Raw genomic sequence first — 228,587 nt, 5'->3', positions numbered from 1 at the left:
AGCACGTAGATCGCCACCCCGACCAGCAGCGGCCTGCGGCGCCCGAGGGCGTCCGACAGCGGCCCCATCACCAGCTGCCCGAGCGCGAGGCCCATGGTGCAGGCCATCAGGGACAGCTGGACCTCCGCGGCGCTGGCCCGCAGGTCCTCGGCGATGGCCGGGAAGGCCGGCAGGTACATGTCCATGCACAGCGGACCGAACGCCGTCATCCCGCCCAGAATCAACGCGTACTTGGCCCGGCTTGGCGGAGCCTGAGTCATCCCATCCTCGTTCGTTCGCAAAAGAAAAATTTCCCCGCAAAACCGTAACCGGCTTCGGCGCGCCGCGCGATGAGTTGTTCGTCGCACGCGAGTCCAAACCCGTGAGACCAGCACGAGACGGGGAGGGCCGAATGCCCGGAACGCACGACCTCGGACCCGCCGCGCACCACCTCGCCGGCCTGCTGCCGGGCATCGGCGAGGACGACCTGCGCTCGCCCACGCCCTGCCGCGACTACTCGGTGGCCACCCTGCTCGACCACGTGCACGGGCTGGCCGCCGCCTTCGCCGCCGCCGCGGTCAAGGACCTGGAGACCACCGCGCAGCCGCCGGACCCGCGCGCGGAGAACCTGCCCTGGGATTGGCGCAGCAGCATCCCGCACCGGCTGACCGAGCTCGCCGAGGCCTGGCGGGACGACGAGCCCTGGACCGGCGTGACCCAGGCCGGCGGGGTGCCGCTGCCCGGCGAGCTGGCCGGGCTCGTGGCGCTCAACGAGATCACGGTGCACGGCTGGGACCTGGCCGCGGCCACCGGGCAGCGCTTCGACCCGGATGCGGCGTCGGTGGCCGCCTGCCTGGAGTTCGCCAGCAGCTTCGCCAGCGAAGAACCCGATCCCGACAGCCCGTTCGGCGCGGCGGTGCCGGTACCGCCCACCGCACCGCCGCTGGATCGCCTCCTCGGGCTCACCGGCCGCGATCCCGCGTGGAAACCCGACGTGGTCTGAGCTGAGCCTCAACCCACCCGGAAGCCGTAGGGCAGCTCCAGGCGGTGGGCCGCGAGGAACTCCTCGTCGGCCAGCAGATCTGCGGTCGGCGCGTCGGCCACGACGCGACCGTCGTCGATCACCACGCTGCGCGGGCACAGCTGCAGCGCGTACGGCAGGTCGTGGGTGACCATCAGCATCGTGCTGTCCAGCGACAGCAGGACCTCGGCGAGCTCGCGGCGGGCCACCGGCTCCAGGTTCGCCGAGGGCTCGTCGAGAACCAGCAGCTCCGGCCGGCAGGCCAGCACCGCGGCCAGGGCGACCCGCTTGCGCTGGCCGCCGGAGAGGTGCATCGGCGAGCGGTGCGCCTGCTCGGCCATGCCCACCGCGTCCAGCGCCCCGTGCACGCGCTGCTCCAGCTCGGCGCCGCGCGCGCCGAAGTTGGCCGGGCCGAAGGCGACGTCCTCCCGCACGGTGGGCATGAACAGCTGGTCGTCGGGGTCCTGGAAGACCAGGCCGACGCGTCGGCGGATCTCCTTGAGGTTGCGCTCGGCCACCTCCAGCCCGGCCACCGAGATCCGGCCGGTGCTTCCCCGCAGCACGCCGTTGAGGTGCAGCGTCATGGTGGTCTTGCCCGCGCCGTTGGGGCCGAGCACCGCGACCCGCTCCCCCGGCGCGACCCGCAGGTCCACCCCGCGCAGCGCGGCGTGCCCGTCCGGGTAGGCGTAGGTCAGCCCGGAGACCTCCAGCGCCGGCGCCACCTCGGGTGTGGTGGCCGATCCTGCTTGCTGCTCGCTCACGCCGTCCACAGCGAAACTCCCAACACGACGGCGGCCAGTGCGGGCACCGCCAGGCCCGCGCTCCAGGTCCGCACCGGGGTCCGCCGAACCGGCTCCAGGTCGGGCATCTCCCCCGCCCAGCCGCGCGAGACCATCGCCAGGTGCACGCGCTCGCCGCGCTCGTAGGACCGGATGAACAGGCTACCGATGCCGCGCGCGGTGGCGCCCAGCTGCCAGACGAACCGCGGGTCGTGACCGCGCGAGATCCGCGCCAGCCGCATCCGCGCGGCCTCGGCCGCGATGACCTCGGCGTAGCGCAGCATCAGCGTGATGATGGTGATCAGCAGCTTCGGCGTGCGCAGCCGCTGCAACCCGAGCACCAGCTCGCGCGGCGCGGTGGTGGCCGCCAGCACCAGCGAGGTGCCCAGGCCGAGCGTGCCCTTGGCCAGGATGTTGAAGCCCGCCAGCAGGCCCTCGGTCGACAGCTCCAGGCCCACCACAGCCGTGGTGGGGCCACCGGCGGTGAACGGCAGCAGGAAGGCCAGCACCACGAACGGGACCTCGATGAGCAGCCGGCCGGCCAGCCAGCGCACCGGGATCCCGGCCAGCCGCGAGGCGGCGAAGACCATCAGCGCGTAGCAGGCGAAGGCCCAGAACAGCTCGCGGGGCGTGGCCACCACGCAGAGCACGAACAGGAAGGCCGCGACGATCTTGACCTGCGGCACCGCCCGGTGCAGCGCCGAGGAGCCCGGCAGGTGCAGCGCGTCGGCGTGCCCGGCGGCCATCGCTAGCGCTCCCCACCCCTGCGGCGCAGGCCCCAGAACAGCCCGCCCGCGGCCGCGAGCGTGACGATCGCGCCGATCACCCCGGCCACACCGGTGAACCGGTCGTCACCACCGAGCGCGTAGTCGGCCAGCGGACTGTCGGAGAAGGCGTGGTCGCTGGCGTGCTGGGCGATGCAGTGGCCGCGCAGCTGCTCGCCCTGCTCGGTCTGCACCGCGGTGCAGCCCCGCTGGGTGACCGCGTCCAGGCCGTCCGGGTCGGAGTCGGCGAAGTAGGCCACTCCCCCGGCGACCACCAGCACGACCAGCGCGAAGATCAGCAGGAAACGTCCTCGCCGGGCGTTCATCGGACGGCCTCCCCACGGCTCGTGCGCAACAGGTGGACCAGATCGGGCCGGGCGGCGGCCACCGCGCCGACGGTGGCCGCGGTGATCAGCCCCTCGCCGAGTCCGATGAGGGCGTGCACGCCGATCATCGCCACCGAGACCGTGCCCAGGCCGACCCCGGCCGCGCCGCCGATGGCGTACTCCAGGATGAAGCCGCAGGAGGCCACCACGGTGTTCACCCACGCCGCGACGAACGCGGTGGTCAGCAACCCCGCACGGCTGCGCTTGGCGAACCGGCGCAGCGCGAGCGCGACCAGGTAGCCCGCGGCGGTTCCGATCAGCGCCATGTTGGTGATGTTCGCGCCGAGCATGGTCAGCCCGCCGTCGGCGAACAGCAGCGCCTGCACCACCAGCACGATCGACACGCACAGCGCTCCGACCCACGGTCCGGCCAGCAGCGCGGCCAGCGCGCCGCCCAGCAGGTGCCCGCTGACGCCGGGCAGCACCGGGAAGTTGATCATTTGCGCGGCGAAGACGAACGCGGCGACCAGCCCGGCCATCGGCGCGGTGCGGTCGTCGAGGTCCGTGCGCGCCTTCAGCAGCGCAACGGAGAGCCCCGCGATCGCCACCGCGGCGAACAGCACCGCCGTCGGCGCGTTGAGCAGCCCGTCGCTCATGTGCATGGCGAGCGTGGTGGTCTGCACGGCCCGTCCCCTCTGGTTCTCGACAACAGCGGACCAAGGGTAGTTGCCGATGACCTGCTATCACCAGTACCTGGCAAGAGGGGAAGATCGCAGCCGGGCCGTGAAAAAAGCCGTCGGCCCGGGTCGCAGCACCCGGGCCGACGGCTCGAAGCCTGTTGCGAGGTCAGTCGCGCACGGCCAGCGCCAGCTCGCCGTTGGAGTCCCGCTCGGCGTCGAGGGTCTTGTCGCCCAGCAGCTGAGCGACCTCCTGCTCCAGGAAGACCCGGACGCCGGATTCCTCGATGACCTCGTCGCCCTCCTCGGGAGATTCGGCGACCGAGGCCTGCAGTCCCTGCTCGGCCGACGCGATGCGCAGACCGGAGCTCTCCGAGGATTCTCCGCCGATGAGGACGAGCTTGATGACCTCTACGGCGTTCTCACTGATGGTCAGCATGCGTAGCTCAACTGCTTCCTGCGCGTTGTTCCGTCGGTTGAAGGGGCCACCGTGTCAAAGCCGCGAGCCCCGACGCAAACCGGTCCCCACCTGGCGTGTCGGGCACGCCAGGTGGGGACCGCAGCGCGATCCGAGGTGCGGCCGAGGCACGAGCCGACCCGAGCTCAACGCGCGAACCGGCGAGCAGCACGAGCCCGGAGCAGCTGCTCAGCCCTGGTAGGCGTCCAGCGGCGGGCAGGAGCAGACCAGGTTGCGGTCCCCCCGCGCGCCGTCGATGCGCCGCACCGGCGGGAACACCTTCGCCGAGTCGTAGCCCATCGGGTAGGCGGCCTCCTCGCGGGAGTAGGCGTGGTTCCACTCCTGGGCCAGGCAGGCGGCGTTGTGCGGAGCGCCCACCAGCGGGTTGTCCTCGGCGGGCCACTGCCCGGCCACGACCTTGTCCACCTCCGCGCGGATGGCGATCATCGCCTCGCAGAAGCGGTCCAGCTCGGCCAGGTTCTCGCTCTCGGTGGGCTCGACCATCAGCGTGCCCGCGACCGGGAAGGACATCGTCGGCGCGTGGATGCCGTAGTCCGACAGCCGCTTGGCGATGTCGTCGACGCTGATGCCGCTCTCCTTGCTCACCTGCCGCAGGTCGAGGATGCACTCGTGGGCCACGAAGCCGCCCTCGCCGGTGTAGAGCACCGGGAAGTAGGCGCCCAGCCGCTTGGCCACGTAGTTGGCGGCGGCCACCGCGGTCAGCGTCGCGCGGCGCAGCCCGTCGGCCCCCATCATCCGCACGTAGGACCAGGAGATCGGCAGGATCGAGGCGCTGCCCCACGGGGCCGCGCTGATCGGGCCGACGCCGGTGTCCGGACCGGCCGCGGGCTGCAGCGGGTGGTTGGGCAGGAACGGCGCCAGGTGGCCGCGCACGCCGATCGGGCCGACCCCGGGCCCACCGCCGCCGTGCGGGATGCAGAAGGTCTTGTGCAGGTTCAGGTGCGAGACGTCGGACCCGAACTTGCCCATCCGAGCCAGCCCGATCAGCGCGTTGAGGTTCGCGCCGTCGACGTAGACCTGCCCGCCCGCGTCGTGCACCAGGCCGCAGACCTCGCGCACGGTGTCCTCGTAGACGCCGTGCGTCGACGGGTAGGTGATCATGATCGCCGCGAGGTCCTCGGCGTGCTTGTCGGTGAGCTCGCGCAGGTGCTCCATCTCGATGTTGCCCTGCTCGTCGCAGCGCACCACGACCACCCGCATGCCGGCCATCACGGCGCTGGCGGCGTTGGTGCCGTGCGCCGAGGCCGGGATCAGGCACACGTCGCGACCGGAGTCGCCACGGCTGCGGTGGTAGGCGCGGATCGCCAGCAGACCGGCGAACTCGCCCTGGCTGCCCGCGTTGGGCTGCAGGCTCACCGCGTCGTAGCCGGTCACCTCGGCCAGCCACTGCTCCAGGTCCGAGACCACCTGCAGCAGGCCCTCGGCGTCCTGGGCGGGCGCGAACGGGTGCAGCGAGGAGAACTCCGGCCAGGTGATCGGCTCCATCTCCGCGGTCGCGTTGAGCTTCATGGTGCACGAGCCCAGCGGGATCATGCTGCGGTCCAGCGCGATGTCCTTGTCCGACAGCGCGCGCAGGTAGCGCAGCAGCGAGGTCTCCGAGCGGTGGGTGTGGAACACCGGGTGGGTCATGTACTCGGAGGTGCGCGTCAGCGCGGCGGGCAGCGCGTCCGGGGTCTCGGCGTCCACCGAGTCGGCGTCGCCGTCCTGGATGCCGAAGGCCCGCCACACCCCGGCCAGGTGCGCGCGGGTGGTGGTCTCGTCGCAGCTGATCCCGACGTGGTCGGCGTCGACGCGGCGCAGGTTGATGCCCTCGCGCCGGGCCGCGGCCAGCACCGCGTCGGCCTTGCCGGGGACCTTGGCCTGGACCGTGTCGAAGAACTCGTCGTTGACGACCTCGACCCCGCCGCGGCGCAGCTGCCCGGCCAGCACCGCGGCCATCCGGTGCGCGCGGGTCGCGATCGCGCGCAAGCCCTCGGGACCGTGGTAGACGGCGTACATCGAGGCGACCACGGCCAGCAGCACCTGCGCGGTGCAGATGTTGCTGGTGGCCTTCTCGCGGCGGATGTGCTGCTCGCGGGTCTGCAGCGCCAGGCGGTAGGCCTGGTTGCCGTCGGCGTCCACGCTCACCCCGACCAGCCGACCGGGCAGCTGCCGCTCCATGCCCTTGGCCACGGCCATGAACCCGGCGTGCGGACCGCCGAAGCCCATCGGCACGCCGAAGCGCTGCGTGGAGCCCACCACGACGTCCGCGCCGATCTCGCCCGGCGAGCGCAGCAGCGTCAGGGCCAGCAGGTCGGCGGCCACGACGGCCTTGGCCCCGCGCTCGTGGATATGCGCGATCAGCTCGGCCTGGTCGCGCACCGCGCCCGAAGCGCCGGGGTAGGACAGCAGCGCGCCGAAGAACTCGCCCTCCGGCAGCTCACCGCCCGAGAGGTCGGCCACGACCACCTCGATGCCCAGCGGCTCGGCGCGGGTCTCGATGACCGCGATGGTCTGCGGCAGGGTGTCGGCGTCGACCAGGAAGCGCGGAGACTTGTTCTTGCCCGCGCGGCGCACGAGGGTCATGCCCTCGGCCGCGGCGGTGGCCTCGTCCAGCATCGAGGCGTTGGCCACCGGCACGCCCGCCAGGTCGGCGACCATGGTCTGGAAGTTCAGCAGGGCCTCCAAGCGGCCCTGCGAGATCTCCGGCTGGTACGGGGTGTAGGCGGTGTACCAGGCCGGGTTCTCCAGCACGTTGCGCAGGATCACCGGCGGGGTGGTGGTGCCGTAGTAGCCCAGCCCGATCATCTCGGTGTGCGGGTCGCAGCGACCGGCCAGCTCGCGCAGCTCGGCCAGCGACTCGGTCTCGGTGGCCGGATCCGGCAGCGCCAGCCGCAGGTCGCCCTCGCGGATGGACTCCGGGACGGCCTTCTGGCCCAACTCCTCCAGCGAGCCGACGCCGATGACGTCGAGCATGCGGGCGAGCTCGGCGGGCATCGGCCCGACGTGGCGGTCGGCGAACGGCCGTCCGTGCTCCAGCGCGGCCAGTGGGATGCGATCGTGCTTACCGTCGGTCATCGCCAAAACCTCAATCATCACGGCGAACAAAGGGCGGCAGCCGGGGCTGCTCTCCCCCTCTGTCACTGTCCGCGAAGCGAACGCCTGAGAGCTTCACCCGCTCGCAGCGGGCTTGCACCGTCGGCGGAGCGCACCATCGGTCCGGCGCACCCTCTTTCCAGAGGTATCTCGCCCGCGCGGTCCAGGTGGCCTGAGAGGTTGTCGGGGAGTTTTGCTCCTTCGGCGCCTGCTCCGGCGAAGCCGGTCCAGGACTCTCCCGCACGGGGTCGGCGATAGCGGTCAGGCTACCCGATCAACAGCGCCTTGCGGACCCGCGATGTCGCCTGTCGCACAAACAGACGACCGGCTCGGAGCCGTTGAGCTCCGCTGATGCGGTGAACCCGCGGCGACGAGGTTCGGCCGCGACGGGAGCCGTCAGCCCACCTCGGCCCCGGTTCCCGCCACCGCGGCAGCACCTCGAGGCGCCGCCGAGCGGTGCCAGTGCTCCCCGGCGAGGATCAACCGGTCTCGGCCTGGCGCTCGCGGCGGCGTCGTGCGAGCTCGTCGGTGAGCTGGGCTTCGATGTTCTCGCCACCGTCGGCCCGCTCGGCCGGGAACTCGTGGATCGTCCCGCTGATCTCGCGCATCGCGCCGCTGACGGCGATGCCGAACACGCCCTGGCCGCCTTGCAGCAGGTCGACCACCTCCTCCGCGGAGGTGCACTCGTAGACCGTGGTGCCGTCGCTGAACAGCGTCAGCTTCGCCAGGTCCTGAACGCCGCGCTTGCGCAGGTGCTCCACCGCGACTCGGATGTTGTGCAGGGAGACCCCGGTGTCGAGCAGGCGCTTGACCACCTTGAGGACGAGGATGTCCTTGAACGAGTACAACCGCTGCGAACCCGAGCCCGCGGCGCCTCGGATCGACGGGCCGACCAGCTTGGTCCGCGCCCAGTAGTCGAGTTGCCGGTAAGTGATGCCCGCGATCTGGCAGGCCGCCGTGCCGCGGTAGCCCACCAGCTCGTCCGGCAGCGAGGCGTCGGCGAACAGTTCACCCTGCTCCGCAGCACTCGATTCGGCTGCTTCCTCGACCACGCCTGCCTCCCCTCGTCCGGCCTCGCGGCCGACGACGATCACCAGCGCTAGGACCCGTGGAGATCCAGCGCCGCGAACACTGTGCCGATGCCGCCCGAGGCGGCCCACCGGCTGAATCACACCGGGGCGATTCGCGCACTTCGAAGGTAGGCCCGCCCGGCGACCGGGTCAACGCGACGCGCGGGCGCTGCGGGCAACACTTCGACGGGCGAACGAAGACCCCTGGGGCGAGCGCCCCAGGGGTCGAGGTCTGCTTCTCACGTGTCGGCGCCGCGGAAGTCCTCCGGGGAGACAGAGTCGAGGAACTCGCGGAACTTCTCGACCTCGTCCTCCTGCTCGTCCGGAATGATCAGCCCCGCCTCGTCCAGCACCGACTCGTCGGCGTGGATGGGCACACCGATGCGCAGCGCCAACGCCACCGAGTCGCTCGGCCGCGCGGACACCCGCACATCCCCGTCGAACACCAGCTCGGCGAAGAAGGTGCCTTCCTGCAGGTCGGTGATCCGGACCTGCTCCAGGTCCCTGCCCAGCGCACCGATGACGTCCTTGAGCAGGTCGTGGGTCAGCGGTCGCTGGGGCCGCACGCCCTGCTGCTCGAGGGCGATCGCGGTGGCCTCCACCGACCCGATCCAGATCGGCAGGTAGCGCTCGCCCTGCGCCTCGCGCAACAGCAGGATCGGCTGGTTGGCTGGTAGTTCCACTCGCACGCCGACGACGCGCATCTCGCTGCTCATCGTCACATCGCCTCCTCCAGCGCGCCGAAGCGTGACTTCCCCGTCGAGGATCGCGCACCGACGCCTCCGACGCTACCCGCGATACGGCGGACGCGCCCATCCCCGGCGAGCGGTGCGGCCGTCCTCCGCTCAACGCGATCGTTGTTGTCCGGGCTCGCGGCCCGGACCGCCGGCTCAGCTCCTCGTTGAGCGTCACCCGGCACGATACACCGCACGAACTCCCGGTTCGCCCAGTGGAAACCGCTTGTGCCGCCGGAAAATTCCCGGCATTCGGGGCGCGGTCGCGCGCGGGCGCGCAGCTGCTTCACGCGTCAGCGGGGCGACGCCCTGCGGCGCCGCCCCGCTGACGGTAGTCGATTACCCCCTGAGGTCGACCTCAGCGGCCGCCCTGGCCCCCGTCGATCGGCCCGGTCAGGAACACCAGCCGGAACTTGCCGATCTGCACCTCGTCGCCGTTGGCGAGCACCGAGGTGTCCACCGGTTCCCGGTTCACGTAGGTGCCGTTGAGGCTGCCCACGTCGACCACCACGAAGTCGTTGCCCTCCCGGCGGAACTCCGCGTGACGGCGGGACACCGTGACGTCGTCGAGGAAGATGTCGCTGTCCGGGTGCCGTCCGGCGTTGGTGGTCTCCCGGTCCAGGAGGAACCGCGAGCCGGCGTTCGGGCCGCGCTTGACCACCAGCAGGGCCGACCCCGCGGGCAGCGCGTCGACCCCGGATGCGGCGGCGGGCTCCGGCGCCCCGCTCTCGGTGCTCTCCTGCTCCGAGAAGGGCCTGAAGACCGAGGTGGTCTCCGGTGACTGCTCCGGCGGAACGTCGCCGAAGCCGCTGTTTTGGCTCACCTGAGCTCTCCTCTACGCGGATAGATCGTGCCAAGTATGTACCCAACGTACCGTGCCTGGACAGGGCTGGGACGCGCGACTCCCGACATGGTCCCGCGCCAGGCGGCCGCGGGAACGATCATGCCTGGTCGATGACCTTCTGGTACGCCTCGGCGTCGAGCAGACCGGCCCACTGCTCCGGATCGGCCAGCCGGATCTCCACCATCCAGCCGTCTCCCAGCGGGGCCGAGTTGACCAGCTCGGGCTGGTCCTCGAGCGCGTCGTTGCGCGCGGTCACCTCGCCGCCGACCGGGGCGTAGATGTCGGAGACGCTCTTGGTCGACTCCACCTCGCCGAGCGAGTCCCCGGAGGCGACCTGCTGCCCCACGTCCGGGAGCTGCACGAACACCACGTCGCCGAGCTGCTGCTGGGCGTAGTCGGTGATCCCGATGCGCACCACGTCCTCGGCCGTGCGCTGCACCCACTCGTGCTCTTCGGTGTACTTGATCTCCGGGGCCGCCACGAGGTCCCGCCTTCCTGCCGCTGTTGCAACGCGCCGTTGATCGGCTTCGGCGAAAGGTACTGGCCGCGCGCGAGAGCCCGCAAGGCGACGCGCAGGCCGCTGAGACGCCCCTCAGCCACCCGGCAGGCGCGCCCGCGCCCCGAGGACCGGGCGCTCAGCCCGGGGTCGAGGTGCGGGCCTGGCGGACCGCCGCGATGACCTGGCCGAGGTAGAGGACGCCCGCCCACACGTAGAGGGCGCCGCCCCAGCAGGTGAAGGCGTAGGCGATCGGGCGGACCACGTCGGCGCCGGTGAAGTCCTCCTGCACCAGCAGCAACAGCGGGAACGCGTACATCAGGCAGAACGTGGCGGCCTTGCCCAGGTAGTGCACGTCCGGCGGCTCGTAGCCGTGCCAGCGCAGCACCGGCAGGCACAGCGTGAGCACCACGTCCCGGCCGACCAGGGCGGCGGCCGCCCACCACGGGATGACGTCGCGGAGCACGAAGGCCACCAGGGTGGCCACGATGTAGAGCCGGTCGGCTGCGGGATCGAGGAGCTCGCCGATGCGGCTATACTGGTTGAGCCAGCGGGCGAGCTTGCCGTCCAGCCAGTCGGTGGCCCCGGAGACCACCAGCACCAGCAGGGCGAGCAGGTCGGACTGCGGACCGAGCAGCAGCCACAGGAACAGCGGCACGCCGGCCAGCCGGACCACGCTGAGCAGGTTCGGCAGCGTCCACAGCGGATCGGCCCAGACCCCGCGGGCGACCTCGCGGATCCGGTCCATACCGGGGTCCGGGTGGCCCTCGCTCACGCCGCCCGTCCCGCTCGTGGCGTCATCCGTGGTGCGCTCGGCATCCTGCACCACGAGCCTCCCCTGAATGGTCGTCCCCACTACCCGCGCCGGGTGCGCACCCGTGCATGCTTACCCGATCAGGGTCTCATATGGGCAGCACAACCCACTTGGCGGCCGGGCAGCGGAGGCGAGATCGACGCGACCTGGCCCCGCGAGACCGACCGCCGGGCGAGGAGGTCAGCGGCGGCGGTGGCTCCACCCCCGCCGGTGGAGCTCGGCGTCGGTGAGGAACCGCGCTCTGCCGCGGTCGTCCACGCCCGCCCAGCGGGCTCCGGAGGCGCCTTCGCGGACGTAGCAGTGGCCGCCGCTCCACACCACGCTGCACGGCGCGGTGGGCAGTTCGGCCCCGGTCTGGTCCTCAGCTCCGGCGGTTTCATCGGACGGTGACTTCCCTGCGGACAGGGCGGGTTTCGTGCTCATCGTTCGTAGCACCTCCGATTCGTTTGTCGGCACCGATCACCTCAGCGTTAGCCGCAAATCGCCTCTGCGCAGATTGTGTGCCCCGTGCACCCGGCCTGTCGCGGTGGAAGCGCCGCCGAGCGCCCAGCGGGTCATCCGCGTCGCCGAAGCGCGAACCGCCGGCAGCGCGCCGTTCAGCTCGGCGGATGAGCGCGACGTCCACTCACCCGCTCGGCGCGCACCCGCGGTGCGCTCCGATGACCACCTCCTCCCGGTGCGGAACCTGGCGCAGCCCGCGCATGTGCGGTACTACCGGGGCAACATCACCACCGCCGACACTGGAGTCTGTCAATGGGTGCCTACAGCGAGGCCTATCAGCGGAGCCTCACCGACCGCGAGGGCTTCTGGCTCGACGCGGCGGACGCGATCGACTGGGACCGGAAACCGACCCGAGCGCTGGACGAGTCCGCGGCACCGATCTACCGCTGGTTCCCGGACGGCGAGCTCAACACCTGCTTCAACGCCCTGGACCGGCACGTCCGCGACGGGCGCGGCGAGCAGCCGGCGCTGATCTGGGACTCGGCGATGACCGGCGCGGTGCGGAGCTTCACCTACGCCGAGCTGCTGGAGAAGGTGGCCCACTTCGCCGGGGCGCTGCGCGCCCAGGGCGTGTCCCGGGGCGACCGGGTGGTGCTCTACCTGCCGATGATCCCCGAGGCCGCGGTGGCGATGCTCGCCTGCGCGCGCATCGGAGCGGTGCACTCGGTGGTCTTCGGCGGCTTCGCGCCCAAGGAGCTCGCCGCCCGCATCGACGACGCGCGGCCGACCGCGATCGTGGCGGCCTCCTGCGGGCTCGAACCGGGCCGGGTGGTGGAGTACAAGCCGATCGTCGACGAGGCGCTGCGCCAGGCCCAGCACCAGCCGGACCGGGTGATCGTGCTCCAGCGCCCGCAGGCCGAGGCAGAGCTCGGCGCCCGCGACGTCGACTGGCACGACGCGCTGGCGCAGGCGGAGCCGGCCGGGTGCGTGCCGGTGGCGGCCACCGATCCGCTCTACGTGCTCTACACCTCGGGCACGACCGGCCGCCCCAAGGGCGTGGTGCGGGACAACGGGGGGCACGCGGTCGCGCTGCGCTGGTCGATGGCCAACATCTACGACATCTCCCCCGGCGACGTCTTCTGGACGGCGTCCGACGTCGGCTGGGTGGTCGGGCACTCCTACATCGTCTACGCGCCGCTGCTGACCGGGGCGACCACGGTGCTCTACGAGGGCAAGCCGGTGGGCACGCCGGACGCGGGCGCGTTCTGGCGGGTCATCGCACAGCACCGGGTCAAGGCGCTGTTCACCGCGCCGACCGCGCTGCGCGCGATCAAGCGGGTCGACCCGGACGGCGAGCTGCTGGCCGAGCACGACATCTCGTGGCTGCGCACGCTGTTCCTGGCCGGCGAGCGGCTGGACCCGGAGACCTACCACTGGGCTGCCGAGAAGCTGGACGTGCCGGTGATCGACCACTGGTGGCAGACCGAGACCGGCTGGCCGATCTGCGCCAACCTGCGCGGGCTGGAGCCGATGCCGGTCAAGGCGGGCTCGCCGACGGTTCCCGTGCCGGGCTTCGAGATCGAGGTCCTCGACCAGGTGGGCAACCCGGTACCGCCCGGGACCGACGGGGCGATCTGCCTGAAGCTTCCGCTGCCGCCTGGCACGCTTCCCACGCTGTGGGGCGACGACCAGCGGTTCCACGAGTCCTACCTGTCGCGCTACCCCGGCTACTACCTCACCGGCGACAACGGCTACGTCGACGCCGACGGCTACGTGTTCGTCATGGGGCGCACCGACGACGTGATCAACGTCGCCGGGCACCGGTTGTCCACCGGTTCGATCGAGGCGGTGCTGGCCGCGCATCCCGCGGTGGCCGAGTGCGCCGTGATCGGCGTGCACGACCAGCTCAAGGGCCAGGTGCCGCGCGGGTTCGTGGTGCTCAAGTCGGGCGTGGAGATCACCGAGGAGCGGCTGCGCGAGGAGCTGGTGGCCGCGGTGCGCGAGCAGATCGGGCCGGTCGCGGCGTTCCGGGACGTCGCCGTGGTCGACGGGCTGCCCAAGACCCGCTCGGGCAAGATCCTGCGCAAGTCGATGCGCGAGATCGCCGACCGCGGGGACACCGCCGTTCCCTCCACCATCGAGGACCCGGGCGTGCTCGACGGGCTGCGACCGGCGCTGCGGGGCGAGTAACCGGATCCGATACGTCCGTTCGGAGGCTTTCCGGGGCGGGCGTGGTCTATACCTTTGGGTGGTCACCTCCGAGAGGAGCCCACCCATGAGAGCTGGACCCCGTTCGACGGCGCGCCGAGGCGCGCTGCTCGTGGCCGCCGGGGCGCTGCTGGCCGCCGGAACCGCCGTTCCCGCCAGCAGCGCCTCGCAACCGGCCTCCCGGCTGACCGACGTGATCCCCGCGCCGCGCTCGGTGACCGCCGATCCGGGCACGACCTTCGAGCTGTCCGAGCGGACCGCGATCCGCGCCTCCGGTGCCGCAGCCCCCGTCGGCGACTACCTCGCCGGCGTGCTCCGCCCCTCGACCGGCCTGCCGCTGCCGGTCGCCCCCGGGCGCGGCACCGGCGACATCGCGCTGCACCTCGACGGAGATCCGGCGCTGGGCCCGGAGGGCTACCGGCTGCGGGTCGCCGAGGACTCGGTGCAGCTGCGCGCCACCAGCACGGACGGGCTGTTCAACGGCGTGCAGACGCTGCGCCAGCTGCTGCCCGCCAGGGTCGAGAGCGGCGCGCCGCAACCGGGTCCGTGGACGATGCCAGGCGGCGAGATCGCCGACGCGCCGCGCTTCGGCCACCGCGCGGCGATGCTGGACGTGGCGCGGCACTTCTTCGGCGTCGAGGAGATCAAGCGCTACATCGACCAGCTGGCCCGGTACAAGATCAACAAGCTGCACCTGCACCTCTCCGACGACCAGGGCTGGCGGATCCAGATCAACAGCTGGCCGCGGCTGACCGAGCACGGCGGCAGCACCGAGGTCGGCGGCGGCCCGGGCGGGTACTACACCCAGCAGGACTACGCCGAGATCGTCGAGCACGCCGCCTCGCGGCACATGACGGTGATCCCCGAGATCGACATGCCGGGGCACACCAACGCCGCGCTGTCGTCCTACGCCGAGCTCAACTGCGACGGCCAGGCCCCACCGCTGTACACCGGGATCGAGGTCGGGTTCAGCTCGCTGTGCGCGGGCTCCGAGATCACCTACCGGTTCGTCGAGGACGTCGTCCGCGAGGTCGCCGCGCTCACGCCCGGGAAGTACCTGCACATCGGCGGCGACGAGGCGCACTCGACCACCGACGAGGACTACCTGGCGTTCATGTCGGAGGTCCTGCCGCTGGTGGAGAAGTACGGCAAGACGCCGATCGGCTGGCACGAGTACGGCAAGGCCGAGCCGCGGGGCGATTCGGTGCTGCAGTACTGGGGCACCACCAACAGCGATCCCTCGCTGGGCGCCGCGGTCGCCAGGGGCAACGGGATACTGGTCTCGCCGGCCGACAAGTCCTACTTGGACCAGAAGTACGACGAGAGCACCGAGCTCGGCCTGAACTGGGCCGGACCGACCTCGGTGTCGGAGGCCTACGGCTGGGACCCGGGCAGCTACTTGCAGGGCGTGCCGGAGGAAGCCGTGCTCGGCGTGGAGGCCCCGCTGTGGACCGAGACGCTGGAGACCTCGGAGCACCTGGAGTTCATGTCCTTCCCCAGGCTGCCCGCGATCGCCGAACTCGGCTGGTCGCCCCCGCAGGAGCTGAACTGGGAGTCGTTCCGCCAGCGGCTGGCCACCCACGGCCCCCGGCTGGAGGCGGCCGGGATCGACCACTACCGCTCCCCGCAGATCCCCTGGCCGAACTAGCACCCGAACCTCTCGAGCGCGGCGTCGTCCCTTTTTCATCAAGAGTCCCCGGGGCGCCTGGGGACTCTTGATGAAGAAAGGGACGACGGCGGCCCGCGGTGCGGTCACCGGGGTCAGAGCTTGGGTTCGAGGACCTGCCACCAGTCGGCGAGGGTGGGGCGCTCGGCCAGGTCGGCGAAGGTGATCTCGATGCCGAGCTTGCGCCACCGCTCGACCAGGGTCATCACGCGCACCGAGTCCAAGCCCCAGTCGACGAGCTCCTCGTCGTCGGCCAGTTCGGCGGGGTCCTCGTAGAGCATCTCGGCGACCTGGGAACGCACGTCCTCCGGGGTCAGCTTCGCGGTCATCGGGTCGTTCTCCTCGCAGCTCAAACGGTTTCGGTCGCGCGGGCCAGGTCGTCGGCCAGGTTGGCGGCGGTGTCGACCACGCCGCAGTTGCGCGCCGCGTACTCCAGCGCCATCCGGTGGTTGTCCGGGGAGAAGTCGGCGACCCCGTCGGCGACCAGGAACGCCTGGACCTCCTGCTGGAAGGCTTCGGCCGCGGTCATCATGCAGCCGATGTGCGCGTAGATGCCGGTGATCACCAGCTGGTCGCGCCCCCACTCGCGCAGCAGCTCGCGCAGCTCGGTGCGCTGGAAGGCGCTGTAGCGCCACTTGGTCAGCCGCACGTCGCCGGGCCGGGGGGCCAGCTCGTCGATGATCTCCTCCATCGCCGGGTCGGCCACTCCGGGCCCCCACCACTCCAGCTGCAGGCCGCGCTGCTCCGGGGTCTGCCCACCGGGCTGGGCGCAGTAGACCACCGGAACGCGCGCCGCGCGGGCGCTCTCGGCCAGCCGCGAGATGTTGGGAACGACCTCGGCGAGCGGGTCGGCGTCCGGGGTGAAGGCGTTGACGAAGTGCCGCTCCATGTCGTGGATCAGCAGCACGGCGCGGGAGCTGTCCGGGCGCCAGTCCACCTTGTTGCTCGGCAGCTCGTCCGGCTGCGGGACGCGGTAGGGGGCGATCCTGGGAAGCGCCACGGTGGGTCCTCTCTGCTCTGGGGCGGGTCGGTTTCAGCCGCGCAGCTGCGGGACCAGCTCGCGGCTGATCGCCTCGCGGAGGTCGCGCTTGCTGGTCTTGCCGACGCCGGTCTGCGGGAACTGCTCGACGAACACCACCCGGTCTGGCAGCTTGTACCCGGCGAGCCCGCGCTGCCGCAGGAACTTGACGAGTTCCCGGGACTTCGGCGCGGCACCCCTGGCGATCACGAACGCGCAGCTGCGCTCGCCGAGGTAGTCGTCCGGCATGGAGACCACCGCGGCGTCGTGCACCGACTCGTGGGCCAGCAGGTGGTTCTCCACCTCCTCGGCGGCGATCTTCTCGCCGCCCCGGTTGATCTGGTCCTTGGCGCGCCCTTCGACGACGATGTTGCCCTCGGCGGTCAGCCGAACCAGGTCACCGGTGCGGTAGAAGCCCTCGGGGGTGAACGCGCGGGCGTTGTGCTCGTCCGCCGCGTAGTACCCGCGGATGGTGTAGGGCCCGCGGGTGAGCAGGTGCCCGGTCTCCCCCGGCCGGACGGGGTCGTCCTCGTCGTCGAGCACCAGCACCTCGTCGTCCGGTGAGATCGGGCGCCCCTGGGTGCTGACGATGACCTCCTCGGGGTCGTCCAGCCGGGTGTAGTTGACCAGTCCTTCGGCCATCCCGAACACCTGCTGCAGCGTGGCGCCGAGCACCGGGCGGACCCGGCGGGCCACCTCCTCGCCGAACTTCGCCCCGCCGACCTGCAGCACCTGCAGGCTGGAGAGGTCGTGCGAGCTCTCCGGCGCGGCGTCGAGCCACAGCAGCGCCAGCGGCGGCACCGCGGGCGCCTGGGTGACCCGTTCCCGCTCGATCAGCGGGAAGACCTCGTCCGGGCTGGGCCTGCGCGCGAGAACCACGCGGCCACCGGCGTGGAAGACCCCGAGCGCGCCGGGCGAGCTCATCGGGAAGTTGTGCGCGGCGGGCAACGCCACCAGGTAGACGGTGTCCTCGGTGATCCCGCAGATCTCGTTGCTGGCGCGGAAGGAGTAGATGTAGTCGTCGTGCGTGCGCGGGATGAGCTTCGGCACGCCCGTGCTCCCGCCGGACAGCTGCAGGAAGGCCACGTCGCTCGCGGCGGGCTCGTCCAGGCCCACCGGATCGGCGTCCACATCGGACAGCGCGGTGAACTGGCCGGGGTCGCCGGCGATGAGAACGGTGAGCTCGGGCAGCTCCTCGCGCACCTCGGCGGCGAGATCGCGGTGGTCGAACCCTGCCTCGACGTCCGCGGTGATGTAGGCGGCGGCCTCGCTGAACTCGCAGAAGAAGGAGATCTCGGTCAGCCGGTGCGACGGCAGCGCGAACACCGGCAGGGCCCCCAGCCGGAACAGCGCGAAGCAGACCTCGTAGTGCTCGGCGGTGTTGGGCAGCTGGACCACCACCCGGTCGCCCTTGCCGATGCCGCGCTCGCGCAGGCCCGCGGCCAACCGGTCGGCCCGGTCGTCGAGCTCGCGGTAGGTCACCCGGCGCTGGGCGTCGACGACCGCGACGCGGTCGGGGTGCTTGGTGGCGCGCACCCGCAGCATCTGGCCGTGGGTGTAGCCCTGCCAGTACCCCGCGGCGCGGTAGCGCTCGGCGAACTCGTCCGGCCACAGCGTGACCCCGGGCAGTGAAGCGATCATGTCTTCCCCTCAGTTGGCCTGGTCCAGGCCCATCGCGGACAGCGCGGTGCGGAACTTCGCGGTGGTCTCGGCCAGCTCGTCGGCGGGATCGGAGCCGGCCACGATCCCCGCGCCGGCGAACAGGCGCAGCGCGTCCCGCTCGACGTCGGCGCACCGGATGGCCACCACCCACTCGCCGTCTCCGCCGGCGTCGCACCAGCCGACCATGCCCGCGTAGTAGCCGCGGTCGAACGGCTCGGTCTCGGCGATCGCCGCGCGCGCCCGATCCAGCGGGGTGCCGCACACCGCCGGGGTCGGGTGCAGCGCGTCGGCCAGCTCCAGCGAGGTGGTGGCCGGATCGCGCAGCTCGCCGGTGACCTCGGTGGCCAAGTGCCACATGGCGTTGGTGGAGACCACCGCGGGCGCCTGCGGGACGTGCAGCTCGGCGCAGAACGGGCGCAGCGCCTCTGCGACGGCCTCCACCACCGCGGCGTGCTCCCGGTGGTCCTTCTCCGAAGCGGCCAGCTCGTCGGCGCGCCGCCGGTCCTCGACCGGGTCCGCGCTGCGCGGCCGGGACCCGGCCATCGGGTTCGAGCGCACGGCGGTGCCCTGCCGGGAGACCAGCAGTTCCGGGCTCGCGCCGAGGAAGGTGCGGGCCAGCTCGGGCTGCGCGCCGAAGTTGTCGCGGGTGCCGTCCTCGCCGCGGCGCGGGAGGTCGACGGCGAAGGTGTAGCTGGCCGGGTCCGCCAGCGCGAGGTTGCGCAGCATCTCCCGGACGTCGACCGGCCCGCTCGGGGTGAGCTCCAGCGAGCGGGCCAGCACGGCCTTGCTCAGCTCGCCCCGCTCCATCCGGCGCAGCAACCGCTGGACGCCCAGCGCGTACTCCTCCGGCTCGGGCACCGGGCGGACGTCGAAGTCCGGGCCGGTCGCCCGGCTGGCCTGCGGCACCAGCACGTTCAGCGGCTCGGCCCGCACCACCTCCTCGGGCAGCACCAGGTGCGCCGGGAGGTCGTCGTCGAAGGGCACCGCGCCGACCACCATCGGATTGCGGCGGCCGAATTCCACCGCGCCGTCCAAGAATTCGCGCATCCGCTGGGGAAGCCGCTCCCGCGCGCACTGGGTCTTGGGCACGGTGGCGGCGACGCCGCGGGTGAGCAGCACGCCGCGCGGCCCGGAGAACAAGAACGACGATCCGGCTTCGTACGCCGCGAGCAACCGGGCCGAGCCGGCGACGAGGGTGTCGTCGTCCAGCACCCCGGGTTCGGTGTCGATCGTGGTCATGGCAACCTCTCGCGATTCGCGGCGGGTTCAGGCGCGCAGCGCGGCGCCACCGTCGACGTACAGGTCGTGCATCGTGATGTGCCCGGCCTCTTCGGAGGCCAGGAAGACCACCGCGTTGGCGATGTCGGCCGGGGTCGCGATCTTGCGCAGCGGGATGCCCGCCTTGTAGGTCTCCGGCGAGCCCGCGATCACCCGCGCGGCGCCGTCGTCGTCGGCCCACATGCCGCGCTGCATCTCGGTGTCGGTGGATCCGGGCGCGACGATGTTGCAGCGGATGCCGTGCTCGGCCAGCTCCAGGCCGAGGGACTTGGTGAACATGGTGGCCGCGGCCTTCGAGGCGGCGTAGGCCGACATCGAGTGCCGCGGCACGCCGGCCGCGTTGGACCCCACGGTGACGATGGCGCCGCGCCGCCGGGAGACCATGCGCCTGCTCACCTCGCGGCAGAAGTTGAACACGCCGGTGGTGTTGACCGCGAAGGTGCGCTGCCACTCGGCGTCGGTCATCTCCTGCACGGTGCCGTGCTGCAGCACGCCCGCGACGTTGGCGAGGATGTCGACCGGCCCCTGCTCGGCCTCCACCAGGGCCACCACGTCGGCAACGGCCGCCGGGTCGGCGACGTCGGCGCGGTGGGCCCGGACCCGGTGGCCCTGCTCGGTCAGCCGCGCCGCGACCGTCTCGACCTGCTCGCCGTTGCGGTCCACCGCCGCCACCTCGGCACCGAGCTCGGCCAGAGCGGCGGCCACCTCGGCCCCGATCCCCTGCCCGGCGCCGGTCACGATGGCGACCTTGCCGCTGATCCCCGTCCGGTTCATCGCGCCCTTCTACATACTCAGGCAAGCCTAACCTTTGTCAGGCAAGCCTGAGTTTAGAACACGAACCGTCCGCTTTCGCCCCGCCGGAGGGGTGGCTTTGATCACCGATCTGCGCGAGCCGGATCGCGCTCCCCCGACCGGCCCCGAGCGGCGCCTAGCGCGCGATGCCTCGCGCGAAGCCGAGCTCCACGAGGTCTTCCGGGCGGATGCGCAGGAGCCCGGCGAGCTCGGGAACCTCGGCCTCCTCGCGCTTGAGGATGGCCGCCGCCGACTCCGGCGCGATGACGGCGAAGTAGGCGTCCGAGGTGATCCAGGTGCGCTCGGGGGCGGCCAGCGCCAGCGCACCGCCCGAACCGCCCTCCCCGATGACCAGCGTCGTCACCGGAACGCGCGCCTCGGCCACCGCGGTGAACACCTCGGCGATGGCCGGCCCGACACCGCCGCGCTCGGCGGCCGCGTCGTTGGCCGCGCCGGGGGTGTCGACCAGGGTGAGCACCGGCGCGCCGAGCTGGTCGGCGAGCCGGATCAGCCGCGCCGCGGTGCGGAACCCGGCGGGGGCGTTCGCGGTGCCGCACTGGGCGGCGAAGGCGATCGTGCGGCCGTCGCGGTCGCCGAAACCGCAGATCATGCCCTCGTCCCGGCCACCGGCGCGGTCGCCGCTGATCTCGAAGCACCGCTCGAAGTAAGCCTCCAGGTACTCGCGAGCGCGCGGCCGCCCCTCCGCGCGGGCGCGCCGCAGGGACTCCAGCCCGCTGCGCGCGGGCGTGCCCGCGGTCAGCGCTGCCGGCACCGGCGCCGGTTCCGGCGGGCGCGGCAGCCGCGCCGGGTGCAGCAGCTCGACCAGCTCGGTCAGCTGCTCGGGGAGCTCGTCCTCGGGCACGATCCGGTCGAGCTGGCCGTCCTCGAACTTGCCCTCGGCGCGGAACTCCTCGCCGTCGGTTCCCCCGCGCACCCGGGCACCGCCGAAGGCCACCGCAGCCCCGGGCAGCCCGAGCACCACGTCGGCCGCGGCGGCCAGGGCCGCCCACATGCCACCGGTGGTCGGGTCGCGCAGCACGGTGATGTGCGGGATGCGCTCGCGCCTGGTCAGCAGGCAGGCGTGCGCGATGACCTGCAGCTGGCGCAGCGCGCGGATGCCCTCCTGCATCCGGCTGCCGCCGGAGGCCACCAGCGAGACCACCGGCAACCGCAGCTCGCGCGCCCGCTCGAACGCCGCGGCGATGCGCGCCCCGGCTTCCTGGCCGACCGAACCGCCCAGGAAGCCGAAGTCGAAGGCGATCAGCACCGCTTCCCGCGCGCCCAGCCACGCGCGCCCGCACACCACCGACTCGTCGCTGCCGCAGCGGTCGGCGGCGCGGGCGCGCTGCTCGGCGTAACCGGGCCAGTCCAGCGGTCCGTCCCCGGTGGTGGCCGCGGCCGGGGGTTCGAACTCGGCGAACTCCCGGCCGATCGCCTCCACCAGGGCGCGGCCACCCCCGTGCTCAGCCACGGCCGCCTTGCCCGATGAGGGCCTTCTTCTGCACCTTGCCCATCTCGTTGCGCGGCAGCGACTCGCGCAGCCGCACCTCGCGGGGGCGCTTGTGCGGGGTAAGCAACCGGGCCACGTGGTCGACGAGCTCCTGCTCGTCGACCTCACCGGCGGGCACGACCCAGGCGATGATCCGCTCGCCCAGATCCGGGTCGGCTTCACCGGTGACCGCGACCTCGGCGACCGCGGGGTGCTCCAGCAGGCAGTTCTCGATCTCGCCCGCGCCGATCTTGTAGCCGCCGCTCTTGATGATGTCGGTGGCCTTGCGGCCCACGATGCGGATGTAGCCGTCGGGCGCGCGCACCGCCATGTCACCGGTGCGGAACCAACCGTCGGCGAAGGCCGCCTCGGTGGCGTCCGGCCGGTTGAGGTACCCGCTGAACAGGTTCGAACCGCGCACCAGGATCTCGCCGACCGCCTCGTCGTCGCTGGCGGTGAGCTCGGCGCCCTGCTCGTCGACCAGCTTGAGCTCGACCCCGGCGAAGGGCTTGCCGACGTAACCGGGCCGCCGGTCGCCGTCGGCGCGCACCCCGCAGTTCATGATCGTCTCGCTCATCCCGTAGCGCTCGACCACCCGCTGACCGGTGAGCCGCTCGATGCGCTCGTGCTCCACCGCGGGCAGCGCGGCCGAGCCGGAGACCAGCAGCCGGGCCTTGCCGATGGCCCGGCCCAGCTGCGGGTCGTTCTCGGCGTCGGCGGCCAGCCGGTGGTACATCGTCGGGACGCCGAACATCATCGTCGCCGTTCCGGACAGCTCCCCCGCCACCACCGCGGTGTCGAACTTGCCGAGGTGGCGCACCGCCCCGCCCAACCGGACCGGGCCGAGCGTGCCCAGGATCAGCCCGTGCACGTGGAACAGCGGCAGCGCGTGCACCAGCACGTCCGAGGAGGTCCACTGCCAGGCCTCGGAGAGCGCGTCGAGGTTGGCCGCGATCGCGCGGCGCGGCAGCACCACGCCCTTGGGCGGCCCGGTGGTGCCCGAGGTGTAGACGATCAGCGCGGGCTCGTCCCGACCGGCGTCGTCGGGCAGCTCCCCGCCGCGCGCCTCGACGTCGACCTCGGCGATCGGGACGTCGCCTAGCCCCTCGGGCGGCTGGAAACCGGGTTCGGCGAAGATCAGCTCGGGTTCGCTGTCGCCGAGGATGTGCGCGAGCTCGCGCTCGCCCACCTTCGGGTTGATCGGCACCACGGCCGCTCCCGCGCCGAGCCCGCCGATCACCGCCACGGCGGTCTCCAGCGCGTTGGTCGCCCACACCGCCACGCGCCGCTTGCCCGCGGCCCGCGCTGCGACGGCTCCGGCCGCACCGGCCAGCTCCCGGTAGTTCAGAGCCCGATCGCCGAACCGCAGCGCCTCGGTCTCGTCGGGTTCGCGCAACTTCGGGAACAGCACCTGGTCGGCCATGACCACCTCCGCGCTCGCACTCTGGGTGATTCCACCTTTGTCACCGCGGTCGAACCCAGTCAAGGCGGCGATCACCACGTCCGCCGCCCCTCCGCGGTCACGCCGGGTGACCGGCCGCTAGGGTTCTGGGGGTTTGTCGCCGGGGTTCGGAGAATCGGTTGATCGGGTGGTTGCTGGCCACTGCGGGCACTGCCGCGCTGGGCGCGCTGTTCCCGCTGGTCAACATCGAACTCTACCTGCTCGGCGTGGTCTCCACCGTCGACGGCGTCAGCTGGTGGGGTCTGGCGCTGGCCGCGGCGATCGGCCAGGTCGCGGGCAAGACGCTGTTCTACTTCGCCGGCCGGGGCGGCTTCGCGCTCGGCGAGCGCCTGACCCGGCGGGTGCAGCGCGAGCGCAACGGCCGCTGGGCGGCGTGGCTGGACGGGTTCCACCGCCGCACCCAGGAACACCCCTGGTGGGGCATGGGCGTGCTGGCCGCGAGCGCGGTGCCCGGGCTCCCGCCCTACAGCCTGATGTGCCTGCTCTCCGGCGCGGCGGGTCTGCCGCTGCTGGGCTTCCTCGCCGCCAGCCTGCTGGGCCGCGTCGGCCACTTCCTCATCGTCGCCGGGGCTCCCGGCGTGCTGAGCTGGTTGAACCCGGCGCTGGCGGCGTGAGCGCGCCGTCCGGACGATCATCTTCTACCGTTCGGTCCCGTGAGCCTACTGCGAACGCTGCCCGTCGAGGACATCCTCGCGCGCGGTGAGCACAGCGATCTCAAGCGGCGGCTGACCGGCAAGGACCTCGTCGGCTTCGGCATCGGCGTGATCATCGGCACCGGGGTGTTCACCCTCGCCGGGGTCGAGGCCAAGCAGCACGCCGGTCCGGCGGTGGTGCTGTCGTTCCTCATCGGCGGGATCGTCGCGGCGCTGGCCGCGCTGTGCTACGCCGAGCTGGCCGCCTCGGTGCCGACCGCGGGCAGCGCCTACACCTACGCCTACGCCACCCTCGGGGAGCTGTTCGCCTGGATCATCGGATGGGACCTGGTCCTGGAGTTCTCGCTGGGCGTGGCGGTGGTGGCGCGCAGCTGGTCGGGCTACGTCGCCAACCTGCTGGGGCTGCCCGGCGAGTTCTTCGGCGAGGACGCCCCGGTCAACCTCGGCGCTGTGCTGATCATCGCGGTGCTCGCGGCGGTGGCGGTCGCCGGCATCCGCGAGTCGTCCTGGCTGACCAACGGCCTGGTGGTGATCAAGGTCTCGGTGTGCGCGCTGGTGGTCGTGGCCGGCCTGTTCTTCTTCAACGGCGCCAACCTGGACCCGTTCGTCCCGCCCGCCCAGCCGCCCGAGGCCAGCGCCAGCGCGCTGGAGCAGCCGCTGCTGCAGGCGCTGGCCGGCGTCGAGCAGTCCGTCTACGGCTTCGGCGGGGTGCTCACCGCGGCGGCGGTGGTGTTCTTCGCCTACACCGGGTTCGAGGCGCTGGCCAACCTCGGCGAGGAGACCCGCCGTCCGCAGCGCGACCTGCCGGTGGGCCTGCTGGGCAGCCTGATCTCCTGCACGCTGATCTACGTGCTGGTCGCGATCGTGCTCGCCGCGATGATCGACTACCGGCAGCTGGACGAGGGCGCTCCGCTGGCCGCGGCCTTCCAGACCGTCGGGCAGCCGTGGGTGGCCGCGCTGATCTCGCTTGGCGCCGTGACCGGGCTGACCTCGGTGATGCTGGTGAACCTGGTGACCATCGGCCGGATCGGCTTCGCGATGGGCCGCGACGGGCTGCTGCCGCAGCGCATCTCGCGGGTCCACCGCAGGTGGGGCACCCCGCACCGGGTGACCATCGGCGCCGCGGTGCTGGTGATGCTGCTGGCGGCGTTCGTGCCGATCTCGGAGCTCTCCGACATGGTCAGCATCGGCGCGCTCTCCGGCTTCCTGATCGTGTGCGTCGCGGTGCCGGTGCTCCGACGCACCCGGCCGGAGCTCGCGCGCCCGTTCCGCGTCCCCCTCTCCCCCGCGCTGCCGGTCGTCGCCGCGCTGGCCTGCCTGTACCTGATGGCCAACCTGGACATCATCACCTGGCTGCGGTTCGCCGCGTGGTTGGTGCTGGGGCTGGCGATCTACTTCCTCTACGGTCGGCGGCACGCGCGGCTGGCCACCGCGCAGGTCGATCGTTGACCGCCGGGCCGCGCACAATGTGGTGTCGCGGGCCGGGCAGCCCGCTCGTAACGTCGAGTGCGCCGCCGGAGCACCCAGGAGGTTCGATGAATCCCGAAACGCCCGATGCCGACGCCGCCGAGCAGGCGCGCCAGGCCGACGAGCTGGTCGAGGAGAACGAGACCCTCCCGCCGGACCGACCGCTGGACGCCGACCCGGCCGACCTGGTCGACCAGCACCGCGAGGTGCCGGTCGACGACGCCTACGAGCACGACTGATTGCCGGGCAGGACCGCTCCCTAACCGCCGGGCAGGACCCGGGTCGGGTTGAGGATGTCGTTCGGGTCGAGCGCCCGCTTGATGGCGTGCGAGGTCCGCAGCCCCGCCTGGTCGAGCTCGCGGCCGAGCCACTCGCGCTTGAGCTGACCGACGCCGTGCTCACCGGTGATCGTGCCGCCCAGGCTCAGGCCCAGCGCCATGATCGCGTCGAAGGCCTGGCGGGCGCGCGCGGTCTCGTCCGGATCGGACTCGTCGAAGGCCACCACCGGGTGCATGTTGCCGTCACCGGCGTGACCGGCGCACAGCACCTGCACCCGGTGCTCGGCCTCGATGCGGTTGAGCCCGGTGACCATCTCCTCCAGGTTCCTGCGCGGCACGCACACGTCGTCGATCAGCAGCGCCTTGCCGAGCTTCTCGTGCGCGTCGCCGACCAGGCGGCGGGCCTGCATCAGCAGCTCGCCCTCGGCGGCGCTGTCCGAGACCACCACCTCCGCGGCCCCGGTCGCGGAGGCGACCTCCTCGAAGGCGGCGAGCTGGGCGGGTGCTGCCTCGCCGATGTCGGACTGCACCAGCAGCATCCCGGCCATCCCCTCGGGAAAGCCCAGGTCGGCGATCTGCTGGACCGCCGCGACCGAGGAGGCGTCCATGAATTCGAGCACCGAGGGCCGGTGCCCGGCGGCGAGGAAACCGGTCACGGTGCGCGCCGCCTGGGCGACTTCGGGGAAGAAGGCCACGGCGGTCAGCGGCTGCGCGCTGGCCGGGCGCAGCGCCACGGTGACCTCGGTGACCACGCCGAGCGTGCCCTCGGCGCCGACCACCAGCCGGGTCAGGTCGTAGCCCGCGACGCCCTTGGCGGTGCGGCGGCCGGTGCGCATCACGCTGCCGTCGGCCAGCACGACCTCGAGGCCGCGGACGAAATCACCGGTCACGCCGTACTTCACGCAGCACATCCCGCCGGCGTTGGTCGAGACGTTGCCGCCGATGGTGGAGATGCCGCGCGAGCCCGGGTCCGGCGGGTAGAACAGCCCCTTCTCCGCCACCGCCGCCGCGAGGTCGCCGTTGATCACGCCGGGCTGCACCACCGCGACCTGCTCGTCGGGGTCGATCTCGACGATCGCGTCCATCTTCTCCAGCGACAGCAGCACGCTGCCGTCGAGCGCGTTGGCCGCACCGGACAGCCCGGACCGCGCGCCCTGCGGCACGACCGGAACCCGGTTGTCGTTGGCCCAGCGCAGCACGGCGGACACGTCCTCGGTGCTGCGGGCGCGCACCAGCGCCGCCGGGGTGCCCGAGGGGCAGAAGGTCGCCCGGTCCCTGCTGTGCGCCGCCAGCACGTCCGGGTCGTCGAAGACCCGGCCCTCCGGCAGCAGTTCCCGCAGCGCCGCGACATCGGTGGTGGTCATGCTTCTCCCGCCAATTGGTCCTACCACCGGAGAACCTAGACCGCCGAACGATCGCGCGACAGCCCCGCGCTCAGAAGCCGGGCGCGATCATGGTCACCCACACGATCACGGGTGCGCTGACCACCATCGACCCGCCGTAGAGGGCCAGGCGCTTGAAGACCACGTCCCGGTCCTGCTCGCGGGAGTTGGCCAGGCAGATCGCCCCGCTGGTGGAGAACGGGCTGATGTCCACCACGGTGGAGGCCACGCCCAGCCCGGCGACCATGCCGGCCACGCCGACGTGCCCGGAGGCCATCAGCGGAACCGCCAGCGGGATCAGCGCACCGAGCAGCCCGGTCGAGGAGGCGAACGCCGAGACCACGGCACCGATGACGCACAGCAGGAAGGCCGACAGCAGCGGCACGCCGATGCCGTTGACCGCGTTGCTGACGTAGTCGATCGTGCCCATCTCCTGGAGCACGCCGACGTAGGTGAGCACACCGCAGATCAGCAGCACGGTCGGCCAGGTGACGTTCTTGACCGCGTCCTGGTGCGCCGCGGGCATGACCAGACCCAGCACCACGGAGATCGTGATGGCCACCAGCCCGATGTCGAGCTGCAGGAACAGCGTCAGCACGACCATGGTCAGGATGCCCAGCAGGGTCAGCGCCTTGTCCCGGCTCATCTCGACCCGCTGGAGGGCCGAGACGTCGCGCGCCGCACCGGGTCCCTCGGCGGGCGCCGGCCGGGCACCGCGTCGGCCGAACAGCAGGAACGCCACCGAGGCGAGCACCAGGTTGACCGCGGCGCTGGCGAGGAACAGGAACAGCGGGCTGCCGTCGAGCCCGCTGCGATCCACCACGCCGTTGACGATCACGCCGAACACCGAGATCGGCGAGTAGCCGCCGACCATCGTGCCGTGCACCACCATCACCGCCATCAGCAGCGGGTTGATGCCGTGCTTGGCGGCCAGGCCCATCGCGATCGGGGCGATGATGGCCACCGCGGCGGGCGGCACCGCACCGATGGCGGTCAGCAGCGCCGAGACCGCGAGCATCACCCACGGCACCAGCGCGATGCGCCCGCCGACGAGCTGAACGGCCTGGTAGACCAGCCAGTCGATCGTGCCGTTGGCGCGCGCGATGGCGAACAGGTAGGTCACGCCGACCAGCACCATGAAGATGTCACCGGGGAATCCGGCGAGCACGTCGTCCGAGCTCATCCCGGCGGCCAGGGTGCCGACCAGGAACGCCGCGGCGAACGAGAGCGCGCCCATGTTCACCGAGAACGCGCTGGCGATCACGAACACCGCCACCAGCGCGAGGATCGAGATCAGCTCAGGGGACATCGGCGCCTCCGGTCAGCTCGGCGATCGCGGCGGTGACCCCGCCGGGCCGGTGCGGCACCCCGGCCAGCCCCAGCCCGGCCTCGATCGCGCCCAGCGCGCCGAGCAGGCTCGCGTCGTTGAACGCGCCCAGGTGACCGATGCGGAAGACCTTCTTGGCCACTTTGGACAGACCCGCCCCCAGCGAGGTGTCGAAGCGCTCGAGGATCACCTCGCGCAGCCGGTCGGCGTCGTGCCCCGGCGGCAGCAGCACCGCGGTGAGCGCCCCGCTGTGTTCGGTCCCCGGCGCGGTCGCCGGGTCGGCGCACAGCACTTCCAGCCCCCAGGCCCGCACCGCCGCGCGGGTGGCCGCGCCGTGCCTGCGGTGCCGGGCGAAGACCTCGTCGAGCCCCTCCTCCAGCATGATCGCCAGCGATTCGCGGAGCCCGAAGAGCAGGTTGGTCGGCGGGGTGTAGCGGAAGTAGCCCTTCCGGCCCGCCTCCAGCAGCGGTCGCCAGTCCCAGTAGGACCTGCGCGATCCCGCGGACTCGGCGGCCCGCAGCGCCCTGGTGCCGATCACGTTCAGCCCGATGCCGGGCGGCAGCATCAGGCCCTTCTGCGAGCAGCTGATGGTGACGTCGATGCCCCACTCGTCGTGCCGCAGGTCGATCGAGCCCAGCGAGGAGATCGCGTCCACCATGAGCAGCGCCGGGTGGTCGACCTCGTCGATCGCGGCGCGGACGGCGGGGATGTCGCTGACCACGCCGGTGGAGGTCTCGTTGTGCACGACGGCGACGGCCTTGATCCGGTGCTCGGCGTCGGCGCGCAGCCGCCGGGCGATCGCGGCCGGATCGGCGCCGGTGCGCCAGTCACCCGGCAGGATCTCGGGGCGCAGGCCGAGCTCGACGGCCAGGTCGAACCACAGCTGTGCGAAGTGCCCCGTTTCGTACATCAGCACGCCGTCGCCCGGCGAGAGCGTGTTGACCAGCGCGGCTTCCCACGCGCCGGTGCCCGAGGAGGGGTAGAGCACCACTTCGCCGGAAGTGCGGGTCACCGCGCGGAGCCCGTCGAAGATCTCCAGGGCCAGCTCTGCGAAGTCCGGGCCGCGGTGGTCGATGGTCTGGTTGGCGATCGCGTGCAGCACCCGGTCGGGAACGTTGGTGGGGCCGGGGATCTGCAGGAAATGTCGACTGCTGGCAACGGACATCGGGCCCTCCACGGTGAGGACGATCTTCCGGCAAGCGAAACTCGATTCTCGGCAGCTTGAATTCTGTAGACAAACTGCGGATCATGTCAAGCGGCCCACCGCTCGCTCGACAGCACATCCTCCCCGCAATTCGTCCCTGCCCGGCAACGGTTTTCGCCGAGCAGAACACCGGAAGGATCCGCACGTGCGCCAGGTCGACACGGCCCTCGCCGAGGAACTCCGCCGCCATCTGGACGGGAACGTCCGGTTCGACGACTACACCCGCCACCTCTACGCGACCGACGCGAGCATGTACCAGGTCCGCCCGGTGGGCGTGGTCTTCCCGCGGCACGCCGGCGACGTCGAGACCACCGCTCGCCTGTGCCGGGAAGCCGGAGCCGCGTTGCTGCCGCGCGGTGCCGGGACCAGCCACTGCGGGCAGGCGGTCGGCGAAGCCGTCGTGCTGGACTTCTCGAAGCACATGAACCGCCTGCTGGAGCTCGATCCGGACCGGATGCTCGCGCGGGTGCAGCCCGGGCTGGTCCAGGACGAGCTCAACCTCGCCGCGGGAGAGCACGGGTTGTTCTTCGCCCCCGACACCTCCACCAGCAACCGGGCCACGCTCGGCGGGATGATCGGCAACAACTCCTGCGGGTCCCGCTCGGCGCGCTACGGCATGACCATCGACCACGTCGAGGAGCTGGAGGTCGTGCTCTCCGACGGCTCTCGGGCGCGCCTGCGCGAGCTCTCCCCCGCCGAGCTCGCCGAGAAGGCCGCCGGCAGCGGCCTCGAAGGCGAGATCTGCCGCGAGCTGCCGAGAATCGTCGACTCGGCGCGGCCCGGTCTGGCGCAGCAGTCCCAGCAGTTCTGGCGCCGGGCCGGCGGCTACCGCCTCGACCGGCTCGCCGAGGGACCGTTCGACCTGGCGAAGTTCCTGGTCGGCTCCGAGGGGACGCTGGCCACCGTCACCGAAGCGCTGGTCCGGCTCACCCCCAGGCCGAAGGCCACCGCGATGGTCGTCGGCCACTTCGACTCCACCGCGGCCTGCATCGCCGCCACCGACACCGCGATGCGCACCGGCGCGGCAGGCATCGAGATGGTCGACGACTTCATCCTCGGCCTGGCCCGCAGCTCACCGCAGCACGGCCACCTCTTCGGCGCGCTGCACGGCGACCCGAAGGCCCTGATGTTCGCCGAGTTCTACGGCGAGACCGCCGAGGAGGCCCGCGCGGGCGCGCAGGCCCTGGCCGCCGCCTGGCGCGCCGAGGGCCACGGCTACGCCAGCGCGCTCGCCGCCACCGAGGCCGAGCTCGCCCCGCTGCGCGCGCTGCGCAAGTCCGGCCTGGGACTGCTGATGGCCGCCGGCCGACCCGCCGAGCGCTCCATCGCCTTCGTCGAGGACACCGCGGTGCCCCCGGAGCACCTGGCCGAGTACACCGCCCGGTTCGCCGAGATCCTCGACTCGCACGGCCTGCGCGCCGGTTTCTACGGGCACGCCTCGGCCGGCTGCCTGCACGTCCGGCCGTTCCTCGACCTCACCCGGCCGGATCAGGTGAGCACCATGCGCCGGGTCGCCGAGGAGGTCTGCGAGCTCGCGCTGTCCTACGGCGGGGTGAACTCCAGCGAGCACGGCGACGGCTACGCGCGCAGCGAGTTCAACCGGCGGATCTTCGGCGACACCGTCTACGAAGCGATGCGCGAGGTCAAGGCGCTGTTCGACCCGGAGCGCCGGATGAACCCCGGCAAGGTCGTCGACGCGCCGCCGATGACCGACAACCTCCGCGAGCCCACCCTGCCGGTGCCGACGCCGATCGACACCCACTTCGACTTCGGCCGCCACGGCGGGATGCGCGGCGAGGCCGAGCGCTGCCAGCGCATCGGCGCCTGCCGCAAGCCGCCGACCTCGGGCGCCGCGATGTGCCCGTCGTTCATGGCCACCCGCGACGAGGAGCACTCCACGCGCGGCCGGGCGAACGCGCTCGTGCTGGCGCTCTCCCAGCCCGACCCGGCCGCCGCGCTCGGGGGCGACCGGCTCAACGAGGTGCTGGACCTGTGCCTGGAGTGCAAGGCGTGCGCGCACGAGTGCCCGATGTCGGTGGACATGGCCACGCTCAAGAGCGAGGCCCTCGCCCACCACCACGAGCGGCACGGGGTCGACCTGCGCTCCCGGCTCTTCGGCGCCACCCGGCGGCTCTACCGGCTCGGCGCGCTGGCCGCCCCGCTGACCAACCGGCTGGCCGCCCCGCGCCCGCTGCGCGCGCTGCTGCAGCGGATCACCGGCATCGACCGCCGCCGACCGCTGCCGACCTTCCGCCGCGACCACCTCCTGCGCTGGAACAGCACCAGGCCGGCCACCCCGGTGGCCCCGGGCGTGGAACCGGGCGAGCGCGGCGAGGTGGTGTTCCTGGCCGACTCGTTCACCAGCCACACCGAACCCGAGATCGGCAGGGCGGCGATCCGCCTGCTCGAACACGCCGGCTGGAGGGTGCGCGTGGAATCGGAGGTGTGCTGCGCGCGCCCGCAGATCTCCAAGGGCCTGCTGCCCGAGGCCGAGCGCACCGCGAGCGCCCTGGTCCGGCGGCTCGCCCCGGAGGCCGAGCGCGGCGCGCGCATCGCCGGGTGCGAACCGTCCTGCGTGTCCGCGCTGCGCGACGAGCACCCCCGGCTGCTGGGCGACGGGCGCACCGAGGCGATCGCCGACCGCGCGGCGCTGGTCGACGAGCTGCTGCTGGAAGCGCTGGAGGACGGGACGCTGACCCCGGCCAGCGGACCCGCGCGGATCGCCTTCCACGGGCACTGCCACCAGAAGGCCGTCCTGGGCACCGGCTCCTCGGCCGGATTGCTGCGCCACCTCGCCGAGGTCGACGAGCTCGACGCCGGGTGCTGCGGCATGGCCGGATCGTTCGGGTTCGAAGCCGAGCACTACGAGCTGTCCATGCGCATCGGTGCGCAGCGGCTGTTCCCGGCGATCGAGTCCGCTCCGGACTCGACCGTCGCCGCCACCGGCGTGTCCTGCAGGCAGCAGGTCGCCCACGGCACCGGTCGTCGAGCCCACCACCCCGTCGAGCTCCTCCACGACGCGGTGTTCGGCGCTCGATCCGATCCGACCCTGCGGCGCGGCGCCTTCCGGTGAGGGAGGCGCCGGCGATCACCCCGGCCAGAGGCCGAACAGGCTGGCGAAGCCCTCCCGCCAGCTCGGCCAGGTGGGCCGCCAGCCCAACGTCTCCCGGATGCGGAAGTTCGTCGCTCCCCGCTGCTCGGTGAGCTGGTGCACGGTCAACCAGTCCAGCTGCGCCTTCGCCTGGTCCAGCGTGAGCGACACCGGCGCGGGGCCACCGGCCATCCGGGCGTAGGCGGGGAGCCACTCCGAGCACTCGGCGGGCTCGTTGTCCACCACGTTGTACGCCCCGGGGTCGCCGCCCTCGAGGAATTCCAGGATCACCCCGGCGGCGTCGTCGACGTGGGTGAACGAGGTCAGCCCCATGCCCTCCTCGACCAGCGGGAGCTCGCTGCCGCACACCCGCGCGTGCAGCTCGCCGCCGGGGGCGTAGGCGGTGTCCGGCCCGTACAACGAGCCGTAGCGCAGCACGAACCCCTCGATGCCCGCGCGGGTGAGCAGCTCCTCCTCCATCGAGGCGATCGAGCGCACCACCTCGCCCCAGCCGTCCGGGGCCTCGGTCCACAGTGGGGAGTCCTCGTCCAGCACGTCGTGACCGTGCGGTTGGTAGGCGGCGGTCATGCTCTGCGCGATGAACCTGCGCGCACCCGCCTGCGCCGCCGCGTCCAGCAGGTTCTTCGATCCCCGCGCGCGCAGCTCGGCGGTGCGCCGGAGGCCCTCGTCGCGGTCGGCCGCGCTGAAGCCCGACGTCAGGTCGACGACCACGTCCGGCTCGGCCGCGCGCACGCGCTCGGCGAGCCCGTCGGGGTCCAGCACGTCGGCGACGGCGACCTCATCGGCGGGCACGCCTTCCAGCCTCTCCGGCTTGCGGACCAGGGCGGTGACGTGGTGCTCGCGCTCGCCGAGCCGCGGGAGCAACGTACGACCCACAACGCCGGTGGCCCCGGCAACAACCACACGCAGCGGCACTAGCGACCCCTCGTACCTGCATCAACTACACCTCGCAGGCCGAGGCTACATTCCGCGCGGACCCCGTATCGGGTGAAAAATGCTCGTGTTCCTCGGGAACCTCCGGGGCGGCAGGCCGGGCCGCGGGCGGCCGGGACCTGCCGCCGCCGGAAGATCCGGTCTCGTCAGATGGTGCGGATACCCGCAGCCTGCGGGCCCTTCGGCCCCTGGGCGATGTCGAACTCCACGCGCTGGTTCTCCTCCAGCGTGCGGAAACCGGTGGCGTCGATGGCGGAGTAGTGGGCGAAGACGTCAGAGCCGCCGCCGTCCGGGGTGATGAACCCGTAGCCCTTCTCCGCGTTGAACCACTTGACCGTACCGGTAGCCATTCCTTGTTTCTCCTGTTTCTACTGGCCAGGGTCAACACTGCGCAGACCCCCGGTCGCCGAGCTGATCACCGCTCGCGGGCACGAGCATCACGGCACAAAAAAAGCGCCTGCGTTCTGGCAGGCACTTCGCAGTAACGCTGGGACCAAAACCGCAACCACCGGCAACGCTAGCACTCCGGTAGCAGGTTGTCACACGTCGAACGCACGCTGTCAGGGGACCCGCGAACGGCGGACCCCGACCGGTCCGGTCCGGTCCGATACCCGCTGGCATCACCCGGGTTTCGCGCGCCGCGCGCTTCGGGTCCGCGCCGCGCGGCGCGGACCCGAAGCGGACGATCAGGGGATGCTCAGCAGCGCCCTGCCCTGCTCCTCGGCGGCCCGGTTCTCCTCGGTGCGCTGCTCGGCCATCATCAGCGCGGCCTCCCGAGGCGTGCAGCCCTCGGCGTCCCAGGAGGCCAGCAGCGGTGGGATCTTGGCCAGCATCTCCTCCCGCAGCACCTGGAACGACAGCACCGGATCGGCGTCGACCCGGCCCATCAGCAGCCACCACGCCCAGGCCGCGGCGCCCGCGTTGGCCACGAAGTCCGGGATCACCGGGACCCCGCGGGTGGCGAGCAGCTCCTCCGCCTCCGGGGTGACCGGGTTGTTGGCCGCCTCGACGACGACCCGCGCGGCCACCGCGGGCACCTGCGGGACGTCGATCGCGAACGAGACCGCGGCCGGGATGAGCACGTCGACCTCGATCGACAGCACCGCCTCGCGGGGAAGCCGGGCGACGTCCTCGGGGACCTGCTGGCGGTCGATCTCGCCGTAGCGGTCCCTGGCCTCCAGCAGGGCGGGCACGTCCAGGCCGTCCGGGTGGTAGAGCGTGCCCGAGGCATCGGCCATGGCCACCACCTTGAGCCCCGCCTCGTGCAGGTAGTAGGCCGCGCCCCCGCCCATGGTGCCCACGCCCTGCACGGCCACGGTGGTCTCCGGGGCCGTCCAGTCGCGGGCGTGCAGCACGCCCAGGCAGCACTGCGCCACGCCGTAACCGCCGACGACGTCGCCGAGCAGCAGACCGCCCGGAACCGGGGCGTTGAGCCCGGCGCGCACCCGGCGCAGGGTCCGCTCGGCGTCCGGGGCGCGGGTGATCGCCGCGTGGTAGCTCTGGTGCATGCCCAGCTCGGCGAAGACCTCGTCGATCAGGTGCTGCGGCACGCCCAGGTCCTCCGCGGTCACCCAGTGCGCGTCCAACCAGGGGCGCATCGCCTGCAGGAAGCGGCGCAGCACTCCCTTGGCCTCGGGATCCTTCGGGTCGCAGTCGATCCCGCCCTTGGCGCCGCCCACCGGCAGGTCGAACACCGCGGTCTTGCGGGCCATGCCGCGCGCCAGGTGCTCGACCTCCTCCATCGTGCAGCCGGCCCGCATCCGGGTCCCACCGGTGGCGAGACCGGAGACGAGGCTGTGCACGACGAGGTAGCCGTTGCGGCCTGTCACCGAATCCGTCCAGGTCACCTTCATGAGCGGTTCGCCGCCGACGAGTCCCATGGGCCGAACCTCCTTTCAGAGCGCATAACGAGTGCGGGCGCAGTTCGCGCCCGATGTGACCGGATCCCGATCAGGAGTGCGTTAAGGCGAGACGCCGAAAGCCGAGAAGGGGGAGAGCAGAACGGGCAGGACGCGGAAGAAGGTTCAAGTCGGTTCGCACGAAGCCCACCTCCCACGTCAACCCCGGATATGGCTCGAAGTTAAGGTCCCGCGAGCCGGATTGTCAACAATCATCATCCCGGACAACGGCCGCGTGCCCGGTACGGGTCCTCGCACCCCTGTTCATCGCCGAAACGGCCTGCTGCGTAACGAGATCAACTCGACCGGCCCACCAGCGCGAGCCGTGGCCCTAAGCTGCCGTTCGCAACCTGTTCGATAGCGCTCTCCCGGCCGCGTCGGAACTCGGGGGATCCGGACGCGGGCGCGTTGCCCTTTTGGAAGGATGAGCAGCATGAGTCAACCGGGACCAGGTGTCCAGCCGGGAGCGCTGGACGAAGCCGCGCAGCAGCAGTTGATCCAGGAGATCGGCCGGGTCATCGTGCGCGCGTTGCCGCCTGGCTGGCACGAGGCCACCGTCGAGTACCGGGCGGTGGGCGCGCACCGGGAAACCGTCGGCCAGCTGATCGCCCCCAACGGCACGGCCATCCCGCTGGCACCGCCGGCCGAGACCGATCAGCTCTTCGCCCGCCTGCGCGAGGGCATGCACAAGCCCGACCGGGGCACCTGGGTCAGCGCGCTCTACCGGCTGCAGCGGCCCGGCAGCTACACCGTGGACTTCAACGGCGACTACCGGCCGAACTGGCGCACCCCTCCCCCACCGGAGGCCTGCGCGGAGGAGCTGCGCCGCTTCCCGCGCCCGGACTCGCTGGTCCCCGACTGGTTCCGCGCCTCGCCGGCGCCCGCGGCCAACGGCGGCCTGCGCACCGCGGAGGTCTTCGACGACGACGGGCGGCCGATCACCGAGCGCCCGGAGCTCGCCGCCGACGAGCGCGACCGGGTGATCGACTACCTGGAGCGGGCGCCGATCGTGCTCGCCGCGCGCAGCTACGACACCGACCGGCTGGACCCCCGCGGTGCCTCCTCGGTGCCGATGACCTTCCACACCGACGGCACCTGGGTGTGGCCCGGGGCGGTCGGCTACTACCTGCGCGCGCACGGGGTGGCGCCGGAGACCGAGCTGGTCGAGCACATCCGCGGCCTGGGCTTCCAGCTGCCGGAGGTCGGCGAGCCGCAGAAGGAGCTGGCCGTGTCGCTGATCACCGGCGAGCAGCGGAACTAGGTCCGCCATGACCGAGGTGGCCTTCGTCGACGGCCCGGTGGCCACCATGGACGCCGCCCGCTCGGTCACCGACGCGGTGCTGGTGCGCGACGGGCGGATCGCCGCGCTCGGCGAGCAGGCGGTGCGGGACGCCCGCGGTCCGCGCACCGAGGTCATCTCCCTGCGCGGCGGGCTGCTGCTGCCCGGCTTCCACGACGCGCACGCGCACCCGGTCTTCGGCGGGCTGCAGCTGCTGCGGTGCGACCTCTCCGAGGCCGCCGACGCGACCGACTGCCTTCGCCGGATCGCCGAGCACCTGCGCGCGCGCCCCGAGCAGGACTGGCTGCTGGGCAGCGGCTGGGACGCGGGCCACTTCGCGGAGGGCTGGCCGACCCGCCGGGCCCTGGACTCGGTCACCGGGGACCGCCCGGCCTTCCTGGTCAACCGCGACCAGCACGGGGCGTGGGTCAACTCCGCCGCGCTGCGCCTGGCCGGCGTCGACCGGCGCACCCCGGACCCGCCCGACGGCCGCATCGAGCGCGACCCGGCGGGACGGCCCGACGGCACCCTGCACGAGGGCGCCGTCCGGCTGGTCGCGAGCGCGCTGCCCGCAGCGGATCCCGCGGAGTACCTGGACGGGCTGCTGGCCGGCCAGCGGCACCTGCACGAGCGGGGCGTGACCTCCTGGCACGACGCGATCATCGGGCCCTACCTGGGCTACGCCGACCTGCTCGAGACCTATCTGACCGCCGACCGGCGCGGTCTGCTCACCGGCAAGGCGCGCGGGTCGCTGTGGTGGGACCGCGAGCGCGGGCTCGCGCAGCTGCCCGAGCTCACCGAGCGGCGCGACCGAGCGCGCGGTGCGCGGTTCCGGGCCGAGTCGGTCAAGATCATGCTCGACGGGGTGTGCGAGAACGCCACCGCCGCGATGCGGCTGCCCTACGTCGGCCAGCGCGGCAGCGGGATGTCCTTCGTCCCGCCCGAGCAGCTGGCCGAGGCGGTGCCCGCGCTGACCGAGCGCGGGTTCGGCCTGCACTTCCACGCCGTCGGCGATCGCGCGGTGCGCGACGCGCTGGACGCGCTGGCATCGGCGCACCCGGCGGGCGGGCGCCACCAGATCGCGCACGCGCAGGTGGTGCACCCGAGCGACCTCGGCCGGCTCCGGGAGCTCGGGGTGGCCGCCACCGTGCAGCTGCGCTGGGCGGTCAACGACCCGGCGATGACCGAGCTGACCGTGCCCAAGCTCGGGCACACCCGGGCGGGCTGGCAGTACCCGTTCCGCTCGCTGCGCGCCTCGGGCGCGGTGCTCGCCGCCGGCAGCGACTGGCCGGTGTCGGAGGCCGACCCGCTGCTCGGGGTGCACGTGGCGGTCAACCGGGCCGACCCCGGCGACGCCGACCCGTTCGCGCCCGCCGAGGCGCTGGAGCTCGTCGACGCGCTGGCGGCCTGCACCGCCGGCAGCGCGTGGGTGAACCACGCCGAGCGCGAGACCGGCAGCATCGAGCTCGGCAAGGCCGCCGACCTGGTGCTGCTCGACGCCGACCCGTTCGGCTTGCCGCCGGACGAAATCGGGCGTTGCGGGGTGGTTCTGACCATGGTCGACGGGGAGTTCGTGCACCGGCGGTGATCACCGCGACGGGCCTCGCTGGGCTGAGCGGGGGACCCATTTTCCCGATCGTGTGCAACGACGGGCGCGGCATCGACCGCGGCTGGCGGGGGCTGGTTTGGTCGCTCTCGCGACGGGACACCACGCGAGGAGGCCACGCCGACATGCCGTCCTTTCGACTTCCGGACTTCTACCTCTCCTACCCCGCCCGGTTGAACCCGAACCTGCAGCGCGCCCGCGAGCACACCAAGCGGTGGGCGCGCCGGATGGAGATGATCGACGTCCCGCAGCGGGGCAAGGAGATCTGGACCGAGGGAGATCTGGACAAGCACGACTACGCGCTGCTGTGCGCCTACACGCATCCGGACTGCGACGGCGACGAGCTCGACCTGATCACCGACTGGTACGTGTGGGTGTTCTACTTCGACGACCACTTCGTCGAGCTGTACAAGCGCTCCCCCGACCTGGTCTCGGCGCGCGAGCACCTGGACCGGCTGCGCGCGTTCATGCCGGTCGAGGGGCCGATCACCGAGGAGCCGACGAACCCGGTGGAGGCGGGGCTGGCGGACCTGTGGCAGCGCACGGTCCCGGCGATGAGCGTCGACTGGCGGCGGCGTTTCGCCGACAACACCAAGCACCTGCTCGACGAATCGCTGTGGGAGCTGGCCAACATCACCGAGAACCGGCTGTCCAACCCGATCGAGTACATCGAGATGCGCCGCAAGGTCGGGGGCGCGCCGTGGTCGGCGAACCTGGTCGAGCACGCCGCGGGCGCCGAGGTGCCCGCCGAGATCGCCGAGACCCGCCCGCTGCAGGTGCTCCGGGACACCTTCTCCGACGCGGTGCACCTGCGCAACGACCTGTTCTCCTACGACCGCGAGGTGCTCGACGAGGGCGAGCTGAGCAACGGCGTGCTGGTGTTCGAGGAGTTCCTCGAGTGCAGCACCCAGGAGGCCGCCGACGCGGTCAACGACCTGCTCACCTCGCGGCTGCACCAGTTCGAGCACACCGCGGTCACCGAGGTGCCGCGCCTGCTCGACGAGCACGGCATCGACCCGGCGGGGCGGATGGCGGTGCTCGGCTACGCCAAGGGGCTGCAGGACTGGCAGTCCGGCGGCCACGAGTGGCACATGCAGTCCGGCCGCTACCCAGACGGCGGCGGCTCCACCGCGCTGCTGGGCGGCCCGACCGGGCTGGGCACCGCCGGGGCCTACATCGGCAAGTCGCTGCTGACCACCGCGCCGCAGCGCGCGCGGTCCTTCGGCCACGTGCCGTTCCAGCGGGTCGGTCCGGTGCGGCTGCGCGAGATCGAGCTGCCCTACCAGCTGCAGCTCAGCTCCCACCTGGACGCGGTGCGCGAGGACGTCGTGCACTGGTCGCGGCGGATGGGCATGTTCGACGACGTGCCGCAGATCTGGGACGAGGACGCGCTGCGGATGAACGACCTCCCGCTGTGCGCCGCGGGCCTGGACCCGGACGCGACCCGCGAGGAGCTGGAGCTGGCCTCCGAGTGGCTGGTGTGGGGCACCTACGGCGACGACCTCTACCCGCAGCTCTACGGGCACACCCGCGACCTGCCGGGGGCCAAGGCGCAGAACGCGCGGCTCGAGGAGCTGATGCCGCTGCGGGACGAGACCCCCTCGGTGCTGCCGGTGAACATGCTGGAGCGCTCGCTGCTGGACCTGTGGCGGCGCACCAGCGCCCCGATGACCGACGCGCAGCGGGGGTCCTTCCGCGACGCGATCTGCACCATGATCGACAGCTGGACCTGGGAGCTGGACAACCAGCACCAGAACCGGGTGCCCGACCCGGTGGACTACTTCAACATGCGGCCGCGCACGTTCGGTTCGGACCTCACCATGAGCCTGTCCCGCTTCTCGCACGGCAACGCTGTTCCCGCGGAGGTCTACGGCAACCGCACGATCCGCAACATGGAGAGCTCGGCCAGCGACGTGGCCACGATGATCAACGACCTGTTCTCCTTCCGCAAGGAGATCGAGTTCGAGGGCGAGGTGCACAACGCGGTCCTGGTGGTGCAGAACTTCCTCGACTGCGACCTGGAGCGGGCCTTCGACATCAGCTACCGGCTGCTCGACGCCCGGCTGGAGCAGTTCCAGCACACCGTGGAGGTGGGCCTGCCCAACCTCTTCGAGGAGTTCGACCTGGACTCCGAGGCGCGCCGGGTGCTGCAGCAGTACGCCGCGGAGCTGCAGGACTGGCTGGCCGGGATCCTCAACTGGCACCAGCAGTGCCGCCGCTACTTCGACGAGGCGCTGCGGTACAACACCCCGCTGAGCCCCGGCACCCCCGGCCTGCCGGGGCCGCCCACGGTGGAGTCGTTCTACCGCTCGTCGCTGCCGTGGAACCCGGTCGTGGGCTGACTCAGCCGGTCAGCGCCCGCCAGGCGGCGAGCCCGATCGCCGAGCTCGCCGCCGCGCCGGGCCCGCCCCGGTAGCCCTTGGTCGAGATCGGGTCGGTGAGCTGGTCGACGAGCACGGCCAGCACGACCTCGGGGCGCGCGCGGCCGATAAGCGCCACGTCGTGCCGCAGCCCCTTGATCTCACCGGTCTTGTTCCAGAACCGGGCCTCCTCGGGCAGCAGGGCCGGCAGCCGGTCGATCACCTGCTGCCGGGCGAGCACGTCGAGCGCGTGCGCGGTGAGCTCGGCGGGCAGCGCCGCGCCGTCGGCCAGCGCGGCCATCACCCGCGCCTGGTCGAGCGCGGTGGTCCGCAGCGCGCCGGGCGCGTCGACGTCGGCGATGTGCCGCTCGATCCGGGTGGCCGCGCAGCCCAGGTCGGTCGCGCAGCCGGCGATGGCGTCGAAGCCGACCTGGTCGATCACGGCGTTGGTGGCCGCGTTGTCGCTGACCACGATCATCAGGTTCACCAGGTCCCGCAGCGACATCCGCGAAACGCTGGGCATCTCCACCAGCACCCCGGTCCCGGGGGCCCGCCGCAGCGGGAGGTCCACCATCCCGTCCAGGTCGAGCCGCCCGTCGCGCACCGCGCGCAGCGCCGCGATCATCACGATCACCTTGATCGTGCTGGCCGAGTGCACCTGCTGCTCTGCCCCGCGCAGCACCGGTTCCCGCTCGCCGAGGTGCCAGGTCGCGATGCCCACCCGGCCCGGCAACGGGATGCCGTCCAGCTCCTGCTCGAAGCGTGCTGCGTAACCCACTGAGTCAGTCCCCTTCCACCGCGGCGCGCACGAACCGTAGCCCGGACTCGCCGATCATCGTTCGCAAGACTCCTGCACCTCACCGCGCCGCCCGACGGATCGCTCGAACTGCGCTCGCCCGCAGGCGATTTCGGCGAGAACTTCGGGCGGACCTCGCCACCCGCGGCACGCTGCGCACCGACCACGTCCTCCGCCTGCGATCGGCTCCGGTGGTGCGACTGCACCGCGAGCTCTTCGAGACCCGCGAGCCCTCAGAGCCTGCCGAGCACGGCGAGGGCCGCGGCGGCGTCCTGGACGCCGATGCCGACGGAGTTGTAGAAGACCAGGTCACCGCTCCCCCGCCGGCCCTCGGATTCGCCCACCAGCACCGAGCCGAGGTCGGCCAGGTCGGCTCGCCGCACCGAACCCTCCGCGAGGGCCGTCATGATCGGTCCGGCGTGCTCGGCGGCCGTGCCGACGTCGTCGACGACGACGGAGTCCGCGCGCCGCAGCAGCTCGGCGTCCACCTCGCACCGTTGCGGTTCGAAGCTGCCGACGCTGAGCACGGTCGCGCCTGCGGCGAGGTCCGCGGTGGGCACCACCGGGGACTCGCTGAGCGTGCAGGCCGCGACGAGCGGGACGTCCCGCACCGCCTCCCGCGCGCTCGCCGCGGGCCGCACGTCCAGCCCGAGCTCCTCGGCCAGCTCCGCGGCCGCGCGCTCGCGCCTGCCCGCGTCGCGGCTGTGCAGGCGCACCGAGCGCAACCCGCGCACCCGGGCGATCGCCCGCACGTGCGCCCGCGCCTGCACTCCCGAGCCCAGCACCGCCAGCGCGTCGACCGAGGTCGGCGCCAGCGCGTCGACGGCCACCGCGCTGGCCGCGGCGGTGCGCAGCTCGGTCAGCGCCGTGGCCGCCATCGTGGCCACCGGGAGCCCGGTTCCGGCATCCAGCGCGAGCACCGTCGCGGAGATCGCGGGGAGTCCGCGACCGGTGTTGCCGGGGTGCACCGACACCAGCTTGCTCACCGCGCCGTGCCGCGGCGACAAGCGCGAGAGGTAGGAGAGCACCGTGTTGTCCCCGGTCCGGACGGCGGTCTTGGCCGCCTGCTGCGCCTCGCCACGCCCCAGCGATTCGAAGGCCAGGCGCTGCGAGGCGATGGCCGCGTCGAGGTCCAGCGCCGAGCGCACGTCGGCGTCGCTGTAGGAGTCCATGCGCCCGCAGCCTACGCCGCGAGATCAACCGCTAGGAGAAGCGAAGCTGGTGCTCAGCACGACGAGAAATCACTCTTCTGATCCTCGGCGTGGCGCACGTCTCCGTTCTACGGTGATTCCCAGCGTGGTCCTTCGAGCAGGAAGAGGTGCATGTCGGTGCAGTTGAGCTCCGTGATCGGACCGGACTCCCCGCCGCTGACCGGCGGAGGGGGCGAGTACCTCTCGAAGAACCCGGCGAACCTCGACGACGTGGTCGCCGAGGTCTCGCTGGGCACTCCCGGAACGCTGACCGCCGCGGCCGAGCAGGCGCGACGCGCGCAGCGCGAGTGGGCCCAGATCCCCGCTCCGGTGCGCGGGCGGGTGATCACCGGGTTCGGCAGGTTGGTGGAGGCCAACAAGGAGTCCCTGGCCCGGCTGGTCACCCGCGAGATCGGCAAGCCCTACACCGAGGCCCTCGGCGAGGTCCAGGAGATCGTCGACACCTGCGACTTCTTCCTCGGCGAGGGCCGCAGGCTCTACGGGCAGACGGTGCCCTCGGAGATGCCGGACAAGCAGCTGTTCACCTTCCGGGTGCCGGTGGGCGTGGCCGCGATCATCACCGCGGGCAACTTCCCGGTCGCCGTGCCCTCCTGGTACCTCGTCCCCGCGCTGCTGTGCGGCAACGCGGTGGTGTGGAAGCCGGCCGAGTACGCCGCCGGCGCGGCCTACGCCGTCGCGGAGATGGCCTGGCGGGCAGGCGTGCCCAAGGGCGTGCTCAACCTCGTCTACGCCGACGGCGAGTCGACCTTCGAGGGGCTGGAGCAGGCCCTCGAAGCGGGCACGATCGACAAGGTCGGGTTCACCGGCTCCAGCGCGGTGGGCCGCCGCGTCGGCGAGCTCTGCGGGCGCCACCTGCAGAACCCGTGCCTGGAGCTCGGCGGGAAGAACCCGATGGTCGTGGCGCCCGACGCCGATCTGGACCTGGCCGTGGAGGGCGCGCTGTTCTCCGGCTGGGGCACCGCCGGGCAGCGGTGCACCTCGCTGGGCAACCTGATCGTGCACCGCGACGTCCACCGGGAGTTCGTGCGCAGGCTCGACGAGGCGCTGCGCGCGGCGACCGTCGGCGATCCCGGCGGGGACGTGCTCTACGGCCCGATGCTCTCGGAGAAGTTCGCGGAGAACTTCGAGTCCGTCCTGGACACCCTGCAGCCGCACCACACCGCGCTGGGCTCCGACGCGGTCGGCCGGATCACCGAATCCGCGCCGCGCAAGGGGTTCCAGGGCGACGCGGCCGCCGGGCTGTACTACCACCCGGTGCTGGTCGACGGGATGCGCACCGACGATCACATCTTCGGCAACGAGACCTTCGGCCCGATCGTCGGCCTGACCACCTACGGCGACCTCGACGAGGCGATCGAGCTGGGCAACGCACCCGGCTACGGGCTGTCCGCGGCCGTCTACACCACCGACCCCGCCACGGCGTTCCGGTTCCGGCAGGGCATCGGCGCGGGCATGGTCAGCGTGAACAACTCGACCTCGGGCGCGGAGGCGCACCTCCCGTTCGGCGGCAACGGCAAGTCCGGCAACGGCGGCAGGCTCTCCGGCATGTGGGTGCTCGACCAGTTCACCCGCTGGCAGTCGTTGAACTGGGACTTCTCCGGCAAGCTGCAGAAGGCCCAGATGGACGTCGACACCGTCGAGCCCGAGCTCGACTACCGGCTGCCCCCGGAACTCGGCGGGCGCTGATGCTGCCGCCCGCTGCCGACGTGGTGATCATCGGAGGTGGGGCGGTGGGCACCAGCTGCGCCTTCCACCTCGCCGAGGCCGACGTGCGGGTGCTGCTGCTGGAGCGCGACGAACTCGGCTCCGGCAGCAGCAGCAAGGCCGCCGGCGGGGTCCGGGCGACGTTCTCGGACCCGGTCAACATCGAGCTCGGGCGTCGCGGTCTGACCGCCTTCGAGCGGTTCGCCGACCGCCCGGGCGGCGAGATCGACCTCAAGCAGCACGGCTACCTGTACCTGCTCTCCGACGAGGCCGACGTCGCGGCGTTCGAGTCCGGCGTGGCGCTGCAGAACTCGATGGGCGTGCCCAGCAGGATGCTCACCCCGGCCGAGGCCTGCGAGCTGTCCCCGCTGGCGGTGCCGGACGGGCTGCTGGCCGCCGCCTACTCCCCCACCGACGGTCACTGCACCCCGGAAGCCGTGGTGCAGGGCTACGCCCGCGCCGCCCGCGAGCGCGGGGCGGTGCTGCGCCGCGGCTGCCCGGTCACCGGCATCGAGCGCAGCGGGCGGCAGATCACCGCGGTGCGGACCGCGGAAGGCGCGGTGCGGACCGGCGCGGTGATCTGCGCGGCGGGTGCCTGGTCGGCCGCCGTCGGCGAGCTCGTCGGGGTGGAGCTCCCGGTGCGCCCGCTGCGCAGGCAGATCCTGGTCTCCGAGCCGTTCCCGGACCGGCCGCCGCGGTTGCCGTTCACCATCGACTTCGCCACCAGCTTCTACTTCCACGAGGAAGGACCGGGCCTGCTGATCGGCATGTCCGACCCCGACGAGGAGTTCGGGTTCAACCTCGGCACCGACGACCGCTGGCTGGAGCGGCTCGCCGCGGCCGTGGAGCGGCGCGCACCGCGGATCTCCGAGGTGGGCATCGCGCACGGCTGGGCCGGGCTCTACGAGATCACCCCGGACCACAACGCGCTGGTCGGCGAGTCCGAGGAGGTGAGCCGGTTCCTCTACGCCACCGGGTTCTCCGGGCACGGGTTCCTGCAGAGCCCGGCCGTCGGCGAGGTGATGCGCGACCTGGTGCTGGAGCGCGAGCCGGTCGTGGACGTCTCCGGCCTGCGCGCGGACCGCTTCGCCGGTGCCGAGATCCGCCCCGAGCACAACTGCGTTTGAAGGGAACATCCGTGGATCCGTTGCAGGGCATGGACGAGTGGGGACCGGAGAAGGTCGTGTGCGTCTCCGACGCGCGCACCGGGATGCGGGGCGCGCTGGTCATCGACAACACCGCGCGGGGCACCGCGAAGGGCGGCACCCGGATGGCCCCGGGCGTGACCGTCGGCGAGATCGCGCGGCTGGCGCGGGTGATGACCTGGAAGTGGGCGGCGGTGGACCTGTTCCACGGCGGCGCCAAGGCGGGCATCGCGGCGGATCCCGGCTCGCCGGACAAGGAGTCCGTGGTGCGGTCCTTCGCGCGCAGGCTCGCCGACCAGATCCCGGCCAGCTACGTCGCGGGGCTCGACATGGGCATGACCGAGCACGACGCGGCGATCATCCAGGACGAGCTCGCCGACCGCGGTGCGGCGGTCGGCGTTCCCGAAGCCCTCGGCGGGGTGCCCTACGACCAGCTGGGCGTGACCGGCCACGGCGTGGCCGAGGCGGCGCTGGCGGCCCTGGAGCGCAGCGGGCGTCCGGTGGCCGGGGCGCGGATCGCGGTGCAGGGCTTCGGCGCGGTGGGCGCCGCTGCGGCCGCGCGGCTGCACGAGCTGGGCGCGCAGCTGGTCGCGCTGTCGACGGCCGAGGGCGCGGTGCACGACCCCGGCGGCCTGGACGTGCCCGCGTGGCTGGCGGCGCGCGCCGAGTCCGGGGACGCCTGCGTGGCAGCGGCCGCTCCGGCGCAGCGGCTGGCACCGGGCGAGGAGCTGGAGGTCGATTGCGACGTGCTGATCCCCGCGGCCCGGCAGGACGTGATCGACGACGAGGTGGCCGCGCGGGTCAAGGCCGATCTGGTCGTCGAGGGCGCGAACCTGCCCACCACCCCGAGCGCGCGGGCGCTGCTCGACGAGCGGGGCGTGGGCCTGGTGCCCGACTTCATCGCCAACGCCGGCGGCGCGATCGCGGCCGGCTTCGCGATGGACGCGCGGTACTCGGCCTTCCGCCCGGAGCCCGCCCGCATCCTGGAGGAGGTCGCTGCGCGGACCCGCCGCAACACGCTGCTGGTGCTCGACGGCGCCGCCTCGACCGGTGTGCTGCCGCACGCAGCGGCGCTGGCGATGGCCAAGGACCGGGTGCGCACCGCGATGCGGATGCGCGGTCGGCTGCCCGCCACCGCGTGAGGGGAGCCGCGTGCTCAACCCGATCCACCTGAGAACGCTGCAGGAGTGCGTGCGGACCGGCTCGTTCGCCGAAGCGGGCCGGGTTCTCGGCTACACCGCCTCGGCGGTCTCGCAGCAGATGGTGCTGCTGGAGCGGGCGATCGGCGCGCCGCTGTTCGAGCGCTCCGCGCGCAGCGCCCGCAGCACCGCGCTGGCGGTGCGGCTGGCCGAGCGCAGCCGCGACGCGCTGGGCGCGCTGGACTCGCTGGAGCGCGAGGTGCGGGCCATGGTGGCCGGCGAGGAGGGCAGCCTGCGGCTGGCCTCCTTCGCCACCGCCAACTCGCGGGTGCTGCCGGGGGTGCTGGCCGCGGTGATCTCCCAGCGCCCGAACGCCGAGGTGCAGCTCGACGAGGGCGAACCGGACGAGGTCATCGACGGCGTGCTCGACGGGGTGCTGGACGCCGCGGTGGTCTTCGAGTACGACCTGGATCCCAGGCAGTGGCCGGTCGAGCTGTGCGTCGAGGAGCTGCTGGCCGAACCGCTGCGCCTGATGCTGCCCGGCGAGCACCCGCTGGCCCGCTTCTCCGAGGTGGAGCTGCGCGAGCTGGCCCGGGACAACTGGATCTGCACCCGGGAGGACACCGCGGGCTCGCGCACCCTGGTGCGGCTGGCCGCCGCGGCCGGGTTCGTCCCGCAGATCACCTTCCGCAGCAACGACTACTCGGTGATCCGCGACCTGGTGGGTCGCGATCTCGGGGTGGCGCTGCTGCCGGGGCTGGCGATCCCGGACGACCGGGTGCGGGTGACCCGCATCGCGGGCTGGCAGCCGTACCGCCGGGTGAAGGTCCTGTACCGCAAGCAGAACACCAATCCGCTGCTGCCGATCGCGCTGGAGCACCTGGCGAAGTCCTGCGCGACGGTGGCCGACGACTGGGAGGGCTGAGTGGGCGAGCCGGTCGACGACCACTTCCGCGAGACGCTGGCCGGGTGGTCGGCGGGGCCGCCGGGCGACGTCCCGGCCGAGGAGCTGCTGGCCCTGTTCGACTCCCAGGCCGGCAGCAGGCACCTGGACTTCCAGGCCCGCGAGCTGGGCAAGCGCGGCCTGGGCTTCTACAGCATCGGATCCAGCGGGCACGAGTCCAACGCCGCGGTGGCCGCCGCGCTGCGCCCGAGCGACCCGGCGCTGCTGCACTACCGCTCCGGCGGGTTCTACGTGCGCCGGGCGCGGCAGGTGCCCGGGGTCGATCCGCTGCGCGACGTGCTGCTGGGGGTGGTGGCCTCGGCCGACGAGCCGATCTCCGCGGGTCGGCACAAGGTGTTCGGCAACGCCGAGCTCTCGGTGATCCCGCAGACCTCCACGATCGCCTCGCACCTGCCGCGGGCGGTCGGGCTGGCCTTCTCGCTCGGCCGCGCGGCCAAGCTCGGCATCACCGCGGAGTGGCCCGCCGACTCGGTCGTGGTGTGCAGCTTCGGCGACGCCTCGGCCAACCACTCCACCGCCGCGGGGGCGATCAACTCGGCGCTGCACTGCGCCTACCAGGGCCTTCCGATGCCGCTGCTGCTGGTGTGCGAGGACAACGGGATCGGCATCAGCGTGCGCACCCCCGGCGGCTGGATCGAGACCTCCCTCGGCGACCGGCCGGGGCTGGAGCGCTTCGCCGCCGACGGCTCCGACCCGGTGCGCTGCCTGCAGGTCGCGCGGCGGGCGGCCGAGCACGTGCGCGAGCACCGCTCCCCCGCGCTGCTGCACCTGCGCACCGTGCGGCTGATGGGGCACGCCGGATCGGACGTGGAATCGGCCTACCGCTCGCGCACCGAGATCACCGGCGACCACGCCCGCGATCCGCTGCTGGCGACCGCGAAGGCGTTGGTGGACAACGGCATCCGCACCCCGCAGCAGGTGCTGGAGCACTACGAGGCCAAGCGCGCCGAGGTCGCCGAGCGGGCCGAGGACGCGCTGGGGCGGCGCAAGCTGACCAGCGCGGCCGAGGTGATGTCGGCGATCCACCGCCACTCGCCCGTGGCGATCGCCGCGCGCGCCACCGCGGTTCCGCCCGGCCGGGACGAGACCTTCGACGTGGCCCCGGAAACCGAGGGGCCGCTGACGTTGGCGCAGTCGCTCAACCGGTCGTTGGCCGAGGAGCTGGGGCGGGATCCGGGCGTGCTTGTCTTCGGCGAGGACGTGGCGCGCAAGGGCGGCGTGTACGGCGTGACCCGCGGCCTGCGCAAGCGGTTCGGCGGGACCCGGGTGTTCGACACGCTGCTGGACGAGCAGAGCATCCTGGGCACCGCGCTGGGCGCGGGGATCTCCGGCATGCTGCCGATCCCGGAGATCCAGTACTTGGCCTACCTGCACAACGCCGCCGACCAGCTGCGCGGCGAGGGCAGCACGCTGAGCTTCTTCTCCGACGGCCGCTACCGCAATCCGATGGTGGTGCGCATCGCCGGGTACGGCTACCAGAAGGGCTTCGGCGGGCACTTCCACAACGACGACAGCGTCACCGCGCTGCGCGACCTGCCCGGCGTGGTGCTGGCCTCGCCGTCGCGGCCGGACGACGCGGCGGCGATGCTGCGGACCTGCGTCGCCGCGGCCCGCGAGGACGGGAGGGTGTGCGCGTTCCTCGAACCCATCGCGCTGTACCACACCCGCGACCTGCACGAATCCGGCGACGACGGCTGGCTGGCGCGCTACCCGGCGCCCGGCGAGCACCACGTGCCGATCGGTCGCGCCCGGCTGCACGGAACCGGCCGCGATCTGACCGTGGTCACCTTCGGCAACGGGCTGCCGATGAGCCTGCGGGTCGCCGAGCGGCTGCGCCGCAGCGGCATCGAGGCGCGCGTGCTCGATCTGCGGTGGCTGGCTCCGCTGCCGGTCGACGACGTGCTGGAGGCGGCCGCGGCGACCGGCAAGGTGCTGGTGGTGGACGAGACGCGGCGCAGCGGCGGGGTTTCCGAGGGGGTGGTGACCGCGCTGGTCGACGGCGGGTTCCGAGGTGCGATCGCGCGGGTGACCAGCGAGGACAGCTTCATCCCGCTGGGCGCCGCGGCCTACCGCGTGCTGCTCGACGAGGACACCATCGAGACCGCGGCCCGGAAGTTGGTGGGATGACGCGGTCCGACCCGCAGCCGCGCCCCGGAGCAGCTGCGGCTGCGGGCCGAACCGCTAGGGAGTGCCGAAGACCTTGCCGGGGTTGAAGATCCCGGCCGGGTCCAGCGCTTCCTTGAGGGCGTGGTGCATGCCCACGACGGTCGGGCTCAGCTCGGCGTGCAGGCCCTTGCGCTTGAGCAGGCCGACGCCGTGCTCACCGGTGACCGTGCCGCCGAGCGCGATCGCGTCGGCCACGATGTCGTCGAAGGCCGCCTGCGCGCGCTCCCGCGCGGCATCGTCCCCGGGCGGGGTGATGATCAGCGGGTGCAGGTTGCCGTCCCCGGCGTGCGCGATGTTGGCGATCTGGGTGTCGTGGCGCTGGGCGGCGGCTTCGATCCGGCCGAGCATCTCGGGCACCTCGGCGCGCGGCACGCACACGTCCTCGGTGAGCACCGGGCCGAGCCGCTCCAGGGCCGGGTAGGCCAACCTGCGCGCGGCGAACAGCGCGTCGGCCTCCTGCTCGTCGGTCGAGCGCGCGCTCCAGGTCGCCCCCGCCCGCTCGAAGCACTCCAGAAGGGCGTCGACCTCCTGCTCACCGGCCTGGCCCGGGCTGTCCGAGCGCCCCAGCAGCAGCACGTCGGCCTCGGCGGACAGGCCCATGTTCTTCCAGTCGTCCACCGCGCGCAGGCAGTGCTGGTCGAGCAGCTCCAGCGCCGAGGGCACCACCCCGGCGGCGGCCACGTTGGCCACCGCCGCACCGGCGTCGGTCAGCGAGTCGAAGTAGCCGACCACGGTGCGCTCCGGGGCGCGCAGACCGGGCAGGAGCTTGACCGTCACCTCGGTGACCACTCCCAGGGTTCCCTCGGAACCGACGAACAGGCCGCACAGGTCGTACCCGGCGACGCCCTTGGCGGTCCGCCGCCCGAGCCGGACCACCTCCCCGGAGCCGACCACGGCCTCGACGCCCAGCACGTAGTCGCGGGTCACGCCGTACTTCACGCAGCACACACCACCGGCGTTGGTGGCGACGTTGCCGCCGATGGTCGACCACGGCGAGCTCGCCGGATCCGGCGGGTACCAGGCGCCGCGCTCGCGGCAGGCGGCGCGCAGGTGGTCGTTGACCACCCCGGGCTGCACCACGGCCAGCTGCTCGCGCGGGTTGATCTCCAGGATCTCGTCCATGCCCTCCAACGAGATCACCACGCAGCCGTCCACCGCGTTGGCGCCGCCGGACAACCCGGTGCCGGCACCGCGGGGGACCACCGGCACGCCGTGCTCGGCGCAGATCCGCACCGCAGCGGCCACGTCCGCGGTGCTGCGAGCCCGCACCACCGCGAGCGGCTTGCCGCAGGGCGCCCACTCCGCGTCGTCGTGGGCGAACCTGGCGGTCGAGTCCGGATCGGTCAGCAGCACCGGTTCGCCGAGCTCGGCGCGCAGCGCGGCCAGCGCCTCGCTTCCCACCATCTGAAACCTCCATCCCGCGAGAGCCACCCACACGCTAACCGCCCGGGCGCACCGCGGGACCGGGTACCGCTGGTTCGCCCGGAATCGCCCGTCGGGCCGGCCTCCGGGCGAACCAGGTCAGTCCCTCGGGAAGTGACGGCTCCAGATCTCGCGCGAAGCGGCGATCGGGTCGGACGCCACCGAGATCGGCACGTCGAAGATCCGAGCCATCCGGTCGGCGGGCTCGTGCGCCGGCCATCCCGGGTCGCCGGTCGTCGCGAACGACACCCACGCCTCCCGCAGCGCCCCGGAGAGCTCCTCGAAGTCCGCCGAGTCCTCCCCCAGCAGCTGCCTGGCCAGCGGGTCGTCGGCCACGCCGAAGGTGAACGGGACGTCCAGCCCGTGGCACGCGCCCAGCGCCCCGCCGCGCTGCGGGCTCTCCCAGGAGAACTGGTACAGGTAGCTGCGCGCGCCCGCCGCAGCGTGCGCCTCGGCGGTCCACACCGCGGGGATCCGGAACAGCTGGTCGCCGAGCAGCAAGGTGTGCAGCTCGCGATCGCCGATGCCGGGGTGGGCCGCGCGGTACTCCGCCACCATCTCCGGCGGGATCCGCAGCCCGGCGGCCAGCTGGTCGGGATCGCGCGCGTCGTCGGGCAGGTCGGCGGTGAACAGGCTGCCCTCGTCCCGGTTGTACCCGGTGATCAGGTCGACCGCGGGGGCCGCGCCGTTGCGCAGCGCCACCCACGGCAGCTCGGAGAGCACTTCGCCGTCGAAGACCACGCCGTAGGGCACCCCGTTTGTCCAGGAGGCCCGGTCCCGGTTCATCTCGTCCTGCGCGCGCTGCTGGGCGGCGTGCAGGTCCTCGGCCTTGGTGTCGACCAGGCCCGCGGTGGTGGCGGGAACGCCGAGCGAACCGGTGACCAGCTCGCCGACCTTGCGGGCCTCGTCCTCGTCGAGGTACATCGCGGCGGGGCTCTGCGCGATCGCGCGGCGGAACAACCCCCTCCTGCCGGAACCGGCGACGAGCGCGGCGACCGAGACCGCACCGGCCGACTCGCCGAAGATCGTGACGCTGTCCGGGTTGCCGCCGAAGGAGATGATGTTGTCGCGCACCCAGCGCAGCGCGGCCAGCTGGTCCAGGATGCCGCGGTTGTTCGGCGCGTCCTCGACCCAGCCGAAGCCCTCGTAGCCGACGCGGTAGTTCACCGTCACGACCACCACGCCCGCGCGGGCCAGCTTCGTGCCGTCGAAACCGCTGGCCGCGGCCGTGCCGCCGAGGTAGGCGCCGCCGTGGAACCACACCATGACCGGCAGGTGCCCGCCCCGGTCCGGGGTCCACACGTTGACCGTCAGGCAGTCCGGGTCGTCGCCCGGGCGCCAGACCGGTGGCGCCCCTGGCAGCATCGCCGGTTGGGGAACCGAGGAACCGAATCTGGTGGCATCGCGGAGACCGTCCCAGCGGACCGGGGTCGCCGGCGCCTGGAACCGGCGCGGGCCCTCCAGCGGAGCCGCGTACGGGACGCCCTTGAACGACAGGACTTCCCCGTCGGAGTCGCCCTGAACCGCACCGTGCTCGGTGCGCACCACTCGGTCCATGCCTCCATATAACCACCGGAATCCGGGCTGTGCCGGGCCTTCGATGGGAACCATGCGCTCACGCCCCGTCATCGAGTTCGGCGACCGCTTGTGGCAGCGCCTCGCTGAGCTTCTCCAGATCGGGCAACGCGGCCCGATTCGCCTGAACCCCGATGTGCACTGCGTCGCGGTACTGCGACACCGCGATGGCCAGCGCGTGCCCGGCGGCCAGCGGTGCGACCGGGTACAGCTCGGCGAGATCCGCGCCGTCGATCGCCGCGGGCAGGTTCGGCAGCGGGACGTTGGTGACCATGGTGTCGAACAGCAGCGGCGCGCCCTGGCCGGCCACGGGTGTCGCGAACTGGTGCACCAGTTGCGGGAGCCTCCCGGCCAGCACCGGGAACGCTCCCGGACCGCGCAGCGGGCCGTTGCCCTTGTGCCGGCTCATCTCCTCGCGGATCAGGCGCAGCCGCGTCGCGGGATCGGGTTCGGCCACGGGCAGCTCGCACAGGTAGCCGGAGAGCTGGTTGCCCCCGTCGGTCTGCTTGCGCGCGCGTCGGCACACCGGGATGAGCGCCCGCGCCGGGACGTCCTCGACGCGCTGCCCGCGGGCGTCGAGCCAGCGGCGGAGCGCTCCGGTGATCACCGCGAGCACCGCGTCGTTGGTGGTGCCGCCGTGCCGAGCTCGGATGCGGCGGATGTCGGCGAGGTCGACCGGCACCAGCGCCAGCCGGCGCGCCGCCGAGGTCGGGGCGTGCAGCGGCGAGTGCTGCACCGGCCTGCGCACGTTGCGCACCACCGAGGCGGCGATGCCGAGGGCTTCGGACGAGCTGGACAACGTCTCGCGGAGGGTGCCGAGCAACCGCGCCGGGTTGCGGACCAGCTCGAACGCCTCGTCCAGCGGATTGCGCAGCGGGACGTCGTCGTCATCGGAGAGATCGGTGTAGCCGTCGAGCAACCGCAGGCCGACCTGCACCGCCTCGCGCCCGTCGACCAGGGCGTGGTGGAACTTCACCAGCACCGCGAACCGGTCCTCGGCCAGCCCGGTGATGACGTGCAGCTCCCACAGCGGGCGGTCTCGTTCGAGCGGCTCGGCGACCAGCTCGGAGACCAGGGCCGCCAGCTCCTCGCGGCCGCCCGGCGCCGGGACGTGGTGGTCCTGCACGTGTTCGGTCGCGTCGAACCGGGCCGACTCCCGCCAGTGCGGCTGCACCCAGGAGTTCTCCAGCCGCATCCGCAGCCGTCCGATGCGCGCGGCCCGCGCGGCCAGCAGTTCGCGCAACCGGTCGCGGTCGATCGGACCGTCCGGCCGGAAAACCGCGACCGCTCCGACGTGCATGGGAGCGGTGTCGCTCTCCATGCACAGGAACGCCCGGTCGAGGGCGGTGAGTTCACTTGTTCGCGGCGCGCTCGCGGTCATCGCGTTCCCCAGTGACGATGAATTGGTCCGTTGTGTTGCGAACGGGTTTCCGAATCGGTTTCGCCACCCGACCGGAAGAACCCCTTTTCGTTTCGCGGCCGAACCGGGAAGCTGCCGCGCGCCGGACGTTCGCCGCTGGTAACAGGGTCATCGGCGCATTTCCCTTCCGGCGCGCGGGCGGGTGACGATCGGATGCGATATTCGCCGCGGTGGCGCGGTCGCGGTTTTCGGCGCACGGCGCCGATTCGCTCCCCGCGCACCGTTGCGCAATTCGTCAGCTTACCGGTTCGGCAGCTCGTCGACCGTAGCGAAAAGCCGATCACATGGAAACGACCGACAACGCGCGAGCCGCTACACATTCGGGTGTCAATCGCTGCGTTCCGTGCCAAATTGGCCGAGGTTGATCACCCGAAAGAATGCATGAGAGTCCGAGATGCCCGGCTCGGCCGAGCCGCCCGATGACGCCCCGCGCAGCAGAACCGCACCCACCCGCGGCGAATTCTCACCCGAACGCTAGACGGCCGGCGAACGCACCTCGCCCCGCCACCGCGTTCGCGGCGACGGGGCGAGGTGTTCCCAGCCAGGGAGGGTTCGGTTCGCTCGTCAGCGGTGCGACCGGCGCACCAGGTCCGGTCACCGGCACCACCGCCGAGGCGGGACGGAGGTCGTCAACCGACCGGCGACCAGTAGTCGAGCATGGCGGCGAAGGTCTCGAAGGCCGGCTTGTTGTAGCCGTAGGGGGCCTCGAGGTGGATGCTGATCGGGAAGTCCAGGTCGGCGACCCCGTCGACCACGCGCTTGTAGAGGTCCACGACGGCCTTCTTGCGGCCCTCGAAGTCCAGCTCGGCGGTCTTGGCCACGAACTCCTGCTCGGCGGCGACGGCCTCGTTGCCCGGGTCCTGGATGAGCCACTGGATGAGCTTCTTGCTCTTCTCCACGCCCGGGATGAAGCCGAAGGACAGCAGGATCTCCGGCCGGTGCGGCGTGGTGCGCGCGAACTCCTCGAGGAAGTCCACGATCGCGGTGGAGTGCAGCAGCTGGGTCATGCCGTAGGTGGCGCCGCGCTCGCACTTGAAGCCGAAGCGCCCCTGCTCGCCCTCGCGGGTGGGGATCAGGATCGAGCCGCGGTGCGGCACGATGTCCTGGAACTTGGTCAGGGCGTCCACGGGCGGCACACCGGGACCCTCCCCGTCGGCCATGGTGCGCGGGACGCCGACGAACGCGATGCCGTCCATGTCGGCGGCGCGCAGCGACTGCAGCCGCTCGGCCAGCGCCCGCTCGTCGTGGAAGGCGGTCACCTGGGTGCACAGCCCGCGCATGTCGCCGAGCTCGGTGCGGATGGCCTGCCAGTAGTCGATGGTGTCCAGCTTGGGCCGGTAGTCGACGGGACGGTCGGCGTCCTCCTGGATGATCCCGGGGATCATCGCGTGCCGGATGCGGCCGGTCAGCCCGAACTCCCGGCTGAGCTCGGCGATCTCACGCCCTTCTTCAACGGCCCTCTGCACACCGCCGTCGAGGTCGGGCGGAACCAGTTCGAGTGCGATGGTGGTCATGTCGGCCTCAGGTTTTCCTTCTGTCGACTTCGGTCACCGCAGCGCCTCTGCTTGGATACGCCTGCGAACCTGCACTTTTCGGCAGGGACCGGATTTCTTCAGTGGAGAAAGGACTTCTCGGCGAGAAAAGGTGAGCTCTCGTCGTCCACGCGGCCCGCGGGAAAGGAGCCGAATTCCGTTGTGGACGATCGCGGCGGTCCGTTGTTCCCCGGTGGACCGCTCCCCGCAGCGCTCGCCGCGGGCCCGGGGCGGGTGGCCGCCGCTCGAAGGCGGCGGCCACCCCGGAGGTTTCCGCTGTCGACGGATCAGTAGCGGTAGTGCTCGGGCTTGTACGGCCCGTCCACGTCCACGCCGATGTAGGCGGCCTGCTCCTTGGTGAGCTTGGTCAGCTTCACGCCCAGGGCGTCGAGGTGCAGACGCGCGACCTTCTCGTCGAGGTGCTTGGGCAGCACGTAGACGTCCGTCTTGTACTCACCGGGCCTGGTGAACAGCTCGATCTGCGCGATCGTCTGGTTGGTGAAGGAGTTGGACATCACGAAGCTCGGGTGACCGGTCGCATTGCCCAGGTTCAACAAGCGCCCCTCGGAGAGCACGATGATCGAGTGCCCGTCCGAGAAGGTGTACTCGTGAACCTGCGGCTTGATCTCCTGCTTCTTGACACCCGGGGTCTTCTCCAGACCGGCCATGTCGATCTCGTTGTCGAAGTGGCCGATGTTGCCCACGATCGCCTGGTGCTTCATCTTGGCCATGTGCTCGGCCTTGATGATGTCGTAGTTACCCGTCGTGGTGATGAAGATGTCGGCGTACTCGACGACCTCTTCCAAGGTCTTGACCTCGTAGCCCTCCATGGCCGCCTGCAGAGCGCAGATCGGGTCGATCTCGGTGACGATCACCCGAGCGCCCTGACCCCGCAGCGACTCGGCCGAACCCTTGCCCACATCACCGAAACCGGCCACCACGGCCACCTTGCCGCCGATGAGCACATCGGTCGCGCGGTTGATGCCGTCGACCAGCGAGTGCCGGCAGCCGTACTTGTTGTCGAACTTCGACTTCGTCACCGAGTCGTTGACGTTGATCGCCGGGAACAGCAGGTCCCCCGACTTCACCAGCTCGACGAGCTTGTGCACACCGGTCGTGGTCTCCTCGGTGACGCCCTTGATCTCCTTGGACAACCTGGTGAACCGCTGCTTGTCGTTGGCCAGCGACGTGCGCAGGGTCTCCAGGACGACCTTGAACTCCTCCGGGTCGTCATCAGTCGGCTGCGGCACCGCACCCGCGGCCTCGAACTCGACACCCTTGTGCACCAGCAGCGTCGCATCCCCACCGTCGTCGAGGATCATGTTGGCGACCTTGCCGTCACCGAACTCCCACAGCTGATTGGTGCACCACCAGTACTCCTCCAGCGTCTCGCCCTTCCAAGCGAACACCGGAACACCGGCCGGCTTGTCCGGGGTGCCGTTGGGACCCACGACCACGGCCGCAGCCGCCTCGTCCTGGGTGGAGAAGATGTTGCAGGAAACCCAACGCACCTCAGCACCGAGCTCGACCAACGTCTCGATCAGCACAGCGGTCTGCACGGTCATGTGCAGCGAACCCGCGATCCGCGCACCCTTGAGCGGCTTCGAAGCCGAGTACTCCTCACGCGTGGCCATCAGACCCGGCATCTCGTGCTCGGCCAACCGAATCTGATGCCGACCGGACTCCGCCAGCGCAAGGTCCCTCACGGCGAACTCGATACCGTTGACCTTCTGCAGCTCTACGCTCATGACTTCCTCTCTCGTTTGACCAAATTGCAGCTGTTGGACCAGCGGAATCAGGTGTTGAAGTACTTCGCCTCGGGGTGGTGGGCGATGATCGCGTCGGTGGACTGCTCCGGGTGGAGCTGGAACTCCTCGGAGAGCACGACACCGATGCGCTCGGCTTCCAGCAGGTCGACCAGCTTGGCCCGGTCCTCGATCTCCGGGCAGGCGCCGTACCCGAAGGAGTAGCGCGCGCCCCGGTAACCGAGCTTGAAGAACTCCCGGACGTCCTCGGGGTCCTCCTGGGCCACGTTGCCGCCGCTGGACCACAGCAGCTCGCGCCGGACCCGGCGGTGCCAGTACTCGGCCAGCGCCTCGGTGAGCTGCACGCCCATGCCGTGCACCTCCAGGTAGTCCCGGTAGGCGTTCTTGGCGAACAGCTCGTTGGCGTAGTCGGCGATCGGCTGACCCATGGTCACCAGCTGGATCGGCAGCACGTCGACCTGACCGGTCTTCTCGGCCTGCTCCCGGGTGCGGAAGAAGTCCGCCAGGCACAGCCGGCGGTCCCGCTTCTGCCTCGGGAAGAAGAACCGGTGCCGCTCCTGGGCGTCGGGCTCCTCCTTGTCGAGCACCACGAGGTCGTTGCCCTCGGTGACGCACGGGAAGTAGCCGTAGACGACCGCCGCGTGCTGCAGGATGCCCTGCGTGGACAGCTCGTCGACCCAGTGGCGCAGCCGCGGCCGGCCCTCGGACTCGACCAGCTCCTCGTAGGACGGTCCCTCGCCCTTCTTGGAGCCGCGCAGGCCCCACTGCCCGAAGAACGTCGCGCGCTCGTCGAGCAGCTGCAGGTAGTCGGCGACCGCGACGCCCTTGACCACCTTCGAACCCCAGAACGGCGGGGTCGGGACCTCGACGTCGGCGGCCACGTCGGACCGCGTGGTGTCGTCGTAGCCCGGTTCCTCGCCTGCCTCGGCCTTGCGCTTCTCGGCGATGCGCTGCGAGCGGGCGCGCCGCTCCTTGCGCTCGGCCTTCTTGGCCTCCTCGGCGGCGTCCTCCTCCGGGGAGTCCCCGCGCTTGATGGCCATCAGGCGGTCCATCAGGTTGAGGCCCTCGAAGGCGTCCTTGGCGTAGCGGACGTCGCCCTCGTAGACCTCGTCGAGGTCCTGCTCCACGAAGGAGCGGGTCAGCGCCGCGCCGCCCAGCATCACCGGGTACTTCTCGGAGAGGCCCCGGGAGTTCATCTCCTCGAGGTTCTCCTTCATGATCACGGTCGACTTCACCAGCAGGCCGGACATGCCGATGGCGTCGACCTTGTGCTCCTCGGCGGCCTCGATGATGGCGTTGATCGGCTGCTTGATGCCGATGTTGACCACGTCGTAGCCGTTGTTGGACACGATGATGTCGACCAGGTTCTTGCCGATGTCGTGGACATCGCCCTTGACCGTGGCCAGCAGCAGCTTGCCCTTGCCGCCGGAGTCGTCCTTCTCCATGTGCGGTTCGAGGTGGGCCACGGCGGCCTTCATCACCTCGGCCGACTGCAGCACGAACGGCAGCTGCATCTGACCCGAGCCGAACAGGTCGCCGACGACCTTCATGCCGCCGAGCAGGTCCTCGTTGATGATCGCCAGCGGCGCCTTCTCCTGCATGCCGGCTTCGAGGTCGTCCTCGAGGCCGTTGCGCTCACCGTCGATGATGCGCTTCTGCAGGCGCTCGAACAGCGGCAGCTTGGCCAGCTCCTCGGCGCGCGAGGCACTGCTGGACTTGGCGGTCTGACCCTCGAAGAGCTGCATGAGCTTCTGCAGCGGGTCGTACTCGCCGTCGCGGCGGTCGTAGACCAGGTCCAGCGCGACCTGGCGGTGCTCCTCCTCGATCTTGTTCATCGGCAGGATCTTGGAGGAGTTCACGATCGCCGAGTCCAGCCCGGCTTCCCGGCACTCGTTGAGGAACACCGAGTTGAGCACCTGGCGCGCGGCCGGGTTCAGGCCGAACGACACGTTGGACAGGCCCAGCGTGGTCTGCACCTCGGGGTGCTTGCGCTTGAGCTCCTTGATGGCCTCGATCGTCTCGATGCCGTCCCTGCGGACCTCTTCCTGACCGGTCGTGATCGGGAAGACCAGGCAGTCGATGATGATCGCGGACTCCTCGAGACCCCAATTGGTCGTGAGGTCCTCGATCGCCCGCTCGGCGACCCGCAGCTTCCAGTCCTTGGTCCGGGCCTGGCCCTCCTCGTCGATGCAGGTCACGACGACGGTGGCACCGTGCTCGCGGATCATGGACATGACCCGGTCGTAACGCCCGCCGGGCTCGACGCCGTCCTCGTAGTTCACCGAGTTGACCGCGCACCGGCCGCCGAGGTGCTCCAGGCCGGCCTCGATGACGTCCGGCTCGGTGGAGTCCACCATGATCGGCAACGTGGAGGCGGTGGCCAGCCGGGAGGCCAGCTCCCGCATGTCCTTGGTGCCGTCCCGGCCCACGTAGTCCACGCACAGGTCGAGCATGTGCGCGCCCTCGCGGGTCTGGGCCTTGGCGATCTCGACGCAGTCCTCGTAGCGCTCCTCGAGCATCGCCTCGCGGAACGCCTTCGAGCCGTTGGCGTTGGTCCGCTCGCCGACGTTGAGGATCGAGGCGTCCTGCTCGAACGGGACCGCCTGGTAGACCGACGAGATCGACGGGATGACCTCGGGCGTGCGCGGGGTCGGCGGGGTGCCGCCGACCGCCTCGGCCACGGCGCGGACGTGCTCGGTGGTGGTGCCGCAGCAGCCACCGACCACCCGCGCGCCGAACTCGCGGACGAAGCCGGTGAGGGCCTCGGCCAGCTCGTCGGGCTGCAGCGGGTACACCGCGCCGTTGGGGCCCAGCTCCGGAAGACCGGCGTTGGGCATCACCGAGATCGGCACCCGGGAGTTCTCCGCCAGCACCCGCAGGTGCTCGCTCATCTCCGCGGGACCGGTCGCGCAGTTCATCCCGATCAGGTCGATGCCCAGGGGCTCCAGCGCGGTCAGCGCCGCGCCGATCTCCGAGCCGACCAGCATGGTGCCGGTGGTCTCCACCGTCACCTGCGCGATGATCGGAAGCCTCAAACCGCGCTCTTCCATCGCGCGCTTGGCCGCGACGATGGAGGCCTTGGTCTGCAGCAGGTCCTGGGAGGTCTCCACCAGGAACACGTCGATGCCGCCGTCGAGCATGCCCTTGGCCTGCTCGTAGTAGGCGTCGCGCAGCTGCGTGTACGGCGCGTGGCCCAGGGTGGGCAGCTTGGTGCCCGGCCCCATCGAGCCCAGCACGAACCGCTTGCGGTCCGGGGTGGAGAACTCGTCGGCCGCTTCGCGCGCCAGTCGGGAACCCACCTCGGCGAGTTCCTGGATGCGCTCCGGGATGTCGTACTCGGCCAGGTTGGCCCAGTTCGCCCCGAAGGTGTTGGTCTCGATCGCGTCCGAGCCCGCCTCGAGGTAGCCCCGGTAGATCGAGGAAACCACGTCGGGCCGGGTCACGTTGAGGATCTCGTTGCAGCCCTCGAGGTTGGAGAAGTCGTCCAGGCTGAGGTCGTAGGCCTGCAACGCCGTCCCCATACCACCATCGGCGACGATGACCCGCTCGTCGATGGCCTTGAGAAAGCCGCTGGGATCGTTGTGCCCGTCTGACATGCCGCTACTCCCCGTTCGTCAGCGCAGAACCGGCTTGACCTCGGCGACCGCTTCTTCGCCGTAGGCCTCTGCGATGCGAGCCAGGAAGGACTCCTTGTCGAAGTCGTACTCCTGGGGGCCGTCGGTCTCCAGCGACACGGTGGCCAGCGTGCAGCCCAGCTGCAGCGATCGCTCGAGGCTGAGGCCGTGGGACTGGCCGGCCAGGAAGCCCGCGCGCAACGCGTCGCCGACACCGGTCGGGTCGCCCTTCTGCTTTTCCTTAGGCGGCTCGATCACCAGGGTCTGCGCACCCTTGGCTTCAACCTGCACGCCCTTCGGGCCGAGGGAGGTCACCCACTTGCCCACGCGGTCGAGGACCTCGTCCTTGGTCCAGCCGGTGGACTGCAGCAGCAGACCGCTCTCGTACTCGTTGGTGAACAGGTACTCGGCACCTTCCACCAGCTTACGGATGTCCTCGCCCTCCATCCGAGCCAGCTGCTGACCGGGGTCGGCGAGGAACTTGTAGCCGCGGTCCCGGCACTCCTGGGTGTGCCGGATCATGCCCTCGGGATCGTTGGCCGAGATGACCACGATGTCGAGCCCGCCGAGCTTGTCGGCGATCGGCTTGAGCTCGATCTCGCGGGCCTCGGACATGGCGCCCGGGTAGAACGAGGCGATCTGGTTGTGGTCGGTGTCGGTGGTGCACAGGAACCGAGCGGTGTGCTTGGTCTCGGACACGTGAACCGACTTGGTGTCCACGCCGTGGCGGGAGAGCCACGCGGCGTACTCGTCGAAGTCCTTGCCGACGGCGCCGACCAGCGTCGAGGTCACCCCGAGCTTGCCCAGCCCGAAGGTGATGTTGGCGGCGATGCCGCCGCGACGCACGTCCAGCTCGTCGACCAGGAACGACAGGGACACCTGGTCGAGCCGGTCGGCGACGAGCTGGTCGCTGATCCTACCGGGGTAGGACATCAGATGGTCGGTGGCGATCGAACCGGTCACCGCAATCCGCACTGAATTTACTCCTTCGCCAGGGCAGGCTGCGGGGCACGAGCGCATCGCGCCCCGCAGCCTGCGACAGCTTCGTGTCGGTTGTGCTTACAGCCCGGCCGCGGCCTTGAGGGCCTCGGCGCGGTCGGTGCGCTCCCACGGCAGGTCGACGTCGCTGCGCCCGAAGTGACCGTAAGCAGCGGTCGGGGCGTACAGCGGCCGAAGGAGGTCCAGGTCACGCACGAGCGCGCCCGGGCGGAGGTCGAAGACCTCGTTGATCGCGGCCTGGATCTTGACCGGGTCGACGTTCTCGGTGCCGAAGGTCTCCACGAACAGGCCGACCGGGGCGGCCTTGCCGATCGCGTAGGCGACCTGGACCTCGATGCGGTCGGCAAGGCCGGCGGCGACGGCGTTCTTGGCGACCCAGCGCGTGGCGTAGGCGGCCGAGCGGTCCACCTTCGACGGGTCCTTGCCCGAGAAGGCGCCACCGCCGTGGCGGGCCATGCCGCCGTAGGTGTCGACGATGATCTTGCGGCCGGTCAGACCGGCGTCGCCCATGGGACCACCCACGACGAAGCGGCCGGTCGGGTTGATCAGCACCCGGGCGTCGTCCGCGTCGATGCCGGCGCGCTCGATCTCCGGGGTGATCACGTGCTTCTGGATGTCGCCCATCAGCTGGCCCTCGAGGTCGATGTCCTCGGCGTGCTGGGTGGACAGGACGACGGTGTCCAGGCGGACGGCCTTGTCACCGGCGTACTCGGCGGTGACCTGGGTCTTGCCGTCGGCGCGCAGGTACGGCAGCGTGCCGTCCTTGCGCACGTTGGTCAGCCGGCGGGACATCCGGTGCGCCAGGGTGATCGGCAGCGGCGCCAGCTCGTCGGTGTCGTTGCAGGCGTAGCCGAACATGAGGCCCTGGTCGCCGGCGCCCTGCTTGGCGATCTCGTCCTCGCTGCCCTCGACGCGCTTCTCGTGCGCCTCGTCGACGCCCTGGGCGATGTCCGGCGACTGCTTGCCGATGGACACGCTGATGCCGCAGGACGCGCCGTCGAAGCCCTTCTCCGAGGAGTCGTAACCGATCTCCAGGATCTTCTCCCGGACCAGGCTCGGCACGTCGACGTTGGCCTTCGTGGTGACCTCACCGGCGACGTGAACCTGGCCGGTGGTCACCATGGTCTCCACCGCCACGCGGGACTTCGGGTCCTGGGCGAGCATGGCGTCCAGGATCGAGTCGCTGATCGCGTCGCAAATCTTGTCCGGGTGGCCCTCGGTCACCGACTCACTGGTGAACAACCGGCGGTTGATCTCACTCACGACTGCTCCTCACCTCACTGCTTATGCGGTGTTGATCCTTGCGTATTCGGTAATGGCGGGTGATATCCGGGTTCGTCAGGACCGGGCGTGGATGATGCCCCAGGCGAGGTTGCCCGCCTTACCGCCGTTGACCCAGTTGCGGAGACCGGTCTTCATCTTGTTCCGGTACTCGTCGCTGATCTTGTCCGCCAGTTCGCCCTCGTGGGCTTCCAGCTCCTGCAGCACCCGGCCGTAGTGCATGGCCAGGTACTCGGTCAGGTCGTCGAACTCGAAGTTCTGCAGGCCCAGGCGGGCCAGCTCGCGGCGGTAGAAGCCCGGCGAGCCCATGCTGTCCAGGTTCAGCCGGTCCAGGATCGGGCCGAGGTCGTCCTTCTTGGCGGAGTCCGCGGCCATCGGGTCGGTGAACAGGAACGAGCCGCCGGCGCTGAGCACCCGGGCGACCTCCTCGAGGACCCGCGGTCGGTCGCCGGAGTGCAGGATCGCGTCCTGGGACCACACGACGTCGAAGGCGTTGTCCTGGAACGGGATGTCCTCGAAGGAACCGTCCTTGACCTCGATGAGGTCGTCCAGGCCCTCGGCCCGGTTGAACTCGACGTTGCGCCGGTTCTCCACCTCGGAGAGGTTCAGGCAGGCGACCTTGCAGCCGTAGGTCTTGGCCAGGTAGCGCGCCGCACCGCCGTAACCGGCACCGATGTCGAGGATCCGGGTCTCCGGGGTGATCTCCAGCTTGGAGGCCATCCGCTCGACGGTCCGCCGCGAGGCGGTGTCGATGTCCTGCTCCGGGGTCTCGTAGAGGCCGACGTGGATGTCGTTGCCGCCCCAGACGTGGTAGTAGAAGTTGTCCGCGTCCTCGGAGTTGTAGTAGTCCCGAGCGGTGTGGACGGCCGAGGAGTAGGTGTCCGACAGGTCGTCGTCCTCGATGTACTTCTTCTCCGCCACGTGGATGTAGAAGTCCGGCTCACCGTCCTTGAAGGTGGCCTGGAAGTCCCCGTAGGTGTCGATCCGCTGGAAGCCCACCTCGCGCAGCAGCCGGCGGGTGTAGTTCTTCCGCAGCGGGTACATGTTCAGGAAGAATTCGGACTTGTCCGGGAACGTGTACTTGAATCGGGCCAGGCCCTCGTCCACGTAATCCGGCTCCGCCGAAACGTCCTCACCAGCGTAGTAATAGGTGTGCTTCGAGGAGAAGCCCTCGTCCAGAATGGAATCGTAATTCCGCTGGTCGATGATCAGAACACCGTCGTGCTTGAGCATCGCGTAGAACTCGGCCAGCGTTTTCCGGCGGTCCCGCTCGGAGAACAGGTGGGTAAACGAGTTACCCAGGCAGATGATCGCGTCGTACTCGCCGTGCACGTCACGATTCAGCCAGCGCCAGTCGGCGTGGACGACGCGCAGGATGTGCCCGCCGTACTCCAGGCCGTTCTCGAAGGCCTTGGCCAGCATCTGGGGGCTGCCGTCGGCCGACACCGTCTCGAAGCCCTCCTCGAGCAGCCGCACCGAGTGGAACCCGGTGCCGGTGGCCACGTCCAGGACGGACTTGACTCCACGAGCCTTGAGCTGGTCGACGAAGAACGAGCCCTCGGACTCGTAGCGCTTCTTCCAGTCGATCAGATCGTCCCACTTCTCCACGAATCCACCGACGTACTCGTGGGTGTAGTGGTCGGACTCGCGGACCTCCAACGGATTTTCGCCGAAGACCTGCTCTTCCCGAGCCACGAGATCAGCGGTATCCGCCGACCCAGAGCTCCCACCAGAAGCCAGGTCGTCCACGCTCTTGGCCATTTTCACTCCCACCACTCACGTTGGTCATGCGCCACCCACAAACTCCAGGCATGCGCAAATCCGTGCCCCGAGCATGTGACTCGCGGCCGTGCGGGTCGCCACTGCGAAAAAAGGCAACACCTCAGACCGGCGCGGGCAGCCGAGAAACGCTCAAGGCCGCGGCACCACGCCGATCACACTCAGCTGGCCTCCTTGCCAACCGGCGCGACGCATTTCCGTGCGTCGCTTAACCAACCTAGGCGAAAGAGATCGCGAATCAAGCGTACAAACGTGTGACACTAATCACCGCAATGCGATGATTGCGTGATTCGCATTGTCACCCTGGGTGAAAAAATGCGCCGCTACCTGGGATTATTCGACTATTTTCAGCGGAAGGTAACGATCGCGCAGATGCATTATGTCACCGGCGAGGGTACGCTCGCGCGCGCTTATATCATATGAGATGCGAATTGCACAACCGTCGGAATCGACGAAAATCCCTTGGATTGCCGGGTGCGGCGGTTGACTTTTCCGCCCTCCCAACCGTTGCATCGAAGAGCGGAAGTCGGATGTTACGGTCTCCGCCCCCGCGACGCCATACCCATTTCCAAGAAATCAGTCAATCAGCGGTGCCACTGGCTCGAAGCCGAACCGATCCAGCCGCACCGATTCAGGCACTGACCGGCGGAAATGGATCTCGGCGCCACCCCGTCGGCCGCTCCCGGAGCCTCCGGATCGGGCCAACCGCGGGTCCGGATCGCGGGACACCACCGCGCCGCGGGCGCCACCGCGAGCGCTCCCCGAGCCGAACGGCGCGGGGATCTGGATCACCCCGCCGCCCCGGCCGTCGTGCATTTCCGAAGATCGGCGAGCGAATTCTTCGCACGGGGGCGAGGCTCACATCTGCCTTGACTCCCGCGCGGGGCTCCGGCCCCCGGCGTCCGCGCGGGCGCCGGGCCACCGCCGCACCGGCCCCCGAGAGCTCCGAGCGTTGCTCCGTTCCACCGACCCTGCCGCCGCCGTGTTGACCTTCCGTGCGGTCTTGGTCACTGTTGTTGATTACTGGTGATTTTCTCTCGGATTCACCGGCGTGCAGGAGGACAAGATGAACTTGCCCGCAACACTGGCCACCGTCGTGCTCGTCACCGCCTCCGGGATGCCCACCTCCTCGGCGGCGCCCGCCGAGGACTGGCGAGCCGAGCAGCCACCGCTGACCACGCCCTGGACCGACGAGGTCGGTCCGGACAACGCGCTCCCCGAGTACCCCCGACCGCAGCTCACCCGCGACCGCTGGCTCAACCTCAACGGGCTGTGGGACTACGCGGGTGGCGCCGAGCCACCCGGTTCGACCTCCGAGCGGATCCTGGTGCCCTACCCACCGGAGAGCGGGCTGTCCGGGATCCAGCGCCACGACGACCACATGCTCTACGAGCGCACCTTCACCGTGCCGCCGGACTGGGACGGCCAGCGGCTGCTGCTGCACTTCGGCGCCGTCGACCAGCGCGCCGAGGTGTCGGTCAACGGTGAGCGGGTGGCCGTGCACGAGGGCGGCTACACCTCGTTCTCCGCCGACATCACCGACGCCCTGGTGCCCGGCGCGCGGCAGCACGTCTCGGTGGCCGTGCACGACGCCAACGAGAACGCCCCGCACCCGGTGGGAAAGCAGCGCAACGACCCCGGCGGGATCCTCTACACCGGCGCGTCCGGCATCTGGCAGACCGCGTGGATCGAGCCGGTCCCCGAGGCGCACGTCGAGGACCTGCGGATCACCCCGGACCTCACCGGCTTCGACTTCTCGGCGGAGACCACCGGCGGCAGCGCCGTGCAGGTCAGCGTCCGCGACGGGCGGGGCACCGAGGTCGCACGCGCAACCGGCGCGCCGGGCGCGCCGCTCCGGGTGGAGGTGCCGAACCCGCACCTGTGGACCCCGGACGATCCGCACCTCTACGACCTGCGGGTCCGGCTGCTAGGCCCGGACGGCTCGGTGATCGACGAGGTCGGCAGCTACACCGGGTTGCGCACCGTGCAGAAGGTCGCCGACGAGCAGGGCAGGCCGCGGCTGGCCCTCAACGGCGAGATCCTCTTCCAGCACGGACCGCTGGACCAGGGCTACTGGCCGGACGGCATCTACACCGCTCCCACCGACGCCGCGCTGCGCTACGACCTCGAAGCGACCAAGGATCTCGGCTTCAACATGGTCCGCAAGCACGTCAAGGTCGAGCCGCAGCGCTGGTACTACCACGCCGACAAGCTCGGTCTGCTGGTCTGGCAGGACATGCCCTCGCTGCCGATCGACCTGGACGTCCCGCCGGGGGAGAACCCGCCGCCCGCCGCCGAGGCGCGGGAGAACTTCCGCGCCGAGCTGGTCGACATGATCGAGCAGCACCGCAACTCGCCATCGGTGGTCGCCTGGGTGCCGTTCAACGAGGGCTGGGGCGAGTTCGACACCGCCGCGGTCGCCGACCTGGTGCGGCGCACCGACCCCACCAGGCTGATCGACGTCTCCAGCGGCGTGAACTGCTGCTACTCGCTGCCCGACAGCGGCGCCGGCGACATCTACGACGATCACACCTACGTCGGCCCCGGTGCGCCGGAGATCACCGACGAACGGGCGACCGCGGACGGCGAGTACGGCGGCCTCGGGCTGGTCGAGGAGGGCCACGTCTGGCCGGGCGAGCCCAGCGCCTACGAGATGACCGACAGCCGCGAGCAGCTCACCCGGCGCTACGGCGAGGTCAGCGCCGAGCTGTCCCGCATCATCCGGGAGCGGGGGCTCTCGGCGGCGATCTACACCCAGACCACCGACGTGGAGAACGAGGTCAACGGCCTGCTGACCTACGACCGGCGGATCGTCAAACCCGACGCGGCCCAGGTCCGGGCCGACAACCTCGCCGCGATCGAGGCGGGAACCCCAGGAGGAGATCGATGAACCGGAAGTTGAGCAGACGAACCGCGCTGCTGTCGGCCGCGGGCGCCACCGCCGCGACCGCGGCCACCGCCAGGACGGCGACCGCTCGACCCGCACCGCCGCTGGGGCCGCCGACGGCCCACGGCCGGCTCTACGAGATCGGCGTCGGCCGGAACAGGGCGGTGATCGCCGGGGTCGCGGCGACGCTGCTGTCCTGGACGGTCGACGGCGAGGAGATGCTGCTGACCCACTCCCCCGACGAGGTGGGCGAGGGCTACCGGGGCAAGACGATCCTGCCGTGGCCGAACCGGATCGGCCAGGGCGCCTACGACTTCGAGGGCCAGGAGCTGCAGGTCCCGATCAACGAACCGGACCGGGAGGCCGCGCTGCACGGGCTGATGAGCTTCGTGGAGTGGCAGCCGGTCCGCCGCACCCCCGGTTCGGTGGTGCTGTCGTACGTGCTGCCACCGACCTACGGCTACCCGTTCCACCTGTCGTTCGAGATCGAGTTCGCGGTGGACGACCGCGGCGTTCGCAGCACGCTGACCGCGACCAACATCGGTCCGACCGCCGCGCCGTTCGGCACCGCCAACCACGCCTACCTGGCAGCCGGGCCCACCGGGAAGATCGACGACATCGTCCTGACCATCCCGGCCGACACCTACTACGTGGTCGACGACCGCCTCATCCCGACCGGCACCGCGCCGGTGGCGGGCACCGAGTACGACTTCCGCACCGCGCGGCGCCTCGGCACCACCCGGATGGACACCGCGTTCACCGGGCTGGCGCACTCCGGTGGTGAGGCGGTGGTGCGGTTCGAGCGCCCGGACGTCGCCGTCGAGCTGTGGGTGGACGAGACGCACGCGTACCTGCAGTGCTACACCGACGACTCGCCCGAGGCCGACCGACCCGGCCGCCAGGGCATCACGGTGGAGCCGATGACCTGCGCGCCGAACGCGTTCGTCACCGGTGACGGCACGATCGTCCTGTCCCCCGGCCAGAGCCGCACCGGTTCCTACGGCTGGCGCATCGCCGAGTAGCACCGCGGCGGGGCGGCGGGACACCACCGTCCCGCCGTTTCCTCCGGCGGGTGGAGTCGCCGAGCGATCGGCGGCACTAAGGTTGGGCTCGTGGCCGAGTACATCCAGATCCCGACCCCCGCCGGGAACTTCGACGCGCTGACCTCCGGTCCCGAAGACGGACGCCCGGTGCTGCTGCTGCACGGCTTCCCCGAGGCGGCCGTGGAGTGGAGCGAGCAGCTGGCGGTGCTCGGGGGCGCCGAGTGCTTCGCGGTCGCGCCCGACCAGCGCGGCTACTCCCCCGGCGTGCGCCCGCAGAACGTCGCCGACTACAAGATGGACGAGCTGGTCGGCGACGTGCTGGCCATCGCCGAGCACTTCGGCTGGCAGCGCTTCGACCTGGTCGGCCACGACTGGGGCGCCGCGGTGGCCTGGGCGGTCGCGGCCGCGCACCCCGACCGCGTGCGCACCCTCACGGCGGTGTCGATCCCGCACGTGGACGCCTTCACGAAGGTCATCCGCGAGGACGAGGACCAGCAGCAGCGCTCGGCCTACATGCAGGCCCTGCGCGCCTCGACGGCGGAGAAGACGCTGCTGGCCGACGACGCGCGCAAGCTGCGCGCGATCTACCGGCCCGGCGGGGTCCCGGACCACCACCTCGACGACTACGTGCGGCGGCTCACCGAGCCGGGCGCGCTCACCGCGGCGCTGAACTGGTACCGCGCGATGAAGCACAACCCGGAGATCGGGCCGGTGAAGGTGCCGACCCTGTACGTGTGGAGCACCGAGGACGTGGCGGTCGGTTCGGCCGCGGCGATGGCCACCGAGCAGCACGTCACCGGTCCCTACACCTTCGAGATGCTGCAGGACGTCACGCACTGGATCCCGGAGGAGGCTCCGGATTCGCTCAACCGGCTGCTGCTCCGCCACCTGGTGGCGCACCAGGAGTGATCGTCTTCGGGGCCGCGACCCGTCCCGCGCTTGCCCCGGCGCGTGCGGGCAGTGAGCATGAGGCTTGATCCGCTCGGAGGGAGCTTTGCGGTGAAGGGTTCCGAAAGCCTGCTGGAAACCGCGGTGACGGCCGGGATCGAGGTGTGCTTCGCCAATCCCGGCACCACCGAGATCGACCTCGTGGAGGCGTTCGACCAGGTGCGAGCACCGCGCTCGGTGCTGGCGCTGTCCGAGGGCGTGGTGACGGGTGCCGCCGACGGCTACGGCCGGATGAGCGGTGCGCCCGCGATGACGCTGATGCACCTGGGGCCCGGTCTGGCCAACGGGATCGCCAACCTGCACAACGCGCGTCGCGCGCGCACCCCGGTGATCAACGTCATCGGCGACCACGCCTCCTGGCACCAGCCCGCCGACGCCCCGCTGGCCAGCGACATCGAATCGCTGGCCCGGCCGGTCTCGGGACGGGTGGTGCGGACCACCTCGGCGCAGGCGGCTTCGGGCGAGTTCGCGACGGCCTGGGCGGCCGCGCTGCAGCAGCGACTGCCCTCGACGCTGATCACCGCCGCCGACCACATGTGGAGCCAGGGCGGCGAGCCGACGCAGCTGCCGGCGATCGAGCCGCGACCCGCGGTCGACGAGCAGCGGGTGGCCGAGGTGGCCAAGGTCGTCGCGGCCGGGCGCCGACCGGCGTTCCTGCTCGGCGACGACGCGCTCGACCCCGAGGGCGTGCGCGTGGCGGCGCGGATCGCGGCCAACGCCGGCGGCGTGCTGCTGTGCGAGCGGGGCGCCGCGCGGATCGAGCGCGGCCCCGGCGTCCCGGTGGTCGACACGCTGCCCTACTTCCCCGAGGACGTCTTCGCCGTCCTGGAGGACTTCTCCGACCTCGTCCTGATCGGGGCGCGCAAACCGGTGGCCTTCTTCGGCTACAAGGGCATGCCCAGCCATCCGCTGCCGGAGGTCCTGCGGGTGCGCGAGCTGGCCGGTCCGGACGACGACGTGCTGGGAGCGCTGCGGGCGCTGGCGGCGGCCACCGACAGCGCGGCCACCGAACCGCTGGCGAGCGATCGCCCGGAAGTCCCCGAGCCCACCGGGCGGCTGAACGCCGAGGCGCTCGCCGCCGCGATCGTGCGCACCCAACCCGAGAACTCGATCCTGGTCAACGAGGGGGTCTCCTCCGCCGCGGCCTACCCGGCCGTCGCCGCCTCGGCCCCGGTGCACACCGAGCTCTCCCAGACCGGCGGAGCGATCGGCATGGGCATGCCGGTGGCCACCGGCGCGGCGATCGCCTGCCCGGACCGGTCGGTGATCAACCTGCAGGCCGACGGGAGCGCGGCCTACACCGTGCAGGCGTTGTGGACCCAGGCCCGCGAAGGCCTCGACGTCACCACGGTCATCTGCGCCAACTCGCGCTACCGGATCCTGGAGGGCGAGCTGCAGCGCGCCGGGGTCGACGCGCCCGGCCTGGCGGCCAGCGGGATGACCAGCCTCGGCAACCCGATCGTGGACTGGGTGGCCGTCTCGCAGGGCTTCGGCGTCCCGGCCCACCGCGCCACCACCGCCGAGGAGCTCGTCGAGGCGCTGCGCCGCGCCCACGCCGAGCCCGGCCCGACGCTCGTCGAAGCGGTGCTCTAGCGACCTCGGCGAACGAGGGGTCCCCCGCGAGCCGAGCTCGCGGGGGACCCCTCGTCGCGAACGCGACGGTCGGTGCGACCGCCCTCAGATGGTCCAGGTGTCGTTGCCGGTGAGCAGCTTCTGCAGGTCCGCGGGCTTGGCCTCGGCCGCTTCGGCGACCTGGGCGCGCGCCTGGTCGTCGTAGGTCGGCCGGGCCGTGCTGCGGAAGATCCCGGTCACCGCCGGGTTGAGCTCCTGCCCGCCCAGCCGGGACAGCGCGAACGCGTAGGACGGGTCCTCCCGAGTGGCGTCGTGCACCACCACGTCGGACTCGTCGACCTCGGAGAGCTTGGCCACCCGCATGCCGTCCGGGCCCTGCACCACGCCGTAGCGCTCGTCCTCCGGGCCGAAGGTGATCGGCTCGCCCTGCCGGAGGTCGACGATCCGGCGCTCCTTCTCCTCGGCGTCCTTGAGCACGTCGAAGGCGCCGTCGTTGAAGATCGGGCAGTTCTGGTAGATCTCCACCAGCGCGCTGCCCCGGTGCTCGGCGGCCGCGCGCAGCGTCTCGGTGACCCCCGCGCGGTCGGAATCGATGACCCGCGCGACGAAGGAGGCCTCCGCGCCCAGCGCCAGCGACACCGGGTTGAACGGGTGGTCCAGGGACCCCACCGGGGTGGACTTGGTGACCTTGCCCAGCTCGCTGGTCGGCGAGTACTGCCCCTTGGTCAGCCCGTAGATCCGGTTGTTGAACAGCAGGATCTTCAGGTTCACGTTGCGCCGCAGCGCGTGGATGAGGTGGTTGCCGCCGATGGACAGCGCGTCGCCGTCACCGGTGACCACCCACACCGACAGGTCCGGGCGCGAGGTGGCCAGGCCGGTGGCGATGGCCGGGGCGCGGCCGTGGATGGAGTGCATCCCGTAGGTGTTCATGTAGTACGGGAACCGCGACGAGCAGCCGATGCCCGAGACGAACACCATGTTCTCGCGCTTGAGGCCCAGCGACGGCAGGAAGCTCTGCACGGCGTTGAGCACGACGTAGTCGCCGCAGCCCGGGCACCAGCGGACCTCCTGGTCGGACTTGAAGTCCTTGGCCTTCTGCGGCTCTTCGGCTGCCGGCACCCCGGCGAGCCCGCCGAGGCCCGGCATTCCCAGCTCGGTGGCGGTCACGCGGACACCCCCTGCATGAGGTCGATCAGCACGTTCTGGAGTTCTTCGGCCTGGAAGGGCAGCCCGGCGACCTTGGTGTAGGACCGCACGTCGACCAGGTAGCGGGCGCGCAGCAGCGTGGCCAGCTGCCCCATGTTCATCTCGGGCACGATGACCTGGTCGTACCGGCGCAGGACCTCGCCGAGGTTGCCGGGCATCGGGTTGAGGTGGCGCAGGTGGGCCTGGGCGATCCGCTTGCCCTGCGCGCGCACCCGGCGGCAGGCCGCGCCGATCGGCCCGAACGACGAGCCCCAGCCCAGCACCAGCACCTTCGCCTCGCCGGAGGGGTCGTCCACGGTGATGTCCGGGACGTCGACGCCGTCGATCTTGCGCTGCCGCAGCCGGACCATGTGGTCGTGGTTGTCCGGGTCGTAGGAGATGTTGCCCTTGCCGTCGGCCTTCTCCAGACCGCCCACCCGGTGCTCCAGGCCGGGGGTTCCGGGGATGGCCCACTCGCGGGCCAGCGTCTCGGGATCGCGCACGTAGGGCCAGAACTCGCCGGAGCCGTCCGGGGCGTTGGGCTCGGTGGCGAACTCGACGGTCAGGTCCGGCAGCGTCTCGACGTCCGGGATCAACCAGGGCTCGGAGCCGTTCGCCACCGCGCCGTCCGAGAGCAGCAGCACCGGCGTGCGGTAGGTCAGCGAGATGCGCGCGGCGTCCAGCGCGGTCTCGAAGCAGTCCGCGGGCGAGCGGGGCGCGAGCACCGGTACCGGGGACTCGCCGTTGCGCCCGTGCAGCGCCTGCAGCAGGTCGGCTTGCTCGGTCTTGGTCGGCAGGCCGGTCGACGGCCCGCCGCGCTGGATGTCGCAGACCAGCAGCGGCAGCTCCAGCGCCACCGCCAGGCCGATGGTCTCGGACTTCAGCGCCAGCCCGGGGCCGGAGGTGGTGGTCACGCCGAGCGCCCCGCCGAAGGAGGCGCCCAGCGCTGCGCCGACGCCGGCGATCTCATCCTCGGCCTGGAAGGTGGTGACCCCGAAGTTCTTGTGCTTGGCCAGCTCGTGCAGCACGTCCGAGGCCGGGGTGATCGGGTAGGTGCCCAGGAAGACCGGCAGGCCGCTGCGCTGCCCGGCCGCCACGATGCCGTAGGCCAGGGCGGTGTTGCCGGTGATCTGCCGGTAGGTGCCCTCGGGCAGCTTGGCGGGCGCGACCTCGTAGGTCACCGCGAAGGACTCGGTGGTCTCGCCGTAGTTCCAGCCCGCGCGGAAGGCCAGGATGTTGGCCTGGGCGATGTCGGGCTTGCCCGCGAACTTCTCGCGCAGGAACTGCTCGGTGCCCTCGGTCGGCCGGTGGTACATCCAGGACAGCAGGCCGAGCGCGAACATGTTCTTGCAGCGCGCGGCGTCCTTCTTGCCCAGGCCGGTCTCCTCCAGCGCACCCTGGGTCAGGGTGCCCATGGCGACCTCGTGCACCGCGTAGCGCTCGGCGAGCTCCGGGTCCTCCAGCGGGTTGGACTCGTAGCCGACCTTGGAGAGGTTGCGCTTGGAGAACTCGTCGGTGTTGACGATCAAGGTCCCACCGTGCGGGAGATCGCCGAGGTTGGCCTTCATCGCCGCCGGGTTCATCGCGACCAGCACGTCCGGGCGGTCGCCCGGGGTGAGGATGTCGTAGTCGGCGAAGTGCAGCTGGAAGCTGGAGACGCCGGGCAACGTGCCCGCGGGAGCGCGGATCTCGGCGGGGAAGTTCGGCAGCGTCGCCAGATCGTTGCCGAAAGCGGCCGCCTCCGACGTGAACCGATCACCGGTCAGCTGCATACCGTCACCGGAGTCGCCGGCGAAGCGAATCACGACCCGGTTGAGCTTGCGGGTCCCGTTCGCCCGGTGGCCGTTCGTGGTGCCCAATTTGGTCCGTTCCCCTTCACGCGCAGGCAACGTTTGGTCCTGTGGCGCACGATACAGGGCTGCCCTGCGCATCGATCACGAGCACGGACCGGATGATCACCGTGCGAGATCCCGCGCGGCATCCGGTCCTGGGCCGGACATCACCTGCGCACGGCGCTGCCGCCACCGATGGTCCTCCTCGCGGCGGGGCGGGCGCCATGACCGCGGAATCGAGACACCTGTGATCTGCCACACGGTCCTCGCTTCTCACGATGTGGGCGCAGCTTCGCTGAACTGGCCGATATCCACCGGGTGGTCCGGTCGGATTACATCTGTGGCGAGCCGTTGACCGCAGGAGGACCACGCCATGCCGTTGCATCCGGATGCCGAACCGTTCGTCGCGCAGATCCGGGAGTTCTTCCCGGACGTGGGCGGTCGGGTCACCGATGCCGCCACCGCGCGCCGGATCCAGGCCCAAGGAGCGGTCGAGCGCCCCCGGCAGGAGGTCGCCGCGGTCGAGGACCACGAGATCCCCGGGTCGGCGGGCGTGCGGGTGCCGATCCGGGTCTACCGGCCCGCCGGGCGCACCGCGGCGTCGCTGCCGGTGGTCGTCTACTTCCACGGCGGCGGCTGGGTGCTGGGCGACCTGGACACCCACGACGGCGTCGCCCGCGCGATGGCCAACGGCGTCGGCGCGATCGTGGTGTCGGTGGGCTACCGGCTCGCACCCGAGCACCGCTACCCGGCGGCCGTCGAGGACGCCTACTCCGCCACGGTCTGGGCCGCCGAGCACGCCGCCTCGCTGGGCGGCGACCCGGCGAGGCTGGCTGTCGCCGGGGACAGCGCCGGCGGCAACCTGGCAGCGGTCACCGCGCTGCTCTGCGTCGAGCGGGGCACCCCGCAGCTGAGGTTCCAGCTGCTGGTCTACCCGGTCACCGATCACGACTTCGACACCCGCTCGTACCTGGAGAGCACCGAGGAGTGCCTGCTCACCCGGCAGCACATGATGTGGTTCTGGGACCAGTACGCGCCCGACCGCGAGCTGCGCGACCACCCGCACGCCTCGCCGCTGCGCGCCGACGACCTCACCGGGCTGCCGCCCGCGCACGTCCTCACCGTCGGCATGGACCCGCTGCTCGACGAGGGCCGGAAGTACGCCGAGCGGCTGCGCGAGGCCGGCGTGCCCACCTCCACCCAGCACTGCGAGGGCCTGTTCCACGGCTTCGTGGGCGGCGCCGAGCTGCTGCCGGTCGCCGGGGAGGCGATGAGCGAGGCGCACGCGGTGCTGCGCGCCGCGCTCGAGTGACGCTCCCGAGGTGCGCACCCGCGTGACCGGTGGTGCGCTGGGGCCGCGATATCCGTTCGGTGGATGGAGTGGTCCGAGTGCCTGACGAGGTCGACGTGGTGGTCATCGGGTTGGGGCCGGGTGGTGAGGACCTGGGCGCTCGACTGGCGACGGCCGGGCTGTCCGTGGTCGGCATCGAGTCCCGGCTGGTCGGCGGGGAGTGCCCGTACTTCGCCTGCATTCCGACCAAGATGATGGTGCGGGCCGCCGACGCGCTCGGCGAAGCGCGCCGGGTCCCTCGGCTGGCCGGGTCGGCGACCGTCGAGCCGGACTGGGCCCCGGTGGCCGCGCGCATCCGGGACGAGGCCACCACCGGGTGGGACGACACCATCGCCGCGGAGCGCTTCGAGCGCACCGGCGGCAGGCTCGTGCGCGGCACCGGCCGGATCACCGCCCCCGGTGAGGTCTCGGTCAACGGACGCACCGTGCGCGCCGCCCGCGCGATCGTGCTCAACCCCGGCACCGAGCCCGACGTGCCGCCGATCGAGGGCCTGGCGGGAACGCCGTTCTGGACCAACCGCGACGCGGTGAGCGCGCAGCGCGCCCCGCGTTCGCTGATCGTGCTCGGCGGTGGCCCCGTCGGCTTGGAGTTCGCGCAGGTCTTCGCCCGCTTCGGCACCCGGGTGACGGTGCTGGAGGCCCAGCCGCACCTGCTGCCCGCCGCCGAGCCCGAGGCCGCCGAGGTCATCGCCGAGCGGCTCGCGGCCGAGGGCGCGTCGGTGCTGACCGGCACGCCCGCAGAGCGCGTCGACCACGACGGGGTGTTCCGGGTGACCGCCGGCGGCGAGGAGATCGAGGCGGAACGGCTCCTGGTGGCCACCGGACGGCGCACCGACCTGGCTGCGCTGGGAGTGGGCGCGGTGGGGCTCGACGAGCGGGCGCGCACCATCGAGGTGGACGAGCGGATGCGAGCGGCGCGCGGCGTGTGGGCCATCGGCGATGTCACCGGCACGGGCGCGTTCACCCACACGTCGGTCTACCAGTCGCGCGTGGCCGCCGCCGACATCCTCGGCGAACCCGGCCCGACGGCCGACTACCGCGCGATGCCGTCGGTGACCTTCACCGACCCGGAGGTCGCCGCGGTGGGCCGCACCGCCGCGCAGGCCGCGGACGCCGGGCTGCGCGTGCGCACCGCGTCGACGCGGATCGCGGACTCCGCGCGGGGCTTCATCCACAAGGTCGGCAACGAGGGCCTGATCAAGGTGGTCGCCGACGCCGATCACGACGTCCTGGTGGGGGCCACGGTGGTGGGCCCCGGCGCGGGCGAGATCCTCGGAGCGCTGGCGGTGGCGGTGCACGCCGAGGTGCCGGTCGACCTGCTGCGCCAGCAGATCTACGCCTACCCCACCTTCCACCGGGCCGTCGAGAGCGCCCTGGCGGATCTGTGAGGCGACTTGGGCCCGCTCAGCGCCGCGACCGGCGCCGGTGCCACTTGTTCTCGTACATGTTCTGGTCCGCTTGGTGCAGCAGCGATTCCTGGGTCTCCCCCGGGTCGCCGCTGACCGCGTACCCCACGCTGGCCCGCAGCGGAACGGTCAGGTCGTCGAGCACGACCTCGGTGTTGAGGTGGCTCTCCACCCGCTCGCGCAGCGCCTGCGCGGCCTCCGCGTCGGCCACCACGCTGACCACCACGAACTCGTCGCCGCCCAGGCGCGCGACGGTGTCGCCGGCGCGCACGGCCTTCTTCAGCTCGCCCGCCGCGGCGATGAGCAGGCGGTCGCCGATGGCGTGGCCGTAGCGGTCGTTGGCGGGTTTGAGCTGGTCCAGGTCGGCGAGGACCACGGCGAGCACGCCGTCACCGCGGGCGATCTGGAACAGCCCCTGTTCGAGCCGGTCGGACAGCAGCGCCCGGTTGGCCAGCCCGGTGAGCGGGTCGTGCAGCGCCAGGTGGGCCAGGTGGGCGTCGACCAGCCGCCGCTCGCCGATGTCCTCGTACTGGCTGACCACGAACGCCGGGGTGCCGTCGGCCCCGGGCACCGCGGTGGCGCGGATGAGCACCCAGATCGGGTGGCCCTTCTTGTGCCGGTAGCGCTTCTCGATGTTGAGGCTGTCCACGAGCCCGGAAGCCAGGTCGTCCAGCGCGTTGGAGCCCTGCGCCTCGTCGTCCTCGTAGGTGACGTCGGCGAAGGACATCGCCAGCATCTCCGCGCGGGAGTAGCCGAGCATCTCGCAGAGCGTGTCGTTGACCTCGGTCCAACCGCCCTTGAGGTCCAGCAGCGCCATGCCGATCGGGGCGTTGGCGAAGCTGCGCCGCCACAGCAGTTCGGCTTCCCGCCGCTGGGTGATGTCCTGGATCTGGGAGAGGTAGAACATCGGTTCGCCGTGGCTGTCCCGGATCGCCGAGACCGCGACCAGCGCCCAGATCACGCTGCCGTCGGAGCGAACGTAGCGCTTCTCCCTGGCCACGGCCGTAGCGCTCGGCCCGTCGTCGTCCACATCGTCCGGGTGGGTGAAGTCGCGGTAGTCCTCGCCCTTCAGATCCTCCACGCGGTAGCCGAGCATGCGGCACAGCGCCTCGTTGACGTACAGGTAGCGGCCCTGCAAGTCGACGATCGCCATGGCCGCGGTCGCCTGGTCGAAGATCCGCTCCCAGGGGACGTCGGCCGCGCTGTTCGGCTCGGAGGTGGACATGAGAACCGAACCATAACGGGATCCCGCCTCCTCCGCACCGACCTGGTGCCCGTTACCCCCGGCGCTCGCGGTGATCTGCGCCCCGTCGTACCGAAAGTCCTGGTTTCCCCCGAGGGCTGGCGCGCAGGCGCCTCAGCGCGCGTCGACGCGCGCGGCGACCCCGTCGAGGATCCGCCGAAGCCCGTACTCGAACGGGCTGTCCGATTTGCGCGGTTTCCGCTCGGCCAGCTCGCCCATCACCTCGGTGACGTTCGGATAGGCCTCCCCGCGACCGAGTTCGGCGATCAGCTCGGTGTCGATCATGGTGTGCTCGGTGGCCCGCGCCGTGGCCACGAACGGCGCGATGCCGCGCACGAACCCGTTGACCAGCACCACGGTGTTGAGCTTCTCCGCGGGGCTGAGCCCGGTCCCGGAAAGCGCGGCGAGCGCCACCTCGACGTAGGCGACCTCGTTGGGCCCCATCGTGCGCGGCCGGGCCACCAGCGACAGCACCCACGGATGGCGCCCGAACACCTCGGCGCAGCTCCGCGCCCAGGTCTCCATCGCGCTGCGCCAGCCCGCCCGAGCGCTGATCCGCGGCGGGGCACCGACGGCCGCGTCGAGCATCAGCGCGATCAGATCGTCCTTGCTCGGCACGTAGCGGTACAGCGACATGGTGCCGACGCCGAGCTCGGTGGCCAGCCGCTGCATGGACAGCGCCGGGAGCCCTTCCCCGTCGGCCAGAGCGATCCCCTCCGCCACGATGCGGTCGACGCTCAGGCTCGGCTTCGGTCCGCGAGCCGGGCGCTCCCTGCCGCCCCAGAGCAGTTGCGCGGACCGGTTTTCCCGATCGGTCATCGCGATCCATCCTCGCGCTCTGCGTCGTCGTCGCGCCCGGGGAGGATTTCGGGACGAGGCGCTCCGCGGCGCGCCGGAGCACCCGGGCCAGATGCGGCGGCATCACCCCCAGCCGACGCCGCCGCACCACCCCGACCCGATCGCACCCAGCCCCCACTGCGTGCGCCGTACGCGCATTAGCGTACGCCTCGCTCACCACCCGCCCCGAACCGCACCCCCGGACCGTCCCGCCCCGCTTTCCCCGCGATGCCGCGGAGTTCGGCGACGCCGGCTCGCCGTGATGCTGCGCACGACGCGTCGCGGATCGCCGGCCCGCGTCGTTGACCTCCCGGGGGCGCCCGCCTAACGTGCGCCGAACCCGCCGTGCGCGCGAGCGCCCACCGCAGCGGTGCCCGCGCTCGCCCGAAAGACCTTGGAGGACAACTCGTGTCGGAACCCGACCGGATCAGCTGCACCGTGACCGACGGGGTGGCCGACGTGCGGTTGAACCGCCCGGACAAGCTCAACGCGCTGGACCCGGAGATGTTCCGGGCGCTGGTGGACACCGGGCTGCGCCTGTCCGAGGACTCGCGCGTGCGCGCCGTGGTGCTCTCCGGCGAGGGCCGCGCGTTCTGCGCGGGACTGGACTTCGAAGCGCTGGCGAGGTTCTCGGAGGGCTCCAACACCGAGGACCTGGTCGCCGAGCGGGCGATCGGCCCGGCCAAGGCGCGCGGCCAGCAGGCCGCGTGGGTGTGGGCGCAGCTGCCCGTCCCGGTGATCGCCGCGCTGCACGGCGTGTCCTACGGCGGCGGGCTGCAGATCGCGCTCGGCGCGGACATCCGGCTGATCGCCCCCGACGCGCGGATGTCGGTGATGGAGATCAAGTGGGGCATCGTCCCGGACATGACCGGCACCCAGCTGCTGCCCGAGCTCGTCGGCCGCGACCTCGCCAAGGAGCTCACCTTCACCGGCCGGGTGGTCGAGGGCGAGGAGGCCGCGAAGACGGGCCTGGCGACCCGGGTCGAGCAGAACCCGCGCGCGGCCGCGATGGCGCTGGCCGAGGAGATCGCGGGCAAGAACCCCGAAGCGGTGCGCGAGGCCAAGCGGCTGCTCGACCTCGCGGGCCGCGTCGACCTGGACGCCGGTTTCGCCGCCGAGCAGGACTCGATCCGCGCCCTCTTCGGCACCCCGAACCAGGTCGAAGCGGTCACCGCCAACCTGGAGAAGCGCGACCCGGAGTTCACCGACCCGGCCTAGGAAGCGCTCGAACGAGGCGGCGGCCGAGTTCCGCTCAGCCGTCGAGACCGTCCGCGGCGGCTGCGAGCACGGCGTCGGCCGCCGCGGCGAGCACGGGCGAGTCGAGCTTCCACTGCTGCCAGTGCAGCGGCACGTCCACCGAGCACCCCGGCCGCACCTCGACCAGCGAACCGTCGGCCAGCAGCGGCTCGGCCTGCACGCGCGGCACCAGACCCCAGCCGAGACCACCCACCACCGCGGCGACGAAGCCCTCCGAGGAGGGAATCCGGTGCCGCATCGCCGCCGCTCCCCTCCCCCGGGTCACGCGGCGCGCGAAGGCGTCCTGCAGCCGGTCCTCGTCGTCGTAGTAGAGCACCGGGCCCTCGGCGATCAACCGCTGGACGTCCGGGAACCGCTCGACCAGCGACGGCGCGGCGCAGGCCAGGTAGCGCATGCTGCCCAGGCGGCGGACGGCGCAACCCTGCACCGGCTCGGCCGTGGAGGTCACCGCGGCCATCACCCGCCCCTCGCGCAGCAGCGCGGTGGTGGCGCTCTCGTCGGCGCGGTGCAGCTCGAAGCAGATCTCCCGGGGCGCGCGGCTGAGCGCGGGCACGAACCAGGTGGACAGCGAGTCGGCGTTGACCGCGATGGGCACGCGGTGCGCCTCGCCGGCACCGGACATGCCCAGCTCGGCGCGCACGTCGCCTTCCATCCGGGTGAGCTGGCGCCCGAAGCGCACCACGACCTGCCCGGACTCGGTCAGCCGCACCGGCTTGGTGCGGATCAGCAGCACGCGACCGGTGCGCTGCTCCAGGGCCTTGACCCGCTGGCTGACCGCCGAGGGCGTCACGTGCAGCGCTTCCGCGGCCGCGTCGAAGGTGCCCGCCTCGGCCACCGCGAGCAACGTCCGCACCTGGTCCAGCGGCAGATCGGGATTCACACCGGCTAATGTTACCTAAGAATCTTTAGCTGTACTGCTGCTCGCGGGCTGCCTAGGTTGGACGGCATGGGAAGCGCTTTGCCCGCCGCTGCCGCGGGGTTCGGAACCTGCCTGTCGCTGATCGTGTCCATCGGCGCGCAGAACGCCTTCGTGCTCCGCCAGGGCCTGCGACGGCACGCCGTTCCGCTGGTGGTGGCGATCTGCATCGCCTCGGACGTGGCGCTGATCGCGATCGGCGTCGGCGGGTTCGCCGGCATCGTCAGCACCCGGCCGTGGCTGATGACCGCGGCCGCGATCTGCGGCGGGCTGTTCGTCATCGGCTACGGGCTGCTGGCCGCCCGCCGCGCGTTCCGCCCCGGGGCTCTCGAGGTCGGCGCGCAAGCCACCGGGTCCCGCCGCAGAGCGGCGCTGACCTGCCTGGGCGTCACCTGGCTCAACCCGCAGGCCCACCTGGAAGCGGTGTTCATCATCGGCTCGGTCGCCGCCGGCTACGGCGCCCTGCGCTGGGAGTTCGGCGCGGGAGCCCTGGCCGCCAGCTGCGTGTGGTTCATCTCGCTGGGCTTCGGCGCCCGGCTCCTGGCGGGTCTGTTCACCCGCCCGGCGGCCTGGCGGGTCCTCGACGGCGCCATCGCCACCATCATGGTCACCTTGGGCACCTCCCTGCTGCTCACCGCCTGACGACGGCGAATTGCCGGGAGTTCGCCCGGTCGAAAACCCTCGAGTTCGCCGGGTCGAATTCGAGGGTTTTCGACCTCGGGGTGGTTCGCGGTCCGGCGTGGTAGGTGTTGGGGCATGGTGAGGGTGGAGTATCGGCAGTCCGGGTTCCGCGTCCCCGCGGGGGCGACCGACGTGGTGCTGGTCCGGCACGGGGAGTCCGCGCCGGCCATCCCCGGCGAGCCGTTCGAGCTGGTCGGCGGGCAGGGCGATCCGGACCTGGCCCCGCCCGGGCGGGAGCAGGCCGATCTCGTGGGCGAGCGGCTGGCCGAGGAGGCCTTCGCCGCGCTCTACGTGACCAACCTGCGGCGCACCGCGCAGACCGCCGCACCGCTGGCGACCAAGCTCGACATGACGCCGCGGGTGGCCGCGGACCTGCGCGAGGTCCACCTCGGCGAGTTCGAGGGCGGCCTGTTCCGGGTCAAGGCCGCCGAGAACGACCTGGTCATCCAGCGGATGCACGCCGAGGGCCGCTGGGACGTCATCCCCGGCGCGGAACCGACCGACGCCTTCCGAGACCGGATTCGCGCGGCGCTGGCCCGGCTGGCCGCCGCGCACCCGGACGAGCGGATCGCGGTGTTCACCCACGGCGGCGTGATCGGCCAGATCATCGAGCTCGCCTCGGGTGCCCGGCCGATGAGCTTCCTCGGCGCGGCCAACGGCTCGATCTCGCAGATCGTGATCACCGGTGAGCGCTGGATCGTCCGCCGCTTCAACGACACCGCGCACCTGGGCGACGGGCAGCAGCCCGCCGCCCTCGGCTGACCTACTTCGGTCCCAGCGCGCGCACGGCCTCGGTGGGGTCGCCCTGGTTGAGCAGGGCGATCACCGGGGTCGTGACCCCGTTCTCGACGTACTGCTGGACGCGCTCGCGGCAGCGCTCGGCCGGACCGTGCACCACCAGGTCGTCGACCACGGAGTCCGGGATCGCCTCCAGCGCGGCCTTGCGGTCGCCCGCGTCCCAGGCCTCCCACATCCCGGCGAGCTCGGAGCGGCCCAACCACTCGTGGAAGGCCCGGTAGACCGGCACGTTCATGTAGGCGGCGATGTGCCTGCGCGCGATCGCCCGGGAGGTCTCCGGATCCTGGTCGGGCAGCACGAAGATCCGCGCCACCACCTCCTTGTCCGGTCCGCCCTGGTGCACGTGGGGCACGACGGTGCGCACGTCGTCCGGGGACAACCAGTTGATAATCGCGCCGTCGGCCTCCCGGCCCGCCAGCTTGAGCATGCCCGGGCGCAGCGCGGCCACCAGCACCGGCGGCACCGGGTCGGCCACCACCCCGGCGGTGAACCCCCTGACCTGGAAGGTGTCGTAGGACTCGGTGACCTTCTCCCCGGTCAGCGCCTTGCGCAGGAACCGCACCGTGTCGCGGACCTTCTTGAAGGGCTCGTCGAAGGGGATGTCGTTCCAGCGCTCCACGATCACGTTCGACGACGTGCCCACGCCGAGCGCGAACCGCCCCGGCGCGGCCGCGCCCATGCTGGCCGCGCTCATCGCCAGCGTCGCCGGGCCGCGGGTGTAGACCGGCACGATCGCGGTGCCCAGGCGCAGCTGCGGCGCCCAGGTGCTGGCCAGGGCCAGCGGGGTGAACGCATCGGTGCCGTTGGCCTCGGCCGACCACACGTCGGTGTAGCCCAGATCCGGCAGCTCGGCGATGAGCTCGCGCTGCTCGGCCAGACCCAGGCCGGGCAGCGAGACGGTGATGCCCCAACGTCGATCCACGAAAATTCCCTTCTCGGTGCGAACAGCGGTCATCGCGACCGCGAGTACCGCGCTTTCAACTCGCCCTTGACCAGCTTGCCGGTGGGCGTGCGCGGGAGCTCGTCGAGGAAGTCCACGCTGCTCGGCGCCTTGTAGTGGGCCAATCGCGCGCGCACGTGCTCGATGATCTCCCGTTCCAGCTCGGGCCCCGGCCGCGAACCGGGAGCGGGCTGGACGACGGCCTTGACCGCCTCGCCCATCTCGGCGTCCGGCACGCCGAAGACCGCCACGTCGGTGATCGCCGGGTGCAGGGCGAGCTCGTTCTCGACCTCCTGCGGGTAGATGTTCACCCCGCCGGAGATGATCATGAAGGCCTTGCGGTCGGTGAGGAACAGGAAGCCGTCCTCGTCGAGGTAGCCCAGATCTCCGGTGGTGGCCCAGTGCTCGTGCTCCGGATGCCGCGAGCGCCGGGTCTTCTCCTCGTCGCCGAGGTAGCGGAAGGTGATCTCCTCCTGCTCGAAGTAGATCGCGCCCACCTCCCCGGCGGGCAGCTCGGCGCCCTCGTCGTCGCAGACGTGCACCACCCCGGAGACCGACCTGCCCACCGAGCCGGGCTTGTCCAGCCAGGCCGACGAGTCGATGAGCGTCATGCCGATGCCCTCGGTGGAGGCGTAGTACTCCAGCAGGATCGGGCCCCACCAGTCGATCATCGCGCGCTTGACCTCGATCGGGCAGGGCGCGGCCGCGTGCACCGCCAACCGGTGGCTGGACAGGTCGTAGCCGGCGCGCACCGACTCGTCGAGCTTGAGCATCCGCACGAACATCGTCGGGACCCACTGGCTGTGCGTGACGCGGTACCGCTCGACGGCCCGCAGCGCCGCCTCCGGCTCGAAGTGCTCCATCATCACCACGGTGCCGCCGAGCGCGTGCGTTCCGGCGCAGTAGCGCAGCGGTGCGGCGTGGTAGACCGGCGCGGGCGAGAGGTAGACGGTGCCGTCGTCGAAGCCGAAGAAGCCGCGCAGCAGCTCGACCAGGATGTTGCCGGGCTCGTGCACCTGGCGGTCGGGCAGCTCCGGCTTGATCCCCTTGGGTCTGCCCGTGGTTCCCGAGGAGTAGAGCAGGTCCAGACCGCAGGGCTGCACCGCGGGAACCTCGGCGGAGGCCGTGCGCAGGACATCCGCGCAGTCGTCGAAACCGCGCACCGCGCCGCCGAAGGCCAGCATCACCGGTGGCCGGTCGATCCGCTCGGCCACCTGCTCGGCGAGCTCGCCGAGCGCGGCCGAGACCACCAGCGCGCCCGCGCCGGAATCGCCGACGACGTAGGCGATCTCGTCGGGCTGCAGGTGGCTGTTGACCGCCGTGATGTACATGCCGGAGCGAACCGCGGCCCAGTACACCTCGAAGGCGCGGGGATCGTTGTCCGAGAGCAGTGCGACCACGTCGCCCTCGCCCAGTCCGGCGGCGCGCAGCGCGTTGGCCAGCCGCAGCGAGCGGTCGTCGAGTTCCCGGTAGGTCGTCACCGCGCCGGAGCCGGCCATGATCACGGCGGGCTTGTCCGGGGTGTTGGCCGCGTGCACGCCTGGATACATCGGTTCCTCCTCGAACCAAGCTCACCGGCGGATCAGCTTGCCAGGCCTTCGACCTTCCCGAAAAGGCGTTCGGCCTGCTCGGCGCTGGGCACCACGAAGGCGCCCTCGGCCTCGACCAGCACGTGGTCGGGTTCCTCGGCGGTGGCCACGGTGGCCCGCGACCTCGTCCAGCGGCCGTCGTGCTCGTCGATCTCGCCGACGATGCGCAGCGGGGTGCTCAACGGCACCGGGCGCCGGTAGCGCAGCGAGAGCCGGACCGTCATCCCGGCGGGCGCACCCGCGGCGGCGTGCGCGTGCCCGAGGATCTGGTCGAGCAGCATCGCGCTCACCCCGCCGTGCACGTAGCTGGGCGGGCCCTCGTAGGCCAGGCCCAGCGTGCAGGTGCCCACGGCCTTGCCCTCGCCGTGCTCGACCTGCATCGGCGGGGCGACCGGGTTGCCGGGGCCGATCGCGGGGTTGTAGATCCGCAGCCGCCGCGCGCCCTCGTCGACGGTCGCCATCTGCCCGCGCACGCGGCTGGCCGCGCTCAGCGGCGGCAACAGCCCGCGCACCTGCTCGGCGACCTCCCGCAGGGTTTCCGCATCGACCTCGGTGGACACCGCGGCGTCGGTGAGCTCGCGCAGCGCCTCGCCGAGCTCGTGCACCGCCTTCCGCCGCTCCCGCGCTCCCGACTCGGCGGACGAAGCACCTTCAGCCACGCTGTTCTCCTCCACATCCGCGTACCCGCCCCAGTCTCGCCCGCAGATCGCCCGCAGTCCAGACCGACCGGCCGGTTTGTCACCCCGAGGCGCGTCCCTTCTCCATCGAAAGCCCTGGGGAGCTCCCCGGGACCTTCGATGAAAGAAGGGGCCGAGCGCGCGAGGGCGCCGCCGACCGGGTGGTCGGCGGCGCCCTCGGCTCGATCTCCCGATCAGGTCATCGGGCGGTCGGTCGGCTCGATCGGGGCCGGGAGGACGTCCCGGCCGTTCATCAGGTAGCGGTCCACCCCGGCGGCCGCGGCGCGGCCCTCCGAGATCGCCCAGACGATCAGCGACTGGCCGCGACCCATGTCCCCGGCGGCGAACACGCCGCCCACGCTGGACATGAAGTTCTCGTCGCGGGCCACGTTGCCCCGCGGGTCGTAGTCGATGCCGAGGTCGTCGAGCAGGCCCTCCTGCTGCGGTCCGACGAAGCCCATCGCCAGCAGGACCAGCTGGGCCGGGATCTCCCGCTCGGTGCCCTCGACCGGCTCGAACCCGGAGTCGGTGCGCCGCACCTCCACCAGTCGCAGGGCGCGCACGCGACCCCGCTCGTCGCCCAGGAACTCCTGGGTGTTCACCGAGTACAGCCGCTCACCGCCCTCCTCGTGCGCCGAGGACACCCGGTAGATCATCGGGTAGGTCGGCCAGGGGTGCGCGTCCGAGCGCTCCTCGGGCGGCTGCGGCATGATCTCCAGCTGCGTGACCGAAGCCGCGCCCTGGCGGTGCGCGGTGCCCACGCAGTCGGCACCGGTGTCCCCGCCGCCGATGACCACGACGTGCTTGCCCTCGGCGTGGATCGGAGCGCGCGCGAAGTCGCCCTCCTGCACCTTGTTCGCCAGCGGCAGGTACTCCATGGCCTGGTGGATGCCGTCGAGCTCGCGGCCGGTCGCGGGCAGATCGCGGGCCTTGGTGGCCCCGCCGGCCAGCACGACCGCGTCGTAGTCGGCGCGCAGCTGCTCGACGGTGACGTCCACGCCGACGTTGACCCCGGGCCGGAACTCGGTGCCCTCGGCGCGCATCTGCCCGAGACGCCGGTCCAGCCGGCTCTTCTCCATCTTGAACTCGGGGATGCCGTAGCGCAGCAGCCCGCCGATGCGGTCGGCCCGCTCGTAGACCACCACGCTGTGCCCCACCCGGGTCAGCTGCTGCGCGGCGGCCAGGCCGGCCGGCCCGGAACCGATGACCGCGACCTTCTTGCCGGTCTGCTTGGCAGCCAGCTGCGGCTTGACGAAGCCCTTCTCCCAGGCCTTGTCGATGATGGAGATCTCGACCTGCTTGATGGACACCGGGTCGTCGTTGATGCCGACCACGCACGCCGCCTCGCACGGGGCGGGGCACAACGTCCCGGTGAACTCCGGGAAGTTGTTGGTGGCGTGCAGCCGCTCGATCGCGGCCTCCCAGTCGTCCCGCCACACCAGGTCGTTCCACTCGGGGATCAGGTTCCCGAGCGGACAACCCTGGTGGCAGAACGGAATCCCGCAGTCCATGCACCGGCCGGCCTGCTTGGTCAGCCGCGGCTGCTCGAACTCCAGGTAGACCTCGCGCCAGTCCTTGATGCGCACGTCCACCGGACGACGCTGCGGGTTCTCCCGCGGCGTCGTCATGAATCCCTTGGGGTCAGCCATGAGCCGCCTCCATGATCGCCTCGTTGACGTCGCGACCCTCGCGTTCGGCGGCGCTCTGGGCCTGCAGCACCCGCTTGAAGTCCTTCGGCATGACCTTGCCGAAGCGCTCCACCGCGGTGTCCCAGTCGGCCAGCAGCTCGTGCGCCACCGCCGACTCGGTCTGCTCGTAGTGCCTGCGCACCCGGTCGTGCAGGAACTCGCGGTCCGCGTCGTCGAGCGGGTCCAGATCCACCATCTCCGGGTTGATCCGGTTCTCGTCGATGTCGAGCAGGTAGGCGATGCCGCCGGACATGCCCGCCGCGAAGTTGCGGCCGGTCTTGCCGAGGATCACCGCGCGACCGCCGGTCATGTACTCGCAACCGTGGTCGCCGACGCCCTCGACCACCGCGATCGCGCCGGAGTTGCGCACGCAGAAGCGCTCCCCGACCACACCGCGCAGGAACAGCTCGCCGCCGGTGGCGCCGTAGGCGATCACGTTGCCCGCGATGATGTTCTGCTCGGCGGGGAAGGTCGCCTTGTGGTCCGGGCGCACGACGACGCGCCCGCCGGAGAGGCCCTTGCCGACGTAGTCGTTGCCGTCGCCCAGCAGCCGCAGGGTGATCCCGCGCGGCACGAACGCACCGAAGGACTGCCCGGCCGAACCGGTGAAGGTCACGTCGATGGTGTCGTCCGGCAGGCCCTCGCCGCCCCAGCGCCGGGTCAGCTCGGAGCCGAGCATGGTGCCCACGGTCCGGTTGACGTTGCGCACCGGCAGGTCCAGCCGCACCGGGGTGCCCTCCTTGAGCGCGCCCTCGGCGAGCTGGATGAGCGTGTTGTCCAGCGCCTTCTCCAGACCGTGGTCCTGCTCGGTGGTCTGGTGCCGGGAGGCCTCCTTGGGCAGCTCGGGCACGTGGGTCAGCGGAGCCAGGTCCAGGCCCTGGGTCTTCCAGTGCCGCACCGCCTCCGAGGTGTCCAGCAGGTCGGCGTGCCCGATGGCCTCGTCGAGCGAGCGGAAGCCGAGCTCGGCCAGGTACTCCCGGACCTCCTGGGCGATGAACTCGAAGAAGTTCACCACGTACTCGGCCTTGCCGGAGAACTTCTCGCGCAGCTTCGGGTTCTGCGTGGCCACGCCCACCGGGCAGGTGTCGAGGTGGCAGACCCGCATCATGATGCAACCCGAGACCACCAGCGGCGCGGTGGCGAAGCCGAACTCCTCGGCGCCCAGCAGCGCGGCGATGACCACGTCGCGGCCGGTCTTGAGCTGGCCGTCGGTCTGCACCACGATCCGGTCGCGCAGGTCGTTGGCCAGCAGCGTCTGCTGCGTCTCGGCCAGACCGAGCTCCCAGGGGCCGCCGGCGTGCTTGATCGACGACAGCGGCGAGGCACCGGTGCCGCCGTCGTGCCCGGAGATGAGCACCACGTCGGCGTGCGCCTTGGACACGCCCGCCGCGACCGTGCCGACACCGACCTCGGAGACCAGCTTGACGTGAATGCGCGCCTTGGGGTTGGCGTTCTTCAGGTCGTGGATGAGCTGGGCCAGGTCCTCGATCGAGTAGATGTCGTGGTGCGGCGGCGGCGAGATCAGGCCCACGCCCGGCGTGGAGTGCCGGGTCTTGGCCACCCACGGGTAGACCTTGCCGCCGGGCAGCTGACCGCCCTCGCCGGGCTTGGCGCCCTGGGCCATCTTGATCTGGATGTCGTCGGAGTTGACCAGGTACTCGCTGGTCACGCCGAAGCGCCCGGAGGCGACCTGCTTGATCGCCGAGCGGCGCGAGTCGCCGTTGGCGTCCGGGGTGAACCGGTCGGCGTCCTCACCGCCCTCACCGGTGTTGGACTTGCCGCCCAGCCGGTTCATCGCGATCGCCAGCGTCTCGTGCATCTCCTGGGAGATCGACCCGTACGAGATGGCACCGGTGGCGAAGCGCTTGACGATCGACGAGACCGGCTCGACCTCCTCGACCGGCACCGGCTTGCGCACGCCTTCGCGGAACTTGAACAGCCCGCGCAGCGTCATCAGGTCGCGCGACTGGTCGTCGACGGCCTGGGTGTACTCCTTGAACACCTCGTAGCGCCCGGCGCGCGTGGAGTGCTGGAGCTTGAAGACCGTCTTCGGGTTGAACAGGTGCGGCTCGCCCTCGCGCCGCCACTGGTACTCGCCGCCGACCGCCAGCGTGCGGTGCGGGGCCTGCACGTCGTCGGACGGGTAGGCGCGGCGGTGCCGCTCGGCGACCTCCTGGGCCAGCACGTCGAAGCCGACGCCGCCCAGGCGCGAGGTGGTGCCCGCGAAGCATCGCTCGACGACCTCCTCGCCGAGGCCGATCGCCTCGAAGATCTGCGCACCGGTGTAGGAGGCCACAGTGGACACGCCCATCTTGGACATGGTCTTGCGGACGCCCTTGCCCAGCGCCTTGATCAGGTTCGCGGTGGCCTGCTCGGCGGTGACGTCGGCGAGCACCCCGGTGCGCACCAGGTCCTCGACGGTGGCCATCGCGACGTAGGGGTTGACCGCGGCGGCGCCGTAGCCGATCAGCAGCGCGACGTGGTGCACCTCGCGCACGTCACCGGCCTCGACGATCAGGCCGACCTTGGTGCGCTGCTTCTCGCGCACCAGGTGGTGGTGCACCGCTCCGGTGACCAGGAGCGACGGGATCGGCGCCTTCTGCTCGTCGGCGTTGCGGTCGGAGAGCACCAGGATGTGCGCCCCGTCCGCGACGGCGGCCGAGACCTCTTCGCAGATGCGGTCCAGCCGCGCGCGCAGCGCCTCTCCCCCGCCCGCGACGCGGTAGGTCGCGTCGATGACCGCGGGCTTGAGGTCCGGTCGGTCGCCGTCGTCGTTGATGTGCACGATCTTGGCGAGCTGGTCGTTGTCGAGCACCGGGAACGGCAGCACCAGCTGGTGGCACGCCTCGGGGGCGTGGCCCAGCAGGTTGTGCTCCGGTCCGACGTGGGTGCTCAGCGAGGTGACCAGCTCCTCGCGGATCGCGTCCAGCGGCGGGTTGGTGACCTGGGCGAACAGCTGGGTGAAGTAGTCGAACAGCTGCCGCGGCCGGTCCGAGAACGCCGCGAAGGGCACGTCGTTGCCCATCGAGCCGATCGGCTCGGCGCCCGCCCGCGCCATCGGCTTGAGCAGCACGCCCAGCTCTTCCTGGGTGTAGCCGAACACCTGCTGGCGGTGCACCAGCGAGTCGTGCGAGGGCAGCTCGCGCTCGCGCTCGGGCAGGCTCTCCAGCTGCACCAGGCCCTCGTCGAGCCACTCCTGGTAGGGGTACTCGGCGGCGAGCTGGCCCTTGACCTCCTCGTCGTCGACGATGCGGCCGGCCTCGGTGTCGACCAGGAACATGCGGCCCGGCTGCAACCGGCCCTTGCGCACGACCCGCTCCGGCTCGATGTCGAGCACGCCGACCTCGCTGGCCACCACGACCAGGCCGTCCTCGGTCACCCAGTAGCGACCGGGGCGCAGGCCGTTGCGGTCGAGCACCGCGCCGATCTGCGTGCCGTCGGTGAAGGCCACCTGCGCCGGACCGTCCCAGGGCTCCATCAGGTAGTTGTGGAACTCGTAGAACGCGCGCCGCGCGGGATCCATCTCGGCGTGGTTCTCCCACGCCTCCGGGATCATCATCAGCACCGCGTGCGGCAGGCTGCGCCCGCCGAGGTGCAGCAGTTCGAGCACCTCGTCGAAGGTCGCCGAGTCGCTGCCGTCGGGCGTGGCGATCGGGTACAGCCGCTGCAGGTCGCCCGGGATGAGATCGGTCTCGAGCATGCTCTCGCGGGTCCGCATCCAGTTGCGGTTCCCCTTGAGCGTGTTGATCTCGCCGTTGTGCGCGATGAACCGGTACGGGTGCGCCAGCGGCCACGACGGGAAGGTGTTCGTGGAGAACCGGGAGTGCACCAGGCCGATGGCGCTGGCGAACCGCTCGTCGCCCAGGTCCGGGTAGAACGCCGGCAGCTGGGCTTCGGTCAGCATGCCCTTGTAGACGATGGTGCGCGCCGAGAGGCTCGGGAAGTACACGTCGGCCTCGTGCTCGGCGCGCTTGCGCACGCAGAACGCCCGGCGCTCGAAGGCCAGCGCCGACTCCGCCTGGTTCTCGTCGGCCGCGCCGATGAACAGCTGGCGGAAGCTCGGCATGACCTCGCGCGCGGACGTGCCCGCGCAGTCGTCGGCCACCGGGACCTCGCGCCAGCCCAGCAGCCGCAGGCCCTCCTCGGCCACGATCCGCTCGATGCGGGCGACCGCCTGCTCGGCGGCCTCGGCCTCGGCGGGCAGGAAGGCCGTGCCGGCGGCGTAAGCGCCCTTCTCGGGCAGCTCGAAGGGCACCACGGCGCGGAAGAACGCGTCCGGGATCTGGGTGAGCAGCCCGACGCCGTCACCGGTGTCCGGGTCGGCGCCCTTGGCGCCGCGGTGTTCCAGGTTGCGCAGCGCGGTCAGTGCTTTCTCAACCAGGTCATGGCTTTGCCGACCGCGGAGGTCGGCCACGAACGCGACACCGCAGGCGTCGTGCTCGGCTGCCGGGTCGTAGAGACCGTCGGCTTCGGCGCTACGCTGCGCCACGCTTCTCACATGGTGGGAAAGAGTCATCGGACCTCCCGTCGACAGGCCACACCCGCAGCAGGGCAGGAGTCACCCACTGCGGAACATTGGGACCTTTGGGGGCACTGACAAAAGGATGCGCCGTTGCACTCTTGGTCAGTTTGAGGCACTCTACAGATCGCTCAGCTGGAAAGCTACCGGCAGGTAACACGAAGTTAAGCGAACGTGACCACTCTCAGCCAGTGAGACGCCGTTGTCACGAACGGCTGCGAGTTCGTGGGATTGTGCACCACTGATCCGGCCGCGCGCGACTGTTCGTCCCGAGCAGTGGTGTTGTTCACGATCTTCTTGCGCGGCCCGGAATCCCGAAGCACCACCACTCGGAATCGGTTCATCGCCAACGAATTCCGCAATTGTTTGGTACACCGTCGACGAGTCGACGGCAATCACCCGGACGCGAGCCCGGTTCGCGAGAGGATTTTCTCCAGCGGAAGCTCAGCGCGCCGCGACCGCGGTTTCGCGCACCGGCTCCGGAACCGGCTCAGCAGCGGGTTTGCGCAGGCAGTGGCGCGCGAGCAGGCCGATCAGGACCAGCCCCCACACCAGGTAGGGATTGCCCAGCAAGTGCTCCAGCGGCGTCCACGGCGGACCGTTGGGAACCCACCCGAATGAGGCCACCACGACGGTCAGCAGCGTCCACCCCGCGGTCAGCAGCCATCCGACGCTGAGCCTCCGCACCGCGTGGCCCAGCAGCACCACCAGCCCGGGCACGCACCACACCCAGTGGTCCGACCAGGAGGTGGGCGAGATCAGCAGCGACAGCAGACCGGTGGCCATCACGCCCAGCGCGGGTTCCACCCGGCGAACGGCCAGCGCGACCACCGCGGTCAGCGCCCCGGCCAGCGCGAACCAGACCGCGTACTTGGCCGCGGACGGCAGGCCCAGCCGGGTCAGCTCGCCCAGGACCGCCTGGTTGGTGTGGAACGCCGAGCCGGAGACGCCCTGCGCCGGCCCCTGGTTGAACCAGTAGTCCATCGAGGCCTGGAGGTTCAGCGCGAAGCCCGCCAGGGTGCCCAGCACCGCCGTTGCCACGGCCACGGCGCTCGCGCGGAAGTCCTTGCGGACCAGGAAGAACAGCAGGAACGCCGCCGGGGTGAGCTTGATGGCCGCCGCGATGCCGATGAGCGCGCCGCGCGGCCAGCGCGGCGCGCGGGCCAGGCAGTCGACGATGACCAGCCCCATCAGCGCGATGTTGACCTGACCGAGCCCGAAGGAGGAGTACACCGGCTCCAGGAACAGGGTGAACGGCAGCAGCGCCATGGCGACCGCCACCGCGCCGCGCCTGCCCGCGGCGGGCCACAGCCGCCGGATCACCACGTACATCGCGGCGCCCATCGCCGCGAAGTCCACCAGGTAGAGCGCCACCAGGCCGACGGTGAACGGCAGCAGCGCGAACGGCAGCAGGGGCAGCAGCGCGAACGGCGGGTAGACCCACGGCAGCGGGCGCCCGATGCTCACCGTCGGCGCGTAGTTGACGATGTCGCCGCCCGCCAGCCAGGTGTGCACCGCCCAGCGGTAGACCTGGTAGTCGATCGCCCAGCTCGGGTCCAGCCCGGCGCGGTGCAGCAGCACCAGCAGCGCGAACGAGGCCGCCAGGAGCGGCAGCGACACGAGCGCGATCGCGCGCGCGTTGAGGAACACGAACGCGCGCAGCCGGGCGGTCAGCTCGCCGGTGCGCAGCGCGTGGACGGCTCCGGTCCGTTCGGTGACCACCCCGGGTCCTCTCGCTCGGGCGACCGGGCGCGAGCGCGTGACACCCGATCACGCCGAGCTCGCCGGGTCGCGAAATCCCCAAAAACCGGCAAAGCCTAACCCGTCGCGATGGCGCCGCGTCACACGACTCGCCCGGAGGCATTCGACCACCCGCGTGCTTACCGGTGCGGAGGCGGTTGCGGAAGAGCCATCGCTCACCCGGGCGGGTCGAGCGGTTCGAGGACCTTGGCCAGCAGGTCGGCCAGCTGCGCGCGCTCCCCCTCGTCCAGCGGGGCCAGCAGCTCGCGCTCCCACTCGACCTGCGCGGGGAAGACCCGCTCGACGATCTCGCGCCCGCGGTCGGTGAGCCGCACGTCGACCTCGCGGCGGTCGTGCCCGGAGGTGCTGCGGGTGATCAGCCCCTCCTCGGCGAGCTTGGCCAACCGCTTGGTGGTGGCCGCACCGGAGGACAGCGTCTCCCTGGTCAGCCTGCTGGGCCGCATCGCCCCTCCGGCGCGGTGCAGCGCGCTGAGCACCTCGAACTCCACGCGGGTGAGCCGGGCGTCGCCGACCACCCGGTCCGGCAGGTTCCCGGCGAGCACGCCGAGCCTGCGAACCCGACCCGCGACCTCGATCGGCGAGAGGTCCAGGTCCGGATACCGCTCGCGCCACTGCGCGCTGATCCGACCGACGACGTCCACCCTCACTCCTTCACGAGTAAACCACCTGGTAATATTTTACCAGTGAAGCATTTCGGCACCAGCACCGCGCGGCAACGGATCAGCACCACCTTGCGCACCCGGGACGCGCTGCGCGTCACCCGCGTCTTCGGCGGCGTGCTGGTCCCCGCGCTGCGCGTGGGCCTGTCCTACCTGCTGCCGATCGCCGCGCTGGCGACCACCGGACACCTCGACCTCGCGCCGTTCGCCGCGCTGGGCGCGTTCACCTCGCTGTACTGCCGCGTCGACCCCTACGCCCGGCGCGCCCGGCTGCTGCTGGTGGTCGGGGTCGGGCTCACCGCCAGCACGGCCGCGGGGGCGGCCACCGCGGCGAGCGACGCGGGCGGGGTCGCGAAGGTCGTCGTGCTGACGCTGGTGGCCACCGCCGCCAAGCTGGTGGCCGACGTGCTCGAACTCGGCCCGCCCGGCGGCTTGATGTTCGTCTTCGCCGCGGGCGCGGCGGCCTACTCCCCGCAGACCTGGACCGGCTTCTCCCAGGTCGTCGCGGTCACGGCCGCCTCGGCCGGGCTGTCCTACCTGCTGAGCATGTCCGGTGCGGTGCTGCACCCCACCGGACCGCACCGGCTGGCCACCGCGCGAGCCCTGCTGGCCACCGCCGACCAGTTGGAATCGCCGAGCACCGACCGGCGGCACCGCGCGCACACCGCCCTGCACCGCGCCCTGTCGGAGGTGCACGGGCACACCCAGGAGACCGCCGAGGAGCTGCGCGCGCAGCTCGCGCACGCCGCGCACCTGCTGCACCGCCCCTCCGGCCGCTCCGCCGGGGTCTCGGCGGAGATCTCCGCGCAGCTGCGCGCGCTGGCCCGCCGGTGCCGCCGCGGCGGCGTCCCCGCGGCCGACCACGCGCTGCCGGCGCCGCACCCGCTGCCCCGGCGGCGTCGCGGCCCGCTCGCCGCGCTGGCGCCGTACCGCAGCAACGCGGCGCGGATGGCGCTGGCCTCGCTGATCACCGGTCTGGCCCTCGCGGCCTTCCAGCTGGAGCACGCCTACTGGGCGGTGGTGTCGGTGAGCTCGGTGCTGCAGTCGCAGAACGCGACCACCACCTGGCACCGCGCGGTCCAGCGGTGCGCGGGCACCGCGGCGGGCTCGGTGCTGGCACTGCTGATCTTCGCCGCGCACCCCTCGCCGTGGGCGATGCTGGTGGTGATCGTGGTGTGCCAGGTCGCCGCGGAGCTGGTGGTGATGTCCAACTACGGGCTCGGGCTGACCTTCGCCACGCCGCTGGCCCTGTGCCTGGCGGCGCTGAGCCACCCCGACCACCTGGGCCTGGTGGTCGAGCGCGTCACCATGACGCTGGTCGGCGCGGTGATCGGGGTCGCGGTGTGCGCGGTGCTGCTCAACCGGCGCTCGGCGCAGCGCCTGCGCGAGGCGGTCCGCAGCTGCCAGCGGGCGACCGAGGAGCTGCGCTCGGCGCCCGCGGACGCCGAGGCGCGCGGGCGCCTGCTGGCGGCGGTCTTCGCGCTCCGCGACGCGCACCACGTGGTCTCCGGGGAGTTCCAACGCCACCCCGACCCGCGGCTGGTGCTCGACACCGAGCACCGCGCCTACCAGGTGCTGGCAGACACGGCCCCGAGCGCGGCCGCTCAGGGCTCCAGGGCGTAGAGCTCCGGCAGGTTGACCACGACGGCCTCCTGGGTGCTGCGGGCGATCACCACCACCGCGGGGCGCTCCGGGTCGGGGTTCTCCTCGCGGTGCGGGACGTAGGGCGGAACGAAGACGTAGTCGCCGGGCTCGGTGGTCAGCCGAACTTCCTCGGTGCCGTCGTGGAAGACGAACGCCGGATTGCCGCTGACCACGTAGATGGCGGTCTCGGACTCGCCGTGGTGGTGGTCCGCGGAGGCCGTGGCCGGGGCCACGTGCGTCTCCCCCATCCAGATCGCCTCGGAGCCCACGAGCTCACCGCTGACGGCCGCCAGCCGCCGCATGCCCTCGGTCTGGGCGGTGTTGCGGTCCAGATCGCGCGAGCGCACCAGCTGCACCCGGGTGCGCAGCGACCTGCGCCGCTCCTCCGGGACGGGATCGGACAGATCCGGGTGGAACGCGTCCTGCTGCGCCATTGAAATACCCCCAACGTCGAGATCACCGCCGAGGTAACCGCACCGGACGCGCCCGGCACAAGCGCGCGCGGCGCGCCTATAGGCTTGCCGGGTGCACCTCGGGGGAATTCGGTGATCGAAGAGCTGCTGCCCGCGACCGCGGCCGGCGCCGAGCTGTTCGGCGATCCGGTCCGGGCCCGGCTGTTCCCCGAGGAGGAGGCCCAGATCGCGCACGCGGTGGACAAGCGGCGCCGCGAGTTCAGCGGTGGCCGCTGGTGCGCGCACCGCGCCCTGGAGCGCCTCGGCGTTCCGCCCGAGCCGATCGAGCGCGGCGAACGAGGTGCGCCGCGGTGGCCGGCCGGCGTTGTCGGCACGATCACCCACTGCGCGGGGTACCGCGGCGCGGCCGTGGCGCGGTCCGACGAGCTCACCTCGGTGGGCATCGACGCAGAACCGCACAGCGCGCTGCCCGCGGGCGTGCTCGACGTCGTCTCCCTGGAAGCCGAACGCGCCCACCTGCGCGAACTGGCCGCGCGCGAGCCCGCGACGCACTGGGACCGGTTGTTGTTCTCGGCCAAGGAGTCGATCTACAAGGCCTGGTTCCCGATCACCGGGGAGTGGCTCGGGTTCGAGGACGCCGAGCTGACCTTCTCCCCCGGCGAGTTCACCGCGGAGCTCGCCAAGCCCGCCCGCTCGCCCGGACGCGAGCTGCACAGCTTCACCGGCCGCTGGCTGGCCCGCGACGGGCTCGTCCTCACCGCGGTCGCGGTCGCGTAGCAGTGGCGGGCGCCCACCGACCCCGCGCCGTTCGTCGCACGACCTCGTTCCCCCCTCTTGGAACTCCCTCGGCGCCGACGGTGCGCTCCCCTCGACGGTGGACGCCCGCCACACCCCCTTTCCCGATGGCCCGACCTCTTCCCAGCAAGACGTTATCGTCGAAGGTATCTTCCTAGCAAGTCATTTTCTGAGAAGCTTCTCTCCGGTAGGATGCTTGCTGGAAGCAACACTGCCGAAGGAGCGTCGCGTTGGATCACACGATCGACCCACCGCAGGTCGACGACGATCAACTGGTCACCTGGTGGGGCCTGGTCATCGAGGGCTACCACGTCACCGCCGACCGGCTCGCCGCCGAGATCGACCGGCGGTTCGGCCTCCCGATGGCCTCGTTCGACATCCTGATCAGACTGGTCCGCTCCCCCGGCCACCGGATGCAGATGACGGTGCTGGCCAAGGAGGCCGCGCTCAGCAGCGGCGGCTTCACCAAGGTCGCCGACCGGCTGACCAAGGCCGGGCTGATCCGCCGCGAGCCCTCCGAGACCGACCGCCGGGTCACCTTCGCCGTGCTGACCGAGCACGGCGAGGAGATCGCCACGCGCGCTCGTGCCGCGGCGGCCGAGCTCCTGCGCGAGCGCGTGCTCGCCCCGCTCGGCCAGCAGAACTCCGCGGCCCTGGCCGAGGCCATGCGAACGCTTCGCGCCGCCAACGGCCCCGAGTCGGGTTGACCCGGCCGCACCGGGCTCCGCGGCCGGTGTGACGTCCGTCCAGTGGCCGATCATCGCTTACCCGTCGCACCAGCCGTGTGCTACGAACGGAGCACGTGCGACGCGAAGGAGCGAGCGAAATGCGGGAAGCGGTGATCTGCGAGCCGTTGCGGACGCCCATCGGCCGGTTCGGCGGGGTCTTCAAGACAGTGCCCGCGGCGGAGCTTGCGGCCACGGTCATCCGCGGGCTGCTGGAGCGCAGCGGCCTGGAGGGTTCGGCGATCGACGAAGTCGTCCTGGGCAACTGCTACCCGAACTCCGACGCGCCCGCGATCGGCCGGGTCGCGGCGCTGGACGCGGGCTTGCCGGTGGAGGTCGGCGGCACCCAGGTCGACCGCCGCTGCGGTTCGGGCCTGCAAGCCGTGGTCGACGCCGCGATGCAGGTGCAGACCGGCATCAGCGACGTCGTGCTCGCCGGCGGCGTGGAGAGCATGAGCAGCGCCCCGCTGTACACCACCGAGGCCCGCTGGGGCGTCGGCGGCGGCGGGTTGCAGCTGCACGACTCGCTGGCGCGCGGGCGCACCACCGCGGGCGGCCGGAACCACCCGGTGCCGGGCGGGATGCTGGAGACCGCCGAGAACCTGCGCCGCGAGTACTCGATCCCGCGCGCCGAGCAGGACGAGCTGGCGCTGCGCTCGCAGCAGCGCGCCGCCGAGGCGCAGCGCGCCGGCCGGTTCGACGACGAGATCGTTCCGGTGACCGTGCGCTCGCGCAAGGGCGAGACGGTGGTGGACGCCGACGAGCACCCGCGCCCGGACACCACCCTGGAGCAGCTCTCCGGGCTCAAGCCGGTGCTCGGTCGCAACGACCCGGAGGCCACGGTCACCGCGGGCAACGCCAGCGGGCAGAACGACGCCGCCGCGATTTGCGTGGTCACCACCCCGGAGCGCGCCGCCGAGCTCGGCCTGCGCCCGCTGGTCAAGCTCGTCTCCTGGGCCAGGGCCGGGGTCCCGCCGGAGACGATGGGCATCGGCCCCGTGCCCGCCACGGCCAAGGCCCTGCAGCGCGCGGGGATCGGGCTCGACGAGGTCGATCTGATCGAGCTCAACGAGGCCTTCGCCGCGCAGGTGCTCGCCTGCACCCGCGAGTGGGAGTTCAAGCCGGGCGACTTCGACCGGCTCAACGTCAACGGCTCGGGCATCTCGCTGGGCCACCCGGTGGGCGCCACCGGCGGCCGCATCCTGGCCACCCTCGCCCGCGAGATGCGGCGCAGCGAAGCGCGCTACGGGCTGGAGACCATGTGCATCGGCGGCGGCCAGGGCCTGGCCGCGATCTTCGAACGCGTGTGACAGCAGCCCGGCCGGGAACCACACCCCCGAGGGATGCGGTTCCCGGCCGGGCTGCTGTTGAAGCGGAGTCCGCCGGGGTCCGAAGCCGGCGGAACTACCGCATCCGGGCCGCGCCTGCCCGAACGCGCTACACGTTATCGGGTGACCACCGGTGATTTGACCGGGTCCCCTGAACGCGCTGCCACCCTTCCGAACTCATCCTGCGCGCCCACCTGGTCGGCGCAGGACCAGGCCGCGGGGTACCAGCAGCGGGAATGCGCGCCGCGCCGGCCGCGTTGATCGGGAACGGTTCTCGCTCCCGGCGCACCGGATCCGGCGCAGCTCCGGGACGGATGCCCCCGTTCGCAGGCCTGCTGAGCGGCGCGGCCGGGCGCGAGCTCTTAGGCTGAAGGCATCCAGATCATTCGTTCGAGGAGCAATTCAATGGCGATCGCCACCGCCGACCGGGTCGACCGCGACGCGCTGCTGGAGTTCCTGCGCCCGCGCCACAAGGGGGTCCTGGTCACCACCCGCTCCAACGGCCGTCCGCAGACCTCACCGCTGACCTGCGGCGTGGACGCCCAGGGCCGGATCGTGATCTCCACGTACCCGGAGCGCGCCAAGACGCGCAACCTGCGCCGCAACCCGCAGGCCTCGATCTGCGTGGTCTCGGACGAGTGGAACGGGCCGTGGGTCCAGGTCGACGGGACCGCCGAGGTGCTGGACATGCCCGACGCCCTCGACGGGCTGGTGGACTACTTCCGCTGCATCTCCGGCGAGCACCCGGACTGGGACGAGTACCGCCAGGCGATGGTCAAGCAGGACAAGTCGCTGATCCGTCTCAACATCGAGAGCTGGGGACCGATCGCGACCGGCGGCTTCCCGCCCCGGCTGGCCGAGCAGTAACCGCTCAGCGGAGCCTGCGAACCGCGAGGCCGCCGCCGAGGATCACCGCGAGCATCGCCACCGCCCAGCGGCGCTTGTCCTCCGTCGAGTGCCCCGTCTCCGCCGCCGCGCCCTCGTCCTCGTCCTCGGACGAGGGCGTCGTCGTCTCCGACGGCCCGGGTGCGGCCTCGGTGTCCGTCGTGGGCGGCGCGGGCGCGGGTTCGGGCGACTGCGTCCTGGTCGGACGCGCGCTCGGCGTCGGCTTCGGTGATGCGCTCGGCCGCGGCGGCCGCGGCGGTTCGGGCGTCTCGGTCGTCGGTGTCGGCGTCTCCGTCGTCGGTGTCGGCGTCGACGTTTCCGGCGGAGCCGGACTCGACGTCGGCTCAGGCGGTTTCGTCGACGTCGGCGGCGGAGAGGGCGTCGGCGGTGGTGTCGGCGTCGGCGGCGGGGACGGTTCCGGCGGGGGTTGCGGGGCCGTCCAGCAACCGGCCATGTCCGAGGACGTGGCGAACTCCAGCTCCCCGAGCCGCCGGACCGAACCGTCCCGCTCGGCCCGGTAGAGCCCGCCCGCGTACCCGGACGCGTAGATCTCCCGGGAACGCCCGATCACCACCGAGCCGTAGTGGTCGTCCGGGAGTCCGGCCAGATCCGCGACCGGCTCGACCCGGCCGCTGCCGCGGTCGATGCGCACCAGCGCGCCGGAATCGCTCACCGAAAGCAGCGTCCCGTCCACCGGGTCGACGTCGAGGTCGCCGAGGTCGACCGGCTCCAGCTCGACCGCCGAGAGCACCCGCATCCGCTCGACGTCCACCGCGTACAGAACCTCGTCCTCCACCACGTACCAGCGGTTCCCGGCGATCGCACCGGCGGAGGGCAGCTCGAAGGGGTTGCCCCGCGGGCCGCGCACCGGCCCGCGGTCGCGGGTCGACCCGTCCGCCCGCACCTCCAGCACGTGCGCGCCGTCGACGAACCCGGCGGCCATACCGTAGGCCACCCCGTGCCGGCGCGAGTGCCCGAGCGCGTTGACGTACTCGGGAAGCGGCCCGATCCGCGAATCGTCCCCCGAGCTCAGATCGATGCGGTGCAGCACCGAGGCCGACCCGTGGCCGCGCACCTGCAGCGCCTGGCAAGCCGGCCCCGGACTGGCTGCTGGCGGAGCAGCCACGAGCAGGCCGCCCAGGAGCGCGGCGGTCAGCGCTGCCCGAGTCGTTCCAGCGCCCATCGGAAGGCCTCCGGCTCGACGGCAGAGCCCCCGCTGAACGGGTTCTGCAACTGGTAGATCGCGAAGAGCAGCAGCGCCAGCGCACCGGCAAGCGTGGACACCAGCATGATGTGCGGGAGCAGCCGGGTCCCGCCGAAGAGGTTCGGCAGCAGCACGCACACCAGGCTGCCCACCACCAGCACGAACCACACCACCGCCACCACCCCGCGGTCGAACGCGCGGGTCAACCGCTGGTGCCGCTCCTCGTAGACCTCGTCGAGGCGCTGCAGGGCCTCGCTCTTGCGCGCCTGCTCGAACTCGCTGTCGCCGTCGATCGGCGCCTCCCGCACCGCGGTCCGCAACCGGTCCAGCTGCTGCCAGCCCGGGCTGCGAACCTCCTGGCTGCGCTGCATCACCGGCCACTCGGTGTCGAGCACCGTGCGCAGATAGCTCACGCTGCGCGCGCGCACCTCCTGCGCGGCGTCGCCGGCGAACGAATCGACCGCCCAGGACACCGAAACCAGCGCCTGGGACTCGCGGAAGGCGCCTTCGCGCGCGTCGGTGACGGTGTCGAACAAGGTCACCAGGACGAAGGCCAGCACCACCGCCTGCAGACCGCTGACGATGGTGAACACCTGGCCCGCGGCATCGTTGTTGCTGGGCCGCCCCTCGTCCTGACCGATGCGCCGCACCAGGTAGCCGATGACCGCCGCACCGGCCGCGGCGCCGAGCACCCACAGCGCGCCGTGCAGCAGGATGGTCACGGCATCCCCCCTGCGAAGGACTGCGGGGCGTCAACCGGGTGGGGCGTGCCCGGATCGCGCTGGGGGTGGCGCTGCTCGGGGACCCGATTGGTCTCGGCCAGGAGCAGTTCGCCGACTTCGCACCCCAGCACCTCGCAGATCACGTCGAGGTCTTCGAGCTTGAGGCTCGCGGGCGTCTTCGACCACAGGCCGGACATCTTGCCGGCGGAGATCACCAGGCCGTGCTCGGCCAGCAGCCGCTGCAGGTCGGTGGCCTTCCAGATGCCGCGCTGCGCCGCGACCAGCCGCAGGTTCCACTTCACGCTGAATTCGCCTCCCGAGGACGATGACTTCCGGTTCGCCGCGGTCCGCCGGGCGGTCTTTCCATTTCGCCCGACGAGGTTTCACGTTGATCGAGGGAATCCGGGGAACGCCCGGCTGAACGACACCGGCAACAATACTCCAGAGATCGCGGAGAATGGATAACCCGATTCGTGGATTCCTCTTCGACGAAAGGGTCGCTCGCTCGGAGCAGTTAGCCGGGCGAAGGCTCGCGTTGTCCCGCTATCAGCTCGCCGGAGCACGTCGCACTGCTCCATGCGCGCGAACTTTCACGGCTTCATGCCTACTCAGCGCAGGCGCGCTGCGACGTTCGCGGCACGCGGCGCATTCTTGCGACGCCGTGATCTCGATGGATCCAGACCGCTCACTTTCGGGTGACTATACGGCCCCATTGGCCGCTGCTAACGTCACCGACGGCGGGTGATCAAGGGCGATCGCCCGAATCGCTCGCAATTTTCCCCCTCGTTGTCGCGCATTCGACGACGACAATCGCGAATCACCCATTCCGCCTTTCCGCTCTCCTCGTTGATTGGTGGTACATCAGCGTGACTGCTATCGATCCCGGCAACACCGACGAATCCGAGTCGCCGCAGCTGAGCCTGAGCACCGCGGCCGCGCGGAACCTGGCCACCACGACCAAGACCCCGCCGCAGATGCAGGGGATCACCTCCCGCTGGTTGCTCAAGCTGCTGCCCTGGGTGCAGGCCAACGGCGGCGTCTACCGGGTCAACCGGCGGTTGACCTACACGCTCGGCGACGGCCGGATCACCTTCACCAACACCGGATCCGACGTGCGGGTGATCCCGCAGGAGCTCCAGGAACTGCCCCTGCTGCGCGGTTTCGACGACGAGTCCGCGCTGCGCGAGCTGGCCGATCGCTTCGTGCAGCGCAGCTTCGAGCCGGGCCAGGTCATCGCCACCGCGGGGCAGCCCGCCGACGAGGTGGTGCTGATCGCGCACGGCAAGGTCAACAAGATCGGGACCGGCGAGTACGGCGACCAGACCGTGCTCGGGGTGCTCGCCGACGGCGAGTACTTCGGCGCGCAGGTGCTCGCCGGCAGGCGCGACGAGTGGGATGCGACCTACAAGGCCGTCACCCCGTGCACCGTGCTCTCCCTGCGGCACCAGGCCTTCCAGGAGCTCAACGGCAGCTCCGACGCGCTGCGGGAGCACGTGCGCCAGGCGCTGGCCGGGCCGGGGCGGCCGCACAACCCGCACGGCGAGGCCGATGTGGACATCGCCTCGGGCCACACCGGCGAGCCCGCGCTGGCGGGCACCTACGTCGACTACGAGCTCTCCCCGCGCGAGTACGAGCTCAGCGTGGCCCAGACCGTCCTGCGGGTGCACAGCCGGGTCGCCGACCTCTACAACCAGCCGATGAACCAGACCGAGCAGCAGCTGCGGCTGACCATCGAAGCCCTCCGCGAGCGCCAGGAGCAGGAGCTGGTCAACAACCCGGACTTCGGGCTGCTGCACAACGCCGACCTGCGCCAGCGCATCCCGACGCGCTCCGGACCACCGACCCCGGACGACATGGACGAGCTGCTGGCGCTGGTGTGGAAGGAGCCGGGCGCCTTCCTGGCCCACCCGCGCACCATCGCGGCCTTCGGCCGGGAGTGCAGCAAGCGCGGGCTCTACCCGCAGAGCGTCGACCTCGGCGGGCACCACGTACCTGCGTGGCGGGGCGTGCCGATCCTGCCGTGCAACAAGATCGGGGTCTCGGAGTCCCGAACCAGCTCGGTGCTGCTGATGCGGCTGGGCGAGGAGAACCAGGGCGTGGTCGGGCTGCACCAGACCGGTCTGCCCGACGAGTACCAGCCCGGCCTGTCGGTGCGGTTCATGGGCATCAACGAGCAGGCCGTCATCTCCTACCTGGTCAGCGCGTACTACTCGGCCGCCGTGCTGGTACCGGACGCGCTCGGCGTGCTCGAGCACGTCGAAGTGGGCCGGGAGGGCTGACCCGCTCGGGCCGGCCGCGGTCCTCCCGCGGCCGGCCCGGTGATCGCCACGCCACCGGTTCGGCCTGCCCGATCGCACCGATCACGCGCTTAGGAGTTGGACAGCAGTGACCACGACGGAGCCCACCGAGGAATCGACCGCGCTGAGCCTGGGAACCGCGGCGGCCCGCAAGCTCTCGACCACGACCAAGACCCGGCCGCAGATGCAGGGGACCAGCTCGCGCTGGCTGCTGCGCATGCTGCCCTGGGTGGACCTGGAATCGGGCACCTACCGGGTCAACCGCCGCCTGACCTACCGGCCCGGAGACGGGCGGATCACCTTCACCAACACCGGCGAGAACGTGCGGGTCATCCCGCAGGAGCTGCGCGAGCTGCCGCGGCTGCGCGGTTTCGACGACGACTCGGCGCTGACCGCGCTGGCCGAGCGCTTCGTCCAGCGCCGCTACGAACCCGGGCAGGTCATCGTGCCCGCGGGAACCCCGGAGTCCGAGGTGCTGCTCATCGCGCACGGCAAGGTCTCCCGGCTGGGCACCGGCGAGTACGGCGAGGAGGCGCAGCTCGACGTGCTCGGCGACGGCGGCTTCTTCGGCGACGCGGTGCTGGCCGGGCGGGAGTCGCGCTGGCGGAGCACCTACAAGGCGATCACGCCGTGCATCGTGCTGGCGCTGGAGCGTCATGCGCTGCAACCGGTCCTGGAGCAGTTCGGGGAGCTGCGGGCGCACCTGGCCGCGGCCGAGCACGCACCTCCGCAGAACAAGCACGGCGAGGCCAGCATCGACCTGGCCGCCGGGCACACCGGGGAGTTCGCGCTGCCCGGCACCTACGTCGACTACGAGCTGGAACCGCGGGAGTACGAGCTCGGCGTCGCCCAGACCGTGCTGCGGGTGCACAGCCGGGTCGCCGACCTCTACAACCAGCCGATGAACCAGACCGAGCAGCAGCTGCGCCTGACCATCGAAGCCCTCCGCGAGCGCCAGGAGCACGAGGTGCTCAACAACCCGGACTTCGGGCTGCTGCACAACACCGACCTGCGCCAGCGGGTGCACACCCGCACCGGACCGCCCACGCCGGACGACCTCGACGAGCTGCTGTCCCGGCGGCGCAAGTCGCGCTTCTTCCTGGCGCACCCGCGCACCATCGCCGCCTTCGGCCGGGAGTGCAGCAAGCGCGGGCTCTACCCGCAGACCACCGCGGTGGAGGGCCAGCCGATGCAGGCCTGGCGGGGCGTGCCGATCCTGCCCTGCGACAAGATCCCGATCAGCAAGTCCGGCACCAGCTCGATCCTGTGCGTGCGCACCGGCGAGGACGACCACGGGGTCGTCGGCCTGCAGCAGACCGGGATCGCCGAGGAGTACCAGCCGGGGTTGTCGGTGCGCTTCGCGGGCATCAGCGACCAGGCGGTCATCTCCTACCTGGTGAGCACCTACTTCTCCGCCGCGGTGCTGGTTCCCGACGCGCTCGGCGTGCTCGAGCGCGTGGAGATCGCCCGCTGACCGAAAGGCAGAGCCCATGACCACTCTCCAGCAACCGGACGTCAACGCGGGCGACGTCTCCCACGCGGCCCTGTCCCGCTGCCGGGCTCTGGTGGAGCCCGCGCTGCGAGCCGCGGTGGACCGGCTCCCGCAGCGGATGCGGCAGGTCGCCGGCTACCACCTCGGGTGGCTCGACGAACGGGGTGCGCCGATCAGCGGCGACCGGGGCAAGGCGATCCGCCCCGCGCTCGTGCTGCTGAGCGCCCGCGCCGCGGGCGGGGATCCGGCGACCGCGGTGCCCGCGGCGGTCGCCGTGGAACTCGTGCACAACTTCTCGCTGCTGCACGACGACGTGATGGACGGCGACGTCACCCGCAGGCACCGGCCGACCGCGTGGACGGTGTTCGGCAGCTCCACCGCCATCCTGGCGGGCGACGCCCTGCTGAGCCTGGCCTCCGACGTGCTGGCCGCCTCCCAGCACCGCGAGGCGACGACGGCGATCCGCACCCTCAGCAGCGCGGTGCTCGGCCTGATCGAAGGGCAGACCGACGACATCGACTTCGAGGAGCGCGGCGACGTCGGTCCGGACGAGTGCCAGCGGATGGCCCGCAACAAGACCGGAGCGCTGCTGGGGTGCGCGTGCGCGCTCGGCGCCCTCTACGGCGGTGGCAACCCGGAGCAGGTCACCCGGCTTCGCGGGTTCGGCGAGCACCTGGGGCTGGCCTTCCAGCACGTCGACGACCTGCTCGGGATCTGGGGCGATCCGGCCGCCACGGGCAAGCCGGTGTTCAGCGACCTGCGCACCCGCAAGAAGAGCCTGCCGGTGGTCGCCGCGCTGACCTCGGCGACCAGCGAGGGGCGCGAGCTCGCCGAGCTCTACCAGCGGGATCGCTCGCTCAACGACGCGGAGCTGGCCCGGGCCGCCGAGCTCATCACCGGCGCGGGCGGGCAGGCGTGGAGCCGCCACCAGGCCAACGGTCTGCTGGCGACGGCCCTCAACGACCTGCGGCGAGCCGATCCCGACCCGGACGCGGCCGACGACCTCGTCGCGCTGGCGCACCTGATGACCAAGCGCGACCGCTGACTCCCCTGGGGCAGGAGGCGGTCGGGTCGGGGGCCGCGGCCCTCGACCCGACCGCTGTCAGGACCGCCTGCGGCCGAGGAGGCCGACGAGGCCGGCGACCGCGGCGGCCACCAGGAAGGAGGTCAGCGCCGCGCTCATCCACGTCGGCACGGTGAAGCCGATGGCTTCGCGCACGCCGGTCCAGAAGGTCGTCCAGCCGCCGAGCTCGCCCGGGTTGATCACCTGGAAGGTCGCGAAGCCGAGGAACCAGGCGAACAGCATCCCCCAGCGCGACGGGGCCTCGGCCGAGACGTCCCACTCGCGGGCGCGGGAGCTGCCGAAGTAGTCGACGGCCAGCACGCCGAACATCGGCACGAACACCGAACCGATCAGCAGCAGGAAGTTGGAGAACTGCTCGATGTCGATGGTCAGCGCGCCGATGGTGCTGACCGCGCCGACGATCAGGCTCAGCACCCGGCGATCGGTGCTGGGCCGCAGGTTCTGGATGGACACCGCGGTCGAGTAGGTGTCGGCGAAGGACTGGTCGACCTCGCGCAGCACCAGCACCGCGAAGAAGATCACGCCCAGCGGCACCGCCAGCAGCGGGTCGAAGGCCTCGTCGCCGTTCCAGCCCACCAGCGCCAGGCCGAGCAGGCCCAGCAGGTAGCACGCGATCTGGGTGACCGAGTAGCCCGCGGTGGCCGCGGCGAACGCGCCCTTGGCCGAGCGCGCGTGCCGCGAGTAGTCCGAGGCGACCGGCAACCAGGACACCGCCACGGCCAGCGCGGCGTCCGCGCCGGGCCAGAAACCGGCCCAGGAGCCCTCGTGCATCGCGGGCAGCGGGTGCCGCAGCAGCTGCGCGAAGAAGTAGACCATCGCGATCAGCACGGCGACGCTGACGTAGCGGCGCAGGATGCGCAGCGCGCCGAGCGGGCGCAGCGTCAGGGCCGTGGTGATCGCCCCGCCGATGAGCACGTAGAGCCAGTGCGGGCCACCGCCGAAGAGCGCCTCGGCGCCCTGCGCGATGACCAGCAGCTCGAACATGCCCCAACCGACCAGCTGCAGGATGTTGAGCACCGTCGGCACGTAGGAGAGTCGGGTGCCGAACAGGCCGCGCAGCAGCATCATCGCGGGCGCCCCGGTGCGCGCGCCCGGGATGGCGGCGATGCCGACCATGATGCTGCCCAGCACCGTGCCCACCACGGTCGCGGTGACCGCGGCGGCGAACGACAGCTGCGGCACGCCCGCGGGGGCGAGCACCGCGAGCGCGCCGGAGAAGCCCAGCAGGCTCACGCCCAGGTTGCCCCAGAAGGCCGCCTGGTCGAGCACTCCCAGGGTCTTCGGCGCCGGTTCGTTCAGGGTGTGCGGAACTTCGGAACGTTCGACGTCGACCGCCATCAACAGCTCCCTACGCCGGCATTATCCGGACAGGTTCTGCGGTCGGTGGCGCGGTTTCCTGCCACCCTCTCAGCCCGATCCGCTCGAGCTCCCGCGTCGGTAAGTCGCGCACACCCTACCCGAACGGGTGAGCGTGCGGGGCGGGGGCGGGCACCGGTGGTCCTTACCACTCCGAACACGACTTCGGGACCCCGGATGACCACCGGAAATCTCTCGCCGTCGAGGGATGGGAACGATTCGTTCGCACGGCTAGAGTCCGCAGCGGAGCACGACGAGCAGAGGAAAGCACCATGCACCAGATCCGCGAGCGGATGACCGCCCGTGGCCGATGAGCTGAACGTCCAACTCGCCTACGGCGAGCGAGGCCTGTCCGTTCGGTTGCCCGCCGAGCGCACCACCGTCGTCCAGCCGCGGTTCCGCCCCGGCGCGCCGGACCAGCGCGCCGTGCTGCGCGCGGCGCTGCGCGAACCGACCGCCGGTCCCCCGCTGCGCGAGCGGGTCCGGCCGGGGCAGACCGTGGCGGTGTCGTTGTGCGACAGCACCCGGCCGCAGCCGCGGCACCTGATGATCCCGGCGCTGCTGGAGGAGCTCCAGGACGTCGTGCGGCTCGAGGACGTGGTCCTGCTGGTGGCCACCGGCACGCACCGGGCCAACACCGACGCGGAGGTCCGCGAGATGCTCGGCGACGAGGTCGTCGAGCAGGTCCGGGTGGTCAACCACGACGCGCGCGACGAGTCCTCGCTGGTGTGGCGCGGAGTCCACGGCGACGGCGTGCCGGTCTGGCTCAACCGCGAGTGGGTCGAGGCCGACGTGCGCATCACCACCGGCTTCGTCGAACCGCACTTCTTCGCCGGGTTCAGCGGCGGGCCGAAGCTGGTCGCCCCCGGGCTGGCCGGGCTGGAGACCGTGCTGACGCTGCACGACGCGGCGCGCATCGCGCACCCCGACGCGACCTGGGGGCTCACCGAGGGCAACCCGGTGCACGACGACGTGCGCGCGATCGCCGCGGGAACCGGGGTCGACTTCGCCTTCGACGTCATCCTCAACCGCGAGCACGAGATCATCGAGGCCTTCGGCGGCGACCTGCTGCCGATGCACCGGGCCGCCTGCGCGGCGGCGCAGCGGCTGGCCATGCAGCAGGTGCCCGAGACCTTCGACGTCGTGGTCACCACCAACTCCGGCTATCCGCTGGACCAGAACCTCTACCAGGCGGTCAAGGGGATGTCGGCGGCGGCGAAGGTGGTCAAGCCGGGCGGGTTGATCGTCTGCGCGGCCGAGTGCCGCGACGGGTTCCCCGACCACGGATCGTTCCGCGAGGTGCTGGCCTCGGCGGACTCGCCGCAGGCGCTGCTCGCCGACATCGAGGCCCGCGAGCACGCCGTGCCCGACCAGTGGCAGGTGCAGATCCAGGCCAAGATCCAGAGCAAGGCGCGGGTGGCGGTGCACAGCGATCACCTCGACCCCGAGCAGCTGCGCAGCGCGCACCTCGAGCACTGCCCCGACGTCGCGGCCGCGGTGCGGGCCGAGGGCCCGGAGGCGCGGGTGTGCGCGCTGCCGGAAGGACCGCAGACCATCCCGCACCTGTAGTGGAGAGGAGTGAGCCGTGAGCGGATTGGATCGGCTGCGCGCGCGCATCGCCGAGGAGGAGGCCCTGGTGGTCGCGTTCTCCGGCGGCGTGGACTCGGCGCTGCTGGCCGGGGTGGCCCACGAGGTGCTGGGTTCGCGGATGCTGGCGATCACCGCGGTGTCGCCGAGCCTGGCCTCCGACGAGCGCGAGCAGGCCAAGGAGTTCGCCCGCGAGCGCGGCATCCCGCACGTGGAGGTCTGCACCGACGAGGCCGAGCGCCCGGAGTACGCGGCCAACGACGGCGACCGCTGCTTCCACTGCAAGTCCGCGCTCTTCGACGCCGCGGAACCGCTGGCGGCGGCCATGGGCGCCCGCGTGGCGCTCGGCACCAACCTCGACGACCTCGGCGATCACCGCCCGGGCCAGCGAGCCGCCGCGCAGCGCGGGGCGATCGCGCCGATGGTCGATGCCGAGCTGAGCAAGGCCGAGGTCCGCGCGGCCAGCGCCGAGCTCGGCCTGTCCACCGCGGACAAGCCCGCCGCTGCCTGCCTGGCCTCCCGGGTGGCCTACGGCGATCCGGTGACGCCGGAGGTGCTCGAACGCGTGGAGCGCGCCGAGAAGGCGGCGCACGACCTGGGGTTCCCCGTGTGCCGGGTGCGCGCGCACGCCCGGGGCACGGTCGCCCGGCTCGAAGTCCCCGCCGAGGACATCGACCGCGCGGCGGCGCACCGCTCCGAGCTCGACGCCGCCGTCCGGGCGGCGGGTTTCGAGTTCTGCGCGCTGGACCTCGCGGGGTTCCAGAGCGGGCGGATGAACGTCCTGCTGCAGCTGCTGCCGTCGAGGAGCGCGTCATGACCGGGTTCAGCGATCTCGGCTACGCCCGCGTGGACACCGACCGGGAGTCCCGGCAGGGCTTGCCGGAGGTGGTCTACGGTCCGGGCAAGCAACCGGCCGAGATCTCCGGCATCGTCACCGAGCTGCTCGACCGCAGCACCGGCCCGGTGCTGGTAACCAGGGTCGAACCGGACGTCGCCGCGCAGGTGTCGGTGCCGGGCGGCAGCTACGACGAGACCGCGCGCCTGCTGGTCTGGCGACCGGCCGCGCCGGGATCCTTCCGGGTCTGCGTGGCCACCGCGGGCACCTCGGACTGGCCGGTGGCCGCCGAGGCCGAGGCGGTGGCCTCGGCGATCGGGCTGAGCACCACCGTGGTGCGCGACGTGGGCGTTGCCGGCATCCACCGGCTGCTGGCCGCTCGCGACGAGCTGGACCGCGCCGACGCGGTGATCGTGGTGGCCGGCATGGAGGGCGCGCTGGCCAGCGCCGTCGGCGGGCTGGTGGCCTGCCCGGTGATCGCGGTGCCCACCTCCACCGGCTACGGGGCCGCGATGGAGGGCGTGACCGCGCTGCTGGCGATGCTGACCTCCTGCGCGGCCGGGCTGACCGTGGTCAACATCGACTCCGGCTTCTCGGCGGCGATGGCCGCGCACCGGCTGACCGCGGTGGCGAGCCGGTGATCCTCTGGCTCAACCCGACCACCGGGGTCTCCGGGGACATGCTGCTGGGCGCGCTGCTGGGTCTCGGCGCCCCGCTGGACCGGGTGCGCGCGGCGATCGAGGCCACCGGCCTGACCGGCTGGTCGCTGTCGGCGCGGCAGGTGCAGGTCGACGGGATCGCGGCGACCAGGGCGGTGGTCGAGGTCGACGACGGGGCCGCCGAGCGGCACGCCTCCGAGCTGCTGGAGCGCGCGTCCAGGGCGCCCGAGCCGATCGCGAGCACGGCCTGCTCGGCGATCCGGGCGATCGCCGAGGTCGAGGGCGGGCTGCACGACCGCGATCCCGAGCAGGTCCACCTGCACGAGATCGGCGGGCTGGACACCATCGTCGACACCGTCGGGGTGGCCGCGGCGGTGCACGAGCTGGGCGTCGCGGAGGTCCGCTCGGCGCCGATCGCCCTCGGCTCCGGCACCGTCCGCTGCGCGCACGGCGAGCTGCCCGCACCCGCCCCCGCCGCGCTGCGCCTGCTGGAGGGCGCGGCGGTGATCGGCGCGGAGCTGCCCGGCGAGACCGTCACGCCCACCGGTGCGGCGCTGCTGCGCGCGCTGGGCACGCGCTACTCCCCTCCCCCGGCCATGACGCTGGGCCCCACCGCGCACGGCGCGGGCGGCAAGCGCTTCGAGCAGCGCCCCAACGTGCTGACCGCCTCGCTCGGCGAACCGGCCGCGGGCGGCTCCCCGATGCTGCTGCTCGAGTGCAATGTGGACGACGTGACCGCCGAAACCCTCGGCCACGTCCTGGACCTGCTCCTGGAGGCGGGCGCGGCCGACGCCTGGACCAGTCCCGCGGCGATGAAGAAGTCCCGCCCCGGGCACGTGCTGCACGTGCTCTGCCACCCGCCCGACGAGCGCGCGCTGACCGAGATCGCGCTGGCCGAGACCGGCAGCCTGGGCCTCCGCCGCCAGGAGGTCTCCCGCACCGCGCTGCCCCGCTCGATCAGCACGGTCACCGTGGACGGGCACCCGATCCGGCTCAAGCACGGACCGCACCGCACCAAGCCGGAGCACGACGACGTCGCGGCGGCCGCCCGCGCCCTCGGCCGCCCGCTGCGCGAGATCGCCGAGCGCGCCCTGCGTGCCGCCGGTTGAACGAACCCCCGGCACCCGCCGGCCCGTGCGTGGACCAACCGAATCGCCTGGTCATTTCCGCCTCTCCCCGGAATGGACTAAGACGATCGGGTGATGGCTGGAACCAAATGCGAATGAATTTGTTCCTATGGGCAGAAGGCATTGCGGCAAACGCCGAACCACGGGAGACCAGTCGATGCAGCAGCACGTGCACGCCGAGCTCGTCGGCGGACCGGAAGACGGCCGCTCGTTCATCATCCCCGCGCACAACGCGGACTTACCGATGGGGGAGTTCACCTTCCCGTCCCCGCGCGACGGCGAAGCGCCCTGCTCCCCCTGCGCCCACTACAACCTCCGCGACCGGCGCCCCGACGGCGTCTGGCGCTACCAGTACGCGGGCGAGGTCGTGCGCCCCTGACGACCCGCGCGTCGGGCGGTCTCGCCGGGGGCCAGCCCCCGACCAGGTCGTCGGTGCCGTGTGCGAGGCTCGCGCCATGCGGATCGCCACGTGGAACGTCAACTCGGTCGGGGCCCGGCTGCCCAAGCTGCTGGACTGGCTGGGCACCAGCGAACCCGAAGTGCTGTGCCTGCAGGAGCTCAAGTGCGCCGAGGACGCCTTCCCCTACGACGAGGTCGGTGAACTCGGCTACGAAGCCGCAGCGCACGGCACCGGCCGGTGGAACGGCGTGGCGATCCTCTCGCGCGTCGGGCTCGACGAGGTCCGCCACGACCTGCTCGACCAGCCCGGCTTCCAGGCCGACGGCGCCATGTTCGAGGCGGCCGAGCCCCGCGCGATCGCGGCGACCTGCGGCGGGGTTCGCGTCTGGTCGGTCTACGTGCCCAACGGCCGCGAGGTCGGGCACCCGCACTACGAGTACAAGCTGCGCTGGCTCGACGCGCTGCGCGCCACCGCCGCCGAGGAGCTGACCACCGACCGCCCGTGGGCGGTGCTGGGCGACTTCAACATCGCGCCCACCGACGCCGACGTGTGGGACATCGCCGCCTTCGAGGGCTGCACGCACGTCACCGACGACGAGCGCAAGGCGCTGACCGCGCTGACCGAGACCGGCCTGACCGAGGTCCACCCGCGTGCGCTGAAGTACGACGTGCCGTTCACCTACTGGGACTACCGCGCGCTGCGGTTCCCGAACAACCAGGGGATGCGCATCGACCTGGTCTACGCCAACGGCGGCTTCACCGGCGCGGTCACCGATTCCTACGTCGACCGCAACGCCCGCAAGGGCAAGGGAACCTCGGACCACGCACCGGTCGTGGTGGATCTCGAGCTGTCCTGACGGCTATGTTCGTCGCGTGTCCGACGAGATCTGCCACCGCACCGCCACCGAGCTCACCGCGCTGATCCGCTCGGGCGAGCTGTCCGCGCGCGAGGCGCTGCAGGCGCACCTGAAGCGGGTCGAGGAGCTCAACCCGAAGGTCAACGCGCTGGTCTCGCTGGCGCCCGAGCAGGCGCTGGAGGCCGCTCGGGAGGCCGACGAGCGCTTCGCCAGGGGCGAGGAGGTGGGTCCGCTGCACGGCCTGCCGATGGCGCACAAGGATACCCACGAGACCGCCGGGCTGCGCACCACGTTCGGCTCCCCGCTGTTCGCCGAGCACGTCCCGGAGCGCGACGAGCTGATCGTGCAGCGGCTCAAGGGCGCGGGCGCGATCACCTTCGGCAAGACCAACGTGCCCGAGTTCGCCGCCGGCTCGCACACCTTCAACCAGGTCTTCGGCACCACGGCCAACCCGTACGCCGCGAACCGCTCCGCGGGCGGCAGCAGCGGCGGTGCGGCGGCCTCCCTGGCCTGCCGGATGCAGCCGCTGGCCGACGGCAGCGACATGGGCGGCTCGCTGCGCAACCCGGCCTCCTTCTGCAACGTCGTGGGCCTGCGCCCGGCTCCGGGCAGGGTGCCGAGCTGGCCCGCCCCGGCCGCCTGGTCGACGATGGCGGTGCAGGGCCCGCTGGCCCGAACGGTGTCCGACGTGGCGCTGATGATGTCGGTGATCTCCGGCCCCGACCCGCGCAGCCCGATCGCGCTGACCGAGCCGGGCTCGACCTTCCTCGGACCGCTGGAGGCCGACCTGCGCGGGCTGCGGGTGGCCTGGTCGACCGACCTGGGCGGCGAGCTCGCGGTCGATCCGCAGGTGCGCGACGTCCTCGAACCGGCCGCCCAGGTGTTCACCGACCTCGGCGCGACCGTCGAGCTGGCGCGCCCGGACCTCGGCGGGGCCGACGAGGTGTTCCGCACGCTGCGCGCCTGGCAGTTCGAGCTGTCCTTCGGCCAGCTGCGCGACGCCCACCCCGAGCGGATCAAGCCGAGCCTGCGCGACAACATCGACGCAGGGCGCCGGCTCACCGGCGCCGACGTGGGCCGGGCCGAGCGGCTGCACACCGAGCTCTTCCACCGGGTCGCGGAGTTCTTCACCCGCTACGACGTGCTGGCGCTCCCGGTCAGCCAGGTCCCGCCGTTCGACATCGACCTGGAGTACCCGACCGAGATCGACGGTGAACCGATGGACAGCTACCTGGACTGGATGCGCTCGGCGTACTGGATCTCGGCGACCGGCAACCCGGCCATCAGCGTCCCCGCCGGCTTCACCGACGAGGGCCTGCCGGTCGGGCTCCAGCTGGTCACCGCCCACCGCGCCGAGCACGCCCTGCTGCGCATCGCGCACGCCTTCGAGCAGGCCACCCGGCACGCCGAGCGGGCGCCCGAGCTCTGACCCGTCGCCCCTCCCCGAGCGGGCTCAGGCCTGCCCGGACACCGCGTGGTCGTAGTGACCCACGACCCCGGTGGCGCAGTGCAGGGCGAAATCGGCCTGCGGGGTCGCCGGGGTGCCCGCGGTCTCGATCACCGCGCGAAGCGTCACGTCGACCAGCTCGTCGAAGGCCCGCCAGTTCTCGACCGACTCCTCGGCGCCTTCGGCGAAGTCCGCCTCGCAGCGCCGCAGACCCTCCCGCAACCGGCTGATCAGCCTGAGGAACGCCCCGTTCCCCGCGACGGGCGCGAGGTCGTCGGCGCGCGAGGCCACCAGGCCGCCCACGTGCCGGACCGCCTCGACGTGGTCGCCGAGCCACTTGCGCTTGCGGTGGATCGCACCGAGGCCGGGCCAGCGCTTGCGCGCGGCCTGGCGGCTCCTGCCCGTCAGCTCGCCGAGATCGGCGAGGCTGGCGCCGAGCCAGACGGCTTCCTCGGCCGCCCGCGCGACCCGCCGCGAGGCCGCGGCCGCCAGCTCCTCCTCCGCGGTCAGCGCGGCGCGCATCACCGCCAGCGACCGCGCCTTGACCCCCGGCTCCACCTGCGGTTCCGCGACCTCGGCGACCGCGCGCTCGACCAGCAGGCCGACATCCCCTCGAGACACCTCGACCTCAATCTGTAAACCGATGGTTCACAGTACGCCAGTGAACCGCGGGTTCACAACTGGCTCGAAGCTCGCCTCCGGCGACGTCCACAGTGGACGATCGAGTTCGCCGGAAATTCGCGCCACGAAAAGAATCCGCCGAAAACTCCTTGTTTCACCCGGTGCGCACCAGTTTACTTACTTAGCGAAGATAAGTTCACCCTCGAGCAAGGAGCAGAATGCCCTCCCCCGGGTCCGCCACGTCCGCGTCGCCGAGGAATTCGAAGATCGTCATCGTCGTCCTCGCCTCCTGCGGCATCGCCGTATCCCTGATGCAGACCCTGGTGGTGCCATTGCTCCCGGAATTCCCGCGCCTGCTGCACACCTCCAGCTCGAACGCGGGTTGGCTGGTCACCGCGCCGCTGGTCGCCGGCGCGGTGTGCTCACCCGTCACCGGGCGGCTCGGCGACATGTACGGCAAGCGCAAGATGCTGCTGCTCTCGCTGGCGGTGATGGCCGCGGGCAGCGCGATCGGCGCGGTCAGCGACGACTTCGCCCTGGTGCTGTTCGGTCGGGTGCTGCAGGGCGCGGCGGTCGGCGTGGTCCCGCTGGGCATCAGCATCATGCGCGACGAGCTGCCGGAGCGGCAGGTCCCCACCGGCGTCGCGCTGATGAGCGCCACGCTCGGCATCGGCGGCGCGGTCGGCCTGCCGCTGACCGGCGCGGTGGCCGAACTGCTCAACTGGCACTGGCTGTTCGCCGGGGCGATGCTCTTCGCGCTGCTGGAGATCGTGCTGATCCTGCGGGTCGTGCCGGAGTCGGCGCAACGCACCGGCGGGCGGTTCGACCTGCCCGGCGCCATCGTCCTGTCCATCGCGCTCACCTGCCTGCTGCTGGCGATCTCCAAGGGCAACGAGTGGGGCTGGTCCGGAGCGCTGGTGCTGGGCCTGCTGGCCACGGCGCTGCTCCTGCTGCTGGCCTGGGGGCGCTACGAGCTGCGCACCCCCGCTCCCCTGGTCGACCTGCGGGTCTCGGCCCGGCCGCAGGTCCTGCTGACCAACATCGCCTCGGTCCTGGTGGGGATCTCGATGTTCACCGGGTTCCTGGTCGGAGCGCAGATCATGCAGGCCCCGCCGCAGACCGGTTACGGCTTCGGGATGTCGCTGGTGGCCAGCGGCCTGGTGCTGCTGCCCATCGGTGCCGCGATGGGCTTGTTCTCCCCGGTCTCGGCGGCGATCACCCGGCGCTTCGGCCCGCGCACCACGCTGCTGGCCGGTGCCGCGGTGATGGCCGCGGGCAACTTCGCGGGATCGCTGGTCCACGGCCCGATGGCGCTGGTGGTGGCGAACCTGACCATCGCCTCGATCGGCGGTGCGCTGGCCTACGGCGCGTTGCCCACCGCGATCATGCGCGCGGTGCCCACCACCGAAACCGCCGCGGCCAACGCGCTCAACAGCCTGGCCCGGTCCATCGGCACCTCCAGCTGCAGCGCGATCGTGGTGGCCCTGACCACCGGATCGCTGGTGCACGTGGCCGGCGGCACCTACCCGTCGATCGAGGCGTACTCCTGGGTGTTCGCCGTGGCCGGTTTCGCGGCCGTGCTCGCGGGACTGCTCGCCGCGGCCACTCCGGCAACGCCCGAGCCCGCCCCGACCCACCTGGCCGAGCGCGCCGAACCCGCGTGCGCCTCCCGGCGCCCGCGGGCCGCGTAGCGGCGCGACCGCGGGAGGTGCGGGCGGCGCTCAGGCCGTGCGGCCGAGAGCGGTGTCGTGCGGGATCCCGTCGAGGGCCTTGTCGAACTGCTGGATGACGTCGGCGAGCGGCCTGGTGCTGTCCGGGTGGATCTCCAGCTGCTCGCCCGCGACCGCGAGGCGCTTGTCCAGCAGGAAGAAGCTCTGCACCACGTGCCGGGCGCCGAGCGAGTGCACCACCGGCCGCAGCGCGTAGTCGATGGCCAGCACGTGCGCCACGCTGCCGCCGGTGGCCAGGGGGAGCACCGCCTTGCCCGCGAAGCCGAACTGCGGCAGCAGGTCCAGGAAGGCCTTGAGCAGGCCGGAGTAGGCGGCCTTGTAGGTCGGGGTGGCCAGCACGACGCCGTCGGCGGCCGCGACCTCGGCCACCGCGTCCGCGATCGCCGGATCGTCCAGGTCGGCGCCCAGCAGCGAATCCGCCGGCAGCGCGCGCACGGCGAGGTGATCGACGTCCCGCCCCGCCGCGGCGAGGCGCCCCGCGACGTGCTCGCCCAGCCTCTCGGTGCGCGAGGGGTTCGACGGGCTGCCGGAAATTACCAGAACGCTGGACACCTGCGTGCTCCCTGATCTCGAGCGGGCCGCCGCCCGCGGTGCGTTGCCGGAGGACTTCGGCGCGCGGGTCTCGGCGAACCTGCTGACCTGCGCGTTTCACTGCTCCTGACCGCACCTCCAGCTCTTCGGCAGCACTTCGGTCATCGTCTTCGCGATCCACTCGCGGTGTCAATGCGCGGGCGGCGCATCCCACTCACCGGTTGCCGGTGATCGATCTGGACAGTTCGCTGGGCGAAGTTCATCGTTTTGGCACTGGCCAACGCGCATTCGGAGGGACGAGGCTGGAGCGGTACACCGAAGGAGGACCGAATGTCGAGCACCGACCTCTGGCACCCGTTCGCGGACATGCACGACGTCAAGAACAGCCAGTTCTGCGTCACCAAGGCCGAAGGGTCCTGGATCTACGACGACGCCGGGCGCCGCTATCTCGACGGGACCGCGAGCCTGTGGTACGCCAACGTCGGCCACGGCCGCAACGAGATCGTCGAGGCCGCCGCAGCGCAGATGCGCGAGCTGGAGTCCTATTTCGTCTTCAACGACTTCACCAACCCGCCCGCCGAGAAGCTGGCCACCCGGCTGGCCGAGCTGGCACCCGTGGAAGGCGCGAAGGTCTTCTTCACCACCGGCGGCGGCGAGGCCATCGACACCGCCGCCAAGCTGGCGCGGCAGTACTGGTCGGCGCGCGGCAAGCCGGAGCGCACGCACATCCTCAGCCGCGGCAACGCCTACCACGGCACCAACGGCATGGGCACCAGCATCGGGGGCATCGACGCCAACCAGGCCGGGTTCGGCCGCCTGGTGCCGGAGACCAGCCGGGTGCCGCACGACGACGCCGAGGCGCTGCGCAGCGCCATCGAGACGATCGGGGCCGAGAAGATCGCGGCGTTCTTCGCCGAGCCGGTCATGGGCGCCGGTGGCCTCTACCCGCCGGAGCCGGGCTACCTGGAGGCCGTGGCCAAGATCTGCGTCGAGCACGACATCCTGTTCGTCGCCGACTCGGTGATCTGCGGGTTCGGCCGGGTCGGCAGCTGGTTCGGCGTCGAGCGCTGGGGCCTGCAGCCCGACATGATCACCTTCGCCAAGGGCGTGACCAGCGGTTACCTGCCGCTGGGCGGTGTGGTGGCCTCCGGTCGCGTCGCCGCGCCGTTCTGGGACGAGCCGGGGCACCCGTTCCGCCACGGCGCGACCTACTCCGGGCACCCGACGGTGGCCGCCGCCGCGCTGGCCAACCTGGACATCATCGAGCGCGAACAGCTCCCGGCCCGCGCCGACGCCCTGGAGAAGCCGCTGCACGAGGCGCTGCTCTCGCTCGCCGACCACCGGGCCGTCGCCGAGGTGCGCGGCGGCGTGGGCCTGCTGGGCGCCGTCGAGCTCACCCCGGAGGTGCTCGACGACGGCGGCCTGCCGCGGCTGCAGAAGAAGATCCGCGAGCTCGGCGTGATCGTGCGCCCGCTGGGCAAGGCGCTGGCCGTGTCTCCCCCGCTGATCGTCACCGAGGAGGAGATCGGCCTGATCGGCGAGGCGTTCCGGGAAGGCCTGGACGCGCTGTGACAATTGGTCGGGGTGGATGAATGCGTCATTCACCCCGACCGATTTCACCCGGCGTTTATCTGATCACCGTCCGTCGTGTTACCGCGTTTCACCCCGTTTCCCCTCCGTTGCGGAACCGATACGTTCCGGGCTGGTCCGATCCAGGTTTCGTCACGTACGTTTCCACTAGTCCACCGATCCGCTGGCGACCGCGTCGCCGCAGCTGAGCAAGGCTGTCATCGACGCCCGCCCACTCCGGTGCGCTCGTGTTTTCGTCCGGTCAAGACCGCGGGGGATGCCGATATGCAGCGACACAGATGACCGACCCGGCCACCTCCGGCCCGGCGGGTTCGAGGTGCGCACGCGAGGCCAACCCCACCCGGGCCGCCAGTGGAGCGAGCACTGGAGCCGAAAGAGCCCCCTGCAGTCGAGCCACCCGCTAGAGTTGGCAAAATACGGCTTCCGGGTGAGAAAGCGCAGCGGGGGCGGACGGAGGAACACGACCAGGTGAACACCCAGACCGCACAAGTCGACGACCTGCGACTGATCGCGCTACCGAGCGCGGTGAACTGCGCCGAGATGTTCGTGCGCTTCACCCTCGCCGAGTGGAACCTGCGCGATCTGACCGACGACGCAAACCAGCTGACCTCCGCGCTGGTGACCGCGGCCGTGGACAGCGCCGACCAGACCAGCCCGGGGTTCCTCACCATCCGCCTGCGCCTGAGCGGCGAGAGCCTGGTCGCCGAGGTCGAGGACGAGAACGGAACGGTCCCGCCCCAGCTGGCCCCGGGCTTCGCCGACGGCCGCTGCGGTTCCACCAACTTGCAGGAGGGCGGCACGCTGGTGTGGTGCGAGCTGCCGCTGCCCGGTGGCGTCAAGGCCGACTCGGTGCCGCTGCCGCGCCGCTCGCGCACCAACAAGCGCCAGCAGTCGGCTTCCCCGGAGGAGACCGCCGAGGTCGACCCCGAGGTCATCAAGCGCCTGCTCTCCGGTCTGAGCAACTCCGACCAGATCTGAGCGGTTCCTCGCTCGGGCCGGGCGGTGCGCGCGACCGCTGCCTCCAGCGGCGTTCCGTCACTCCGCGGCCTGGACTTCTCGCCACCGGGTGTGCGCCGACCGGTCGCGGGGTAGCTCCGTTGCGTGGGAGCCGCCAGCGCATCGGGGGGTCGAAATGGTCATGGTGGATCGGGCCGAGTTGCTGCGCCTGCTCAGCCACGTGAGGTTCCCGGCGAGCAAGGACGAGATCATCGAGCAGGCCCGCGAGCTGGGCGCCGGGCCCGAGCACCTGGCTCGGCTGGAGCACCTGCCCGCCGACGTCTACGTCGAGGCGGACACGGTCCTGCAGGCGATCCCGCATCCGGCGCCGTGAGGACTACTGCGGGCTCCACCGGTTGCGGCGCATCTCGCAGAACAGCGCGACCGCGCCCACCGCCGTGAGCACCGCCAGCCCGACCGACGTCCACACCAGGCCGCTGACCAGGAACACGACCGAGGTCAGCCCGACGATCGACAGCAGCGCGAAGAACATCAGCCTGCGCACGTTCTCCCAGGTGCTGCTGCCGTCGAAGCGCTCGAACCTCTCCGCGAACTCAGGGTCGGCGGACACCAGCGCCGCTTCGATCTCGGCGAGCCGGTCCCGCTCGTGCTTGCTCAACATGACGAGCTCCTAGTGACGTCACCTGTGACCCCATCGAGGTACCCGCCCCTACCGGCTTCAAGCCTCCTGCGGGGCGCATCCAGCCTCGCACGCGATAGCGGCGCGACCTACGCGGCAAGCGGGTGATTTTTCCTCGCCGGTAACTCGCCGTGTTGATCACTGATCGTGGTGACCTGACCGATCCACCCGGCGGCTCAGCCGCAGTTCACCCGCACCGGTCGCCCGGCGGGTGAACACGAATCGTGTCCACCTCGGTCGCCGGGGATCACGTCGCGCATGCTGCGCCGCACCCGCCGCGGAGGTGCCCGGAGTTGACGATCGCTGATCTCGCCACCGCCCTCGACGAGCTGCCGCTGATCGATCACCACGTGCACGGAGCGCTGGCCGCCGAGCTCGACCGGCCCGCGATGGAGCGGGCGCTGACCGAGTCGGACCGCCCGATCCCCGGGTGGATGACGCAGTTCGACTCGCAGCTGGGCGTGGCGCTGCGCCGCTGGTGCGCGCCCGTGCTGGACCTGCCGCCCCGGGTCGCGCCCGAGGAGTACCTGCGGCGCAGGCACGAGCTCGGCGCCGCCGAGGTCACCCGGCGGCTGCTGCGCGCGGCGGGCGTGGCGCACTGGCTGGTCGACACCGGCATGGGCGGGACCGAGCTCCTCTCCCCCGCCGAGATGGCCGAGATCTCCGCAACCCGCGCCGACGAGGTCGTGCGCCTGGAATCGGTGCTCGAACAGCTCGGCCGCGACGACGTGGCGGCCGGCGAACTGCCCGAGCGGTTCGCGCAGGTGCTCGCCGAGCGCTCGGCTCGCGCGGTCGGGCTCAAGAGCGTGGTCGCCTACCGCCACGGGTTCGACTTCGACCCGCACCGCCCGTCGCGGGCCGAGGTCGTCGCCGCCGCCGGACGTTGGCTGCGCGCCGGCGGCGGTCGCGTCGACGATCCGGTGCTGCTGCGGTTCCTGCTGTGGTCGGGCGTGGACCTCGGGCTGCCGCTGCAGCTGCACGCCGGGCACGGCGACCCGGACCTGCGCCTGCACCGCTGCGATCCGCTGCTGCTGACCGAGTTCGTCGAGCTCGTCGAGCCCGCACCGCTGGTGCTGCTGCACTGCTATCCGTTCCACCGCAACGCCGGCCACCTCGCCCAGGTCTACCCGCACGTGTTCTTCGACGTCGGGCTGGCGGTCAACCACACCGGCGCGCGCTCGGCCGCGGTGGTCGCCGAATCCCTGGAGCTGGCCCCGTTCGCGAAGGTGCTGTTCTCCAGCGACGCCTGCGGTCCGGCCGAGCTGCACCACCTCGGCGCGGTGCTGTGGCGGCGCGGGACGCACCGCGCGCTGGCCGAGTGGGTCCAGGAGGGGGTCTGGTCGGAGGACGACGCGGTCCGGATCGCCGGCATGATCGGGGCGGGAAACGCCCGGCGGCTCTACGACTGTTGACCCGGGTGTGATCGACAACATAGCCTTCGAGGTCATCTGATGTCTGGTGGATGGTGGTTCGACCGTTGTCGTTGCCCGACGAACTCACCGAGCAGCTCCTCGGGTCGATCATCGACGGCACCTATCCCCCCGGCACTGCCCTGCCGTCGGAGTCCGAGATCGCCGAGCTGTTCTCGGTCAGCAGGCTCACCGTCCGCGAGTCGGTCAAGGCCCTGCGCGCGCAGCGCGTGGTGCGCGTCGAGCGGGGGTTCGGCACCTACGTCAATGACCCGGACCGCTGGACTTCGCTGGAACCGCTCATCCGCGCCACCACCGCCCGCGCGCCGGCGAACGACGGTCTGCTGGAAGTGCGCCGACTGCTGCTGACCGCAGCCGCGGAGCTGGCCGCGGGCAACCGCACCGACCGGGACCTGGCCGGGCTGCGCGCGCACCTGACCGCCATGCGCGAAGCGGCCGATCCCGACGACTTCCGCGCCGCGACCGGGGATTTCCACCGCGCGCTCGTGCGCGCCACCGGAAACGCCTACCTCCCGCTGGTGTTCGAGCCGTTCGCGCCGATCACCGCCGAGGACGACCTGCTGCGGGCGCGGGGCGCGCTCGCCGCGGTCGAGCGCGGGGACGCGGCGCGAGCGCGCGAGGCGATGAATCGCCCCGCTTCGCAGGCCGTTCCGGAGCAGTCGGCGTAACCCGGGCGTTTCGGCCTCGTTGATCTCCTCCGAGTCCTGGGAGGTCCTCATGCAACGAAGCCTGTTGGCCCTGTTCCTCGCGATCACCGCAGTCCTCGCCGGGGTGACCGGTGCCGCAGCGGCGCCCGCGCCCGCAGGCGCGCGCGCCGAGCAGTTCCCCGCCGCAGCCGCCGAATCCGACGTCCCGATCACGATGAGCGACGGGATCACGCTGCGCGCCAACGTCCGCCGTCCTGCCGACGCCGCCGGAAACCCCATCGCCGGGCGCTTCCCCGTGCTGCTGACCATCACCGCCTACAACAAGAACGCGCTCGACGGCCCGGCGAGCGGGTCGAGCGGTGGTGAGCCGGACTTCTTCGTCAAGCGCGGCTACGTGCACGTCACCGTCGACGCGCGGGGCACCGGCAGCTCCGGCGGTTCCTGGCAGTCCTTCGACGACCGGGAGAACACCGACTCCGCCGAGATCGTGAACTGGGCCGCCTCGCCCGAGCGCCCGTGGAGCAACGGCTCGGTGGGCATGCACGGCGCGTCCTACATGGGGATCAACCAGCTGTTCGCGGCCGCGCAGCGCCCGGAGGGGCTCAAGGCGATCTTCCCGCAGGTGCCCGCCGCCGACACCTACCGCGACGTGGTCGCCTCCGGCGGGGCGCTCGACGTCGGGTTCATCCCGCTGTGGATGGGTCTGGTGACCGCGACCGGCGTCGTCCCGCCGAACTACGGTCCCGCCGAACCGGACAACGGCCTGCAGATGTACCTGGACCGGGTCAAGGGCGCGACCAGCTTCACCGCGCCGACGCTGCTGGAGGCCACCCTCGGCCTCAACGCCGCCTTCGACGGCCCGTTCTACGCCGAGCGCTCCCCGATCAACGTCGTCGACGACATCGACGTGCCGACCTTCCTGATCGGCGGTGAGTACGACCTGTTCCAGCGCGGCACCCCGATGCTCTTCGAGCGGCTGCGGGCCAACGGCGTGCCGACCAAGATGATCTTCGGGCCGTGGGACCACCTGCAGGCCAGCAACGGCGAGCAGGTGGCCGAGGCCGGGCACGGCACGCTGCAGGAGCTGCAGCTGCGCTGGTTCGACCACCACGTCAAGGGCCTGCCCGACCCGGGGCTGGACGCCGACGTCCCGCCGCTGACCTACTACGAGATCGGTTCCGGGAAGTGGCGGCACGCGCAGGACTGGGTCGACGAGCAGCGCGCCACCACCTTCGAGCTCTCCGGCACCTCGCTGCCCGGGCGGCCCGGCGGGCTGACCTCCGGCGAGGTCGAACCGGGAGCGAGCGCCGTGGCACCGCTGCCGGTGTCCGGGCTGTGCACCCGATCGGCCAACCAGTGGACCGGCGGGCTTCCCGGCCGGACCGGGCTCGCCGAGGTCTGCGAGGACAACCGGCTCAACGACACCACCGGAGCCGTCTTCGAGACGGAGCCCGTGCAGCGGCCGCTGCGCATCCGCGGGCCGATCAACGCGCGCCTGAACACCTCGACGCCGACCGGGAACGGGATGCTCTCCGTGTCGGTGTCCTCGGTGTCCCCGGACGGCAGGGTCGACCGGCTCACCGGCGGCTGGCAGGTGCTCTCGCACCGCGCGCTGGACGAGTCGAAGTCTCGCTACCTCGACGGCGAGCTCATCCAGCCCTTCCACCCGTTCACCGAGCAGGCGCAGTCGACGATGCAACCGGGTCGGGCCGAGCCGATCGACGTGGAGGTCTTCCCCACCGGGGCGGTGATCCCGCCGGGCAGCAAGCTGCGCGTGTCGATCCAGGCCTACGACGTGCCGCACCTGCTGCCCGCGGTCCGCGACCTGCCGGCCGCCCTGTCCCCGCTGACCGTCCACACCGACCCGCAGGACCCGTCGCGCATCACCCTGCCGACGCTGCCGTAGGGCACGTGCCCTTTCTTCTTCAGAAGTCCCTGAGCGCCCGCAGCGCTCAGGGACTTCTGATGAAGGGACTCGGCTCCCGGAGCCCGGGTTACTTGATCTCGCAGAGAGCGGTGCCCTGGGAGACCGAGTCGCCCGGGTTCGCCTCCAGGCCGGTGATCGTGCCGGCCTTGTGGGCGTTGACCGGGTTCTCCATCTTCATCGCCTCCAGGACGGCGATCTGATCGCCCGCGGCGACCTCCTGGCCCTCGGTGACCGCGATCTTGACGATCGTGCCCTGCATCGGCGCGGTGACCGCGTCGCCGGAGGCCCCGGCACCGCCCTTGCCGCCGGTGCGCTTGCGGGCCTTCTTGGCCTTGGCCGCGGGCGCGGCCGACGGCGCGGCGAACCCGGCGGGCAGCGAGACCTCGAGGCGGCGGCCGCCGACCTCGACCATGACGGTCTGGCGCTCCTCGGCCGCGTCCTCGACCTCGGCCGCACCGGCGTAGGGCTCGATGGTGTTGTCGAACTCGGTCTCGATCCACCGGGTGTGCACGGTGAACCCGTCCTCGCCGACGAACGCCGGGTCGCGCAGGATCACCCGGTGGAACGGCAGGACGGTGGCCATGCCCTCGACGACGAGCTCGTCGAGCACCCGGCGGGCGCGCTGCAGCGCCTGCTGCCGGGTCGCGCCGGTGACGATGACCTTGGCCAGCAGCGAGTCGAACTGGCCTCCGATCACGCTGCCGGACTCCACGCCGGCGTCGATGCGCACGCCCGGGCCCTGCGGGGCCTCGAACTTGGTGACCGTGCCCGGCGCGGGCAGGAAGTTGCGCCCGGCGTCCTCGCCGTTGATCCGGAACTCGATGGAGTGGCCGCGCGGCTCCGGGTCCCCGTCGTAGTCCAGCTTGTGGCCCTCGGCGATGCGGAACTGCTCGCGGACCAGGTCGATGCCGGTGGTCTCCTCGGAGACCGGGTGCTCGACCTGCAGCCGGGTGTTGACCTCCAGGAACGAGATCGTGCCGTCCTGGCCGACCAGGAACTCCACGGTGCCCGCGCCGTGGTAACCGGCCTCGGCGCAGATCGAGCGGGCGGCCTCGTGGATCCGGCTGCGCTGGTCGTCGGTGAGGAACGGCGCGGGGGCCTCCTCGACCAGCTTCTGGTGGCGGCGCTGCAACGAGCAGTCGCGGGTGCCGACCACGGTGACGTTGCCGTGCTGGTCGGCGATCACCTGGGCCTCGACGTGCCGCGGGCGGTCCAGGTAGCGCTCGACGAAGCACTCACCGCGCCCGAAGGCGCTCTCGGCCTCGCGCACCGCCGAGTCGTAGAGCTCCGGGATCTCCTCGACGGTGCGGGCGACCTTGAGGCCGCGCCCGCCACCGCCGAAGGCGGCCTTGATGGCCACCGGCAGCCCGTGCTCCTCGGCGAAGGCCACGACCGCGTCCGAACCCGAGACCGGGTCCTTGGTGCCGGGAACCAGCGGCGCGCCCGCGCGGGTGGCGATGTGCCGGGCGGTGACCTTGTCGCCGAGGTCGCGGATGGCCTGCGGCGAGGGGCCGATCCAGATCAGACCGGCGTCCTGCACGGCCTGGGCGAAGTCGGCGTTCTCGGACAGGAAGCCGTAGCCCGGGTGCACCGCGTCGGCCTCGGCGCGCTTGGCGACCTCGACCACCTTGTCGATGTCGAGGTAGGACTCGCCGGGCGTCGCACCGCCCAGCGCGAAGGCCTCGTCGGCCAGCCGCACGTGCTGCGCGTCGGCGTCGGGCTCGGCGTAGATCGCGACCGAGGCGATGCCCTCGTCCTTGCAGGCGCGGATGACCCGCACCGCGATCTCACCGCGGTTGGCGATCAGGACCTTGCTGATCGGCGTCACGTCCACAGCGGTCAACTCCTAAAATTCCCGGCGCGACGCCGGAGCTGCATGGGAAATCTCTTCGGCGGCGCGCATCAGCCGGGCATACCGGAAGCGCGCCAGGCGTTCGGGCCGGGGCGCAGCGGGCGGCGTCCGGCCGGGTGGCGCAGCGCCGCGCTGCGATCGGCCCACAGCGACATCGGCCTGGCCGGCTCCGCGGCGGGCTGCGCGGCCGCCAGCCCGGCCAGCGCGGTGGTCAGCGCGGCGATCTCGACGTCGTCCGGATTGCCCCGCACGATGCGCAGCACCGGGCGGTTGGCCTCGTCCTCGCTCATTTCGACCACCTCGTCACAGCGGGATGTTGCCGTGCTTCTTGGCGGGCAGGTTGGCCCGCTTGTCGGCCAGCATGCGCAGCGAGCGGGCCACGTAGCCGCGGGTGTGGGACGGCGGGATCACCGAGTCCACGTAGCCGCGCTCGGCGGCGGTGTAGGGGTTGCACAGGGTGTCCTCGTACTCCTGCTGCAACCGCGCCCGCACGGCCTCGACGTCCTCGCCGGCTTCGGCGGCCTCGGCCAGGGTGCGCCGGTAGAGGATGTTGACCGCGCCCTGGGCGCCCATGACCGCGATCTGCGCGGTCGGCCAGGCGAGGTTGATGTCGGCGCCGAGGTGCTTGGAGCCCATCACGTCGTAGGCGCCGCCGTAGGCCTTGCGGGTGATCACGGTGACCAGCGGGACGGTGGCCTCGGCGTAGGCGTAGAGCAGCTTGGCGCCGCGCCGGATGATGCCGTTGAACTCCTGGTCGGTGCCGGGCAGGAAGCCGGGCACGTCGACGAAGGTCAGCACCGGGATGTTGAAGGCGTCGCAGGTGCGCACGAACCGCGCGGCCTTCTCGCTGGCGTCGATGTCCAAGGTGCCGGCGAACTGGGTGGGCTGGTTGGCCACGATGCCCACCGGCTGGCCCTCGACCCGGCCGTAACCGGTGATGATGTTCGGCGCGAACAGCGCGGAGACCTCGAGGAACTCCTCGTCGTCGACGACGCGGTTGATGACCTCGTGCATGTCGTAGGGCTGGTTCGGCGAGTCCGGGACCAGCTCGTCGAGCTCGCGGTCGGCGTCGGTGATGTTGTCGGCCACCGAACCCGCCGCGATCTCCGCGCCCTCGTCGACCGGGGCCTCGGAGAGGTTGTTGCTCGGCAGGTACGACAGGAGGTCCTTGACGTAGGCGATCGCGTCGTCCTCGTCGGAGGCGAGGTAGTGCGCGTTGCCCGAGCGCGAGTTGTGCGTGTGCGCGCCGCCGAGCTCCTCGAAGGTGACGTCCTCGCCGGTGACCGTCTTGATCACGTCCGGACCGGTGATGAACATGTGCGAGGACTTGTCGACCATCACGGTGAAGTCGGTGATCGCCGGCGAGTACACCGCACCGCCGGCGCACGGGCCCATGATCAGCGAGATCTGCGGGATGACGCCGGAGGCGTGGGTGTTGCGCTTGAAGATCTCGGCGTAGAGGCCCAGCGCCGCGACGCCCTCCTGGATCCGCGCGCCTCCGGAGTCGTTGATCCCGATCAGCGGGCAGCCGGTCTTGAGCGCCAGGTCCATGACCTTGACGATCTTCTCACCGAAGACCTCGCCCAGCGAACCGCCGAAGACCGTGAAGTCCTGGGAGAACACGCAGACCTTCCGGCCGTCGATGGTGCCGTAACCGGTCACCACGCCGTCGCCGTAGGGGCGGCTGGCCTCCATGCCGAAGTTGGTGGACCGGTGCCGCGCGTGCTCGTCGAGCTCGACGAAGGAGCCCTCGTCCAGCAGCATGTCGACGCGCTCGCGGGCGGTCTTCTTGCCCTTCTCGTGCTGCTTGGCCACCGCGCGCGCCGAGCCGGCGTGCACCGCCTCGTCGTTCCGCCGGTACAGATCCGCCAGCTTGCCCGCGGTCGTGTGGATGTCCGGCACGTCAACCGGCGGCTGACCGACCGGCTCCGTCGCGCTGCTCATGCAACCAACCTGTTCTCGTTACCTGCTCTGGTCCAGTATCCGCAACCCGGTGCCGGTGCCGCACACCGGCGCGGGCGCACCTTATCGCCGCACGACGCGCGCGGGCGGATCCGGTCTGCGCGGAGGTTAGTGCGGCGCGGCGGCCGACGTCAACTTCCAAGTGATCCGCGAGTAGCTGCTCGAACAGCAGTCAAATCGCCTTAACCTGCGGATTTGAGGTGTAAGTGAATGGCCGGTAGCGCTTCAGCGAAGGGGTCTCGCGGCGTGGATCACAACCCGCGCACCGGTGTGTCGAGCATCAGCGCCGCACCCAAGCGGCGCAGCGCCCGGTGATCGCGCACCGGCCCCGTTCGGGCCATGTCGTTGGCGGCGGTCAGCGCCGCCTGGACCAGCACCCGCGAGCGCACCTCGTCGAGGCCCGGCCTGGCCTCGCACAGCATCCCCACCCACTCGGCCACGTAGGCGTGCTGGGTCTGCCGCGCACGGTGCCGCTCGGCGGCCGGGAGGTGGTTGACCTCGCTGACCAGGATGTCGATGAAGCCGCCGTGGTCGAAGGCGAAGCCGATGTAGGAGCGCAGCAGCTCGCGCAGCGCCTCGGACGGGTCGGCCGTGCTGGCCAGGGTCCGCTCCAGCTCGACCTCCAACCAGGCGTTGCCGCGGGTGATCACCGCCGAGAGCAGTTCCTGCTTGCTGCCGAAGTAGTTGTACAGGCTGGGGCCGGCGATGCCCGCCGCGGCGCCGACGTCCTCGGTGGTGACGTTGCTGTAGCCGGCATCGGAGAACAGCCGGGTGGCCGCGGCCAGCAGCAGCCTGCGCCGGGAGGCGCGCCCGGCGAACAGCGAGAGCTGGTCGGGACCGGCGGTCGGGCGCGCGGCCAGCTCCTGCGGTGGTTGAGCGCCGATGACCAGCACCATGTCCCGCAGCAGCTGCTCGAAGTCGCGGCGAGGCAGCTCGACCTGGTGGTAGCTGGGGCTGGTCAGCACGCTGAACGCGCACCAGCCGCGGAACCGGGCGTCCGACTCCGAGACCCCGGGGTTGAGCGCGCGCACCAGCGCGGCCAGCCCGGAGGCGACCCCGCGCAGCTCCGCGCGCAGCGCGCGGCGCATCTCCTCGGGCAGGTGGCGGGTCTCGCGCTGCCAGAGCACGCCCAGCTGCCGGTGGTCGAGCGCGGCGGTGGCCAGCCTGGCGACGACCTCCTCGGCGTCGTCGACCTCGGCGGTGATCCGGGCGAACGGTTCGAGGTGGTCGAGCACCAGCTGGGTCAGCAGCTGCTGCTTGCCCTCGAAGTGCCGGTACAGCGCCGAGGAACCCACCCCGACCGCCTCGGCGATGCCGCTCATCGCAACGCCGTCGTAGCCGAGCCGGTAGAACAGGTCGGCTGCGGCGGTCGTGATCATCGCCCGCCGGTTGCGCGGACGCGTGTTCCGCGCGGGCGGGTTGCCCACCTCGGCCATCGCACCTCCCGGGATCGGCCAGGCAGCATACCCACCGCCGACCGGGCGAGCCGCCGGGAGCGCGCGCGGCGAGCACTACCTGCGCAGGGCGAGAACCGGGATGGTGCGCCGCCCCTCGGCCTTCTCCTCGTACTCGGCGAAGCCCGGGTAGCGGCGCGCCTGCTCGGCGTAGACCCGGTCGCGCTCGTATCCGGTGAGCTCGGTGACCCGCACGTCGTAGGCCTCGTCGCCGACTTCCACGCGAGCCCGCCCCGCGGCGACGAGGTTGTGGTACCAGTCCGGGTTGGTCGGCGCGCCCGCCTTGGAGGCGAACACGTAGATGGTTCCCGGGTCGTCCCCGGGCAGGTACATCATCGGGTTGACCCGCTCCACCCCGCTCTTGCGCCCGACGTGGTGCACCAGCACCATCGGCGCGCCCTCGAACGGGCCGCCGACCCGCCCGCCGTTGGCGCGGAACTCCTCGACGACCTTGTCGTTCCACTCGGACATGCGCACCTCCACTGGATCGTCCTCCGACGATTCTCGGCGCGCGCCGCCGAGCGGGCCAGTTGCCCGAATGGTCCCTTGTGGACTTCTGCTCGTCCTTCGGAGGAGGCAGATCTCGGTTAGGCTGCCCCCGCTCGGATCCGAACTCGCAGGGAATGGGCGCACACCATGTCCGACATCGCCGAAAGGCTCGGGGTCTCCGACGCCGCCGCGCGCCGCGACCGCATCTCCGAGGTCCTCGTCGACGCCTTCGCCGAGCTGATGGACCGCAGCCCGGCGGCCTTCCGCACCAAGTTCCGCAAGATGGCGGCCTCGCCGTTCGCCTTCTACCGCGGCAGCGCATGCCTGTTCTACGCCGACGTCGTCCGGCTCGACGACCCGTGGGCCGACGAGCGCACCAGCCGCGTGTGGATCCAGGGCGACCTGCACGCGCAGAACTTCGGCACCTACATGAACGGCTCCGGCGTGCTGGTCTTCGACGTCAACGACTTCGACGAGGCCTACCTCGGGCACTTCACCTGGGACCTGCAGCGCTTCGCCGCGAGCCTGGCCCTGCTGGGCTGGTCCAAGGCGCTGCCGGACGCCGACATCGTCTCGTTCGTCCGGCACGCAGCGACGTCGTACCTGGACCAGGTGCGGCACTTCGCCGAGCGCGCCGACGACTCCGAGTACTCCCTGCGGCTGAACAACACCACGGGCACCATCCACGACCTGCTGCAGCGCACCCGCCTGCAGAGCCGCACCGAGATGCTGCACCGGATGACCGAGTCCGAGGGCTACGAGCAGCGGATGCGTCGCGGCGGCAACATCCGCCAGCTCGACGCCGACGAGCGGGCCCGGGTCGAGGAGGCCTTCGAGCGCTACCTGGAGACGATCCCGCAGGACGTGCGGATGCCCGACGTCGCCTACACGATCAAGGACATCGTGGGATCGAGCGGTTTCGGCATCGGCAGTGCCGGGTTGCCCGCCTACAACATCCTCATCGAGGGCCCGACCGAGGCGCTGGAGAACGACATCGTCCTGTCGATGAAGCAGGGCAACGTCGCCGCGCCCTCCCGGGTGGTCACCGACGCCCGGATCCACGACCACTTCCTGCACCACGGCCACCGCACCGCGCTGTCCCAGCGCGCGCTGCAGGCGCACACCGATCCCCTGCTGGGCTACACCGAGCTGGGCGGTGTCGGTTACCTGGTCTCCGAGCTCTCGCCCTACGAGTCCGACCTCGACTGGGACGACCTGACCGAGCCCACCGACATCCTGCCGGTGGTGGACTACCTGGGCCGCGCCATGGCCAAGATCCACTGCGTTTCGGACGCCCAGTCGGACACCCAGCTGGTCACCTTCCAGGTGGAGGAGGCGATCGCGAGCGCGACCAGCGGCCGCGAGCAGGAGTTCGTCGACTGGCTGACCGAGTTCGCGCTGTCCTACGCCGACGTGGTCCGCGACGACTACAGGCTGTTCGTGGACGCCTTCCGCAACGGCGAGATCGGCAACGTCACCGCGACCGCGCGCTGATCACCAGATCCAGCGGGTGGCCGCGGCGACCTCCTCGGCGGTCGCCTCGCGGCAGCGCTCGGCCTCGCCGCGGCGGACGGTGCAGATGGCGTCGTGCAGCTCGGGGCCGAGCGCCTCGGCGAGCACCCGGGAACCCGCGAGCGCCTCGGCGGCCTCGTCGGCGCTCGCGGGCAGCCGCGCGGCCGAGGAGTCCGGGTCGAGCGCGGGATCCCCGGTGATCTCCTCGGGCAACCGCAGCGATTCGCCGACGCCCGCGAGCCCGGCGGCGACGACCGCGCCCACCACGAGGTAGGGGTTGGAGGTGGCGTCGAAGCACTTCACCTCGGCGTTGGCCGCCCAGGGCTCCGTCCCGGCGGTTCCGGTGATCAGCCGCAGCGCCGCCTCCCGGGTCTCGCGACCCCAGACCTGCCAGATGCCCGCCCAGCGGGAGGGCCCGAGCCGCAGGAAGCTCGCCGGGTTGCCCGCGCCGATGGCCACCAAGGCGGGCAGTTCGCGCAGGATCCCGGCCAGGAAGGCCTCGCCCTCGGCGCGCAGGCCGTGCCGCCCCGGACCGCCGGCGAGCAGGTTGCCGCGCTCGTCGTGGGCAGAGATGTGCAGGTGGCCGCCGGATCCGGGGCCGCCGGGGACCAAGCAGGGCGCGAAGCTGGCCCGCCAGCCGTGCCGCCGCGCGAGCGCTCGCGCGGTGTGGCGCACCAGCACCGCGTCGTCGGCCGCGCCGACCGGATCGCTCGGCGCCACCGACAGCTCGACCTGCCCGGCGGCGTACTCGGGGTGGAACTGCACGACCTCCAGCCCCTGCTCCCCCAGCGCCGCCACCAGGTCGCGCCCGTGGTCGGCGAGCCCTTCCAGGCGCAGCTGCCCGTAACCGGGTCCGGGGATCACCGGCGCGAACCGCTCGGTACCGACCTCGGCCAGCACCCACTCGTGCTCGAAGGCCGCCGAGATGCGCAGCCCCGCGACCGCGGCCGCGCGCGCCTGCGCGGCGGCGAAGGCGCGCTGGCAGGCGACGAAGCGCGAACCGTCCTGGACGAACTTGTCGGCGGGAGCCCAGGCCCAGCCGGGCATCGCGGCCAGCGGTGCGATCCGGGAGACGTCGGGCACCAGCCGCAGGTCGCCGTCCGGCCCGCCGAGGTGGGTGCCGCGCAGCATGACGTCGTCGAAGGTGAAGGTCTCGAAGCACGGCGAGGCGCCGATGCCGTGGCGCGCGGCGTCGGAAAGCCGGGTCAGCGGCACGGTTTTCACCCGAACGATGCCCGCGTTGTCCACGAAGGACAGCTCGACCAGCTCCACCCCGCGCGCCCGCAACCGCGCCGACGCGGCGGCCAGCCAGGCGGGCTCGGGCGCCGGGATCCGATCACCGCTCATGCACCCACGGTAGTCGCCCCGGTGCCCCGACCGCAGCGGTTCTCAGCGCGAGGTGCTGCGGTAGCTCCGAACTCGGACGATCTCGGCGGTCTTGGCCGCTCCGGCGAAGTGCAGCACGTGGCAGAAGTCCTCCTGCGCACCGTCGGCGGCGATGACCGAGCCGTCGACGGCGGCCATCCGGCCGTGCGTCAGCACCGCCTCGAAGGTCAGCTCGTCGGCCTCGGGCAGTCCCGCGCCCCAGACGCGCACCGCGTCCGCGCCGACCAGCTCGACGTCGCCGACCAACGACCAGCGGACGTCGTCGGCCAGCGGTGCGACCACGGCGTCCGCGTCCCGCTCGGCCAGGCCGATCACCAGGTCGCGCAGGACCACCTTGCGCGGAGCGTTCCCGCAGTCGGGCACCCCTCGAACAACAACCATGCCAGGACCCCAGCCTCGGTCGACCCGCGGAGCGCGAACTCCCACCGCGGGTCGCGGTGGGAGTTCGCCGGCGGGTGCGGTCAGTTGTGCTGCTGGGCCAGCAGCTGCTCGAACGGGACCGGCTCCTCGAACGCGTCCTCGCGCGCCGGGACCGGCCGGTCGTCGACCAGCGCGGCGAGCTCGCCGCCCGCGCGCTCCACGCGGTCGGCCAGCGTGGCGTCCCCGCCGGTGGCCCAGTCCTCCGAGGCGGCGTACACCGAGGTCGGCACGACCACCGCGCGCAGGTAGCTGAACAGCGGCCGCAGCGCGTGCTCCAGGGCCAGCGAGTGCCTGGCCGAGCCGCCGGTCGCGCCGATCAGCACCGGCTTGCCGCTGAGGTCGTCGGCCTCGAACAGGTCGAAGAACGACTTGAACAGCCCGCTGTAGGACGCCTGGAAGATCGGCGAGACCACGATCAGCCCGTCGGCGCCGCGCACCGCGTCGAGGGCCTCGTCGAGAGCCGGGCTAGGGAAGCCGGTCACGAAGTGGTTGGCGATGTCCTTGGCGTGCTCGCGCAGCTCGACCACCCGCGCGTTCGCCTCCAGTCCGCGCTGCGCCGCGGCGGCCAGCCGGTCGGCCAGCATCCGGGTCGACGAGGGGTTGCTCAACCCCGCGGAGATGACGACGAGTTCCCTCATTCGGCGGCCTCCGAGCTCTCGGCCCGCTGCTTGTCGGCCAGCAGGCTCTGGTGGGTGGGTGCGTCGGGGACGTGGGCCGGCTTGAGCTTGGCGAACTCCTCGCGGAGCACCGGCACGACCTCCTCGCCGAGCAGGTCCATCTGCTCCAGCACGGTCTTGAGCGGCAGACCGGCGTGGTCCATCAGGAACAGCTGGCGCTGGTAGTCGCCGACGTTCTCGCGGAAGCCCAGCGTGCGGTCGATGACCTGCTGCGGGCTGCCCACGGTCAGCGGGGTCGCGGAGCTGAACTCCTCCAGCGACGGGCCGCCGCCGTAGACCGGGGCGTTGTCGAAGTACGGCCGGAACTCGCGCACGGCGTCCTGCGAGTTCTTGCGCATGAACACCTGTCCGCCGAGGCCGACGATGGCCTGGTCGGCCTTGCCGTGGCCGTAGTGCTCGTAGCGCTGCCGGTAGAGCCGGACCATCCGCTTGGTGTGCTCGGCGGGCCAGAAGATGTTGTTGTGGAAGAAGCCGTCGCCGTAGTACGCGGCCTGCTCGGCGATCTCCGGCGAGCGGATGGAGCCGTGCCAGACGAACGGCGGCACGCCGTCCAGCGGTCGCGGGGTCGCGGTGAACGACTGCAGCGGGGTGCGGAACTTGCCCTCCCAGTCCACGACGTCCTCGCGCCACAGCCGGTGCAGCAGCGCGTAGTTCTCCACCGCCAGCGGGATGCCCTGGCGGATGTCCTGGCCGAACCACGGGTAGACGGGGCCGGTGTTGCCGCGGCCCATCATCAGGTCGACCCGCCCACCGGCCAGGTGCTGCAGCATCGCGAAGTCCTCGGCGATCTTCACCGGGTCGTTCGTGGTGATCAGCGTCGTGGAGGTGGACAGGATGATGCGCTCGGTCTGCGCGGCGACGTAGCCGAGCATGGTCGTCGGCGAGGAGGCCACGAACGGAGGGTTGTGGTGCTCGCCGGTGGCGAAGACGTCGAGGCCGACCTCCTCGGCCTTCTTGGCGATGCGCACCATCGCCTGGATGCGCTCGGCCTCCGAGGGGGTGCGCCCGTTGGTCGGATCAGTCGTGACGTCGCTGACCGAGAAAACCCCGAACTGCATGTGAACTCCCTGCTGACACGACCCCGAGCCCGGTATTTCGAGGTTCAACTACTTCCACGAACGATTCTGCACCGGGAGGCATTCCCGGTACATCCCACCACTGCCCCGGAGCGAGCTAACTCACACCTGCTCCCGGGGAGTCGACCCAACTCGCCGGTGGCGTGCGGGCCGGGGAAGCGTCGGTGCGGCTGCGTAAGATCCGGGCCGTGACCTCCCCCGACCTCGTCACCGAGCGAGCCGAACCCGTCGACGTGCTGCGGCGGGTGTTCGGCTACGACTCCTTCCGCGGCAGCCAGCAGGAGATCGTCGAGCACGTCGTCGGCGGTGGCGACGCCCTGGTGCTCATGCCCACCGGCGGCGGGAAGTCGCTGTGCTACCAGATCCCCTCCCTGGTCCGTCCCGGTGCGGGAGTGGTGGTCTCCCCGCTGATCGCGCTGATGCAGGACCAGGTCGACGCCCTGGAGGAGCTGGGCGTGCGCGCCGGCTTCCTCAACTCGACCCAGAACCAGCAGCAGCGGGTCGAGACCGAGCGGGCGTTCCTCGCCGGCGAGCTCGACCTGCTCTACCTCGCCCCGGAGCGGCTGCGGCTGCAGGGCACGCTGGAGCTGCTGGACCGCGGCGAGGTCTCGGTGTTCGCCATCGACGAGGCGCACTGCGTGGCGCAGTGGGGTCACGACTTCCGGCCCGACTACCTGGAGCTGTCGGTGCTGCACCGGCGCTACCCGAGCACCCCGCGGATCGCCCTGACGGCCACCGCCACCCCGGCCACCCGCCGGGAGATCGCCGAACGGCTGCAGCTCGACGATGCGCGCCACTTCGTCGCCGACTTCGACCGGCCGAACATCCAGTACCGGATCGCGCCGAAGAACGACCCGCGCAAGCAGCTGCTCAAGCTGCTGCAGGAGGAGCACCCCGGCGAATCGGGCATCGTCTACCGGCTCTCCCGGGCCGAGGTGGAGCGCACCGCCGAGTTCCTCGCCTCCAACGGCGTCGACGCGCTGCCCTACCACGCGGGGCTGGACAAGCAGACCCGCGCGCACCACCAGTCCCGCTTCCTGCGCGAGGAGGGTCTGGTCATGGTGGCGACCATCGCCTTCGGCATGGGCATCGACAAGCCCGACGTGCGCTTCGTGGCGCACCTGGACCTGCCCAAGTCCATCGAGGGCTACTACCAGGAGACCGGCCGCGCGGGCCGCGACGGGCTGCCCTCGACCGCCTGGATGGCCTACGGCCTGCAGGACGTCGTGCAGCAGCGCAAGCTGATCGACAACTCCGAGGGCGACGAGGCGCACCGCCGGACGCTGGGCAAGCACCTGGACTCGATGCTCGCCCTGTGCGAGACCGTCGAGTGCCGCCGCAGCAGGCTGCTGGCCTACTTCGGCCAGGACGCCCCCGAACCGTGCGGCAACTGCGACACCTGCCTGAGCCCGCCGGAGTCCTGGGACGGCACGGTCGCGGCGCAGAAGCTGCTGTCGACGGTGGTGCGGTTGCAGCGCGAGCGGAACCAGAAGTTCGGCGCCGGGCAGATCATCGACGTCCTGCGCGGCAAGAAGACCCCGAAGGTCGAGCAGTTCCGGCACGCCGAGCTCAGCGTGTTCGGCGTGGGCTCCGATCTCAGCGACAACGAGTGGCGCGGGGTCATCCGGCAGCTGCTCGCCCAGGGGCTGCTGGCCGTCGAGGGCGACTACGGCACGCTCGTGCTCACCGAGGACAGCGGCGAGGTGCTGCGGCGCGAGGACCCGCGGCAGGTGCGCCTGCGCACCGAGCCGAAGCGCACTCCGCAGGCCAAGGCGAAGGCCGCGGACGCCAAGCGTGCTCCGCAGGACATGCCCGAGGAAGCCGAACCGGTGTTCCAGAAGCTGCGCGCCTGGCGCATGGAGACCGCGCGCGAGGAGGGCAAGGCGCCGTTCATCATCTTCCACGACGCCACGCTGCGCCAGATCGCGACGGTCCGCCCCTCGACGCTCGACGAGCTGGCCTCCATCAGCGGCGTCGGCGAGGGCAAGCTCAACCGCTACGGCCAGGCGGTCCTGGCCGCGCTGGCCGCGCCCGAGGAGGAGTGACCGCCAAAGGTCCCGAGCAGGACGAGCTCCTCGCCGCTCGACGACACCCCGGTCCCGCCGATCGCGGATTCGACCTGGTCGGGCGCCGGTCACCGGCACGACGTCCTCGCCCTGCGCGGCGGTCCCCCGCCGCGCAGGGCGCCGATCCCAGGCCCGCTGCCCCGCCGGAGGCATCTACGCCCGGGAGGAGCTCGACCTGCTGCGGGTCATCAGAACCCGTCGGCGTCGACGACCTGACCGATCGGCTCCCCCGCGAGCGCAACTCGCAACGGGGTTCGCTCGTTGATCACCGCGGTTAGACTGGTCACCCGCACGTCCACGCACCGCAGGAAGCGAAATCCATGAGCATCGACACGACGGTCGCGCACAACGCGCGGGTCTGGAACTACTGGCTCAACGGCAAGGACCACTACGCGGTGGACCGCCAGGTCGGCGAGCACGTGATCAGCATGTTCCCGTCGATCGCCGAGGTCGCGCAGGCCGATCGCGCCTTCCTGCGGCGCGCGGTGCGCCACCTCGCCGGCGGAGCGGGCATCGACCAGTTCCTGGACATCGGCACCGGCCTGCCCACCGCCGACAACACCCACCAGGTCGCGCAGCAGGTCAACCCGCAGGCAAAGATCGTCTACGTGGACAACGACCCGCTGGTGCTCACCCACGCCCGCGCGCTGCTGACCAGCACTCGCGAGGGCAAGACCGACTACATCGAAGCGGACGCGCACAACCCGGCCGACATCCTCGCGGCGGCCGGGCGCACGATCGACTTCGAACGACCGGTCGGGGTCATGCTGCTCGGGGTGCTGAACTTCATCGTCGACACCGAGCGCGCCGCCGCCACGGTCGAGGCGCTGGTCGAGGCGGTCCCCAGCGGCAGCTACGTGGCGATCAGCCACCCGACCACCGAGCTCGGCGGCGAGGCCAACCGCGAGGCCATGGCGTTCTGGAACGAGAACGCCACTCCCCCGATCACGGCTCGCTCCGGCGAGGACGTCGAAGCCTTCGTCACCGACCTCGACCTGGAGGTCCTGGAACCCGGGCTGGTCTCCTGCCCGGACTGGCGCCCGGACATCGCGGGCGGCAAGCCCAGCGACATCCCCCAGTACGCGATCGTCGCCCGCAAGACCTGAGCTCTACCGGCGCCGGCGCTTGCCGCCGAAGCTGAAGCGCCCGGGGCCCGGAGTGTCGATCGTGGTGCGCCCGCTGGTCATGTTCCGGCTGAAGCGCCCGAGCTTGAAACCCCAGGACCGGACGCGCCCGTTGTGCGTGTCGAGGTAGATCGGCCCCAGCCGAACGCGCTTGTGCAGCTCGAAACCCAAAGGACACCTCCAGGGACTCCAACGACCCGACGAGAACCACACAATCACAACTCGCACCGCGAACGCCACGAGCCGAGAGCACGCGACCGCGGCCCCGAAATCCGCTCAATCGCGCGATCGCTCGTGCCGCGCGCAGTTCGGTCGGCGGCCGCGGACCGAACTGCGCGGCGGCGCCGCCGAGAGCGCGGCCGACCGAACGAGCGCAACTCCGCGTCGCGCAGCACCTTCCAGGTCGTGACGCGGACCCGCCCGGCCGTTCCGCAGCGGAACGCCGCCAGGTCGCGACACCTCGGAACGGCGTCCCCGCCGTTCCGCCCGATCACGCACCGAACGGGATGAATGCGCGGTCCTGGAATAACGAACCGATCCCCCGAGGGGAAATTCGCGGAGCAGTCGCCGCGTTCGCGACCGTTGCGCGCGCTAACCCCTCGCGGCCCGCGACCAGCTAGCACGCCCAGTGCGGGGAAAACATCCGCGAGCCACCCCGACCCCGCTGCTGGAGATCGAGGATCGGCACCTCTCGCGATATTCGACCACGGCGGACGAGTTCACCGCCGCGCTGCGGGAAATGGGCTACGAGATGCGCGCCTGGAACGAGGAGGAGTGGGTTCCGACCGGAGCGGTCGACGCGGCTCGACGCAACTACCTGTTCACCTCGGAGCCCACCACCCGGCGGTGAACGCGTCGGACCTGGGCCGAGGGGGTGGGGCCGGGTGGCGTTCCGGTACCTTGCCTACTGCTGGGTAGGGAGGTCAGGCGATGTACCGGTGGGCCGGTCGGGTTGCTCGGGTCGTGGCGCGCAAGCTCCGCGACGGGGCGGCGATCACCGCTGACACGCACGAGGGGCGGCGGTTCGGCGCGTTCGGGCCCGGCTCGGCACTGGCGTTCCCGCAGGGAACGCTGACCGGGCTGGACCGGATCAAGGTCGGGTCCGGGTGCATCGTCAACGAGCACACCGTGCTCTCCGCCGGGCTGCCCGGGGCGGATCTCGGCAGCGGCGCGCCGATGATCGAGATCGGCGACCGCTGCGTGCTGGGTCGCAACGCCGAGATCCTGGCGATGCACTCGGTGGTGCTCGGCGAGGACGTGTGGACCGCCAGCCGCGTGACGATCGTCGATCACCACCACCGCCACGATCTCACCGACGTCCCGGTCGCGGCCCAGTGGCCGCTGCACGTGCAGGCCGTCACCGTGGGCTCGGGAACGGTGATCAGCACCGGAGCCGTGGTCCTCGCCGGGGCGCACATCGGCGAGAACTCGATGGTCGCCTCCGGCGCGCAGGTGCGGGCCGGGATCTACCCGCCGAACAGCGTGCTCGCCGGCGTGCCCGCGCGCGTGATCCGCACGCACGCGCCCCAGCGCGAGGCCCTGTAGGCCGCTGGCGAGCGCGGCGCGGCGCGCTCCTCGACCGGCTCCTAGGTCGACAGCAGCTCCAGGGCGATCACCTGCACCTCGCCGACCGCGAAGCCGAGCAGGGCGCCGGTGGCGATGAGCAGCCACTCCTCCTGGCGGAACGCGGGGCGCAGCAGCTCCTCGAACTCCTCCGGTTCGAGTTCCCGCATCCGGGTGGTCAGGGTGTTGCGGATGTCCATGGCGTCGGCGGCGTAGTTCTCCACGTAGCTCATGGTGTCCGGCAGCTTGGTCATCAACATCTCGGCGATGCGCTGCTTGAGGTCCTGGTAGCGCCGACCGCCGACGGCGAAGACGACCAGCGGCTTGGCGATGCTGGTTCGTCGGGTGAGCTCCTCGTCGACCTTGCGGGTCACCAGCGCCAGCACCTTGTCCGACAGCGGACCGCGCAGCACCGCTTCGATGACGTTGCGCGGGGTGACGATCTCCTTGGCGATCAGCTCGGCGTAGGCGGCGGCGACCTCCTTGCGCCGCCTGAGGAAGAGCCCCTGCCACTCGATGCCGAAGTAGCGCTTCGGCTCCAGCGGGCGGAAGATCATCTTCAGCGCGAGCCAGTCGGTGAACCAGCCGGTGAACAGGCCGAACATCGGCATCAGGATCGGCGCCTTGAACACCACCCAGGCGGACATCTGCACCAGTCCGATGAGGAAGCCGAACGCCGCACCGGAACGCCGGATGAACTGGAACTCCTTGTCCCCGGCTTCCAGGAAGATCCGGTTGAGCAGCTCCTTGTCCCGCACCAGGGAGGTCACGACCATCGTCTTGAGGTCGAAGACGTTGTCCACATCGGACTTGATCTCGTCGAGGATGTCGGCGAGCATCCGCGGCGCGTCGTCCTGCACGCGACGGACCATCGCCCGGCGCACCGAGGTCGGCGTCGCCTCCCACAGCCCCGGCTGGTAGGTGGTGGCGACCTCCTCGACGATCTCGTCGATCGTCTGCCGCAGCGGCCCCTCCACCTCGGCGACCAGGCGTTCCGGGTCCAGGCGCTCGATGACCTCCCTGGGGCTGAGCAGCTGCTGGGTCAGGGTGTCGCAGGCGATCCCAGCCATCTTCGCGGCGTGCTTGGGCACCACGCCCTGCCAGCCGAGGTAGGGCTTCTTGAAGCCCTTGAACTCCAGCGGGGCGAACATCATCTTGATGGCCAGGACCTTGGTTACGTAGCCGATGAGCGCCGCCACGAACGGAATCGAGAGGTAGAGCATCCAGTTCTGGCCGAAGTCCTGGAGAATCGCTCCCATCCTCGTCCCCTCCCCGAATCGCCCCCGTGGCAACGCTCCTACGCCGCGTGACCCTACCCCTGCTACTCAGCGTTGATGTCGGTGCCGGGGTCCGGCAGCGCAGCGGGATCGCACCGCTTCCAGAACCGAGCGCCCAGGTCGGATATCCGGACGCTGCGCCGGACGATCCGGGCGGATTTGGCGCTCTGCAACGCCTCCCGCACCCGCGATTCGGTCTGCAGGATCTCGTACTGGTCGTCGAGCCCTTCCAGCGCGGCCCCGATCTCGATCAGCCCCAGGGTCTGCAGCCGCGCGAGGTAGTTCGGCACCTCCTCGTGCAGCGCCGTGCCGACGGCGCGGCCGACGGTCGAGCCGTTGCGCAGCACGAAGCGGCTGGTGCCGGTGATCCCCGAGCGCTCCGCCACATGCACCACCGGGTAAGCGGCGCCGTCGCTCAACCCGGCCAGGATGCGGGCCTCGTCGGGGACGATCAGCCGCAGGATGCTCGCGTAGAGGTATTCCCGGGCGTCCTCGCGACGGCTGGTGGCCGAGCGGAAGAGCAGCTCGGACATCGTCTCCCGCAGGGTGTCCGGGACGGCCGGGAGGTCGGAGGCGGTCTGCTCGGCCGGTTCCTCGTCGGCCTGCTCGTGCCTGCGCTCGCGCTCGTCGACCGAGTCGACCCATTGCCGGACGCCGGAGGCCACCGCCTTCTCCACGCCGTGCACCTGGCGCTCCAACTCGGCACCGCCGGGGAGCTCGCGCACGATCCCCATTCCGGTGCCGGCCAGGTCCTTGCCCGCCCGCGCCGCCCAGCCCAGCAGCCCTCCGACGATGTTCGACGCGGAGGGCCGGTGCTGCTCCTCCGCGTCGACCGCCGCGCTCAGCTCGATCTCCCCTGCCACGAGAACGGTCCCCCTCGACTTCCCACCACCCGCTGACCCGGGCTCGCCCGATGCGGATCAGCGGTGTGCGGAGTATCGCCGAAGAAGGGCCCCGCTGACCAGACCGTTCGCATCACGGAACGGTCTTGGCGCGCTCGCGGAGGACGTTCTTCTGCAGCTTGCCGGTGGAGGTCTTGGGCAGCTCGCCGAACACGACCCGCTTGGGCACCTTGAACCCCGCGATGCGCTCGCGCACGAACGCGACGAGCTCGGCTTCGTCGAGGGACGCCGACTCCCGCAGGGCCACGTAGGCGACCGGCACCTCGCCCCACTTGTCGTGCGGGGCTGCCACGACCGCGGCCTCCAGGACGTCCTCGTGCGCGGTGATCGCGTTCTCCACCTCCACCGAGGTGATGTTCTCCCCGCCGGAGATGATCACGTCCTTGATCCGGTCGCGCAGCTCCACGTAGCCGTCGGGATGGCGCACGCCGAGGTCACCGGTGCGGAACCAGCCGTCGAGGGTGGCCGACTCGGTGGCCTGCTCGTCCCGGTAGTAGCCGAGCATCACGTTGTTGCCGCGCAGCAGGATCTCGCCGGGGGTCCGCGCGTCGGCGGGCACGTCCGCGCCGCTCGCCGGGTCGACCACGCGCACCGGCTCGGCGACGACGTTGGCGATGCCCTGACGTGCGATCAGGCTGGCGCGCTGCCGCAGGTCGGCGGGCCATTCCGGCTGCGGTTCGCACACCGCCGCGGGGCCGAAGGTCTCGGTCAGGCCGTAGAGGTGCCGCACGTCGATGCCCAGCTCGCCCATGCGCGCGAGCAGCGCGGGCCACGGGGGCGCGCCGCCGGAGAACACCCGCAGCGCGCGGCCCGGGTCGGCGGCGTCGGGGTGCTCGGCGAGCGCGGTCAGCACGGTCGGCGCACCGCAGAAGTGCGTGATGCCGTCCTCGGCGATGGCCCGCCAGATCTCGGCCGGGTCGACCTTGCGCAGGCAGTGGTGCGCCCCGCCGGCCGCGGTGACCGCCCAGGGGAAGCACCAGCCGTTGCAGTGGAACATCGGCAGCGTCCACAGGTAGCGCGCGGCGGTGTCGAGCTCGGCGTGGAAGGCCATCGCCAGCGCCTGCAAGTAGGCGCCGCGGTGGTGGTACATCACGCCCTTGGGCCTGCCGGTGGTGCCCGAGGTGTAGTTGATCGACAGCAGCGAGCGCTCGTCGGCGACCTCCACGCGGTGCGGCTCGGCGCCGTCGACCAGCGCGTCGTACTCGACGGAGTCGATCACCGGGACGGGTGCTGCCATCGCCTCGTCGAGCACCCCGCGGTGCTCGGAGTCGACCAGCACGAGCCCGGCCTCGCTGTGCTGGAGGATGTAGCCGATCTCGCCGGGCGCCAGACGCGTGTTGAGCGCGACCAGCACCGCCCCGGCCAGCGGCACGCCGTAGTGCGCCTCCAGCAGCAGGTGCGTGTTCGGCGCGAGCACCGCGACCCGGTCACCGGGCCGCACGCCCCGCTCGCGCAGCAGCCCGGCCAGGCGCTGCGCCCGGTCCCACAGCCGCTCGTAGGTCCAGGTCTCGCCGCCGTCGACGACAGCGGGCCGATCGGCGAAGACCGCCGCCGCCCGCTCCAGGAACGAAACCGGTGTCAGCTCCCGAAACGCGATCCCGCTCAAGGCACGCCTCCGTCCACCCGACGCTGGGTCGCCGGCAGCCTAACCACTCGAACAAGCCCTCCCGGAGATTTCGCCGCCCGGGCGGGCCGCGGCTCGGCTCAGCCCTTCACGCAGACGACCTGCTTGAGGTGGGCGACGACCTCGACCAGGTCGGACTGCGCCCGGACGACCTCGTCGACGTCCTTGTACGCCGAGGGGATCTCGTCGACCACGGCGGCGTCCTTGCGGCACTCCACGCCCGCGGTCTGGGCGGCCAGGTCCCGCGCGGTGAAGGTCTTCTTCGCCCTGCGGCGCGACATGCGCCGACCCGCGCCGTGCGAGGCGGACTCGAAGGACGCCGGGTTCCCCACGCCGCGCACGATGTAGGAACCGGTGCCCATGCTGCCGGGGATGATGCCCAGCTCCCCCGCGCCAGCGCGGATCGCGCCCTTGCGGGTGACCAGCAGCTCCCGCCCGTCGTGGGTCTCCTCGGCGACGTAGTTGTGGTGGCACGAGATCGGCTCTTCGAACGACGCCTGCGGCAGCTCCTCGGCCACCGCCGAGCGCACCAGAGCCACCATCGTCGCCCGGTTGCGGGCGGCGTACTCCTGGGCCCAGAACAGGTCGCGCCGGTAGGCGACCATCTCGGGCGTTCCGGCCACGAACACCGCGAGGTCGGGGTCGGGCAGGTCGGCGTTGTGCGGCAGCCCGCGGGCCAGGTCGATGTGCCGCTTGGCCAGCTCGTTGCCGATCCCCCGCGAGCCGGAGTGCAGCATCAGCCACACCCGCCCCTCGTCGGGACCGCCCCGCTCCAGGCACACCTCGATGAAGTGGTTGCCGCCGCCGAGGCTGCCGAGCTGGTGCTGCGCCCGCTCCCGCAGCGGTTGGACACCGGGGTGCAGCTCGGAGAACCGCGCCCAGAAGGCGTCCCAGCCGCCGGTCCCGGGCACTCGTTCCGGGTCCACCGGGTTGCGGTGCATCGCGAAGCCCACCGGCACCGCGGCTTCGATCCGGCGCCGCAACCGCCCCAGGTCCTCGGGCAGGTCGGCGGCGGTCAGCGAGGTGCGCACCGCGCTCATCCCGCAGCCGATGTCCACCCCCACCGCGGCCGGCGAGACCGCCTCGCGCATGGCCAGCACGCTGCCGACCGTCGCGCCCTTGCCGTAGTGCACGTCGGGCATCACGGCCACGCCGTGGATCCACGGCAGGTTCGCCGCGTTGCGCAGCTGCCCCATCGCGTCGGCCTCGATCGAGCCCGGGTCGGCCCACATCCGGATCGGCACCCGGCCGCCCTCGACGGTGCGCATGTCCCCACTCCACCCGCTCGTGCTCGACGCCCTGCGGAGGCCGGCCGCAGCAACCTCGCCCCCGCAACCGGATTATCCGCGCTCCAGCGGTGAGATCCCAGGTCAGCCGAAGAACCCGCCGGATTTGCCGTTGCGGTCGGCGATGAGCCCGGCCAGCGTCGCGATCGCGATCTCCGGCGGCGTCTTCGAGCCGATGTCCAGGCCGATCGGGCGGTGCACCCGCTCGATGTCGCGCTCGGGGACCTCCAGCGCGCGCAGCGCGGCGACGTGCGGCCCCTCGTGGCGGGGGTTGCCCATGATGCCGACCCAGCGGACCTCGCGGGCCAGGACGTCGCGCACCACCGTTCCGAGCTCCTCGCGGTGGTGGTCGGTGAGCACCACGTCCACGCCCGGGCCGAGCTCGGGCACCGAGGTCACCGCGCCGCGCTCGGCGGCGCGCCGGGCGTCCGGGTCGATCAGGATCGTGGCGTAGCCGAGGTCGCGGCCGTAGCGCAGCAGGTGCTCGGCCACCGGGGAGGCGAACACCGCGGCCAGCACCTTCTCCCCGCTGTCCACCGGAACCTCGACATCACCGTGCGCGATCGCGCACGCAACATCCTCAGCCATGGGCTCAGCATGCCACGCGCGCGATCGGCGCCCCAACGGCTACAGCCTGGTCGCGGTGGCCAGCCAGGCGGGGACGTCGACCAGCTCGCCCTCGCCGACGCCGAAGGCCTCGGCGTGCTCGCCGCGCGCCACGCCCCGGTAGCTGCTCGGCACGACCCGTTCGAGCCGCCACCCCTCGGCGAACGCCGCGGCGAAGGCCGACTCGGGCACCACAGGCCCCAGCGCGGGTTCGACGTCGGCCAGCGCGAGCACGTGCACCCGCGCCCCGCGCTTGCACGCGCCGTGCAGGGCGCGGGCGTAGCGCCGCTGGTCGTCGGCGTCGAAGACGTGGAACAGCGCGCTGTCCACGACCGTGTCGTAGGGCCCCGCGGGCGGGGCCATCGCGTCGCCCACCTCGAAGCGCGCCTCCACGCCGCGCTCGGCGGCGTTGGCCTCGGCGAGTTCGATCGCGCGCGGGACCGCGTCCAGCCCCAGCACGGCGTACCCCCGCTCGGCCAGCAGGATCGTGTGCTCGCCGGTCCCGCAACCGGGATCGAGCACCGCCCCGCTGATCTCCCCCGCCGCCTCCAGCTCGACCACCGCGGGTTGCGGCTCGCCGATCACCCAAGGTGGCGTCCCACCTGCGTAGATCTCCGCGAATACCGAGCGCTCCACTGACGTTGCCATGAGTGCTGCCCCTTCCGATGAGCACCGATGCGATCAGCTTGCGACTTCGAGCGCGCTCGAGGTCAACGCCCGCCGACGGCCCGCCCGAAGGTGATGCGCACCACGTCCGGATCCGCTGGGAATTACAGCTATGCCGCTTATGTTGGTTGATAGCAGCAGGCTCAACTAGATGGCGGCGATGGACAGCAACACCGTCGCGAGGAGGTTAGAGATGGCGACGTTCTTCGGACCGGTCGGTGGACCGTTCGACGAGTACTTCGCGCGCTTCTTCGGTGCCGACGACTCCGCGTCCGGCTCGCGTCGGGTGGACATCACCGAGCTGCTGACCGAGCAGGCCCAGCAGCTCGTGGCCGGCGCCGCGCAGTTCGCGCGCGACCGCGGCCAGGACGGCCTGGACGCGCTGCACCTGCTGTGGGCGGCGACCAAGCAGGACCCGACCCGCTCCCAGCTGCAGCAGGTGGGCGTGGACCCGGAGGCCTTCAGCAAGGAGGTCGAGTCGAACCTGCCCGCTTCCAGCGGCGGTCAGGGCCGGGACGACTCGGTGGCGCTGACGCTCGCCGCGCGCACCGTGCTCGCCGACGCGCACCGGATCGCCCGGGCGCTGGGCTCCACCTACATCGGCCCGCAGCACGTGCTGTTCGCGCTGTCGGCCAACCCCGAGACCGACAGCGGTCGGCTGCTGGGCTCCGCGGGCGCGGGCCCGGAGGCGCTGCGCGACGCCAGCCAGCGCCCGCAGCAGGCGCAGCAGGCCGCGGCCGACTCCGCCGACAGCGAGACCCCGACCCTGGACACCTACGGCCGCGACCTCACCGAGCTGGCCCGCGAGGGCAAGCTGGACCCGGTGATCGGCCGCACCGACGAGATCGAGCAGACCGTCGAGATCCTCTCCCGGCGCACCAAGAACAACCCGGTGCTCATCGGCGAGGCCGGCGTCGGCAAGACCGCCGTCGTCGAGGGCCTGGCCCAGCGGGTGATCTCGGGCGAGGTTCCCGCGGTGCTCAACGACAAGCGGATCGTCCAGCTGGACCTGTCCGGCATGCTGGCCGGCACCCGCTACCGGGGCGACTTCGAGGAGCGCCTGACCAAGGTGATCGACGAGATCGCCGAGCACACCGACGAGCTGATCGTGTTCATCGACGAGGTGCACACGGTGGTCGGCGCCGGCGGCGCCGAGGGCGCCATGGACGCGGGCAACATCCTCAAGCCCCGGCTGGCGCGCGGTGAGCTGCACGTGGTCGGCGCGACCACGCTGGAGGAGTACCGCAAGAACATCGAGAAGGACCCGGCGCTGGAACGCCGCTTCCAACCGGTGCAGGTGCCCGAGCCGAGCGTGGCCGACACCATCACCATCCTGCAGGGGCTGCAGGGGCAGTACGAGCAGCACCACGACGTGCGCTACACGGCCGAGGCCGTCGAGGCCGCGGCCAAGCTCTCCGATCAGTACGTCAACGACCGGTTCCTGCCGGACAAGGCCATCGACCTCATCGACCAGGCGGGCGCGCGCAAGCGCCTGAACTCCGGGGCGTCGGACTCCAAGCAGATCCGCGAGCGCGTGCAGCGGCTCGAGGAGCTCAAGAACGAGGCCGTCTCCCAGGAGGACTACGAGCGCGCCTCGGCGCTGCGCGACGAGATCTCGGCCGCGCAGGCCGAGCTGGGCGACGAGGCCGAGGGCTCGCTGCAGGTCACCGCGGCCGACATCGCCGAGGTGATCTCGCGGGCGACCGGCATCCCGGTGTCGCGGCTGACCGAGGCCGAGAAGGCCCGCCTGCAGCACCTGGAGTCCGAGCTGCACCAGCGGGTGATCGGCCAGGACGACGCGGTGCGGGCGCTGTCCCGCGCGGTGCGCCGCTCGCGCAGCGGTCTGGGCGAGCCGGGCAAGCCGGTGGGCAGCTTCCTGTTCCTGGGGCCGACCGGCGTCGGCAAGACCGAGCTGGCCAAGGCCCTGGCGGAATCGCTGTTCGGCGACGAGCAGCGGATGATCCGGCTGGACATGAGCGAGTTCCAGGAGCGGCACACCGCCAGCAGGCTGGTCGGGGCGCCCCCGGGCTACGTCGGCCACGGCGAGGCCGGTGAGCTGACCGAGTCGGTGCGGCGCAACCCGTACTCGGTGGTGCTGCTCGACGAGATCGAGAAGGCTCATCCGGACGTGTTCAACACGCTGCTGCAGGTCCTCGACGACGGCAGGCTCACCGACGGGCAGGGGCGCACGGTGGACTTCAGCAACACCGTGCTGATCATGACCTCGAACCTGGGTTCGGAGGTCGTCTCCAGCGCGGGCGGCCGGATCGGCTTCACCGCGGGCAGCCCGACGCAGGGCCTGGAGGAGCGGATCATGCCCAAGCTCAAGGAGGCCTTCCGCCCCGAGTTCCTCAACCGGATCAACGAGACCGTGGTCTTCCGGCGGCTGGACGGCGAGCAGCTGCACGCCATCACCCGGATGCTGCTGGAGCGCACCACCGAGCGGCTGCGCGAGATGGGCGTCGAGGTCGTCTTCGACGACGACGCCGTGTCCTGGATCGCCGAGCGCGGCTACCAGCCCGAGTTCGGCGCCCGGCCGCTGCGGCGGGCCATCGAGCGCGAGGTCGACGACCGGATCAGCGATCTGATCCTCGACGGCCGGCTCGGCGAGGGCGCCCGGCTGCGGGTCGGCACCGCCGACGGTGCCCTGGACCTGCGGGTGGACGCCCCGGCCGCGGTCTGACCGCTCCGAGCGAAGGGGCGGGCACCCACCCGGGTGCCCGCCCGTTTCGCGCTACTCGACGGTCTTCTTCCATTCCAAGGCGCTGACCTGGTTCGATCCGGCTCCCGGCTTGCCGCGCACCGGCCCCGGTTGGACCCTTCACACCAGGTGTCAACGTTGCAATACTTGTTCAACGAGGCGGTACGACCCGGTGGAGGTGGCCATGCTCCCCAGGGAAGAACGGCGCCGCCTGCAGGAGATCGAACAGCAACTGGCTGATGACGATCCCCGGCTCGCGCGCAAGATGAACCAGACCAGCACGGTGGGGTATCTGCGTGCTCGGCTCTCGGTGCGGACGCTGCTGGCGGCGGTCTCCGGTGTTCTGGCGGTGGCCTGCCTGTTCCTGGGCGAGGGCGGCGCGGTGGTCACCGCGGTCGTCACGGCCGGGCTGCTGCTGCTCGCCAACACCGTGCAGCTCCGCGCTGACTGATCCACCTCCGGCTGACCCGCTCCCCGATGTGCTCCGACACACCGGGGACGAGTCGCGTGGTCGACTCCCCCGCCCGCGAGGAGAATCTCGGGCGGATCTTCGTTTCCGAGTTGGGAGTCTTCGATGACCACTGTGGCCTTCCTGGGCACCGGCACGATGGGGCTGCCGATGGCGCGCAACCTGCGCACCGCGGGTTTCGAGGTGCGGGCGTGGAACCGCACGCGCAGCAGGGCCGCTCCGCTCGTCGAGCACGGCGCGGTGGTGGCCGACTCCCCCACCGAGGGCGCCCGCGGCGCCGACGTGCTGGTCACGATGCTGCACGACGCCGAATCCACGGCGACCGCGGGCGCGGAGGCCGTCGCGGCGCTGAACCCGGGCGCCGTGTGGGTGCAGATGGGCACGATCGGCCTGCCGGGCACCTCGCAGGTCTGCGCCGCGGCCGGGGACGTCCCGGTGGTCGACGCCCCCGTGCTGGGCACCAAGGCGCCGGCGGAGAACGCCGGGCTGGTGGTGCTGGCGGCGGGCCCACCGCAGGTGCGCGACCGGGTGCAACCGCTGTTCGACGCGGTGGGGTCCAAGACGCTGTGGGTCGGTGAGGACGCGGAGCAGGCCGCGGGCACCCGGTTGAAGCTGGTGGCCAACAACTGGGTCCTCACGCTGACCAACGCGGTGGCCGAGTCGTTCAGCCTGGCCGAGGACCTGGGCGTGGATCCGAAGGACTTCCTGAGCGCCATCGAGGGCACGGCCACCGACTCCGCCTACGCCCACGTGAAGGGCGCGGCGATCCTCTCCGGCGACTTCACGCCGTCGTTCGCGCTCAGCGGCGCGGCCAAGGACGCCGGCCTCATCGCCCAGGCCGCCAGCTCCCGCGTCCGCCTGGACCTCACCGAAGCGGTCCGCGAGCGCTTCGCCCGAGCGCTCCACGCGGGACACGGCGACGAGGACATGGCGGCGGTGTACTACGCCTCGCGGCCCTGAGGAGTTCCCGCTCGGGGACGCCTCACTCAGACCGCGAACGTCCCTTCCAGGCGGATGTCCCTCGACGACTCCCCGACGAAGACCCGGTACTCGCCCGGCGCGACCTGCCAGCCGTCGTCCCAGTAGGACAGGTCCCGCTCGGTCAGCTCGAAGACGACCGTCGCCGACTCGCCGGGCCGCAGCTCGACCTTGCGGAAGCCCTTGAGCTGGCGCGGCGGCTGCGGCACCACCGCCGGCAGGCCGAGGTAGAGCTGCGGGACGGCGTAGCCGGTGCGCTGCCCGGTGTTGGTCACCGTCGCGCTCACCTCCCGCTCGCCGACGCGCAGGCCGTGGTAGCCGAAGGTCGTGTACGACAGGCCGTGCCCGAACGGGAACGCCGGCGCGACGTCGTTGGTGTCGTAGTGCCGGTAGCCGACGAAGACGCCCTCGTCGAAGTGCACGTCGGGCCCCTCGCCGGGGTAGCGGGACGGATCTCCCGCGGTCGGGAGGTCCTGCTCGTCGACCGGGAAGGTCACCGGCAGGCGGCCACCGGGGTCGACGTCGCCGAACAGCACCCTGGCCAGCGCGGTGCCCGCACCGGCGCCCGGGTACCAGGACTCCAGCAGCGCGCGGGTGCGCTCGCGCCACGGCATCCGCACCGGACCGCCGGTCTCCAGCACCACGGCGGTGTTCGGGTTGGCCTCCAGGACCGCTTCGATCACCGCGTCCTGGTCGGCGAACGGGTCGCCCACCTGGAAGGGCGGGAAGCCCGCGATGCCGGAGTCGAGGTCCAGGTCGGGCTTGTCCAGGAACTCCGACATCAGGTCCGAGGCGATCACCACCACCACGTCGGCCTCCCGGGCGGCTTCGGCGGCGGCCCGCGGTGTCTTGCCCGGCTCGTGCGTGATCCGGATGCCCTCCCGCGCGCCGCGCTCGCGCAGCCCCTGCAGCGGGCTGACGTAGCTGAACGGCGTCGTCGACGACGAGCCGCCGCCCTGCACGAACTCGTCGGCGGCGCGCCCGATGACCGCGATGGTCCTGCCGCGCAGCTCGCCCGCGTCCAGCGGCAGCATCCCGTCGTTGCGCAGCAGCGTGGTGCCCTGCTCGGCCACCTCGGTGGCGACTTCGAGGTGGCCGCGCTTGTCGATCTGGCCGTCGTCGTTCGGGAAGGCCGGCCGGTCGAAGATGCCGTGGGCGAACATGGTGCGCAGGATCCGCCGGGCGTGGTCGTCCACGTCGGCCGTGGAGGCCGCACCACCGGCCAGCGCGGCGCGGATCGCGGTCGGCGAGTAGACCAGGGCCGGCCAGGGCTCGAAGTCCATGCCGTTGCTCAGCGCCGCACCGGTGTCGTGCATCGCGCCGTAGTCGGCGATGGTGTAGCCGTCGAAACCCCACTCGCCCTTGAGCAGGTCGTTGAGCAGCGCTTGGTTCTCGCAGGCGTACTGGCCGGCGACGCGGTTGTAGGAGCCCATCACCGCGCCGACCCGGGCCTCCCGCACCGCGGCTTCGAACGGCGGCAGGTAGATCTCGCGCATGGTCCGGTCGTCGACCACCGCGTTGTACAGCGTCCGGCCGCCGACGAGCCCGAGGACGCCCTCCTGGGTGTAGGCGGCGAAGTGCTTGACGCACACGACCACGCCCTCGGAGCGCGCGCCCTCCGACCAGCCGACGGTGAGCCTGCTGGTCAGGTAGGGGTCCTCGCCGAAGCCCTCGAAGGCTCGTCCGGACATCGGGATGCGCAGCACGTCCACGGTCGGACCGAACAGGACGTCGTTGCCCTTGCAGCGGATCTCGTTGGCGACGGTCCTGCCGTACTCGCGCGCCAGCTCGGGGTCGAACGCGGCGGCCAGCGAGGTGCCCGCGGGCATCGAGGTCCCCTCGCCCTGCCGCGCGCCCACCGGCCCGTCTCCGTAGTACACCGGTGGGACGCCGAGGCGCTCGATGCCGTGCCCGGTTCCGGTGTGCCCGGAACCCGTGGCGCCCCAGAGGTCGTCGCCGCCGAGCAGGGAGATCTTCTCGTCGGGGGTCATCGCGCGCAGCACCATCTCGGCCCGCTCGTCGGGCGAGAGCCCGGTGTCGCACCAGGGGTGCTCCCCGCACCGCCCCGGCGCGGGGCCCGCACCGGCGGTCGGCGCCGCGGCCATCCCCGCCACACCCGCCGCGGCGGTGATGAAGGTCCGACGATTGACCGGCTGCATCCGGGCAGCACCCCTCTCGACGTGAATGAATCTTCACCTTTTAGGGTGCGCGGCGAGTTACCGGCGAGTCATCGTCCATTCGCACGCATCGTCGAGATCCGTTCACCGCACGGCGCCGCGGTCGCTCAGGAGGCCGCGCGCTGCCTCCGGTGGGCCGCCATCCGGACCGGGGCGTTGGCCACGCCGTACCCGGCGTAACCGCCGATGCGCTGGACCAGCTCGAAGAACACCCGGTCGCCGAAGAGCTCGGTGAACACGTGCAGGAACTCGCCGCGCGCGTCGCGGTCGTAGAGCACCGAGTGCGCCCGCAGCTGCCCCAGCAGCTCGGGGTCCAGGCCGAACCGGGCGTCGAGGTCGTCGTAGTAGTTGTCCGGGATGCGCAGCACCGGTGCCCCGTCGGCGCGCAGCGCGGTCGCCGCCTCCAGCACATCGGCGCAGGCGAAGGCCACGTGCTGCGGGTCGCGCACGGCCGGTGCCCACTGCCCCCGGCGCACCAGGGTGCCGTTGAGCGCGATGCGCACCGAACCCGCGGCGTCGAGCATGCCGCGGTTGCGGACCATGCCGAACGGAGCGGCGTACTCGGTGACCTCCTCGGGTTCGAGGCCGAGCACCGAGCGGTAGAACAGCGCGGCCTCGTCGAAGTGGTCGAACGGCTGCGTCAGCGACACGTGGTCGATCCCGGTGATGGCCAGCCGGGAAGCGCTCGGCTCACCGGTGTCCCGGAAGTCCGACCGCCAGCCGTCCCGCGCGCCGCTGTCGCAGAAGAACACGTCGGTCCCGTCCGGAGCGGCCACCGCGGCCAACCCGGCCTCCTCGGGCCCGCGCTCGCGAGCCAGGATCGGCGACCGCATCGCCTCGGCGCGCCGCGCGGACCGCAGCGGGTCCCCGCTCTCCACGGCCAGCGCTCCGATCGCCGCCCGACCCCGATCGGCGCCCGGATCGGCCTCCCCTTCGGCGGTGCGCTTGGCAGGGGAATTCGTGTTGACCAGCAGGTGGGTGCTGCCGTTGGTCCAGCGCTGCACCGGCTTGCTGCGGTGGTCACCGGTGTGCGCGAAGCCCAGGTGCGCAAGAGCGGCGGTGAGATCGCGCGCGGTCGTGGCGTCGGCGGCGAGCTCGGTGAAGGCGTAGCCGGACAGCGCCGGGGCGGGCTCGGCCACCGGGTAGCCGAGCTGGTCCTCGAGCAGGCGCAGCGAGCGCATCGCGTCCACGGCTGCCGGGCCCGGGTCGGCCTGCCGGAAGACGTCGTTGAAGACCTCCAACGACAGCGGCCCCCGGTAGCCGGCCTCCAGGACGTTGCCCGCGAAGGTCTTCAGGTCGAACGATCCCTGACCGGGGAACAGCCGGTGGTGCCTGCTCCACTGCAGGACGTCCATGTCCAGCCGAGGCGCGTCGGCCAGCTGCAGGAAGAACAGCTTCTCCCCGGGGATGGTGCGGATCAGCGCCGGGTCGCCGCCGCGCGAGAGCACGTGGAAGCTGTCCAGGCACACCCCCAGCGCCGGGTGGTCGGCGCGGCGCACGATCCGCCAGGAGTGCTCGTAGGTGTTGACGAACCGGCCCCAGGCCAGCGCCTCGTAGGCCACCCGCATCCCGCGCGCGGCCGCGCGGTCCGCGAGCTCGCGCAGCTGCGCGGCGGCCAGCTCGTCGTCGTCGACGGCCTCCGGGGAGACCGTCGAGCACACCAGCACCAGGTCGCAGCCCAGCTGCTCCATCACGTCGAACTTGCGCTCGGCGCGCCGCAGGTTGTCGGCCAGCCGCGCGGGCGGCACGGCTTCGAAGTCGCGGAACGGCTGGTAGAGGTCGACGCCCAGGCCCAGCTCCCGGCAGCGCGCGCCGATCTCGGCCGGCGAGTGCGCCGAGGCGACCAGGTCGTTCTCGAAGATCTCCACGCCGTCGAACCCCGCAGCCGCGGCCGCGGCCAGCTTGTCCTCCAGCGTGCCCGACAGGCAGACCGTGGCGATCGACCGTCGCGGTTCACCCTCCGACATGCGCTTCCTCCCGCTCCAGTTCGGCGAAGTGCCGCAGCATCCGCTCGGCATCCGGCTCCACCCCGGTGAACAGCCGGAACGAGTCGACGGCCTGGAAGACCGCCATGCCGCCGCCGTCGAGCACCCGGCAGCCGCGCTCGCGCGCGGCGGTGACGAGCTCGGTGCGCAGCGGCCGGTAGACCACGTCGGCCACCCACAGCCGCGGGCTCAGCGACGACGCCGGCACCGGCAGCCCGGGGTGGGCGGCCATGCCGGTCGGCGTCGCGTGCACCAGACCGTCGGCGGCGGCCAGCTCCGACTCCAGGTCGCCCCCGGCCTCGGCGCGGTCGCCGAAGCGCCCGCGGAGCGCGGCGGCCAGCTCGTCCGCGCGGTCCGGCTCGGCGTCGATCACCCGGAGGGCTGCCGCGCCCAGCCCCAGCAGCGCGTGCGCGACCGCGGCCCCGGCTCCCCCGGCCCCGAGCAGCACCACCCGGGTCAGCGCCGCGCCGGGCAGGCCGCGCCGGAAGCTGCGGGCGAACCCCGAGTGGTCGGTGTTGTGCCCGATCGCGCGGGACCCGTCGAACACCACCGTGTTGACCGCGCCGAGCGCGCCGGCGTCCGGGTCGACCTCGTCGAGGTGGTCCAGCACCAGCCGCTTGCACGGGTGCGTGATGTTGAGCCCTCGGTACCCCTCGGCGCGAGCGCGCACCAGCAGCTCGCCGACGGCCTCGGGCGCAGCGGCCAGCTCGTCGAGGTCCCACCGCAGGTAGCGGTGGGGCAACCCCAGCTCGGCGGCCTCCCGCTCGTGCAACGCAGGACTCAGCGAGGGACCGATCCCGGACCCGATGAGCCCGACCAGCAAGCCGTCGCGCACTTCGCACCCTCCAATTAACGAACTAGTTAATTCATACTACGACGACGGCGCCGCTGCGTGAAGGACCCGTGCACTAGAGTGTCGTTGACGTGCAACGACCGCAGGGGAGTTCAGTGCCCGCACCATCGTCCGAGCCCCGCGAGATCCGGCACCGGGACGCGGAGAAGACCCGCGCGGAGATCCTCGAAGTGGCCACCGCCGAGTTCGCCGACAAGGGCTACACCGGTGCGCGGGTCGATGAGATCGCCGACCGCACCAGCACCACCAAGCGGATGATCTACTACTACTTCGGCGGCAAGGAGCAGCTCTACCTGGCCGCGCTGGAGAACGCCTACTCGGTCATCCGCGGCCTGGAGAGCGAGGTCGACATCGACCAGCTCGACCCCGCCGAAGCGATCCGGAAGGTGGCCGAGCTGACCTTCGACCACCACGAGTCGCACCCGGACTTCCTGCGCCTGGTCAGCATCGAGAACATCCACCGGGCCGAGCACCTGACCCGCTCGGAGCTGCTGCCCCGGCTCGCCGCGCCCACGGTCGACGTGCTCGGCGCGATCCTCGAGCGCGGCCGGGAGTCCGGGCTGTTCCGCACCGACGTCGACGCGCTCGACGTGCACATGGTGATCAGCTCCTTCTGCGTGTTCCGCACCGCCAACCGCCACACCTTCCAGGCCATCTTCCAGCGCGACATGCTCGACCCGGCCAGGCGCGAGCACTACCGGCGGATGCTGGCCGACCTCGTGCTGGACTTCCTCACGGCGCGATAAACCCGCGGAGTCCGGTATTGACACCCCAGCGGATGCGCTTCACAGTCTTGGGAACTAACTAGATGGTTCATAAGCCACCGCGCAACGGTGCACGGACTCTGGAGCGAGCAGTGACGGACCACCCACGTGCCACGCAGGGCAAGCCCCGCCGGGCCGCGATCGCCGCGTGGATCGGTAGTGCCCTCGAGTACTACGACTTCTTCATCTACGGCACCGCCGCGGCGCTGGTGTTCAACAAGATCTTCTTCCCCACCTCCGACCCGGCCACCGGCACCCTGCTGTCGCTGGCCTCCTTCGGGGTCGGCTACCTGGCCCGGCCGATCGGCGCCTTCGTGCTGGGCCACGTCGGCGACGCCTTCGGCCGCAAGCGGGTCCTGGTGTTCACCGTGCTGCTGATGGGCGTCTCGACGGTGCTGGTCGGCTGCCTGCCGACCTACCAGCAGATCGGGATCGCCGCACCGGCCATGCTGGTCGGACTGCGCCTGCTGCAGGGCTTCTCGGCCGCCGGCGAGCAGGCCGGGGCGAACTCGATGTCCTTGGAGCACGCGCCGCAGCGGCGCCGCGCGTACTACACCAGCTTCACCCTCAGCGGGACCCAGGCCGGGCAGATCCTGGCCACCGCGGTGTTCCTGCCGGTGGCCGCGCTTCCCGAGGACCAGCTGATCACCTGGGGCTGGCGGGTTCCGTTCTGGCTCAGCGGCATCGTGGTCATCGTCGGGCTGGTGATCCGCCGCACGCTGGACGAGACGCCGGTGTTCGTGCAGGAGGCCGCCGAGGGCAAGCAGCCCAAGACCCCGCTCACCGCGCTGTTCCGGGACCACTGGGCGAGCGTGCTGCGGGTGGTCGTGGCCTCGGTGATCTCCGCGGTCAGCACGATCTTCACCGTCTACGCGCTCAGCTACGCGGTGAACACGGTCGGACTGGCCAAGACCCCGGTGCTGTGGGTGGGCGTGCTGGCCAACGTCGTCGCGCTGGCCGCCATCCCGCTGTGGGCCGTGCTGGCCGACCGCATCGGCCGCAAGCCGGTGTTCATCGGCGGCTCGCTGGGCTGCGCGGTGCTGATGTTCGCCTACCTGTGGTCGTTGTCGCTGGGCAACTGGCCGCTGATCTTCACGACCGGGATCCTGCTGTTCGGCGTGGTCTACAGCGCCACCAACGGGATCTGGCCGGCCTTCTACGGAGAGATGTTCCCGGCGACGGTGCGGCTGTCCGGCATGGCCATCGGTACCCAGATCGGGTTCGCGCTGGCCGGGTTCTCCCCCAGCATCGCCGAAGCCATCGGCACCGGGGTCAACGGCTGGATCGCCGTCGCGGCGTTCACCGCGGGCCTGTGCCTGCTCAACGTCGTGGCCGTGGCCAGCGGCCGGGAAACCCACCGCGTGCCCACCGAGCAGCTCGGCGAGCCCCGCCCGAAGGCCCCGGCCGGCGCACCCGCCTGACGAGCCCGCTCAGAGCCCGCGAAAAACACCCGCCCACCTGCGCGAACCGCAGGTGGGCGGGCGTTTCTGCTCAGTAGCCCCAGCCGGGCGGCGCGGCCGCTGCGGAGGACGTCCGCCTCACGACCGAGATCCTGCTGTTCGGCGTGGTCCCCGGCGCCACGAGCGGGACATGGCCTGCCTTCTGCGGCGAGATCCCGTTGTGGCGCTGGCCGGCTTCTCCCCCAGCCTCGCCGAGGCGATCGGCACCGGAGTCGACGGCGGCGGCCGGGAAACCCACCGCGTGCCCACCGAGCAGCTCGGCGAGCCCCGCCCGAAGGCCCCGGCCGGCGCACCCGCCTGACGAGCCCGCTCAGAGCCCGCGAAAAACACCCGCCCACCTGCGCGAACCGCAGGTGGGCGGGCGTTTCTGCTCAGTAGCCCCGGCCGGGTGGCGCGGGCCGCTGCGGGGGACGTCCGCCCGCGGGCGGGCCACCGCGTCCCGGGGGCTGCGGGCGACCCCCGCCCGGCGGAGGCGGCGGGGCACCGTTGGGGTTCGGCCTGCCCGGAGCACCACCGCGCCCCGGAGGCGGCGCCTGCCGGCCCTGGTTCGGGGCCGGACGGCCACCAGGGGCCTGCTGCCCCGGTCGGCCGGCACCGGGCGGCGGGCCCTGGCGGTCGGGGGCGGGACGCTCGGGACGGCCCTGCGCGGAACCACGCCCCGGAGGCGCCGGGCGGGCTTGGGTCGCGCCCTCGGGCTGCGCGCGTCCCGGAGGGGCTGGCTGCTGCCGCTGCGGTTCGGGCCTGCGCGGCTGATCGTCCGGGTGGGCGAAGGCACGCTCGAACTCGTCCTCGTCCGGATCACGCCGGCGCGGGCGCCTGGGGATCCGGGCACCACCGCGGCGCGCGGCGGCGCCCTTCCTGCGGCTGTTGATCCACAGGTCGAACCCGAAGATCACCAGCGCCATGATCAGCAGCATCAGCCCGAGCAGCGGCACGCCCAGGATCAGCCAGGCGGCCAGCGCCAGAACCAGCATCGCCGCCACCGGAACCCACGCGAAGGGGTCGATCCGGCTCAGGATCGCGGAGACCCCGGCGGAACCGTCGTGGTCCGCGTCACGTGCCATCGAGACTCTCCAACTTCACTCAGCGCCCGGCCGCAGGAGTCTACCGGAGCGACCCCCGCAGCCCCGCGGCTCCCGGCTCGCGGCTGCGGGCCAGGTCGCGGCACTCTCCACCGTCACGGCCAGGCGCACCTGGACGTCCCGACGGAACCACACAAGCGCGGATCGCCGTGAACGTCCCCCCGCAACGACGCGCGCGGTGCGACCGCCGCGACCGCCCGGGACAGGAGGCCCCGACCGGCCGGCGCGCTGCGCGGGACCGGTCCAAGATCATACTCAGGGCGGGAACTTCCTTGATCAACACCGGCTTCCGAAACCTCTCCGACCACGCTGACCAGGAGCGAGGCCGAAGCGCCCGCGCGGAGCATTTCAATTGCCCGATTTTTGGAGTCCACTGTGGGCTCATTGCGGAATGGGGACCCGGGGGTGAATTCCGAGTTGATCATCAGCGGAGGCCCCGCATCCGGTCCGGCACATCGCCTCTTTTCCCACAGTTGAGCGGATTTCGCCACGCACTGTGATGACCGTCAAGATCACTCCGGCGGCCTCTGGAGTCCCCCCGTTCCGGTGGATAATCTGACGCGCCGTAACTTTTCGGTGATCAACCTCCGGAGCTCGAAAACACATGGAGCGGGAGCCAATGAGCACTACCGGCGGAACGCTGGGCGAGCTGACGAAGCACCAGTTGCGCAACCTCTGCCGGGTAGTGGGCATCGACGAATCCGACCCGGTTCGATTACTCGGCGAAGTGCTCGGGGCGGCCGACGCGCGGCCGCTCGCGCAGCCTCCGCTGTGGCCCTCCGACGTGGCCGACGACGCGACCCCCGCGGAGTTCTCGGTCCAGGTCAACGACACCGGCCAGCGCCACCTGCGCATCCTGGCCGAAACCCTGCCCGAACACCCGTCCCCCACCAACAACCTGCGGGCGGCCCGCGATCTGGTCGACTCCCTCGCCGATCGCTACGACCTGCAGCTCGACAAGCTGCGCGCCGTTGCCGACCTGTTCAGCCCGGACGAGCCGCAGGGCCTGTTCTCCTGGTGGTTCTCGTTCATCTTCGACTCCCGCGGCCAGCCGAAGTTCAAGGTCTACTTCAACCCGAACGTGCGCGGCCCGGAGCGGGCGCACGAGGTCGTGAGCGAGGCCTTCGAACGGCTCGGCCTGGCCGAGGCCTTCCTGACCGTCGGCGATCACGCGCTGCAACGGGAGCAGGACCGGTTGACCTTCTTCGCCCTCGACCTCGATCCCGGCCCGCAGTCGCGGGTCAAGCTCTACATCTCCCAGCACGACGCCACCGCGCAGGACGTGATGCGCGCCGCCGGAGCGGTCCCGGGGATCTCCCCGGCGCAGGTCGGCGACTTCTGCAAGCTGCTGGCCCCGGGCACCCGGCGCTTCACCGGCCGCCCGCTGGTGTCCAGCTACTCGCTGATCGAGGGCGACCGGGAAAAGCCCAGCAACTACAGCATCTACCTGCCGCTGCGCGACTACGTGCCGGACGACTCGGCGGCGCGCGAGCGGGTGCGGCGGCACCTGCGCGAGCACCGGATCGACCCGGTGCTGCTCGACGAGATCATCGGCTCGCTCACCGGCCGCGACCTGTCGGCCGGGGCGGGCCTGCTGGCGCACGTCTCGCTGCGACTCAGCCCGGACCAGACCGGTACCACCGTCTACGCCTCCTCCGAGGCCTACGGCGGAACGCCCCAGGGCTGAGCTCGCCCGCCAACACGAGGAGTCACCGAATGCCGCACCTACGGCCCTTCGTTTCCGCGGTCGTTCGACCGATCCCGATCACCACCCGCGCCGAGCGGCTGCGGGAGATGGATCTGGCCGGGCACAACCCGTTCAACCTGCCAGCCGACAAGGTGAGCATCGACCTGCTCTCGGACTCCGGAACCGGGGCGGTCTCCATCGACCAGCAGGCCTGGGCGCAGCGGGCCGACGAGCGCTACGCGGGTGCCGAGTCGTTCTACCGCTACCGCGACGCGGTGCGCGAGATCGTGCCCTTCGAGCACGTGCTGCCGGTGCACCAGGGGCGCGCGGCCGAGCGCGTGCTGTTCTCCGCGCTGCTCGGCGAGGGCAGGCTGAGCCTGAGCAACACCCACTTCGACACCACCAGGGCCAACGTGGAGCTGCGCGGGGCCGAGGCCCGCGACCTGCCGTGCCCGGAGGCGGCGGACCTCGACTCGGACTTCCCGTTCAAGGGCAACATCGACGTGGCCGAGGTGGAGCGGATCCTGTCCGGCCCGGAGCGCCAACGGGTCGGGCAGATCCTGCTCACCATCACCAACAACGGCTTCGGCGGCCAACCGGTGTCGATGGCCAACCTCGAAGCGGTCAGCGAGGTCGCGCGGGCGCACGGAGTGCCGCTGATCCTGGACGCCGCGCGGTTCGCCGAGAACGCATGGCTGGTCACCCGCCGCGAGGCCGGCTACCAGGACTGGACGCCGGCCGAGGTGGCGCGCAAGGCCTTCGAGCTCGCCGACGGCGCCGTGGCCAGCCTGAAGAAGGACGGGCTCTCGCCCGAGGGCGCGTTCATCGCGGTGCGCGACGCCGATCTGGCCGATCGGTGCGAGGTGGACATCATCGCCACCGAGGGCTTCCGCACCTACGGCGGGCTGACCGGGCACACCCTGGAACAGCTGGCCGTGGGGTTGCGCGAGGTGGTGGACCCGAACTACCTGGCCGATCGGGAGAACGAGGCCGCCTACCTCGCCGAGCGCGCGCACCAGGCCGGGGTGGACGCGGTGCGGCCCGCCGGGTTGCACGCGATCTACCTCAACGCGGGTCGGCTGCTGCCGCACCTGGGCCCGGCCCAGTTCCCCGGTCACGCGCTGGCCTGCGCCCTCTACCGGGAGGGCGGCATCCGCGCGGCCGAGCTGGGCTCGCTGTACCTGGGCGAGCTCGGCGAGGGCAACGAGCTGGTGGGGCCCGCGCCGTTCGAACTGATCCGGCTGGCCTTGCCGCGCCGGGTCTACGACCACAGCCACCTGGAGTACGTCGGCGAGATCCTGGCCGACATCGCCAAGAACCCCGAGGCCGTGCCCGGCTACCGGATCACGCACGCGCCGAAGGTGCTGCGGCACTTCCGCTGCCGCACCGAGCCGGTCGACCGCTGAGACCGAGGGCGGGGCACCCCGGGTGCCCCGCCCTCGCTCACACCTCGGCCGGTGTCCGGTCGATCGCGTGCTTGACCAGCGTGACCAGCGCGTTCTTGCACAGCCCCCGATCGCGCGCATCGCAGATGACCACCGGGACCTCCGGCGGGACCACCAGCGCTTCGCGGACCTCCTCGGGCTCGTAGTGGTAGGCGTCGTCGAAGATGTTGACCGCCACCACGAAGGGGATCCCGCGCCGCTCGAAGAAGTCCACCGAGGCGAACGCCTCCTGCAGCTTGCGCGTGTCGACCAGCACCACGGCACCGACCGCGCCCAGCGCCAGGTCGTTCCACAGCGGCCAGAACCGGTTCTGGCCCGGCGCGCCGAACATGTACAGCACGACCTCGTCGGAGATCGTGATGCGCCCGAAGTCGAGCGCGACCGTGGTGGTCTCCTTGCGCTCGACGCCGGAGACGTCGTCGACGCCCTCGCTGGCGACGGTCATCTCCTCTTCGGTGGTCAGCGGGTTGATCTCGCTGACCGCGCCGACCATCGTCGTCTTGCCGACGCCGAACCCGCCCGCGACGATCAGCTTGACGGGGATCGGTGCGGCGTTGTCGCCGCCGCTGGTCGGGCCGGCCGGTGCCGGCTCGACGACTTCAGAGTCTGGAAAGCCCACGGTATACCTGCTCCAAGATTTCTCGGCTGACTTCCGCACGAGGCGAGCGCACGATGACGGCGCCGTGGTCGAGCAGATCGCTGATCAGCACCCGCACCACGCCCACCGGCTGGCTCAGCAGAACGGCCAACTCGGCCGGTGAGACCGGACGACGGCAGGCATCCAGGATCTTGGAATGCTCCGGCGTCATCTCCAGTCTCGGCGTCTCCGGCCTCGGTTCCACGGTCAGCACCTGCGCGGCGGAGTCGATCCGCGCTTGCTGTCCCGGAGTTCGTCCGCGCGTGATCGTGTACGGCCGGACGATCGGTCCCGCTTCATCGTCGTACCACGCCTCGTCCACCGTCAGGTCCTCTCCGCCGCCATCCCGTGCAGCTCGCGCGGAGCGGCCGACAGGAACGAGCCGACCCGGGTGATCAGCCGGCCCATCTCGTAGGCGACCAGCTCGATGTCGGTGTCGGCGGACGAGAGCACCGCCAGGCACGCCCCGCTGCCCGCGGCCGAGACGAACAGGAACCCGTGCTCCATCTCGACGTGGGTCTGCGCGACCTGGCCGCGGCCGAAGTCCTTGCTCACGCCCTTGCCGATGCTGCGCATGCTCGACGCCGCAGCGGCCAGCTTGTCCGCGTGGTCGCGGTCGAGCCCCTGGGACCGGGCGATGACCAGTCCGTCGTTGGACAGCACCACCGCGTGATCCGCGCCGTGCACGCCCTGCACGAAGTCATCCAGCAACCAACTCAGTTTCGACGCCGTTTCGGTCATGCCCACCTCACACACTTGCCTCGTCGACTGGTCTGCTCACGAGCGACCGGTGGTCTCGTCGTCGCCGAAACCACCGCGGAATGCCCGGCGGAAGCCGGCCAACTTGCTCGGGGCAGCAACCACCTGCTGCTCCTCCTGGTCGGGGTCGTCCTTGAGCCCGTCGACCAGGTGCGTCTGGGGAACCCGCTTGGGCAGCTTCGGCCGCCCGTCCTCGCCGGTCTCGGGCGCGGGCTCCGGCGCCGGCTGCTCGCTCGCCGGTTCCTCCCGCTGCGGTTCGGCAGCGGGAGCCGGTTCGTCCGCGGGCCAGTTCACGGAGGCCTCCGCCCCGCCCGCCTCGGCGGGTTGCGCCGGCGCGGCGCTGCGGGGCAGCTCGCGCGGCCGGGGCACGGCGGGCTCGGTCGGTTCCTGGTCCTCGTTGGTGGAGATCCGGATGGTGCCGGTGTTGTCCGAGCTCTCCCCGGTCCCGGCTTCCAGGATGCCGTTGGGCAGCAGCACGGTCGCGCGCGTGCCGCCGTAGGCCGACACGCCGAACTCGACGCCGATGTCGCGGCGCCCCGCCAGCCGGGCTGCGGTGAACAGGCCGAGCTGCTCGGCCTTGTTGCTCTCCAGCACCAGCCGGTCGAACTCGGGCGGGTTGCTCATCATCTCGTTGGCCCGCTCGCGGACGTCGCAGTCCATGCCCAGGCCCTGGTCGGAGATCTCGATGGCGATGCCGCGCGCGACCTCGGCGGCGCCCACGTGCACGCGCGTGCTGGGCGGTGAGAACGCGGTGGCGTTGTCGATGAGCTCGGAGATGAGGTGGATGGTGTCGCCGACCGCGGCACCGTGCACCGTCACGTCCGGGACGTGGCCGATGACCACGCGGGAGTACTGGTCGATCTCCGAGACCGAGGAGCGCAGCACGTCCATCAGCGGAACCGGGCGGCTCCACCGGCGACCGGGCTGCTGGTCGCCGAGCACCAGCAGGTTCTCCACCGTCCGCCGGGCACGGGTGGTCGAGTTGTCCAGGTCGAACAACCGGGACAGCTGCTGGGAGCTCTCCTCGTCGCGCTCCAGCTGGTCGATCGTGGAGTGCATGCCGCGCAGCAACCGCTGGATGCGGTGAGCCATGCCGACGAAGACCACGCGGGCGCCCTGCCGGGCCCGGGTCTCCCCCGCCGCGGCCTGCACGGCCTCCTGCTGGAACAGCTGGATCGCGTGGGCGACCTCGCCGACCTCGTCGGAGCCGTAGTCGCGCATGTCGATGATCTCGGCCTCGACGTCGACGGTCTCCCCGCCGCGCAACCGCCGCACCACGTCCGGCAGCTTCTCGGCCATCGTCAGCGACTCGGTGCGCAGTCCGCGCAGCCTGGTCAGCAGCGCGTCGTCGACGACCGACTTGTAGACCCGGCGGGCGAAGACGAACGAGGCGATGGCCACGACCAGCGCGACCACACCCCCGATGAGGACCGCCCACAGCGTCTGGTTGGCGCGGTCCAGGGCGTCGCCCGCGACCTGGCCGGCCTGCCCGCGCACCATGCCCGACATCTGGGTGCCGACCTGGTTGGTGACCTGCCGCCACTCGTCGACCTGCAACGGCGGGGCGTCCCCGCCGGAGAAGGCACCGTGCTCGACGATCTGGTCCTCGACGCCGCGCAGCCGCTCCCAATCCGCCGACGAGGTCATCCGCTGGTGCTGCCGGGCGACGCCGGGCAGCAACGAGCTCTTGCTGGACTCCAGCAGCGCATCCCGGCCCGCGATGTAGCCGACGAGCTCACGGTGCTCCTCCTCGCTCAGCTCACCGGTGGTCAGCGCGGTGCCGACCATCGAAGCCTCGCGGGCGAGCATGTCCTGGGCCTGGAACAGCGCCACGGCCGCTCGCGCGCCCTTCACCGCCTCGGGGTCCGGCGTGATGCGCGACTGCACGTCGAAGACCCTGGTCGCGGTGTCGAACAGGTCGTTGTAGAACGAGTTGAGCTCGTCGACCGTGGCCTGACCGCCCGCGATGCGCTCGCGCAGGTCGGGCAGCCGCTTGAAGTAGCCGTTGAGCTCGTTCATCGGCGCCTGCAGGTCGTCCGGGGCGCTCTCCATGGCCGGCTTGGACCTGGTGGCCAGCTCGGCGAGCGCCCGGTCGGTGGCCCGCTGCTGGGACACCAGCGCATCGGTGCTCAGGTTCGGCTGGCCGATCACCTCCAGGCTGCGCAGCCGTTCGCGCTGCACCTGGTCGAGCGCGTTGACCGCGGGCAGCGACATCGACTGCACGCCCGAGGCGACCTGCTGCGAGAACAGGGCGTTGAAGGCGAACAGCGAACAGCCCACGGCCCACAGCACGGCGACGACCACCCACGGGACGAACACCGCCCAGGTGAGCCGCGACCGGATCGAGGTGTCAGCGGCCCGCTTCGCGCCGCGCTCGCGCCTCCGGCCAGGGGGGTCTAAGGAGTCGTCTTGGTTCGTCACTTCCGGTTTCTTTCCATCGGTGGTCGTCGCCCGGGCCAGCCGGTGTGAACCGCGCGCGCACGAGCCTTGCGCTGCCGGCGCGCGATCCCGCACCTCGAGCTCGCCGCGCCGGATCGTCCTGGTCCCAGGGGTGCTCGCGGCAACTCCGATCCGCGACGCCGACCCCGCGGGAACACCCCGGAAACCGGAACGCACGCCCCCTGGATACCGAAGGCACTGTATCGGATGATCTTCGCCCGACCGCGCCTGGCCGTGCTCCGGCCACCTCCCTCGCGGTCGGAGCTCGCGTTCCCAAACCGCGCCCGAGGAGCGGTCTTTCGCGCACCGGCGGAGGAGGCGCAGCGCACGCGCCCGCCAGCACCCGAGATCACGTCCCGCGACGCCCGACGACTTCGCGCGGCGGTGAATTTTCCCGGTCGCCACAGGTCCACCGCGGCGTTGCTCCGACCGGACGCGCAGCAGCGGCCGTTCGGCCGATGGCGTCTACTGTGGATTCGGGCTCAGCCGCCGCTGGCGCGCGCCGCGCCCGCTGCCGCCCGCAGCGCGGGCCGACGAGCAGGACCGGCCAAGCCGAGGTGGTAGAGGTGCAGCTCAGCCGCACCGCGCGAGACCAGCCGGCGGACGTGACCAGCGACGTCGCCGGCCTGCGGCCCCACCGCGGTGACGTAGGCGCCGATGCCGGTTTCGCCCGGGAAGTCCGCTGCGGCGCGGGCGACTTCGTCCGAGCCGGTGGCCTGCCAGCACGGGAGCACCACCGCGTCGACCTCGCCGACCGCGTGCGGGGTCAACCCCGGCAGAGCACCGGTCGCCCACGCATCGGTGCTGCCGTGCAGCACGACGCGCCTGCCGGGCCCGGCAGCGGCGAGGACCTCCCGGCGCAGCCGGTCGGCGCTCTCCTGCCGAGCGGCCAGCAGCACCTCGCGCAGCGCCGGCTCCAGGTCGTCGTCGACGGCGGTCAGGTCACCGGTGCCGATGAGCTCGCGCACCCGCGCGCGCAGCCTCCCGCGCACCTCCTGCGGGTCGGCCCCGCGCGCCGCCCAGCCCTCGGCGCAGGCCGGGCAGCAGCACACCGACAGCAGGCGCGCGACCGCGGGCGACCACACCGCGTCGGTCTTCTCGTGCTGGTGCTGGTGGACCGCGCCGAGCTGCCCGCAGGCCTCCAGCACCACCGAGCGCACCTCGAGACCGCGCAGGCTGGCCCGGGTCAGTCGCGCGGCGTACTCGCGCACCTCCGCGCGCGCCGGGCACAGCGCCCACGGGTAGGTCTCGTCGAAGCAGTTGCGCACCGCGACGTCCGGGAACTTCCCGCCGAGCAGCGAGTTGTGCGTGAGCACGATCCACGCCGCGGCCGGGACGCCGGCCCGTCCCAGCGCCGCGACGGCCTCGCCCGCCCTGTCGGAGCCGTCGACCCAGCTCGGGCTCGGCGGGCGCAACCGGCCCCACCCGGTGCCGATCGGGCGGTACAGAGCCGCGTGCTCGGCCAGCACCGAGCTGCGCCGCGCCGAGTTCGGGGTGGCCGCCCGCGCGCTGTGGTAGGCCACCGCGACGGCGACCTCGTCGACGCCGAGCTCGGCGGCCCGCTCGGCGAAGTCGCCCTCGACGTCCCAGGGGTAGGCGTAGCCGGTGACGCGAGCGCTCATCGCGACGCCGCCGCGCTGGGCCGCTTGGCCGCGCCGTCGAGCTCGTCGAGCATCCCGTCCACCTCCGGCGTGCGTTCCGAGGCGACCGCTCCCAGACCGATGAACAGCGCCAGCGACACCAGGATCGGGCTGGCCACGGTGGCGGTCTCGCTGGCGTCGAGCCCGTAGTAGAGCACCGCGTACGTCGCCAGGCCACCCGCCCAGGAGATCAGCGCCGCGCGCGATCCCGAGCGTCGGAACCACGGCAGCATCCCCAGCAGCAGCGGCACCGAGATCGGCCCCATCAGCGCGGCGACCCAGGACACGACGATTGACAGCACGCCGCCGAGGTTCTGCGCCTGGGTGGCCACGATCATGCTCAGCGCGATGAACCCGAAGGTCGCGATGCGCCCGGCCCGCAACCGCTGGCGCTCGCCGAACTCGCGAGCGCGGCGCCACATCACCGGCAGCATGTCGCGGGTGATCACCGCGGAGATGGCGTTGGCGTCCGAGGCGACCATGGCCATGGTGTGCGAGAACATCCCGGCCAGCACCAGGCCGATCATCCCGGCGGGCAGCAGCTCGGCGCTCATCGCCGCGTAGGCGGTGGTCGGGTCGTCGAGGTTCGGCACGAACAGCGGCGCGGCGAACATCGGGAACATCAGCACCAGCGGCCAGATCAGGTAGAGAGCGGCCGAGAGCAGGGCTCCGCGGCGGGCGGCGTAGGAGCTCGGCGAGGCCATGTAGCGCTGCGCCAGGTTCCACATGCCGCCGTTGTACTCCAGGGTCTTGACCAGCACGTAGACCAGCAGGAAGACGGTGGTGTACTCGCTGGTGACCGGCGAGGTGTGCCCGGCGGGCAGCTGGCCCCACATGGTCCACAGCCCGGAGATGCCGCCGAGGTTGGCCAGCACCACCCAGATCATCACGATGCCCGCCAGCGCCTGCACGATGAACTGGCCCATGTCGGTCAGCGCGTCCGCCCACAGCCCGCCCGCCGTGCAGTAGATCAGCGTGACGCCGCCGGTGATGGTGATGCCCCACAGGATCGGCACCCCGGCGTAGGACTGCAGCAGGATGGACACCGCGAACCACTTCGAGGCCACGTCGAAGACCTTCAGCGAAGCCCCGCTCCAGGCCAGCGCTTGCTGCGTGGGGACGTTGAAGCGGTGGGCCAGGAACTCCAGCGGCGAGGCGACGCCGAACTTCTCGCGGAGCTGGTTCCAGCGCGCGGCGAACAGCCAGGCGCCGATGGCCACGCCGATGCCGATCGAGGCGAATCCCCAGAAGTAGACGGTGATTCCCTGGCTGTAGGCCACCCCCGCGTAGGCCACGAACAGCACCGCGCTGTAGCCGGACATGTGGTGCGAGATGCCGGCCAGCCACCAGGGCATCCGGCCGCCCGCGATGAAGAAGTCCTTGTCGTTCTTGACCCGGCGGTGGGACCACCAACCGATTCCCACCATCAGACCGAAGTAGACGACCACCATGGCCCAGTCCAGCGCGTGCACCCGCCACCCCTTCGACATCGGATGTCTGAAACTCGAAAGCCCCCGCCGCTGCGGAATCGTCGCTCCGGCCGAACGCGCCGGAAAGTTTCGTGGTGATGCTTGCGTCCGCGGCCCGCCGCGAGGCGGACCGAGCGTTCGGAACAACCGTGGTACGTGCGTTAAAACGTTTCGAAAAGTTCCGGAGCGGACGCTAGTATGGCGTCGATCACGTGTCAACCGGCGCCGCGGTGCCCGATCGAATCGTGGAACTTCCTGCGACGAAGGGGAAACTGTTGCCAGAACGCATCCTGATCACCGGCGCGGCGGGCGGCATCGGAACTCTGATGCGCCCGCGGATGAATCGGCCGGGACGAACACTCCGAATGCTCGACGTCAAGAGCGTGCCGCCCGCCGAGAACGGGGAATCGGTCGAAATCGTCGAAGGATCGGTCACCGATCCCGACGCGATGCTGCGCGCCTGCGCCGACGTCGACGCGGTGGTGCACCTCGGCGGCCACAGCAGGGAGAACACCTGGCCCGAAACGCTCTCGCTCAACGTCGACGGCACGCGCACGGTGCTGGAGGCCGCGCGGCGCGCGGGCGTGCCGCGGGTGGTGCTGGCCTCCAGCAACCACGCTGCGGGCTTCCGGCGCGTCGACGAGGCCGGCGATGCGGGCCTGCCGGCGGATTCCGCACCCCGGCCGGACACCCACTACGGGGTGAGCAAGGCGGCGATGGAGGCGCTGGGCAGCCTGTACCACTCCCGGTCCGGCATGGACGTGATCTGCGTGCGCATCGGCTCGTGCTTCGAGCGGGTCGACGACGAGCGCGGGCTGGGCTTGTGGCTCTCCCCCGACGACTGCGCCCGCCTGTTCGAGGCCTGCCTTTCCTGCCCCTCGCCCGGATACCGCGTGGTGTGGGGCGTTTCGGACAACACGCGCCGGGTGGTCTCGCTCGACGAAGCGCGCGCGATCGGCTACCAGCCGCAGGACGACGCGGAGAAGTTCGCCGGCGAGGTCACCGCGGGACCGGACCACGAGCACCTGGGCGGCCCCTTCACCATCGCACCGCTGGGCGAGCCGAACTGACCAGGTCCCCGGGCGGGCGATTCCCCGGTCAGCCGCGGATCACCCGCCCGGACGGGCTCGGTTCAACTCGCCTTCGTCCCGCTGCCGGTCAGCACCGAGGCGTTGTGCTGGAGCAGCGCGAAGGGATCGTGCTCGGTGGTGTCGATCTCCGCCACGTGCCAGGGAACCTCGGAGACCTCCCGCAGGACCGAGGGGATGTCCAGCTCGCCGGACCCGAGGGGCACCTGGGCGGCGCCGACCTCGGCCGGGCCGTCCTTGAGGTGCACCGAGACCGCGCGCGATCCCAGCTCGGCCAGCTCCCGCCCCGGATCCGCCCCGGCCGCCACCGCCCAGTACACGTCGAGCTCGGCGAGCAGGTCGCGGTGCGCGCGGGACCAGAACCGGTCGAAGGCGGTGGTCCCGTCCGGCAGCACCGCCCACTCGAACCAGTGGTTGTGGTAGCCCAGCCGCAGATCGACCGCCTCCACCGCCGCGCCGATCGCATCGGCGAAGGCGTCGAGCCGACCCGGGTCGTCGAAGGTCTCCGCGTCGAATCCCGGGACCTGGCGCGGGTGCGGGACGAACGCGGTGTCCGCGCCGACGATCTCGCACTCCTCGGCCAGCTGCTCGGCATCCGGCAACGCGGCGTGCACCGCCGAGACCCCGAGGCCTGCGGCGTCCAGATCGCGCCGCAACCGGCGGGCGCGCACCAGTCGCTCGTCGTGGGACTCGTGCAGCGCGCCGAGCCCGAACGGCTCGACGTGGCGGTAACCGATCTCGGCCAACCGGGCCAGGGTGCCCGGCTGATCCGCGGACAGCAGATCGCGAACGCTGTAGAGCTGAACGGAAAGCACCGGCACGGCAGCACTCCTCGGAGGTCGAGATGTTCGGCGAGGTCACCCGACGATCAGCGGGCGCAGGGTTCCGTGGGCGATCTTCAGGCCCTGGGTGATGCGCTCGTCGTCACCGCCCCAGATCGGGTCCTCGTGCTCGACCGACAGCGTCCCGGTGAAACCGTGCTCGTAGAGCCGGTCCACCACCTTCGGCCAGTTGACCTGACCCCGGCCCGGGACGCGGTAGCGCCACCAGCCCATGTCCCACGGGTCGTCGCCCTTGCCCACCTTGCCGAAGAAGCCGTAGCGGTTGCGCTCGCGCGGATCCAGCTCGACGTCCTTGGCCTGGGCGTGCACGATCCGGTCGGCGTAGGGCGCGATCGTCTCCACCGGGTCGATGCCGATCCAGGTCAGGTGCGACGGATCCCAGTTGAGGTAGAAGCCCAGGGAGAACATCCACTCCCACAGCTCCGGCGAGTAGGCCAGGTTCCCCGGGTACCCGTCGGGGTGCCAGCCCTCCATGACGCAGTTCTCGATGATCAGCTTGATCCCGCGCTCGCCCGCGTAGTCCACCAGCTCGGGCAGCACCCGCTCGCCCTCGGCGAGGTTGTCGGCCACCGACCTCGTCGGGTCCCGGCCGATGAAGGTGCCCACGCAGGGCACGCCGAGCAGCTGCGCGGCGTCGATGGAGCGCTTGAGGTGGGTGCGGATCTCCTCGCGGCGCTCGGGATCCGGGTGCAGGTTGTTCTCGTAGTAGGCCAAGGCCGACAGGCCGAGGCCGTGCTCGTCGAACAGCTCGCGGGTCCGGTCGGCCTCGCGCTGCCCGAAGCTGGCGACCGGCAGGTGCGCCGCCTCGAAGTCGCGCCCGCCGGTGCTGGGCCAGCAGGCGACCTCCAGCGCCTCGTAGCCCGCGTCGGCGGCCCACGCCGCCACCCGTTCCAGGGACCACTGCGGAAGACACGCGGTGAGCATTCCCAGCTGCATGATCACACCTTCGTCCAGGAGCCGTTGCGGGCGGAGCGCAGGACCGCGTCGACGATGCGCGCCGAGCGCAGCCCGTCGGAGAACGTGGGCAGGCCGACGGGGTCGCCGCCGTCGATGGCGGCGTAGGTGTCGGCCACGAACGCCTCGAAGCACTGCGCGTACCCCTGCGCGTGCCCCGCGGGCAGCGCGGAGAGCCGCTGCTGCTCGGGCGATCCGGTCCCGAGGTCGCGCACCAGGGTGCGGTTGACCTCGGTGCCGCCCAGCCAGGCGGTTTCGGGATTCTCCTGATCGAACACGGCGCTGCCGAGCGCACCGTCGAGCTCGAACCACAGCCGGTTCTTGCGACCGGCGGCGACCTGCGAGATCGTCGCCGTTCCCAGCACGCCCGTCGACGTGCGCAGCAGCAGCACCGCGGAGTCCTCGGTGCGCACCTCGGCGCGCTCGCCACCGGCGGCAGGGCCGGCGAACGACCGCGCGGACCCGGCCGGGCGGGTCGGGACGGCGATGGACAGCTGCGCGAGCACGTCGGCGAAGTCCTCCCCCGAGACCCACTGCACCAGGTCGCACCAGTGCGAGCCGATGTCGGCGAAGGCGCGCGAGGTACCGCCGAGCTCGGGGTCGACGCGCCAGCTGGAGGCGTCCGGGTCGAGCATCCAGTCCTGCAGGTAGCTGCCGTGCAGCAGGTTGAACGGGCCGAACTCGCCCGCGATGCGGCGATCCCGGATCTCGCGGACGATCGGGTGGTAGCGGTAGACGAACGGGACCGTGGCCACCGCACCGCTCTCGGCGGCCGCGGCGGCCATCCGCTCGGCCTCCTGCAGGTCGATCCCCAGCGGCTTCTCGCAGACGACGTGCTTCCCGGCGCGCAGGGCCGCTTCGGCGAACGGCGCGTGCGTGGCGTTGGGCGTGCAGATGTGCACCACGTCCGCGCGCTCGTCCGCCAGCACCTCGTCGAGGTCGGAGTACGCGGCGGTCCCCCACGCCTCGGCGACCGCGCGGGAACGCTCGGATGACGAAGCCAGCACTCCGACGACCTCGGCTCCGGCGAGGATCGCGGCGCGGCGGTGCACCTCGGCGATCATCCCGGCTCCCAGGATCGCCACGCCGCGCCCGGTCTTGCCTGGGCTCACGCGGGGCCTCCTTCTGATCGGTTCCGACAACGACGGGTGTCTCACGCCCGAATTCGGTCGAGGACAAAGCTAGGGCCCGGGTTTTACGTCGGCAAGATCTGTGATTTATTTTCTTTTCGGTCATAAATGGGGTTCGAATCGCGCGGGAGGGATCGTCGATGGCCTGGGATCCGGTCCGATTGGCGGTGCCGCGCACGTCCGGCCGCGCCGATGGCAACCTCGTGCACAGCGGCTTGGCCCGGCTGATCGCCTCCGGCGCGGCCGAGAACCGGGTCGATCTGGTCCGGGCCACCGGGCTGGCCCGCTCCACGGTCAACAGCCACCTGGACGCGCTGATCACGGCCGGCGTCGTGGTCGAACGCGGCCCGATCGGCGGTGGTGGCCGCGGGCGCCCCGCGCACCGGCTGACCATCGCCCCCCGCGCGGGCGTGGTGCTGGCCGCCGACGTCGGCGCGCACACCACCCGCTTGGCGGTCGCCGATCTGGGGCAGAGCGTGCTGGCCGAGCAGCAGTTGGAGCTGGACATCTCGGTGGGCCCCGAGAAGTCGCTGGACGTGCTCACCGACGCGCTGCGCGAGCTGCTGACCACCGCCGAGGTCGCCGAGGACGAGGTCAAGGCGCTGGTCGCGGGCCTGCCGGGACCGGTGGACTCGCGCATGGGCGTGCCGGTGCGCCCACCGATCATGCCCGGCTGGGACGGCTTCCCGGTGGGCGAGGCGCTGGCCGCCCGGTTCTCCTGCGTCGCCTCGGTGGACAACGACGTGAACCTGATGGCCCTCGGCGAGGCCCGCGCGCTCGACGCGGACGAATCCCCGCTGCTGTTCCTCAAGATCGGCACCGGCATCGGCGGCGGGCTCGTCTCGGCGACCGGCGAGCTGCACCGCGGCTCCGACGGGGCGGCCGGCGACATCGGGCACATCCGGGTGCCCGGTGCCGACGACGTGGTCTGCCAGTGCGGCAACGTCGGCTGCGTGGAGGCGGTGGCCTCGGCCGATGCGATCATCCGCGCGCTGCGCACCGTGGACGGCGGACCGAAGGACACCGACGAGCTGGCCCAGCTGCTGCGCGACGGCGATCCGGCACGTGCGCACCGCCGCGGCGACCATCGGGGAGGTCGTCGCGATGCTGGTGCACTTCTACAACCCGAAGCGCATCGTGCTCGGCGGGCTGATCACCGCGGTCGGCGACGACGTGCTCGCGGGCATCCGCAGCGTGGTCTACCGGCGGGCTCTCCCGTTGGCCACCCGGCACCTGTCGCTGGCCAACAGCGCGCTCGGCCGCTCGGCGGGGGTGGCCGGGGCGGTGGTGACCGGCATCGAGAACGTGCTGTGCCCGAACGGGATTCGCGACCTGATGGAGGACCTGTCTTGACACCGGGAGGTGCGGGGCAGTAGTCATGGGAGACGTCTCACGCCGCTGCTTCGGCCGGTGCCCGGGTGCCTCCCGGCGTCACCGCCGACGGATCGCGAAGCGGAGACCCCATTGCCCTTCACCCGCCGACGATGGCGCGCGTCCCTCGTCGCCCTGTCGATCCTGTCGCTGACCGGCTGCTTGGGCCAACCCACCGCCGGTCAGGTCGGTGAGCGCGCGCCGCGCGCCGAGATCGCCAGCGCCGACAGCACCGGCGCCCGCGGCGAGCTGACCCTCTGCGGCATCCGCGACACCGGACTGTTCGAAACCCTCATCGCCGACTTCAACTCCCGCAATCCCGGCGTCCGAGCCCGCTACATCGAGATCGGGCAGGACACCGACGCCGCCCGCGCGCAGGCCATCCAGCGCCTGGAGGGCGGCTCGCGCGAGTGCGACATCTACCTCACCGACGTCACCTGGACCAGCCAGTGGGCCGCGCAGGGCTGGCTGCTCGACCACACCGAGCTGGTGCGGCAGCGCGCCGCCGACCTGATCCCGTCCACCTTGGACACCGTGCGCTACGACGACCGCTACTGGGCGATGCCGTTCTTCACCAACGCCGGGTTGCTGTTCCACCGGGAGGACCGCGTCCCGCCGCCCACCACCTGGGAGCAGGTCTTCGCGCACGCCGGCGAGGACGAGCGCAACCGCGCCGAGATCCAGGCCAAGCAGTACGAGGGGCTGACGGTGAACTTCCTGGAGCTGCTCTACTCCGCGGGCGGTTCGGTCCTCGACGAGCAGGGCGACGTCACCATCGACTCCCCGCAGACCCGCGAGGTCCTGCGGGTGATGGCCCGCGGCCTGGACGACGGCGCGATCGATCGAGCCAGCCTGACCTACAACGAGGACAACGCCCGCCGGGCCTACGAGTCCGGCGCGGCCGGCTACCTGCGGCAGTGGCCCAGCGCCCACGAGCTGATCGCCCAGACCGGCACCGGGCCGGTCACCGGCGTCTCCCGGCTGCCCGCCTTCGACGAGCGCGGCCGGCCCGCAGCGGTGCTCGGCGGCTGGAACCTCGCCATCGCCGCGACCTCGGACAACGTCCCGGCCGCGGTCGCCTTCACCGACTACGCCACCAGCGCGCGCACCCAGGAGAAGATGGTCCTCGAGCACACCCAGGCGCCGGTGTTCGCCGCGGTGTACGACGACCCGCAGGTGCGCGCGGAGATCCCGTTCATCGGCGAGCTGAAGAAGTCCGTGCTCAGCGCCCGCTCCAGGCCGAAGTCCCCGGTGTACACCCAGATCTCGCGGGCCATCTACGACAACGTCTACGAGGTCATCTCCGGGCAGACCGACGTCGAGTCCGGGGTGCGGGAGATGCGCGAGGACATCGAGACCGCTCAGGAGACCTTCTGATGACCGCGCCGACGACCCGGCGCGGCGTGGACCACGAGCAGCGCAGGACCGCGGTTCTGATGGTGGCCCCGGCGCTGGTGCTCATGTTCCTGGTCGCGGCGGTGCCGATCGGCTACGCGATCTGGCTCTCGCTCAACGTCTACAGCGTCCGGCGGGCCGGGCTGTCCGAGTTCGTCGGGCTGACCAACTACTGGAACGCGCTGACCACGCACGAGTGGTGGCAGGCCTTCGGCCAGACCTTCTTCTTCGCGGTCACCTCGGTGAGCCTCGAAGTGGTGCTGGGCGTGGCGATGGGCGTGCTGCTCAACACGGGATTCCGCGGCCGCGGTCTGCTGCGCTCGGCGCTGCTGGTGCCCTACGCGGTGCTCACGGTGGTCTCGGCGATCACCTGGCAGGCGATGTTCGAGTCCAACCTCGGTCTGGTCACCGGGGTCCTGCGCGCCCTTGGCCTGCCCGGCGGCGAGCACGTCTGGCTGGCCGAACCGGGCTACGCGATGGCGGTGATCATCGCCGCCGACGTGTGGAAGACCGCGCCGTTCGTGGCGCTGCTGGTGCTGGCCGGTCTGCAGGTCATCCCCGGCGACGTCTACGAGGCCGCCGACCTCGACGGGGCCGGTCGGTGGCAGACCTTCTGGCGGATCACGCTGCCGATGCTGCGCCCGGCGATCGCGCTGGCCGCGATCTTCCGGATGCTGGACGCGCTGCGGATCTTCGACCTGCCCTTCGTGCTCACCCAGGGCGCCAACGGCACCGAGACCATGTCGATGCTGGCCTACCAGGAGCTGCACGAAGGCCGGCTGATCGGCCAGGGCTCGGCGCTGTCCATCCTGACCTTCGCCACGGTGATGCTGGTGTCGCTGGTCTACATCCGCTTCGCCGGTGGCAACATCCGCGACGTCGCGCAGGAGGGCCGATGACGGCGACCGCGCTCGAACCCACCACTTCCAGTCCCACGACCGCCCCGCCGCCCGCGGCGCGGCGCGAGCGCTCGCAACCGCGCGCGCTGATCCTCGTGCTGGCCGTCGTCGCGATGCTGGTCTCGCTGGTGCCCTTCTACTGGCTGATCAACACCTCGCTGAAGACCGGTGGCGACCTCTCCTCGGGCAGCCTCTACCCCGCCGACCCGTCGCTGCGGAACTACCTGGACGTGCTGCAGGACGGCGACTTCCTCACCGCGCTGGGCAACTCGGCGATCGTCGGGGTGGTCACCACCGCGCTGGCGCTGAGCTTCGCCTCGTTCGCCGCCTACGCGCTGGCGCGGTTGAAGCTCCCGCGCAAGGGGTTGATCCTGGGTCTGGTGCTGTCGGTGACGACCTTCCCGGTGATCTCGATCGCCGCCCCGATGTTCAAGATCTGGAGCGACATCGGGCTCTACGACACGCTGCCCGGGCTGATCATCCCGAAGTTGACCTTCGCGCTGCCGATGGCGATCTTCGTGCTCACCTCGTTCTTCCGCGAGATCCCCTTCGAGCTGGAGGAATCGGCGCTGATCGACGGCGCTACGCCGTTCGGGGCGTTCCGCCGGGTGATCCTGCCGCTGGCCGTGCCGGGCATCGCCACCACCGCGATCCTGGTGTTCATCTCGGTGTGGAACGAGTTCCTGCTGGCGGTCACGCTGACCTCCACGCCCGGTGCTCGGACCGTGCCGGTGGCCATCGCCTACTTCTCCGGCATCAGCGAGTTCGACAACCCCATCGGCACGATCAGCGCGGCCTCGGTGCTGGTCACCCTGCCGCTGGTGATCGTGGTTCTGGTGTTCCAGAAGCGCATCGTGGCCGGCCTCACCGCCGGTGCCATCAAGGGCTGAGCACCCGCCCAGCAGGTCCCGAGTTCTCGGCGTCGGAAGTCCCGACCCGCCGCAACAACGAGCAGGAGGAGCAATTCCCATGAGTGATCCCGCGTTCCGGGTCGGAGTCGTCGGCGTCGGCTGGGCCGGTCAGCAGCACCTCGCCGGTTACGCCGCGCTGCCCGACGTCGAGATCGTCGCCATCGCCGGTCAGGAGACCGATGTGCTCGCCGAGCTCGGCGAGCGCTACGGCGCCCGGCACCTCTTCCAGGACTGGGAGCGGTTGATCGAACTGCCGGATCTGGACGCGGTGAGCATCGCCGTGCCGAACTTCCTGCACGCCCCGATCGCCATCGCCGCGCTCAAGCGCGGTATGCACGTGCTCAGCGAGAAGCCCTTGGCGCGCAACGCCATCGAGGGTCGCGAGATGGTCGAGGCCGCCCGCTCGGCGGGCCGGGTCCTCGACGTGGCCTTCAACCACCGGCTGCGCGGTGACATCCAGACCCTCGGCGAGATCATCCGCGGCGGCCAGCTGGGCACGCCCTACTACGCCAAGGCCTCCTGGATGCGGCGGCGCGGCATCCCCAAGATCGGCAGCTGGTTCACCAACCAGCAGATGGCCGGTGGCGGGCCCCTGGCAGACATCGGGGTGCACGTGCTGGACTACTCGCTGTTCCTGCTCGGCGAGCCGAAGGTGATCTCGGTGACCGCCTCGACCTACCGGGAGCTGGGCACCCGCGACATCGGCGGGATGCGGTGGGACGCGGCGGGCGGGGGCTCGGCCTTCGAGGTCGAGGACATGGCAGCGGCGTTCCTGCGCCTGGAGGGCGGTGGCACGCTGGTGCTGGAGACGTCCTGGGCGGCCTTCCGCAATCCCGACGACCTCATCGACTTCCACGTCATGGGCACGGAGGGCGGTGCCGAGCTCACCGCCGTGGGCGCCACCAAGGCCAAGGTGGGCGACCTGCACGTCTACCGCGACGTCGACGGCGAGATCGCCGACTACCAGCCCGCCGCCGAGCCCGGCCTTGCGCACGCCGGCGTGGTGGCCAACTTCGTCCGCACCATGGCCACGCCCGCGGAGTGGGCGGCCAACGACGGGTCCGTGGCGCTGCGCCGCGCCGAGATCATCGACGCCTGCTACCAGTCCGCCACCGAGAACAAGGAGATCGTGCTCCCATGAGCCTGCGCATCACCGTCTGGAACGAGGGCGTCCACGAGGCCCGGCAGGACCCGGCCGGGATGGCCGAGTACTACCCGGACGGCATCCACGGCGCCGTCGCCGAGGCGCTGCGCGCGCACCTGCCCGATGCCTCGGTGCGCACGGCCCTGCTCGACGACGCCGAGCACGGACTGCCCGAGGAGGTGCTCGCCGACACCGACGTGCTGCTGTGGTGGGGGCACCTCGCGCACGCGGAGGTCTCCGACGAGGTGGTCTCGCGGGTCCAGCGGCACGTGCTCGGCGGGATGGGGCTGCTGGTTCTGCATTCCGGGCACTTCTCCAAGATCTTCACCCGACTGCTGGGCACGACCTGCTCGCTGAGCTGGCGCAACGCCGCCGAGCGGGAGGTGGTCTGGACGGTCGACCCGACCCATCCGATCGCCGAGGGAGTGCCGAGCCCGGTGGTCATCCCGGAGCAGGAGACCTACGGGGAGTTCTTCGACATCCCGGCGCCGGACGAGCTGATCTTCATCAGCTCTTTCTCCGGTGGCGAGGTCTTCCGCTCGGGCTGCGCGTTCCACCGGGGGCGGGGCCGGATCTTCTACTTCAGCCCGGGTGACGAGCGCTACCCGGTCTACCACCAACCGGAGATCCAGCGGGTGCTGGCCAACGGCGTGCGCTGGGCCGCCCGGCCGGACCTGCAGCGCACCGCGCCGCAGGTGTCCAACCCGGCCAGGGACTGGTTCCTGGAGCAGCAGCGGAGCTGATCGGCATCGGTAGCGGCTCGGGCGCCGCGCGGTCAACGGCTGCTTGGCGTTGCCGCGCGGCGCCCGAGCTGCGCCGAGCACCGCCTCGGGAGCACCACCGGCGCGCCGGCGCATAGACTTCACGCGGGAGGTGCTGGGATGATCAACAAGAGTCGGCTCGGCGTGCTGCTGGTGCGCACCGGGTTGTTCTTCGTCGCCGCCGTGGTCCTGGGCGTGGTCTACGGCTGGCCGTCGTTCGCGGTGATCGCCGCGGCGCTGACCGGCGGCGCGACCCTGATCCAGCTCGGCGGCTGGCTGTGGCTGCGCCGCGCCGAGCGGCGCGATCCCGCCGCGGCCGCCGATGCCGCGCCCAAGCCGCACTCCGAGTTCCTGTGAGCCCGCTGGCCGGCATTACCCCCCTGGGGTATAAATGAGGTAGAGCCACGGGCTCGGCGAGGAGGTCTTCGATGTACGGCTACACCCACGACAAGGACAACTACGCCAAGCGACTGCGCCGCATCGAGGGCCAGGTGCGCGGCCTGGCGCGGATGATCGAAGAGGACGATTACTGCATCGACGTCCTCACCCAGGTCTCGGCGACGACCAAGGCGCTGCAGTCGGTGGCGCTCGGGCTGCTCGACGAGCACCTCAAGCACTGCGTGGCCGAGGCGGTCAACGAGGGCGGCGACCAGGCCGACGCCAAGATCCGCGAGGCCAGCGACGCCATCGCCCGGATGGTGAAGTCCTAGTCCCCGATGCCCGCTCCCAGCCCGATGCTCCGCTGGATCCTGATGGCGGTGCTCGCGCTGGGCGTGGCTGCGATGCACCACGTGCCGAGCCAGCACGCCCAGCCTCAGATCGCGGCCACCGCGCACGCCGAGCACCCCTCGCCCGCCGAGCACCCCGAACCCTCCCCCACCGGCCACGACCTGCTGCACCTGTGCCTGGCGGTCGCGGTCGGCTTCCTGGTGCTGCTGGCGCCGCGATTGCGGCTGCTCGCCCTCGCGCCGATCGAAGCGCGGCGAGCGCGCCCGCAGGCCGAGGCCGTTCCCCTCGCACCACCGACGCCTCGAAGACTCGCCGAACTGTGCGTGCTGCGGCTCTGATGAGCGCCCGCACCGGTCGCTGCGGCCGGTGCCCCAGCACGTTTCCGGTTCCATCGAGACGAGGTCTTCCATGAAGCGAACCCGCGTGCGCGCCGCTGCGCTCGGCGCCATCGCATCCCTGTCCCTGCTCGCCGGCTGCGGCACGGCGCAGGAAGCCCAGCAGCAGCCCGCGTCGACCCAGGCTCCCGCCAAGCACCACGACGAGGCCGACGTGTCCTTCGCCCGCGGAATGGTCGTGCACCACCAGCAGGCCGTCGAGATGTCCCGGCTGGCCGCCGACCGGGCGGGCTCGCCGCAGGTCCGCGAGCTCGCCGAGCAGATCGAGGCGGCGCAGGGACCCGAGATCGAGCGGCTCGAGGGCTGGCTGCGCGACTGGGGCGCCGCCCCCGCGCAGCACGGCGGCCACGGCGAGGACGGGCAGATGCACGGGATGATGTCGGCGGAGCAGCTGCACGGCCTGTCGCGGGCCAGCGGCGCGGACTTCGACCGGCGCTTCCTGTCGATGATGATCGAGCACCACGAGGGCGCGGTCCGGATGGCCCGCACCGAGCTGGACTCCGGGGCGTCCCCGGAGGCGAAGCGATTGGCGCAGGGCATCATCGACACCCAGCAGGCCGAGATCGACACCATGCGCGGCTTGCTCGCCCGCTAGCGAACCGGTGCTGCGGGGCGCGCTCCGCGTCCCGCAGCACCGCCGCGCGAATTCCCGAGCGCTCGAAATCGAAACGCCGAATTCACCGGGCCTTCGCGAACCCCGCGCGGCCAACCTCCCGAATTCCGGGACGACCGAGCGGATTTCGCCGAACGCGGCAGCTCAACGCCGCTGTAATGCGCATCACCACGGCTTCTCCGGGGCGGGGCGGAACAAATCGCTCCGCCCCGTCGCTGGTGCCTGAGTCCGATCTCCCGAACCCGTTCGCGAACTCGCTCCGAGAGGAAGCAATGGAAGACGTCGCGGTGCGCCGCGCGGACGCCGACACCGGAAGACCGGTGGTCCCGGAACCGACCGGATTGCGGCGACTGCGCATCATCGTCGTGCTCGGGGCGCTCATCGCCCTGGGCCCGCTGACCATCGACATGTACCTGCCAGCACTGCCCTCGATCGGCTCCGACCTGGCAGCGCCCGAGGCAACCGTGCAGCTGACCCTGACCGGCACGCTGGTCGGCCTGGGACTGGGCCAGCTGTTCATCGGACCGTTCTCCGACGTCGTCGGCCGCAGGCTGCCGCTGATCCTGGGCACCGGCCTGCACGTGCTCGCCTCGCTGGCCTGCCTGGTCGCGCCGAGCATCGCGGTGCTGGGAGCCCTGCGCGTGGTGCAGGGCGTGGGCGCGGCGGCGGCCATGGTGGTGGCGCTGGCCGTGGTCGGCGACCTGTTCACCGGGCGCGCGGCGGCGACGGCGCTGTCCCGGTTGTTCCTGGTCATGGGCATCGCCCCGATCCTCGCGCCGACGCTCGGCGGCGCGGTGCTGCTCTCCTCCTCCTGGCGCGGGGTCTTCGGCGTGCTGGCCGGGCTGGGCGTGGTGCTGCTCGCGGTGGCCGTGCTGGCGCTGCCCGAGTCGCTGCCCGCCGAGCGGCGTCAGCCCGCGCACTTCCGGCCGGTGCTGCGCACCTACGGCAAGCTGCTCTCCGACGGCCCGTTCGTGCTGCTGCTGGTGGTCGCGGCGCTGGCGATGTCGGCGCTGTTCTCCTACGTCTCCGGTTCGTCGTTCGTGCTGCAGGAGCAGTTCGGACTCGACCAGCAGAGCTTCGCGCTGGTCTTCGGCGCCGGCGCGGTATCGCTGATCGGCGCCTCCCAGCTCAACGTGGTGCTGCTCAAGCGCTTCACGCCGTTGCGCATCGTGATCACCGCGCTGGTGGCGGCCACCGCGGCGGCCGGGCTGCTGACCGCGCTGGCGGTCACCGGCACCGGCGGGCTGCTCGGCTTCCTGCTGCCGCTGTGGGCGGTGCTGGGCTCGATGGGCTTCGTGATGCCCAACGCGCCGGCGCTGGCGCTCAACCGGCACGGCGAGGCCGCGGGGACCGCCTCGGCGCTGCTGGGCGCCTGCCAGTTCGGGCTCGGTGCGCTGATCGCTCCGCTGGTGGGCGTGCTGGGCAACGACGGCCCGGCGATGGCGATCATCATGACCGCCGGGGCGGCCGTCGCGCTGGTGGCCCTGGGCGCGGTGTTGCGACTCGGTAATCGGACCGTGGCCGCCGCCTGACCTCGAACCCGGCGGTCCGGGCATTAGCATCACGGCTGGGCGGTCACCGCCGCCCAGCCGTGACGAAGGGGTGCGCCATGTCCGAGCCGGAGGAGATCGACCTGGACAAGCCGAACGCGGCGCGGGTCTACGACTACTACCTCGGCGGTGACCACAACTTCGCCGTGGATCGGCAGATGGGCGACGAAGCCATCCGGATGTGGCCGGAGCTGCCGCAGATCATGCAGGCCAATCGCGCCTTCCTGCGCCGCGCGGTGCACTACTGCGTCGAGCGGGGCATCCGCCAGTTCCTAGACCTCGGCTCGGGCATCCCGACGGTGGGCAACGTGCACGAGGTCGCCCAGCTGGCCGCACCGGAGACCAGGGTGGTCTACGTGGACACCGACCCGGTCGCGGTGGCCTACAGCAGGAAGCTCCTGGAAGGCAACGACCGGGCCGACATCGTGCGCGCCGACCTGCGCGATCCGGAGGCGGTGCTGAGCTCCGCCGAGGTCACGGGGCTGCTCGACCTGGACCAGCCGGTGGCGCTGATGATGGCCGCGGTGCTGCACTTCGTCGGCGAGGAATCCCGGCCCCGCGAGATCGTCGCCCGCTACCGCGACGCGCTGGCCCCGAGCAGCTACCTGACCATCTCGCACGCCACCGACGAGGGGCGGCCGGATCTGGCCGACGAGCACGCCGACCTCTACCGGAAGCGGACCTCGACCCCGATGACCATGCGCTCGCGCGCGGAGATCGCGGCGTTCTTCGAGGGGTTCGAGCTGGTCGACCCCGGCCTGGTGTTCATGCCGCAGTGGCGCCCGGTGTCGCCGTCGGACGTCGACGACAACCCCGAGCGCCTCACCGCGCTGGTCGGGGTCGGGCGCAAGCTATGAGCGGACGCGCCGCTTGCGGCCGGTGACCTTGTTGTAGATCACCAGCACGACGATCGCGCCGATGATCGAGCCGATCCAGCCCGCGGGCTGGAATCCGCGGAATCCCACGGTGAAGAAGCCCAGCACCCAGCCGCCGACGACCGAGCCGACGACACCGAGCGCGATCGTCATCAGCATGCCGATGTCGTCCTTGCCCGGCACCACGGCACGAGCGATCAGGCCGGCGATCAGGCCGAACACGACCCACCCGACGATGGTCCAGAACACGATCAATCCTCACTTCCCGCACGACTGCTTCGCCCGACAGCCTACGCCCGAGATCACCATCACCCAGCAGTGATCACCGCGCCTTCCCGCGCGGGTGCCCCGGCGCGCGGGAAGGCGTCCCGACCAGCGCGAGAACCCCGACGGTCAGGCGGTCTTGGTGGCCTTCAGGAAGCGGCCCACGCCCTTCATCGGGAAGCTCGCCAGGCTGCGGCCGTGGTCCTCGGCGACCTTCTCGGCCTCGCGGGAGTCGGTGCTCCAGCCGAAGCCCGCGAGGGTCTCGGCGGCGTTCGGACGGTCGTCGGCGTGCAGCAGCTCGCGCATGTCGACGCCCCACTGCTTGCCGAGCTCGACCATCTCCTCGTCCCGGAACAGCTCGCTCAGGTCGCCGAAGTCCTCCACCGCCAGGCGGCTTCCGCGCGCGGAGAGCCGGTCGACGTTCTCCAGCAGCTGCTGCTGGGCGTCCTGCGGCAGGTACGGCAGCAGGCCCTCGGCCAGCCACGCGGTCGGCGCGGAGGTGTCGAAACCGGCTTCGAGCAGCGCGCTCGCCCAGTCCTCGCGCAGGTCGATCGGCACCTGGCGGAGCTCGCAGCTGGTGCTCGCGCCCTGCGCTTCGAGCACGCCCCGCTTGAACTCCCGCACCTTCGGCTGGTCGATCTCGAACACGACCGCGCCGCGCGGCCAGGACAACCGCTGCGCGCGCACGTCGAGACCGGAAGCCAGGATCACCGCCTGGCGGACCCCTGCCTCGCTCGCGCCGTCGAAGAAGTCGTCGAAGAACCGGGTGCGCACGCCCATGTACTGGTCCACCTGGAGGGCGGACCACACGCCGGCGCCCTCCTCCCCCAGCTCGTCGATCTCCCGGCGGGTGGTCGGCATCGGCACCTCGGCCTCCGCGGCCGCGACGAAGGCCGCCGCGTAGGGGTCCTCCACCAGGCGGTCGTCGCGGTCGGTCTCGATCGCCCGCGCCGCGGCCACCGCCAGCGCGGTGACGCCGACGCTGGTCACGATGTCCCACTGCTGCTGGCCAGTTGTCACGCTCACGCCCCTTCTCGCGCCGGGCCGGAACCTCCTCCGCGCGGCGCCCCGGTTCTCGGCTGCGTTCACCACGAGCAAGACGGGCTGGATCGCCGTCAGCACCGTCCGCAACAGTAGCCACTTTAGTTGCATGCACCAACTAATGGTGCTGCAAGCCACAGCCGCACCGCGCGATGCGCGACATCGCGGGTTCGGCAGGCAATTCCGGCGTTCGGCGCGTTCCGGTCAGCGCAGCGGGTGCAGCGGCGCGAGCTCCGGGCGAGCACGCCCGGTGACGATGGACTCGGCGAGCAGCCGACCGCTGACCGGCCCCAGCGCGATGCCCCACATGTTGTGCCCGCCGCAGACGTGCACCCGCGGTGAGGTGGTGGGGCCGATCAGCGGCAGCCCGTCGGTGGTGCACGGCCGCGGGCCCACCCACTCGTCCCGACGTTCCTCGAGGTCGACTCCGCGCAGCATCGGCCGCACCGAGTCGACCACGGCATCCATCCGCCTGCGGTCCAGCGGCTGATCGGGGCCGGTGAACTCCATCATCCCGGACACGCGCACGCGCTCCCCCAGCGGCGTGCACACCGCCTTGCGGCTCGGGAAGTAGGTCGGGCCGCCGGGCAGGGTGTCGCCGGAGACGCTGCAGCTGTACCCGCGTCCGGCCTGCACGGGCATCCGCACGCCGAACCGGCGGGCCAGCGGGCTCAGCCAAGCGCCGGTGGCCAGCACCGCGACGTCCGCGCGGTGCTCGACCCCGGCAGCCGTGCGCGCGGCCACGCCGGAACCGAGATCTCGCAGATCGGCGACCCCGGCGTCCTCGACGATGCTGCCGCCCTGCGCGCGCACCGCGTCGGCCAGGCCGGCCAGGTAGGAACCGGGGTTGAGGTAGCGCTGCCCGAACAACCGCAGGCCCGCACCCGCCTGCTCGGTCAGCACCGGCTCCAGCTCGCGCGTGCCAGCACCGGTGAGCAGTTCGTAGTCCACCTCCTGGCCGGCGGCGCGGACCTCTTCGAGCTCCTCGACGATGTGCGCGCGCTGCTCGGCGTCGTCGAAGACGATCAGGAAGCGCTCGGTCGAGCGGGTCGGCTCCGCCAGCCCGATGTCGTCGTAGGCGTTCAACGCCTCCCGGTTGAGCGCGGCCAGGGCGGCCATCGACACCCGCCAGCGGCGCTGCGTGCAGTTGCCCGCGAGCCGCAGCAGGAACCGCCCGAGCCTCGGGTCCGGAACCGGCGAGATCGACAGCGGCGAGTTCGGCGAGAACAGCTTGCTCAACCCGGTGCGCAGCATCGACGGCTCCGGCAGCGGGACGGCGAAGCACGGCGTCAGCCAGCCCGCGTTGCCCCAGGAGGCTCCCGCGGCCACGCCGCGCCGGTCGAGCACGGTGACCTCGACGCCGTGACGTTGCAGGAAGAAGGCGGTGGACAGACCGGCCATCCCGGCCCCGACGACGATCGCGCTGCGCGGCTGCTCGGACATACCGAGAGGATCTATCATCGGCCGAAGATCATCAAACTCGCGCGGCATTTCCGCCGCGATTGATCAACACCCAGGAATGCGTCGAACGTCGAATTCGGCGAACGGGTTGCATGAAATCGCCATTTCCACCCATGTGGGTGATCTTTGACTTCGTGAATTGCGCCGATCACCGCATAGACTCCGGCGCGTGACTGCACTACCGCACAGCTCGACCGAGGCGGCCCTGCGCGACGCGGTGGACACAGCCTTCATCGACTTACTGACCCGACCGCACAACCCGGCGGACCGCGCCAGGCAGGAGCTGAGCCGCGCGGTGGGGCTGCTCGACGAGGACCCGCAGATCGACATCTCCGCCGCCGCGGCCTCGGCGGTGCGCAGTGCGGCGCAACACCTCGCGCACGGGGAACGCGCCTACGCCCGGACCGCCCTGGTCACCGCCCGCAGCAACCTCGCCGCCCCGGGTTCCCGGCTCGGCGAGCGCAACACCGGCTGAGCCCGCCGGCCGCGCCTCGCGCGCGGCCGGCGGTGCGCTCCGCCCGCGGTCGGCGCTACCCCAGCTCGCCCAGCCGCTCGCGGTACTCCTGAGCGCTGAGCTCGCCGCTGGCGAAGCGCTCGGCCAGCACCGACTTCGCCCGCTCGGTCGCCGAGGGCCGCCGGGACCGGCGGAGCATCGTCACGATCGCGGTGACCACCAGCGCTGCGATCAACAACAGGAACACCAGGGGGAAGATCCAGAACGGCCCGTCAGCGTGCGGACCGGCCCCACCGGGACCCCACTCCGCGAGAAGTTCGGTCATCATCGTCCTCGCCACCTTCCGAGTTCATCGATTGATACCCGTCAGCCTCCGCTCCGGGCGGTCGCGCGGCGTCGGTCGGCGAGCGGCACTCGGGCTACCACCGGGTGCGTAGGCCGGTGCGCCGTGCTGCGCTGCCATCCGGACGTAGCCCGCGTTCATCCCGGCTTGCCGCGTAGTTCCTTGCGCTCACCTGCGCTTTCGCGGTTCGGTGTAGGCAGGCCGCACGGCCGAGGTGAGGAGAGCGATAGTGACTGCCAACACCACCGGACCCAAACCGATGCTGGCCGGACGCCGAGGCCCCGGCCCGCAGCTGGCCGTCTACCTGTTCATCCTCGGACCGTTCGCCGCCCTGCTGGCGGCCGTGCCGCTGTCCTGGGGCTGGGGATTGCGCTGGTGGGACCTCGCGCTGGCCGCCGGGTGGTACGTGCTGACCATCCTGAGCGTGACGGTCGGGTACCACCGCTACTTCACCCACGGCGCCTTCCGCGCCCGGCGGTGGATGCGCATCACCCTGGCGGTGGCCGCGAGCATGTCGGTCCAGGGACCGATCCTGCACTGGGTGGCCGACCACCGGCGCCACCACGCGTTCTCCGATCGGGAGGGCGACCCGCACTCCCCGTGGGCGTTCGGAACCTCGCCCGCCGCGCTGGCGCGCGGGTTCTGGCACGCGCACATGGGCTGGGTGTTCGAACGCGACCTGACCAACCAGCAGCGCTTCGCCCCCGACCTGCTCGCCGACCCCGACATCCGCCTGGTGCACCGGCTCTTCGGGCCGCTGACGGTGCTGACCTTCGCGCTGCCCGCCCTGATGGGCTGGGCGATCACCGGCACCGCCTGGGGCGCGTGCACCGCGTTCTTCTGGGCCGGTCTGGTCCGGGTGGCCTTCGCCCACCACGTGACCTGGTCGGTCAACTCGATCTGCCACATCGTCGGCGAGCGACCGTTCCGCAGCCGGGACAAGGCGGCGAACTTCTGGCCGCTGGCGATCCTGAGCATGGGCGAGTCCTGGCACAACCTGCACCACGCCGATCCCACCTGCGCCCGGCACGGCGTCAAGCGCGGCCAGATCGACATCTCGGCGCGGACCATCTGGCTGTTCGAGAAGCTCGGCTGGGTCCACAACGTCCGCTGGCCCACTCCGCAGCGGCTCTCCCGGCTCAGCTCGGAGGGGTGAGCGCCCGGCCCGAGCGGCTCACCGCCGCGCGTTGGCGCAGCGGATGCAGGTGGTGGCCGCGGGCAGGGCCGCGAGGCGTTCCTGGGAGATGCGCTTGCCGCAGCGCTCGCAGACCCCGTAGGTGCCCTCGGCCAGCCGGTGGTCGGCGTGGTTGAGGGCTTCCAGCTCGCTCTTCGCGTCGTTGAGCAGGCCCTGGGTCTGGGCGCGCTCGTAGGCGATGGTCACGCCCTCGGGGTCGTGCTCGTCGTCGTTGGTCGTCCAGGTCGCGGACTCGACGATGGACGCGAGGTGGCGCTGCAGCGACTCGATGCGCTGCTCGACCCGCTCGCGTTCCTCGGCGAGCATCCGCTCCGGCGACTTGCGCGACATGTGGTGACCAACGTCGCAGGTGGCGGGCCTATTCCCGGTCGGCCGCAACGCTCACCGGTTCGGGGGTCGCGGCTTCGTCCGACTTGCGTCCGCGGGTCCGCAGCAGGCCGGCCGCCGTGGTCACCACCAGGGTCAGCACGATGAAGCCCAACGAGATGGCGATGCCGATGCGCGGCACGCCGATCTCGATCTCCTCGACGTGCGAGCCGTGCAGCGCTTCGACGATCAGCTTCACCCCGATGGAGCCCAGGATGACCGCCAGGCCGTAGCTGAGGTAGACGAGCTTGTCGAGCATCCCGCCGATGACGCAGTAGAGCTGGCGCAGTCCCGTCAGCGCGAAGGCGTTGGCGGTGAAGATGATGAAGCCGTTCTGGGTCAGCCCGAAGATGGCCGGCATGGAGTCCAGCGCGAAGATCACGTTGGCCAGGCCCAGCGCCCGACCACGACGACCATCGGGGTGAACATCCGCTTGCCGTCGACGCGGGTGGTCATCCGACCGCCGCCGTAGTGCTCCCTGGTGGGCACGATCTTCCGCACCGCGCGGACGACCGCGCTGTCGGAGTCGGCGTCCTCGCCGCCGCCGTCGCGGGCGACCTTGATCGCGGCGTAGATCAGGAACGCGCCGAAGTTGTAGAAGACCCAGTTGAACGCGGCCTGCACGGCCACGCCCGCCGCGATGCACGCCGCGCGCAGCAGCAGCGAGAGCAGGTTGCCGATGTAGAGCACCCGGTGCTGGTGAGCGCGCGGCACCGCGAAGCGGGTCAGGACGATCACGAAGACGAACAGGTTGTCCACCGACAGGCTGTACTCGGTGATGTACCCGGCGAAGAACTGGGTTCCGGCGGTGGCCCCGGCGAAGGCGTAGCGCAGCCCGCCGAAGACGGCGGCGAGCGCGACGTAGCCGGCCACCCACAGGCCCGCCTCGCGGACCCCGACCTCGTGCGGCCGCCTGCCGATCACGACCAGGTCGGCCGCGATCAGGCCGCGCAGCGCGATCAGGGTCGCCGCCCACACCCGCACGGGGAAGTCCATCTGCGTATCCACTCGAGAACGACCGGCACGCGCTCGCCCGAGCAGGGGGCGAGCGCGTGCGGAATGCTGTATGTAAACCGGAATGAGCTCAACGCGACGAACCAGGCCGAACCGGGCGGAAATTCACGCCGAATGGAGCACGGCATCCGAACGCGACCGGAATTTCGCGGCTCTGAGTCCGAATTGCGCCCGGAGGAACGATTCCTCGCATCGTCCACTTGGGACGCAATGGATCCTCGACCTCCGATCGAGCCGAGTCAACAGCCCCGTCATGTGACATTTAGCCATGCGAACCACCGGCCGGAGCGCTCGGCGATCCGGGGACGGGCGAACCCGGCGATCCGCGCGAGCGGATCGATCGCCTCGGCGCCCACGACCGCCCAGCGGAACGGCCCGGTGCCCCGCCCGGCGCGCACCACCCGCCCGGTCCCGCGCCACAACCCGGTTCCCGGGGCCTCGACCTCCACCACGGCCGCTCCCCCGCAGCGCAGCAGCGCGCGCACCCGGCGCAGCAAGGCCTCGGGATCGCCGCCGATGCCGATGTTGCCGTCGATGAGCAGGACCTCGCGCCACCTCCCCTCGGCGGGCAGCCGGCCGAACACGTCGCGCCGCAGCGCTGGCGCGCGGCGCGCGGTGGTCAACCGCACCGCCAGCGGCGAGGTGTCGATGCCCAGGACCGGCACGCCCCGGGCGGCCAGCTCGGCGGTGAGCCTGCCCGGCCCGCAGCCGACGTCCAGGACCGGGCCGCGGCAGGCCGACAGCAGGCACCGGTCGGCCTCGTCGGGCTCCGCGCTCCAGCGATCGCCGCGCAGCGGGTGCGCCCGGCCGTCGGCCCTTTCCAGGGTGGCGGTTCCGCCGCGGTAGAGCAGGTCGAACTCCCCGGTCACAACAGCGGCCCGAGCGCGGCGGCGAACCTGCCGCGCGGCGTTCCCGCGAGCACGGTGCGCGCGTCGGCCATGCTGTCCACATCGGTCAGCTCCGGCAGCTCGGCGACTCGGATCCCCCGGTCGTGCAGCGCCTCGCGGGTGCGCTCCCCGGTGTCGGGCGCGGAGGTGGGCACCCCGGCCAGCAGTGCGCCCGCGCGCGGGTCGCGGAACCCGATGGCCCACCAGCCGCCGTCGGTGGCCGGGCCGAAGACCGCGTCGGCCCCGCGCAGCCCGTCGGCGGCCCGGGCGAGCAGTTCCGGGGTGACCTGCGGGGTGTCCATGCCGATCTGCAGCACCGGGCGACCGGGGTGGCGCGCGGCGGTGTCGGCGTGCGCGGCGGCCAGGCGGGCCGGGAACCCGTCGCCGCGCTGCGGGATCACCTCGCACTCGCGCAGCGCCGCGCGCACCTCGCCGCGGCGCCGCGCGGCGGCCAGCTCACCGGTCATGGCCACCACGGGGTGCGCACCGGGCGTGGCGCGCACCGCGTCGAGCGTGTCGAGCAGGCAGGCGGCGGCGAGATCGGCGGCCTGCTCCGGCGTGGCAGGCGGGCACAGCCGGGTCTTGGCCAGCCCCGGCACCGGTGCCTTGGCCACCACGAGCAGCGCGGTCATCGCAGCACCGCCGCCATCCCGCGGGCGGCGCGCAAGGTGCCGCGCACCGAACCGGACACCTTGGAGCGGGTGCCCGCCGCGCGCGGGCGGTAGGACACCTCCAGCTCGCGGATCTCCCACCCGGCCGCCGCGGCCCGGCACAGCAGTTCGAGCGGGTAGCCGAAGGCGCGGTCCTCGACGCCGAGCTCCAGCAGCCGGGTGCGCCGGGCCGCGCGCATCGGGGCGATGTCGTGCACCGGCAGTCCGCGGCGGCGCAGCAGCGCGGCGAGCAGCGCGTTGCCCGCGCGGGCGTGCCAGGGCCAGGCTGCCGCGCAGGTCGGCCTGCGGCGGCCGGCGGCGAGGTCCGCGCCGCCGCGCACGCGTTCGACGAGCCCCGGCAGCTCGCCGGGATCCAGCGAGCCGTCGCAGTCGAGGAACGCGACCAGCTCGCTGGTGGCGGCTCGCAGGCCGGCGTGCACGGCGGCGCCGTACCCGGGCCGGGGTTCGCGCACCACGCGGGCGCCGTGCCGGGCGGCGATCTCCGGGGATCCGTCGCTGGACCCGTTGTCCACGACCAGGGCGCGGTAGCCCGGCGGGAGGGCGGCGAGCACTCCGGGCAGGGCGGCGGCCTCGTCCAGGCAGGGCAGCACGACGTCGACTGGTTCCACACCCTCATGCAAGCGCACAATGGACGAATCGAAAACCGCTGCGGCGCTTACCGAACCCTTACGTGTTCGGAGTTCTTACGAAGCTCTGACGGATCGCCGCGTCCCGTTGGCCCGCGCACCCGCGCGGGACTACCTTCGCCCGGTGCGCTCCCTCCCCCGCCGCGCCGACCTGGTCGCGTTCGCCGTCGCCGTGCTGGTCATCACCGCGACCGCGGTGGCCGGCCACCTCGCCAACCGCGCCGGTGTTCCGCTGTTCGCCGACGCGGCCCCGATCTACGGGTTCTGGTACCCGCACGTGGGCGCGGGCACTCCGCTGGCCCTGCTGGTGGCCGTCGCGGTGATCACCTGGGGCCCGTCGCTCGCGCTGAGCTGGCGCCCGCTGCTCGCCACCGGCTACATCGCCTCGCTGGCCTGGACCCTGTCGCTGGCCCTGGTCGACGGCTGGCGCGTCGGCGTGGCCTCCCGGCTGACCGACTGGACCGAGTACCTGCACGACGTGCCGCGGGTGCGCGACATCGGAACGATGCTGGCGACCTTCACCGACCACGTGCTGGCCGGCAGGCCGGACTCCTGGACGGTGCACGTCTCCGGGCACCCGCCCGGGGCGTTGCTGGTCTACACGTGGCTGGACCGGCTCGGGCTCGGTGGCGGCGCCTGGGCGTCGATGATCACCGTGCTGGTCGCAGCGCTGGTGGCGGTCGCGGTTCCGGTGACCGCGCGGGCGGTGGGCGACGAGGCGGCCGGGCGCGCGGTGCTGCCGTTCGCGGTGCTGCTGCCCGGAGCGGTGTGGGCGGGCGTGTCGGCCGACGGCCTGTTCGCCGGGGTGACGGCCACCGGGGTGGCGCTGCTGGCGATCAATCGGGGCCGGTGGTGGCCGGCCGCGGCCGGTGGCCTGCTGCTGGGCTTCGGCCTGTTCCTGAGCTACGGGCTGACGCTGATGCTGCCGCTGGTGCTCGTGGTGCTGCTGGCCGCGCGGGACTGGCGCGGCCTGCTGTTCGCGAGCCTGGGCGCCGCGGCGGTGGTGGCGGCCTTCGCCGCGGCCGGGTTCTGGTGGTTCGACGGTTACCACGTGGTCGTGCAGCGCTACCACCAGGGCGAGATCGCCCAGCGGCCGTACGCTTACTGGGTGTTCGGCAACCTCGGGGCGCTGCTGCTGTCAGCGGGCCCGTTCGCGGTGGCCGCGGTGCACCGCGCGCTGCGCCACCGCGGGGCGCTGGGCTTGCTGGTGCTGGCGGCCGCGGTGTCGGTGCTGGCCGCCGATCTCTCCGGGTTGAGCAAGGCCGAGGTCGAGCGCATCTGGTTGCCGTTCGCGGTGTGGTTCGCCGTCGGCGGCGCGCTGCTGCCGCGCGGGCACCGCTGGTGGCTGGGTGCGCAGGCGGCCACGGCGCTGGCGGTGGTCCACTCGATCGCGTTGAACTGGTGAGGGCGGGCATGCGGGAGAGCAGGGTGCTGGTAGTCGACGACGACCACGCGGTGCGCGACGTGGTGCGCCGCTACCTGGAGCGCGCCGGCTACGCGGTCGACCTCGCCGACGACGGCGAGACCGCGCTGCGCCGCCACGACGAGCGCCGCCCGGACCTGGTGGTACTGGACCTGATGCTGCCGGGCGTCGGCGGTCTGGAGGTGTGCCGCCGGATCCGGGAGCGCGGCCCGGTGCCGGTGGTGATGCTGACCGCCCTCGGCGAGGAGTCCGACCGGGTGCTGGGGCTGGAGCTGGGTGCCGACGACTACGTGGTCAAGCCGTTCAGCCCGCGCGAGCTGGTGCTGCGGGTGAGCTCGGTGCTGCGCCGCGCCACCAGCGCTCCCCCGCGCGCGCAGGAACCCCTGGTCGACGGCTCGCTGGTGCTCGACCCGGCCGCCCGCCGCTGCGAGCTCGACGGGGTGGAGCTGTCGCTGACCACCCGCGAGTTCGACCTGCTGGCCTTCCTGCTGCGGCACCCGAAGCGGGCGTTCAGCCGAGCGGAACTGCTGGAATCGGTGTGGGGCTGGGACTTCGGCGACCAGTCCACCGTGACCGTCCACATGCGACGACTGCGGGAGAAGATCGAGACCAGGCCCGACCGGCCCGACCGGATCAGCACGGTCTGGGGCGTGGGCTACCGGTACGACCCCGAGGACGAGCGATGGACGTCCTGACCGAGCTCACCCACGTCGCGCCCTACGCGATCGGGCTGTCCCTGCCGGTCGCCCTGCTGGGCGCCGGGCTGCTCTACCTGCTCCGGCACCGCTCCCTGGCGACCGCGCTGACGGTGCTGGTGCTGGTGCCGCTGCTGGCCACGCTGGCCGGGGTGCTGGGCGTGACCGGGTTCATGTTCGGCCCGCTGCTGACCACCGTGGTGGTCATCTGCACCGCGGTCGCGGTGATCACCGTGCCGGTGGCGGTGGTGCTGGGCCGCAACATCGCCCGGCGCAGCGTCTGGGAGCGCGAGGCGCGCAGCCGCGAGCGCGCGGCCGAGGCCTCGCGGCGCGAGCTGGTGGCCTGGATCAGCCACGACCTGCGAACTCCCCTGGCCGGCATCCGCGCGATGGCCGAGGCGCTCTCCGACGGCGTGGTCGACGAACCGCACGAGGTCTGCGCCTACGCCGACCGCATCCGGGAGGAGACCGGCCGGCTCTCGCGGATGGTGGACGACCTGTTCGAGCTCTCCCGCATCACCGCGGGCGCGCTGCAGCTGGAGTTCTCCACCGTGCCGCTGCGGGAGGTGGTCAGCGAGGCGGTGGCCGCCGAGCACCCGCGCGCCCGGAGCAGGGGCGTGCTGCTGCGCACCGACACCAGCCGGTGGCCGGTGGTCGCCGGCAGCGATCCCGAGCTTGCGCGGGTGGTGCGCAACCTGCTGTCCAACGCCATCCGGCACACCCCGCCGGAAGGCACCGTGGTGCTCACCGCCGGGGTCGACGCCGACCAGGCGTGGTTGCGGGTCGACGACGCCTGCGGCGGGATCGATCCGCAGGAGCTGGAGCGGGTCTTCGAGGTCGCCTACCGGGGCGACCGGGCGCGCGACAGCGAGGGCGCGGGACTCGGGCTGGCGATCGCGCAGGGGCTGGTGCACGCCCACCGCGGCAGCATCCGGGCGGTCAACCGCGGGCCGGGCTGCCGCTTCGAGGTCCGGCTACCCCTGGCCGACGGCGGCGCGTAGCGGGGCGGCGGCGAACTCGGCGACGCCCTCGGCGAAACCGGTCCGCGCGCGGAATCCCAGCACGCGCTCGGCCTTGGCCGGATCGGCCACGACGTGCCGCACGTCGCCGGGTCGCGCCCCGCCCGCGATCACCGGATCGGGTCCGCCGCAGGCGCGGGCCAGCGTCTCGGCGAGCTCGCCGATGGTGCGCGGGCTGCCGGAGCAGATGTTGACCGCGTCGAGCGCGCCACGCGGCGCGGGGTCCTCCACCGCGGCGAGGTTGGCCGCCGCCACGTCCCGCACGTGCACGAAGTCGCGCCGCTGCTGCCCGTCCTCGAGCACCACGGGCGCCTCCCCGCGGTGCAGGGCGGAGCGGAACAGCGAGGCCACCCCGGCGTAGGGCGTGCCGCTGGGCATCCGGGGGCCGTAGACGTTGTGGTAGCGCAGCGCCCACGCGCGCCCGCCGGTCTGCCGCGCCCACGCGGCGGCGAGGTGCTCCTGGGCGAGCTTGGTGGCCGCGTAGGTGCTGCGGGGGTCCGGCGCGGCGTCCTCGGGCACGAGCTCGGCAGCGGGGAACCGGTCGCAGCGCGGGCAGCGCGGATCGAACCGACCCGCCTCGACGTCGGCGGGGCTGCGCGCACCGGGCCGCACCAGACCGTGCTCGGCGCAGCGGTAGCGGCCCTCGCCGTAGACGACCATCGAGGAGGCCAGCACCAGACGGTCCACCCCCGCTTCGTGCATGGCCGCCAGCAGCACGGCCGTGGCGTGGTCGTTGTGCGCGACGTACTCGGGCATGTCGCCCGGGTCCACGCCGTGGCCGACCATCGCAGCCTGGTGGCAGACCACGTCCACGTCGGGCAGCAGCTCGCGCAGCAGGTCGCCGTCGCGCACGTCGCCGCGCACCAGCCGGTGGCGGGTGTCCGGTTCGACGCCGTGGGCCTGGGGCAGCAGCGCGTCGAGGAGCACGACCTCGTGGCCGCGCTCGGTCAGGGCGTCGGCCACGGCCGATCCGATGAATCCGGCTCCGCCGGTGAGCAGCACTCGCACGGCACCGAGGCTAAGGCCGATCGCCCCGCGGCGAATCCGCGCGGGAGCGGACGTCATCGTTTCACAAGAACTTTCGAGCGCCTTACCGATGTTGCTCGGGGCTGGCGGTGCGCGCCGGCCCGGCGTGTGATGGTGGCATGACATCTCGGGTTCGCTCGGCCGCGATCGGCCTGCTCTCGGCGGCGGCCGCGCTGGCGGCCGGGCACCTCGCCGCCGCGCTCGGCGATCCCCGCACCTCCCCGCCGGTGGCGGTGGGAGGCGCGGTGATCGACCTGGCGCCGAGCTGGTTGAAGGACTTCGCCGTCGCGGTGTTCGGACAGGCCGACAAGCTCGCGCTGATCATCGGGATGCTGCTGGTCATCGCCGCGCTGGCGGTGGTGGCCGGGTTGCTGTCCCAGCGGCGCTGGTGGCCGGGCGCGCTGGTGATCGCGGCGTTCGGGATCGCAGGGATCGTCGCGGCGGCCGCCCGACCGGACGGCGGCATCGCCCCGGCGCTGGTGTCGCTGGTGATCGGGGTGGGCGCGTTCGCGCTGCTGTGGTTCGCCGGTCGTGGCGGCGGCGAGGAGACCTCCCTGCCCCCGGCCTCCGACGGCTGGGCCCGCCGCCGCTTCCTGGTCACCTCCGGGCTGGTGCTGGCCGGGTCGGGCGTGGCGGCCGCCGGTGGCAGCGCGCTCTCCCGAGTCTCCGGCGTCGCGGCCTCGCGGTCCGGGGTGGCCGAGCGGCTGCCCCGGCTGTCCCGCCCGGCGATCCCGGCCGGGGCGGATTTCGCCGCCTCCGGAACCCCGCGCTTCCTGACCAGCAACCGCGACTTCTACCGCATCGACACCGCGCTGGTGGTGCCGCGGCTGCGGGCCGAGGACTGGCGGCTGCGCTTGCACGGCATGGTCGACCGCGAGCTCGACCTGAGCTTCGACGAGCTGCTCGCCCGGCGGGCGCAGTCCCGGACGATCACGTTGACCTGCGTGTCCAACCCGGTCGGGGGCGATCTGATCTCCACCGCGGACTTCGCGGGCGTTCCGGTGCGCGACCTGCTGCTGGAAGCCGGGATCCGGGCCGGCGCGCAGCAGCTGCTGACCCGGAGCTCGGACGGCTACACCGCGGGCACCCCGCTCGACGTGCTGCTGGAGCCGGACCGAGGTGCGCTGCTGGCCTTCGAGATGAACGGCGAGCCGCTGCCGCCCGAGCACGGCTTCCCGGTGCGCATGGTCGTGCCCGGTCTCTACGGCTACGTCTCGGCGACGAAGTGGCTGGTCTCCGGCGAGGTCACCACCTTCGACCGGCAGCACTACTGGGAGCAGCGCGGCTGGGCCCGCTACGCGCCGATCAAGACCCAGTCGCGCATCGACCGCCCGCGCCCGAACAGCTCGGTGCCCGCCGGAGCGGTGACCGTCGCGGGCATCGCCTGGGCCCAGCACACCGGGATCCGCGCGGTGGAGGTCAGCGTCGACGACGGCCCGTGGCAGGCCGCCGAGCTGGCCACCGACGTCAGCAGGGACACCTGGCGGATGTGGCGGGCCCGGCTCGACCTGCCACCGGGTGACCACCGGGTGCGCTGCCGCGCCATCGACCGCACCGGCACCCCGCAGACCGCCGCCACGCAGGGCACGGTCCCCGATGGGGCCACCGGCCTGCACGCGGTCCCCTTCCGCTGCGTCTGACGGTCGTCCGCCGCCGATCCCGGCGATCTACGATGGCCGGATGGCGTTGTCTTGGGACGAGTTGGCGGTGGGGAAAGCCGGGGAGTCCTGGCGAACGGCCGACGTTTCGCGGCGCGTCCTGGTGGTCGTGCACAACGTCACCGCGCTGACCCGCTTGCTGGACGTGGTTTCGCTGTGGAGCGGGGACACCCGAGTTCAAACCGCGTTCACCTGCACCGGATCCAGCGCCTTCGACACGGGCACGTCGGAATTGCTGGCCCGCAGCGGAATCGTTCCGATCTCCTGGGAAACCGCAGTTTCCGCGGAGTTCTCCGTTGCCGTTTCGGCCAGCTACGGCGGCCCGCTGCACGAGATCGCGGCGCCGCTGATCATTTTGCCGCACGGAATGGGGTACAATAAGTACCTGAACCTCGGAACCTCGGAACCTCGGAACCTCGGAACCTCGGAACCTCGGAACCTCGGAACCTCGGAACCTCGGAACCTCGGGTGTTCGGGCTTTCCGCCCACTGGATGCTGCACGAGGGCGAGCCGGTCGCCTCGGTGGCGGTGCTCTCGCACGAGGAGCAGCGCGAGCGGCTGCGCGGGTACTGCCCGGAGGCCGAGCCCGTGGCGCTGGTGGCCGGTGATCCCTGCTTCGACCGGATGCTCGCCGGCAGGCCGTTGCGCGAATCCTACCGGCACCGCTTCGGGATCCGCCCGGAGCAGCGGTGCGTCGTGGTGTCGTCCACCTGGGGTCCGGAATCGCTCTTCGGCCGGGATCCCTCGCTGGTGCAACGGCTTTCGCGCGAGCTGCCGCTCGACGAGTACCGGGTCGTGGTCGCGCTGCACCCCAACGTCTGGCACGGCCACTCCCCCTGGCAAGTCCGGACCTGGTTGGCCGACTGCGCGAAGGCGGGAGCGCTGGTGCTGCCTCCTGAGGAGGGCTGGCGCGCCGCGCTGATCGCCGCCGACGTCACCGTGGGCGATCACAGCTCGGTCGGGTTCTACTCGGCAGCCCTGGGAACCCCGTTGCTGCTGGCGTCCTGGCCGGTGCACGCCGTCGATCCCGCATCGCCGGTGGCCGCGCTGCTGCGCGCGACACCGCGGCTGAGCGCGGACCGCCCGCTGCGCGCGCAGATCGACGAGGTCGTCGAGCAGCACACCCCCGACCGGCACGCCGAGATCACCGCGCTGACCACATCGGTCCCCGAGCGTTCGGCGGAGCTGCTGCGCGCGGAGATCTACTCCCGGATGCAGCTTCCGGAACCGCCCGAACCGGCGGGCGCGACCGCGGTTCCGCTGCCCGAGCAGCAGGTTCCGGACGTGCCGAGCCAGCTCGTCGAGGTGGACTGGGCCAACGCCTCGGTCGTCCGCCATCCCGCGAGCGCCCTCGGCGAGGTCGACGGCGTGCTGGTCGCCGGGACCCGGGAGCCCGAGCGGCGCTGGCTGGAACTGGCCGAGGTCGTCCTCGACGACGCCTGCCACGAGGACCCGCTGCACTGGATTCGCAGCACGCTGGCCGCGATGCCGGGCTGCGTGCTCGGCACGACCCGCGACCGCTGCGGCACCTGGGTGGTCACCGGGCGGGACCACCCGGTGGTACGGCTGCGGCTTCCCCCGGACCTGGGCGCGGCCGGAGCCGCCGTCGTGCACGAGTGGCTTCGGCTCGGCCGCCCCGAGTTCCCGGCGCGACTGCACCTGGGACGGCGCGTGGTGGAGCTGGGCGAGCCGTCGAGGCACCGCCGCGCTCCCGGCTGCTAACCCCCGAGCCCGTCGAGGGCCGCCCGCGCCCGCATGCCCAGCTCGTCGTACCCGTTCGCCTGGCAGAGCTCGGCCGCCGCGCGGTACCGCTCGCGCGCCGCGTCGAGGTCACCGACCGCGGACGCGTTCTCCCCGAGATCGCACAGGATCTGCGCCCGGTCGAAGGTCTTGCCGAGCTGGGTCATGGCCTCCAGCGCCGCGGTCAGATCGGCGCGCGCCCGGTCGTGCCGTCCGGCATCGGTGCCGCGACGCCCGCGCCAGCGGAGCACCTTCGCCTCGTTGATCGCTTCCCGCCCGGTGAAGTGGCTCAGGGCGCGTTCGAACAGCTCCCAGCACTGCCCGAGATCCTCGACCGAGCCGAGGTGCATGCACGCCAGCGCGATCCGCCGGTCGTAGGTCCGCTCGTCGTCGCGGCGATCCGTCGAGCGCTCGCGCTTGAGCCGCTCGGCCGCCCGGAGGTTGCGCCGCAGCGCATCGCGCGCGGCGGCGGGATCGCCCTGGTCGCGCAGCACCAGACCCATCGACTCCACCGCGGTGGCCTCGACCTCGGGCAGTTCCGACCTCCGCGCGGCCTCGCCGAACAGCTCGACGGCCTTGTCGTGCTCGCCGCGGTAGCGGAAGGCGAACCCGCGCTGCACCAGCGCCAGCGCGGCGATGTCGGGCAGGTCGTGCGAGGTGGCGACCTCCGCGGCGTCCCGGTTGATCACGTCCATGTCGTCGACGTGCTTGGCCTGGTCGTGGAACGGCCACAGCGCGACCGCCATCCGGCAGAGCTCGGCACTGCCCGCCGCGTGCAGTTCCCGGGCGACCGCGCGCAGGTTCGCCCGCTCGGCGGTCAACCAGGTCCAGCACTCCTCCGAGGGCCGTTCGATCGGCGCGCCCCAGAGCCGCTCCAACCAGCCGCGCTCGGTCTGCACCGCCCAGCCCTCGGCGATCGCGCGGCGCAGGTAGAACTCCTGGAACCGCCGTTGTCTCCCGTCGTCGTCCGGGAACTGAGCGCGGGCGTGCTCGCGCACCAGGCCGTCGGCGAGGTAGCGATCCGCGCCGGCGGTGCGCACCAGACGCGCCCGGCACAGCACCTCCGCGGCGTCGCGCACCTCGTCGAGGTCGCGCTCGCAGGCAGCGGCCAACGCCCCCAGGCTCACCTCGCCGCGTCCCGGGTGCTGCCCGAACGCGGCGTAGACCTGCCTGGGCTCCTCGCCGAGCCGGTCGAGCACGGTGTTGAACACCGCGCGCACCGACTGGTCCTCGTCGCGGGAGAGCACCTTGAGCCGCCGCCCCTGGCGGGACAGGTCGTCGATCCACCGACCGGCCGGTCGTTCCGGCGCGTCCGCCAAGCCGGCGGCCACCGCGCACAGCGCGATGGTGTAGCCGTCGCAGAGCCGGATCAGCTCGTCGAGCTCGGCAGGATCGAGCCGGCGGCCGACGATGCCGGTGATGAGCTCACGGGCGGCCTCCGGGGCCAGCGGGTCCAGCGGCACGAACTCGACGCCGCCGTCGACGCGCAGCGAGGACAGCGGGCCCGCTTCGGTCACCAGAACCGCGGAGTCGCCCTCGCCCGGGCGCAGTTTGCGCACCTGCGAGGCCTTGATCGCGTCGTCGACGACCACCGCGATCCGCTTGCCGCAGCTCCACGACTGCCACAGCCCGTAGCGGCCGCTCTCCGTGGTCGGGATCTCGTCGGACTCGTAGCCGACCGCGAGCAGGAAGTCCCGCAGCACCGCGCTCTCCAGGCCCGCTTCGCCCGCCCCGGCCGACAGGCGGGCGTAGAACAGGCCGTCCGGGAAACGTCCGCGGTGCTTGCTCACCCACTGGTAGACCGTCTCGGACTTCCCGCCGCCGGGTGCTCCCCGCACGACGACGACCTTCGGCTCGCCGCCGCCCGGCCGCAGCGCGCAGCTGATGGCTGCGAGCTGGGTTTCGTTGTTGACGAAGAGCCTCCCCGGTGGCGGCACCTGCGCGGGTGCGGGCTTCGGCCGACGAGGCAGGTGGTAGTGCACGCCACCGCTGAGATCGCCACCCACCTGCACGACGTTGTCGGCTTCGCCGTCGAAGGCGTTGCTCGCCCGGTCCGCCACGCGCTTCCCTCCGCCCGAAGATCGCCGCGAGCAGGGTAACGCTGCGCGCCAGGCCGCATCCCCCGAGTCACCGAAATCGCGCGCACGCGCGACGCGGTCACCGTGCGTGTCGCGCGGGTCGTGGCGAGCCTGTGTGCGGGGACGGTCGGCGGCTGCGCGTACATTTGGTTGCGTGCTGGCGACCGATGCGCGCCCGGCACGGCGAGAACGAGGTCGGCCCCCGCAGCGGGGCCCGGTAACACCGAGAAGGTTGGGTCGGGTGGCAGTCCCCACGGCGCCTGCGCAGCAGGACGCGCAGCCGGATGACCGCACTCCCGGACGACGTCGTGCCGCCTGGGCGCTGCGCCTGGTCGCGGCCGTCGGCGCCGGGTTCGCTCTGTACGCGGGCTCTCCCCCGCGCGATCTGTGGTGGCTCGCGCCGCTGGCCTTCGCGGTGCTGGCCGCGGTGGTTCGCGGGCGCAGAGCCCGCGCCGGGTTCGGCTACGGCGTGGTGTTCGGCTTCGCCTTCCTGCTGCCGCTGCTGGGCTGGCTGCAGGACTTCCTCGGTGCCGACTTCGGGCCGTGGCCGTGGCTGGGCGTGGCCGGTGTGGAGGCGCTGTTCATCGGCCTCGCCGGCGCCGGGATGTCGCTGGTCAGCCGGCTTCCGGTGGCCCCGGTGTGGATGGCGGCGGTGTTCGTCGCCGCCGAGGCGGTCCGCTCGGCCTTCCCCTTCGGCGGGTTCCCCTGGGGGCGGTTGGCCTTCACCCAGGACACCGGTGCGCTGCTGCCGCTGGCCTCGCTCGGCGGCGCCGCGCTCGTGTCCTTCGCGGTGGCGCTCACCGGCGCCGGCCTGGCCGAGCTGGCCTTCCGGGTCCGCAGGCCCCGCAGCTGGGCGGTGCCGGTGGCCGCGGCGCTGGTTCCGGTGCTCGGCGGGCTGGCCACCTGGCCGCTGATCGGCACCGAGGCCCAGGCGGGCACCAAGCGGGTCGCGGTGATCCAGGGCAACGCGCCGAACCTGGGGCTGGGCCTGCTGCACGCCGACGACCAGCTGCACGACAACCACGTCACGGCGGCCTGGACGCTCGTCGACGACGTGCGCAACGGGCGCGTGCCCAAGCCCGACTTCGTGGTGCTGCCCGAGCAGGTCGGCAGCTGGGACGCCACGCGCACCGATCCGGAGCTGTCCGCCATCGCCCGGGAGCTGGGGGTGCCGCTGGTCGTCGGCGGGCTCGGGCAGGACCCGGACGGCTCGCTGCGCAACGAGGTCGTGCGCTGGGACCCGCAGCGGGGCTTCAGCCAGCGCTACGTCAAGCAGCACCTGGTCCCGTTCGCCGAGACCATCCCGATGCGCTCGGTCGCGCGCCTGGTCAGCCCGTTCGTGGACCGGTTCCCGCAGGACATGGTCCCGGAACGCGCACCGGGCGTGCTCGACGTCGCGGGCACCGCGCTGGGCGTGGGCATCTGCTACGACGTGGCCTACGACGACGTGTTCGGCCCGGCGGTCGCGCGCGGCGCGCAGCTGCTGGTCGTGCCCACCAACAACGCCTGGTACGGCCATTCGGAGATGAGCTACCAGCAGCTGGCGATGTCCCGGCTGCGCGCCGTGGAGACCGGACGGGCCATGATCGTGTCGGCCACCAGCGGCGTGAGCGCCGTGGTGCAGCCGGACGGGTCGGTGACCCAGCAGACGCAGCTCTTCACCGCGCGGACCCTCAGCGCCGAGGTTCCGCTGCGGACGGAGCGCACGCTCGCCACCGAGCTGGGTTCGGCTCCGATGTGGACACTGGCGGTACTGGGGGTCGGTGCGGTCGTGGTCGCCGGGTGGAGAGCCCGGCGTGCGAACGGCTGATCCGCGAGAAGCAAAAGCCGGCTCGCCCGAGCCGGCCAGGAGGAAACGCATGTCGAAACGCCCGGACGGCGCCGTGCTGGTGGTGATCCCCACCTACAACGAGCGGGACAACGTCGCCGAGATCCTGCGGCGCCTGCTCGACGCGGTCCCGGCGGCGCACGCGCTGGTGGTCGACGACGCCAGCCCGGACGGCACCGGGGAGCTCGCCGACGCGCTCGCCGCCGAGGACGAGCGCGTGCACGTGCTGCACCGCGCGGGGAAGACCGGCCTGGGGGCTGCCTACGTCGCCGGGTTCGACTGGGCGCTGGAGCGCGAGTACACCGCGATCATCGAGATGGACGCCGACGGCTCGCACGCCCCGGAGGACCTGCCGCGGCTGATCGGCATGCTCGGCCCGAACGGAACCGGCGCGGACGTCGTGCTGGGCTCGCGCTACGTCACGGGCGGGCGGACGGTGAACTGGCCCTGGTACCGGGCGCTGCTCTCGCGCGGGGCCAACGTCTACTCGAAGCTGGCGCTGGGGGTGTCGATCAACGACATCACCTCGGGGTTCCGCGTCTACCGCAGCGAGGTGCTGCGCACGCTGCGCCTGCACGACGTCGCCTCGCAGGGCTACTGCTTCCAGGTCGACCTGGCCTGGCGCGCCGTGGAGGCCGGCTACGTGGTGGTCGAGGCGCCGATCACCTTCGTCGAGCGCGAGCACGGCGCCTCCAAGATGGACGCCGAGGTCGTCCGGGAGGCGCTGGTGCGGGTCACCAAGTGGGGGCTGCGCCGCCGCGGCAACCAGGCCGTCGGCCTCGCCCGCTCGCTGCTGCGCTGATCTGGGAGCACGCGTAAGCGCCCGGGCTCGTCTCCCGGGCGCTTGTCGTGTGCGTGCCTCTTCGGCTGTCAGTGCCCGCGGCGGGCGCGCAGCACCTCGAGACGCTCGTTGAGCAGTTCTTCAAGCTCCGGGATGGTGCGGCGTTCCAGCAGCATGTCCCAGTGGGTGCGCGGCGGCTTGGCCTTCTTCTGCTCCGGTTCGCTGCCGTCGATGATCTTCGACTCGGAGCCGTGGAGACGGCATTCCCAGGTCGGCGGCACCTCGGCGTCGTCGGAGAAGGGAACCTCGAACTCGTGGTCCTTGGGGCAGGCGTAGCGCACCGTCCGGCGCGGTGCGAGGTCGTGGTTACGGTCGGTCTCGTAGCTGACAGCTCCGAGCCGGCTGCCACGCAGAACGCGGTCGGCCATGACGGTTCCTTTCCCTTCGGCCCGGGCCCGAAGCCCGAGCGGTTGTGCTCACCGTGTGCAACGACGGGGTACCCGTCGTCTGTTCCCGGTGTCGTGCTTCTGGTTGCCGTCGGTGACATTGTTCACCCGGCAACCACGGATGTCTCCATAGAGATGCCGTCGGACCGCGTTCGTGACGCGTTTTCCCACTCGCAATCTATAGGAGGGTTCGAACGGGTGATGGTGCCAGATCCGCAGTCACCACCGCCAAGCAGGACCCAGGGTTATTCGTCAACATGGGATAGAGATCACTACCCGGACGGCCCAACGCATGTACCGTCTGTGACTGCCCGTATGTCCATGACACTCCCCATTGTCACGACGCAGCGTACTGGCATATTCCGCCAGAGGCGATGCCCCCGCCCCGACTGATCACCAGCATGGAGCAATCGACGTCCCGTCGCTCGCTGAGCACCGGTGATTACTCAACGAACACGACACGCCGCACTAGAGCAACTTCGGCGGCGTGTTGCCCACCGCCTCGATCGCGCGCCGCACCGGCACCAGCGAAACCAGCACCAGCCCGACCGCGAAGAAGACCACCAGCGAGACGATGGCCAGCCGGAACGACCCGGTGGCCTGCCCGACACCGGCGAACACCAGCGGACCCAGCCACGAGGTCGACCGCTCCCCCACCTCGTAGAGCGAGAAGTACTCGGCCTCGCGCCCGGCCGGGACCATCTGGCTGAACAACGAACGGGACAGCGCGTTCGTGCCGCCGAGCACCATGCCGATGCCCACGGCCAGCCCGTAGAACTGCATCTCCTGGCCCGCCTGCACGAAGTAGGCCGCGACCAGCACCACCAACCAGGTCGCCAGGCTGATCAGGATGGTCTTCTTCGCGCCTATGCGCTTGGCCACCGCCCCGTGCAGCACGCCGCCGAAGAACGCGATGAACTGCACGATCAGCAACGTGATGATCAGCGTCTCCTGGGGCAGGTCGAGCTCCAGGTTGCCGTACTGGGCCGAGACCTGGGTGACGGTCGCGATGCCGTCGGTGTAGATCCAGTAGGCGCCGAGGAAGAAGAGGGTCAGCGGGAAGTGGCGCGCCTCGCGCAGCGTGGCGATCAGCTGCTTGAAGCCCGCGGTGACCGCCGACGGACCGCCCTCGACGGCCGGTTCCGGATCCCGGTGGCGGCGCAGCGCGGCCAGCGGCAGCAGCGTGAACGCGGCCCACCACAGCCCGGAGAGGAAGAAGATCAACCGCACCGCGGTCTCGGTGGACATCCCCACCGAGTCGTGGCCCAGGTAGATGACCAGGTGCAGCGCCAGCGCGGACCCGCCGCCGAGGTAACCGATGGCCCAGCCGCGGGTGGACACCGCATCGCGCTCGTCGGCGTCGGCGATCTCGGGCAAGAACGAGTAGTAGACCACCACCGAGGCGCCGAAGCAGATGTTGGCCAGCACGAACAGCACCACGCCCAGCTGCCAGTTCGACCCGGCGACCAGCGCCAGCAACCCGGTCGCGAACGCCCCGCCGAAGGCGAACACCGCCAGCATCAGCCGCTTGCTCTGGGTGCGGTCGGCGATCGCGCCGGTGATCGGCAGCACCACCACCTGCACCACGGTGGCCACCGACAGCAGGTAGCCCCACAGCGAGCCCGCCGGGAAGGCCAGCCCGAACAGCGAGATGTCGCAGTTGACCAGCGAGTTCCCGCCAGCGCAGGCGTTCGGGCCGTTGCGCGCCACGTCGGCCTCGGCCGCCCGGGTGGCCACCGAGGTCAGGTACAGCGAGAGGAAGACCGTGGTGACCGAGGTCGGGAAGACCGAGTTCGCCCAGTCGTACCAGCACCACCCGCGTTGTTCCCGCCGCCTCGCGGCCTGCGGCGCCGCGTCGCTGTCCATCACGCTCATCCGTCCTCCGGGGGTGCCGGGCCACTCGACTGGGGGCACCCTACTGGGCGGCCGATCACCGCGCGGACATGATCACCAGGCGGCCGGGTCGGCGGAGCGTTCGCGCAGCACCTCGCGGAGCACATCGGGCCGGTCGGTGACCAGACCGTCCACGCCCAGGTCCAGCAGCCGCGTCATCTCGGCGGCATCGTCGACGGTCCAAGCATGCACCTCCAGCCCCCACCGGTGCGCGCGTTCGACGAATCGCGAGTCGATGACCTCCAACCCCTTGTGCCGCGGTGGGACCTGCGCGGCCGCGCCGCCCACCAGCCGGCGCAGCGGCGAGACCGGCAACCGCGAGGACAACCACAGCAACCCGGCCGAGCGCTGGCCCGCGGAGGTGAGCAACCGCGGGCCGCCTCCCGCGCGCAGCCGCGCCAGCCGCTTGTCCGAGAACGAGGCCAGGCACACCCGGTCCCAGGCGTCGTGCCTGCGCACCGCCCGGAGCACCGGTTCGACCGCGGAGTCGGCCTTGATGTCGACGTTGAACGACGTCTCCGGCAATTCCTCGAGCGCGACGTCCAAGCTGCACACGGGCTCGCGCCCGCCGACCTTGGCCCGGGAGACCTCGGCGAAGGGCAGTTCGGCGATCGCGCCGGTGCGATCGGTGGTGCGGTCCAGGGTCGGGTCGTGGTGGACGACCACCACGCCGTCGGCGGTGGCGTGCACGTCGGTCTCGACGTACCGGTAGCCCTCGGCCGCCGCGCGGGCGAAGGCGCTCAGCGAGTTCTCCATGCCGGCGAGGTCGTCGAGGTGCCAGCCGCGATGGGCCAGCGCCCTCGGCCGCGGCCCGTCCAGGAAGGGATGCGTCACGCCGCCAACTGTCCCGCACAGCGGTGACGCCCGGGTATACGCCCGGTGGCCTGTGGCGAGGTTAACGGCGTGGCTTGCGCGGCTCGGGAGTCGACATTGGATAACGTGAGCCTCCGTGGAGAACCTGGAGACTCCCCGCCAGCGCCGCGTGCGGCACTGCGCGTGGTGCGGGCGGCGCGTTCCCGAGTCCGGTCGTCAGGGCAGGCCGAAGCTCTACTGCGCGCAGTCGTGCCGGCAGCGGGCTTACGAGCGGCGCACCGCGGTGCAGCGCGGCGGTCTGCCGGAGGACGCCGTGGTGCTCTCCGCGGCGGAGCTCGCCGACCTGCAGGACCGGTTGTTCCAGCTGCGCTGCGCCGCCGAGGACGTCTCCACCGCGGCCGACGACGGCGCGAGCCACGACGAGCTGCGCAAGCTGGCCTCGCAGGTGGTGGACGTGGCCACCGAGCTGGAGCGATTGCGCTGAGCGCGCCCGCTCCGCTCACGATCTGGGACGAACGGAGCATTGTGCCCGACAGCCCGGGTGTCCAAGATGAACTGATCCCCGGTGGCGAGGAATCCACGTTGCCCGCAACTGCTGTGGTCCGCGGCTTGCGCCGCGTCGACCTGCTCAGCCCGGACCCGATGGCCGCGGCCGTCTTCTACCGGGCTGTCCTGGACTGGTCGCCGGTTCCGGTGCCGGTCGGCTTCGACTGCTGGGTGGGCAACCGCCGCTGCGCCACCATCCGCAAACCGCGCGCCGGTGAGCCCCCCGGCTTCCGCCCGGTGTTCGCCGGCGCCGCGATGAACTACACGCTCACCGGACCGGACGACGCGGTCGCCCAGCTCGCCGAGGGCCGAGCGCAGCACGGGCCGTGGGCTCCGGCCCCGCGCTCGGGCGAGCCCTGCTGGGTCGAGCTCGCCACCACCTCGCCGCAGCGCGCCGACGCGTTCTGGGCCGACACGCTCGGCTGGCAGGTCGTTGAGGGCGAGCCGGTGGTGTACCTGACCTCGGGGCGCCCGGTGGCCACCCGGGTCACCGAGCGCGCGACCGGCCCGGGCTGGCTGTGCTACCTCTCGCTGCCCGACCTGCCGGACGTCGGACGGCTGGCCGACAAGCACGGCGGCCGGGCCGAACCCGTCGAGCACCCGCTCCTGCCCGGCGCCGTGCTGCTCACCGACCCCACCGGCGGCACCACCGGCCTCACCACCGCCGACACCTGGGGGTGAACAGCTAGGAGAGCTCGCCGAGCACCTGGAGCGTGCGGTTGGCCTTGACCGACAACCGCTGCTCGCGCGCCGTCACCTCGATGTAGGACTGACTGGCGTTCATCGACGCGTGCCCGAGCAGCTTGGCGATCTCGGCCGCGTTGGCCCCGTCCTCGGCCAGCCGGGTCGCGAACGTGTGCCGCAGCGCGTGCACCATCGCTCCGGGCCGCACCCGGTCGGAGACCCCGGCGGCCTGCAAGCACCGCCGCACCAGGTACTGCAACCCGCCCCGCTTGAGCGCCTCGCCCCGGTGGTCGACGAACAGGGGTTCCCCGCCGGGCAGCCGGTTGCCGAACCGCTCGCGCCGCGTCCGCAGGTAGGTGCCGATGAGCTCGTCGAGGCTGTCCTCGATCGGGATCGACCGGCTCCTGCCGCCCTTGCCCGCCACGTGCAGCCGCCGGTCGCCGCCGCGCCCGGCCAGCGACCCCGCGGTCAGCCCCAGCAGCTCGGCCGAGCGCACCCCGGTGCACAGCAGCGTCGCCAGGACGGCCAGGTCCCGCTCCGGCCAGGGGTTGCGCGCCTGCCGCGCCCCCGAGGCCACCATCCGCAGCAACCGCTCCGGGGTGTCCTCGCCCTGCAGCGGTTTGGGCGCGGCCGGGACGTGGCGCGGCTTGGGCACCACCTGCATCGGATTGCCCGCGGCCGCGCCCTCCACGACGAGGAAGGCGAAGAACCCGTTCCACGTCGACCACGCGCGGGTGACCGTCGACGCCGACCGCTCGGCGGCGTACCGGGCGAAGGCCGACCGCAGCACCGCGGCGTCGACCTGCTCGACGTCGAGGTGCTCGGCCGGCACGCCGGTGAGCTCCACGAGCTCACCGGCCACCGACTCGAGGTCTCTGCGGTAGGAGCGCAGCGAGTTCGCCGCAAGCTTGCGGGCCTGCAGGTGCTCCAGGTAGCTCTGCATCAAGCGCGCCAGGTCCACGCGACACCTCCCGATGATCAACTACCGGGGATGCAACCAGACTCCACCGACAGTCAGCTGTCGCGCAGGAAGCGGTCCAGCACGCGCACCCCGAACTTCAGCGCGTCCACCGGAACCCGCTCGTCGACGCCGTGGAACAGCGCGGAGAAGTCGAGGTCGGCGGGCAGTCGCAGCGGGGCGAAGCCGTAGCAGCTCATGCCCAGCCGCGCGAAGGACTTCGCGTCGGTGCCCCCGGACATCATGTACGGCAGCGCCTTGGCCCCCGGGTCCTCGGCCAGCAGCGAGGCCTGCATCTGCTCGACCAACCGGCCTTCGAACTTCGTCTCCACCGGTGGCAGCCCGACCCATTCGCGCTCGACGTCGGGCCCCAGCAGCTCGGCCAGCTCGCGGTCGAACGCCTCCTCGCGGCCGGGCAGGATCCGGCAGTCCACCGCGGCCTCGGCCACCGACGGGATCACGTTGTGCTTGTAGCCCGCGGTGAGCATCGTCGGGTTGGCGGTGTCGCGCAGCGTGGCGCCGATGATCCGGGAGATGTTGCCCAGCTTGGCCACCGAGCCGTCGACGTCGTCGGGCGGGAAGTCCCACCCGGTGATCTCGCTGACCCCGTCGAGGAACTCCTGCACGCTCTCGGACATCACCAGCGGGAACCGGTGGGCCCCGAGCTTGGCGACGGCTTCGGAGAGCTTGGTGACCGCGTTGTCCTCGTGCACCATCGACCCGTGCCCCGCACGCGCGCGCACGCGCAGCTTGAGCCAGCGGATCCCCTTCTCCGCGGTCTGCACCAGGTAGGCCCGCACGCCGTCCTTGAGGGTCAGCGAGTACCCGCCGACCTCGCTGATGGCTTCGGTGCACCCCTCGAACAGCTCGGGCCGGTGCTCGACGAGCCACTGCGCGCCCTGGAACCCCCCGGCCTCCTCGTCGGAGACGAAGGCGAAGACGATGTCGCGGGGCGGCACGATGCCGTCGCGCTTGAACCTCCGAGCGATGGCCAGGCTCATGGCCAGCATGTCCTTCATGTCCACCGCGCCCCGGCCCCACACGTAGCCGTCCTGCACGGCCCCGGAGAACGGGTGCACCGACCACTCGGCCGGATCGGCGGGCACGGCGTCCAGGTGCCCGTGCACCAGCAACCCGCCCCGCGAGGGGTCGACCCCGGGCAGCCGAGCGACGACGTTGGCCCGGCCCACCTGGTCGCCGGCCTCGACGTAGGTCACCTCGTAACCGACCTCGGAGAGCTTCTCGGCCACGTACTCGGCCGCGGCCCGCTCGGGCACCACGGTGTCGGCCTCACCCGTGTTCGTGCTGTCGATGCGGATCAAGTCACTGGCCAGTCCGACGACCTCGTCCTGCGCCAGCACCAACCCCGCGTCCTGATCGCTTCCGGAGATACCGCTGTGCTCGCTCACCAGGCATTTCTATCACCCAGGACGCAAAGAGGGGGGTGGGTTACAGGCCCTGATGACCATGGGCTAATCTATATGCACAACACAGCGGGGCCGCCCGGGAAACAAAGGGCGGGCCTGAGGCGTCGGAGTGGCGGAATGGCAGACGCGCTAGCTTGAGGTGCTAGTGCCCTACTAATGGGCGTGGGGGTTCAAGTCCCCCCTCCGACACGCAAACTATTCACCCGGTTCCCAACCGGGTGAATTTTTATTTCGGCGGTGTTCGTTCCGTGCTCGTAGGTGACGTGCAGGTCCATCGCGGCGTACAGCGCTTCGAGGCGATCACGTCGGCCACCGCTAAGGGCGCTACCGGTATCGCCGAGCGAATCGATCATGACGTCGATCTCGGCTTCATCCCGCTCCGGCTTCGACGGCGCTGGCGAGCGCGGCCTGAGCCGCCGCCCTGTCGGCATTTGCCTGGCGGGATACCGGTTAAGGGGCTAGTGGGGGACAGCACGGGACACCCGCGGCAAGCGAGATGCACACGATCAGCTGGTTGTGTGCGCGAGAATGATCAACGCGGCGAGGCGGGTACGCGAAGCCCTCGGACTGCGGCTTCGGTCGTGTCTCGAACGCCTCGACAGCGCCCCGGCTCGACGACCTCGCGAGCGCCACTACTGCCGCGTACAGGCGGCGCGAGTTCGCATCAGATGCGATACGACCTGGTTGAGCATGGAATCCAAGAGGTGCTGCGGCCGCGAGCCGGTCGGCGTCGTGGGCGACCTGACCGGCGGGCGCGGCCGTCCGGGCGCATCCTGCGGGGGCGACGACAGCTCACCGGGGGGAGGACGTCATGACCAGCAGCAGCGACGAGCATCGGGCCGAAGCCGAGGAGTACCTGAACAAGGCCAAGGGGGCGGAGAGCTTCGACGGGTCGGTGCAACGCGACCTGCTGATCGCTCAGGTGCACGCGACGCTCGCGCTGGCACCTGAGCCGGGATTCCACACTCGCGGCTGGCTTCGGCACACGGAGGAGTGACCGCACATAACAGTTATGCGCGGTACGAAATTGGACCTTTGGGGCGCGAGTGGTGATCTGTCAGGAACACCCTGACGGGAGATCGTGACCGCGTCACCTCACCGGTCCTGAACATCGACGCAGAAGCACACCGGCCACTGGGCTTCGAGCAAGTCGTCGACCTGGCGGGCGAACAACGGATCGCACGCGAGCAGGTGCGCTCGGCCAGCGCGTACCTCTGCAACGTATCCGACACATACACGGTCTACGGGTTGCGCATGGACACCTGTCCAGCAGGTTTCCTGATCGCCCAGGCATAGCCAGTTCCGTCGTCTCGATCCCTGGGACGACGTCGAGGATCAGGCACACTCGGGGCATGGCCCAACGCGACCGCGATGCAAACGGTCGGGCCCGCAATGCCCGTCCGCGAGATGGGCTCGGCCGCCCGCTGCCGCACGGCGCCGCCGGCGTCGAGCGCATCGATGAAGACCTCGTACTCACCCCGCGGGAGAGCCTGGAGCAGGCCCAGCAACTCCTCGACGACGGCCGTCCGTTCCACGCCCACGAAGTCCTCGAAGGGGCATGGAAGACCGCGCCCAGCGCGGAGCGTGCCCTGTGGAAGGGACTGGCCCAACTCGCCGTCGGCCTTACCCACCTGCACCGAGGGAACGCCGCCGGAGCAACCGCTCTGTTGCGCCGGGCACGCGACCACATCCGGCCCTACAACCAGCAGCCGCCACACTCCATCGCAGTGGACCAGCTGGTCGAATTCACCGCCGACCTCGCCGATCACATCGAACAGGGCGGACTCGCTGCCGTCCCGCACCAGCGACTGACCCCCATGCTGCGCACGGCGGCGGACTTGCCCGAGCACCATTAACCGCACCGTCTAGTTGTGCTGATCACGGAGGTTGTGAACGGGTGGCACGCGGTCGGATGATCTTGGAATGAGTGAGGACCTCCGGGTTCGGTGTGGATCACCACAATCTGCACCGATCACCAGGAGGTCCTCGTGTGTCACCGTAACGCCCCACTGACCGAGACAGGCAGGCTGCGTCTGGCCCGGTGTGTCGTGGAGGATCGGTGGCCGCTGCGGCGGGCGGCCGAGCGTTTCCAAGTCTCGGTTGGTTGCGCGAAGCGGTGGGCGGATCGCTACCGGCGTGACGGTGAACAGGGCATGGTCGATCGCCCCAGCCGACCGCATCACAGCCCACGCCGTGTTCCCACTCGAACCGAGCGGCGGATCATCAAAGTCCGGGTGCTTCGGCGGTGGGGCCCGGCCCGCATCGCCGGGCTACTGAAGCTCAATCCCTCGACCGTGCATCGGGTGTTGGCGCGCTACCGGATCAACCGGCTGGCGCATATGGACCGGGCCACCGGGCGCGTGATCCGCCGCTACGAATATCCACAGCCGGGTGGGCTGGTGCACGTGGACATCAAGAAGCTGGGCAACATCCCCGACGGAGGCGGCCATAAAGTCCACGGACGCGCCACAGGCGGCCGACACAACACCCGCAGCCGGCCCATCACCAACAACAGCACCAGCTCGCGGGCGAAGCTGGGCTATGCCTACACACCGCCCTGGACGATCACAGCAGGTTGGCTACACCGAAATCCTGCCCGATGAAACGAAAACCACCGCCACAGCGTTCTGGAAACGAGCGCAAGCATGGTTCACGGAAGCGGGCATCGATATCCAGCGAGTCCTCACTGACAACGGCGCCTGCTACCGATCCCGCCCCTGGAAAGAAGCGCTGCACACAGCCGGTATCAGCCACAAGCGGACCCGACCCTACCGGCCCCAGACCAACGGCAAAGTCGAGCGTTTCCACCGCACCCTGCTCGACGAATGGGCCTACGCCCAGCCCTACACCACCGAGACCCAACGGCGCGCCGCCTTGCCCAGCTGGCTACACGACTACAACCATCACCGCCACCACACCAGCATCGGCGGCCCACCCGCCAACCCCGTATCCAACCTCCCAGGCCAGTACAGCTAGTCGTCACCGCCTCGACATGGAGACGGACTCGCCTCCTCGAGCTTGGTCATCTCACGTACTGCCTTGCGGTCAACTCGAGGCGGTAGCTGTCCGGGTTGTCGAGGTAGCGGCGCCAATGGTCAACGAACTCGAGCTCGTCCCACTTCACGCGGCGGGTCCATGGTCGCCTACCTCGACGACGTCGGCGCCCGGAGCCGCGGCCAGGATCGGCGAGTGCGTCGCGCACACCACCTACGCCCGGCGCTCACCGAGCTCGTGCATCAGGCCCACCAGTTGCAGGCAAGACGCGAACGACAGCGCGGCTTCCAGCTCGTCGAGGACGTAGAACCCACGGTCGTCGAACATCGAGGCTAACACCGTCAGGAACTCGTCGATCGAAGCCTGCCAGCAGATCTCCGACTTCGGCCGGATGGGCGAGTGGACCCACGTGCTGACCGTCTGGTGCGAGAGCCAGCCCGGCCTGGTGGCGTTCACCGGCCAGTGCGCGGTCCACCGCGGCCAGTTGATGCGGCTGCACGGCGCCTACCGGGACGCGATCAGCGAGCTCGAGCATGCGGCTGAACGGTACGCCGCGGCCGGGGGCAGCCCCGCGGTCGGACAGGCCCACTACGAGTGCGGCGAAGCGCTGCGCATCAGCGGCAACCACGACGCGGCCGAGGCCGCCTACGCGGAAGCGGCCGGGTACGGGCACCCGGCCCAGCCCGGCCGGGCACTGCTGTGGCTGGCCCGCGGCCGGCCCGATGCGGCGTCGGCCGCGATCCACCGCGTGCTGGCCGAGGTGCGGGATCCGGTGCACCGCTCACAAGTGCTGCCGGCCGCCGTCGACGTGCTGGCAGACGTGGGTGAGATCGAAGACGCCGCGTCCTTGGCCGACGAGCTCCACGGGTTCGGATCGGCCTTCGGTTGCACCGCGCTCCGAGCGGCCGGCGAGTACGCAACCGCATCGGTCGCCGTCGCTACCGGTGACGCCGAGGACGCGCTCGCAGCCGCCCGGAGCGCTGCTGATGGCTGGTCCCGCTTGTCCGCACCGTACGAGGTGGCCCGGTGCCGCGTGCTGATCGGACGAGCGCTGCGCCTCCTCGGTGACGCGGAGTCGGCGGCGGCCGATCTCGACGAGGCTCGGCGAGCGTTCGCGAGCCTAGGTGCCGCACCGGCCGAGCACGACGTGGCCAAGCTCCTGGGGGATGCGCGGGCGCCCGGCGGCTTGAGTCCGCGCGAGATCGAGGTGTTGCGGCTCGTCGCCGCGGGCAGCAGCAATCCCGAGATCGCGGCGGCGCTGGTGCTGTCGGAGAAAACGGTTGCCCGACATCTGTCGAACATCTTCGCCAAGCTCGACGTCGGCTCCAGGACCGCGGCCGCGGCGTTCGCGTTCGAGCACCACCTGGTCTGAGAACGATCTAGGCCGTGTTGAGGAGCATGAGGGCGCGTAGCCAGACGTCCATCGTGGCGACGTGCACGGTGGCTTCGTTGCGGGAGGCAGAGTGAGCGAGGGCAACAAGGCGCTCGTACGGCGCTTCGTCGAAGATTTCCAGGCGGGCGGGTGCATCGAGACTGGCGAGGAGCTGCTGGCTCACAACTTTCGGAACCACACTCCCGCCCCGCGGGAGCGAAGTGATCGGGACGGAGTTATGCAGATCTTCACGTTGCTCCACGCGATCCTACCTGATCTCCGCGTCGAGATTCACGACATGATCGCCGACGGCGACCGCGTCGTCACGCGTAAGACCTTTCTCGGAAAGCATCCCGCGTCGAGGCGCAGATCCGCTGCGGGGCGCATGATAGCGATAGATGTGATGGACATCGTCTGCGTGCGGAATGGTCAGATCGTCGAACACTGGAACAGCGTCGACCGGCTTGCAGTGATGCGCCAGCTCGGCCTGTCCGGAATCGCGTGGCTCGTCGCCGATCAGATCGCAGCCAGGATCCGGCGCTCTTGGCGTGGGTGAACACGCTCACCTTGTGGCACACCGCCTCGGCGGCCGCGGCGTCGACGTTCAGCTCGACGGGGAGCGTGACGCCGAATCCCTCCACGAAGCGCGTGGCTCGTTCATGGCGGGCCTGCGGGGAGTCCGGCGTAGTGCACCGCGCTGACCGCGGGGGGCGATGACAACCGCCGGGCCAGTTCGAGTGCCGGCCGTTGTGCGGCTTCGATCCGCAGCGGCAAGGTCCGCAAGCCCCGCAGCCCCAGGTGCGGCTCCAACACCCCGGGATGGAGCCGAGTCGGGCGCGCACGTGCCGCAACCGGGCATCGTGGTGCTGCTCGCGCGTGCTCACCACACCCAGCAGCAGGTCGCTGTGCCCGCCGATGACCTCGGTCGCGCTGCGCATCGAGAAGTCCGCACCCGGCTTGAAGCAGCCGGTTGCAGCAGCGAGGTGGCGAACGTGGAGGCCACGTCTGCCGACATCGCGGGAGCGTCCTGGTTCGCGTCATGACAACGCGCTCAACGTCCATCCCGAGACACGGCGAACCCACGTCCATCCTCGGCGCAAGGCTCTTCTGCGGACGCCGGAGGATGGAAGGACCCACGCGGTCGCACGTCCGCACTCACGCACAACAATCGCGGTCGGCCCCGCACAGGGCCGAGGTCGCAGGCTGCTGCGAACGCGTCGAGGAAATGGCCGATCGCGGTCAACGGAAACGGTGCGCATCAAGATCGAGTCGGCGCGGAGCCGAACTGCTTCCGCTTGGCATTCGCGCTCGGGATCCGACGTGGTCCGGGATCGGATGCGTGCGGGGCCGTTCGGGATTCGGGACCGTGTCAAACAACGCCGCGAGTCGCGGATGCAACGTGAGCGGAATTCTGGAAAGCTTGATCGCAATCGTGTCTCGTTGACTGCTGTTGCGCGCCCGGGGAGGTCGGGCCGCGAGAAGGGGGCAGCGGCTGTGCCAGGTCCGGTCAAGCGTGCGGCATCAACGCTCGGCGCTCCGCTGAGCGCATTCGTGCGCGCGGAGAGCTCCGGCGGCGTTCTGCTCGTCATCGCGGCAGTGGTGGCTCTGATCTGGGCCAACAGCGCAGCGGCCGACGGCTATCTGCAGTTCTGGGGCCAGAAGATCACCCTGGGTGCCGGTGACTTCGCCGTCACCCACGACCTCGGTCACTGGGTCAACGACGGCCTGATGGTGATCTTCTTCTTCGTCATCGGCCTCGAGATCAAGCGCGAGCTCGCGGTCGGCGAGTTGCGCGACCGGCGCGCCGCCACCCTGCCCGCGGTCGCCGCGCTCGGCGGCGTGGTCGTGCCCGGTCTGCTCTACGCGCTCATCGCCGAGGGCGAAGCCATCCGCGGCTGGGGCATCCCGATGGCCACCGACATCGCGTTCGCGGTCGGCGTCCTGGCCCTGCTGGGCAAGCACGTCTCGGCGGGAGCCAAGCTGTTCTTGCTCAGCGTGGCCATCGTGGACGACATCCTGGCCATCGCGATCATCGCGATCTTCTACACCGACCGGCTCAGCATGCTCTGGCTGCTGGGCACCATCGTCGGACTGCTGGTGTGCGTCGCCATGCGGCGGTTGGGGATCAGCTCACCGTGGGCCTACGTCCCGATCGGCGTGGTCGTCTGGTTCGCGACCCTGGAATCCGGTGTGCACGCCACGCTGGCCGGTGTCGCGCTGGGCCTGCTGACCCCGGCCGGCGAGGTCAGGGGCCGCAAGGTCCTGGACACCCTCGAGCACGACCTGCACCCGGTCAGCGCCTTCCTGGTGGTGCCGATCTTCGCGTTGGCCAACGCGGGCGTCCCGCTCGGCGACGGTGCACTGGCCGCCGCGTACGCGAACTCGGCGACCTGGGCCGTCATCACGGGCCTGGTGCTGGGAAAGATCATCGGGATCAGCGGTGGCGCCTATCTGGCCAGCGGGTTGCGCTGGGGCACGTTGCCGCAGGGCATGCACCCCTGGGAGGTCTTCGGCGTCGCGGCGCTGGGCGGTATCGGCTTCACCGTCTCGTTGTTCATCACTGATCTCGCGTTCGCTGATGCGTCGCTGGTCAGCGACGCCAAGGTGGGTATCCTCACCGCTTCGGTGATCGCGGCGCTGATCGGTGTGATCGCCCTGATCGTTTCGCCGCGCGCAGGCGGTGGCGGCAGCGGGCGAGAGGCCTGAGACGGCGAGCAGGAGGATCTGTCGGTGGGTGAGATTTCCGCGCTGACCTGGGGCGTGACCGTCGGGTTAGTGGTGCTGCTGCTGGCGGTGGACCTGGTGCTGGGGTGGCTGCGCCCGCACCGCGTGGGCTTCGGTGAGGCCACGGCCTGGTCGGTGTTCTACATCGCCGTCGCGGTGGTGTTCGGCATCTGGTTCTCGATGGCCTACGGCGGAACGCCCGGCACCGAGTTCTTCACCGGCTTCATCGTGGAGAAGAGCTTGTCGGTCGACAACCTCTTCGTCTTCGTGATCATCATGTCCACCTTCGCCGTGCCGGAGGAGCACCAGCACAAGGTGCTCACCTTCGGCATCGTGCTGGCGCTGATCATGCGAGTCGTCTTCATCGCCGTCGGTGCCGCGCTGCTGTCGCTGTTCTCCTTCGTGTTCCTGCTCTTCGGCCTGCTGCTGATCTTCACGGCGGTGCAGCTGTTCCGGCATCGCGACGAGGACCCCGACGTCGAGAACAACGTGATGGTCAAGGCCGCCCGCCGGTTCCTGCCGGTCTCGGACGACTACGTGGGCGGGCGGTTGATGACGCGCATCAACGGTCGTCGGGTGGTCACTCCGCTGTTCGTGGTGCTGGTGGCCATCGGCGGGATCGACCTGCTGTTCGCGCTGGACTCGATCCCCGCGGTGTTCGGCGTGACCAGCGAGCCGTTCATCGTCTTCGCCGCCAACGCCTTCGCGCTGCTGGGCCTGCGGGCGCTGTTCTTCCTGGTCAAGGGGCTGCTGGACCGGCTGGTCTACCTCTCGTCCGGGCTGGCGCTGATCCTGGCCTTCATCGGCGTGAAGCTCGTGCTGCACTGGCTGCACGTGGACATCAGCACCGCCGTGCCCGAGGTCCCGACGCCGATCAGCCTCGGCTTCATCGTGCTGGTGCTCGTCGTGGTCACCGTGGCGAGCCTGATCAAGACCCGGCAGCACCCGGAGATCAAGGCGCACTCGGGATCGCTGCGCGCCAACCCGCACCACGAGGATTGACGGCGCTCCGGCCCGCGTCGCACGATGGCCGGAGCTCTCGGCCAACGGGACACCGGTTCGGTTGACCGCCCCCTCCTGCCGCGGCCTGGGTTCGGTCCACGACGCGGCGGAATACGATGACCGGGTCGAGAAGGAGCCGCTCCAGCGTGTCGTTCTCGAACCAGCTGACGTCGCCGAGCGCGCGGTGTGCTCGGCTCGCCGAGCAACCCGGTTCGACGATCACCATGCATCGCCAGCTCGGCGCCATCCGGCGGATCGACTACCAGCTCGACGCCGGCGAGGAGGCGTGCATCGGGACCGGATCACGAGTCCGGAGGGCCAGCAGACGTCGGTGATGACGTAGCTGCCCTGGTAGCTGGTGCCCGCCAGCCGCAGCCCGAGCAGCGAGCGCACCTAGCTCTGGCAGCGGCACCACCCAGCGGGCGCGCACTGGACGCCACGAGCACGATTCAGCGGCTTAGGACACCTAGGCCGGCCATTCCGCGACTTTCCCTGGCCTGCTCGTCGGTGAGCGGGTGGTCGGGGTGCCAGGCCGAGGTGAACACCACTCCCGGTTCGACGAGCTGGTAACCCGCGAACAGCGCGGTGATCTGCTCCGGCGTGCGCGGGTGCAGCGGGTGGGTGCTGGACTTGTAGGTCTCGATGACCTCCGCGGTCGCGTCCGGCCAGTAGTCCAGGGTCAGGCCGTGCGACAGTGCCAGATAGCTGCCCGGCGCGCAGGCTTCGCGGTAGGCGCTGATGATGCCGACCGGGTCGTCGACATCGGCCACGAACGGGAACACCGAGATGGTCAACACCGCCACCGGCCGGGAGAAGTCCAGCAGGCGGTGCACCTCCGGGTGGTGCAGAACCCGGTCGGGATGCCGCAGGTCGCCCTGAATGGCGGTGGCTTGGTCGTTGCCCGTCAGCATCCGCTGCGACTGGGCGACCGCGACCGGTTCGTGGTCGACGTAGACCACCCGCGATTCCGGCTGCAGCCCCTGCGCGATCTCGTGCACGTTGCCCACGGTCGGGATGCCCGAGCCGAGGTCGAGGAACTGCGTGACCCCAGCCCGGGCAACGAGGTAGCGCACCACGCGCTGCAGAAATGCGCGGTTCTCCCGGGCGAACGTCCGCGTCTCCGGAACCAGGGCCAGCACCCGCTCCGCGGCGGCGCGGTCCGCTTCGAAGTTGTGCGATCCCCCGAGGTAGTAGTCGTACATGCGAGCCGGTTGGGCGTGCTGTGGTCCACCCCGGTCGAGAAACCGTCCTGCTCCTGTTCCGGACGTCCGCGCACGGCCACTCCCCCACTCGCAACAAGGCGCTCACGCGTCGCGTGCCGCTGGATCGCTATCGACTGACCGGCTAGGCCTTCCGCAGGATACCGCCATACTCGTAGGCACCAGTGCGGTTGCCGATGATCCCCTCGTACGGGCGCAGCGGTTCCGGAGCGGGATCCAGGGCCGGCTGGAAGCGATCAGGCCGCCAGTCATGCAGGTCCACCATACCCGGCGCCACCGGTTCGAGCCCGTCCACGAGCGCGTCGACCTCAGCCGGTGTGCGCGTCTGCCAGGGAATCCCGGCACCGCCGATCTGCTCGCTCAGACGTGCGGCCGCCGCGGGGTCATCGTGCACGACTTGCGAGAACGCCAGGTAGCTGTCAGCCACGGCATGCGTGTCGACGATGCCTCGCACCGCATCCCGCACGCCGCCGATCTCGTCGTCGTCGGTGAGGTGATGGCCCACGGAGAGGTACAAGACCGCCACCGGCTCGGAGAAGTCGATCAGCCGGTGCGTATCCGGGTGGTCCACGATCTGCTCGGGGAAGCGCGCATGTCCGCGGTGATGACCGCGGTGGCGTCGTTGTCGGCCAGCAGGGCTCGACCGTGTGCCAGCACGATGGGGTCGATATCGACGTACACCACGCGCGCAGCCGGGTCGAAGTGCTGCGCGACCTCATACACGTTGTTGCCGGTCGGCAGACCGCACCCCATGTCGATGAACTGCGAAATCCCCGCTTGCTGCACCAGGTAGCGCACCGCTCGGTAGAGGAAGCGACGGTTCTTGCGCGCGATGTCCACGCACTCCGGAAACAGCTTCAGCGTCGCCAGCACGATCTCGCGGTCGACCGCGTAGTTGTCCTTGCCGCCCAGCATCCAGCCATAGGCTCGGGCCGAGGTCGGCCGATCAACCGGAATTGCAGAATCCGGAACCTGCTCGTTGCGCGGCATTCGGACGACCCCACCCTTCGCGAAGCGGCATTCGCGCGCGAGCGCTAACAAGCCCAGCGATCAGCGCACAACGCTCCGCAACCCCAAACCGGATGGTCCTCATCGGTTTCCGCATCGATGCGAAACAGGTACACGGTCTCGCCGCGCTTTGCCGAGGCCGCAGCCACGGCCCGATGGACATCGAATCCCAACGGCCTATCCCGCAGGCCGCGCCCAAGAACCAAAGGAAGCGCTGTTGGCCGGCTTTCTCGGATCTAGTTCCTTCGTCGGTGACGTGGCATACTCCGCCGCGCACCACGAACGGATCAAGGAGAAAGCGGTGGACGAACTTCCGAACTGGGCTTCTCCGGAGATCGATTGGCGCCAACCGAGCGTGGCGCGGATCTACGACTACGCCCTCGGCGGCGCGCACAACTTCGAGGCGGACCGGCAGGCCCAGGACGAGGCGCTCAAGGTCTTCCCGTACCTCAACGACGCGGCCCGAGCCAACCGCGGCTTTCTGCACCGCGCAGTCCGATTTTGCCTCGACCAGGGCATCCGCCAGTTTCTCGACCTGGGGTCCGGAGTCCCGACCGTCGGCAACGTCCACGAAGTGGCGCAGGAGGTCGATCCGGAATCCCACGTCGTGTACGTCGATCACGACCTCGTCGCCGTCGCGCACGCTCGCACCATCCTCGCCAACAACCCGCGGGCCGTCGTGCTGCACGAGGACATCCGCGCGCCGCACCAGATCCTCACCCACCCGGAGACGTTGCAGCTCATCGACTTCGAGCAACCCGTGGCAGTGCTGATGGTCGGCATGCTCCACTACGTCGACGACTCCGCCGAACCCATGAAGCTCCTGCGCGAGTACCAGGACTGCATGACACCCGGCTCCTACCTGATCGCCTCGCACCTCACCAGCGACCTACCCGAAATGCGATCCGCAGCGCCCTTCTTCGACGACAGCCGGAATCCCATGACGCTCCGCAGCAAGACCGAGATCGAGGCGCTGCTCGCCGACTACGAGCTCGTCGACCCGGGCGTCGTGTTCACCGTCCAGTGGCGCCCGGAAACCCCGCCGCCCGCAAACCCCGAACGCTCCGCCTGCTACGCCGCGGTCGCCCGCCGAGGTTGAGCAACGCGCTCGAGCTGGGACGATGCACCCCAGGGGCAGCTCAGGCAGGTGACCCGCGAAAGCGCGAGCGCCCCCGTCGAGCCCGCTCCCGAACGATCGTTGCACCTGCAGTGCGCGTGCGCGCTGCAGGTAGCCGCCTACCCCGCCTAACGACACGGGCTCGAATTCGCCCTGCGCTTCGGCGCCGACACCACCACCAATCCGTTGGCCGCTCATCAATCCGCTTCGACTGCGCAGCGGGCCTCCCGTTCCCAGGGCGCTCGTCACGACCGAGCGAGGCGGGTCACCGGTAGCGCCGGCTCAACGCTCGTGTTCGGCTCGCCGCGGCCAAGGACCATCCGTTGAATCGACCTCCCCTGTCGTGAGCAGACTCGGACGATCAGTCGGGGTCGCCGCGTTCACCGAACCAGTGAGCGAGTCCGCCGCGGCGGCTGACCGCTCGAAGTCGACGTTCTGCGGCCTCGCGTTGCGCCTGAGTCGTCACGATGAGCATTTCGTCTCCCGCTCTGAGCCCCGTGTCGGCTTCGGGAACGAAGGCGTGACCTTCGCGGACGACGAGCGTGATCACGCTGGGATCGGAGAGCCGCAGCTCGCGAATGGAAAGGCCGTGCAGCGCAGAGCCGGTGGGCACGGTCATCGTCAGAAGTTCGGCGCCCAGAACGTCGAGCGGCGCGGCTTCCACCTGGATTTCTCGAGTGGCCTCGCGGGGGATGAGCCCCAACCAGCGAGTCAGTGGCCGCAGGCTGGGGCCTTGCACCAAGGTGAAGACCACGACCAGGACGAACACGATGTCCAGCACGCGATCGCTGCCGGGCACGCCCTGGACGACGGGGAAGGTGGCGAGCACGATCGGCACGGCGCCGCGCAGACCTGCCCAGGACATGAACGCCTGCTCGCGCCACGGGATCCGGAAACCGGCGACGGAAACGATCACCGACAACGGCCGTGCGGCGAGCAGGAGCACCAGCCCGACGACCAGGGCCGGAAGCGCCTCGTGGTGCAGCTGACTGGGCGTGACGAGCAGGCCCAGGAGTACGAACAGGCCGATCTGGGCGAGCCAGCCCAATCCTTCGGCGAAGGAACGCGTAGCTGCCCGCCGCGGCAGTCCGCTGTTCGCCAGTACCACGCTGGCGAGGTAGGCCGCGACGAATCCGCTGGCTTGGGCAACGCCCGCGGCAGCGAAGGCCACCAGGCCCAACCCGAAGATCGCCAGGGGATACAGGCCGGAGGCCGGCAGGGCGACGCGAGGCAGCGACGTCGCCCCGAGCCAGCCGACCACGAGACCGATGGCTGCCCCCGCACCAAGCTGGTAGAGCAGGTTCGCCCCAGCGCTGACGGGGTCGAGGTGGAGCGGCGTGGTGCTGAACAGCAGCACCAGGATGACCGTCGGAGCGTCGTTGAAACCGGACTCGGCCTCCAGCAGCCCCGCGATGCGACGCGGCAGCGGCAGCACTCGCAGCACCGAGAACACCGCTGCCGCGTCCGTGGAGGAGACGATCGCTCCGAGCAGGAGCGCGAGCTGCCAGTTCATCCCCAGCAGCAGGTGCGCACCGGTGGCTGTGACCACGACGCTGACGCCGACTCCAACAGTGGCCAGCAACCCCGCTGGCGCGAGCAGCCGACGCACATCGGACCACCGGGTGGTCAAACCACCTTCCACCAGGATGATCGCCAGCGCGGCGGTGCCGAGGTTCTGAGCCAGTTGGGCGTCGTCGAACTCGATCCCGATCAGGTCCTCGCCCAGGAGCACTCCCAACGCCAGGAACAGCAGGAGGCTGGGTAGGCCCATGCGGTGAGCGACCCGCGTGGCCACGATGCTGGCCAGCAGGACCGACCCGCCAGCGAGCAGCGTCACGTACAGCTGTTGCAGGCTCATCCCATCCCCTGTCCCACCGGCGGGGACGACAGCCCCGCGGAGCGCCGCGCGCGCCCGAAACGGCCAGATGCCGGTGCACCGAGCATCAGCAGTTCCTCTCGGCGACCACCGGCATTCCTGGGCCGACTCCCTCGCGTCACGGCGAAGTCCTTTTCCGGCACGCGCAGCGCCGGCGGAAATCGGCGCTCCTTCGACCGGCTCGACGAGCTGATCACCGGGATCGCGGAGGAGATTGGCTGCCCTCGTTCCTGGCACCTGGCGGCCGGAACGGCAATGCGCTGGGCATCACCTGGATGAATGCCCCCTATCAGCAATTTCACCTGCCGCGATCCAGGTGGTGCTCACATGCTGGTGAGCATGCCGTAGGCGATGGTTGGCAGCCCGGTCGCGCTGATGATCAATAGCGCGATCACGCCGAGAAATGTGTTGCTACTTCGGATCATGGCCGCGAGGAAGCCGAGTCCGGTGATCGATCCGGCCGCGGACAGAAAACCGAGAACAGAAATCATGCGAGCGCCTCTTCTCCAGCACGGGGTTCCCGCGTTTTTTCATCACGCGGGAAAATGACAGCGGCACGGATGCTTTCGTGCCTTGCGGGCTTATGGGGCCGACTGTCGTCCCGGTGGAGAGCGACCGAGGGCGGGCGGGCACGATTGCGAATCGGGCGACACCACTACGGGGTCGTGCACGCCCATTCGGACCCAGCTGGGGTGGAGGTCGCGCGAGGGCGCGATCCGCGCGCCCCAGACCTTCCCGGGCTCGCAGACCCGCAGCGGCGAAGGCAACGCTGCAACGACCGCGTCGACCTCGCCTCGATCCAGCGGGCCTTCATCGGCCCGGGTGTGCACCCCGTGCGACGCCGGAGAAGCGTTCGCCAGGTCGAACGCCGGCGAAGGGGGAAGCATCCCGAAGCCGGTGAACAGCAAAACGGCGAGCAGCATCCAGGCGCGCTGGCGCCTCGTGCTCGCGCGTGCCATCTAACTCCCTCAGTCGCTTCCACGCTCACGTTACCGGTCGTCGATCCACCAGCCGGAACGGGGCGAAGCCGTCCCTCCGCTTGCGGAGGTGAGGACCTTTGAGACGCCAATGACGACTAGGTCCGGATATTCACCGCGGACAGCTGTTGGGCGGAAGGTCCGTCACCGTCGGAACGCCCGGAACCAGAACTCCGGCCGGGGTGGTCGGCCGATGCCGACGTGCCAATTCAGCTGCGAAGGTCCGACTGCCTCGCGCGCCCGGAACTCGCCGATGCCGTGGCCGCATGGAGATCGCCGTGCTCTGCGTTGTCGTGAATTCGTCCGCGCCGGTGCGCGGACGAATCCGATCAGATCGGTGGTGAACATCCGCATGCGGTCGTCCGCGGAATCCGCGAAACAGACCGGACGTCCGCCGAGGGCGTGTTCGCAGCGGCGTTCCACCCAGCAGCGCGGCTGGGTGGAACGCGAACCGCGACCGTCACCTGCTGCGCAGAGCTGGGACGCTCAGCGCTGGCGCTGGTGCGAGCGGCAGCTCGGGCAACAGCGATGCGTGATAGGCGTGGTAGGCGTCCGGCTTACCCGGCCAGACCGTGCCCGACGGTTCGCCTCGCGGCGTGAGCTCGTGCAGCCAGCTGCCTTCGTCCTGGTCGATGTGGTGACGGCGGGCGTAGTCCCAGAAGGTCGAGTACCAGCGCTCGTACTGCGCCTCCCCGGTGCGGCGGTGCAGCACGTCCGCGGTCATGATCGCTTCGGCGATGACCCAGTGCATGCGTTCCCGGACCTGGGGCTGGTCCTGCCAGTCGAGGGTGTAGACGAAACCGGGGTGGCCGTCGACGTTCCAGCCGCGCTCGACGGAGGAGGCGAACAGCTGCCGGGCATCGGCGAGCAGCCACTCCGGCGCCTGCGCCCCGAACGAGGCCTCGAGGTGCAGCAGCAGTCGCGCCCATTCCAACCAGTGGCCGACCGTCACCCCGTGCGGCCGGAAGGGGTGCTCGGGCTGGTCCCGGTTGTAGTCCGCGACCGGTTTCCAGTCCGACGTGAAGTGCTCCGGGAGTCGCCAGTCGTGCGCGGCGGCGACCTCGTGGATGAGGAACTCGGCGATGCCGAGCGCCCGCCGGTGCCAGAGACCGTCGCCGGTGACGTCACCAGCGGTGAGGAAGGCCTCGACGAAGTGCATGTTGCTGTTGGCGCCCCGGTAGTCCTCGGTGACCTGCCACTCCCGGTCCCAGCTCTCCCTCGCCAGCCCGGCCCGCTCGTCCCAGAACCGGGCGTCGACGACCTCCAGCGCCTCGGACAGCAGATCCTCCGCGCCGGGGCGGCCGGCCGCGGTCGCGCTGCCGGCCGCGAGCACCACGAAGGCGTGCTCGTACGCCGCTTTCGCGGGATCGGCCGTGCTGGCGAACCAACCGCCGTGCTCCGCGTCGCGCAGCACGTCGCGGAACCCGGCGATCCCGTGATCGACGAGCTCGGCGGCCTCGGGAGCACCGAGCAGGTGGGCGAGGCTGAACACGTGGGTCATCCGACCGGTGATCCACGTCGGCACGGGCCGGTCCGGCTCCCTGGCTCCCCGGCGGTCGAGCCAGCCGAACCCGCCTCCGGGGGCTCGCGAAGCGGCGGCGAACTGGACGAGCCTCGCCCGTTCGGCGGCGAGCCAGTCTCGGTGCGGGGCGACGTACGTGTCGTTCAAAGCACGTTCTCCTTGCGGATCTCGGGTACATCTTGCTGGCTGGGCGGCAACGGCGAGCTCACCGCGAACATCCGCACGATTCGCGGTGCACGAACCGCGAGGGCAGCCGGTGCTCGCGCGGCGGCCGGTCGAGGTCGTCCAGGCGGTCGAGCAGCAGTTCGACCGCCTTCGAACCGATCTCCTCGCTCGGCTGGGAGATCACGGTCAACCGCGGGGAGAACAAGTCGGCCCACGGGAAGTCGTCGAAACCGACGAGCGCGACGTCCTCGGGGACTCGGAGCTCCAGGTCCCGGACGGCTTGCATC

At 71.5% G+C, this 228,587-nt stretch carries 203 protein-coding genes, 1 tRNA gene, 3 pseudogenes and 2 riboswitches (2 of these 209 cut by a window edge); of the genes and pseudogenes, 94 read left to right on the top strand and 113 right to left on the bottom strand.

The annotated features are described in order from the left end of the window. A protein-coding gene (locus ACFQRI_RS01800; RefSeq protein WP_380663482.1) for a Bcr/CflA family multidrug efflux MFS transporter crosses the window boundary here: on the bottom strand, window positions 1-260 show its 5' end (the start). The gene continues 955 nt to the left of window position 1, outside the view; 260 of the gene's 1,215 nt are visible here — the first part of the coding sequence; its start codon is at window positions 258-260; the stop codon falls past the left edge of the window. A 131-nt stretch (window positions 261-391) separates the two neighbouring features. Between ACFQRI_RS01800 and ACFQRI_RS01795 the strand changes: the two genes are divergently transcribed. After that, window positions 392-982 (top strand): TIGR03086 family metal-binding protein, encoded by a 591-nt coding sequence (locus ACFQRI_RS01795; protein ID WP_380663479.1) that lies wholly within the window; start codon window positions 392-394, stop codon window positions 980-982. Between the two features lie 8 nt (window positions 983-990). Here the strand turns inward: ACFQRI_RS01795 and ACFQRI_RS01790 are convergent, their stop codons facing one another. The 12 genes from ACFQRI_RS01790 to ACFQRI_RS01735 all read right to left on the bottom strand — a co-directional run bounded on the left by ACFQRI_RS01790 (window position 991) and on the right by ACFQRI_RS01735 (window position 11,480). Continuing rightward, a complete protein-coding gene (locus ACFQRI_RS01790; RefSeq protein ID WP_380663476.1) occupies window positions 991-1,770 on the bottom strand; it encodes an energy-coupling factor ABC transporter ATP-binding protein in 780 nt (259 codons plus the stop codon). Further along, complete coding sequence (gene cbiQ / locus ACFQRI_RS01785) at window positions 1,758-2,525, bottom strand: cobalt ECF transporter T component CbiQ (RefSeq protein ID WP_380663473.1); 768 nt, start codon at window positions 2,523-2,525, stop codon at window positions 1,758-1,760. The genes ACFQRI_RS01790 and cbiQ overlap by 13 nt, the downstream gene beginning before the upstream one ends. A 2-nt stretch (window positions 2,526-2,527) precedes the next feature. Further along, window positions 2,528-2,869, bottom strand: coding sequence for a PDGLE domain-containing protein (locus tag ACFQRI_RS01780; RefSeq protein ID WP_380663470.1), 342 nt, complete (start codon window positions 2,867-2,869; stop codon window positions 2,528-2,530). Further along, a complete protein-coding gene (locus ACFQRI_RS01775; RefSeq protein WP_380664563.1) occupies window positions 2,866-3,531 on the bottom strand; it encodes an energy-coupling factor ABC transporter permease in 666 nt (221 codons plus the stop codon). The genes ACFQRI_RS01780 and ACFQRI_RS01775 overlap by 4 nt, the downstream gene beginning before the upstream one ends. 184 nt (window positions 3,532-3,715) lie before the next feature. Next, window positions 3,716-3,985, bottom strand: coding sequence for a HesB/YadR/YfhF-family protein (locus tag ACFQRI_RS01770; protein ID WP_380663467.1), 270 nt, complete (start codon window positions 3,983-3,985; stop codon window positions 3,716-3,718). Between the two features lie 207 nt (window positions 3,986-4,192). Continuing rightward, complete coding sequence (gene gcvP, locus ACFQRI_RS01765) at window positions 4,193-7,081, bottom strand: aminomethyl-transferring glycine dehydrogenase (protein WP_380663464.1); 2,889 nt, start codon at window positions 7,079-7,081, stop codon at window positions 4,193-4,195. A gap of 167 nt (window positions 7,082-7,248) precedes the next feature. Continuing rightward, window positions 7,249-7,350: riboswitch (glycine riboswitch) on the bottom strand. 228 nt (window positions 7,351-7,578) lie between these two features. Next, the gene (locus ACFQRI_RS01760; RefSeq protein WP_380663461.1) at window positions 7,579-8,151 is read right to left on the bottom strand and encodes a MerR family transcriptional regulator; all 573 of its coding nucleotides are present in this window, start codon (window positions 8,149-8,151) and stop codon (window positions 7,579-7,581) included. 257 nt (window positions 8,152-8,408) lie between these two features. Continuing rightward, window positions 8,409-8,885, bottom strand: coding sequence for a bifunctional nuclease family protein (locus ACFQRI_RS01755; RefSeq protein WP_132626999.1), 477 nt, complete (start codon window positions 8,883-8,885; stop codon window positions 8,409-8,411). Window positions 8,886-9,261: 376 nt separating this feature from the next. Next, entirely contained in the window at window positions 9,262-9,726 is a 465-nt protein-coding gene (gene garA / locus ACFQRI_RS01750; protein ID WP_380663457.1) for a glycogen accumulation regulator GarA, read from the bottom strand. A gap of 118 nt (window positions 9,727-9,844) precedes the next feature. Further along, complete coding sequence (gene gcvH, locus ACFQRI_RS01745; protein WP_380663453.1) at window positions 9,845-10,228, bottom strand: glycine cleavage system protein GcvH; 384 nt, start codon at window positions 10,226-10,228, stop codon at window positions 9,845-9,847. A 154-nt stretch (window positions 10,229-10,382) separates the two neighbouring features. Beyond that, on the bottom strand, window positions 10,383-11,072 hold the full coding sequence (locus ACFQRI_RS01740) for a CDP-alcohol phosphatidyltransferase family protein (RefSeq protein WP_380663450.1): 690 nt from the start codon (window positions 11,070-11,072) through the stop codon (window positions 10,383-10,385). Window positions 11,073-11,237: 165 nt separating this feature from the next. Further along, window positions 11,238-11,480, bottom strand: coding sequence for a hypothetical protein (locus ACFQRI_RS01735; protein WP_380663447.1), 243 nt, complete (start codon window positions 11,478-11,480; stop codon window positions 11,238-11,240). Between the two features lie 312 nt (window positions 11,481-11,792). Here ACFQRI_RS01735 and ACFQRI_RS01730 point away from each other — a divergent pair. Together ACFQRI_RS01730 and ACFQRI_RS01725 are read left to right on the top strand one after the other, a co-directional pair. Next, window positions 11,793-13,688 (top strand): annotated as a pseudogene (locus ACFQRI_RS01730) (propionyl-CoA synthetase); the annotation flags it as partial. Window positions 13,689-13,773: 85 nt separating this feature from the next. After that, entirely contained in the window at window positions 13,774-15,354 is a 1,581-nt protein-coding gene (locus ACFQRI_RS01725) for a beta-N-acetylhexosaminidase (protein WP_380663444.1), read from the top strand. A gap of 113 nt (window positions 15,355-15,467) precedes the next feature. On the opposite strand, the gene ACFQRI_RS01720 is transcribed toward ACFQRI_RS01725, so the two are convergent. The 7 genes from ACFQRI_RS01720 to ACFQRI_RS01690 form a co-directional block, all read right to left on the bottom strand. Then, complete coding sequence (locus ACFQRI_RS01720) at window positions 15,468-15,701, bottom strand: phosphopantetheine-binding protein (protein WP_380663442.1); 234 nt, start codon at window positions 15,699-15,701, stop codon at window positions 15,468-15,470. A gap of 20 nt (window positions 15,702-15,721) precedes the next feature. Then, entirely contained in the window at window positions 15,722-16,372 is a 651-nt protein-coding gene (locus ACFQRI_RS01715) for an isochorismatase family protein (RefSeq protein WP_380663440.1), read from the bottom strand. 33 nt (window positions 16,373-16,405) lie between these two features. Further along, window positions 16,406-18,031 carry a (2,3-dihydroxybenzoyl)adenylate synthase gene (locus ACFQRI_RS01710; RefSeq protein ID WP_380663438.1) on the bottom strand — a complete coding sequence of 542 codons (1,626 nt, stop codon included), beginning with the start codon at window positions 18,029-18,031 and terminating at the stop codon, window positions 16,406-16,408. A gap of 9 nt (window positions 18,032-18,040) precedes the next feature. Further along, window positions 18,041-19,291 (bottom strand): isochorismate synthase DhbC, encoded by a 1,251-nt coding sequence (dhbC, locus tag ACFQRI_RS01705; RefSeq protein WP_380663436.1) that lies wholly within the window; start codon window positions 19,289-19,291, stop codon window positions 18,041-18,043. A 27-nt stretch (window positions 19,292-19,318) separates the two neighbouring features. Further along, window positions 19,319-20,104 (bottom strand): 2,3-dihydro-2,3-dihydroxybenzoate dehydrogenase, encoded by a 786-nt coding sequence (locus ACFQRI_RS01700; protein WP_380663433.1) that lies wholly within the window; start codon window positions 20,102-20,104, stop codon window positions 19,319-19,321. Between the two features lie 154 nt (window positions 20,105-20,258). Next, window positions 20,259-21,593: a carboxyl transferase domain-containing protein gene (locus ACFQRI_RS01695; RefSeq protein WP_380663431.1), complete on the bottom strand. Its 1,335-nt coding sequence runs from the start codon at window positions 21,591-21,593 to the stop codon at window positions 20,259-20,261. After that, complete coding sequence (locus ACFQRI_RS01690) at window positions 21,586-23,034, bottom strand: acyl-CoA synthetase (RefSeq protein WP_380663427.1); 1,449 nt, start codon at window positions 23,032-23,034, stop codon at window positions 21,586-21,588. Before ACFQRI_RS01690 ends, ACFQRI_RS01695 begins: the two co-directional genes overlap by 8 nt. A 158-nt stretch (window positions 23,035-23,192) precedes the next feature. On the opposite strand from ACFQRI_RS01690, the gene ACFQRI_RS01685 reads away from it, so the two are divergent. The 3 genes from ACFQRI_RS01685 to ACFQRI_RS01675 all read left to right on the top strand — a co-directional run bounded on the left by ACFQRI_RS01685 (window position 23,193) and on the right by ACFQRI_RS01675 (window position 25,432). Next, window positions 23,193-23,687, top strand: coding sequence for a VTT domain-containing protein (locus ACFQRI_RS01685; protein WP_380663424.1), 495 nt, complete (start codon window positions 23,193-23,195; stop codon window positions 23,685-23,687). A gap of 39 nt (window positions 23,688-23,726) precedes the next feature. Continuing rightward, window positions 23,727-25,175, top strand: coding sequence for an amino acid permease (locus ACFQRI_RS01680; protein ID WP_380663421.1), 1,449 nt, complete (start codon window positions 23,727-23,729; stop codon window positions 25,173-25,175). A gap of 86 nt (window positions 25,176-25,261) precedes the next feature. Beyond that, window positions 25,262-25,432, top strand: a complete 171-nt coding sequence (locus ACFQRI_RS01675; protein ID WP_380663418.1) for a hypothetical protein — start codon at window positions 25,262-25,264, stop codon at window positions 25,430-25,432. A 20-nt stretch (window positions 25,433-25,452) separates the two neighbouring features. Here ACFQRI_RS01675 and ACFQRI_RS01670 read toward each other — a convergent pair whose 3' ends face one another. The 3 genes from ACFQRI_RS01670 to ACFQRI_RS01660 form a co-directional block, all read right to left on the bottom strand. Further along, on the bottom strand, window positions 25,453-26,835 hold the full coding sequence (locus ACFQRI_RS01670) for an FAD-binding oxidoreductase (RefSeq protein ID WP_380663415.1): 1,383 nt from the start codon (window positions 26,833-26,835) through the stop codon (window positions 25,453-25,455). 70 nt (window positions 26,836-26,905) lie between these two features. Continuing rightward, window positions 26,906-28,162 carry an SLC13 family permease gene (locus tag ACFQRI_RS01665; RefSeq protein WP_380663412.1) on the bottom strand — a complete coding sequence of 419 codons (1,257 nt, stop codon included), beginning with the start codon at window positions 28,160-28,162 and terminating at the stop codon, window positions 26,906-26,908. Beyond that, window positions 28,152-29,345, bottom strand: coding sequence for a pyridoxal-phosphate-dependent aminotransferase family protein (locus ACFQRI_RS01660; protein ID WP_380663409.1), 1,194 nt, complete (start codon window positions 29,343-29,345; stop codon window positions 28,152-28,154). Before ACFQRI_RS01660 ends, ACFQRI_RS01665 begins: the two co-directional genes overlap by 11 nt. Window positions 29,346-29,529: 184 nt before the next feature. Here ACFQRI_RS01660 and ACFQRI_RS01655 point away from each other — a divergent pair, with 184 nt between their 5' ends. After that, window positions 29,530-32,457 (top strand): FAD-binding and (Fe-S)-binding domain-containing protein, encoded by a 2,928-nt coding sequence (locus ACFQRI_RS01655; protein ID WP_380663406.1) that lies wholly within the window; start codon window positions 29,530-29,532, stop codon window positions 32,455-32,457. Between the two features lie 15 nt (window positions 32,458-32,472). Here the strand turns inward: ACFQRI_RS01655 and ACFQRI_RS01650 are convergent, their stop codons facing one another. From ACFQRI_RS01650 to ACFQRI_RS01640, 3 genes are all read right to left on the bottom strand, one after another. Then, the gene (locus ACFQRI_RS01650; protein WP_380663402.1) at window positions 32,473-33,411 is read right to left on the bottom strand and encodes an NAD-dependent epimerase/dehydratase family protein; all 939 of its coding nucleotides are present in this window, start codon (window positions 33,409-33,411) and stop codon (window positions 32,473-32,475) included. A gap of 164 nt (window positions 33,412-33,575) precedes the next feature. Then, window positions 33,576-33,779: a cold-shock protein gene (locus ACFQRI_RS01645; protein WP_380663399.1), complete on the bottom strand. Its 204-nt coding sequence runs from the start codon at window positions 33,777-33,779 to the stop codon at window positions 33,576-33,578. A 336-nt stretch (window positions 33,780-34,115) separates the two neighbouring features. Beyond that, window positions 34,116-35,309 carry a Glu/Leu/Phe/Val dehydrogenase dimerization domain-containing protein gene (locus tag ACFQRI_RS01640; RefSeq protein ID WP_380663396.1) on the bottom strand — a complete coding sequence of 398 codons (1,194 nt, stop codon included), beginning with the start codon at window positions 35,307-35,309 and terminating at the stop codon, window positions 34,116-34,118. A 451-nt stretch (window positions 35,310-35,760) separates the two neighbouring features. Here ACFQRI_RS01640 and ACFQRI_RS01635 point away from each other — a divergent pair, with 451 nt between their 5' ends. The 3 genes from ACFQRI_RS01635 to ACFQRI_RS01625 all read left to right on the top strand — a co-directional run bounded on the left by ACFQRI_RS01635 (window position 35,761) and on the right by ACFQRI_RS01625 (window position 40,554). Then, window positions 35,761-36,588: a hypothetical protein gene (locus ACFQRI_RS01635; protein WP_380663393.1), complete on the top strand. Its 828-nt coding sequence runs from the start codon at window positions 35,761-35,763 to the stop codon at window positions 36,586-36,588. Between the two features lie 7 nt (window positions 36,589-36,595). Beyond that, entirely contained in the window at window positions 36,596-38,194 is a 1,599-nt protein-coding gene (locus tag ACFQRI_RS01630; protein WP_380663390.1) for an amidohydrolase, read from the top strand. 143 nt (window positions 38,195-38,337) lie between these two features. Further along, the gene (locus tag ACFQRI_RS01625; protein WP_380663387.1) at window positions 38,338-40,554 is read left to right on the top strand and encodes a terpene synthase family protein; all 2,217 of its coding nucleotides are present in this window, start codon (window positions 38,338-38,340) and stop codon (window positions 40,552-40,554) included. A gap of 1 nt (window position 40,555) precedes the next feature. On the opposite strand, the gene ACFQRI_RS01620 is transcribed toward ACFQRI_RS01625, so the two are convergent. Together ACFQRI_RS01620 and ACFQRI_RS01615 are read right to left on the bottom strand one after the other, a co-directional pair. After that, window positions 40,556-41,350, bottom strand: a complete 795-nt coding sequence (locus ACFQRI_RS01620) for a serine hydrolase (RefSeq protein WP_380663383.1) — start codon at window positions 41,348-41,350, stop codon at window positions 40,556-40,558. A gap of 251 nt (window positions 41,351-41,601) precedes the next feature. Continuing rightward, a complete protein-coding gene (locus ACFQRI_RS01615) occupies window positions 41,602-42,540 on the bottom strand; it encodes an ornithine cyclodeaminase family protein (protein ID WP_380663380.1) in 939 nt (312 codons plus the stop codon). Between the two features lie 150 nt (window positions 42,541-42,690). On the opposite strand from ACFQRI_RS01615, the gene ACFQRI_RS01610 reads away from it, so the two are divergent. Genes ACFQRI_RS01610 through ACFQRI_RS01590 form a run of 5 tightly spaced genes read left to right on the top strand, consistent with a single transcriptional unit; the run spans window position 42,691 to window position 49,658 of the window. Beyond that, complete coding sequence (locus tag ACFQRI_RS01610) at window positions 42,691-44,265, top strand: aldehyde dehydrogenase family protein (protein WP_380663377.1); 1,575 nt, start codon at window positions 42,691-42,693, stop codon at window positions 44,263-44,265. Continuing rightward, window positions 44,265-45,410, top strand: coding sequence for an NAD(P)/FAD-dependent oxidoreductase (locus ACFQRI_RS01605; RefSeq protein WP_380663375.1), 1,146 nt, complete (start codon window positions 44,265-44,267; stop codon window positions 45,408-45,410). Before ACFQRI_RS01610 ends, ACFQRI_RS01605 begins: the two co-directional genes overlap by 1 nt. A gap of 11 nt (window positions 45,411-45,421) precedes the next feature. Further along, entirely contained in the window at window positions 45,422-46,570 is a 1,149-nt protein-coding gene (locus tag ACFQRI_RS01600) for a Glu/Leu/Phe/Val family dehydrogenase (protein WP_380663372.1), read from the top strand. Between the two features lie 10 nt (window positions 46,571-46,580). Next, window positions 46,581-47,492, top strand: a complete 912-nt coding sequence (locus ACFQRI_RS01595; protein ID WP_380663369.1) for a LysR family transcriptional regulator — start codon at window positions 46,581-46,583, stop codon at window positions 47,490-47,492. Next, entirely contained in the window at window positions 47,493-49,658 is a 2,166-nt protein-coding gene (locus tag ACFQRI_RS01590; RefSeq protein ID WP_380663366.1) for a thiamine pyrophosphate-dependent enzyme, read from the top strand. Window positions 49,659-49,712: 54 nt separating this feature from the next. Here ACFQRI_RS01590 and ACFQRI_RS01585 read toward each other — a convergent pair whose 3' ends face one another. The 9 genes from ACFQRI_RS01585 to ACFQRI_RS01545 all read right to left on the bottom strand — a co-directional run bounded on the left by ACFQRI_RS01585 (window position 49,713) and on the right by ACFQRI_RS01545 (window position 65,067). Beyond that, a complete protein-coding gene (locus ACFQRI_RS01585) occupies window positions 49,713-51,101 on the bottom strand; it encodes an FAD-binding oxidoreductase (RefSeq protein ID WP_380663363.1) in 1,389 nt (462 codons plus the stop codon). Window positions 51,102-51,218: 117 nt separating this feature from the next. Next, on the bottom strand, window positions 51,219-52,676 hold the full coding sequence (locus tag ACFQRI_RS01580; RefSeq protein ID WP_380663360.1) for a carboxylesterase/lipase family protein: 1,458 nt from the start codon (window positions 52,674-52,676) through the stop codon (window positions 51,219-51,221). Window positions 52,677-52,734: 58 nt separating this feature from the next. Further along, the gene (locus tag ACFQRI_RS01575) at window positions 52,735-54,075 is read right to left on the bottom strand and encodes a wax ester/triacylglycerol synthase family O-acyltransferase (RefSeq protein ID WP_380663358.1); all 1,341 of its coding nucleotides are present in this window, start codon (window positions 54,073-54,075) and stop codon (window positions 52,735-52,737) included. A gap of 668 nt (window positions 54,076-54,743) precedes the next feature. Further along, window positions 54,744-55,628, bottom strand: coding sequence for a mycobacterial-type methylenetetrahydrofolate reductase (locus ACFQRI_RS01570; RefSeq protein WP_380663355.1), 885 nt, complete (start codon window positions 55,626-55,628; stop codon window positions 54,744-54,746). A 305-nt stretch (window positions 55,629-55,933) separates the two neighbouring features. Next, window positions 55,934-57,394: an adenosylhomocysteinase gene (gene ahcY / locus ACFQRI_RS01565; RefSeq protein WP_380663352.1), complete on the bottom strand. Its 1,461-nt coding sequence runs from the start codon at window positions 57,392-57,394 to the stop codon at window positions 55,934-55,936. A 47-nt stretch (window positions 57,395-57,441) separates the two neighbouring features. Next, complete coding sequence (gene metH / locus ACFQRI_RS01560) at window positions 57,442-61,008, bottom strand: methionine synthase (protein ID WP_380663349.1); 3,567 nt, start codon at window positions 61,006-61,008, stop codon at window positions 57,442-57,444. A gap of 18 nt (window positions 61,009-61,026) precedes the next feature. Beyond that, window positions 61,027-62,001 carry a carbohydrate kinase family protein gene (locus tag ACFQRI_RS01555; RefSeq protein WP_380663346.1) on the bottom strand — a complete coding sequence of 325 codons (975 nt, stop codon included), beginning with the start codon at window positions 61,999-62,001 and terminating at the stop codon, window positions 61,027-61,029. Window positions 62,002-62,085: 84 nt separating this feature from the next. Then, window positions 62,086-63,288: a methionine adenosyltransferase gene (gene metK, locus ACFQRI_RS01550; protein ID WP_380663342.1), complete on the bottom strand. Its 1,203-nt coding sequence runs from the start codon at window positions 63,286-63,288 to the stop codon at window positions 62,086-62,088. A gap of 75 nt (window positions 63,289-63,363) precedes the next feature. Further along, window positions 63,364-65,067, bottom strand: a complete 1,704-nt coding sequence (locus tag ACFQRI_RS01545; protein WP_380663339.1) for a glycine/sarcosine N-methyltransferase — start codon at window positions 65,065-65,067, stop codon at window positions 63,364-63,366. A 303-nt stretch (window positions 65,068-65,370) separates the two neighbouring features. Between ACFQRI_RS01545 and ACFQRI_RS01540 the strand changes: the two genes are divergently transcribed. From ACFQRI_RS01540 to ACFQRI_RS01520, 5 genes are all read left to right on the top strand, one after another. Then, complete coding sequence (locus ACFQRI_RS01540) at window positions 65,371-65,508, top strand: hypothetical protein (RefSeq protein ID WP_380663336.1); 138 nt, start codon at window positions 65,371-65,373, stop codon at window positions 65,506-65,508. 694 nt (window positions 65,509-66,202) lie between these two features. After that, window positions 66,203-67,975 carry a glycoside hydrolase family 2 protein gene (locus tag ACFQRI_RS01535; protein ID WP_380664561.1) on the top strand — a complete coding sequence of 591 codons (1,773 nt, stop codon included), beginning with the start codon at window positions 66,203-66,205 and terminating at the stop codon, window positions 67,973-67,975. After that, entirely contained in the window at window positions 67,972-68,994 is a 1,023-nt protein-coding gene (locus ACFQRI_RS01530; RefSeq protein ID WP_380663333.1) for an aldose 1-epimerase family protein, read from the top strand. The genes ACFQRI_RS01535 and ACFQRI_RS01530 overlap by 4 nt, the downstream gene beginning before the upstream one ends. A gap of 90 nt (window positions 68,995-69,084) precedes the next feature. Beyond that, complete coding sequence (locus ACFQRI_RS01525) at window positions 69,085-69,924, top strand: alpha/beta fold hydrolase (RefSeq protein ID WP_380663330.1); 840 nt, start codon at window positions 69,085-69,087, stop codon at window positions 69,922-69,924. 90 nt (window positions 69,925-70,014) lie between these two features. Next, the gene (locus tag ACFQRI_RS01520) at window positions 70,015-71,556 is read left to right on the top strand and encodes an acetolactate synthase large subunit (protein WP_380663327.1); all 1,542 of its coding nucleotides are present in this window, start codon (window positions 70,015-70,017) and stop codon (window positions 71,554-71,556) included. A gap of 84 nt (window positions 71,557-71,640) precedes the next feature. On the opposite strand, the gene ACFQRI_RS01515 is transcribed toward ACFQRI_RS01520, so the two are convergent. After that, complete coding sequence (locus tag ACFQRI_RS01515; RefSeq protein WP_380663324.1) at window positions 71,641-72,702, bottom strand: 2-oxoacid:ferredoxin oxidoreductase subunit beta; 1,062 nt, start codon at window positions 72,700-72,702, stop codon at window positions 71,641-71,643. Then, window positions 72,699-74,579 (bottom strand): 2-oxoacid:acceptor oxidoreductase subunit alpha, encoded by a 1,881-nt coding sequence (locus ACFQRI_RS01510; protein ID WP_380663321.1) that lies wholly within the window; start codon window positions 74,577-74,579, stop codon window positions 72,699-72,701. Before ACFQRI_RS01510 ends, ACFQRI_RS01515 begins: the two co-directional genes overlap by 4 nt. 346 nt (window positions 74,580-74,925) lie before the next feature. Between ACFQRI_RS01510 and ACFQRI_RS01505 the strand changes: the two genes are divergently transcribed. Both ACFQRI_RS01505 and ACFQRI_RS01500 read left to right on the top strand, forming a co-directional pair. Next, window positions 74,926-75,864 (top strand): alpha/beta hydrolase, encoded by a 939-nt coding sequence (locus ACFQRI_RS01505; protein WP_380663318.1) that lies wholly within the window; start codon window positions 74,926-74,928, stop codon window positions 75,862-75,864. 77 nt (window positions 75,865-75,941) lie between these two features. Continuing rightward, window positions 75,942-77,291 (top strand): dihydrolipoyl dehydrogenase family protein, encoded by a 1,350-nt coding sequence (locus tag ACFQRI_RS01500; protein ID WP_380663316.1) that lies wholly within the window; start codon window positions 75,942-75,944, stop codon window positions 77,289-77,291. A 16-nt stretch (window positions 77,292-77,307) separates the two neighbouring features. Here the strand turns inward: ACFQRI_RS01500 and ACFQRI_RS01495 are convergent, their stop codons facing one another. Both ACFQRI_RS01495 and ACFQRI_RS01490 read right to left on the bottom strand, forming a co-directional pair. Continuing rightward, window positions 77,308-78,534 carry a PAS domain S-box protein gene (locus tag ACFQRI_RS01495; RefSeq protein WP_380663314.1) on the bottom strand — a complete coding sequence of 409 codons (1,227 nt, stop codon included), beginning with the start codon at window positions 78,532-78,534 and terminating at the stop codon, window positions 77,308-77,310. A gap of 132 nt (window positions 78,535-78,666) precedes the next feature. Beyond that, window positions 78,667-79,371: a TetR/AcrR family transcriptional regulator gene (locus ACFQRI_RS01490; RefSeq protein ID WP_380663312.1), complete on the bottom strand. Its 705-nt coding sequence runs from the start codon at window positions 79,369-79,371 to the stop codon at window positions 78,667-78,669. Window positions 79,372-79,797: 426 nt separating this feature from the next. Here ACFQRI_RS01490 and ACFQRI_RS01485 point away from each other — a divergent pair, with 426 nt between their 5' ends. Continuing rightward, a complete protein-coding gene (locus ACFQRI_RS01485) occupies window positions 79,798-80,607 on the top strand; it encodes a crotonase/enoyl-CoA hydratase family protein (protein WP_380663310.1) in 810 nt (269 codons plus the stop codon). 34 nt (window positions 80,608-80,641) lie between these two features. Here ACFQRI_RS01485 and ACFQRI_RS01480 read toward each other — a convergent pair whose 3' ends face one another. Next, window positions 80,642-81,526: a LysR family transcriptional regulator ArgP gene (locus ACFQRI_RS01480; protein ID WP_380663308.1), complete on the bottom strand. Its 885-nt coding sequence runs from the start codon at window positions 81,524-81,526 to the stop codon at window positions 80,642-80,644. 66 nt (window positions 81,527-81,592) lie between these two features. Here ACFQRI_RS01480 and ACFQRI_RS01475 point away from each other — a divergent pair, with 66 nt between their 5' ends. Together ACFQRI_RS01475 and ACFQRI_RS01470 are read left to right on the top strand one after the other, a co-directional pair. Next, a complete protein-coding gene (locus ACFQRI_RS01475; protein WP_380663306.1) occupies window positions 81,593-82,204 on the top strand; it encodes a LysE/ArgO family amino acid transporter in 612 nt (203 codons plus the stop codon). A 114-nt stretch (window positions 82,205-82,318) separates the two neighbouring features. Further along, window positions 82,319-83,005 (top strand): histidine phosphatase family protein, encoded by a 687-nt coding sequence (locus ACFQRI_RS01470; RefSeq protein WP_380663304.1) that lies wholly within the window; start codon window positions 82,319-82,321, stop codon window positions 83,003-83,005. Between the two features lies 1 nt (window position 83,006). On the opposite strand, the gene ACFQRI_RS01465 is transcribed toward ACFQRI_RS01470, so the two are convergent. The 7 genes from ACFQRI_RS01465 to ACFQRI_RS01435 form a co-directional block, all read right to left on the bottom strand. Continuing rightward, on the bottom strand, window positions 83,007-83,996 hold the full coding sequence (locus ACFQRI_RS01465; RefSeq protein WP_380663301.1) for an LLM class F420-dependent oxidoreductase: 990 nt from the start codon (window positions 83,994-83,996) through the stop codon (window positions 83,007-83,009). After that, window positions 83,993-85,531 (bottom strand): acyl-CoA synthetase, encoded by a 1,539-nt coding sequence (locus ACFQRI_RS01460; protein ID WP_380663298.1) that lies wholly within the window; start codon window positions 85,529-85,531, stop codon window positions 83,993-83,995. Before ACFQRI_RS01460 ends, ACFQRI_RS01465 begins: the two co-directional genes overlap by 4 nt. A 32-nt stretch (window positions 85,532-85,563) precedes the next feature. Then, window positions 85,564-86,229: a PaaI family thioesterase gene (locus ACFQRI_RS01455; RefSeq protein ID WP_380663294.1), complete on the bottom strand. Its 666-nt coding sequence runs from the start codon at window positions 86,227-86,229 to the stop codon at window positions 85,564-85,566. Between the two features lie 212 nt (window positions 86,230-86,441). Beyond that, complete coding sequence (locus ACFQRI_RS01450; protein ID WP_380663289.1) at window positions 86,442-87,896, bottom strand: glutamate synthase subunit beta; 1,455 nt, start codon at window positions 87,894-87,896, stop codon at window positions 86,442-86,444. Further along, window positions 87,889-92,451, bottom strand: a complete 4,563-nt coding sequence (gltB, locus tag ACFQRI_RS01445) for a glutamate synthase large subunit (RefSeq protein ID WP_380663285.1) — start codon at window positions 92,449-92,451, stop codon at window positions 87,889-87,891. Before gltB ends, ACFQRI_RS01450 begins: the two co-directional genes overlap by 8 nt. Window positions 92,452-92,898: 447 nt before the next feature. Continuing rightward, window positions 92,899-94,176, bottom strand: a complete 1,278-nt coding sequence (locus ACFQRI_RS01440) for a glycosyltransferase 87 family protein (RefSeq protein ID WP_380663283.1) — start codon at window positions 94,174-94,176, stop codon at window positions 92,899-92,901. 194 nt (window positions 94,177-94,370) lie between these two features. Then, window positions 94,371-94,856: a MarR family winged helix-turn-helix transcriptional regulator gene (locus ACFQRI_RS01435; protein WP_380663280.1), complete on the bottom strand. Its 486-nt coding sequence runs from the start codon at window positions 94,854-94,856 to the stop codon at window positions 94,371-94,373. Between the two features lie 42 nt (window positions 94,857-94,898). Here ACFQRI_RS01435 and ACFQRI_RS01430 point away from each other — a divergent pair, with 42 nt between their 5' ends. Continuing rightward, window positions 94,899-96,497: an FUSC family protein gene (locus ACFQRI_RS01430; RefSeq protein ID WP_380663277.1), complete on the top strand. Its 1,599-nt coding sequence runs from the start codon at window positions 94,899-94,901 to the stop codon at window positions 96,495-96,497. On the opposite strand, the gene ACFQRI_RS01425 is transcribed toward ACFQRI_RS01430, so the two are convergent. After that, complete coding sequence (locus tag ACFQRI_RS01425; RefSeq protein WP_380663274.1) at window positions 96,479-96,952, bottom strand: cupin domain-containing protein; 474 nt, start codon at window positions 96,950-96,952, stop codon at window positions 96,479-96,481. The two genes, ACFQRI_RS01430 and ACFQRI_RS01425, sit on opposite strands and share 19 nt — an antisense overlap. A 111-nt stretch (window positions 96,953-97,063) precedes the next feature. On the opposite strand from ACFQRI_RS01425, the gene ACFQRI_RS01420 reads away from it, so the two are divergent. The 4 genes from ACFQRI_RS01420 (at window position 97,064) to ACFQRI_RS01405 (ending at window position 100,646) form a co-directional block, all read left to right on the top strand. Further along, window positions 97,064-97,708 (top strand): 4'-phosphopantetheinyl transferase family protein, encoded by a 645-nt coding sequence (locus tag ACFQRI_RS01420; protein ID WP_380663271.1) that lies wholly within the window; start codon window positions 97,064-97,066, stop codon window positions 97,706-97,708. 248 nt (window positions 97,709-97,956) lie between these two features. Then, window positions 97,957-98,433 carry a MarR family winged helix-turn-helix transcriptional regulator gene (locus ACFQRI_RS01415; protein ID WP_380663268.1) on the top strand — a complete coding sequence of 159 codons (477 nt, stop codon included), beginning with the start codon at window positions 97,957-97,959 and terminating at the stop codon, window positions 98,431-98,433. Between the two features lie 119 nt (window positions 98,434-98,552). Further along, window positions 98,553-99,761, top strand: a complete 1,209-nt coding sequence (locus tag ACFQRI_RS01410; RefSeq protein WP_380663265.1) for an acetyl-CoA C-acetyltransferase — start codon at window positions 98,553-98,555, stop codon at window positions 99,759-99,761. 423 nt (window positions 99,762-100,184) lie between these two features. After that, window positions 100,185-100,646 carry a PPOX class F420-dependent oxidoreductase gene (locus ACFQRI_RS01405; RefSeq protein ID WP_380663262.1) on the top strand — a complete coding sequence of 154 codons (462 nt, stop codon included), beginning with the start codon at window positions 100,185-100,187 and terminating at the stop codon, window positions 100,644-100,646. Window positions 100,647-100,650: 4 nt separating this feature from the next. Here the strand turns inward: ACFQRI_RS01405 and ACFQRI_RS01400 are convergent, their stop codons facing one another. The 3 genes from ACFQRI_RS01400 to ACFQRI_RS01390 are packed head-to-tail and all read right to left on the bottom strand — an operon-like array spanning window position 100,651 to window position 102,892. Beyond that, window positions 100,651-101,847 carry a DUF6923 family protein gene (locus tag ACFQRI_RS01400; RefSeq protein ID WP_380663259.1) on the bottom strand — a complete coding sequence of 399 codons (1,197 nt, stop codon included), beginning with the start codon at window positions 101,845-101,847 and terminating at the stop codon, window positions 100,651-100,653. After that, window positions 101,817-102,590 carry a bestrophin-like domain gene (locus ACFQRI_RS01395; protein WP_380663256.1) on the bottom strand — a complete coding sequence of 258 codons (774 nt, stop codon included), beginning with the start codon at window positions 102,588-102,590 and terminating at the stop codon, window positions 101,817-101,819. Before ACFQRI_RS01395 ends, ACFQRI_RS01400 begins: the two co-directional genes overlap by 31 nt. After that, entirely contained in the window at window positions 102,587-102,892 is a 306-nt protein-coding gene (locus tag ACFQRI_RS01390; protein WP_380663254.1) for a helix-turn-helix domain-containing protein, read from the bottom strand. The genes ACFQRI_RS01395 and ACFQRI_RS01390 overlap by 4 nt, the downstream gene beginning before the upstream one ends. A gap of 564 nt (window positions 102,893-103,456) precedes the next feature. Here ACFQRI_RS01390 and ACFQRI_RS01385 point away from each other — a divergent pair. The 3 genes from ACFQRI_RS01385 to ACFQRI_RS01375 all read left to right on the top strand — a co-directional run bounded on the left by ACFQRI_RS01385 (window position 103,457) and on the right by ACFQRI_RS01375 (window position 107,424). Next, window positions 103,457-104,869: a family 2B encapsulin nanocompartment shell protein gene (locus ACFQRI_RS01385; RefSeq protein WP_380663251.1), complete on the top strand. Its 1,413-nt coding sequence runs from the start codon at window positions 103,457-103,459 to the stop codon at window positions 104,867-104,869. A 106-nt stretch (window positions 104,870-104,975) separates the two neighbouring features. After that, window positions 104,976-106,361 carry a family 2B encapsulin nanocompartment shell protein gene (locus ACFQRI_RS01380; protein ID WP_380663248.1) on the top strand — a complete coding sequence of 462 codons (1,386 nt, stop codon included), beginning with the start codon at window positions 104,976-104,978 and terminating at the stop codon, window positions 106,359-106,361. 16 nt (window positions 106,362-106,377) lie between these two features. Further along, window positions 106,378-107,424, top strand: coding sequence for a family 2 encapsulin nanocompartment cargo protein polyprenyl transferase (locus ACFQRI_RS01375; RefSeq protein ID WP_380663245.1), 1,047 nt, complete (start codon window positions 106,378-106,380; stop codon window positions 107,422-107,424). A 57-nt stretch (window positions 107,425-107,481) separates the two neighbouring features. Here the strand turns inward: ACFQRI_RS01375 and ACFQRI_RS01370 are convergent, their stop codons facing one another. Next, window positions 107,482-108,801, bottom strand: coding sequence for a purine-cytosine permease family protein (locus ACFQRI_RS01370; RefSeq protein WP_380663242.1), 1,320 nt, complete (start codon window positions 108,799-108,801; stop codon window positions 107,482-107,484). Continuing rightward, window positions 108,792-108,906: riboswitch (TPP riboswitch) on the bottom strand. Its footprint overlaps the gene before it by 10 nt. Before the next feature lie 216 nt (window positions 108,907-109,122). Here ACFQRI_RS01370 and larA point away from each other — a divergent pair. From larA to ACFQRI_RS01335, 7 genes are all read left to right on the top strand, one after another. Beyond that, window positions 109,123-110,388, top strand: a complete 1,266-nt coding sequence (gene larA, locus ACFQRI_RS01365; RefSeq protein ID WP_380663239.1) for a nickel-dependent lactate racemase — start codon at window positions 109,123-109,125, stop codon at window positions 110,386-110,388. A 16-nt stretch (window positions 110,389-110,404) separates the two neighbouring features. Then, a complete protein-coding gene (gene larE, locus ACFQRI_RS01360) occupies window positions 110,405-111,223 on the top strand; it encodes an ATP-dependent sacrificial sulfur transferase LarE (RefSeq protein ID WP_380663237.1) in 819 nt (272 codons plus the stop codon). Beyond that, window positions 111,220-111,882, top strand: a complete 663-nt coding sequence (gene larB / locus ACFQRI_RS01355; RefSeq protein WP_380663234.1) for a nickel pincer cofactor biosynthesis protein LarB — start codon at window positions 111,220-111,222, stop codon at window positions 111,880-111,882. The genes larE and larB overlap by 4 nt, the downstream gene beginning before the upstream one ends. After that, window positions 111,879-113,009: a nickel pincer cofactor biosynthesis protein LarC gene (gene larC, locus ACFQRI_RS01350; RefSeq protein ID WP_380663231.1), complete on the top strand. Its 1,131-nt coding sequence runs from the start codon at window positions 111,879-111,881 to the stop codon at window positions 113,007-113,009. Before larB ends, larC begins: the two co-directional genes overlap by 4 nt. A gap of 175 nt (window positions 113,010-113,184) precedes the next feature. Next, complete coding sequence (locus ACFQRI_RS01345) at window positions 113,185-113,406, top strand: hypothetical protein (RefSeq protein WP_380663228.1); 222 nt, start codon at window positions 113,185-113,187, stop codon at window positions 113,404-113,406. A gap of 76 nt (window positions 113,407-113,482) precedes the next feature. Then, window positions 113,483-114,283 (top strand): exodeoxyribonuclease III, encoded by an 801-nt coding sequence (locus ACFQRI_RS01340; protein WP_380663225.1) that lies wholly within the window; start codon window positions 113,483-113,485, stop codon window positions 114,281-114,283. A gap of 16 nt (window positions 114,284-114,299) precedes the next feature. Continuing rightward, on the top strand, window positions 114,300-115,712 hold the full coding sequence (locus ACFQRI_RS01335) for an amidase (RefSeq protein ID WP_380663222.1): 1,413 nt from the start codon (window positions 114,300-114,302) through the stop codon (window positions 115,710-115,712). 24 nt (window positions 115,713-115,736) lie between these two features. Here ACFQRI_RS01335 and ACFQRI_RS01330 read toward each other — a convergent pair whose 3' ends face one another. Further along, on the bottom strand, window positions 115,737-116,351 hold the full coding sequence (locus ACFQRI_RS01330; RefSeq protein ID WP_380663219.1) for a hypothetical protein: 615 nt from the start codon (window positions 116,349-116,351) through the stop codon (window positions 115,737-115,739). Window positions 116,352-116,569: 218 nt separating this feature from the next. Here ACFQRI_RS01330 and ACFQRI_RS01325 point away from each other — a divergent pair, with 218 nt between their 5' ends. Continuing rightward, window positions 116,570-118,042 (top strand): MFS transporter, encoded by a 1,473-nt coding sequence (locus tag ACFQRI_RS01325; protein WP_380663216.1) that lies wholly within the window; start codon window positions 116,570-116,572, stop codon window positions 118,040-118,042. A 30-nt stretch (window positions 118,043-118,072) separates the two neighbouring features. On the opposite strand, the gene ssuE is transcribed toward ACFQRI_RS01325, so the two are convergent. Further along, a complete protein-coding gene (gene ssuE, locus ACFQRI_RS01320) occupies window positions 118,073-118,633 on the bottom strand; it encodes an NADPH-dependent FMN reductase (protein ID WP_380663213.1) in 561 nt (186 codons plus the stop codon). A 309-nt stretch (window positions 118,634-118,942) separates the two neighbouring features. Between ssuE and ACFQRI_RS01315 the strand changes: the two genes are divergently transcribed. The 3 genes from ACFQRI_RS01315 (at window position 118,943) to ACFQRI_RS01305 (ending at window position 121,532) form a co-directional block, all read left to right on the top strand. Continuing rightward, on the top strand, window positions 118,943-120,184 hold the full coding sequence (locus ACFQRI_RS01315) for an aminotransferase family protein (protein WP_380663210.1): 1,242 nt from the start codon (window positions 118,943-118,945) through the stop codon (window positions 120,182-120,184). Between the two features lie 486 nt (window positions 120,185-120,670). Continuing rightward, a complete protein-coding gene (locus tag ACFQRI_RS01310) occupies window positions 120,671-121,180 on the top strand; it encodes an ATP-binding protein (protein WP_380663206.1) in 510 nt (169 codons plus the stop codon). Between the two features lie 154 nt (window positions 121,181-121,334). Further along, on the top strand, window positions 121,335-121,532 hold the full coding sequence (locus ACFQRI_RS01305) for a DUF2795 domain-containing protein (protein ID WP_380663203.1): 198 nt from the start codon (window positions 121,335-121,337) through the stop codon (window positions 121,530-121,532). Between the two features lie 3 nt (window positions 121,533-121,535). On the opposite strand, the gene ACFQRI_RS01300 is transcribed toward ACFQRI_RS01305, so the two are convergent. Next, the gene (locus ACFQRI_RS01300; protein WP_380663200.1) at window positions 121,536-121,820 is read right to left on the bottom strand and encodes a DUF3040 domain-containing protein; all 285 of its coding nucleotides are present in this window, start codon (window positions 121,818-121,820) and stop codon (window positions 121,536-121,538) included. A 311-nt stretch (window positions 121,821-122,131) separates the two neighbouring features. Here ACFQRI_RS01300 and ACFQRI_RS01295 point away from each other — a divergent pair, with 311 nt between their 5' ends. From ACFQRI_RS01295 to ACFQRI_RS01285, 3 genes are read left to right on the top strand one after another with little or no spacing between them, the layout of a single operon-like run. Beyond that, entirely contained in the window at window positions 122,132-123,250 is a 1,119-nt protein-coding gene (locus tag ACFQRI_RS01295; RefSeq protein ID WP_380663197.1) for an amidohydrolase family protein, read from the top strand. A gap of 50 nt (window positions 123,251-123,300) precedes the next feature. Then, window positions 123,301-123,936: a FadR/GntR family transcriptional regulator gene (locus tag ACFQRI_RS01290; RefSeq protein ID WP_380663193.1), complete on the top strand. Its 636-nt coding sequence runs from the start codon at window positions 123,301-123,303 to the stop codon at window positions 123,934-123,936. A 49-nt stretch (window positions 123,937-123,985) separates the two neighbouring features. Next, window positions 123,986-125,821 (top strand): CocE/NonD family hydrolase, encoded by a 1,836-nt coding sequence (locus ACFQRI_RS01285; protein WP_380663190.1) that lies wholly within the window; start codon window positions 123,986-123,988, stop codon window positions 125,819-125,821. Between the two features lie 88 nt (window positions 125,822-125,909). Here the strand turns inward: ACFQRI_RS01285 and ACFQRI_RS01280 are convergent, their stop codons facing one another. From ACFQRI_RS01280 to ACFQRI_RS01260, 5 genes are all read right to left on the bottom strand, one after another. Next, window positions 125,910-127,676 carry an acetyl/propionyl/methylcrotonyl-CoA carboxylase subunit alpha gene (locus ACFQRI_RS01280; protein ID WP_380664559.1) on the bottom strand — a complete coding sequence of 589 codons (1,767 nt, stop codon included), beginning with the start codon at window positions 127,674-127,676 and terminating at the stop codon, window positions 125,910-125,912. 68 nt (window positions 127,677-127,744) lie between these two features. After that, window positions 127,745-127,984 carry an acyl-CoA carboxylase epsilon subunit gene (locus tag ACFQRI_RS01275; protein ID WP_380663187.1) on the bottom strand — a complete coding sequence of 80 codons (240 nt, stop codon included), beginning with the start codon at window positions 127,982-127,984 and terminating at the stop codon, window positions 127,745-127,747. Between the two features lie 13 nt (window positions 127,985-127,997). After that, complete coding sequence (locus ACFQRI_RS01270) at window positions 127,998-129,638, bottom strand: acyl-CoA carboxylase subunit beta (RefSeq protein WP_380663184.1); 1,641 nt, start codon at window positions 129,636-129,638, stop codon at window positions 127,998-128,000. A 269-nt stretch (window positions 129,639-129,907) separates the two neighbouring features. Next, the gene (locus ACFQRI_RS01265) at window positions 129,908-131,092 is read right to left on the bottom strand and encodes a TetR/AcrR family transcriptional regulator (protein ID WP_380663181.1); all 1,185 of its coding nucleotides are present in this window, start codon (window positions 131,090-131,092) and stop codon (window positions 129,908-129,910) included. A gap of 75 nt (window positions 131,093-131,167) precedes the next feature. Then, on the bottom strand, window positions 131,168-131,581 hold the full coding sequence (locus tag ACFQRI_RS01260; protein WP_380663177.1) for a nitroreductase family deazaflavin-dependent oxidoreductase: 414 nt from the start codon (window positions 131,579-131,581) through the stop codon (window positions 131,168-131,170). 165 nt (window positions 131,582-131,746) lie between these two features. On the opposite strand from ACFQRI_RS01260, the gene ACFQRI_RS01255 reads away from it, so the two are divergent. Beyond that, window positions 131,747-133,093, top strand: a complete 1,347-nt coding sequence (locus ACFQRI_RS01255) for a DUF2252 domain-containing protein (protein WP_380663174.1) — start codon at window positions 131,747-131,749, stop codon at window positions 133,091-133,093. Here the strand turns inward: ACFQRI_RS01255 and ACFQRI_RS01250 are convergent, their stop codons facing one another. From ACFQRI_RS01250 to ACFQRI_RS01235, 4 genes are all read right to left on the bottom strand, one after another. Next, window positions 133,094-134,458, bottom strand: coding sequence for a type I glutamate--ammonia ligase (locus tag ACFQRI_RS01250; RefSeq protein WP_380663171.1), 1,365 nt, complete (start codon window positions 134,456-134,458; stop codon window positions 133,094-133,096). Window positions 134,459-134,500: 42 nt separating this feature from the next. Further along, entirely contained in the window at window positions 134,501-134,878 is a 378-nt protein-coding gene (locus ACFQRI_RS01245) for a nuclear transport factor 2-like protein (protein WP_380663168.1), read from the bottom strand. Between the two features lie 80 nt (window positions 134,879-134,958). After that, entirely contained in the window at window positions 134,959-135,555 is a 597-nt protein-coding gene (locus ACFQRI_RS01240; protein ID WP_380663165.1) for an FMN reductase, read from the bottom strand. Continuing rightward, window positions 135,552-136,652, bottom strand: coding sequence for an LLM class flavin-dependent oxidoreductase (locus ACFQRI_RS01235; RefSeq protein ID WP_380663162.1), 1,101 nt, complete (start codon window positions 136,650-136,652; stop codon window positions 135,552-135,554). Before ACFQRI_RS01235 ends, ACFQRI_RS01240 begins: the two co-directional genes overlap by 4 nt. Before the next feature lie 206 nt (window positions 136,653-136,858). Here ACFQRI_RS01235 and recQ point away from each other — a divergent pair, with 206 nt between their 5' ends. Next, the gene (recQ, locus tag ACFQRI_RS01230; RefSeq protein ID WP_380663158.1) at window positions 136,859-138,715 is read left to right on the top strand and encodes a DNA helicase RecQ; all 1,857 of its coding nucleotides are present in this window, start codon (window positions 136,859-136,861) and stop codon (window positions 138,713-138,715) included. A 341-nt stretch (window positions 138,716-139,056) separates the two neighbouring features. Then, window positions 139,057-139,842: an SAM-dependent methyltransferase gene (locus ACFQRI_RS01225; protein WP_380663155.1), complete on the top strand. Its 786-nt coding sequence runs from the start codon at window positions 139,057-139,059 to the stop codon at window positions 139,840-139,842. A gap of 3 nt (window positions 139,843-139,845) precedes the next feature. Here the strand turns inward: ACFQRI_RS01225 and ACFQRI_RS01220 are convergent, their stop codons facing one another. Beyond that, on the bottom strand, window positions 139,846-140,031 hold the full coding sequence (locus ACFQRI_RS01220) for a DUF4236 domain-containing protein (protein ID WP_380663152.1): 186 nt from the start codon (window positions 140,029-140,031) through the stop codon (window positions 139,846-139,848). A 457-nt stretch (window positions 140,032-140,488) separates the two neighbouring features. Here ACFQRI_RS01220 and ACFQRI_RS01215 point away from each other — a divergent pair, with 457 nt between their 5' ends. Both ACFQRI_RS01215 and ACFQRI_RS01210 read left to right on the top strand, forming a co-directional pair. Next, window positions 140,489-140,710 carry a hypothetical protein gene (locus ACFQRI_RS01215; protein ID WP_380663149.1) on the top strand — a complete coding sequence of 74 codons (222 nt, stop codon included), beginning with the start codon at window positions 140,489-140,491 and terminating at the stop codon, window positions 140,708-140,710. Window positions 140,711-140,823: 113 nt separating this feature from the next. Further along, the gene (locus tag ACFQRI_RS01210) at window positions 140,824-141,405 is read left to right on the top strand and encodes an acyltransferase (RefSeq protein ID WP_380663146.1); all 582 of its coding nucleotides are present in this window, start codon (window positions 140,824-140,826) and stop codon (window positions 141,403-141,405) included. Window positions 141,406-141,446: 41 nt separating this feature from the next. Here the strand turns inward: ACFQRI_RS01210 and ACFQRI_RS01205 are convergent, their stop codons facing one another. The 6 genes from ACFQRI_RS01205 to ACFQRI_RS01180 form a co-directional block, all read right to left on the bottom strand. Further along, window positions 141,447-142,682: a DUF445 domain-containing protein gene (locus tag ACFQRI_RS01205; RefSeq protein ID WP_380663144.1), complete on the bottom strand. Its 1,236-nt coding sequence runs from the start codon at window positions 142,680-142,682 to the stop codon at window positions 141,447-141,449. A 62-nt stretch (window positions 142,683-142,744) separates the two neighbouring features. Continuing rightward, entirely contained in the window at window positions 142,745-143,563 is an 819-nt protein-coding gene (locus ACFQRI_RS01200; protein ID WP_380663142.1) for an Abi-alpha family protein, read from the bottom strand. Between the two features lie 112 nt (window positions 143,564-143,675). Beyond that, window positions 143,676-145,208 carry an AMP-binding protein gene (locus ACFQRI_RS01195; RefSeq protein ID WP_380663139.1) on the bottom strand — a complete coding sequence of 511 codons (1,533 nt, stop codon included), beginning with the start codon at window positions 145,206-145,208 and terminating at the stop codon, window positions 143,676-143,678. Between the two features lie 98 nt (window positions 145,209-145,306). Next, window positions 145,307-146,494, bottom strand: coding sequence for an RtcB family protein (locus ACFQRI_RS01190; RefSeq protein ID WP_380663136.1), 1,188 nt, complete (start codon window positions 146,492-146,494; stop codon window positions 145,307-145,309). 102 nt (window positions 146,495-146,596) lie between these two features. Next, on the bottom strand, window positions 146,597-147,100 hold the full coding sequence (locus ACFQRI_RS01185) for an XdhC family protein (RefSeq protein ID WP_380663134.1): 504 nt from the start codon (window positions 147,098-147,100) through the stop codon (window positions 146,597-146,599). 39 nt (window positions 147,101-147,139) lie between these two features. Beyond that, a complete protein-coding gene (locus tag ACFQRI_RS01180; protein ID WP_380663131.1) occupies window positions 147,140-147,766 on the bottom strand; it encodes a class I SAM-dependent methyltransferase in 627 nt (208 codons plus the stop codon). A 211-nt stretch (window positions 147,767-147,977) separates the two neighbouring features. Here ACFQRI_RS01180 and ACFQRI_RS01175 point away from each other — a divergent pair, with 211 nt between their 5' ends. The 3 genes from ACFQRI_RS01175 to ACFQRI_RS01165 all read left to right on the top strand — a co-directional run bounded on the left by ACFQRI_RS01175 (window position 147,978) and on the right by ACFQRI_RS01165 (window position 151,914). Continuing rightward, window positions 147,978-150,467: an ATP-dependent Clp protease ATP-binding subunit gene (locus ACFQRI_RS01175; protein WP_380663128.1), complete on the top strand. Its 2,490-nt coding sequence runs from the start codon at window positions 147,978-147,980 to the stop codon at window positions 150,465-150,467. Window positions 150,468-150,657: 190 nt separating this feature from the next. Continuing rightward, window positions 150,658-150,936 (top strand): DUF3040 domain-containing protein, encoded by a 279-nt coding sequence (locus ACFQRI_RS01170; protein WP_380663125.1) that lies wholly within the window; start codon window positions 150,658-150,660, stop codon window positions 150,934-150,936. 84 nt (window positions 150,937-151,020) lie between these two features. Beyond that, window positions 151,021-151,914 carry an NAD(P)-dependent oxidoreductase gene (locus tag ACFQRI_RS01165; RefSeq protein WP_380664557.1) on the top strand — a complete coding sequence of 298 codons (894 nt, stop codon included), beginning with the start codon at window positions 151,021-151,023 and terminating at the stop codon, window positions 151,912-151,914. A gap of 26 nt (window positions 151,915-151,940) precedes the next feature. Here the strand turns inward: ACFQRI_RS01165 and ACFQRI_RS01160 are convergent, their stop codons facing one another. From ACFQRI_RS01160 to ACFQRI_RS01150, 3 genes are all read right to left on the bottom strand, one after another. Continuing rightward, window positions 151,941-154,091 carry a beta-glucosidase gene (locus ACFQRI_RS01160; protein ID WP_380663123.1) on the bottom strand — a complete coding sequence of 717 codons (2,151 nt, stop codon included), beginning with the start codon at window positions 154,089-154,091 and terminating at the stop codon, window positions 151,941-151,943. A 125-nt stretch (window positions 154,092-154,216) separates the two neighbouring features. After that, window positions 154,217-156,076, bottom strand: coding sequence for a bifunctional sugar phosphate isomerase/epimerase/4-hydroxyphenylpyruvate dioxygenase family protein (locus tag ACFQRI_RS01155; protein WP_380663120.1), 1,860 nt, complete (start codon window positions 156,074-156,076; stop codon window positions 154,217-154,219). Beyond that, on the bottom strand, window positions 156,063-156,929 hold the full coding sequence (locus ACFQRI_RS01150) for a shikimate dehydrogenase (RefSeq protein WP_380663117.1): 867 nt from the start codon (window positions 156,927-156,929) through the stop codon (window positions 156,063-156,065). The genes ACFQRI_RS01155 and ACFQRI_RS01150 overlap by 14 nt, the downstream gene beginning before the upstream one ends. Before the next feature lie 113 nt (window positions 156,930-157,042). Between ACFQRI_RS01150 and ACFQRI_RS01145 the strand changes: the two genes are divergently transcribed. From ACFQRI_RS01145 to ACFQRI_RS01135, 3 genes are all read left to right on the top strand, one after another. After that, window positions 157,043-157,693: a TetR/AcrR family transcriptional regulator gene (locus ACFQRI_RS01145; protein WP_380663114.1), complete on the top strand. Its 651-nt coding sequence runs from the start codon at window positions 157,043-157,045 to the stop codon at window positions 157,691-157,693. Window positions 157,694-157,755: 62 nt separating this feature from the next. Then, window positions 157,756-159,132 carry an MFS transporter gene (locus tag ACFQRI_RS01140; RefSeq protein WP_380663111.1) on the top strand — a complete coding sequence of 459 codons (1,377 nt, stop codon included), beginning with the start codon at window positions 157,756-157,758 and terminating at the stop codon, window positions 159,130-159,132. Between the two features lie 169 nt (window positions 159,133-159,301). Beyond that, entirely contained in the window at window positions 159,302-159,472 is a 171-nt protein-coding gene (locus ACFQRI_RS01135; protein WP_380663108.1) for a hypothetical protein, read from the top strand. A 70-nt stretch (window positions 159,473-159,542) separates the two neighbouring features. Here the strand turns inward: ACFQRI_RS01135 and ACFQRI_RS01130 are convergent, their stop codons facing one another. Beyond that, window positions 159,543-160,235 (bottom strand): hypothetical protein, encoded by a 693-nt coding sequence (locus ACFQRI_RS01130; RefSeq protein WP_380663106.1) that lies wholly within the window; start codon window positions 160,233-160,235, stop codon window positions 159,543-159,545. A 637-nt stretch (window positions 160,236-160,872) separates the two neighbouring features. Here ACFQRI_RS01130 and ACFQRI_RS01125 point away from each other — a divergent pair. Both ACFQRI_RS01125 and ACFQRI_RS01120 read left to right on the top strand, forming a co-directional pair. After that, entirely contained in the window at window positions 160,873-161,940 is a 1,068-nt protein-coding gene (locus ACFQRI_RS01125; protein WP_380663103.1) for a tryptophan dimethylallyltransferase family protein, read from the top strand. 29 nt (window positions 161,941-161,969) lie between these two features. Next, on the top strand, window positions 161,970-163,346 hold the full coding sequence (locus ACFQRI_RS01120) for a tryptophanase (RefSeq protein WP_380663100.1): 1,377 nt from the start codon (window positions 161,970-161,972) through the stop codon (window positions 163,344-163,346). Window positions 163,347-163,383: 37 nt separating this feature from the next. Here the strand turns inward: ACFQRI_RS01120 and ACFQRI_RS01115 are convergent, their stop codons facing one another. From ACFQRI_RS01115 to ACFQRI_RS01090, 6 genes are all read right to left on the bottom strand, one after another. Continuing rightward, window positions 163,384-164,004 carry a GTP-binding protein gene (locus ACFQRI_RS01115; RefSeq protein ID WP_380663097.1) on the bottom strand — a complete coding sequence of 207 codons (621 nt, stop codon included), beginning with the start codon at window positions 164,002-164,004 and terminating at the stop codon, window positions 163,384-163,386. After that, the gene (locus tag ACFQRI_RS01110; protein ID WP_380663094.1) at window positions 163,985-164,344 is read right to left on the bottom strand and encodes a DUF742 domain-containing protein; all 360 of its coding nucleotides are present in this window, start codon (window positions 164,342-164,344) and stop codon (window positions 163,985-163,987) included. Before ACFQRI_RS01110 ends, ACFQRI_RS01115 begins: the two co-directional genes overlap by 20 nt. 2 nt (window positions 164,345-164,346) lie before the next feature. Further along, entirely contained in the window at window positions 164,347-164,763 is a 417-nt protein-coding gene (locus ACFQRI_RS01105; RefSeq protein WP_344137175.1) for a roadblock/LC7 domain-containing protein, read from the bottom strand. Between the two features lie 36 nt (window positions 164,764-164,799). Continuing rightward, window positions 164,800-167,202, bottom strand: coding sequence for a nitrate- and nitrite sensing domain-containing protein (locus ACFQRI_RS01100; protein WP_380663090.1), 2,403 nt, complete (start codon window positions 167,200-167,202; stop codon window positions 164,800-164,802). A 500-nt stretch (window positions 167,203-167,702) separates the two neighbouring features. Next, the gene (locus ACFQRI_RS01095; RefSeq protein ID WP_380663087.1) at window positions 167,703-168,842 is read right to left on the bottom strand and encodes a hypothetical protein; all 1,140 of its coding nucleotides are present in this window, start codon (window positions 168,840-168,842) and stop codon (window positions 167,703-167,705) included. Beyond that, entirely contained in the window at window positions 168,839-170,332 is a 1,494-nt protein-coding gene (locus ACFQRI_RS01090; protein ID WP_380664555.1) for a sodium:solute symporter family protein, read from the bottom strand. The genes ACFQRI_RS01095 and ACFQRI_RS01090 overlap by 4 nt, the downstream gene beginning before the upstream one ends. A gap of 269 nt (window positions 170,333-170,601) precedes the next feature. Between ACFQRI_RS01090 and ACFQRI_RS01085 the strand changes: the two genes are divergently transcribed. Beyond that, a complete protein-coding gene (locus ACFQRI_RS01085; RefSeq protein WP_380664552.1) occupies window positions 170,602-171,399 on the top strand; it encodes an NAD-dependent epimerase/dehydratase family protein in 798 nt (265 codons plus the stop codon). Window positions 171,400-171,461: 62 nt separating this feature from the next. Here the strand turns inward: ACFQRI_RS01085 and ACFQRI_RS01080 are convergent, their stop codons facing one another. The 3 genes from ACFQRI_RS01080 to ACFQRI_RS01070 are packed head-to-tail and all read right to left on the bottom strand — an operon-like array spanning window position 171,462 to window position 174,325. Then, window positions 171,462-172,232, bottom strand: a complete 771-nt coding sequence (locus tag ACFQRI_RS01080) for a sugar phosphate isomerase/epimerase family protein (RefSeq protein WP_380663084.1) — start codon at window positions 172,230-172,232, stop codon at window positions 171,462-171,464. Between the two features lie 42 nt (window positions 172,233-172,274). After that, the gene (locus ACFQRI_RS01075) at window positions 172,275-173,195 is read right to left on the bottom strand and encodes a sugar phosphate isomerase/epimerase family protein (RefSeq protein WP_380663081.1); all 921 of its coding nucleotides are present in this window, start codon (window positions 173,193-173,195) and stop codon (window positions 172,275-172,277) included. Window positions 173,196-173,197: 2 nt separating this feature from the next. Beyond that, window positions 173,198-174,325, bottom strand: coding sequence for a Gfo/Idh/MocA family protein (locus tag ACFQRI_RS01070; RefSeq protein ID WP_380663079.1), 1,128 nt, complete (start codon window positions 174,323-174,325; stop codon window positions 173,198-173,200). Window positions 174,326-174,483: 158 nt separating this feature from the next. Here ACFQRI_RS01070 and ACFQRI_RS01065 point away from each other — a divergent pair. The 12 genes and pseudogenes from ACFQRI_RS01065 to ACFQRI_RS01010 all read left to right on the top strand — a co-directional run bounded on the left by ACFQRI_RS01065 (window position 174,484) and on the right by ACFQRI_RS01010 (window position 184,968). Further along, window positions 174,484-175,696, top strand: a pseudogene (locus ACFQRI_RS01065) (ROK family protein). A gap of 111 nt (window positions 175,697-175,807) precedes the next feature. After that, window positions 175,808-177,091: an ABC transporter substrate-binding protein gene (locus ACFQRI_RS01060; protein WP_380663076.1), complete on the top strand. Its 1,284-nt coding sequence runs from the start codon at window positions 175,808-175,810 to the stop codon at window positions 177,089-177,091. Beyond that, window positions 177,091-178,008, top strand: a complete 918-nt coding sequence (locus tag ACFQRI_RS01055) for a carbohydrate ABC transporter permease (RefSeq protein WP_380663073.1) — start codon at window positions 177,091-177,093, stop codon at window positions 178,006-178,008. The genes ACFQRI_RS01060 and ACFQRI_RS01055 overlap by 1 nt, the downstream gene beginning before the upstream one ends. Beyond that, the gene (locus ACFQRI_RS01050) at window positions 178,005-178,898 is read left to right on the top strand and encodes a carbohydrate ABC transporter permease (RefSeq protein WP_380663070.1); all 894 of its coding nucleotides are present in this window, start codon (window positions 178,005-178,007) and stop codon (window positions 178,896-178,898) included. Before ACFQRI_RS01055 ends, ACFQRI_RS01050 begins: the two co-directional genes overlap by 4 nt. Before the next feature lie 79 nt (window positions 178,899-178,977). After that, window positions 178,978-180,060, top strand: a complete 1,083-nt coding sequence (locus ACFQRI_RS01045; protein WP_380663067.1) for a Gfo/Idh/MocA family protein — start codon at window positions 178,978-178,980, stop codon at window positions 180,058-180,060. Continuing rightward, the gene (locus ACFQRI_RS01040; protein ID WP_380663065.1) at window positions 180,057-180,806 is read left to right on the top strand and encodes a ThuA domain-containing protein; all 750 of its coding nucleotides are present in this window, start codon (window positions 180,057-180,059) and stop codon (window positions 180,804-180,806) included. The genes ACFQRI_RS01045 and ACFQRI_RS01040 overlap by 4 nt, the downstream gene beginning before the upstream one ends. A 138-nt stretch (window positions 180,807-180,944) precedes the next feature. Continuing rightward, on the top strand, window positions 180,945-181,181 hold the full coding sequence (locus ACFQRI_RS01035) for a hypothetical protein (protein WP_380663062.1): 237 nt from the start codon (window positions 180,945-180,947) through the stop codon (window positions 181,179-181,181). A 71-nt stretch (window positions 181,182-181,252) separates the two neighbouring features. Then, the gene (locus tag ACFQRI_RS01030; protein WP_380663059.1) at window positions 181,253-181,534 is read left to right on the top strand and encodes a metal-sensitive transcriptional regulator; all 282 of its coding nucleotides are present in this window, start codon (window positions 181,253-181,255) and stop codon (window positions 181,532-181,534) included. Window positions 181,535-181,540: 6 nt separating this feature from the next. Next, complete coding sequence (locus tag ACFQRI_RS01025; protein WP_380663056.1) at window positions 181,541-181,891, top strand: hypothetical protein; 351 nt, start codon at window positions 181,541-181,543, stop codon at window positions 181,889-181,891. Between the two features lie 70 nt (window positions 181,892-181,961). Then, window positions 181,962-182,543, top strand: a complete 582-nt coding sequence (locus ACFQRI_RS01020; RefSeq protein WP_380663053.1) for a DUF305 domain-containing protein — start codon at window positions 181,962-181,964, stop codon at window positions 182,541-182,543. A 290-nt stretch (window positions 182,544-182,833) separates the two neighbouring features. Beyond that, a complete protein-coding gene (locus ACFQRI_RS01015) occupies window positions 182,834-184,093 on the top strand; it encodes a multidrug effflux MFS transporter (protein WP_380663050.1) in 1,260 nt (419 codons plus the stop codon). Between the two features lie 77 nt (window positions 184,094-184,170). After that, window positions 184,171-184,968 carry an SAM-dependent methyltransferase gene (locus tag ACFQRI_RS01010; RefSeq protein ID WP_380663048.1) on the top strand — a complete coding sequence of 266 codons (798 nt, stop codon included), beginning with the start codon at window positions 184,171-184,173 and terminating at the stop codon, window positions 184,966-184,968. Here ACFQRI_RS01010 and ACFQRI_RS01005 read toward each other — a convergent pair. The 3 genes from ACFQRI_RS01005 to ACFQRI_RS00995 form a co-directional block, all read right to left on the bottom strand. Next, window positions 184,963-185,235 carry a GlsB/YeaQ/YmgE family stress response membrane protein gene (locus ACFQRI_RS01005; RefSeq protein WP_380663045.1) on the bottom strand — a complete coding sequence of 91 codons (273 nt, stop codon included), beginning with the start codon at window positions 185,233-185,235 and terminating at the stop codon, window positions 184,963-184,965. The genes ACFQRI_RS01010 and ACFQRI_RS01005 overlap by 6 nt on opposite strands. 144 nt (window positions 185,236-185,379) lie before the next feature. Further along, window positions 185,380-186,276: an SAM-dependent methyltransferase gene (locus ACFQRI_RS01000; RefSeq protein ID WP_380663042.1), complete on the bottom strand. Its 897-nt coding sequence runs from the start codon at window positions 186,274-186,276 to the stop codon at window positions 185,380-185,382. 219 nt (window positions 186,277-186,495) lie between these two features. Next, window positions 186,496-187,734, bottom strand: a complete 1,239-nt coding sequence (locus ACFQRI_RS00995) for an NAD(P)/FAD-dependent oxidoreductase (protein ID WP_380663039.1) — start codon at window positions 187,732-187,734, stop codon at window positions 186,496-186,498. Window positions 187,735-187,921: 187 nt separating this feature from the next. On the opposite strand from ACFQRI_RS00995, the gene ACFQRI_RS00990 reads away from it, so the two are divergent. Continuing rightward, complete coding sequence (locus tag ACFQRI_RS00990) at window positions 187,922-188,227, top strand: hypothetical protein (RefSeq protein WP_380663036.1); 306 nt, start codon at window positions 187,922-187,924, stop codon at window positions 188,225-188,227. Window positions 188,228-188,282: 55 nt separating this feature from the next. Here ACFQRI_RS00990 and ACFQRI_RS00985 read toward each other — a convergent pair whose 3' ends face one another. Beyond that, on the bottom strand, window positions 188,283-188,534 hold the full coding sequence (locus ACFQRI_RS00985; protein ID WP_380663033.1) for an SHOCT domain-containing protein: 252 nt from the start codon (window positions 188,532-188,534) through the stop codon (window positions 188,283-188,285). Window positions 188,535-188,775: 241 nt separating this feature from the next. Between ACFQRI_RS00985 and ACFQRI_RS00980 the strand changes: the two genes are divergently transcribed. Next, entirely contained in the window at window positions 188,776-189,705 is a 930-nt protein-coding gene (locus ACFQRI_RS00980; protein WP_380664550.1) for an acyl-CoA desaturase, read from the top strand. An 18-nt stretch (window positions 189,706-189,723) separates the two neighbouring features. Here the strand turns inward: ACFQRI_RS00980 and ACFQRI_RS00975 are convergent, their stop codons facing one another. The 6 genes from ACFQRI_RS00975 to ACFQRI_RS00950 all read right to left on the bottom strand — a co-directional run bounded on the left by ACFQRI_RS00975 (window position 189,724) and on the right by ACFQRI_RS00950 (window position 193,290). Next, complete coding sequence (locus ACFQRI_RS00975; protein ID WP_380663030.1) at window positions 189,724-190,074, bottom strand: TraR/DksA C4-type zinc finger protein; 351 nt, start codon at window positions 190,072-190,074, stop codon at window positions 189,724-189,726. 28 nt (window positions 190,075-190,102) lie between these two features. Further along, window positions 190,103-190,492 carry a TerC family protein gene (locus tag ACFQRI_RS00970; protein ID WP_380663027.1) on the bottom strand — a complete coding sequence of 130 codons (390 nt, stop codon included), beginning with the start codon at window positions 190,490-190,492 and terminating at the stop codon, window positions 190,103-190,105. Further along, window positions 190,489-191,106, bottom strand: a complete 618-nt coding sequence (locus ACFQRI_RS00965; protein ID WP_380663025.1) for a TerC family protein — start codon at window positions 191,104-191,106, stop codon at window positions 190,489-190,491. Before ACFQRI_RS00965 ends, ACFQRI_RS00970 begins: the two co-directional genes overlap by 4 nt. Window positions 191,107-191,375: 269 nt before the next feature. Beyond that, window positions 191,376-191,993: a class I SAM-dependent methyltransferase gene (locus tag ACFQRI_RS00960; protein ID WP_380663023.1), complete on the bottom strand. Its 618-nt coding sequence runs from the start codon at window positions 191,991-191,993 to the stop codon at window positions 191,376-191,378. Then, window positions 191,990-192,643 (bottom strand): TIGR04282 family arsenosugar biosynthesis glycosyltransferase, encoded by a 654-nt coding sequence (locus tag ACFQRI_RS00955; protein WP_380663020.1) that lies wholly within the window; start codon window positions 192,641-192,643, stop codon window positions 191,990-191,992. Before ACFQRI_RS00955 ends, ACFQRI_RS00960 begins: the two co-directional genes overlap by 4 nt. Next, window positions 192,640-193,290 (bottom strand): glycosyltransferase family 2 protein, encoded by a 651-nt coding sequence (locus ACFQRI_RS00950; RefSeq protein ID WP_380663017.1) that lies wholly within the window; start codon window positions 193,288-193,290, stop codon window positions 192,640-192,642. Before ACFQRI_RS00950 ends, ACFQRI_RS00955 begins: the two co-directional genes overlap by 4 nt. A gap of 142 nt (window positions 193,291-193,432) precedes the next feature. Here ACFQRI_RS00950 and ACFQRI_RS00945 point away from each other — a divergent pair, with 142 nt between their 5' ends. From ACFQRI_RS00945 to ACFQRI_RS00935, 3 genes are read left to right on the top strand one after another with little or no spacing between them, the layout of a single operon-like run. Next, window positions 193,433-194,713, top strand: a complete 1,281-nt coding sequence (locus ACFQRI_RS00945) for a hypothetical protein (RefSeq protein ID WP_380663015.1) — start codon at window positions 193,433-193,435, stop codon at window positions 194,711-194,713. Window positions 194,714-194,721: 8 nt separating this feature from the next. Beyond that, window positions 194,722-195,426 (top strand): response regulator transcription factor, encoded by a 705-nt coding sequence (locus ACFQRI_RS00940; protein ID WP_380663012.1) that lies wholly within the window; start codon window positions 194,722-194,724, stop codon window positions 195,424-195,426. Further along, window positions 195,414-196,427 (top strand): sensor histidine kinase, encoded by a 1,014-nt coding sequence (locus tag ACFQRI_RS00935; protein WP_380663009.1) that lies wholly within the window; start codon window positions 195,414-195,416, stop codon window positions 196,425-196,427. The genes ACFQRI_RS00940 and ACFQRI_RS00935 overlap by 13 nt, the downstream gene beginning before the upstream one ends. Here ACFQRI_RS00935 and ACFQRI_RS00930 read toward each other — a convergent pair. Continuing rightward, entirely contained in the window at window positions 196,401-197,453 is a 1,053-nt protein-coding gene (locus ACFQRI_RS00930) for an NAD-dependent epimerase/dehydratase family protein (protein ID WP_380663006.1), read from the bottom strand. The two genes, ACFQRI_RS00935 and ACFQRI_RS00930, sit on opposite strands and share 27 nt — an antisense overlap. 137 nt (window positions 197,454-197,590) lie before the next feature. On the opposite strand from ACFQRI_RS00930, the gene ACFQRI_RS00925 reads away from it, so the two are divergent. Next, a complete protein-coding gene (locus ACFQRI_RS00925; RefSeq protein WP_380663003.1) occupies window positions 197,591-199,111 on the top strand; it encodes a molybdopterin-dependent oxidoreductase in 1,521 nt (506 codons plus the stop codon). 486 nt (window positions 199,112-199,597) lie between these two features. Continuing rightward, the gene (locus tag ACFQRI_RS00920; protein WP_380663000.1) at window positions 199,598-200,851 is read left to right on the top strand and encodes a hypothetical protein; all 1,254 of its coding nucleotides are present in this window, start codon (window positions 199,598-199,600) and stop codon (window positions 200,849-200,851) included. Here the strand turns inward: ACFQRI_RS00920 and ACFQRI_RS00915 are convergent. After that, a complete protein-coding gene (locus ACFQRI_RS00915) occupies window positions 200,848-202,929 on the bottom strand; it encodes a tetratricopeptide repeat protein (RefSeq protein ID WP_380662997.1) in 2,082 nt (693 codons plus the stop codon). The two genes, ACFQRI_RS00920 and ACFQRI_RS00915, sit on opposite strands and share 4 nt — an antisense overlap. Before the next feature lie 259 nt (window positions 202,930-203,188). Between ACFQRI_RS00915 and lnt the strand changes: the two genes are divergently transcribed. Both lnt and ACFQRI_RS00905 read left to right on the top strand, forming a co-directional pair. Continuing rightward, window positions 203,189-204,757, top strand: coding sequence for an apolipoprotein N-acyltransferase (lnt, locus tag ACFQRI_RS00910; protein ID WP_380662994.1), 1,569 nt, complete (start codon window positions 203,189-203,191; stop codon window positions 204,755-204,757). Between the two features lie 49 nt (window positions 204,758-204,806). Further along, window positions 204,807-205,577 carry a polyprenol monophosphomannose synthase gene (locus ACFQRI_RS00905; protein ID WP_380662991.1) on the top strand — a complete coding sequence of 257 codons (771 nt, stop codon included), beginning with the start codon at window positions 204,807-204,809 and terminating at the stop codon, window positions 205,575-205,577. Window positions 205,578-205,645: 68 nt separating this feature from the next. Here the strand turns inward: ACFQRI_RS00905 and ACFQRI_RS00900 are convergent, their stop codons facing one another. From ACFQRI_RS00900 to ACFQRI_RS00890, 3 genes are all read right to left on the bottom strand, one after another. Further along, window positions 205,646-205,984 (bottom strand): RNA polymerase-binding protein RbpA, encoded by a 339-nt coding sequence (locus ACFQRI_RS00900; RefSeq protein WP_344137268.1) that lies wholly within the window; start codon window positions 205,982-205,984, stop codon window positions 205,646-205,648. Between the two features lie 486 nt (window positions 205,985-206,470). Next, window positions 206,471-207,877: an MFS transporter gene (locus ACFQRI_RS00895; RefSeq protein WP_380662987.1), complete on the bottom strand. Its 1,407-nt coding sequence runs from the start codon at window positions 207,875-207,877 to the stop codon at window positions 206,471-206,473. 72 nt (window positions 207,878-207,949) lie between these two features. Next, window positions 207,950-208,729 (bottom strand): glycerophosphodiester phosphodiesterase family protein, encoded by a 780-nt coding sequence (locus ACFQRI_RS00890; RefSeq protein WP_380662984.1) that lies wholly within the window; start codon window positions 208,727-208,729, stop codon window positions 207,950-207,952. Window positions 208,730-208,844: 115 nt separating this feature from the next. Between ACFQRI_RS00890 and ACFQRI_RS00885 the strand changes: the two genes are divergently transcribed. Both ACFQRI_RS00885 and ACFQRI_RS00880 read left to right on the top strand, forming a co-directional pair. Next, the gene (locus ACFQRI_RS00885; protein ID WP_380662982.1) at window positions 208,845-209,192 is read left to right on the top strand and encodes a hypothetical protein; all 348 of its coding nucleotides are present in this window, start codon (window positions 208,845-208,847) and stop codon (window positions 209,190-209,192) included. A gap of 98 nt (window positions 209,193-209,290) precedes the next feature. Continuing rightward, window positions 209,291-209,935: a VOC family protein gene (locus ACFQRI_RS00880; protein ID WP_380662977.1), complete on the top strand. Its 645-nt coding sequence runs from the start codon at window positions 209,291-209,293 to the stop codon at window positions 209,933-209,935. 4 nt (window positions 209,936-209,939) lie between these two features. Here ACFQRI_RS00880 and ACFQRI_RS00875 read toward each other — a convergent pair whose 3' ends face one another. Both ACFQRI_RS00875 and ACFQRI_RS00870 read right to left on the bottom strand, forming a co-directional pair. After that, the gene (locus tag ACFQRI_RS00875) at window positions 209,940-210,899 is read right to left on the bottom strand and encodes a tyrosine-type recombinase/integrase (protein ID WP_380662974.1); all 960 of its coding nucleotides are present in this window, start codon (window positions 210,897-210,899) and stop codon (window positions 209,940-209,942) included. A gap of 53 nt (window positions 210,900-210,952) precedes the next feature. Further along, on the bottom strand, window positions 210,953-212,305 hold the full coding sequence (locus tag ACFQRI_RS00870) for a M20/M25/M40 family metallo-hydrolase (RefSeq protein ID WP_380662971.1): 1,353 nt from the start codon (window positions 212,303-212,305) through the stop codon (window positions 210,953-210,955). Window positions 212,306-212,426: 121 nt separating this feature from the next. Here ACFQRI_RS00870 and ACFQRI_RS00865 point away from each other — a divergent pair. Beyond that, window positions 212,427-212,512 (top strand) — tRNA-Leu (locus ACFQRI_RS00865). Here the strand turns inward: ACFQRI_RS00865 and ACFQRI_RS00860 are convergent. Then, the gene (locus tag ACFQRI_RS00860; protein ID WP_380662968.1) at window positions 212,494-212,676 is read right to left on the bottom strand and encodes a hypothetical protein; all 183 of its coding nucleotides are present in this window, start codon (window positions 212,674-212,676) and stop codon (window positions 212,494-212,496) included. The two genes, ACFQRI_RS00865 and ACFQRI_RS00860, sit on opposite strands and share 19 nt — an antisense overlap. A 458-nt stretch (window positions 212,677-213,134) precedes the next feature. Here ACFQRI_RS00860 and ACFQRI_RS00855 point away from each other — a divergent pair, with 458 nt between their 5' ends. From ACFQRI_RS00855 to ACFQRI_RS00845, 3 genes and pseudogenes are all read left to right on the top strand, one after another. Further along, window positions 213,135-213,320 carry a hypothetical protein gene (locus ACFQRI_RS00855; protein WP_380662965.1) on the top strand — a complete coding sequence of 62 codons (186 nt, stop codon included), beginning with the start codon at window positions 213,135-213,137 and terminating at the stop codon, window positions 213,318-213,320. A gap of 355 nt (window positions 213,321-213,675) precedes the next feature. Beyond that, window positions 213,676-214,179 carry a DUF309 domain-containing protein gene (locus tag ACFQRI_RS00850; protein WP_380662962.1) on the top strand — a complete coding sequence of 168 codons (504 nt, stop codon included), beginning with the start codon at window positions 213,676-213,678 and terminating at the stop codon, window positions 214,177-214,179. Between the two features lie 132 nt (window positions 214,180-214,311). Next, a pseudogene (locus ACFQRI_RS00845) lies at window positions 214,312-215,299 on the top strand (IS481 family transposase). 231 nt (window positions 215,300-215,530) lie between these two features. On the opposite strand, the gene ACFQRI_RS00840 reads toward ACFQRI_RS00845, so the two are convergent. Next, on the bottom strand, window positions 215,531-215,773 hold the full coding sequence (locus tag ACFQRI_RS00840) for a hypothetical protein (RefSeq protein WP_380662959.1): 243 nt from the start codon (window positions 215,771-215,773) through the stop codon (window positions 215,531-215,533). On the opposite strand from ACFQRI_RS00840, the gene ACFQRI_RS00835 reads away from it, so the two are divergent. Both ACFQRI_RS00835 and ACFQRI_RS00830 read left to right on the top strand, forming a co-directional pair. After that, window positions 215,763-216,689 carry a response regulator transcription factor gene (locus ACFQRI_RS00835; RefSeq protein WP_380662956.1) on the top strand — a complete coding sequence of 309 codons (927 nt, stop codon included), beginning with the start codon at window positions 215,763-215,765 and terminating at the stop codon, window positions 216,687-216,689. The two genes, ACFQRI_RS00840 and ACFQRI_RS00835, sit on opposite strands and share 11 nt — an antisense overlap. Before the next feature lie 91 nt (window positions 216,690-216,780). Further along, entirely contained in the window at window positions 216,781-217,245 is a 465-nt protein-coding gene (locus tag ACFQRI_RS00830) for an ester cyclase (protein ID WP_380662954.1), read from the top strand. A gap of 101 nt (window positions 217,246-217,346) precedes the next feature. Here ACFQRI_RS00830 and ACFQRI_RS00825 read toward each other — a convergent pair whose 3' ends face one another. Next, window positions 217,347-217,730 (bottom strand): PLP-dependent transferase, encoded by a 384-nt coding sequence (locus tag ACFQRI_RS00825; protein ID WP_380664548.1) that lies wholly within the window; start codon window positions 217,728-217,730, stop codon window positions 217,347-217,349. 510 nt (window positions 217,731-218,240) lie between these two features. Between ACFQRI_RS00825 and nhaA the strand changes: the two genes are divergently transcribed. The 3 genes from nhaA to ACFQRI_RS00810 all read left to right on the top strand — a co-directional run bounded on the left by nhaA (window position 218,241) and on the right by ACFQRI_RS00810 (window position 220,750). After that, complete coding sequence (gene nhaA, locus ACFQRI_RS00820) at window positions 218,241-219,395, top strand: Na+/H+ antiporter NhaA (protein ID WP_380662951.1); 1,155 nt, start codon at window positions 218,241-218,243, stop codon at window positions 219,393-219,395. A 24-nt stretch (window positions 219,396-219,419) separates the two neighbouring features. Next, a complete protein-coding gene (locus ACFQRI_RS00815) occupies window positions 219,420-220,415 on the top strand; it encodes a TerC/Alx family metal homeostasis membrane protein (RefSeq protein WP_380662948.1) in 996 nt (331 codons plus the stop codon). Between the two features lie 146 nt (window positions 220,416-220,561). Next, window positions 220,562-220,750, top strand: a complete 189-nt coding sequence (locus ACFQRI_RS00810) for a hypothetical protein (RefSeq protein WP_380662946.1) — start codon at window positions 220,562-220,564, stop codon at window positions 220,748-220,750. A 114-nt stretch (window positions 220,751-220,864) separates the two neighbouring features. Here ACFQRI_RS00810 and ACFQRI_RS00805 read toward each other — a convergent pair whose 3' ends face one another. The 3 genes from ACFQRI_RS00805 to ACFQRI_RS00795 all read right to left on the bottom strand — a co-directional run bounded on the left by ACFQRI_RS00805 (window position 220,865) and on the right by ACFQRI_RS00795 (window position 222,625). Then, window positions 220,865-221,617 (bottom strand): SAM-dependent methyltransferase, encoded by a 753-nt coding sequence (locus ACFQRI_RS00805; RefSeq protein WP_380662943.1) that lies wholly within the window; start codon window positions 221,615-221,617, stop codon window positions 220,865-220,867. A gap of 142 nt (window positions 221,618-221,759) precedes the next feature. Beyond that, the gene (locus ACFQRI_RS00800) at window positions 221,760-222,206 is read right to left on the bottom strand and encodes an SAM-dependent methyltransferase (protein WP_380662941.1); all 447 of its coding nucleotides are present in this window, start codon (window positions 222,204-222,206) and stop codon (window positions 221,760-221,762) included. Beyond that, a complete protein-coding gene (locus tag ACFQRI_RS00795; RefSeq protein ID WP_380662938.1) occupies window positions 222,179-222,625 on the bottom strand; it encodes an SAM-dependent methyltransferase in 447 nt (148 codons plus the stop codon). The genes ACFQRI_RS00800 and ACFQRI_RS00795 overlap by 28 nt, the downstream gene beginning before the upstream one ends. A gap of 319 nt (window positions 222,626-222,944) precedes the next feature. On the opposite strand from ACFQRI_RS00795, the gene ACFQRI_RS00790 reads away from it, so the two are divergent. Next, window positions 222,945-223,742, top strand: coding sequence for an SAM-dependent methyltransferase (locus ACFQRI_RS00790; RefSeq protein ID WP_380662935.1), 798 nt, complete (start codon window positions 222,945-222,947; stop codon window positions 223,740-223,742). Window positions 223,743-224,121: 379 nt separating this feature from the next. Here the strand turns inward: ACFQRI_RS00790 and ACFQRI_RS00785 are convergent, their stop codons facing one another. The 4 genes from ACFQRI_RS00785 to ACFQRI_RS00770 all read right to left on the bottom strand — a co-directional run. After that, window positions 224,122-225,618, bottom strand: coding sequence for a potassium/proton antiporter (locus ACFQRI_RS00785; RefSeq protein WP_380662932.1), 1,497 nt, complete (start codon window positions 225,616-225,618; stop codon window positions 224,122-224,124). 341 nt (window positions 225,619-225,959) lie between these two features. Next, complete coding sequence (locus ACFQRI_RS00780; RefSeq protein WP_380662929.1) at window positions 225,960-226,127, bottom strand: hypothetical protein; 168 nt, start codon at window positions 226,125-226,127, stop codon at window positions 225,960-225,962. A 946-nt stretch (window positions 226,128-227,073) separates the two neighbouring features. Further along, complete coding sequence (locus ACFQRI_RS00775; RefSeq protein ID WP_380662927.1) at window positions 227,074-228,282, bottom strand: AGE family epimerase/isomerase; 1,209 nt, start codon at window positions 228,280-228,282, stop codon at window positions 227,074-227,076. 58 nt (window positions 228,283-228,340) lie between these two features. Next, on the bottom strand, window positions 228,341-228,587 hold the 3' portion of the coding sequence (locus ACFQRI_RS00770; RefSeq protein ID WP_380662923.1) for a LacI family DNA-binding transcriptional regulator. It continues 743 nt past the right edge of the window; only the last 247 of its 990 coding nucleotides appear in the window; its start codon lies beyond the right edge, outside the window; it ends in the stop codon at window positions 228,341-228,343.

This window comes from Saccharopolyspora griseoalba, from assembly GCF_042665275.1.
GTDB classification, from domain to species: domain Bacteria; phylum Actinomycetota; class Actinomycetes; order Mycobacteriales; family Pseudonocardiaceae; genus Saccharopolyspora; species Saccharopolyspora griseoalba.
The sequence above is the reverse complement of the archived record's forward strand: the minus strand, read 5'-3'. Positions and strand labels throughout refer to the sequence as shown.

Excerpts from the sequence above, each read along its gene's own strand:
- ACFQRI_RS01795 (WP_380663479.1), top strand. The coding sequence starts at position 392 with ATGCCCGGAACGCACGACCTCGGACCCGCCGCGCACCACCTCGCCGGC.
- cbiQ (WP_380663473.1), bottom strand. The coding sequence starts at position 2,525 with ATGGCCGCCGGGCACGCCGACGCGCTGCACCTGCCGGGCTCCTCGGCG.
- ACFQRI_RS01780 (WP_380663470.1), bottom strand. The coding sequence starts at position 2,869 with ATGAACGCCCGGCGAGGACGTTTCCTGCTGATCTTCGCGCTGGTCGTG.
- ACFQRI_RS01775 (WP_380664563.1), bottom strand. The coding sequence starts at position 3,531 with ATGCACATGAGCGACGGGCTGCTCAACGCGCCGACGGCGGTGCTGTTC.
- ACFQRI_RS01770 (WP_380663467.1), bottom strand. The coding sequence starts at position 3,985 with ATGCTGACCATCAGTGAGAACGCCGTAGAGGTCATCAAGCTCGTCCTC.
- gcvP (WP_380663464.1), bottom strand. The coding sequence starts at position 7,081 with ATGACCGACGGTAAGCACGATCGCATCCCACTGGCCGCGCTGGAGCAC.
- ACFQRI_RS01755 (WP_132626999.1), bottom strand. The coding sequence starts at position 8,885 with ATGAGCAGCGAGATGCGCGTCGTCGGCGTGCGAGTGGAACTACCAGCC.
- ACFQRI_RS01735 (WP_380663447.1), bottom strand. The coding sequence starts at position 11,480 with ATGAGCACGAAACCCGCCCTGTCCGCAGGGAAGTCACCGTCCGATGAA.
- ACFQRI_RS01725 (WP_380663444.1), top strand. The coding sequence starts at position 13,774 with ATGAGAGCTGGACCCCGTTCGACGGCGCGCCGAGGCGCGCTGCTCGTG.
- ACFQRI_RS01720 (WP_380663442.1), bottom strand. The coding sequence starts at position 15,701 with ATGACCGCGAAGCTGACCCCGGAGGACGTGCGTTCCCAGGTCGCCGAG.
- ACFQRI_RS01710 (WP_380663438.1), bottom strand. The coding sequence starts at position 18,031 with ATGATCGCTTCACTGCCCGGGGTCACGCTGTGGCCGGACGAGTTCGCC.
- dhbC (WP_380663436.1), bottom strand. The coding sequence starts at position 19,291 with ATGACCACGATCGACACCGAACCCGGGGTGCTGGACGACGACACCCTC.
- ACFQRI_RS01700 (WP_380663433.1), bottom strand. The coding sequence starts at position 20,104 with ATGAACCGGACGGGGATCAGCGGCAAGGTCGCCATCGTGACCGGCGCC.
- ACFQRI_RS01690 (WP_380663427.1), bottom strand. The coding sequence starts at position 23,034 with ATGGCCGACCAGGTGCTGTTCCCGAAGTTGCGCGAACCCGACGAGACC.
- ACFQRI_RS01675 (WP_380663418.1), top strand. The coding sequence starts at position 25,262 with ATGAATCCCGAAACGCCCGATGCCGACGCCGCCGAGCAGGCGCGCCAG.
- ACFQRI_RS01670 (WP_380663415.1), bottom strand. The coding sequence starts at position 26,835 with ATGACCACCACCGATGTCGCGGCGCTGCGGGAACTGCTGCCGGAGGGC.
- ACFQRI_RS01665 (WP_380663412.1), bottom strand. The coding sequence starts at position 28,162 with ATGTCCCCTGAGCTGATCTCGATCCTCGCGCTGGTGGCGGTGTTCGTG.
- ACFQRI_RS01660 (WP_380663409.1), bottom strand. The coding sequence starts at position 29,345 with ATGTCCGTTGCCAGCAGTCGACATTTCCTGCAGATCCCCGGCCCCACC.
- ACFQRI_RS01645 (WP_380663399.1), bottom strand. The coding sequence starts at position 33,779 with ATGGCTACCGGTACGGTCAAGTGGTTCAACGCGGAGAAGGGCTACGGG.
- ACFQRI_RS01640 (WP_380663396.1), bottom strand. The coding sequence starts at position 35,309 with ATGGGACTCGTCGGCGGCGAACCGCTCATGAAGGTGACCTGGACGGAT.
- ACFQRI_RS01635 (WP_380663393.1), top strand. The coding sequence starts at position 35,761 with ATGAGTCAACCGGGACCAGGTGTCCAGCCGGGAGCGCTGGACGAAGCC.
- ACFQRI_RS01630 (WP_380663390.1), top strand. The coding sequence starts at position 36,596 with ATGACCGAGGTGGCCTTCGTCGACGGCCCGGTGGCCACCATGGACGCC.
- ACFQRI_RS01625 (WP_380663387.1), top strand. The coding sequence starts at position 38,338 with ATGCCGTCCTTTCGACTTCCGGACTTCTACCTCTCCTACCCCGCCCGG.
- ACFQRI_RS01615 (WP_380663380.1), bottom strand. The coding sequence starts at position 42,540 with ATGGACTCCTACAGCGACGCCGACGTGCGCTCGGCGCTGGACCTCGAC.
- ACFQRI_RS01610 (WP_380663377.1), top strand. The coding sequence starts at position 42,691 with ATGTCGGTGCAGTTGAGCTCCGTGATCGGACCGGACTCCCCGCCGCTG.
- ACFQRI_RS01605 (WP_380663375.1), top strand. The coding sequence starts at position 44,265 with ATGCTGCCGCCCGCTGCCGACGTGGTGATCATCGGAGGTGGGGCGGTG.
- ACFQRI_RS01585 (WP_380663363.1), bottom strand. The coding sequence starts at position 51,101 with ATGGTGGGAAGCGAGGCGCTGGCCGCGCTGCGCGCCGAGCTCGGCGAA.
- ACFQRI_RS01580 (WP_380663360.1), bottom strand. The coding sequence starts at position 52,676 with ATGGACCGAGTGGTGCGCACCGAGCACGGTGCGGTTCAGGGCGACTCC.
- ACFQRI_RS01575 (WP_380663358.1), bottom strand. The coding sequence starts at position 54,075 with ATGACCGCGAGCGCGCCGCGAACAAGTGAACTCACCGCCCTCGACCGG.
- ACFQRI_RS01570 (WP_380663355.1), bottom strand. The coding sequence starts at position 55,628 with ATGACCACCATCGCACTCGAACTGGTTCCGCCCGACCTCGACGGCGGT.
- ahcY (WP_380663352.1), bottom strand. The coding sequence starts at position 57,394 with ATGAGCGTAGAGCTGCAGAAGGTCAACGGTATCGAGTTCGCCGTGAGG.
- metH (WP_380663349.1), bottom strand. The coding sequence starts at position 61,008 with ATGTCAGACGGGCACAACGATCCCAGCGGCTTTCTCAAGGCCATCGAC.
- ACFQRI_RS01545 (WP_380663339.1), bottom strand. The coding sequence starts at position 65,067 with ATGGCCAAGAGCGTGGACGACCTGGCTTCTGGTGGGAGCTCTGGGTCG.
- ACFQRI_RS01535 (WP_380664561.1), top strand. The coding sequence starts at position 66,203 with ATGCCCACCTCCTCGGCGGCGCCCGCCGAGGACTGGCGAGCCGAGCAG.
- ACFQRI_RS01530 (WP_380663333.1), top strand. The coding sequence starts at position 67,972 with ATGAACCGGAAGTTGAGCAGACGAACCGCGCTGCTGTCGGCCGCGGGC.
- ACFQRI_RS01505 (WP_380663318.1), top strand. The coding sequence starts at position 74,926 with ATGCCGTTGCATCCGGATGCCGAACCGTTCGTCGCGCAGATCCGGGAG.
- ACFQRI_RS01495 (WP_380663314.1), bottom strand. The coding sequence starts at position 78,534 with ATGTCCACCTCCGAGCCGAACAGCGCGGCCGACGTCCCCTGGGAGCGG.
- ACFQRI_RS01490 (WP_380663312.1), bottom strand. The coding sequence starts at position 79,371 with ATGACCGATCGGGAAAACCGGTCCGCGCAACTGCTCTGGGGCGGCAGG.
- ACFQRI_RS01475 (WP_380663306.1), top strand. The coding sequence starts at position 81,593 with ATGGGAAGCGCTTTGCCCGCCGCTGCCGCGGGGTTCGGAACCTGCCTG.
- ACFQRI_RS01470 (WP_380663304.1), top strand. The coding sequence starts at position 82,319 with ATGGTGAGGGTGGAGTATCGGCAGTCCGGGTTCCGCGTCCCCGCGGGG.
- ACFQRI_RS01465 (WP_380663301.1), bottom strand. The coding sequence starts at position 83,996 with ATGACCGCTGTTCGCACCGAGAAGGGAATTTTCGTGGATCGACGTTGG.
- ACFQRI_RS01460 (WP_380663298.1), bottom strand. The coding sequence starts at position 85,531 with ATGTATCCAGGCGTGCACGCGGCCAACACCCCGGACAAGCCCGCCGTG.
- ACFQRI_RS01450 (WP_380663289.1), bottom strand. The coding sequence starts at position 87,896 with ATGGCTGACCCCAAGGGATTCATGACGACGCCGCGGGAGAACCCGCAG.
- gltB (WP_380663285.1), bottom strand. The coding sequence starts at position 92,451 with ATGACTCTTTCCCACCATGTGAGAAGCGTGGCGCAGCGTAGCGCCGAA.
- ACFQRI_RS01425 (WP_380663274.1), bottom strand. The coding sequence starts at position 96,952 with ATGGCGCAGCAGGACGCGTTCCACCCGGATCTGTCCGATCCCGTCCCG.
- ACFQRI_RS01410 (WP_380663265.1), top strand. The coding sequence starts at position 98,553 with ATGCGGGAAGCGGTGATCTGCGAGCCGTTGCGGACGCCCATCGGCCGG.
- ACFQRI_RS01405 (WP_380663262.1), top strand. The coding sequence starts at position 100,185 with ATGGCGATCGCCACCGCCGACCGGGTCGACCGCGACGCGCTGCTGGAG.
- ACFQRI_RS01400 (WP_380663259.1), bottom strand. The coding sequence starts at position 101,847 with ATGGGCGCTGGAACGACTCGGGCAGCGCTGACCGCCGCGCTCCTGGGC.
- ACFQRI_RS01375 (WP_380663245.1), top strand. The coding sequence starts at position 106,378 with ATGACCACTCTCCAGCAACCGGACGTCAACGCGGGCGACGTCTCCCAC.
- ACFQRI_RS01370 (WP_380663242.1), bottom strand. The coding sequence starts at position 108,801 with ATGGCGGTCGACGTCGAACGTTCCGAAGTTCCGCACACCCTGAACGAA.
- larB (WP_380663234.1), top strand. The coding sequence starts at position 111,220 with ATGACCGGGTTCAGCGATCTCGGCTACGCCCGCGTGGACACCGACCGG.
- ACFQRI_RS01345 (WP_380663228.1), top strand. The coding sequence starts at position 113,185 with ATGCAGCAGCACGTGCACGCCGAGCTCGTCGGCGGACCGGAAGACGGC.
- ACFQRI_RS01340 (WP_380663225.1), top strand. The coding sequence starts at position 113,483 with ATGCGGATCGCCACGTGGAACGTCAACTCGGTCGGGGCCCGGCTGCCC.
- ACFQRI_RS01325 (WP_380663216.1), top strand. The coding sequence starts at position 116,570 with ATGCCCTCCCCCGGGTCCGCCACGTCCGCGTCGCCGAGGAATTCGAAG.
- ACFQRI_RS01315 (WP_380663210.1), top strand. The coding sequence starts at position 118,943 with ATGTCGAGCACCGACCTCTGGCACCCGTTCGCGGACATGCACGACGTC.
- ACFQRI_RS01305 (WP_380663203.1), top strand. The coding sequence starts at position 121,335 with ATGGTCATGGTGGATCGGGCCGAGTTGCTGCGCCTGCTCAGCCACGTG.
- ACFQRI_RS01300 (WP_380663200.1), bottom strand. The coding sequence starts at position 121,820 with ATGTTGAGCAAGCACGAGCGGGACCGGCTCGCCGAGATCGAAGCGGCG.
- ACFQRI_RS01290 (WP_380663193.1), top strand. The coding sequence starts at position 123,301 with ATGGTGGTTCGACCGTTGTCGTTGCCCGACGAACTCACCGAGCAGCTC.
- ACFQRI_RS01285 (WP_380663190.1), top strand. The coding sequence starts at position 123,986 with ATGCAACGAAGCCTGTTGGCCCTGTTCCTCGCGATCACCGCAGTCCTC.
- ACFQRI_RS01275 (WP_380663187.1), bottom strand. The coding sequence starts at position 127,984 with ATGAGCGAGGACGAGGCCAACCGCCCGGTGCTGCGCATCGTGCGGGGC.
- ACFQRI_RS01270 (WP_380663184.1), bottom strand. The coding sequence starts at position 129,638 with ATGAGCAGCGCGACGGAGCCGGTCGGTCAGCCGCCGGTTGACGTGCCG.
- ACFQRI_RS01265 (WP_380663181.1), bottom strand. The coding sequence starts at position 131,092 with ATGGCCGAGGTGGGCAACCCGCCCGCGCGGAACACGCGTCCGCGCAAC.
- ACFQRI_RS01260 (WP_380663177.1), bottom strand. The coding sequence starts at position 131,581 with ATGTCCGAGTGGAACGACAAGGTCGTCGAGGAGTTCCGCGCCAACGGC.
- ACFQRI_RS01255 (WP_380663174.1), top strand. The coding sequence starts at position 131,747 with ATGTCCGACATCGCCGAAAGGCTCGGGGTCTCCGACGCCGCCGCGCGC.
- ACFQRI_RS01250 (WP_380663171.1), bottom strand. The coding sequence starts at position 134,458 with ATGAGCGGTGATCGGATCCCGGCGCCCGAGCCCGCCTGGCTGGCCGCC.
- ACFQRI_RS01245 (WP_380663168.1), bottom strand. The coding sequence starts at position 134,878 with ATGGTTGTTGTTCGAGGGGTGCCCGACTGCGGGAACGCTCCGCGCAAG.
- ACFQRI_RS01240 (WP_380663165.1), bottom strand. The coding sequence starts at position 135,555 with ATGAGGGAACTCGTCGTCATCTCCGCGGGGTTGAGCAACCCCTCGTCG.
- ACFQRI_RS01235 (WP_380663162.1), bottom strand. The coding sequence starts at position 136,652 with ATGCAGTTCGGGGTTTTCTCGGTCAGCGACGTCACGACTGATCCGACC.
- ACFQRI_RS01225 (WP_380663155.1), top strand. The coding sequence starts at position 139,057 with ATGAGCATCGACACGACGGTCGCGCACAACGCGCGGGTCTGGAACTAC.
- ACFQRI_RS01205 (WP_380663144.1), bottom strand. The coding sequence starts at position 142,682 with ATGGGAGCGATTCTCCAGGACTTCGGCCAGAACTGGATGCTCTACCTC.
- ACFQRI_RS01190 (WP_380663136.1), bottom strand. The coding sequence starts at position 146,494 with ATGCGCACCGTCGAGGGCGGCCGGGTGCCGATCCGGATGTGGGCCGAC.
- ACFQRI_RS01185 (WP_380663134.1), bottom strand. The coding sequence starts at position 147,100 with ATGGCTGAGGATGTTGCGTGCGCGATCGCGCACGGTGATGTCGAGGTT.
- ACFQRI_RS01180 (WP_380663131.1), bottom strand. The coding sequence starts at position 147,766 with ATGGCAACGTCAGTGGAGCGCTCGGTATTCGCGGAGATCTACGCAGGT.
- ACFQRI_RS01175 (WP_380663128.1), top strand. The coding sequence starts at position 147,978 with ATGGCGACGTTCTTCGGACCGGTCGGTGGACCGTTCGACGAGTACTTC.
- ACFQRI_RS01160 (WP_380663123.1), bottom strand. The coding sequence starts at position 154,091 with ATGCAGCCGGTCAATCGTCGGACCTTCATCACCGCCGCGGCGGGTGTG.
- ACFQRI_RS01155 (WP_380663120.1), bottom strand. The coding sequence starts at position 156,076 with ATGTCGGAGGGTGAACCGCGACGGTCGATCGCCACGGTCTGCCTGTCG.
- ACFQRI_RS01140 (WP_380663111.1), top strand. The coding sequence starts at position 157,756 with ATGGTTCATAAGCCACCGCGCAACGGTGCACGGACTCTGGAGCGAGCA.
- ACFQRI_RS01135 (WP_380663108.1), top strand. The coding sequence starts at position 159,302 with ATGGCCTGCCTTCTGCGGCGAGATCCCGTTGTGGCGCTGGCCGGCTTC.
- ACFQRI_RS01130 (WP_380663106.1), bottom strand. The coding sequence starts at position 160,235 with ATGGCACGTGACGCGGACCACGACGGTTCCGCCGGGGTCTCCGCGATC.
- ACFQRI_RS01125 (WP_380663103.1), top strand. The coding sequence starts at position 160,873 with ATGAGCACTACCGGCGGAACGCTGGGCGAGCTGACGAAGCACCAGTTG.
- ACFQRI_RS01120 (WP_380663100.1), top strand. The coding sequence starts at position 161,970 with ATGCCGCACCTACGGCCCTTCGTTTCCGCGGTCGTTCGACCGATCCCG.
- ACFQRI_RS01105 (WP_344137175.1), bottom strand. The coding sequence starts at position 164,763 with ATGACCGAAACGGCGTCGAAACTGAGTTGGTTGCTGGATGACTTCGTG.
- ACFQRI_RS01095 (WP_380663087.1), bottom strand. The coding sequence starts at position 168,842 with ATGAGCGCTCGCGTCACCGGCTACGCCTACCCCTGGGACGTCGAGGGC.
- ACFQRI_RS01075 (WP_380663081.1), bottom strand. The coding sequence starts at position 173,195 with ATGCAGCTGGGAATGCTCACCGCGTGTCTTCCGCAGTGGTCCCTGGAA.
- ACFQRI_RS01055 (WP_380663073.1), top strand. The coding sequence starts at position 177,091 with ATGACCGCGCCGACGACCCGGCGCGGCGTGGACCACGAGCAGCGCAGG.
- ACFQRI_RS01050 (WP_380663070.1), top strand. The coding sequence starts at position 178,005 with ATGACGGCGACCGCGCTCGAACCCACCACTTCCAGTCCCACGACCGCC.
- ACFQRI_RS01045 (WP_380663067.1), top strand. The coding sequence starts at position 178,978 with ATGAGTGATCCCGCGTTCCGGGTCGGAGTCGTCGGCGTCGGCTGGGCC.
- ACFQRI_RS01040 (WP_380663065.1), top strand. The coding sequence starts at position 180,057 with ATGAGCCTGCGCATCACCGTCTGGAACGAGGGCGTCCACGAGGCCCGG.
- ACFQRI_RS01035 (WP_380663062.1), top strand. The coding sequence starts at position 180,945 with ATGATCAACAAGAGTCGGCTCGGCGTGCTGCTGGTGCGCACCGGGTTG.
- ACFQRI_RS01030 (WP_380663059.1), top strand. The coding sequence starts at position 181,253 with ATGTACGGCTACACCCACGACAAGGACAACTACGCCAAGCGACTGCGC.
- ACFQRI_RS01025 (WP_380663056.1), top strand. The coding sequence starts at position 181,541 with ATGCCCGCTCCCAGCCCGATGCTCCGCTGGATCCTGATGGCGGTGCTC.
- ACFQRI_RS01020 (WP_380663053.1), top strand. The coding sequence starts at position 181,962 with ATGAAGCGAACCCGCGTGCGCGCCGCTGCGCTCGGCGCCATCGCATCC.
- ACFQRI_RS01015 (WP_380663050.1), top strand. The coding sequence starts at position 182,834 with ATGGAAGACGTCGCGGTGCGCCGCGCGGACGCCGACACCGGAAGACCG.
- ACFQRI_RS01010 (WP_380663048.1), top strand. The coding sequence starts at position 184,171 with ATGTCCGAGCCGGAGGAGATCGACCTGGACAAGCCGAACGCGGCGCGG.
- ACFQRI_RS00995 (WP_380663039.1), bottom strand. The coding sequence starts at position 187,734 with ATGTCCGAGCAGCCGCGCAGCGCGATCGTCGTCGGGGCCGGGATGGCC.
- ACFQRI_RS00985 (WP_380663033.1), bottom strand. The coding sequence starts at position 188,534 with ATGATGACCGAACTTCTCGCGGAGTGGGGTCCCGGTGGGGCCGGTCCG.
- ACFQRI_RS00975 (WP_380663030.1), bottom strand. The coding sequence starts at position 190,074 with ATGTCGCGCAAGTCGCCGGAGCGGATGCTCGCCGAGGAACGCGAGCGG.
- ACFQRI_RS00965 (WP_380663025.1), bottom strand. The coding sequence starts at position 191,106 with ATGGACTTCCCCGTGCGGGTGTGGGCGGCGACCCTGATCGCGCTGCGC.
- ACFQRI_RS00955 (WP_380663020.1), bottom strand. The coding sequence starts at position 192,643 with ATGACCGCGCTGCTCGTGGTGGCCAAGGCACCGGTGCCGGGGCTGGCC.
- ACFQRI_RS00940 (WP_380663012.1), top strand. The coding sequence starts at position 194,722 with ATGCGGGAGAGCAGGGTGCTGGTAGTCGACGACGACCACGCGGTGCGC.
- ACFQRI_RS00935 (WP_380663009.1), top strand. The coding sequence starts at position 195,414 with ATGGACGTCCTGACCGAGCTCACCCACGTCGCGCCCTACGCGATCGGG.
- ACFQRI_RS00925 (WP_380663003.1), top strand. The coding sequence starts at position 197,591 with ATGACATCTCGGGTTCGCTCGGCCGCGATCGGCCTGCTCTCGGCGGCG.
- ACFQRI_RS00905 (WP_380662991.1), top strand. The coding sequence starts at position 204,807 with ATGTCGAAACGCCCGGACGGCGCCGTGCTGGTGGTGATCCCCACCTAC.
- ACFQRI_RS00900 (WP_344137268.1), bottom strand. The coding sequence starts at position 205,984 with ATGGCCGACCGCGTTCTGCGTGGCAGCCGGCTCGGAGCTGTCAGCTAC.
- ACFQRI_RS00895 (WP_380662987.1), bottom strand. The coding sequence starts at position 207,877 with ATGAGCGTGATGGACAGCGACGCGGCGCCGCAGGCCGCGAGGCGGCGG.
- ACFQRI_RS00860 (WP_380662968.1), bottom strand. The coding sequence starts at position 212,676 with ATGATCGATTCGCTCGGCGATACCGGTAGCGCCCTTAGCGGTGGCCGA.
- ACFQRI_RS00855 (WP_380662965.1), top strand. The coding sequence starts at position 213,135 with ATGACCAGCAGCAGCGACGAGCATCGGGCCGAAGCCGAGGAGTACCTG.
- ACFQRI_RS00850 (WP_380662962.1), top strand. The coding sequence starts at position 213,676 with ATGGCCCAACGCGACCGCGATGCAAACGGTCGGGCCCGCAATGCCCGT.
- ACFQRI_RS00825 (WP_380664548.1), bottom strand. The coding sequence starts at position 217,730 with ATGACGCGAACCAGGACGCTCCCGCGATGTCGGCAGACGTGGCCTCCA.
- ACFQRI_RS00805 (WP_380662943.1), bottom strand. The coding sequence starts at position 221,617 with ATGTACGACTACTACCTCGGGGGATCGCACAACTTCGAAGCGGACCGC.
- ACFQRI_RS00795 (WP_380662938.1), bottom strand. The coding sequence starts at position 222,625 with ATGCCGCGCAACGAGCAGGTTCCGGATTCTGCAATTCCGGTTGATCGG.
- ACFQRI_RS00785 (WP_380662932.1), bottom strand. The coding sequence starts at position 225,618 with ATGAGCCTGCAACAGCTGTACGTGACGCTGCTCGCTGGCGGGTCGGTC.
- ACFQRI_RS00780 (WP_380662929.1), bottom strand. The coding sequence starts at position 226,127 with ATGATTTCTGTTCTCGGTTTTCTGTCCGCGGCCGGATCGATCACCGGA.